Genomic DNA, 228242 nt, shown 5'->3' with positions numbered 1-228242 from the left:
GGAAATATCGATCGCAGAGCTGGCCAAATCACGCAGCGCCTGCCCTTGCAACACCCGTGGCTGCGGCCGCAGATGGCGACCAATCAGGTAATCGCGTGCGTCGGTATCCGCTACCTGCAGGCGATCCTGCAAGATAGCCAGGCCGGCGGCGCTGTCGCCCAGCGTGCCGGTAGCGTAGATCCAATCGCCGATGCGCGCACCGCTGCGGGTCAACGCCCGGCCGGCCGGGATCAAACCATGAATGGTTAACGTCATGCTCAACGGGCCGCGCGTGGTGTCGCCGCCAATCAACTGCATACCGTAATAATTAAGCTGTTCGAACAGGCTGTCACTGAACGCCTTCAGCCAAGGCTCATTCACGTCAGGCAAGGTTAACGCCAGTGAAAGCCAGGCCGGATCGGCGCCCATTGCCGCCAGATCGCTCAGGTTGACTGCCAGTGCTTTGTAGCCGAGATCGGCCGGATCGATATCCGGCAGGAAGTGAACGCCCGAAACCAGGGTGTCGGTACTGACGGCCAAAAGCTGTTTTTCTGCCACTGTCAGGAGTGCGCAGTCATCTCCAATGCCCAACTGTACGTCCCGGCGCAGACTCTTAAACCGGTCAAAATAGCGGGCAATGAGGTCAAATTCGCCGCATGCCATGGTCGATATTCCAATAGAAGAAATTAAGGCCGGTATCTCCGGCCTTAATTTTTTATTTTTTCTTGCGAATGCTTGGTGCTGCTTTATCCAGCACGCCATTCACAAACTTGTGGCTGTCTTCAGCGCCGAAGGTTTTCGCCAGTTCGATCGCTTCGTTGATAGCCACTTTATAAGGCACATCCTGACGCATTTTCAGTTCAAACAGTGCAATGCGCAGAACGGCTCTTTCTACCTGACCCAGCTCTTCGAGCTGACGCGACAGGAAAGGTTCCATCAGGCCATCCAGCAGACCCGCATTCACCGCCACGCCGGACAGCAGCTCCCGAAAATAGGCGATGTCCACATCTTTGACATCTTGCTCCGTCAGGAACTGGTGTTCAACATCGGCAATGTCATTTTTAGACAACTGCCAAGAGTAAAGCGCTTGAACAGCGCACTCACGAGCGCGGCGACGAGCAGCAGGTTTCACGGAATTCCCCTTAACTAAATTCAGGCTTTAATAGCTTCGATAACATTAATCATTTCAAGTGCGGTCAGAGCCGCTTCAGCACCCTTGTTGCCCGCTTTGGTGCCGGCACGCTCGATAGCCTGTTCGATGCTTTCGGTGGTCAGCACGCCAAAGGCAACCGGGATTTCAGCGTTCAGAGAAACGCTGCCGATACCGGAGCTGGCTTCGCCCGCGACATATTCAAAGTGCGCGGTGCCCCCACGGATAACGGTGCCCAACGCGATGATTGCATCGTATTTGCCGGTGTTGGCCAGCACGCGAGCCGTCAGCGGCAGCTCGTAAGCGCCCGGGACCCAGACAACGGTGATGTTGTCGTCAGCAACCTGACCAATGCGCTTGAGTGCGTCGATGGCACCTTGCAGCAGGCTGTCGTTGATGAAATTGTTAAAACGTGCAATTGCGATCGCCACACGGGCATTTGGAGTAGCAACAACACCTTCGATAACTTTCATGGGCTTTCCTTAAAAATGGGTTCGATACCCCGCAGGGGGGCGGATTCTATCACATTCTTTATCTGCCTGCGCGGCGGTTTTGTAAAACGCCAATCGGAGCGGCAAACAGACTTTACATTCAGTATTTCGGCTTCAGCCGCAAGCGCAGGTCGGGGCCGATTTGCCGCACTTCGCTGAAGACGAATTCCGGCGCATCGGCCAGGCACTCAAGGCCCGGCAACCGGCACAGGCCGCGCCCATTATCACCCATCAGTTTTGGCGCGATGTACAAAATGAGCTCATCAACCAGCCCTGCCTGCAACAACGCGCCGGAAAGCGCAGCGCCGGCTTCTACCCAGATGGAATTCACCTGGCGTTTCGCCAACTGCATCATCATCACGACCAGATCGATCCCGCCGCCGTGCGCCGGAAACGTCAGTTGTTCAACATCCTGCGGCCAGTTCTGATCGTCCGGCTGCAACCGCGCCAGCCAGGTCGTTCCCGGCTGCTGCACTACCCGATGCTGCGGCGTTACGCGGTTCTGGCTGTCGAGGATAATGCGCAACGGTTGGCGCAGATTTTCACGCGGGTAGAGGCTCTGAGTGGCGGTATCCAGCTCATCCCAACGCACCGTCAGCGACGGATCGTCGGCCAACACGGTAGCGCTGGTGCTCAGGATGGCGGCGCTTTGCGCCCGCAGACGCTGCACGTCCTGCCGGGCCTGCGGTGAAGTGATCCACTGACTCTCGCCGGAAGCCATCGCCGTGCGGCCGTCGAGCGACGCGCCCAGCTTCAGCTGTATGTAAGGGAAACCGGTGCGCATGCGTTTGAGAAAACCCGGATTCACCGCTTCAGCTTCAGCCAGCATCATGCCGTGACGCACGTCTATACCCGCCTGTTGCAGCTTGTACAGGCCACGACCGGCAACCTCAGGGTTGGGATCCTGCATCGCCGCAACCACGCGGGCAACGCCAGCGGCGACCAGCGCATCTGCGCAGGGAGGCGTACGCCCGTGGTGGCTGCAGGGCTCCAGCGTGACATAAGCGGTGGCGCCCCGCGCCCGCTCGCCCGCCATGCGCAACGCATGCACTTCCGCATGGGGTTCGCCGGCACGCAGGTGATAACCTTCGCCGACGATTTCGCCGTCACGCACGATCACGCAGCCGACGTTCGGGTTCGGTGCGGTAGTGAAACGCCCTAGCCGCGCCAACTCAAAGGCGCGCGCCATATAAAATTCGTCGTTATGCATGCGCTATCCCTTAGTCTTGCAGACGGGCGATTTCTTCGCCGAATTCGCGAATATCTTCAAAGCTGCGGTAAACCGAGGCGAAACGAATATAGGCCACTTTATCCAGCTTTTTCAGCGCGTCCATCACCAGGTTGCCAACCAGCTTGGTCGGCACTTCGCGTTCACCGGTGGCGCGCAACTGGGATTTGATGTGGTTAATCGCATTTTCCACGTCGTCGGAGCTGACCGGGCGCTTTTCCAACGCTTTCAGCATGCCACGACGCAGTTTGTCTTCGTTGAACGGCTCACGCACTTCGTCGCTTTTTATCACCCGTGGCATCACCAGCTCAGCCACTTCAAAGGTGGTGAAACGTTCATTACAAACCAAACACTGGCGGCGACGGCGCACCTGCGAACCATCACCCACCAGACGGGAATCAATGACTTTGGTATCAACGGCGGCGCAGAAAGGGCAATGCATAACACGTCCTGATAAACGTTTTCATAGTTAAGAGCAGTTTACCCCGAAGTACGGTCACAACAAAGGCCGTCGACCATTTGTTGCGAGCCGCGATACCGAATGGCGCTAAAACGGCGGCGCGCATGACTTTCCTCGCCGGGCGGGCTAAGCTGATAACAGGAGATATTGAATAGGAAATCGCCGCCATGACAATCCCTTATCCGAAAGTTTTCCTGCTCAGCGCGTTTGTTCTGCTGGCGGGCTGCGCGCAAACTCACGAGGTGCCGAAGCTCCGCCATCAGGTGGTTGAACTGAATCAGAAATTAACTACGCTGACCCAGCAAGCCACGGCGCTGGAACAGCAGAACCAGCTGAATCAGAACTCCACCAGCGGCGTCTACCTGCTGCCTGCGGCCAATAACGCCGCACGCCTGCAAAGCAGCATCGGCGAACTGAGCGTGTCGCTCAGCCACGTTAAAGCCGAAGCCAACGGCACCCAGGCATTGCTGCACGTACGCACGCTCTCGCAGGCTTCGCTACCTGCATTTAAAGCGGTGGTGGAATGGGGGCAACTGGATGCCGTCACCGGTAAACCGCTCACCGCCGACTCGCTGTCACAACCGGTCGCCAGTGCAGACTCGCTGTTGCCGAAGCCGGAGCAGAATTTCGAACTGCGCTTTAGCGGCCTGACGCCGGAGCAACTGGGCTTTGTGCGGCTGCACAGTCTCGTTCCGACCGCCCAACCGGCGGTGGTACAGCAACACTGATACGCACTCCCTCGCCGCAGGCAAAAAAAAGGAGCGCCAAATGGCACTCCTTTTTATTACACCGAAAAATCAGCGCATTAAGGCAGAATCGAAGGCTGATCTGCGCCCTCTTTTTCCACTTTCTGTTGCAGCATGTGCTCGCGTTTCATACCCAGTTTCAACGCCAACGCGGACGCTACGTAGATAGAGGATATGGTACCGATAGACACGCCGATCAGCATCGCCAACGAGAAGCCCTGCAGCATGGCGCCACCGAAGATGTACAGCATCAGCACCACCATCAAGGTGGTACCGGAGGTCATCAATGTACGGCTCAACGTTTGGGTCAACGACACGTTCATGATTTCGTAAGGCGTACCGCGACGGATCTTGCGGAAGTTCTCACGAATACGGTCGGAAACCACGATACTGTCGTTCAGCGAGTAACCGATAACCGACATCAATGATGCGACAATGGTCAGGTCAATCTCGATATGGAACAGCGACAGCACGCCCATAGTGATGATCACGTCGTGCGCCAGCGCAATAACCGCCCCCAGCGCCAGGCGCCATTCGAAACGGAAACCGACGTAGATCAGGATACAGATCAACGCCACCAGCAACGCCATGCCGCCGGTCTGCGCCAGTTCACTGCCCACGCTCGGGCCGACGAACTCGATACGCTTCACGGTGGCGTTTTTATCCACCGCGTCGTTGATCACGCCGATCACTTTATTACCCAGTTCCTGGCCTGCGTTGCCGGTCGCCGGTGGCATACGCACCATCACGTCACGGCTGCTGCCGAAGTTCTGGATAATCGGGTCCTGGAACCCGGCTTTTTCCAGCGTATCGCGCATCAGATCGAGATTAGCCGGCTTTTCCAGGCTGATTTCAATTACCGTACCGCCGGTAAAATCCAGACCCCAGTTAAACCCGCGTACCGACATGGTGGCGATTGACGCGACCAACAGCAGCAATGAGATGCCGAAGGCCACGTAATCCCAGCGCATAAAGTCATAGACTTTACGGCCGTAGTTGAGTTGTTCAACAGTATAATCCTGTGCCACAACGCACTCCTCAGATAGACAGCTTGTTAATGCGTTTGCCGCCGTAAAGCAGGTTGACGATGGCACGGGTACCGACAATCGCGGTGAACATGGACGTCGCCACACCGATTGCGGTAGTAATCGCAAAGCCCTTGATCGAACCGGTGCCCACTGCGTACAGAATGATGGCGGTGATCAGGGTCGTGATGTTGGCGTCAACAATACTGGAGAACGCGCCTTTATAGCCTTCATGGATCGCCTGTTGAATGGAGCGTCCATTCTTCAGTTCTTCCTTGATACGTTCGTTTATCAGTACGTTGGCGTCGACCGCCACCGCCAGCGTCAGCACGATACCGGCAATGCCCGGCATGGTCAGCGTCGCCCCCGGCAGCAGGGACATCACGCCGACAATCAGCACCAGGTTGGCCACCAGCGCCGTCGTGGCGATCATGCCGAACTTACGGTACCAAACCACCATGAACACGATAGAAGCCACCAGGCCCCACAGACAGGCTTCCAGACCTTGGGTAATGTTCTGTTGCCCCAGGGTTGGGCCGATAGTACGTTCTTCCACGATCTGGATAGGGGCAATCAGCGCACCGGCGCGCAGCAGCAGCGAGAGCTGACGCGCTTCGTTCGGGTTGCCGATACCGGTGATACGGAAGCTGTTGCCCAAGCGTGACTGAATGTTCGCCACGTTGATCACTTCTTCCTGCTTCACCAGAATCGCACGGCCGTTGGCGTCTTTCTTGCCGCTGTCCTTATACTCCACGAACAGGGTCGCCATCGGTTTGCCGATGTTGTCCTTGGTGAAGTTGGACATTGACGTGCCACCGGCGCTGTCGAGCGAGATATTAACCTGCGGCTGGTTGTATTCGTCGGTGCTGGAGGTAGAGTCGGTGATGTGGTCACCGGTCAGGATCACACGCTTATACAGCACTACCGGCTGGCCTTCGCGCGTGTTTTTCACCTCGGAATCACCCGGTACACGGCCGTTGGCCGCAGCTGTCGCATCCGCGTTGGTGTTGACCAGACGGAATTCCAGCGTAGCGGTAGCGCCCAGGATCTCTTTGGCGCGTGCGGTATCCTGAATACCCGGCAATTCAACCACGATACGGTCAGAGCCCTGGCGCTGCACCAGCGGTTCGGCAACGCCGAGCTGGTTAACGCGGTTACGCAGGATAGTGATGTTCTGCTGCACCGCGTATTCGCGCGCTTCGCTCAGACGAGCATCCGTCAGGCTGGCCTTCAGGGTGTTGGTGCCATTGGCGGAAAGCACCAGATCGCGCTGACGCGGGGTTATGTAGCTGATGGCCTGATCGCGGGCGGCATCGTCACGGAAGCGAACTTCCACGCCGTTGTTGTCCAGCTTGCGGATAGACGCATAAGGAATGCCCTTTTCACGCAATTCGCTGCGCAGGGTATCCATGGTTTGTTCCTGCAGCTTGCCCAGCGCGGTGTCCATGTCCACTTCCATCAGGAAGTGCACGCCACCACGCAGGTCCAGGCCCAGCTTCATCGGTTCGGCGCCCAACATGGCCAACCAGGCCGGCGTGGCCGGAGCCAGGTTCAGCGCGACGACGAACTTGTCGCCCAGCTCCGCCATCAAGGCTTCACGGGCACGCAACTGAACGTCAGGATCTTTAAAGCGAGCCAGGATGGCGCCATTTTCCAGCGCAATCGACTTGCTCGCGATATTGTCTTTTTCTAATACGGTACGGACTTGGTCCAGCGTAGTTTCACTGGCGGCGACACCGCGCGCGCCAGTGATTTGTACAGCCGGATCCTCACCATAGAGGTTGGGAAGCGCATAAAGCAGACCGACGATGATCACAACGATCAGCATCAGATACTTCCACAAAGGATAACGGTTTAGCACGGCAATTCCCTTCGGGAAAACAAAATTACAGGGCCTTCATGGTACCTTTCGGCAGAACGGCCGCCACGAAGTCACGCTTGATCATCACTTCCGTGGTGTCGTTCAGCGCAATGGCGATGATGCCGGTGTCAGCCACTTTGGTCACGCGGCCAATCAGGCCACCGGTGGTCAGCACTTCATCACCCTTGCCAATCGAGTCCATCAGCTTCTTGTGCTCTTTAGCGCGTTTTTGCTGCGGGCGCAGGATCATGAAATAGAAAATCAGACCAAACACGACCAGCATAATGATCAGAGAGTACGGGCTTCCCTGAGCCGGGGCCCCTGCGGATGCGACGGCGTCAGAAATGAAAAAGCTCATTGAAATTCCCTCATTAAGTTATCAATTATTAATTCAAGCGTTTAAAGGTGGAACCGGTTTGCCGATCCGACCGTAGAAATCCGTAACAAACAGCTCTAATTTACCCTGTTCAATAGCCTGGCGTAAACCCGCCATCAGGCGTTGGTAGTGGCGCAGGTTATGAATGGTATTCAATCGGGCACCCAGTATTTCGTTGCAACGATCGAGATGATGCAAGTAGGCGCGGCTGTAATTGCGACACGTGTAGCAATCACAGTCTTTATCCAGCGGAGAAGTATCATCCTTGTGCTTGGCATTACGGATTTTTACCACACCGTCAGTCACGAACAAGTGGCCGTTACGGGCATTACGCGTTGGCATCACGCAGTCGAACATATCGATACCGCGACGCACGCCTTCAACCAGATCTTCCGGTTTGCCTACGCCCATCAGGTAGCGTGGCTTATCTTCCGGAATTTGCGGGCAAACATGTTCGAGAATACGATGCATATCTTCTTTTGGCTCGCCTACAGCCAAGCCGCCAACAGCGTAACCATCAAAGCCGATATCCACCAGCCCTTTTACTGAAACATCTCGTAAATCTTCGTAAACACCGCCCTGAATAATGCCGAATAAGGCGTTTTTATTATTCAGTTCGTCAAAACGTTGACGGCTGCGCTGCGCCCAGCGCAGTGACATCTCCATCGAGCTCTTGGCGTAATCCCAGTCGGCCGGGTACGGCGTACACTCGTCGAAAATCATTACGATGTCGGACCCCAGGTCATACTGGATTTCCATCGATTTTTCCGGGCTGAGGAACACTTTATCGCCGTTAATCGGATTACGGAAATAAACGCCTTCCTCTTTAATTTTGCGCATCGCCCCCAGGCTGAACACCTGGAAACCGCCGGAGTCGGTCAGGATCGGGCCGTGCCACTGCATGAAATCATGCAGATCGCCATGCAGTTTCATGATCTCCTGCCCTGGACGCAGCCACAGGTGGAAGGTGTTGCCCAGCAGAATCTGCGCGCCAGTCTCTTTCACTTCTTCCGGCGTCATGCCCTTTACCGTGCCATAGGTGCCGACAGGCATAAAGGCCGGGGTTTCCACCACGCCGCGCTCAAAAATCAGGCGGCCGCGGCGGGCGCGACCATCGGTAGTGTCTAATTCGTACTTCACAAAACCTCCAGCGCCAGAGAAACAGTCTGGCGTCGTTAAAACAGGGCCGCGCCAAATGCGCAGCCCGGGGAATCAGGCGCCGACGGACTCGTGTTCCGCCTGCGGATTACGGCTGATGAACATCGCATCGCCATAGCTGAAGAAACGGTACTGCTCGGCCACTGCCTGCTGATAGGCATGCATGGTGTTTTTATAACCGGCGAAGGCGGATACCAACATGATCAGCGTCGACTCCGGCAGGTGGAAATTGGTCACCAGCGCGTCGATCACCTGATAGTGGTAACCCGGGAAGATAAAGATGCTGGTATCGCCGAAGAACGGCGCAATCAGCGCGTCCTTGCTGGCGTTGGCCGCGCTTTCCAGCGAACGTACCGAGGTGGTTCCCACCGCTACTACGCGCTTGCCACGTGCTTTACAGGCCAGCACCGCGTCAACCACTTCCTGCGGAACCTCGGCGTATTCCGCGTGCATCACGTGCTCTTCGATGGTTTCCACCCGCACCGGCTGGAAAGTGCCCGCGCCCACATGCAGGGTGACAAAAGCCATCTCAATGCCCTTCGCGCGCAACGCAGCCAGCAGCGGCTCATCGAAGTGCAGCCCGGCGGTCGGCGCCGCAACGGCGCCCGGTTTCTCGCTGTAAACCGTCTGATAAAGCTCGCGGTCGGCGTCTTCATCCGGCCGATCGATATACGGCGGCAGCGGCATATGGCCAACGGCATTGAGGATAGTGAACACATCGCGTTCATCGTTGAAGCGCAATTCGAACAGCGTATCGTGGCGCGCCATCATGGTAGCGGCAACGCTTTCGTCATCGCCCAGCAGCAGTTCAGCGCCCGGCTTTGGCGCTTTTGAAGCGCGCACGTGCGCCAACACCCGATGATCGTCCAGCACACGCTCGACCAGCACTTCAATCTTGCCGCCGCTGACCTTGCGGCCAAACATGCGCGCCGGGATCACCCGGGTATTGTTGAATACCAGCAGATCGCCGGCTTCCAGGTTGTCCAGCAGATCGGTGAATACGCCGTGCGTCAGCGCCCCGCTCGGCCCGTCCAGCTGCAGCAAACGGCAACCGCTGCGCTCAGGCTGAGGATAATGGGCAATCAGGGACTCGGGAAGTTCAAAGGAAAAATCGGCGACGCGCATGGGTATTCACTTCTTCAATATAAGACTGGTTGGTAAAAAACAAGCGGCCTAGTCTAAAGCCGCGGGCGGTCAGCAGCAAGAAATAAGGAGGATTTGCACGACTTCGGATACAATGCCCAGATGAACTTCCTTGCACATCTCCATTTGGCTCAGTTGGCGGAAAGCTCACTGCTGGGCAACCTGTTGGCCGACTTCGTGCGCGGCAACCCCGCAGGTGAGTACAATCCCGAGGTAGTGGCCGGCATAATGATGCACCGCCGCGTCGACGTACTGACCGACAGCCTGCCGCAGGTGAAGGTTTGTCGTGACTTCTTCAGTGACGAACACCGCCGCGTGGCGCCCATCACGCTCGACGTGGTGTGGGATCATTTCCTGGCGCGCCACTGGCAGCAGTTGGAGCCGTCCCTCAGCCTCCACAGCTTTACCCAAGAAGCCCGCAGCCAGATCGTTCCGCATTTGCCGGTAACGCCACCGCGCTTTCAGAACTTAAACGGGTATTTATGGCAGGAACGTTGGCTGGAGCGCTACGCCGAGCTGCCGTTTATCGGCACCGTGCTGGCGGGCATGGCCAGCCGCCGTCCACGCCTGGCCGCTCTGGCCGGCTCCTTCGCCGACGTGGAGCGTCACTATCATCAGCTTGAAACACAGTTCTGGCAGTTTTATCCGCAGATGATGCAGCAGGCAAAAGATAAAAAGCTTTAACGTCAAACCAAACCCATTGAAAATTCGACGTTTTACAAGAAATTGGGTTTTAAGCCTTGCCCTTTTGCAGGAAAAGGTTACTTTTAAAGCTTGCTAAATTTAATTATCGAATTTGATAGGTAAAAGCTATCTCATCGATTGGTCTTTTACCCTTTATTCACCGAGTCTTGGTCCCTATACTGGCCCTTGCTTTTACATCAACCCCTTAATACCTATTACAGGAGTAATTATGGTCCTGGTAACTCGTCAAGCCCCTGACTTCACTGCAGCTGCCGTATTGGGCAGCGGCGAAATCGTTGAAAACTTCAACTTTAAGAAGCACCTGAACGGTAAACCAGCCGTACTGTTCTTCTGGCCGATGGACTTCACCTTCGTATGTCCTTCTGAGCTGATCGCTTTCGATCACCGCTATGAAGAATTCCAGAAGCGTGGCGTTGAAGTGGTTGGCGTTTCATTCGACTCAGAATTCGTTCACAACGCATGGCGTAAAACCCCTGTCGAAAATGGCGGCATCGGTGAAGTGAAATACGCCATGGTTGCTGACATCAAACGTGAAATTCAGAAAGCTTACGGGATCGAACACCCAGAAGCCGGCGTTGCGCTGCGCGGTTCTTTCCTGATCGACAAAGACGGTGTGGTTCGTGCACAGGTTGTTAACGACCTGCCAATCGGCCGTAACATCGATGAAATGATCCGTACCGTTGACGCGCTGCAATTCCACGAAGAGCACGGCGAAGTGTGCCCGGCTCAGTGGGAAAAAGGCAAAGCAGGTATGGGCGCATCTCCAGACGGCGTAGCTAAATACCTGTCCGAGAACGCTTCCAAGCTGTAATTTCAGCCTGCAAGTGAATCAACCGGCCCTCGTGGCCGGTTTTTTTTGCTCTTTTTTAGGGCAGCCTGCCCCCCATCCGGGCTTTATTTCCCTGTTTCCGCTCACATTTCCAGCCCTGAACACCGCGTAATACCCCACCTGTAGCTACTATAAATAACGCTGGCTCGCTCTTTGCAGGGTAAAAACGGCAAGCCAATCACAATAAGAACACTGACAGGGTAGGAATAACTATGTTTTTACAGAAATGGAGCAAGCCGCTGACCATGGCGGCGCTGCTGGTCAGCAGCAGCCTGTACGCCGCCTCCAACCCGGCGGTCGAAGCCAAAAATGGCATGGTAGTGACATCGCAACATCTCGCCTCGCAGGTTGGCGTCGATATCCTCAAGCTGGGCGGCAACGCCATCGATGCCGCAGTGGCGGTCGGCTATGCGCAGGCGGTGGTGAACCCCTGCTGCGGCAACATCGGCGGCGGCGGTTTTATGACGGTACACCTGGCCGACGGTACCGACACCTTTATCAACTTCCGTGAAACCGCTCCGGCGGCGGCCAGCGCCAACATGTACCTGGATGCCGAAGGCAACGTGAAAAAAGGCGCCAGCCTGTATGGCTATCTGGCGGCGGGCGTACCGGGCACCGTGCTGGGCATGGAAACCGCACGCCAGAAATACGGCAAGCTGAGCCGTGAGCAGGTAATGGGGCCGGCGATCAAACTGGCGCGCGAAGGCTTTGTACTGACCCGTGCCGATACCGATATTCTCGACACCACCGTCGCCCGTTTCAAACAGGACCCGGAATCCGCCAAAATCTTCCTGCGCCCGGACGGCACCGCACTGCAACCGGGCGACCGTCTGGTGCAGAGCGATCTGGCCAACACCCTGGAAGCCATCGCCAAAGACGGCCCGGATGCCTTCTATAAGGGCAAGATCCCGCAGGCCGTGGAGGCCGCAGCCAAACAAGGCGGCGGCATCCTGACGGCGACCGACTTCGCCAACTACAAAGTGACCGAAACGCCGCCCATTACCTGCAGCTACCGTGGCTATAAATTTGTTTCAGCACCGCCACCCAGCTCCGGCGGCGTCACACTGTGCGAAATCCTCAACGTGGTCGAAGGTTATGATCTGAAAAGTAGGGGCTTTAACTCAGCGGCGACCATCCACACCCTGACCGAAGCGATGCGCCACGCCTATATGGACCGTAATACCTACCTTGGCGACCCGGAATTCATCAAGAACCCGATCGATCGCTTGGTCAGCAAGAGCTACGCCGAAGAGATCCGCAAAAAAATTGTCGCCGACAAGGCAACGCCGTCAGAGAACGTACAGCCGGGTATGGAACCCCACGAAAAACCGGAAACCACCCACTATTCTATTGTCGATCATGACGGCAATGCCGTCTCCACCACCTATACCGTCAACGGTCGCTTTGGCGCGGTCGTAATAGCCCCGGGTACAGGTTTCTTCCTCAACGATGAAATGGACGATTTCACCGTTAAAGTCGGCGAGAAAAACCTGTACGGATTGGTGCAGGGCACCGCCAACAGCATTGCCCCCGGTAAGCGCCCACTATCGTCGATGAGCCCGACGCTGGTGACCAAAGACAACAAAATCTTTATGGTGCTTGGCTCGCCGGGCGGTTCGCGCATCATCACCATCACCCTGCAGACCGCGCTGAACGTGATCGACCACGGCATGGCGCCGCAGGAGGCGGTGGATGCACCGCGTATTCACCATCAATGGCTGCCGGACGAAGTTTATTACGAGCAGCGTGGCGTCTCCGCCGATACGCTGAAACTCCTCGGCGGCATGGGTTATAAGATGGTTGAGCAAACGCCGTGGGGCGCCGCCGAACTGATTCTGGTGGGCCTGCCGGGTGCCGCAGGCGTTAGCCCGGCCAATTCCGGCAACGACTCTGCGGTTTCCGGCAAGGTACGCGAAGGTTATCTGTACGGCGCCAATGACGTGCGCCGCCCGGCAGGTTCAGCGGTAGGCTATTGATCTTATAGAAAGTGTGAACGCACACTAACTTAATCAGGGGCCGGCTTATCGGCCCCTTCACTGCCTTAGCCTCCCCGTCGCCACAAGGTGACCGACTCTTCGCCCAGTTGCAGCGTCATGCCGTTCTGCTCTTCTCTCAGCTCACCATGCCCTTCCAGCCGCTGCCATTTGCCTGCGGCCAGCAGCGGGCTGTACGGCAATGCCACTTCACCGCCGCCGCCACGCTGTAATGCCACCAATACCTGCTCCCGTTGATAAAGGCGCACGAATACCAGCGTTTCACCGGCCGCATATAACACCTGGCAACCACCGCGACGCAGCGCCAGACTCAGTTTACGCAGCGCCGCCATCCGTTGGCACAGCGCCAGCAGGCTCTGATCCCACTGATTCTCATCCCACGGGAACGGCTTGCGACAGAACGGGTCGTTGGCGCCATCCAGGCCAATCTCGTCGCCATAATATAAGCAGGGAACGCCAATCCAGCTCATCAACCACACCGCCGCCATCTGCATTCGCGCCTGATTGCCCTGCAACAACGTCAGAAAGCGCGCAGTATCATGGCTGTCGAGCTGGTTAAACTGAATCAGTTGGCTGCCGTGCGGTAATCCGGCACGGTAGCCGTCCATCCACTGCGCGCAGTCCGCAGCGTCCATCTGTACCGGGTGATGCGCCACATCCAGTCCGGCAAGGAACCCTCTTACCGGCAGGGCGAAGCCCATATAGTTCATCGCCGCGTCTTCTACGCCGGCATGCAGCCAGCGGCGCGCATCGCCAAAATGTTCGCCCAGCACGTAGGCCTGCGGGTTTTCCTGTTTGACCGCCTGATAAATGCCGGCAAGATGTTGGAGATTGCCGGTAGCACCGCCGTTCTCACCCAGCATATGCACCACGTCCAGCCGCCAACCGTCGATGCTGTACGGTGGGCGTAACCAGTGGCGCACCACGCTACCGTCGCCGCGATAAATCTTCTCGGCCACCTGAGGTTCGGCAAAATTGAGCTTCGGCAGGCTGGCATTGCCTTTCCAGTCCAGCGCCCGGCCGTCAGGGTAGAAATTGAACCAGCCGCGGTACGGTGAATCCGGGTGGTGACAGGCGCCATTGTCGCCCTGCTGATGACGATCAAACCAGGGGTGGGAATCGCCGGTATGGTTAAACACCCCGTCCAGTACCAGTTTCATCCCCACCTTGTGAGTACTCACTCGCAAACGCTGCAAGGCGGCATTGCCACCGAAATAGGGATCAACCTGGTAATAGTCTTCGGTATCGTATTTATGCACGCTCGGCGCGGTGAAAATCGGGTTCAGGTAGAGTGCCGTAATGCCCAGTTTCTGCAGGTAAGGCAGCTTTTGACTGATGCCATCCAAATCGCCGCCATAGAAAGTGGAAGCGGCATCCCGGTCTTCCAGCGGATGCTGCCAGTCGCGACGCACCACGTCGCAACCGGCCGCGTGATGGCGATAGCTGCCGTTCTGAATACCGTGCTCGCCGCCGCTGCCGGCGAAACGATCGGGGAAAATTTGATAAAATATCTGATCCGCCACCCAGGCCGGGCTGCGGTCAGGTTCGTCGAGCGCAAACTGCGTCAGTTGGCCCGGCGGGATCAGCGACCAACCCTGAGGCCCGAACCATTGCTGACGATCGGCCCACACCAACTTGAAGCAGTAGCGCCGCGTGGCCTCTCCTTCGTTCAGCGTCAGGCTGGCCTGATAACGCCACCGGCCTTCAGCGCTGTGCGCTTTCATGATCAGCAGCCATTCTTCGTTATCCGGCTCGGCGCGTAAAAACACCCTTTCAGGCAAATCATCACCCTGTAACCACAGCGTGATATCCAGACGTTGTCCCTTCTTCACCACAAAGGGCGGGACCGGTTGATGCCAGGCGTTAAGCATACTGTTCTCCTGCTGTACAAAACGAAATCGACGACGTTATTCAATGCCACGAACAATGCCACGTTAAGTGCAAGCCCCCCTCCTCTTTGGCCGCTAAACTCGGGGAGGAGCCGGGGGGTGGAGATAGGCAGCCGGCGGCAACCCTATGTAAAAAAGGGTAAACAGCCGCACATTATGGCCCGCAGCCATTAGGCTAACGTCTTTTGAGTGTATTGGATATTTTTTGCGCATTTTTTAAAGGAGCGATAATGCAACAACAGATAACACTGTGGCTGGAGAAGTTCGGGCTGGAATTCAGCGGCGTGATGTCTCTGCTGATGGTGCTTGGGCTGATCGTCCTGATTTCGGTGGCCATCCATCTGGTGCTGCACCGCGTGGTGCTGGCGACGATCCAACGCCGTGGCCAGCAGTCGCAGCGCGTATGGCAACAAGCGCTTACCCAGTACAAGCTGTTTCAGCGCATGGCGCTGTTGCTGCAAGGGGTCATCATCAATCTGCAAGCGGTGTTGTGGCTGCGCGCCGGCGGCGAGACGCAGGCGTTCATCGTCACCGCCGCGCAGGTCTGGATCATGGGCTTTGCCCTGCTGTCGCTGTTTTCGCTGCTGGATACGCTGCTGGCGGTGCTGCGCCAAAGTCCGCTGTCGAATCAACTGCCGCTGCGCGGCATTTTCCAGGGGCTGAAACTGGTAGCGGCCATTTTGATCGGCATCATGATCGTTTCATTGCTGATGGGCAAATCACCATTGCTGCTGCTCAGCGGTCTGGGTGCGATGACTGCGGTGCTGATGCTGGTGTTCAAGGATCCCATCCTCGGGCTGGTGGCCGGCATTCAGCTTTCCGCCAACGATATGCTGAAAATCGGCGACTGGCTGGAGATGCCGAAATACGGTGCAGACGGCGCGGTCACCGACATCGGCCTGACCACGGTAAAAGTACGTAACTGGGACAACACCGTCACGACCATTCCCACCTATGCGCTGATCTCAGATTCCTTCAAGAATTGGCGCTCAATGTCGGAATCCGGCGGGCGGCGCATCAAGCGCAGCATCAATATCGACACCACCAGCGTGCATTTTCTGTCCCCGGAAGAGCAACAGCGCCTGAATCGCAATCCGCTGTTGCAGCGTTATCTGAACGATAAAACGCAAGAACTGAGCCACTATAATCAGCAGAGTGCCGTGGATCTCAGCTCACCGCTCAACGGCCGCCGCCTGACCAATCTCGGCACGCTGCGCGCCTACCTGGTGGCTTACCTGCGCGCTCACCCCAATATTCATCAGAGCATGACGCTGATGGTGCGCCAAATGGCACCGACGCCGGAGGGCTTGCCGCTGGAGATTTACGCCTTCACCAACACCACTGTGTGGGCGGAATACGAGAGCATTCAGGCCGATATCTTTGATCATATTCTGGCGGTGATTAACGAGTTCGATCTGCGCGTGCATCAAACGCCCACCGGCAACGACATGCGTAGCATGCTGAGCCAAATGCGAGCGGCGACGGACGTTTCCTGACGCAGGCTGACGTAACTGTTTCAGCCGGTAATGACTATCAACCCAGGGGCAACGGATGTCTCGGCCCGCTTTTCTTTCGGCCTAAAAACAGCGTTAATGCATTGATTATCGCCCGCTGAAGGAAAAGAGGATTGCTGAAACCATTACGCCACCGGCTGTTTACCTCGCTGGCCACGCTGCTGTTTATTGGCTGTCTGCACAGCGCTTCGCTGGACGAAAGCCGTATGAGTCGGACCTTGCAGCCGGCGCTTAGCGCCCTGAGCAGCAATATGCAGGATATCCGCGAAGTGCTGGCGCGCGCAGCAGGAGAAGGGAAGGAAGAACGACTGAACGACAGCAGCCTGCGCATCGAAGCCCGAGCTTCCGGCGACGATGAGCCCGAGGAAAACCGATAAAAAAACACCGGCGCATGGCCGGTGTTTTTATTTTTAATCCTGCTGCTGCGCCAGCACCGCCCGCTTTTTCTGGCGGTTGACCTTGAAGTAGTAACCCGCCAGCAGCACCACAACCCACACCAGACCGGCGTAAAGCGATACGCGGGTAGTTGGGAAGTAGCCTATCAGACCAATGATGAACGCCAGGAAGATAATCGCAATCACCGAGGTGAACACGCCGCCGCGCAGCGGGAACGCCAGCTTTTTCACCTGCTCTTTGCTCAGACTGCGGCGGAAGGCAATCTGCGAGCACAGGATCATGATCCACACCCACACGGTGGCAAAGGTAGCCAGCGAGGCAATCACCAGGAACACGTTTTCCGGCATGATGTAGTTGAGATACACCGCCAACAGCAACGCCAGCATCATCACCAACACCGTGACCCACGGAATGCCGCGCTTCGACACCTTGCTGAACATCTTCGGCGCATGGCCCTGTTCGGCCATCCCGTGCAGCATGCGGCCTACGCCGAACACATCGCTGTTAATCGCCGACAGCGACGCGGTGATCACCACAAAGTTGAGGATGCCCGCAGCCACGGTAATTCCCATGTGCTGGAAGGTCAGCACAAACGGGCTGCCGTTGGTGCCCACCTGATTCCACGGATAAATCGACATGATGACGAACAGCGTACCGACGTAGAACACCAGGATGCGCCACGGCACCGAATTGATGGCCTTGGGAATCGACGTTTTCGGGTCCTTGGCTTCACCGGCGGTGATACCGATGATCTCGATGCCGCCATAGGCGAACATCACCAGTTGCAGCGACAGGATCATGCCGATAAAGCCATTGCTGAAGAAGCCGCCGTTGGACCACAGGTTATGGATACCTGTCGGTTGCCCGCCGTTGCCAATCCCCCAAATGATGATGCCGATACCGGCGGCAATCATGATGATGATGGTGGCGACCTTGAAGAACGAGAACCAAAACTCCAGCTCACCGAACACCTTCACGCTCATCAGGTTGATGGCACCGATCACCAGCACCACGCTCAGCACCCAAATCCAGTGCGGCACCTCGGGGAACCAGACGCCCATATAAATGCCGAACGCGGTCACGTCGGCGATGGCGACGATCAGAATTTCAAAACAGTAGGTCCAGCCGGTGATATACCCGGCCATCGGGCCAAGGTAGTCCTGCGCGTAGCGGGAGAATGAGCTGGCCTGCGGGTTGTTGACCGACATCTCGCCCAAAGCGCGCATGATGATAAAGGCGACGATACCGCCAATCAGGTACGCCAGCAAAACGCTCGGGCCGGCCATTTTAATGGCATCCGCCGAACCGTAGAACAGGCCGGTGCCGATGGCCGATCCGAGAGCCATAAAGCGGATATGACGCGTGCTGAGACCGCGCTTCAGCTTATTGGCCGCAGGGGCGGAGGGTGACTGTTGTTGCATGAAAATAACCCGTGTTTTTTAAACGTAAAAAAGCCACGGACAAGTCCGTGGCCCAAAATTCAGCCGGGGGATTATGGGTGCGCGGTCACTTCAGAACGCGTACAAACCCGGTCATAAATCGCGACCAACACCAGCATCAGCAGAGAAGGCGACAGCCATGCCAGCCCCTGCGCAGCCAATGGCAGGTGATTGGTCCACTCCGGCAACAGGTGCTGGAAGGCGGACGCTTTCACCGCGTCAAGGATACCAAACAACAAGCTGACCAGCATCACCGGCGCCACGATACGCGTCGCGCTGTTCCACCAACGCAGGGTGAAGCTCAATACCACCAGCACGATACACGGCGGGTAAATCGCGGTCAGCACCGGGATAGAGATCTGGATCAGATGGCTCAGGCCCAGATTGGAAACCACCATCGAGAACAGGCCCAGAATAAAGACCAACGTCTTATAAGAGAACGGCAGGTACTGAGCAAAGAACTCGGCGCAGGCACAGGTCAGGCCTACCGCAGTCACCATGCAGGCAATGAAGATCAGCGCCGCCAGGAAGAAGCTGCCCAACCCACCGAAGGTATTTTGCACATAAGCGTGCAGGATCACCGCGCCGTTGGTCGCGTCCGGCACCAACACGCCGCTGCCGGAACCCAGCTTGAACAGGCTCAGGTAAACCAGCGTCAGGCCCACACCGGCGATCAGACCAGCCAAAATGGTGTAGCGCGTCAGCAGGCCGGCATCTTTCACGCCGCGGGAACGCGCAGCGTTGACGATGACGATGCCGAACACCAGCGCGCCCAGCGTATCCATGGTCAGATAGCCGTTGACGAAGCCGGAAGAGAAAGGAACGTGCTGATAAATGTCGGTAGCCGGAATAGGGGTGCCCGCCGGCCAAACCAACGCGGCAATGCCGAGTGCGCCGAGCGCAACGATTTTCAGCGGAGCCAGCACGTGGCCCACGGTATCGAGCAAGCGGCCCGGATACAGTGAGATGCCGATTACCAGCGCGAAATACACCAGGCTGTAGATAAACAGCGGCATGGCGCCGTCACCGGTCAGCGGCGCAATACCCACTTCAAAGGACACGGTCGCGGTACGCGGGGTGGCGAACAGCGGGCCAACCGCCAGATAGCAGACCGTCGCCAGCAGCAAACCGGCGCTGCGGCCAATCGGCGTGCTAAGGGCGTCAATACCGCCGCCAACGCGTGCCAGAGCGATAACGGTTATCACCGGCAAACCGACTGCGGTAATCAGGAAGCCGATTGCTGCGGTCCAGACGTGCTCACCGGACTGTAAACCGACCATCGGCGGGAAAATGATGTTCCCGGCGCCGACAAATAAGGCAAAGGTCATAAAACCCAGCGCCATAATATCTTTTGACGTTAAACGATGACTCATACGATGTCGTGCTGCCTGTTCAAATGAAAAAAAGTACCCGATATCGTGGTGACGTAATGCCCCCACCCGGCTGCCGGCTTGCCCTTTCATCGTGAGACCAATAAGAGCAGAAAACGCATAACGTCCGACGTTTTGTCCTTATTCGAAATTAACCACTCATGATGTTGGGCAGAGTTTTAGGAGTTATAAATGGAAGTTTAGTCCGACAACGGGGGGTAAGTTAAACGTTTATAGCGTTGAAAGGCAAGTCGTGCGACAAAAACCAGAGCTATCGACCAGATAATCTTTTGTCACCAGTCGATCATAGTGGCTATCAATAAATATACACTACATGATTTGTATCATTTTTGAGCATCGCATTCACAAACCGTGAAGCATCCGGCTTGAGACCGCGCGAAAACGCCAATAAACGATCGGTTTTCGCGTGGTCTGAACGGGATCTGCGCGCTTACCAAACCTCTCGGGCAATATTCACCACGCTTTGCAGCTTATTCCACTGCTGCTGTTCGCTCAGGCTATTGCCCTCTTCGGTCGAGGCAAACCCGCATTGGGTGCTGAGGCACAACTGGCGGCGATCGACAAACTGTGCGGCCTCCTCGAGGCGCTGTTTCACCTGTTCCGGGTTCTCCAACTCGCCGTTTTTGGTGGTGATCAGACCGAGCACCACCTGCTGTTTACCGGGTTTGATAAAACGCAACGGCTCGAATCCCCCGGAGCGCTCGTTGTCGTATTCCAGGAAGAAAGCGTCGATATTCACCTGGCCGAACAGGATTTCCGCCACCGGCTCGTAGCCGCCTTCGGAGATCCAGGTAGAGCGGAAATTACCGCGACACACGTGCAAGCCGATAGTCAGATCGTCCGGCTTGCCGGCGATCGCCGCATTCAGCACGTCGGCGTAGATCTTCGCCAGACGATCCGGATCCTCACCGCGCTCGCGGATCTGCCGCCGTTGATCGTCCGAACACAGATAAGCCCAGACGGTGTCATCCAGTTGCAGATAGCGGCAGCCTGCATCATAAAACGCCTTGATCGCGTCACGGTAAGTCTGCGCCAGATCGTCGAAATAGACATTCAGATCCGGGTAAACCCGGCTGTCGATGGCCTTGCGCCCGCCGCGAAAGTGCAGCACGCTCGGGCTGGGAATGGTCATTTTCGGCACCGCATCGCCGGCCGTCGCCTTCAGGAAACGAAAATCCGCCAGCATCGGGTGCTGGGGATTAAAGCCCAATTTACCGACCACCTTGATGCTGCGCGCGCGGGTTTGCACGCCGTTGAACTGGATCCCCTGATCCGCATCATAACCTTCCACGCCGTCCAACCCTTCCAGGAAGTCAAAATGCCACCACGCACGGCGGAATTCGCCGTCCGTCACCACCGCCAAACCGAGGTCTTTCTGTTTTGCCACCGCCAAACGGATCTGCTCGTCTTCAACCGCGCGCAGCCGGGCGGCATCGATTTCACCCTGCTGGAACTGCTGGCGAGCGGTTTTCAGCGCCACAGGGCGCAACAGGCTGCCGACAACGTCAGCGTGAAAGGCATGGTTGCAATCGCACATATTTATAACTCCCGGTGACAGGCAAAGGATCGAGCCTCTTTGCTTCAATGATTGACAGTGTGAACTATTACGCTGGGTTATTATGGACATCCAGACGGCTAAAATTAGCATTGAGGAGCATCCTGTCACGCCGCTTGTCGGGCGGCAATGGAAGAATTTTCATTGGTGTTGAGAGAAATTCATGTTGGGCGCCACGCAACCGCCCGTTGGAAGGTTACTTCAGGCCCAGCGCCAGCCGGGTTTTGCGCAGTGTATCGGATGGCAGCGGCAGGTAACCGTCATGATTAACCAGCTTTTGCCCGGCATCGGACAGCACGCGATCGAGAAAAGCGGCGGTCAACGGCTCCAGCGGTTGGTTGGGGGCTTTATTGATGTAAATGTACAGATAGCGCGACAACGGGTAACTGCCGTTGCTAACGTTGGTGTCATTGGGGATGACATAGTTTTCGCCCGACTCCGCCAGCGGCAGCAGACGCACGCCACTGGCGCGAAAACCGATGCTGGCGTAGCCAATGCTGTTCAGCGAACCGGCCACCGCCTGCACCACCGAGGCCGAACCGGGCAGCTCATTGACCCGCGGCATAAAATCGCCACCGCACAGGGCGCGCAACTTGAAATAGCCGTAGGTGCCGGAGGCGGAGTTACGCCCGAAACGTTGGAGGTCGCGCTGTTGCCAACTGCCGGGCAACCCCAGCTCCCCCCAACGCATCAGCGGCCGGCTTTCACCGCAGCGCCGGGTAGCGGAGAAAATACGGTCGAGCTGCTGCAGGTTCAGACCGCGCAACGGATTGTCCTGATGCACCAGCACCACCAGCGCATCCACCGCTACCGGCACGGCCAGCGGCGCATAGCCATAACGGTGTTCGAACGCCGACACTTCCGCCGCCTTCATCGGCCTGCTCATTGGCCCAAGCTGCGCTGCGCCCGCCGCCAGTGCGGTAGGCGCGGTTGAAGAACCGGCGGCCTGGATCTGCAAATTGACGTTAGGATAATGCTGACTGAAGTCCTGCGCCCACAGCGCCATCAGATTCGCCAGCGTATCGGAGCCGACGCTCGACAGGTTGCCGGACAGCATACCGTCCGGCTGCGCCAGTGCGCCGCGGCTCACCAGCAGCACCAGGCACAGCAACAGCCATCGGGTGATTCGGATCATGCCAGCCTCTCGCGCGTTAATTTTTCACCGCATTCTCTGATAAAGCTGCAGGAACAATCAACCGGTTAGGCAAGGTAAAGATGAAACGGGTGCCAATCCCCTGTTCGCTGAGGATCTCCAACCGCGCATCGTGGTGGCTGAGCGCATGCTTGACGATCGCCAGCCCCAGCCCGCTGCCGCCGGTCTGGCGTGAACGGGCTTTATCGACACGGTAGAAACGCTCGGTCAGGCGCGGAATATGTTCGGCGGCGATACCCGGCCCGTTGTCGCTGACCTGGAACTGCGCGCCATTTGGCGTCTGTTGCCAGCTCACCTCAATATTGGTGCCCTTCGGCGTGTGATTGACGGCGTTATACACCAGATTCGACACCGCGCTGCGCAGTTGGTCATCGTTGCCGAACACCTTGAGCTGCTCGTTCACCCGGAAGGTAATCTCATGGTTGCCGCCGCTCAGCGACTGCGCCTCACGCTGCAACACCCGCAACATCAACGGGATATCGACCCGCTCGTTCATATCGACGTTAGGCGCCGCCTCAATGCGCGACAGCGTCAACAGCTGTTTGACCAGCCCGTCCATGCGCCGGGTCTGCTCTTGCATGGTGCCCAGCGCCTTACCGCGCAGCGAGCCGTCCAGCTCCTCGTCGCTCATCATCTCCAGGTAGCCCTGCAATACCGTCAGGGGTGTACGCAACTCATGGCTGACGTTGGCGAAGAAGTTGCGGCGCGCGCCTTCCAGCTGACGCATTTGGGTGACGTCGCGCGCCACCATCAACAGTTGCCCTTCCGAATAGGGCATCACGCGGAACTCGACGTAGTGCTCGTTATTGAGTTGCAGCGTCAGTGGCCGCGTGAACTCCTGCTGTTGCAGATAGTGGCTGAACTCCGGGTAACGCAGCAGATTAAGGATGTGTTGGCCGTTGTCTTCCGGCCAGCGGAATCCCAGCAGATGCTGCGCCAACCCGTTGCACCAGAAGATATTGCCTTCAACGGTGGTCATCACCACCGCATCGGGCAGCGATTCCGCGCCGCTGCGAAAGCGTTTGATCAACAGCGCCAGTTCACGGCGACGGCGACGGTTGCGCTGCTGCATCTGGTACAGGCCGTAAAACAGCGGCTCCCAGCTCCAGCGCCCAGGCGGCGGCGTCATGCTGCGATCGACCCACAGCCAGTGGGAAAGTTTGAGTTGGTTGTAGAAATTCCAGACCAGCGCCGCCAGCACGGCGACCAGCAGCAGCCAGGGCAAATAGCCGAAAATCAGCCCCAGCAACAAGGCAGGTAAACAGAAAAGAGCCAGCTCCAGGGCCAGCCTCTTCCAGGAAAGGCGTTCTAGCACAGCATATTCTCCAGCGCGACGCGATCAGTAACGCGTTGAGAATCGGTAGCCGGTGCCCCGAACGGTTTGAACCATTTTGTCATGACCAGTGGTCTCTAACGCCTTACGGAGCCGGCGGATATGCACGTCAACGGTGCGGTCTTCCACATAAACGTTAGTGCCCCAGACGTGATTAAGCAACTGTTCGCGGCTATAAACACGTTCCGGATGGGTCATAAAGAAATGCAGCAATTTGAACTCGGTCGGCCCCATATCCAGCGCTTGCTCATTAGCCATTACGCGATGCGAGGAAGGGTCCAGGCTCAGCCCCTGCATTTCAATCACTTCTTCCACCGCCATCGGTGAAATGCGGCGCATTACCGCCTTGATGCGCGCCACCAGCTCCTTCGGCGAGAACGGCTTGGTAATGTAATCGTCCGCTCCCACTTCCAGGCCGCGTACCCGGTCTTCTTCTTCACCGCGTGCGGTCAGCATCATCACCGGGATATCGCGGGTCAGCGCTTCACGCTTCATGTGTTTGATAAACTGGATACCGGAACCGCCGGGTAACATCCAGTCGAGCAACACCAAATCAGGGAACGGCTCAGACAGGCGCGTCACGGCGCTGTCATAATCCTCGGCTTCCAACGGTTGGTAACCATTCTGTTCCAACACAAAGCACACCATCTCACGGATCGGCGCTTCGTCTTCCACCACCAGTATGCGTCTTGCCATCGTCAATCCTGCCAATGTGTTAGCGATCACAGTTGATTGCGGGCGCCATTATGCGTCAGTTTTGTGACACTTTTATGAAAAAACCAGCCTGTTATAGCCAGTAAGCATAGCGATTATTTCCAACTGCAAAGAAAAATCATTCAGTTGTCATAATCATTGCGTCACGACAGGAGAGTCTGCCCCCTTTATAATCCCCCCATTAGTTTATCGCCCCGGGAGTGTCATGCGCCTGATCCACACCTCTGACTGGCATCTTGGCCAGTACTTTTTCACCAAAAGCCGTGCCGCCGAGCACCAGGCTTTTTTACGCTGGCTGATCGAGCAAATTGAACAGCAACGGGTGGATGCGCTGATCGTCGCCGGGGACCTGTTCGACACCGGCTCGCCGCCGAGCTACGCCCGCGAGCTGTATAACCGCTTTGTGGTGGAGTTGCAGCATACCGGCTGCCAACTGGTGGTGCTGGGCGGTAACCATGACTCCGTGGCAACCCTGAATGAATCGCGTGAATTGCTTTCTTGCCTGAATACAACGGTGATCGCCAACGCCCAAAGCGACATCGGGCAGCAAATCCTGGTGCTTAACCAGCGCGACGGCCAACCGGGTGCGGTGTTGTGCGCCATCCCGTTCCTGCGCCCGCGCGATCTGACAACCAGCCGCGCCGGCGAATCGGGCGGGCAAAAGCAGCAGGCGTTGCAAGAGGCGATCGCGGAACACTACCAGCAGCTCTACCAGGCGGCCTGCGCACACCGCGATGAACTGGGGCTCACCTTGCCGATTGTCGCCACCGGCCACCTGACCACCATGGGCGTTACCACCTCCGATTCGGTGCGCGATATTTACATCGGCACGCTGGATGCCTTCCCGGCACAGGCGTTTCCGCCAGCCGACTACATTGCGTTGGGGCATATTCACCGGGCGCAAAACGTCGCCAAATCCGAGCATATCCGCTACAGCGGTTCTCCTATCCCGCTCAGTTTCGATGAGCTGGGCAAACCCAAAAGCGTGTTTATGGTGGATTTCGCCGATGGTGCCCTGCAGCAGGTCACCGCACTGGATATCCCCAACTTCCAGCCGATGCAACTGATCAAAGGTGATTTGGCGCAGATCGAACAACAATTGCGGCAGTTCGCCGATTATCAGGGAGAACTGCCGGTATGGTTGGACATCGAAGTGGCGACACAAGATTACCTCAGCGACATTCAGCGCCGTATTCAGCTGCTGGCGGATCAACTGCCGGTGGAGGTGGTATTGCTGCGCCGCAGTAAAGAGCAGCGCCGCCAGGCCCTTGAACAGCAGGACAAGGAAACGCTCAACGAACTGAGCGTCGATGAGGTCTTCGAGCGGCGGCTGGCGCAGGAGACGGAAATCACAGAGCCCCGCCAGCAGCGGATGCGCCAAATGTTCCATCAGGTGGTCGAGACCGTGCGGCACAACGACGAGGAGCCGACCCAATGAAAATCCTGAGCCTGCGGCTGAAGAACCTCAATTCATTGCAGGGCGAGTGGAAGATCGATTTCACCGCCGAGCCTTTTGCCAGTAATGGGCTGTTCGCCATCACCGGGCCAACCGGCGCGGGTAAAACCACCCTGCTGGATGCTATCTGCCTGGCGCTGTACCACCAGACACCGCGCCTCAACGTGACACCGAGCCAAAACGAACTGATGACTCGCCACACCGCCGAATCGCTGGCTGAGGTCGAATTTGAGGTCAAGGGCGTCGGCTACCGCGCCTTCTGGAGCCAACGCCGAGCCAAAAACGCGCCGGACGGCAACCTGCAAGCGCCAAAGGTGGAACTGGCACTGCGTGAAGACGGTAAAATCCTGGCGGATAAAGTCCGCGACAAGCTGGATCTGACCGCCGCGATCACCGGGCTGGATTTCGGCCGCTTCACCAAATCGATGATGCTGTCCCAGGGGCAGTTCGCCGCCTTCCTCAATGCCGATGCCAATGACCGGGCCGAACTGCTGGAAGAGCTGACCGGCACCGAAATCTACGGCCAGCTTTCCGAACGGGTTTTCGAGCAGCACAAACAGGCCAAAGCCGATCTGGACGCCTTGCATCAACGCGCCAGCGGCATTGAACTGCTGAATGACGAACAACGTCAGCAATTGGAGAGCCAGTTAGTTGAGCTGAGCGCGCAGGAAACCGCCCTCAGCGGACAGGCCCGGCAACAGCAACAGGCGCTGAACTGGTTGCAACAGTGGCAGCAAACGCAGCTCCGGCAGCAGGAATACCAACGCCAGTTGAGCGTTGTGCAACAGGAGCAGGCTGCGGCCGAACCGCAGTTGCAACAGTTGGCGCGCAGCGAACCGGCTGAGAAACTGCGGCCGCTGCATAACGACCGTCACCGTTGCCGCAGTGAGCAGCAGGCGCTGCAACAGCAGATCGCCCAAATGGCGCAGCAGCAGGAGCATCAGCTTGCGCAGATGGCGCCATTGCAGCAGGCAGTGGAAAAAGCGCGCGCCGAGCAACAGGCGCAAGCCGAACGCCAGCAGACCCAGCAGCGGCTGATCGACGAGCAGATCGTCCCGCTCGACCACCAGATTGCTCAGTTGCAAAAAACGCAGACGGAATTGCAGCAGGCGTGCGACAACGCCGCCCGGCAGTGCCATCAGCAGAAAACGGATCTGGAGCAGTTAAACGTTCAACGCAGCCAACTGACCGCACAGGCCGGGCAGCATCGGGAGAAGCTTAACGGTCTTACCGCAGCGCTGATGGCGCAGCAACAACAGCAAAATGCGCTGGAAGCGCAGTCACCGCTGGCGGCGCTGCGTCAGCGTCAGACCGCGTTGGCCGAGCTGCGCCCGGCACGCCAGCAACTGTTCACCCTCTCCTCGCTGTTCCGCCAGACCAACGAGCGGCTCGAACAACAGCGCAAAGAGTTTACCGCCCGTCAGGCGCAGCTTGGCGAACATGAGCAACAGTTGGAAGAAACCCGGCGGCACTACAAGCAGCAAAAAGCGCATCAGTTGGACGTGGAAAAAGCCTTTGAGCTGGAAAAGCGTATCGTCAGCCTGGAAGCCGAGCGGGCGCTGCTGCAAAGCGGCGAGCCCTGCCCACTGTGCGGCTCCGCCAGCCATCCGGCCATTGAGCAATATCAGGCGGTAAAACCGTCCGAGACAGCATTGCGCCTGGCGGAAATGCGCGTCAAAACCGAGGCGCTGTACACTCAGGGCACCGAACTGCGCACCCGTTGCGAAAGCCTGAAGGAACAGCAACAGCGCCAACAACAGCAAATAGCGCAGGACGAGCGGCAACTCGCCGCCCAGCGCCAACAGTGGCAAACCCTCAGCGCGCCGCTGGCGTTTGATTTCGATCTGCAAGATGCCGGGCGCCTGAGCCAGTGGCTGAATGCCTGCGACAGCGAAGAGCGCCAGGGCCAGCAAGAGCTGTCACAGCATGAGCAGGCAGCACGCGCGGTACAGCAGGCGAAAGATGCACTGGCCGAGCTCCAGACGCAGCAACAGCAGGCGCAACAGCAACAAGCGCTGCTGGACGAGCGCTTCACCCTGCTGGAAAAAAACCACGCCGACGCGCAGTTGCAACAGCAGCGCCTGCAGCAACAGTGGCAAGAGGGCGAGAAAACCCTGGGCGAGCAACGCGCGCAGCGACTGGCTCTGTTTGGCGAACAACACATTCCGCAGGTGCGCGAACAGCTGCGTGCCCAACTGACCGCCTGCGAGCAGGCCAGCCATCAGGCAGCGGAACAATGGCAGAAAGCTCAGGAGCAGCGCGATCGCCTGGCCGGCCAGCTTGCCGGCCTGCAACAGCAACAACAACGGCAGAGCGAACGGTTGCAACAAGCGGAACAAACCTGGCTAGAAACACTGGCCGCCAGCGAATTCAGCGATGAAGCCGCTTTCAGCGCCGCGCTGTTGGATGACGCACAGCGCCGGCAATTGCAGCAGCACAAAGAACAACTGCACCAGCGGCAGGTGGAGGCCAGCGCCCTGCTGGCACAGGCGGTTCATACGCTGGAACAACAGCGGCAACAGCGCCCGGAAGGGCTGGATGAAACCCAGGCCGATGCGCAAGCCCTGAGCCAGAGCCTGGAGGCGTTGGCGCAGCAATTGAAAACCGTGCAACTGCGCCAGGGCGAAGTGCGCAACCAATTGGAAAGCGACGCCGCACGCCGTCTCAATCAGCAATCGCTGTTTGAGCAAATCAGCCAGAGCCAGCAGCAGTACGATGACTGGAGCTACCTCAATCAGCTGATCGGCTCCAAAGAAGGCGATAAATTCCGTAAATTTGCCCAAGGGCTGACACTGGATCATCTGGTGTATCTGGCCAATAACCAGCTTGGGCGACTGCACGGCCGTTATCTGTTGCAACGCAAAACCAGCGACGCGCTGGAACTGCAGGTGGTGGATACCTGGCAAGCGGATGCGCTGCGTGATACCCGCACCCTGTCCGGCGGCGAAAGTTTCCTGGTCAGCCTGGCATTGGCGCTGGCGTTGTCTGATCTGGTCAGCCACAAAACCAGCATCGACTCGCTGTTTCTCGACGAAGGCTTCGGCACGCTGGATGCGGAAACCCTGGATACCGCGCTGGACGCGCTCGACAGCCTGAATGCCTCCGGTAAAACCATCGGCGTGATCAGCCATGTCGAAGCGATGAAAGAACGCATTCCGGTGCAGATTAAGGTGAAAAAGGTCAACGGACTGGGTATCAGCCGGCTGGAGCCGCAGTTTCGGCTGGAAAGTTAGGCCGGCAACTGCCGCCACTGGCGTGGACTGATACCAAACCAGCGGCGAAAAGCGCGTGAAAATGCGCTGACGTCGGAATATCCCAGCAGCAGCGCCAATTCGGCAATCGGCAGGTGGCGCTGCTGCAAATAATGAGTCGCCAGGTCGCAGCGTACCTTGTCCACCAACGCGGTAAAGGTCCCCCCCTGTTCACGCAGGCGGCGCTGCAACGAACCGGCGGACAGGCCCATTTTCTCGGCGATAATTTCCAGCACCGGTTCTCCGCTCAGCAACGCATGGCGCACCTGGGCGCGGGTACGGTCCACCAGCGTCAGTTCGGCATTGCGCCGTTGGCACAAAATCCCGCCGTGCTCCACCGCATAGTCGAAACGATAGCCTTCCCTCTTGTTCTCCCGCCGCGTCAGACCGGCTTCCAACTGAGTGAATGCTTCCGGCTGGCAGGAAAGCGCTGTCTGCATGATGTATTCCACTGTGGCTATAACGGTGCAGGGAGGTAAGCAACTTTCGTACCAGCTTACCGGTCCGCCCCTCACCGCCCTTGCGGTCAAAAAATCACCAAAAAAGCACAATGTCGTCGCCACACTGCCCACTTTTGGTGCGCGTTCAGGTGGCCCTTATAAGCCACGCCCTCGTGCTGGCGGAGAGGCTTCGTCATGGCATAAAACCTGCAGCGTCGTGAGTGGATACCTTCTTTATCTGCGCAGGCGGTTTTTTCGATCGGGAGAGCAACATGACAATGCAACTTAAACCTACCCTGGGCACCCTGCATCTTTGGGGCATTGCCGTCGGGCTGGTGATTTCCGGGGAATATTTTGGCTGGAGCTACGGCTGGGGCGTTGCGGGGACGCTCGGTTTCCTGATCACCACCCTGATGGTGGCGACCATGTACGGCTGTTTTATCTTCAGCTTTACCGAGTTGACCACCGCAATCCCTCACGCAGGCGGGCCTTTCGCCTATAGCCGCCGCGCCTTTGGCGAAACCGGCGGCCTGATCGCCGGGCTGGCGACACTGGTTGAATTCGTGTTCGCACCGCCGGCGATTGCCATGGCGATCGGCGCTTACCTCAACGTGCAATACCCGGCGCTCAACCCCAAGTGGGCGGCGGTGGGCGCCTACGCCATTTTTATGACGCTGAATATCCTCGGCGTTAAGCTGGCGGCGCTGTTCGAACTTTGCGTCACCGTGCTGGCGGTCTTTGAACTGCTGGTGTTTATGGGCGTAGTGGCGCCGGGCTTTAGCTTCAGCAACTTCGTGCTCAATGGCTGGGCTGGCAGCGATCATTTCGGCAGCGCGGCGCTGTCCGGCATCTTCGCCGCCATTCCGTTCGCCATCTGGTTTTTCCTGGCCATCGAGGGCGCGGCAATGGCGGCGGAAGAGGCCAAGGATCCGAAACGCACCATTCCGCGTGCCTACATTTCCGGCATTCTGACGCTGGTGGTATTGGCGCTGGGCGTGATGCTGCTGGCGGGCGGCGCAGGCGACTGGAGCAAATTGTCGAACATCAACGATCCATTGCCGCAGGCGATGAAAATGGTGGTAGGCGAAAACTCCGGCTGGATGCACATGCTGGTGTGGATTGGCCTGTTTGGATTGGTGGCCAGCTTCCACGGCATTATTCTCGGCTATTCACGCCAGTTCTTCGCGCTGGCGCGCGCCGGTTACCTGCCGACCTCGCTGGCGAAGCTGTCGCGCTTCCAGACGCCGCATCGGGCGATCCTGGCCGGCGGCGTGATCGGCATCGCCGCGATCTTCAGCGACGGCTGGATCAACCTGCAGGGCATGAGCCTCACCGCCGCCATGATCACCATGGCCGTATTCGGTGCCATCGTGATGTACCTGATGAGCATGCTCAGCCTGTTCAAACTGCGCCGTATTGCGCCGGACTTGGAGCGCAGCTTCCTGGCGCCGGGTTATCCGCTGGTACCGGCCATCGCGCTGGTGCTGGCGCTGGTGTGCCTGATCGCCATGCTGTGGTTTAACCCGGTGATCGGCGGGGTGTTTATCGCCCTGATGGCCTGCGGTTATCTCTATTTCCTGCTGACCAAAACCCAGCGCCGAAATGCTCCGCAGGACCTGATGCTGTCCGGCAGCGACTAAGAAATGTGACCACAGCAGCACTCCCTGGCGAAAAGCGTTGAGCCGCCGCTGACAAGGGTTATGATGCTGCTGATAACAGGATTGCTACTGTATACCTAAGGATTTTCAAGCTGCAGTCTTGCCCGACTCATTCGGGCGCAATATGCAGCGTCTCTGGCATGCCGGGGAGAAGAGATATCCACATACAGGCAAAACCTGACGCAGGGGATCGCTCCCGTGCGTCAGGTTTTTTCGTTTTCAGCGCGCTGAAACAGCAGGGAACAACCATGAAAATCGCAAAAATACTTAATAATAACGCGGTGATTACCTTGGACGACCGTCAGGAAGAAACGGTGGTGATGGGTCGCGGCGTCGGGTTTAAAAAGAAGGCCGGCGATCTGCTGGACGAAAACCTGATCGAAAAGATCTTCACCCCCAACGGCGGCGAGATGGGCGAACGCTACAAAGAGCTGCTGGCAGAAATTCCACTGGCCTGCGTGACCACCGCCGACAAAATCATCACCCTTGCCCGCCAGCGCCTGCCGGGCAAGTTGCACAACATCGTCTATATCACGCTAACTGACCATATTCACTTTGCACTGCAGCGCCACGACCAAGGGCTGGACATCAAAAATGTGCTGCTGTGGGAAATCAAAAAGCTTTATCCGGCCGAATTTGCCGTCGGGCTGGAAGCGCTGGACCTTATCACCCAGCGGCTGGGCACCGCCCTGCCGGAGGACGAAGCCGGGTTTATCGCCCTGCACCTGGTCAACGCCCAGTTGAACGACGAAATGCACAACACCCTGCACATCACCCGCGTGATGCAGGAGATCCTTAACATCGTCAAATACCATTTCCGCTTTGATTACAACGAAGAAGCACTGAGTTACCACCGCTTTGTCACACACCTGAAATTCTTCGCTCAGCGCCTGCTGGGGAAAAACTACGTCGACAGCGACGATGATTCGCTCTACCAGGTGGTGAAAGAGAAATACCACGAGTCATTCGCCTGCGCCGGCAAGATCAATCAGCACATCGAAAAACATTACCAGCACCAGCTAACCGGCGAAGAGATGATGTTTTTGACCATTCATATCGAACGGGTGCGCAGTGAGAGCGAGGTGAAATAGAATCAGCGCCGGGCGTCGAACACCCGAATGCCATACTGCGGGAAAACGCCGTCGGCGGTGATCAGCGTCAGCCCTTCGGCCTGCGACTGGGCGATCAGCATGCGATCGAAAGGATCGCCGTGGTGTTGCGGTAACTGCCCCGCCTGCTGGCTATGAAAAGCGACTATCGGCAACGACAGAAAATCCTCAGCCTCAATGATGTCAAAAATGTCCTCTGGCACCGGCAGCTTGCCCAACGCCTGCTTGATCGAGATTTCCCATACGCTCGCCGCGCTGACATAAACCAGATTATTGGGATCGGCGATCAGATTGCGGGTCAGCGGCCCCAGGCTGGCATTGTCCACCAGCCACCACAGCAGCGCGTGGGTATCCAGCAGCAAGCGCCTCATTTTTCTCCCTCAAACAATGCGGTGATGTCCGCATCGCCGGCATTAATATCCTCCGGTACGGTAAATTTACCTTTGGCCGCGCCGGGTTTGCGCGCTTCACCTTTAATCGCCATCAACTGAACGTAAGGCTTCCCTGCTTTCGCTATGATCACTGTCTCTCCCTCTGCGGCTTTATCCGCCAACTGGCTCAGGTTCGATTTTGCTTCGTGCATATTGGCCTGAATAGGCATGAGCGTCTCCTTAGCTAAGTTAGCTAAAGCATAGAGGGGCGTCCAGTTTTTGTACAGCGAATTGATTAAAGCGCGAACAGGCTCGCGCTTTTTTGCAACGGTTACCTCTGCGGCCACAGCCAGGCTGCGCCGCGCACGCCGCTGGAATCGCCGTGGACCGCTTTGCGAATTGGCGTTTCGCACTCACCGCCGAATACCCAGGATTTCACCAGTTGCGGCACATGCTGATACAAGCGGTCCACATTGCTCATGCCACCGCCCAGCACCACCACGTCCGGATCGAATATATTGATCACATGCGCCAGCGATTTCGCCAGCCGCAGTTCATAGCGGCCGATGGCCCGCTCCGCCAGGGCATCACCTTGCGCCGCCAGCGTCATGATCTCATGGCCTTTTAGCGGATTGCCGCTCAGGCGCGCATAGTCGGTTGCAAAACCGGTGCCCGAGATAAAGGTCTCGATGCAGCCCTGTTTGCCGCAGTAACAAGGTACCTCGGTGCGAAAACGCAGCTCGTCGTCATCCATCCAGGGCAAGGGATTATGCCCCCATTCGCCGGCAATGCCGTTGCCGCCGGAATGCGCCTGCCCGTTAATCGCCACGCCCGCGCCGCAGCCGGTACCGATAATCACCGCAAACACGGTTTTCTGACCGGCCGCCGCGCCATCGGTAGCTTCCGAGACCGCCAAACAGTTGGCGTCGTTGGCGATGCGCACTTCACGCGCCAACATCGTCGACAAGTCCTTATCCATGGGCTGGCCGTTGAGCCAGACCGAGTTGGCGTTTTTCACCAGCCCGGTATAGGGCGACAGCGTGCCGGGAATGCCGACGCCGACAGAGCCTTGCTGCCCGGTATTTTCTTCCGCCAGCTTCACCAGGCCGCTGATTGCATCCAGCGTTTGCTGATAGTCATGACGCGGCGTCGCGATACGATGGCGGAACAGCTCATGCCCATCGTTGGCCAGCGCGATCACTTCAATTTTGGTGCCACCCAGATCGATACCAATGCGCACGATTTTTTCTCCTCAATGCACAACAACATTGCTACAGACTACTGTAACCGGCATACAGGATCATCCCCTTGCCGCCGAATGTGACGGCGACGGCAATTTCCGCATCAGACCCATACCGGCTGCCGCTTATTAATTAGCCATCAGGTACACTGTTTTTAAACAGTTCCACATAATAAATCCGGAGAGCAGCGATGAAACCTGCCGTACTGATCGTCGATGACGACCCCGCTATCTGTGACGTGCTCTGCGACGTGCTCAATGAACACGTATTTACCGTTCATGCCTGCCACCGGGGTAGCGAAGCGCTTGCCTTACTCAACCAGCAGCCGGACATCGCTCTGGTGCTGCTCGATCTGATCCTGCCGGATACCAACGGCCTGCTGGTGCTGCAACAGATCCACCGCCTGCGCCCGGATTTGCCGGTGGTGATGCTGACCGGCCTCGGTTCCGAGTCTGACGTGGTTGTCGGCCTGGAAATGGGCGCCGACGATTACATCGCCAAGCCCTTCAACCCACGCGTAGTCGTGGCCCGCGCCAAAGCGGTACTGCGGCGTACCGGCGCGTTGGCGCTGGAGCCGGTAGCGGTTGGCCAGGGCAAGTCCGAAGGCTGGCAGTTCAACGGCTGGTGTCTGGACGCCGCCCGCTGCACCTTGCACAATCCGCAGCGACAACCTGTCGATCTGACTCAGGGCGAATATGGCCTGCTGCTGGCGCTGGTGCAGCATGCGCGCAAAGTGCTGACCCGCGATCGCCTGCTGGAGTTGACCCACAGCGAAACGCTGGAGGTCTTCGATCGCACCATCGACGTGCTGATCATGCGGCTACGGCGCAAGATCGAGATCAATCCGCATCAACCCGAACTGATCCGCACCATTCGCGGGCTGGGTTATGTGTTCGCCGCCGACGTCAGCCAGCCGGTGGCTGCCGCCTGATATACGCCTGCAGTTCCGATAACGGCCGTGCGCCGTCGATAGCATTGGCGCACAGCAGATTGAAACGCGCGCAGGCATGGGCCAGTTGCAAGGTCTCCACCAAAGACCAGTCTTCATGACTGGCGTACAACACCCCGGCACAGAACGCATCCCCGGCGCCGACGCTGCCGACAATCTCGCCCTCGCTCAGGCGCCACGAGGGCTGCCAGTGCGCATCACCGCCGTTTTCCAGCCCGTACGCCCCTTCCGGGCAGTGGATCACCACCCGTCGCCGCACGCCGGCCTGCAACAGCTGTTGCGCGGCCTGCGCCATCAAATGCTGCTGTAAAGCGCCGTGGGCAGATCGCAGCGCCAGCCCGGTAAACTCCCCGGCCTCCAGCTCGTTGATCACCAGATAATCCAGCCAGCGCAGCGCCGGCAAGACCAGCGGCCGGTAGCGCGGATCGCCCTGCCGCGACACCAGATCCAGCGACGTCCGATAACCGCGCTGCTGCATCTGCGCCAGCAGCCGCGCGCTGCGGGTGCCGAACGCCTCATCCGGACGATCCAGGCTGTCGAGCAGCAGCAGATAACCGAGATGGAAAATTTTGTGTTCGCTGTGTAGCCCATCAAACGCGTCCAGGTCCAACAGCCGGTTGGCGCCCGGCGCATGGAAGAAGGTTCGCTGCCCACCCGGTTCGGTCATCACCTGCGACATGGAGGTCATCGCCCCTTCGCAGCGTTGCACCCAGCGGCCGTCAACCCGGTACTGCGCCAGCATCTGCATGATGTAATCGCCGTCCGCGTCGCAGCCGATCAGCCCGATCGCCGCCAGCGGCAGCCCGGTTTCCATCCGCGCCAGCGTCAGCAGTACGTTAAGCGGCGCACCGCCGGTGGCGCGTTGGCTGCGTTCAATCTCCACCAACCAGCCCGGCTGCGGCCAGTGAGCGATGTGATGTACGTGATCCACCAGCATATTGCCGGCCGAGACAATGCCGCGCCGGGTCATTACAACCGCCCGGCGCTGCCGAAAATATGCATCTGTTGCTGCACCACTTCGCTAATCGACTGCTCTACCGCCAACAGCACCTCGGCGAACTCATCGTAAATTGCGTGGCGCTGCGTCATCCGGTGCTCAATCGCGCCCAGCGCCGCCTGAGACATGCCGGTGTAGAAATTGATCTTGTGAATGCCCAAGCCAATCGCCCGCTTGAAGTCGGCATCGCTGATACCGGAACCGCCGTGCAATACCAGCGGAATGCCGGCCTGCTGCTGGATCGCCGCCAACCGGTCGAAATCGAGCTTCGGCTCGCCCTTGTATTTACCGTGCGCATTGCCAATCGCCACCGCCAGCGCATCGATGCCGGTCAACCCGACAAACTCGCGCGCCCGCTGCGGATCGGTGAATTTATTGCTGTCGGCCTCACCGTACAGCGCGCCGCCTTCGTCGCCGCCGACCGCACCCAGCTCAGCCTCGACCGAAACCCCAGCCGCATGGCACATGCGCACCACTTCCTGCGTCTGGCGCACGTTCTCTTCATAGCTCAGGCCGGAGCCGTCGAACATCACCGAACTGAACCCCAGGCGCAGCGCCTGCACCACCGCCTCGAAATGCAAACCGTGATCCAGATTCAGCACCACCGGAATAGCGTGCTGCGCCGCTTCGCTTTTAATCGCCGCCACCAGCGACTCCAGCGAAACGTACTTAAAGTGCACTTCGGCAATGTTGATAATAAACGGCGATCGCGCTGCCTCCGCGGCGGCAAACAGCGCACGCAGGAAGTGGCTATCGAGCACGTTGAACGCGCCAAGCGCATAGCCGTGCTGACGAGCGTGCGCCAACCCCTGCGCCAATGAAATCAGTGCCATAGCTGTTCTCCTTTAATCGATAAAGCGCGAATATTCGTTGCACAGCAGCCACTGCGGCGGCTGGTCTTCCGTTATTTGGCCGAAGCGGCTGAGCGGCGTCAGGAAACGGTTGTCATTGTCGTCATCGTTGACCGTCGAGACTTCGCCCACCAGCACGTCACCAAAGCCCTCCTCACCCCAAAAGCTGTGATAAATGCCCGGCGTCAGACAGATGCTTTCCCCCGGCGCCAGCCGCAGACGCGAACCGGCGGCATGGGTCTGCCGGCAACCGTCCAGGGTAACGGTCACCGCCCCCTCAGCCAGCCGTTCATCGGCATCGGCGTTGTGCAGTTCGACGATCAGATTGCCGCCGCCGCGGTTGATGATGTCCTCGCGTTTGCGCCAGTGGAAATGCATTGGCGTCACCTGCGCTTCGCGGCAGTGCATGACCTTTTCCGCATAACATTTGGCGTAGGGCTGGCCACCGGGTGAACCGTTGCGCAGCGTAAACAGCGTCAGGCCACTGTGCGCAAAGTCATCGCCGCCGAACGCGGTGACATCCCAACCGAGTTTCAGATCGAAGACCTCCTGCCACGGCTGGCGATCGCGCTGCCGCCAGGCCGACGGGCTAAAATGAGCGAAAGGCGGCAGATGGACGTCGAAGCGGGCAAAAAAGTGCTGGGTTTGCTGCAGGATCCGGTTCACGGCGGAACGGTTCATGGCACCTCCGGGCGTGGTTATGAATAAGGGGCCAGACTGAGCCGGCCCCTGTCGGCAGAAGGTTATTTCACCGTCCAGCCTTTGTAGCTGCCGATATTATTCTTATCGATCATGGTCACCGGGATCAGCACCGGGCCGGTTGGCGCGGGTTTGCCCTGCAGAATGTCGTAACCGATCTCGACCGCCTTGGCCGCCATCACCTGCGGATCCTGCGCCGGCGTCGCCACAAACAGCGATTTTCCACCGCGTTTGAGCGCCTCTTCACCGTCCGGCGAACCGTCTACGCCGACGATAAAGAACTCGCTGCGCTGCGCCTGCTTGGCCGCCAGATCGGCACCGATCGCCGTCGGATCGTTAATCGCGAATACGCCGTCGATCTTCGGATTGGCCGCCAGCAACGAGGTCATGATCTCCAGACCGCCTTCGCGGCTGCCCTTGGCGTTCTGGTTATAGGACAGAAGCTTGATATCCGGGTGTTTCTTCAGCTCGGTCATGCAGCCTTCCACCCGGTTTTGCACCGCAGAAACCGGCGGCCCGTTGATGATCACCACGTTGCCTTTCTCTTTCAGGCGATCGCTGATGTATTTACAGGCCATCGCACCCGCCTGGGTGTTATCCGAAGTGATGGTAGCGTCGGCGCCTTCGGCCGCCACGTCTACCGCCACCACCACGATGCCGGCGTCCTTGGCGCGTTTGACCGCCGGGCCGATGCCTTTGGAATCGGCGGCGTTAAGGATGATCATATCGACCTTGGCGGCGATGAAGTTGTCGATCTGCGCCACCTGCTGGCCAAGATCGTAACCGCTCGACACCAGTGTCACATTCACCTTGTCACCGGCCAGCTCACGCGCTTTCAACTCCGCGCCCTTGGTGATCTGCACAAAGAACGGGTTGGCCAGATCGCCCACCGTCACCCCGATCGATTTCAATTCTTTCGCCTGGACCACAGAGGCGCTGCCGAGCGCGGCGGTAACCAACAAAGCGGTAATCAATGGCTTGAAACGCATAGTGTTTTCCTCATAATTTTTGATATACGAAAAACCTGCCCTGTTGGGCCTCAACAAACCTGCCTGCCTCACTCTGCCTTCCCCTGTGGATTTCGACAGGAAAATCAGTGTTGATAATTACGGGTGCGGTACTTGTCGATCAGCACCGCTATGATGATCACCGCCCCTTTGATCACCAATTGCCAGAAATAAGAAACCCCCATCAGCGTCATGCCGTTGTTCAGGGTCGCGATAATCAGCGCCCCCACCAGCGTGCCGGTAATGGTGCCGATACCGCCGACGAAGCTGGTACCGCCGAGGATCACCGCGGCGATGGCATCCAGTTCATAACCCATACCCAGGTTGCCGTTGGCGCTGTAGAGCCGGGAGGCGCTCATCACCCCGCCCAGCCCGGACAGCAGGCCGCTCATGCCGTAGACGAACAGCAGCACCGCGCCCACCTTGATGCCGGTCAGACGTGCGGCCTGTATATTGCCGCCCACCGCGTAGATATGAACCCCGAGCGTGGTGCGACGCAGGATGAACCAGCACAGCGCGATCACCGCAAAGGCGATAATCACCAGCCAGGGAATCGGCCCCAGATAAGAATTGCCGATCCATTCAAAACTGATATTCGAGTTGATGATGGTGGTGCCGTCTGCCAGCAGATAAGCCGCGCCGCGCAGGGCGGTGTAGGTACCCAGCGTAACGATAAACGGCGGCAAACCGGCGTAGGCCACCAGAAATCCATTGAACAGCCCCATCCCCAACCCGGCCAGCAGCGCCAGCGGGATCGACAGCCCGGCCAGGCCAGGCATCAGGGAAACCGCCATCACCACCACCGCCGTGGTGCCCAGCATCGAACCGACCGAGAGATCGATGCCGCCGGTAAGAATGATGAAGGTCATGCCCGCGGCCAGCACGATGTTAATCGACGCCTGACGGGCGATATTCAGCAGGTTGGCATCGGTAAAGAAATTCGGCGCGACAAAGCCGAAAACCGCGACGATCAGGATCAGGATCGGCAGGATGCCGACGGTTTGCATCATATCGCCCAAGAACGCCCGTTTCAGCGTGGGATTTTTTGCGCCAGGCGGCAGCGGATTCGAAGTCATGGCAGGCTCCTTGAGCGTACGGATTGAATTATTCATGGTCGGCGATTTCCACGGCGGTTTCGACGCCGGTAGCCAGCGTCATGATGTTTTCCTGAGTAATGTCGCTGCCGCTCAGTTCACCGGCAATACTGCCTTCGTGCATGACGTATACCCGATCGCTCATGCCGACCACCTCAGGCAGTTCGCTGGAGATCATCAGGATCGCCACTCCCTGCTGCGCCATCTGGCTCATGATGCGGTAAATTTCACTCTTGGCGCCGACATCGACGCCGCGCGTGGGTTCATCGAGGATCAAAATGCGCGGGCCGATCGCTACCCAACGTGAAATCAGCAGCTTTTGCTGGTTGCCGCCGGACAAGCCACCGGCGCGGACCTGAGCATGCGGCACACGGATATTCAGCAAGCCGATAGCGTCGCTGGAAATGATCTGCGCCTTGCGGCGATTCAGCAGACCGTAGCGGCCATCACGCTCCAGCGTTGCCATAACGATATTTTCATGCGCCGCCAGATCGAGAAACAGACCCTGCTCCTTGCGGTTTTCGGTGAGAAAACCGATGCCCAGAGCGATGGCGTCGCGCGGTGAATGGATATTGGCCGTTTTGCCGTCAATCTCCACAGTGCCACCACTCGCCTTGCGCACACCGAAAATCAGCTGCGCCAGTTCAGAGCGCCCGGCGCCCACCAGCCCGGAAAGGCCGACAATCTCGCCGGCGCGCACCTGCAGGCTAATCGGCTTCACTTTTTTGCCGTCGGTCAGCCCGTGCAACGTCAGGCGCGGTTCGCCCACCGCAATCCCCTGTTCCTTATTGAACAGATCGCTCAGCGGGCGGCCCACCATCATGCGCACCAGCTCGCTGGCGGACAGCTTGTCGCGCGTCAGGCTACCGACGTACTGGCCGTCACGCAGCACGCTGACGCGATCCGACAGTTCGTACACTTCCGCCATGCGGTGGCTGATGTAAATGATCGCCATACCCTCATCGCGCAGGCGCTTGATCAGCTCGAACAGCCGATGCGTTTCACGCGAAGAGAGCGCCGCCGTAGGCTCGTCCATCACCAGAATGCGGCTGTTGCGATGCAACGCGCGGGCGATTTCCACCTGCTGCTGCTCGGCGATGGTTAATTTCATGACCCGATCGCCAGCGCTGAACTGCGCGCCCAGCCTGTCGATCACCTTCTGCGCTTCCAGCAACATCTGCTGGCGTTTCACCAGACCACCGCGCTGGATCTCGCTGCCCAGAAAAATGTTCTCCGCCACCGTCAGATTCGGTGCCAGATTCATTTCCTGGTAAATCAGCGTGATACCTGCCGCCAGGGCGTCTTTTGGCCCTTTGATGGCGAACGGCTGCCCATCGATAAAAATTTCCCCGCTGCTGGCGATATACGCGCCGGCCAATATTTTCATTAACGTGCTTTTACCCGCGCCGTTTTCACCCATCAGCGCGTGGATCTCACCGCGATATACCGTCAGGTCGACGCCTTTCAGCGCATAAAACTGACCAAAACTCTTGGCGATGTTGTGCATTTCCAAAATCGGGGTCACGCTCATCGTCATACCTCAGGCTGCGGTTCGGATTACATGCAGTTAACCACACATAAATAAATGCAAAATGTCAGCGCCCGTTCATGTTTGTCATATTGTTAATGGAACGGGGATTTATACTGCGAACAGTCAGTTACGGGAGATACGATGCGCAGACTGCCTTTCCTTGCCGGTGCGCGTGGGCGCCTGCTGATGTTCAACCTGCTGGTGGTGGCGGTGACGCTGATGGTCAGCGGCGTGGCGATCGTCGGCTTTAAGCATGCGGGCAAGCTGCAGGAACAGGTGCAGGCGCAAACGCTGAAAGAGATGAACGGCAGCATGGCGCTGAGCCGGGATACGTCGAACGTCGCCACCGCCGCCATCCGGCTTTCGCAGGTGGTTGGCGCGCTGGAGTACCAGAGCGAATCCGCCCGGTTGAAACAGACCCAGTTGGCGCTGCAGGCGTCCCTCAACCGATTGGCGGACGCCCCGCTGGCCCACAGCGAGCCGGCGCTGGTCAAACGTATCATCAGCCGCAGCAACGCCCTGGAAACCAGCGTCACCCGCATGCTGGAACTCGGTCACGCACGGCACCTGCAACGCAACATCCTGCTCAGCGGGCTGTACCAGACGCAGAGCACGCTGCGGCATATCTCCAGCCTGAGCCAACGCGATAATCTGGACCAGCCTTCGCAGCCGCTGCTCGGCCAGATCGACCGGCTGCTGGCAATCGCCATTCAGACCCCAACGCCCAAGGCGGCCGCACAGCAACTCGACAGCGTAATGGTCTACTGGCCGCAGCACAGCCCGGATGCGTTGGTGGACGAGAAAATGCGGCAGTTTCGCGCCAGCGAACAACGCCTGTTGCCCGAAACGCTGGAGCTGGAACAAAGCGACCTCGCCCTGGCCTATTATACCTATCACATCAAAGCGTTAGTCGCGATGCTCAACGACGACATCAACCTGTACGTGCAAAAGGTGGCGAACGAGTCGGAGCTGCGCACCCACCAGACGCACCGTGAGCTCAGCTCCATCAGCGTATTTATCGGCCTGTTCGCTCTGCTGGCGTTGGTGATTACCGGCTTCGCCGGGCTGTATATCTACCGCAACCTCGGTTCTAACTTGACGGCGATCGCCAACGCCATGACGCGGCTGGCGCGCGGCGAACGCGACGTCAGCGTGCCGGCGCTGCAACGCCGCGATGAATTGGGCGAACTGGCGCGGGCTTTCAACGTGTTTGCCCGCAATACCGCCTCGCTGGAACAAACCTCTCGCCTGTTGAAAGAAAAAAGCACCCAGTTGGAAACTACCTTTCTGGCGATGCGCGACGGCTTTGCACTGTTTGATAACGACGGACAACTGGTGGTATGGAACCCGCAATACCCGCTGCTGCTGGGACTGGACGAACACCAGTTGCACCGCGGCCAGCACTACCGCGAGTTACTGCAGCACGTAACGCCGCCACGGGGCCAGCGCTGGGAGGCGGTGCTGGCCAATCTGTCCAGCGAACTGCCGCAGCCGCAGGAACTGCGTCTGGATGACGGCCGCACCGTCGAACTGCGTTTCAGCCCGGTGCCCAACCGCGGGGTGGTGAACGTGGTGCTCGAACGCACCGAGCGCAAGGCGCTGGAAGAGGCGCTGCTGCACAGCCAGAAAATGAAGGCGGTCGGCCAACTTACCGGCGGCCTGGCGCACGATTTTAACAACCTGCTGGCGGTGATTATCGGCAGCCTGGAACTGACTACCGGGCAAACGCAGGACGCGCAAACCGCACAACGCATCGCCCGCGCACTGAAAGCTGCCGAACGCGGCGCGCAACTCACTCAGCGCCTGCTGGCGTTCTCACGCAAACAGGCGCTGCACCCGCAGGCCATCGCGCTGCGCACGCTGGTGGAAAACCTGCAGGAACTGCTGCGCCATTCGCTGCCCGCCACGCTGTCGCTGACCATTGAGGCGCAACAGCCCGGCTGGCCGGCGTGGATCGATGCCAATCAGTTGGAAAACGCGCTGATCAACCTGGTGGTCAACGCGCGAGATGCGATGGAAGGCCGCAGCGGGGTGGTGAAGATCCGCATTTATAACCAGCGGGTGGTGCGCAGCAGCGGCAAAAAACAGGACATGGTGGCACTGGAAGTGATCGACACCGGCTGCGGGATGTCGGAGGAGGTCAAGGCGCAGGTGTTCGAGCCCTTCTTCACCACCAAGGCGGTCGGTAGCGGCAGCGGGCTGGGCCTGTCGATGGTTTACGGTTTTGTCCGCCAATCCGGCGGGCGGGTACAGATTGAAACCGCGCCGGGCAAAGGCACGCTGGTGCGCCTGCAGTTGCCCCGTGCGCCCATGCAGGCGCTAACGGAAACGCCGCTGCTGCCGCTCGACGACAGTGACGGCACCGACAATCTGGTGCTGGTACTGGAAGATGAGAACGACGTGCGCCACACGCTGTGCGAACACCTGCACCAGCTCGGCTACCTGACGCTAGACAGCGCAGACAGCCAGGAAGCGCTGGCGCTGCTGCGCCAGACGCCGGATATCTCGCTGCTGATAAGTGACCTGATGCTACCGGGCGAACTGAACGGCGCGCAGGTGATTGAGCAGGCACGGGAGATCAATCCCCACCTCTGCGCTCTGCTGATCAGCGGCCAGGACATGCGCCGCCACTCTCAGGGAGATCTGACTGAGCCTGAGCTGCTGCGCAAGCCTTTCAGCCAGCGGCAACTGGCGCTGGCGCTGCAACGAGCGCGAAGAAGAAACGCGGCCGGCGACGCAATTCAGAGGGAATGAGGCGATTTTTCGCCTCTGATTCGTTATCATGCCGCCCTGCTTTTGATGAACAAGCGTGCCGACTGCACGCCCAGCCAGGGACAACATTATGCTGTGGTTTAAGAATTTGATGGTTTACCGTTTGAGCCGCGAAGTTGCGCTAAACGCGGATGAAATGGAAAAACAGCTCAGCGCTTTTGCTTTCACCCCTTGCGGCAGCCAGGACATGGCGAAAACCGGCTGGGTCTCCCCAATGGGTTCCCACAGCGACGCCTTGACGCACGCGGTTAACGGCCAGATCGTCATCTGCGCGCGCAAGGAAGAAAAAATCCTGCCTTCGCCGGTCATCAAGCAAGAGTTGCAGGCCAAGATTGAACGCCTGGAAGGCGAACAGCACCGCAAACTGAAAAAAACCGAGAAAGACGCGCTGAAAGATGAGGTGCTGCACAGCCTGCTGCCGCGTGCCTTCAGCCGTTTCAACCAGACCTTTATGTGGATCGACACCGTCAATGACCTGATCATGGTTGACGCCGCCAGCGCCAAACGCGCGGAAGATACCCTGGCGCTGCTGCGTAAAAGCCTGGGTTCGCTGCCGGTGGTGCCGCTGACCATGGAAAGCCCGATCGAGCTGACACTGACCGAGTGGGTGCGCTCCGGTGAGTTGCCGGCCGGTTTTATCATTCAGGACGAAGCGGAACTGAAGGCGATTCTGGAAGACGGTGGCGTGATCCGCTGCAAGAAGCAGAACCTGATCAGCGACGAAATTGCGGTGCATATCGAAGCCGGCAAGCTGGTGACCAAACTGGCGGTGGACTGGCAGGAACGCATTCAACTGGTGCTCGCGGACGACGGCTCGCTCAAGCGCCTGAAGTTTGCCGACACGCTGCGTGAGCAGAATGACGATATCGATCGTGAGGACTTCGCCCTGCGTTTTGACGCCGATTTTATCCTGATGACCAGCGAACTGGCGGCGTTAATCAAGAACACCATCGAAGCCCTGGGCGGCGAAGCCCAGCGTTAAACACACAAAGGCGCAAATCACTGCGCCTTGCTCTACATACGCCGCTTTTGCAAAACAAACAGCATACCCAAATTAATTGGAGTTGCAGCTAGGCGGCAAGCAGCGGCCCCAAAGGGGTGAGGCCCACGGATGGGCCGAATATACGCACACAGCTAACAACGCTGCAGCTTCAAGTAAGAAGGGTATGGATTACTAACTTAAATAACGGCACAGATAGGCGGTTGCATCAGCCACCTGCAGGTTGAACTCACTGTGAGCCGGTACGAAAAACTTCTCACCCGGCATAAACACCTGCCAGTCCGGCGAGCCCGGCAGCAACACTTTCAACGCGCCGGTAATCACGGTCATCTCTTCCGGCTGGGCGGTGCTGAAGGTGTACTCACCCTCTTCCATCACACCGACGCTGGCAAGGCCGATGCTGCTACTATCGAAACCGATAGACTTCACTTTTCCGGCAAAATACTCGTTCACTTTCAACATAGACTGGCACCCGCATAATCAACTTTATGAGAAATCCATATTGGGGGATTGCGCTTGATCTGTCACTGGTTTTTCACGCGAAATGCGATCGTGGCGCAGAGTAAAATTCTGCCCGGCGATCGGTCGTCAGCCTGCCGTTCTGAACCCGCAACAAAAACAGCGCCATACCACCGCCGGACAGTCAGCGTCATGGCATTTTATTCGCATTCGAATCAGATAATTAACTCAGCGACCGGCAAGATCAATGCGCACGAAGTGGCCTTAAGCAAAAGGCAAAAAAAGAAACCGGCATCGCGCCGGCTTCCGTAGGGTACAGGTTAATCTTCCAGCGCCGGATCCTCGTAGCGATGCTTGGCGTCGAGCGCTTCCTGCTCGGTCGAATGCTCACTGAGCAGCGTATTCGGCTCAATGTCGTCGGTGCGCACCTCAAAACGATGCATATGCAAGCTGGGGTCGCCCCGGTCAACTTCGACCACCCGAGCGGTTCTCGGATAGCCTGGTCGGTTATTTTCGCGCATGCTGTTCTCCCGTGTGAATCACACAGGGTTAAGTATAGCAGTCGAGTTTATGCCGACACGCGCGATCCCAGATCGCGATCGCCATGTTCGCCTTCCAGCAGCTGCGTCAGCTCATCGCAGGCACAGATCTTGCCGCCACGTACGGTGAAATGTGCCAGTACTTTGACCAGGCTGCGGCCACCGTCGCGCTTTTCCACCCGTACCTGATGATGCGTCAGTACCGCCTCCCCCTGTCCGGCGACGGCGATAATTTCCAGCGCCATGCTGTGGGTGAGCTGCTTCAACAGCGCCATATGCTGCATAAATTGCGCATAATCGAGTACTTTGCCGTCCACCTGCTGGCGGTAATCTTCGCTGAACAGTTCAGCTATCAGCGTCGGTTGGTGTTGCGAGCAGGTAACCACCCGCTGCAAGGCCTCGAGCACCACGGCTATTGAGGGATTTTCGTTCATAGAGGATCTCCAAAAATGGAATGACGCGGGGATCATAGCGAAGGCAGACGGTGGCATAATAACCGTACCTGGACTTTTTATACCGGTAATCGGCCAATATGATGATTCTGCGCAGCGAACGGCTTTTGCATGAGAAAAAACACCTCACGCCCTGGCACCACCATGCCGACGGGCAGATCTATCTGTTAACGCACGGCATGATGGCGCTGGAAACCGCAGGGAGACAATGGGCAATGACCGCAGGCAGTATCGGCTGGTTGCCGCCACACTGCGCACACCAGGCGTTGGCCTGCGGTAACGTGGCGGGCTGGATCCTGTATCTGGGGGAACAACGCGGTGCGGCGCTGCCGGAGCATCCCCGGCTGAGCGCCGCCTCACCGCTGATTCAGGCGCTGGTCGAGCGTATCGCGCAGTTTGCCGGGCAGCCACTGAGTACATCGCAACAACGGATGTTGCAGGTATTGCTGGATGAAATGCACGCTCAGGAAAGCCCCCCGCTGCAACTGCCGCTGCCGCAAGATACGCGGCTGCTGAAAATCGCCCGCGCGCTGCTGAACGAACCTGCCGGCGAGCGCACTCAACGTGAATGGGCCGACTGGGCCGGGTTGAGTGTCCGTACCCTGAGCCGCCGTTTTATCGGCGAAACGGGCGTGACTTTTTCGCGCTGGCGCCAGCAAGCCAGGGTGCTCCGCTCGCTGGAACCGCTGTCACGGGGAGAACCCGTCGGCCAGATTGCCGGTGACTGCGGTTACGACAATGTCAGTGCCTATATCGCCGCCTTCCGCGAGCGTTTCGGCACCACGCCGGGGCGGTATTTTACTCAACGTCCGCCGGTAACAGAGCCTGACGCGCCGCGTTGAGAAACTGTTCCGACAACGCGTCGTCGCGAGTCGCCCGCGCCAGCGTCAGTGCCCCCACCAGCATCGCCATCTGCGCCAAAGCCTGCTGGTGCCGCTGCTGTTCATCTTCCAAGGGCGACAGCGACTCCAGCCGCGCCAGCATCGATTTTGCGCCGCTCAGGTAGGCCTGGCGTACGGGTTTATCGGCCCCTTCCCGCGCCACGTCGGCGGCCAGCGCGGTGACCACGCAGCCCTCGGCGGGACAGTCACGGTGTTTCACATCCAGATAGCTGTCAACCAGGGTTTGCAAAGTGTGTTTGCCGGGCTGGCTGCTCAGCGCCTCCCAACGCTGGCCCGACTCCGCCGCCGCTCTGCGGCTGGCTATCGCCGCCAGCTCATCCTTGGAGGCAAAATGACCATAGAAACCGCCGTGGGTCAGCCCCACTGCCGCCATCAGATCGTTAACGCTGACGCCGTTCAGGCCACGTTCACGAAACAGTTGTGAAGACACCTGCTCAATCGCCTCGCGATTGCGTTCCATTTGTTGCTTTGATACCCGCGCCATGGTGTTTTCTCCTTATCAATCCGGCATCATCTTAGGCCATCCGCTGACCGCACTCAATGATGATGCCTTTCATCAAAAGACTCAGGCGCGCGGGGGGCGCGGTGCGGCAAAACGGTCGCTGTCACCGCCCTGCGCTCGCGCCAGCGTGTCGGCAATCTGCTGGTGAGGCGTGCCGGGCTCGATAGCGCTTACCCGATCAAGACGCGCCACGTGCTCTTCGCTCAGCGTCAGACTGAGCGCCGACAACGTATCGTCCAGTTGCGCTAACGTTCGCGGCCCCAGAATGGGGATCAGGCTGGTGCTGGAGTTCGCCGCCCGTTTGCGCAGCCAGGCGATGGCGACGTGAGTCGGTTGGACACCGTGCTCCTGCGCTATGGCCAGCACTTCATCCAGCAGTGCGGTATCTTTCTCGCGATGCACCAGGCGCCCCAGCTCGGTCAGCCGCCCGGCGTTGCTGTGGCGATATTTCCCGGTCAACAGACCGCCGCCCAGCGGCGACCACAGCGTAGCGGCCATCCCCAACGCTTCGGCCATCGGCAGCAGTTCGCGCTCGGCGGTACGTTCCACCAGGCTGTATTCCACCTGAATGCCGGCAATGCGCGCCCAGCCGCGTAACTCGGCCAGGGTATCCGCCCGGGCAATGCGCCAGGCCGGGAAGTTGGACAGCCCGGCATACTGGATCTTGCCGGCGCGAGTCAGATCGTCAAAGGCGCGTACGATCTCCTCAAGCGGGGTCAGATTGTCGGAGAAATGCGCCCACAGCAGGTCGATACGATCGGTTTTCAGGCGTTTCAGGCTGGCTTCCACCGAGGCGATCATGTTTTTACGGCTGTTGCCGGTGTGCGCAACACTTGCCTCCGGCGCAGCGCCCAGCGTGTACTTGGTGGCGACGACGAAGCGATCGCGCTCGGCAGCGATAAATTCCCCCACCAGCTGTTCCGACTGACCAAACTGATAGGCGTCAGCCGTGTCGATGAAGTTGCCGCCGGCGTCGACGTAGCGATCAAATACCTGCTTGGCCTCTTCTTTTTCCGAACCGTAGCCCCAGCCCGTGCCAAAGTTGCCGGTGCCCAGAGCCAGTTCGGCAACGCGCAGGCCGGTGTTGCGACCAAAGGTGGTGTATTTCATACAGATGCCTCGCAATAAGCTTGAGTTAAAACAGCATAAATGATGATTATCATTTATTTATATATGTCACTCGTAATTTATAAAGGCAAGCGCGATTTGTCGTCAGACCGGAAAAATCAGGGGAGAAAAACAGAGTATTGGGCACAACGCACTGTGCCCAAAGGAAAAATCGCGGTGGATTATTTTACCGTTTCGCGCTGCAGCGCCGAGAGGATTTGTTCGACCACCTGCTGCGGGCTACCGGTACCATCCATGACGAAATGCGCGGCCTCCTGATACAGCGCTTCGCGCGCCGCCAGCACTTCAAGCATCTCTTCGGCAATTGGGCGGCCGGTGAGCGTTGGGCGCTGCGCGTCCTGCGGATACTCTTCCAGCCGCTGCGCCAACACGTCCGCAGGCGAACGCAGGTAAATCACGGTGCCGTGCTGGCGCATGAAGCGACGATTCTCTTCCGCCAGGATCATGCCACCACCGGTGGCAACTACGGTTGACGGTTGCGTCACGGTTTGCAGCGCAATGCTTTCACGGCGGCGAAAGCCCAGCCAGCCTTCATGCGCGACCATTTCCGCCACGCTCATTTGCGTGGTCTGCTGCATAAACAGATCGGTATCGGTGAAGTGATAGCCCATTGTCTGCGCCAGTGCGCTGCCCACCGTGGTTTTACCGGCTCCGCGAGCGCCTACCATGAAAATGGTTTGTGTCATTACGGGTTGTCCCTTATACGGTGACTTGATTGCATTTGTACGCCTGAAGATCGGCGCGCAGATCGTGCGATGGCGTGGTTGCTTGCATCATACCGCCATCAGCCTGTATTTCAATATTTACGATAGTGTAAATTCCATTGCACAGCGGCTACCGGCAACAAATCCCTGCACCGCCTCTTCAGCAAGCCGTTGCCGCAGCGGCAAGCTGAGCCGTTCGACAGCAACTGGCTGGAATCCTAACCGCTGGTAGTAAGGCGCATTCCAGGGCACGTCGATAAAGGTGGTCAGCGTCAGGCGCTGCGCCCCCTGCGATTTTGCCAGCATGGCAACCTCGGCGATCAAACGCCGGCCAATACCGCGCCGCTGCCAGTCGGCGGCCACCGACAACTCGGCGATATGCCAATCCTGCCGTTGCGGCAATACGGCGATAAACCCGGCCACCTCACCCGGGGTGCTTTCAGCCAACCACTCCTGCTGTTGCTGAATAAAATCAGCATGCTGTTGACGGCTCATCACCGGGCCTTTGGCAAGAAAACGCCACGCCGGTTGCTGAAGAAACAGCTGCGCCGCCGAGCGTTCAATGGCGATCAGTTGGGGAATATCCTGCAGTTGCGCTAAACGAACAAGCGGGCTCATCGGGTTCTCCTTAACGACCGGGCGGCTATGTAACCCAAACGCAAGCCGCCAGGGGCTGTGCTCCCGGCAGCCACGTTTGGCGTTATTCGTTATTCAGTTGGCTCCAGTAGGTGCCTGAAAAAGGTAACGGCAAAAATTGCTGGTATAGCTGCTTAAAGGTCTGCTGCGGATTGATGTCTGCAAACAAATCCGGATAGAAAGCTTTGGCAAGCATCTCGACTGCCACGACGTGATACGGGCTGAGATAGAAATTGTGCCAAATGCTCCAGGCCTGGCGGTTCTTGATCGCTTTCAGGTTGGCGAGCATCGGCTGTTTTTGCATGATCATGCGGAAGCTTTCATCAGCCTCCTGCTGAGTAACCCGCGGCCCAAGGCGCAGATCGGAAAAACGCTTGCCCTCCGGCCCGGCCATGCCGGTAGCGATGTAGATATCAGGGTTGGCGGTCAGGATGGTTTCCGGATTTAACTCGCCGAAGACGCCCTTGATGCTGGCGTTGGCGATATTGTCGCCGCCGGCAAAGGCCACCAGATCGCCAAGATTGCCGTGCGCAGCGGTGGTACAGCAGGTTTCGCGCCGCCCGAGGTGCAGATGCAGCATCACCTTGGGTTTTGGCCCTTGGTAGCCGGCCAGCCGCTGCTGAATCACCGTCATATGCTGCTGATAGAAACTGATGAACTGCTCCGCCCGCTGCTGGCGATTGAGCACTTCGCCCAGCAGACGCACGCTCGGCACGGTATTGTTCAGCAGATCAACCCGTAAATCGACGTAGATAACCGCAATACCGGCCTTGTTCAGCGCCGTTAGCAGAAAATCGCTGTCGCCCTCTTCGCGCGCGTAACGGGCGAGGATCACCAGATCCGGCTTCAGTTGGATCAGGTTTTCAACGTTAACCTGGCGGAAATTACCCTTGCTGATGGAAGGGATCGCTTTGATCTGCGGGAATTTTTGCGTATAGAGCTGCCAGCTTTGCGCATCATAACGCGCCATGTCTTCCGGCCAGCCGACGACGCGCTGAGCAGGATTGCCCGGCTCCAGCAGCGCCAGGGTATACAGCATGCGACTTTCGCCCACCACGATGCGCTGCGGGTTATCCGGCACGTCGACCTGTCGGCCGGTAATGTCGGTGACCATTTTCGCCTGAACGCTAAAAACGCCGAACAACAGGGAAAGCAGCAGTAAAACGAAAAGGTTGCGCATGAATAGGCCGGGGGCAGCTAAAAGATGGGTGCATGATAATTACTCTCATTAACAGTTTCAATTGATAACGCGCGCAGGACAGGACAAATCCGCTGAATCACAGTGTTTCGGCGCTGATAAATGCAAAACCGCCGTAAATGTGATTTTCTACAGTGAAAATCGGCCGATAAATCGATAAAAATGGCGAGATGGGAAAAACCAGAGGAGCACAGATGAGCCAATGTATTGTTTCGCTAACGGAATGCCCGCAGTACAGCGATGTTTGCGCCGCATGGGCCTTTGGCCAATGGGGGTCTCAGCGCGGCGGCTCGCTGGAGCGCACACGCCAGCGTTTTGCCCTGTGCACCCAACCGAGTGAAGACTATGTCACCCTGTTGATACTCGACGGCGAACGCCCGCTGGGTATGGCCAGCCTGTGGCCGAGCGACGATCATCAGCGAAGGGATCTGTCTCCCTGGCTGGCAGGGGTTTTTGTTCATCCTGATCACCGGCGCCAGGGGATTGCGCAGCGTCTGGAAGCCGCTATCGTGCAGTTGGCTCGCCAACGTAACCACCCCGTCTTGCACCTGATCACCGACAAATCAGAGGCTTTGTATGCGGGCTGGGGTTGGCACACGATCGAGCGTCGGCAGCAATATGATGGCGAAGTGGTGGTGATGGAGAAAAAACTGTAGCTAGCGCGGCGTGCAGATATACACCAATGCCGGCGGGAAGTTACGCACCACCCGTACCCGCTTCCAATGAAAGTAGCGAGACAGCAGCTTTTCCGACAGGTGGCTGTACTGGAACAGGACCAGAGTGCCGCCCCGTGCCCGCAACCGCTGCTGGGCTTGCTGCAGAATACGGATGCTGACTTTAACCGGAATAGACAACAACGGCAGACAGGAGAACACCACGTCATAGTCGCGGGCCATCTTTTCTGCGGAACGGTCCATGACGTGCAGGCGGCGATCGTCAATCTTGCGCAGCTGATGCACAAAATTAGGCTGGATCTCAAACGCTTCGAGCGAGGCATCGGCGCGCATGCGCCCCAGTATGCGTTTGGTGAGTACCCCATCCGCAGCCCCCAGCTCGGCAATCGACAAGGCGCTTGTCCATTCGATCTGATTCAACATTGCCTGACACAGCCAAGGGGAAGAAGGCGCCAGAGTGCCAATGGTGCGCGGTGAAGCCATAAACTGCTGGAGATAGGAAAAGTGGTTCTTCAGTTGCAGCCGTGTCGCATTTAACATTGGGGCCTCCGTTGGGTTGAGTAGCCACCAATCTGCCCTCAATTTCTTAAGTATTCATTAACATGAATCCGAAAGCCATCGAAACAGTTGTAATAAAATGCGACCGACGGGTGCCAAAAACGCGAAACGGTTGCGGTAATAATCTTAGGGCAATCAAACGACAGAATTGCCGGTCAGATTATCTTCCGCAACCGTTTATTTTATCGGCCACCTGATGGCGGCCAGGGAATTATTTTCAGCCCATTTTTAACGGTAGATTTCTGCATTACCGCGCCAGTTGCTGGAATCTCCTGGGGTGTCCAGGGCAATAATACGGTAATGGCTTGCGCCATCCGCCGCAGCTTTTTCTTTCAGCGCATGAACCGCATCGCCTGGTGAACCGCTGATGCCGGAAACCGACACCACGCCGATGCTCTGCATGTTGCTTGCCTGCTCGCTGTCAATTTGTTTTACCGTTGACAGTGGCGCGGCGAAAGAAGAAAAAGTAGCGCTTGCGATCAGGACTGCTGCGATGCCAGGTAATAGTTTCATGATTAGCTCCAGATGTTTTTTGTTTATTTTCTCTATCAGTGGAGTTAATTATCCGCCTGGCTGTGCAAAGCGACGTCATTCAATGTAAAGAACATCAATCATTGTGAGGTAAATAAGGAGGAAGTGCGTACATCGATGTCTTGATAAGATAATTCTTCGGTTGCAGAGAAAACTTTACCCCTGCCCGACGGCAATTAAAAGCCCGATGCTCCCCGTAATATAAAAACCTTCATTTTTAAGAAATTTCCGCCCTCGGTTACCCCCTGAGCTACGCTGTTTTCTGAAGGTTATCATTTTAGAAGGACTCTCTATGTCGCAAACCTTACTGCGTGTGCGCGATGGTCGAGGCGCATCGGTTTCGTTCTCGGAACTGTTATTCGATCTGATCTACGTTTTTGCCGTTACTCAACTTTCCCACTACCTGCTGCACCATCTGACGCTGACCGGCGCGCTGGAAACCTTGTTACTGTGGTTTGCCGTCTGGCTGGCGTGGCAATACACCGCCTGGGTGACCAACTGGTTTAATCCTGATACCCGCCCCATTCGTATCCTGCTGTTCGCCATCATGCTGCTGGGGCTGTTCGCCGCCTCCGCGCTGCCGCAGGCGTTTGGCGAACGCGGGTTGATTTTTGCGCTGTTCTACGTGGCGATTCAGGTGGGTCGCTCCTGGGTGGTCCTGAATCTGCTGGAGGCCAATCACCCGCTGAAGAAAAACTTCCGCCGTATTCTGGGTTGGATGTGCATTTCAGCGGTGTTCTGGATCCTGGGCGGGCTGGCGCAAGGCAATAGCCGGCTGCTGCTGTGGGCGCTGGCGGTACTGTGCGAATATGTTTCACCGATGTTCGGCTTCCGCCTCCCGGTGCTGGGCCGCTCCAACAGCAGCAGTGAATGGACCATAGAGGGCCATCACCTGGCAGAGCGCTGCCAGCTGTTCGTGATCGTGGCGCTGGGGGAAACCATTCTGATTACCGGCTCTACCCTCAGTGAAATGGAAACCTGGACAGCACCGGCGCTGATCGCCTCGCTGGTGGCCTTTATCGGTAGTCTGGCAATGTGGTGGGTCTATTTCGATACCAGCAGCAAAACCGGAAGCCACGCCATCAGCCAGGCGGAAAATCCCGGCCAGTTGGGTGCCAACTTCCACTATGTGCACGTGGTGCTGGTCGGGGCAATTATCGTCTGCGCCGTCGCCAACGAACTGGTGATCGCCCATCCCGACGGCCCCATCAGCAACGTGACGGCGGTGGTATTGATCCTCGGCCCGGCCATTTACCTGCTCGCCAACGCCTTGTACAAACGGCTGGTGTATCGCCGCTTCCCGCTGTCGCATCTGGTGGGACTGATCGCGCTGGCCGTGCTGACGCCGATAGCTTACCTGACCGATTTGCTGATGGTGAACGGATTGACCACGCTGATTATGGTGGTAGTTGCGGTGTGGGAGAGCATCTCGCGGGGCAGAACGCCGCAGCAACAGAACGGCGCGGCAGCATAAGAAGACGGACAGGGGGCACGGTATGCCCCCTGCCACGGCAGTTATTTCAGCGGTTGCGGCAGTTTCAGCACCCACAGTTCGCTCAGTGATTCCGGCTTATCCAGCGGCCGCAGTTCGATGCTCGTCGACACGGCTTTACCGTCAAGGCTCAAGCCACCCTGCTTATCCAACTGGTAATCGCCGATTTTCTTGCCCTTAGGCTCGGCGTTCACCAGCTTGGCCTGCAGACCAAAATCGTTATCGTTAATCACCGCAAGCGTGCGATCGTCGATCAGCGTCAGGCCTTCCACCTTTTCCTGCTGCCAGCCCAATTTGCGCAGATCCACCACTTCGCGCTTTTGCGCCAGCTTCACGCCGCGCTTGGCGAGATCTTTCGCATCGTCAAACTCCAGCGCTTTGTCCTTGCCGTCGAAGGCCGTCAGATCGGTCGCCTGGCTGAGATCGACCAGGTAGATTTTGTTAATCATCTGCTTGTCTTTATCGCTGCCTTGCTCAATCAGCAAGATATGCTGGTTGTCCACCGCCACGATGTCGCCGACTTTGGCATCCTTGGCCTTGTTATAGCTATCGATATCAATCGGGTAGCCATACATCGCCGTTTTGCCGCTGGCCGGATCAAAACTGACCAGGCGAGTAAATTGCGCCTTGTTCTTGCTCTTGCCATCAACGTCCAGCGTGCTCTGCACCGCCGCCAGAATGCGGCCATCCGGCAGGCGAGTGATGCCCTCAAAACCCCGGTTAGGCTGGCGCCACTTGATAATATTCGGCAAGCCTCCGGCCACCGCCTGCTCCCCTTTCTGCGGTGCAGGGCCGTATTTGGCGAGGATCTTGCCTTTACTGTCGATATGGATCAGGAACGGGCCGTATTCGTCGCACAACCAGTAGCCGCCGTTACCGTCGGCCGTGATGCCTTCGGTATCCAGCCCACGCCGATCGCTCGGCAACGTTTTAAGCGTATCGCTCAGCGCCACTTCGTTGGTGGAACCGATCAGTCCGCCCGGCAGCGGCAGCCCGCTGACAGGCCCCTGTTCGTCATGCAATGGGCGCTGATTGCCGGCCACGGCTTTCCCGCCGCCGACGCGAATATCCATCAGCAAGGGAACGAACTGCGGGTTGGCAAAGATTTTGGCTTCCTGTTCACCGACCGCAGGCGCATCGGCGTTAGGACCGCGATCGGTGACGGTGGTCAGCAGCAGATCATTGCCCTCGCGGCCATTGAAAACCAGGCCGGAGCCGATACCTACCGGTAATCCCTGCGGAAAATGCTTGGCGAAAGCGCCCTGATAGCTTACGTGCTCGCCGCCGGGAAAGCTGACGACATAGCGCTCTACCTCAACGTCGGCGGCATAAGAGATCAGAGGAAACAACGAGGTGATTAACAGCGAAACCGGTTTTATTTTCATGGTTATGGCTCAGAGTTAAGGGAGTGAAGTTTGCAGCTTGCTAAGGTATTAACCTGGTGTGACATTCTGATGACAGCCCCGCTAATGTCATGAATCATAGTGCTAATTAAACATCGCAAATAGAAATTAACAATTAACATCGACTAATTGAATGGAAAAATCAGATGGAAAATTAAATTTTTCCAAGGTCGGATTACGCTAACAACAACCCAAACATTTAAGCTTAGGGCAAATTCTTATAAGAAAGATAAAAAATAAACAAACGCGCGAAAATTCTGAAAAATATAGCCGAAGTCGCATAGACAAAACTAATTTACGGGGATTTAATACCCGCCGTTATTAAGGTGCATTAAGAAAATGCTGATAGAAACCTGCATTAATTGAGAAAGGTGTTCTATAGTTTTTAGTGCTAACGATCGTTAGTATTTTCCGTAGGATGGAGTTTATGTCAAAGCGACTATTTGCTGAATTTTTTGGCACATTTTGGTTGGTGTTTGGTGGTTGTGGCAGTGCGGTATTAGCTGCAGCATTTCCACAACTGGGTATTGGTTTTGCCGGTGTGGCACTCGCTTTTGGTCTTACCGTAGTCACCATGGCGTATGCCGTTGGGCATATTTCTGGCGGGCACTTTAACCCGGCCGTTACCGTGGGATTATTTGCTGGCGGCCGTTTCCCAGCCAAAGACGTCATCCCCTATGTGATCGCTCAGGTCATCGGTGGTATCGCTGCAGCGGCCGTGCTGTATTTGGTTGCCAGCGGTAAAGCGGGCTTTGATCCAACCGGCGGCGGCTTTGCTTCCAACGGCTACGGCGAACATTCACCGGGCGGCTATTCTCTGCAATCCGCCATCGTTATTGAATTGGTACTGACCGCATTCTTCCTGATTGTTATTCACGGCGTAACAGATAAGCGTGCGCCGGCAGGGTTTGCCCCTTTGGCTATCGGCCTGGCATTAACGCTGATTCACTTAATCAGTATTCCGGTAACCAATACCTCCGTTAACCCGGCGCGCAGTACCGGCGTGGCAATATTCCAGGGTACCTGGGCATTGCAACAGCTTTGGGTATTCTGGCTGGTGCCGTTAATCGGCGGTGTCATCGGTGGCCTGATTTATCGCTGCCTGCTGGAAGACAAAAAGTAATTAAGCGGTATTTGATTGCGTTTAACAGGGCAGCCCTTATCGGCTGCCCTGCTGTTTTTAAGCTTTCGCCGCCTCAAACATCATAATATCGCTGGTGAAGGATCCATCCGGTTGGATGGCAAAGTGCTGAAGCACGTCTTCAGAAACCCCCTGCTGCAACGCGCGAATGGCGGTGACGAAATGCTCCGGCGTACGCATGCGCGCCACCCAACTGCCGAACTCCAGATACAACCGATCCGAAGTGACCTCCCGCACCACCAGCCCAGCCTCAGTCAGCAGGCTCAACCATTCTCCCGGCGCATAATTGCGCACATGCGAAGTGTCGCGCAGCACCTCAACGGTTTGCAGATAAATATCCAACAGCGGGTGCCCCGGCGACACCACATCCATAAAGATCGCCACGCCGCCCGGTTTCAGCACGCGTTTAACTTCGCGCAGCGCCTGGCCCACATCATGCCAGTGATGCGCCGAGTAACGGCTGATCACCAGGTCAAAGTCGGCATCGTCAAACGGCAGCGATTCCGCCACACCCTGCTGTACCTGAATATTGCCAAACCCTTTATCCACTGCCGCCTGACTAACCACTTCCAGCATCTGTGCGGACAAATCATAGGCCACGACCTGAGCCACTTTCGCCGCCGCGGTAAAGCTGGCGTGTCCGGCCCCACAACCCAGATCGAGCAGCCTGGCATCGGCATGGGGTTCCAGCAATGTTGCCAGACGCTGCAAATCTTTGCCCTGCGCATGCACCGCGCTGGTCAGGTAGGCGCTGGCCTGCTCGCCGAACTGACGATCGACCGCATTTTTATGGCTGTTGCTGATGCTCATGTTTGCTCCTGTTATTGTCGGGGTTGCGCCCGTGCCGGATGGCTTTCTATTAGGGTGTTTCCGTCATTGCACCTGAGCGCCGCTGGCGGTCACAAACAATTACGGGATACAACCCACTATAATCAGGCTGATATACGGGTACAATATAAGCAGTTATCCTAGTATGAGAAAGTACCCCCTTATGCAATCCGAAGCCTTATCCGGCCCCAAAGCCCTCGGCGCCTTTTTGCGCGCCCACCGCGAGCGCATCACGCCAGACATGTTGGGGCTGCCCAGCGCACCGCGCCGCCGCACCAGCGGCCTGCGGCGTGAGGAGTTGGCGCAAATCAGCGGCATCAGCGCCACCTGGTATACCTGGATAGAGCAGGGTCGCGAGGTGTCCATCTCTCCACATACGCTGGCGCGCATTGCCAAAGCGTTACGACTGGGGCATGCCGAACGTCACTACCTGTTTACCCTGGCACGGGTGGCCGATCCCGAACAGGAACAGCATCAGGACATCGCCAACAGCGCCGTTTTGCAAAGCGTTTACCAGGTGGCTGTCCCCTGCTATCTGCTGGATCTCACCTGGAATATCCTTGCCTGGAACCCGCAAGCGGAAACCCTGTTCAGCGGCTGGCTGGGCCAGGCCAAGACGCCCAACCTGCTGCACTTTATGTTTTTTCACCCGCAGGCAAAGACCCTGGTCAGCGACTGGGACGATCGTGCTCGGCGCGTGGTGGCCGAGTTTCGCGCGGAAACCAGCCATCACCAGAATACCGAAGCGATGCGCGCCTTCGTTCGCAACATGACGCACAACAGCGAAGCCTTTAATCACTGGTGGAAACAACATGACGTGATGGCGCGCGAAGGCGGCGAACGGGGGTTCACTCATCCGCTGCAAGGGACGCTGCACTATCGGCAACTGACCTTTCATCCGGCGGAAAACAGCGCTCTGAAGCTGGTCATGCTGATCCCTTTGGCGTAACTGGTAACAAATTCATAAACAGGTTTACTCACCATTTATTTATTGGTTAACACAAACGCGCTAGGGTGATAGCTACCGATGATAATCATCATCAAGCTTTGTTATTTATCTCCTGAGGTAACCCTATGCAATCTGAAGAACAGCGCCTTATCGATGGTTTGTTTGGCCGCTTGAAAGAAGCCGAGACCAAGACAGGCCAGAGGGATCTCCAGGCAGAGCAGCTCATCAACCAGCACATCCGCGAACAACCTTCTGCGCCTTATTATATGGCGCAGGCGATGATCATTCAGGAAGCGGCGTTGAAGCAACTGGACCAGCGGGTAAAAGACCTGGAGAACCAGATTGCTCAGCAACAGCAAAATACCGCCAGCCAACAGAGCAGCGGCGGCTTCCTGGCCGGGTTGTTCGGCGGTGGCAGCCGCAATACGCCAAGCCCGCGCGATCAGTACCAGGCGCAACAGCAGAATAATGCAGCCTGGAATAATCAGCCGCCGGCGGGTTACGCCCCGCAGCAGCAGCCACAACAAGCGCCACAGCAGGCAGCAGCCCCTTCACGGGCCGGCGGGTTCCTGGGCGGTGCATTGCAAACTGCGGCAGGTGTGGCCGGCGGCGTGGTATTGGCCGACATGCTGACCGGCATGTTCCGCCATTCGCAGCCGCAAGAGATTGTGAACATTATCGACGAAACGCCGGTACAGCCAGTGGATGACAGCGCAATGAAAGAGTTTGACGCGTCCAACAACCTCGACACCTTTAACAATGGCGACAACCGCTTCCTGAATCAGGACAACGGCTTCCAGAACGCAGGTTATCAAACCGACGACAGCGACGATTTCTCGGATGACGACTACAGCGACGACGATTCATTTATCTGATTCTGCCCCCCTCTCCGCCTGGTGAGGGGGTTTATGTTTCCTCCCCCGCGCAGCTGGTCTACAGTTAAACCTGTCCAATCACAGCAGGTTACGAGAATCCATGCCCAAGATGATCCCTACCGATCCCTATATCAGCACCCGCTTGGTGATGCGCCCACCGGTGGCCGACGATCTGGCCAGGTTTTACGCCATTTTCGGCGATCCGGAAACCCAGCGCTTCAACCCCGCCGGCCCCGTTGTCAGTGAAGAGCAGGCTAAGCAGGCGCTGACTGAACGCATCGATACATGGCGGCAACGCGGTTATGGCTCTTGGGCGATTGCGCTGCGTGAACGGCCGGAGTGGATTATCGGCTTCGGTGGGCTGTCGTGGCATCCGCTCGGCGCACAGCGCACGGTGAATCTGGGTTACCGCTTCGATACGCAGGTCTGGGGGATGGGATTGGCCACGGAGATGGCGCTGGCTGCGCTAGAATATGGCTTCGAACACCTGGGGCTGGATGAGATTTCCGCCACCGTGCGTGCAAACCATCAGGCCTCACGTCACGTGTTGGAAAAAGCGGGACTGCGTTTGGTGGATACGTTAGACGACGTGCCTGGCGCCGAGCCAAGCCTGATTTATACCCTGATGCGCAGCGACTATCAGGGCGGTTAAACGGAGGCGTCGTCGTTGATTTTCGCCAGCACCCGACGATAGGATTTCACTTTCTTGCGCTTCTTCAACCAGATGGCGGTGGAGACTATAAAAATCACCCCGGACATGGCCATCACTCCAATCGGGTGGCCGTAAAACACCATCAGGGCAAAGTAAACGGCTGAAACGATCGCCACCCATTTCGCCGAATTCCCCACGGCGTTCTTTTCGTGGGTTAGACGGCGGAGATGCTCTTCTTCACTGATTCCCATACGCGCTCCTTTTTTGGCTGATTATTCCATTATATGGAGTCATGATGCTGATATTTCAAGCAATTAAACGGTAAAGAAGCGTAAAGCTCAGCGAGAGCGGCGGGAAGCGGAATGCAGATAACGCCCCGGCAGATCGGCGCCGGGCAAGGCGGTGCCGTCATTGCGGCCAAATAGCCGATAGCGATTGCTCGCCACCGCATTGTAAACCCCATCGGCCAGCCGTTGCGGCAGAAAGCGCGCCAACGCCAACAGGCGAAATGGCCAACCAAGCTGGCGCAACGCCTGAAAAAACGCAGCCGAACGCAGCCAATGGTGCCCCTGCTCAAGATAAACGATGGAGTCGACAGGGTCAGTAGGCAACCCTAACCAGCTCAGGATCGCCTGCCCTTCCGCCGATTGCACCGTCGCCAACAGGATTTTGGCTTGCCGATCGGCGCGGATCAGATATCTCACCAACCCATGGCAAAGATTGCATTCGCCATCGAACAACAGCACCCGATCGCCAGGCCGTAGATAAGAAGAGAGATTAGGGGGGAATTTTGGCGAATTCATCCTGCCTCCTGAGGTAATCACCCCAGACTAGCGCGCATTCCCCCCCAGAGCCAGCAGACTGATGCGGCGTTTAAGGGGCCGGCGGGGCTGGAGGTGTATCCGGCAATGCCACGACCGAGATTCGTACTTCATAATGCTTGGCGCTGCCGGCCGGGATCACCGAGGTCAGCTTATTGATGGTTTCGGTCGGGTTGTCGCTGGCGGAGGTAGCGCAGAACACCTCCCCACCGTGACAGAAGCCAGGCTTCGGCATATGCCCCTCCGGGAAAGGCGGCAAGCGGAAGTCTTGTCCTGCGGGCGGAGCATTTTTATCTGTCGGAGCCGGAGCGGAAAGTGCGCTGACGCTGAACAGCGTCGCGGCTGCCAGGAAAGGCAGTGCCAGTACTTTGCATGCATTTTTCATGATATTGACCTCATTTGCCGGGATTAGGTTTAACCTACCCCGCCCCCGGCAGATGAGAAAGCCGCTTTTCACGACCTTTTCACACCGATGATCTTTGCTTACATCCTGACGCCAACGTGGTCAAAGCTTAAGGATCTTGTAAAGACACATCGGTATTTGCATCCCGCTCGTCGTCTTATTTACCGCGTGTCAGCGTGCTGTAACTGGTCATCAGGTTACGGTAGTCCGGGATATGATTGGAGAACAGCGCGCCCAACCCTTCCACATCGTTACGCCAGTCGCGATGCAGCTCGCAGGCCACGCCGAACCAGGTCATCAGCTGCGCGCCTTCGGCTTCCATGCGGCTCCAGGCCGACTGACGCGTCAGCTCGTTGAAGGTGCCGGAGGCGTCGGTGACCACAAACACCTCAAAACCTTCGCTGAGGGCAGACAGCGCCGGGAACGCCACGCACACCTCAGTGACCACGCCGGCGATAATCAGCTGTTTGCGGCCGGTGGCTTTTACCGCTTTTACGAAGTCGTCGTTATCCCAGGCGTTAATCTGCCCCGGACGCGGAATAAAAGGTGCGTCAGGGAATTGTGCCTTCAGTTCCGGCACCAGCGGGCCGTTCGGCCCCTCTTCGAAACTGGTGGTCAGGATGGTTGGCAGGTTGAAATACTTCGCTAAATCACCCAGCGCCAGTACGTTGTTTTTAAAACGATCGGGATCGATATCACGTACCAGCGAAAGCAGCCCTGCCTGATGATCCACCAGCAATACGGCGGCCTGATCCTTGTCGAGGCGTTTGTAATTTGCAGTCATGGTTTACTCCTGTTGGGTTTTGATTATTGCGGATATAGCGCCCCCGGCCACAACGCCGGGAGCGCAGAGGTTTAAGTGTAGTATCTGACCCGGAGAACTCGTTCCGGGCCAAGAGGGATGGCTTAGCTCGCCCCGTACTCTGCCGCCATAGTGCCGAACTTGCCGCCGTTGAAATCGCTGAAAGCCTGCTGGATCTCAGCGTCGCTGTTCATCACGAACGGGCCGTAGCCGACGATAGGCTCATCGATCGGTTCGCCGCTCAGCACCAGCAAGGCGACATCGTTGTTGGCTTCGATAGTGATCGAATCGCCCGCACGGTCAAACCTGACCATTTGGGTTTCGCGCACCACTTCCTCGCCGTTAACATGAATGGCACCGTGCAGCATCACCAACGCCAGGGTATGGCCTTCTTCCACCGTCAACGTGGTGGTGTAGCCGGCGTTCAGCTTCATGTCCCACACATTGAGCGTGCTGAAGGTACGTGCCGGACCGGCGTGGCCGCCAAAGTTACCGGCAATCACCCGCACCTGCCCTGCGCCGTCCGCCAGCGGAACCACCGGGATATCCGCATTCAGCAGCGTCTGGTAGCCCGGCTCGGCCATTTTGTCCTTGGCCGGCAGGTTGACCCACAGTTGCACCATTTCCATGGTGCCGCCGTTGCGCGAGAAATCCCGTGAATGGAACTCTTCGTGCAAAATACCCGAGGCGGCGGTCATCCATTGCACGTCGCCGGGGCCAATCACCCCGCCGCTGCCGGTGGAATCGCGATGCTCCACTTCGCCCTGATACACGATGGTCACCGTTTCAAACCCGCGATGCGGGTGCTGGCCAACGCCGCGGGTGCCGGAGGCAGAGCGGAATTTGGTTGGCGCGGCATGATCCAACAGCAGGAACGGGCTCATTTCCGCCCCCAGATCGTTATAGGAGAACAGCGAATTCACCAGGAAGCCGTTGCCGACCCAATGTGCTTCAGGGCTGTCGTAAATACCGAGGATCTTTTTCATCTTGAACTCCTGTTTCAGGTCTCGCGACCTTACGTTGATGCCAGAAGTCTAATTGAATGCCATTTGCCGCAGTAGTAGGCAAGATGTACACTCAGTGTTCTATAGATAGAACGATAAGGACGGGCGATGTTCACCGATTTGAACGATCTGTTTTATTTCGCCAGCGTGGTCGATCACCAGGGATTTGCACCTGCCGGCCGGGTGTTGGGCATCCCTAAGTCCAAGCTCAGCCGCCGCGTGGCGCTGCTGGAAGAGCGCCTGGGCGTGCGCCTGATCCAGCGTTCAACCCGGCGTTTCTCCGTCACCGAAGTCGGCCAGAACTACTACGTTCACTGTAAGGCGATGCTGGTGGAGGCCGACGCCGCGCAGCAGGCCATTGAGCAAACCCGCGCAGAGCCCTGCGGCACGGTGCGCATGTCTTGCCCGGTGGCGCTCCTGCATACCCGTGTCGGCAGTATGGTAGCGGCCTTTATGGCCGATTACCCCAAAGTGACGGTCCATCTGGAAGCCACCAATCGCCGGGTGGACGTCGTGGGCGAAGGCCTGGATCTGGCGATCCGCGTGCGGCCGCCGCCGCTGGAAGACAGCGATCTGGTGCTGAAGATCCTGGCTCAACGCATCTGGTACATCGCCGCCAGCCCTGCGTTGGTGCGAACCCTTGGCCCGGTGCAACGGCCTGACGAATTGGATAAATACCCGACGCTCGATCTTGGGCCGGCGCGGGCACAGCATCAATGGCAACTGACCGGGCCGGCCGGTGAGAAAGTGGAATGGGAACACAGGCCGCGGCTGGTTACCGACGACATGCTGATGCTGCGTACCGCAGCGATTGCCGGCGTCGGCATTGTGCAGTTGCCGTCGATGATGATGCGCGACAACATGCTGCGCGGTGAGCTGGTGCCATTGCTGCCAGACTGGCAACCGCAAGGCGGCGTTGTGCATGCGGTCTATCCGTCACGCCGTGGGCTGCTGCCGGCGGTGCGGTTGCTGCTCGACTATTTGTCCCGGCAGTTCGCGATCCTCGAAGAAGAGTGATCAGGCGGTAATTTCGATGGCGTTACCGTCCGGATCGCGGATGATCGCCTCATAAAAACCATCGCCGGTCCAGCGCGGCGGCGCCTGCAGGATCCCCTCCTGCCGGGCGCGCTGCGCCAACAAATCGACCTGGCCCTCATCGCCGACCGACAACGCGATATGCGCCCAGCCTACGCGCTCATTGGCCTGTTCCGCCGGCAGCAGATCCGGCAGGCACATAATTTCCAACTGCGGGCCGCAAGCCAGGCTGACAAAGCGGGAAACAAAACCCGGGCGGTTGCGGCTAACGTATTCCTCGCCGACAACGCCGTTGAAATAGCGCTGCCAGAACGCCATCTGGGCATCAATATCGCGGGTCCACAATGCAACATGGGCTATTTTCATCTCAGTCTCCGTTAGGTGAATCGCCATACAACACCTTGCCGCCTCCCTGGATCACCTGCTGTTCGAGTTGCGGATGCCCGCCGCTCACGGTGACCAGATAATCGACTCGCCCGGCGGGCAAAAAGCTATAAGGGGCGAAGGTGTTGAGTTTGTCGCGGGTGCACAACACCGCGACGTTGCCCGAGCGCGTCAGCAGGCGCTGCTTGAACTGGGCATCCTGGTAATTGAGCGCCGAAAAACCACTGGCCGGGTCATAGGCGCAGATGCCGATAAAGGCCATATCAAAATGAAAACCGTCAATTTCCTGCGCGGCTTTCGCATCCACGCAGCCGCCCACCTCGGCATCCAGTTCGCCACCGATTAAAATCGTGCGGATCCCCGGCCGTTCCAGCATTTTACCGGCGATGGAAAGCGCGTTAGTGACGACGGTCAGCCGCTGGTCGCGCGGCAGCAGGTCGGCCAGATAAAGATGGGTGCTGCCGGCATCAAGGAAAATGATCTGCCCCTGCGTGACCAGAGCCCGCGCGGCCAGCGCCAGCGCCTGCTTCTCATCGCCGCTTAAATGCAGCCGTTCACTCATCGGCCCGGATGCCGGCGTGGGTGCCAACGCGCCGCCATAGATGCGCTTACACAGGTTTTGCGCCGCCAACTGGCGCAGATCGCGCCGAATGGTGGCTTCGGTGGTATTCAGGCGTTCCGCCATTTCAACCGCCAGCACCCGCCCCTGGCGCTGCAGGGTCGCGAGGATCGCGTCATGACGTTCATTGGGTAACAGTTTGGACATTTTCAGGCTCAAGGTGAACAATCGATCACAAATGTACACAAATGAACAAAAACGTACAACAATCAGGGGAAAGAAAAATGCCGGAGAGGGATTTTCGTTGGCGAGATGTTGGCTATACTGAGGCAAGCATCGTTACCGCAGAACGTAACGGCTTGGGCGCTAAGGGAAAAAGATGCTGTCGAAAATCGCGAAGTGGCTATTTCAATTGCCGGGCAGGCTGTTCGGATCCATCTTCAGGAATCGCCTGACGATTTTTATCTTCTTTATGCTGATTGCCGCTGGGGTATTCAGCGCCAAACGCTATCTACGCACACATCAAAATGACGATGAATTTGTGATGAACACCCCCATCGATTACAACCGGGCAGCCCTTCGTGAAATGCCGTTGCGCGAAGCGCGTGAACAGTGCGGCGGGCCGTTGCACGACAATGCCGGGCAAGCCTGGCCAGCCTCGGCAGGCTATCTGCATCAGCCGGAACGCCGGGCCGATACCGGCCTGCATCGTCTGACGCTGGACAATCAAGGCAACGATTTTGCGGTGTTGGTCAGGCTGGAAACCCCCGCAGCGCCGCAACAGCTGGCGGAGGTGTTTATTCCCGCCGCCGGCAACTTCGATGTCAAAATCGATTCAACAGCGGAACACGTGATGAAAATCAAGAACATCAAGAGCGGCTGCAACTTCCGCTCCAGAGCGTTCACCCTGAGCAAAGACAGCGATTGGCGGATGCCGCTGAAGATGGGCTCGAACAGCGGCATCGAGTTCCAATCCATCAGCGATCGCGAGTTCTGATACGGCACCAGATAAATGCGCCTATGCCGTCAAGTTGACTTCTTCACCGGGTGATCGCGGCGGAACAGTTCCCAGCTATCTGTTTCCTGGCCGTTCGGCAAGGTGCAAGTAGAATACTGGCCGTCGGCGTTTTGCCTGGCGTTCAGCTTGCCGCCGATCTCGGTGCAATAAACGTCTGCCGGGTTGGCCATCCCGATCGGTTTCACCTGCGGCTGTGGTGGCGCATCGGGCGTTTTCATCGCGCAACCCTGTAGCAGCGTCCCCCCTGCCAACAGGGAAATCATCAGAATTTTTTTCATTTTTGCTCTTATAAACCCCGATGAATTTCACGTTGCAGCCAACAACGCTGCGGTTTGAAAGACGGCGGGGAAATAAAAACGGCGGGTGGCCGTAGCCCCCGCCGTTCAGGCTATCAGGAAATAAAGGACGCGCCCTGTTTAAGCACCAGATCGCAGGCTTTTTGCTTCACTTTTTCGGTGATTTGCGAAACGCCCAGGTTGTTCAGATCCAGGCTCTTGCCTTCGCCGGTTTTCAACAGACCACCCAGCCCTTGCTGGTAGTCCTGGCTCTTGGCGTTTTCCGTGCTGCTGATGCCTAACTTACTCAGCAATTGGTCTTTCACCGCTTCAGTGCCATTGGCCGACAACACATTGTTTTTCACGCAGTATTGCAGGATGCCGGCGGCATTGGTCATGCTGCCGGAACTCAGCGCTTTATCGCCGCCATTCAGCAGGCCGGTCAGCGAAGACAGCGAGGTGCCGCCGGTGCTGTCCCCTGACGACTTACTGAGTTCACCGGCGGCGCTGCTGATGGAATCCATCAGTCCGGCAGCCTGCGCTGCCCCGCAGGTCATAGTCGTGGCCAAGGTCAGCGCCAACAGTAAACGATGTTTGGTATTCATGGGGGTAAAGCTCCTGTTATTTCCCGAAAACGGCGCGCTCTACGCAATGCGCCGGGTCACCTCTTCCGACGCCACCGGTGCCGACAAGTTCCTTTTATCTGCAACAGCAGCCGTTTTTCAGAATTCAGGTAATTTTGGGGTGGAAGAGCAGCGGACCCAACGGCCCGCTGGAAATCAGAACTGCCAGCGCAGCCAGGCGAAGAACACGTTGCCGTTGTTGTAAGTGCCGGGAATGTAGGTCGCCTGGAAGGTCAGCTGTTTATAGCCGATCGACGCCAGCGGCAACGGCGCCGGGATAGGAATGTAGTTCCAGTTATCCCGCGCGGTAATGCTGGCGGTAAAGCCCAACCCCAGGCGGAAATCCTTGTCATCCAGCGGCCGCCAGATTTTCTCGTAAGCGTAACCGCCGATCGGTTCCCACTTGTTGAACGAATCCTTGAACGCCATCAGATAGATACCGTGCCAGTCACCGTCGCTATCGTAGCGCGAGATACCATAACCGGCGCCCCAGGGCCGCTCATTGTACTTGTCGATGTGCTCGTCATCGTAAGTCCAGCGGTTATGCCAGGTGATGGCCGGCAGATAGATGTCTTTATTCGGCGAATTATTCCAGGTTTCCGACACGTTATCGGTGAAACGTTGCCACAGCCCCGGTTTTTCAGCCTGTACGGAATTGCTATTTCCTGCACCAACCTCTGCGTAAGAAGGTAGTGCATGAAACATCAATCCCATAGAGCAAGCCAAAATTGTCCGTTTAAAAAACATCATAAAGCTCCTGTAAAATTAAGGCCGGGGATTCTTACCGATCGCATTAGCAAGATCAAGCTGTATCTTATTTATCCAAGATCTTTTTCCCACCTCATTGCAACTTGGTTAAGTTTAACCGTCGGCAAGGAATATCATTTCGTGGGTCCTGTTCCGGGCGCTCAGCCTACTGATCTCCCAATACCCCGTCTGTCGGAAAACTCCGCAATAATGGAGGTCTCCGCCGCGTTGGCCGATCTTCGTCTTTAAGCAAAGTGTAGCGAAATCGTTACTGTCGTCCGAAACAGGAATGTGATGGCCACCCCATTTGCACCGCGGCTGAAAGCCCGCTGGGCGGGCAGCCCCCAGCAAACAGATGGCTCGCCAGATATAGATCCCCTGTAAAGGTGCCATTACATCAAAGCACTATTGAAGATAATCTTTCATCGCCTGCGGATAACAACCTGCAATTTAATGAGCCCCACACCAGAGATACTTAAAAAGAGTTATTTATTGCGGTAAGCAAAGCGGGAAAAGCAAAAAAGTCGCGGCAATAAAAAATGGGGATTAACCCTGCCGGCAAAAGTACCGAGAGATTGCCGAACGCCCCATTATCTGCGCGCCCTATCCCGATTTTACTGCTCAATCAGATTCAATGAAAAATGCCACCCCCCAATAACCTTATTTTTAATATTGATTACTGACAACGTAAACCCCCGAATACAATCCCGCCGTTTACCACGCCACAGCCCCAACTTGAACAAGTGGGGTGTTTAAATAATGGTTAAAACCAGCGAGAAAAAACCGTTTGCACCAGAGCGGCGTATTGATTCATTCGCCACACAACATCGCCGGCAATGTATTTTGCTGATTTCTGCCTGATAAAAGAAAAGAGATAAAATCCGGAGAAACACATGAAAATCACTATTGGAGCCTTTATTCTGCAACAGCTCCGTACCCTGAGCATCGATCGTATTTATGGCGTGCCCGGCGATTATAACCTGGCGCTGCTGGAACTGATTGAGCAGCAAGGCGAACTTGAATTTATCGGTAATTGTAACGAACTGAACGCCTCTTATGCCGCCGACGGTTATGCGCGGTTGAAAGGTGCCGGAGCGCTAATCACTACCTACGGCGTTGGCGACCTGGCCGCGCTGTCCGGCATTGCCGGCGCCTATGCCGAATCCGCGCCGGTGATCTGCCTGTCCGGCACCCCGCCGCTGCATGCGATGAAAAACCATGCACTGCTGCACCACACGCTGGCGGACGGTAACTTTGATAACGTCATGAACTGCTTTAAACAGTTCACCGTCGCCCAAGCGTTAATCACACCGGAAAATGCGGCAGTGGAAATTCCGCGCGTTATTTCCCGCGCCTGGACGGAAAAAAAACCGGTTTATTTACAGTTGCCTTCCGATATTTGCGATGTGGAAATTGAAATAGCCCAGATGAGCACCCCACCGCAATTACCGCAAAGCGACCAATATAATGTCCAACTGGCGGCGATGGCGCTGCTGGCGCGCATCAACCAAGCGAAAAAACCGATTATTCTGGTCGACCAAATGGTGGATCGCTTTCAGCTACAGCAATTAGTGATCGAGGTCGCCCATAAATTTGCGATCCCACTCACCAATATGCCGACGGCAAAATGCATTATCCCGGAAACCACCGCGGGCTGGATGGGTGGCTACAGCGGCGACCTGTCGCGCCCCGAGTTGTACGAGCACATGGCGAAAGCCGACTGCGTGCTGACCTTCGGCGTACGCCTGGTCGATTCCACCACCGGTTATTTCTCGCATCAAATCCCTGCCGGCGCGCAGATTGATATTCAGCCTTTCTCGCTGAAGCTGGGCAATACCTCCTACCCGGCGGTAGCGGCGGCGGACCTGCTGCAAGCACTGCTGGTGCTGGATAAAAGCATAACGGCCCCGCCGCTGGCACCGCTCCCCGAACAAAAGCACAGGCTGGCGACGCCGGGCGAAGCGGCTCTCGATCAGGCCTATTTCTGGCAACGGATGCAGCGCTTTATTCAGGCGGATGACGTGCTGGTGGTGGAGAACGGCACCTCAGGGGCGGCGATTGGCGGTATGCGCATGCCGGACGGCGTGAAAGTGGTTAATCAGCCGATCTGGGGGTCGATTGGTTATACCCTGCCGGCGCTGCTCGGCACCCTGATGGCCGCGCCAGATCGTCGGCACCTGCTGTTTATTGGCGATGGCTCCTTCCAGCTCACCGCCCAGGAGATCTCTACCCTGCTACGCTATGAGCAAAAGCCCATCATTTTCCTGATTAATAACGACGGCTATACCATAGAGCGCTACATTCTCGGGGAAAATTCGTCTTACAACGACATTGGCCCCTGGGATTACGCCAAACTGCCGGCGGTACTCAACACTCAGGCTACGCCGTTCAGCGTGGCGGTCGAAACCACTCAACAGCTGGAGCTGGCGCTGGAACAGGCTTCGCGCCAGGATCGGCTGGCCTTTATCGAAGTGAAGGTGCCGATGATGGATACCCCGCCGGTGATGAAAGAGTTCTGCAACCGCTGCAATAACTTCAACTTCGGCCTGACCAACCCGCGCCGCGCATAACCGCGCCGTTATCCGCCGCTTCTCAGGAAGCGGCTGTTTTCCCCAGTGCCTGTACGATCCGCTGTTGCAGCCTTTGCAGCAGCGGATGATGCCGCTTGGCCCCCAGGCGCAGCGCATTCACCACTTCGGGCAGCGGCATGCTGCGTTCAAACCCGGTATCGACTTGTACCCGACGATCGAGACATTGCTGGCTGAGCAGGCCAATCCCCATGCCCGCAGAAATGGCCACCAGCATGCCGGCAATCGAAGGGCACTCAACGCAGACCCGGTAATCGATGCCCGCCGCGCTCAGGCGATCCTCCGCCAGACCGCGGTAAAAACAGTCCGGCCCGTAGCTTACCAGCTTCACTCTTTCGCCCGGCTGATAATGCCACCCAAGCGGGACGCACCAGTGAATGCGCTCGCTTTCCAGTGCCACATCCTCGGCGCTCAGGGCATCGCGGAACTGCTGATGCAGCACCAGGTCAAGATCCCCTTTCGCGAGAGCAGCACGCAATACCTGGCTTTGTTCAATCACCAACTGCACGTCAACCTGCGGATGCTGATGGGTAAATGCCGTCAGCAAAGCGGCCAATTGGGCCAGCGGCATCTGTTCCGTGGCGCCAAAACGCACCACGCCCTGTAATGATGAAGGTGAAAAGTGGGCCAGCGCCCGATCGTGAGCCTGCAGAATACGCCGCCCGTGCAGCAGCAGCGCCTCGCCGTCGGTGGTGGCGGTCAACACACCGCCCTGACGATCGATCAGAATGCGCCCCAGTTGTTCCTCCAGCCGTTTGATTTTCCAGCTCACCGCCGACTGGCTGAGATTGAGCTGTTGCGCGGCGCGCGTCATGCTGCCGGTATCAATGACGCTTTGCAGCGCCCGTAATGCATCGATGGATAAACGCGGGGTCATCAGCACGCCATGACAAAAGTGGGATTTACCAACCATAACTTGTCATTGGCGTCATGAAAAGAGAATGAGTAGGTTGGGTACAGCCAACCCCATGGAGAGATCATGATGAACGACTTCCCTACCCTGCTCGATCGGCACATTATCGTCGGTGGCCATCGCATTGCTGCCGGCGTGCACGGTGCAGGCGATCCTCTGGTGCTGGTGCACGGTACGCCCGCCCACTCGATCATCTGGCATAACCTGCTGCCCAGGTTGACGTCTGCGGGCTTTCAGGTCCACCTCTACGATTTACTGGGTTTTGGCGCGTCAGAGCGCCCGCTGTCAGCAGACACGTCGATTGCCGCACAGGCGGAGTTGCTGATTGGCCTGCTGGATCACTGGCAACTGGATACCGCCCACGTCTTTGGTCACGATATTGGCGGCGCGCTGTCATTACGTGCGGCGTTTAGCCATGCGGAGCGCTTTCGCTCGCTGACCATCGCAGATATTTGCAGCTACGATTCCTGGCCTTCGCCCACCTGGCGCGGTATTCGCGATAACTATCGTCAGTACGCCGTGATGGACGAGCGGCAGCATGAGCAAACCCTGGAGCGGCAACTGAAAATGGCGGTGTTCGACAAATCGCTGATGGAGGGAGAATTATTGCAGCGCTATCTGGCGCCGATCGTCGGCGTGGTCGGCCAACCGGCGTTCTATCAGCAGCAAATCGCCCATTACAACGCCCGCTATACTGAGGATTTCGCACAACGCCTGCCCGAACTGTGCCTGCCGGTGCAGATCCTGTGGGGCGAAAACGATGAATGGCAACCGGTCAGTTACGCCTACCGTTTGCAGGCCCACATTCCCGATGCCAGGCTGCAGGTGATCCCCCGCGCAGGGCATTTTGTCATGGAAGATGCGCCGGAGACGGTGGCGCAACGGTTGGCGGCATTTATACATTCACTATAAACGGGCAATATGCCCAGGAGAAAACCTGATGCAATTGATTGGCATGCTGGATTCACCCTATGTGCGCCGGGTGGCTATTTGCCTGAAATTATTGGGCATAGAATTTGAACACCGCGCAGTGTCGGTATTTAGCGATTTTGAACGGTTCAAAACCCTCAACCCGGTGGTGAAAGCCCCAACGCTGGTGCTGGCCGACGATCAAATCCTGATGGATTCGTCGCTAATTCTGGAGTACGCCACCGGGCTGGTTCCCGCCGGCCAGGCCCTGTTGCCGGCACACGGACCTGCACGGCTGCGCGCTTTGCAACTGACCGGGCTGGCGCTGGCCGCCTGCGAAAAAACGGTGCAAATCGTTTATGAACAGCAGCAGCGCCCGCAGGAAAAACAGCATCAACCGTGGCTGGATCGCGTGCAGGGCCAATTGCTGGCAGCTTACGCCGAACTGGAAAAACTGCTGGCGCAAACCGCCGCCATACCGCAGGTTATGGGCAGCGCAGAGGTCAGCGTGGCGGTGGCCTGGAGCTTTACTCAACTAATGCTGCCCGAACGGATCACCGCGCAGGCGCACCCGGTGCTGGCGGCGTTTGCCGCCCAGGCCGAGCGACACCCCGCGTTTATCGGCACCCCGCAGGTTTAACCCGCCGACGCGCGCGCCAGGCAACGCTGGCGCCGCTCATCCACCCGCTTGGCAAACCAGGCGGTGGTCAGTTTACGGGTGATTTTCGGGCTTTCCAGCTGGATGCCCGGCAGCATTTCGCGCGGCAGTTTCTTGCCGGCCGTTTTTTCCGCCAGGGCATAGACCCGCTCATAAAGGCGGGTATCGGCAAACTCGAGCAGATCCCCTTTCTCCAGCGCCCCGCGAATCGCCGAATCGCTCATATCCAACCTTTTGCCGAGCGTGCGCACCGCCAGCTCGGTGGAGCCGGGCTTATCGGTACCGTAGTTAATCAAATCACCGTCCAGCGCCAGCGGAATGCCGGTCGCCCGGCTGACCACACTCTGGAACGCCGCATTGCGGCTGGCGTACCAGCCGGCATTGAAATCGGCAAAGCGGTAGATCGGCTGGCTGTAGTCGGCCGGGTAGCCCAACAGGTGCGCGATACCAAAGTACATACCGCCACGGCGACTGAACACTTCACGACGGATCGAACCGTCGATCGGGTACGGATAACCTTTCGCGTGCGCCTCGGCAAAGGCGATGCTCACCTGCATCGGTCCGGCGGTATGCACCGGGTTCAGGCTGCCGAACAGCTTTTGCCCCATCGGCACCGTACCGATCATGTCATCAAAGATATCGCTCAGATCCTTCTCGGTGCGCACCTTATCCAGCCGTTCGCTGTAACTTTTGCCGTTCGGCGATTTGATCAGCAGTGCGGTATGCACCAGGAAGTTCGGGATATGCAACTGGTCGGCGCGGCGGTCGATCTCTTTCCAGGCGATGTTGGGCAACCCCGCGACCGGCGGATTGGCCTGGAAGGTCGACTCTTGCTCGGTCACTGCCAGCACCGAACACAGGTTTTCGGTGTTAGGTTCTATGCCCTGTGCGGCAAAGGCGGCAGTGATGTCGGTGGCCCAGCCCTGACGATCGGCCGCGTTGGCCGGCATCAGCCGCACCAGTTGCGCCTTGACATCGGCGGGGCGATGCACCGGCGCTGTCGTGGTTTTCGTAGTACAACCGGCCAGCACCAGCAGCGCGGCCAGGCTCAACGGACGCAAGGTCATCGAGTTGATATAACGGCGAATTGACATCTTTTCCCTGATCGTTTGGCATAATCTGCACTGACGTTAGCCCAGCCGGAGAACGCGATCCAGTTAAAAATAGGCGGATCAGATCGCCTGGGCTAAGCTCTGACGGCGAAATAAACATCAAGGGATAATCCAATGATTGAACTCAGGGACATGAGCCCACAAGAATTTGAGCGCTATCGCACCCACGGCATCGAGGAATACGCTAAGGATCTGGCGCGCGTGCTGCTGTTGAACCGGGAGCAGGCGCTGGTTGAAGCTACCGCCTCCTTCAACGACTCGCTGCCCAACGGGGCGGCAACGTCGGGCCATCGGCTGGTTTGCGCTCGGCTGGCGGGCTCGGCAGAAAATATCGCCATCGTTTGGTACGCCATCAAACAACGAACTTACGGCAAGCAGCTGTTTATTTATGATTTTGAAGTGGTCACCACCTGGCGCGGCAAAGGTTACGGCGAGCAAATTCTGAACGCGGTGCTGGATGCCGGCCGGGCCGACGGCGCGGAATATGCCGAGCTGGCGGTCTTCAACGACAACCCGACGGCGGCACGGCTGTACGCCCGGATGGGCTTCAACGCGGTAAACACCCGTATGCATCGCAGGTTGTAAACCGTGCCTTTCCTCTTTGCAGGCATTTTCAAAGGGCTAATAAACATGTATTTTATATGCAACATATAAAATCATTTTGTTCGCCCGCCACGCGCCGGCAACGCCCTGCCTCAGGAGAAACACATGAACGATCTGCTTTGTTATAAAACGCTGCCGCAATGGAACAGCGCAACGCTGCCGGCCGCCTTCCAGCAAAAACACAACACCCAGACCGGCACCTGGGCCAGGCTTACCCTGCTGAGCGGTACCCTGACCTTCGCGCTGATGACGCAAGAAGGTGAAACCATCGAAACCTGGCAGTTCAGCCCCGAGAGCCAACCGCCGTTTATCGAGCCGCAGCAATGGCACCGCATCGTTTCCTTTTCGGATGACATGATCTGCCAGTTGGCTTTCTACTGTTCGCCGGAAGATTACTACGCTAAAAAGTATGAGCTGACGCGCACCCACTCGGAAGTGATCGAAGCCGCGCGGCAAATCGCCCCCGGCAAAACGCTGGATCTGGGCTGCGGCGGCGGACGCAATTCGCTTTATCTCAACCTGAAAGGCTTTGACGTTACCGCCTGGGACAAACACTCGCCGTCGATTGACAAGCTCAACGGCATCATCGACAGCGAAGCCCTGTCGCACATCCGCGCCGGCACGCTGGACCTCAACACCCACTCTTTCAGCGGCGAATATGACTTTATTCTCTCCACCGTGGTGTTCATGTTCCTGAACCGGGAACGGATCCCCTCGCTGGTGCAGGAGATGCAAAATGGCACCCTCAGCGGCGGCCATAACCTGATCGTCGCGGCGATGGATACCCCGGATTACCCGTGCAGCCTGCCCTTTCCGTTCACCTTTAAGCCGGGCGAGCTGAAAGACCATTACCGGGGCTGGGAAATTCTCAAGTACAACGAAGATGTTGGCCAACTGCACCGAACCGACACCGCCGGCAACCGCATTTCCCTGCGTTTCGCCACGCTGCTGGCACGAAAGCCCTAATCCTGAGCAAAAGATTGGCGTCAGCGCCGCAACTGTTGACTGACGCCATTTTCGGCAAACAACATGAAGTTTATTACGTTGCCAACCCACCTCTGCAGCGTTAGGATCGCGCACGGCTACGGGCGTAGCCAGTTTTTTTGCCTGTCAGTTCCGCGCATGGAGAGGTTATTGTGTTAGAAAGTTTTGGCGTCCTGAATCTTTGGACCTATCTGGCCGGGGTGATTTTCATCATCATCCTGCCGGGCCCGAATACGCTGTACGTACTGAAAACCGGGGTTTCACGTGGCGTACGCGCCGGCTATACCGCTGCGCTGGGGGTGTTTATCGGCGATGCGATCCTGATCTTCTGCGCCTATATCGGCGTGGCTTCGTTGATCCGCACTACGCCATTCCTGTTTACCCTGGTGCGTTTTCTCGGTGCGATTTACCTGCTGTTCCTGGGCGCAAAAATCCTCTACGCCACCTTTATCCAGAAAAACGCCGCGCAGCAACAGCAGGTTGAAGACAGCCACAGCATCCTGCGCAAATCGCTGACGCTGAGCCTGACCAACCCGAAGGCGATTTTGTTTTACGTGTCGTTCTTCGTGCAGTTTATCGATTTCAACTATGCCCACACCGGCCTGTCGTTCACTATCCTGGCCGTGATCCTCGAGTCGGTCAGCTTTATCTACATGACCACGCTGATTTTCTCCGGCGCGATGCTGGCGCACTTCTTTAACCATAAGAAAGGGCTGGCAAAACTGGGCAACGGCCTGATTGGTCTGCTGTTCCTAGGCTTCGCCACCCGCCTGGCGACGCTCAGTTCGTAATCTTGTTTAGCAACGGCTGAGCGCCTCAGCCGTTCCCTTCTTGCAGACTGTCACGCAGCACAAACCGAATGTCAGGCAGACAAAAGGCGATCCCGGCCGCCTGTTGTAGGCTTTTAAGGTTAACGATAACGACCTTTTTTGCCTGACAGGAGGGCGTATGCCTGACAATACCCAAGCAGTGATGGACAGCGTTTCGCGTTTTCTCGATCGCCAACACGGGCTGTATATCGACGGTCAATGGTGCGAGTCCAGCGCCGATGACCGGTTGGCGGTGTATAACCCCGCCGACGGACAACAAATCTCCTCCACCGCCGATGCCAACTCGCAGGACGTAGCCCGTGCGGTGCAATCGGCCCATAAAGCCTTCACAACCGGAGTTTGGGCACAGCGCTTGCCGGCCGAACGCGAGCGTATTTTACTGCGCTATGCCGATCTGGTTGAACAACATGCCGAAGAGCTGGCCCAGTTGGAAACGCTGGAACAGGGCAAATCGATCAATATCGCCCGCGCCTTTGAAGTGGGCTGCACACTGAACTGGATGCGCTATACCGCCGGGCTGACCACCAAGATTGTCGGCCAGACCCTGGACGTGTCGATCCCGATGCCGCCGGGCGCAAAATATCAGGTTTATACCCGTAAAGAGCCGATTGGCGTGGTGGCCGGCATCGTGCCGTGGAACTTCCCGCTGATGATCGGCATGTGGAAGGTGATGCCGGCGTTGGCGGCGGGCTGTTCGATCGTGATCAAGCCGTCTGAAACCACCCCGCTTACCCTGCTGCGCATGGCCGAACTGGCCACCGAGGCCGGCGTTCCGCCGGGCGTATTCAACGTGGTGACCGGCCGTGGCACCGGTTGCGGCAAGGCGCTGACCGAACACCCGCTGATCGCCAAAGTGAGCTTTACCGGTTCCACCCCGGTAGGTAAAAGCATCGCACGCAGCGCGGCGGATCGCCTGACGCGCGTCACGCTGGAGCTGGGCGGTAAAAACCCGGCCATCGTGCTGAAAGACGCGGATCCGCAGCAGGTGATCGAAGGCCTGATGATGGGCAGTTTCCTCAACCAGGGCCAGGTGTGCGCCGCCAGTTCGCGGATTTACATCGAAGCGCCGATTTACGACAGGCTGGTGGCCGGGTTCGAGCAGGCGGTGAAATCGCTGTCGGTCGGGCCGGGCATGGACGCCACGGCACAGATAAACCCGCTGGTCTCACGCGATCACCGCAATAAAGTGGCGGCCTATCTGGATGATGCCAGAGCCAAGCACGCAGAGTTGATCAGCGGCGCAGTCGGGCCGGATCCGCAAGGATTCTACATCCCGCCGACGCTGGTGATTAACCCGGACGACAAGCTGAACCTGACGCGTGAAGAAGTGTTTGGCCCGGTAGTCAATCTGATCCGGGTCGCGGACGCCGAAGAGGCGCTGAGCAAAGCCAACGACACCGACTACGGCCTGACCGCCAGCCTGTGGACCACCAGCCTGCAACAGGCGATGGCTTTGACGCCGCGCATTCAGGCCGGCACGGTGTGGGTCAATACGCATACCTTGATCGACGCCAACATGCCGTTCGGCGGATTCAAACAGTCCGGCAGCGGCCGCGACTTCGGCCCCGACTGGCTGGACGCCTATACCGAAACCAAATCGGTGTGCATTCGCTATTGAGAATCGGCTAAATCATCAGGGCGCCGCCTGCGGCGCTACTGATACTGTTTACGGTACTCGCTCGGCGAGACGCCAAAGCGGGCTTTGAAGGCGGTTGAAAAGTGGCTGTGATCGGTAAAGCCCCAGTCATAGCCGACCGTAGCCAGTTTTTGCCGCCCCGGCGCACTGCGCAAGGCCTGCGCGCACAGGTCCAGGCGGCGGTTCTTGATGTACTGGGCCACCACCAGCCCCTGACGGGCGAACATCCGGTACAGGCTGCGTACCGAAACGCCAAGCTCCCCGGCGATCCACTCGGGCCGCAACAGCTCCGACTGAATATGCGAATCAATAAACGCCAGCGAACGGGCGAAGAGCTGCGGCTGCGCTTCGGAAACCGCATCACGGCCGATAAGCGCCGGGCGCAGCAATGTCGCCACCGCGTTCAGGATCGCCTCACTCTCTGCCGCGCTCATCTGCGGGTCCTGCATGCAGCCCAATACCAGTTGCCGGCTGAGCCGCACCACGCTGTTTTCCGCCTCAATCCGCCGCGCGCACGGAAAATCGGCCACGCCCAGAGGCTGTTCGATATAGCTGCGCGGCATCAGTAAGGAAATCTGGCGGGAGTCTTGTTGAAAGGTAAAGCTGCTGGGCCGTGCAGCGTCTATTAACGTGATGTCACCGGCGGACAGCACGGCCTGCCGATCACCCTGCTCCATCAATGCGCTGCCGCGCAGTTGAAAGACGGTAAAAAAGTGCGAACCGTCGCTGCGGGCAATCTCCTGCGGCGTGCGGTACAACCGGGTCTGAGCGGCATCCACCACGCTCAGGCGCAGCGCGTGCGTGCGAAACTCCTGTATCGCGCCGCTAAACCCCGGCCCCAGCGTCTTGGCGCAGAACCGGCCGCAGGCGGAATTGATTTTCCCCAACCACGCCTCAAATCCGGCGTCTCTGGCCTGTGCGGAAATTGCCATGATTTTCCCCTTCAAACACCCGCGATGAAACCGCGAGCGTTGCTGAACAGAAAATAAACATAACAATCCGATAACACACAATCAACGCCGAGACGGCGATCTGGCGCAGGGATCACAGATTGCCCATTTCGCCATGCATAAATGAAAAACCCGGCCGTAGCCGGGTCGGTCAAAGTAAAGTTACCGCCGCGCCGTTATGGCTGCGTATCCAACAAATACCGGACCACGGCCGCGTACTCCTGCGCGTAGCCGTCGATGCGGGTACTCGCCATACCGGCGTTATCGATCTTGTATTTGCCGGAAACATAAAACGACGGCGTCGCACGCACGTCCAGCGCCTTCACCGCCTCATTTTGCTTGGCGATCAGACCTTTCACCAACAGGCTGTGGCGCGCATTTTCATAAGCGGCCGCATCCACGCCGGCAGCGCTGAACACCCGCTGGATATCCTCAACGCTGTTGATGGCGCGCTTCTTTTGCAGCTCGTCAAACAGCGGCCCTTCAATTTTATCCTCAATCCCCAGCACCATCGCCACCGACCAGGCCTCGGTCAGTTCGTTACCCAACTTGCCCATCAGGCCAACGTGATACTTGGTCAGTTTACTGCCGGCAGGCAGCGTCTGGCTGACGGTGCTGCCCACGTGGTAGGTATCGGCAAACTGATAGCAAGGGCCGCAGTAAAAGGAGAAGAATTCCACCACCGCAGGGGCGGAGGCCACCGGCTTATCCAGGCGGGTATATTGCTCGCCTTCGCGATAATCCGCCGCAGCAGCGGCAGGAAGCAATAACATCAGCAGTACAGCGGCGATTAACCGATTCATTTTAGCCATCATAAACACTCCCGTTTCAGATTCGACTATTGTCCCTAACGGCGGTGTTTATAATAAAATTATCGGTTCAAGGCCAGTTTTATTACCTTCTGTTTATAGGGAGTTGATACACATCAAAATCAAAGCCTGAAAACCAGCGTTTCATTGGTATTCTCCACCTCAAGCACTATCCTTGAAAAAGGAGAGTGGAATGCAAAGAATCCCGCGACTGGAGCCGGCGATATAGAGGTAAAAATGACACTGATTAATAAAAACGTGGGTGAATATGACTTCACTGCGGAAAAGAAAGGAGGGATGATCAGCGGAACCATCAGCGGCGAGTTTCCGGACAGCGACGCCAACCTTCCTCTTCTGCCTTTCTCCGGCACCTTTTCCGCGCCTTCTGTCGCGGGGGCGATTGCGGATATTACGCGACAGTTCCCTGACATAGAACCCGCGATCGTCGATTTACTGCGAGAAGAGATGCTCAAGGCTGGGTTTTAGCCCGTATTATCTCAATCGGTCAAAATTCCCCGATTGGAATAATCTTACTTACGGAATCTTTTCGGTTTGCCTACTCTTTCCATATTGCTAACCCCAGCATCGGAAGATAATACTAGCCACCTCGATTTAGTGATAAAGGTTATATTATGCGTCGTATTCTGATGTTCATCAGCGCGGTGACTATTAGCGCAATGCTGTCCGGCTGTTTATTCCCACCTCCTGGTGGTGGCGGCGGGCGCGGTGGCCCAGGAGGGCCCGGTTATCACTTTAACGCACTACGCTAAATAACAGCCCCTGTAATAGGGGGCTTAATAAAAATATATTTATCAAAACTCAGGATGTAATAATGAAAAAACGGATGCTTATCATCGCCGCCGTGATGGCGTTAAATAGCGTACAGGTCTTCGCGGCGCCGCCGGTAAATGAACCTAATGAAAAACCGATAATTCATCAGAATAATAAAAAACCGCATGACAATAAAATGCCGCCAAAGCCGCATCACAATAAAAAACCGCTCAGGAAAACGCACAAACCAGCGCCGGAAAAACGCGCGCCAGAGGTTCGCCCCGAGCACAACAATGGTTCCGGTTATTGAATCTGCAGTCACCCAAACAGCGGACAAAAAACACCGCAGGATGAGCAGGTGGGCGTAGCATGCAGCGCCCCGACGAAGGGAACCGAGCCTACCAGGGCTGGATAGGTGAAAAGGCTGCGTTTAATACCGCAACCCCCTAAGCTTGAGGTGGGCGGGCGTCATGACAGGTTAGCCGACCGTTGAGCGCAAGGATGCGCGATACGAGCCCCCAGGGACGGGTTCACGGCGTGTCGGCGTTCTGCATGACGCCCACCTGTAGCACTATTCGGCGCAGCTCTTTAGTTTTTGTGCAGTTGAATGCGCACTACGCTTTCCGGTTTGCCGGCCTTGGTGCTTGCACCGTCATTTTTCACCGTCACGAACAGCACATTGTTGCGCGTATCCAGCGCCAGGCTGTTAGGGTGCGGCGGCAGCGCCACGGTTTGTAGCCGCTTGAGGCTGTTCGAATCAAACACCGTCAAGGTGCCTGCCCCCTGATCGACGCGGATCCCATTACGATTGGCAACGTACAGGCGTTGGTTGCCGTCGTCCAACAGCAGGCCGATCGGCACTTCATCCGTCAGTTCGCTGGCCAGCACCTTGCCGCTGTCCGCATCCAGAGCAAATACCCGGTGCCCGCTGCTGCGCTTGGCATAGTCGTGCCCCAGATGAGTGTTGCGGTAGTCGTCACGATCGATTCCCTGATCCACCCCTAACAAACGATTATTCTTGCCGTCATACACCAGGTTCAGCAATTGATCCGCCTGGATCTCTTTCGTCGAGGTGATTGCCAGCGTATCGGCATTCAGGGTGATCAGCTGCCCCTGCATGTTGGAGACAAATACCCGTCGCCCTTTCTCATCGAGCGTGATGCCCACCGCATTATAGCCAAAACCGGGAATGATTTTTTCCAGCTTGTTATTGCGAGTGTCGACCACAAACAGCACACTATCCACGCCAAATCCCAGCCCCGGCAGGAACAGGCGACCGGTCTGCGCGTCATATTTCACCTCGCGGATCCGGTACTGGTAATCCTCGGTGATCTTGAAGCGCTTAAGCTCCTTGAGCAGAAACTCCAGCCGTTTGCCGCTGATGCCCGCCTGCTTGTAGGTCTGCTCAAGCAGGGTCTTTTCGGTCACCGGGATGCTGCTCAGCGCACGGTTGGTCTGAGTATCCACCACGCCGACCGAACCGTTGAAGCCCTGCGTCAGATACAGCCGTTTACCGGCATCATCCAGCGCCACGCCAAACCCCTTAACCTGCAGCGGGATCTCCGCCTGCACCGCCAGCGTTGCCGGATCCAGGCGCAGCACGCGTGAACGCGCCTCTTCCTTCCAGTCCGGCGCGCTGACAAACAGCGACTGCTGGCTCGGGCTGTAGGCCATCTCCACCAGCGCAGACGACAGCGGTTGACGCTGGATATCCTCTGGTTTGATCCCGGCATCGCGGGCCTGTGCCGCACCGGCCACCACCAACGAGGTTGCAATCAACAGCGACAGTAAGGCGCGGGGTGTTCCTATTGTTCCAGACATCCGTTTATCTCCTTGAAATAATAAAGCCCGTTAGGGTGAACAACGTCATTCCTGCGGTGCCGGCGACAGAGCCGACAGCGGGATATCCCCGCCGGTATGCTGCGCAAAATGTGAGAACACGTGCTGAATGGTACCGGCGATCAGCCCCGCCTGTTGAGCGGTATAGTGATCGGTACGGTAGGTCATCATCACGCGCAGAGATTTCACGCCGTCTAGGTTTTCCTCCATTACCTCAAATTGCAGGCCAAGCAGCGATTCGGTTTTTTCCGGCTCCACCTGACGGTAAGCCACCGTACTGCCGTCTTGCAGAGTGAATTCCCCGTTCAGCTTGATGCGGCTGTGGATCTGAATGAACACTTCGAACATGTGATTCTTGCGATCGGCGTGCGCGCCGAACAGCCCCTCTTCCACCAGATCGATTGGGATATCGGTGTAGGGCATCGAGCCGTTGATGGTGTTTTTGACCTGGTCGATCAACCCCGCCAGCGTCAGTGAGTCAGCGAAACGCACCCGGTGCACGACCACGGTGGTGAAGTAACCGACGGTGTCGAAGAATTCGGCGTCGTTACGGCCGGAGGTCGAGGTGCCTACCAGCAGGTCCGCCGGGCCGCCAAGCAAGCGCAGGGCGGTGGTAATGCCGGCGTAGACCACATTGAACAGCGAAGCGTTGTTCTTTCTGGCCTGCGCGTACAGCCCATCCGCCACCGCCGGATCGACGTCGAACTCCAGCCACCCGCCGTTGACGTCGGCCTCTGCCGGTACCGCAGGATGGTGTGAAGGCTCCTGCTGGAACAAAGGTTGGCCGACCGGTGCATCGCGCAGGTTATCGAGCCAGTAATCCAGGTGTTTTTGCCTGACGCCGCTCGCCTGTTGCTGCCGGGCGAAGGCATAAAATTGCGGCACCTCGGTTTTCCACGTCGGCGGCTGCCCCGCCACGCGATAGCGGTAGGCCATGCCCAACTCTTCCATCATCAGGTTCAGCGACCACTCATCCAGCACCACATGGTGGAACAGCAGCGAGAGCAACTGCCGGCCCGTTGCCGCGTCGCGCAGGAAGGTGGCGCGCAGCGGCAGCTCGGTGGCCAGGTTAAAGCGGTGTTCACCGGCTTTGGCCAGCATTTCGCTCGCGTCACCGGCCAGGGTTTCATGGGAGAAACGGAACCAGGCATAGTCCGGCAGCTCAACGGCCGGCACCACCTGCTGACGCACTTCGCCTTGCTGCTCGATAAACAGTGAGCGCAATACGCTGTGGCGCACCATCACGTCAATAAACGCCTGGCGCAACGCCCCTTCATCCACAGGATCGAGGAAGCTGATGGCGAACGGCAGGTTGAAGATTTCGTCGTGACCAAAAGCTTCGTAAACCTTCCACAAAGAGTGCTGCGCCAGTGACAGCGGCGCCTGTACCGCTTCGCCCTGATCCTGCGTGACCCGCTCCGCCACCGGGGCCGCAGCCACCTGCCGTTTCGCGTAAACCGACAAGTCACGGGCAGTGGCGTGGCTGAACAGATCGTTAATGTTAAGCTCGATGCGGTGCAGGCTAAGCAGCCGACCGATAACGCGGGTCGCCACCAGCGAGTGCCCGCCGCGATCGAAGAAATCTTCATCGAGGGTCATCTCCGGCGCGGCCAGCGCGTCGCGGAACTCCGCCAAAATCAGCTGCGCGATCTCTTCATCTGCCCCGTCGTCCGGCGCCATAGGCCGTTCACTGGCGGGAAGCAGCGCCGCCGTTATCCTCTGCCCGGCAAGGGAAGCGACAAACTGCTCCAGCAGGAAAGGGGCGGCATGTGGGGTTAATCTTGGGTCCGCGACCAGTTCCAGCAGCACCGAGTCGGGATCCGGCAGGCTGAGGGCCAGCACCAGTTCAAAGGGGGTATGCAGCGGCGGCAACAACAGGCGCTCGGCGCTCACGCCATCGAGCTGTAAAGCCACCGACGGATCCGCCAACCAGGTCACCAGCAGTTGGGCCAGGTCTGGGTTCGGCTCTTCCGCCGTTTGTTGCGCCAACAGCCTGTTCAATGGATCGGGATTAGGGTGTTGCAAAGTCAGGCGCTTCAAGCGGGCGGTGCCCGTCCAGCTCTCCAGGCCGATAGCCTCTTGCGCATCCCCCTGCGGCACGCACAGTTGCAACGGCTGCCCGCCGGCCTGAGCGGAGATAAAGCCGGCGAAGCGAACGGCGACTGCCGCCAGCAGCTGCGCCGGGTTTTCGGCGGCGGGTAATATCCTGCGCGCAACGCGGGTCACGACGCGCACACCGGCCTGCACCAGAAGGTCACCCTGCGGCACGGCCGGACGATAGTCCCGCAGCGCCGCCGCATGGCGCGGCCAGGGCAGCACCAGAGCGGTACTTTCCGGCAATCGCGTATTTAACCCCATCGGCGGCAGGGCGGCATAAATCGATGCCGGCTCCTGCCGGTTATACAGTGCCGACAACCGGGTCAATAAGTGCCGGCATGACAGCGTTTCAGCCAAAATATCGTGCGCAACCACGCCCAGCACGGCGTTTGCGCCCGTGAACACCAAAAAGCGCAACGGCGCTTCCCGCGCCAGCTCGAGCGGTGTGGCCTGCGCCTGCAACAAGCGACTGAGCGCCTGTTCTTCGCTCGTCACCGGCTGAATCGCCACCGGGTTCAGCGGCGCATTGCCTCGCAGCTTGCGCAAACCTAGCTCATCATCGAAATCATAGCGGACGTCCAGCTCCGGCATCTGCCGCGTCAGGGCCTCCAGCGCGCTGGCCAACCTGCCGATATCCGGCTCACCGCCCAACCGCCACGCCATCGCTTGTTGGCTGCCGCCGTCTCCCCGCTGCTGGTGGGTAAACCACGCCAGCTCTTCCGCTTCACTCAAAGGCTGCGAGTCATCCGCCGCCCGGTCGCCCAGCGTCTTGAACGCCAGATCCAGACGCTGGGCCTCGTCGTCGCTCAGAATATTGTCAAAATAACCGCTCACTGCTCTATCTCCTTGTGTCCGGTCGCACCGGAACGTCGGGGAACGCTTGTCACGAAAAGGGGCGTGCACGCCCACTGGCATCTGACAAAGCCCGTTATTAGGGAGAGCGTGCCGAAGGGGTCGTAGCAGCTTTAGCTGCCGGAGCGCCCCTCGGTGCGCTAGGCCCGGGTATCTCGGACTCGAAAACCACTCTGCCATCAATCTCAGGGGCGTTTGCACGCCCCACAGGCAATTGACAAAGCCCGTTATCAGAATGTCAGTTCCAGTGCAGCGCCGATCATGCGCGGACGCTGCTGGGTCGCGGTATAAACGTCGTTGCCGCTGACCATCACGCGACGTTCCGAATCAAACAGGTTCTGCGCATACAGGGTGGCGCGACCATAGGCGAAGGTGTACGCCAGTTGGGTGTTCGCCGACCAGTAAGAACCGATACGCCCGCGTGAATCGTTGTCGTACTGCGAGTAGTAGGAATCCGAGAACGCCACGTTGCCGCTCAGTTCCAACCCGGCCATCAGCTGGTACTTGGCGCCCATGTTGGCGGTATACGCCGGCGCGCGCGCCAGTTCGTGCCCATCTACGCCGCTGCCCGAGAACTTCTTGATCTTGGTCTTCAGCAGGCCGACGTTACCGAACAGCTCGACGTCCCAACGCGGCTGCCAGGTCGCCCCCATTTCCGCACCGTAGGTTTCCACCTTGTCGGCATTGCGGATCACGCTGGAGTTCTCACTCAACGAGTAAGGCAGCTGCATGTCCTTGTAGTCGTTGTAGAAAATGTTGCTGGTCAGGATGACGTTGGCGTCTTTCAGGTGGTGGCGGGAATACAGCTCATAGTTCCAGACATATTCTGAACCGTAGGTGTAGCTGACCACCGGCGTGCCGATAGTGATGCCGGCGCCGCCGGCGTTATAACCGCGCGCCACTTTGGCGCCGTAGGTCTGCGTGTCCGTCGGTTTCCAGGCCAGATCCAGTTTCGGCAGGAACACATCGTAGGTTTCGTCGAAATCGATACGCACGGCGTTGCTGCCACCGGTGCGCCGGCGATGTTCACGTTCCACGCGGCTGGCGGCCGTGATATCCACCTGCGGCGTGATGGCATAGGTCAGTTCGGCAAAGGCCGAGTGGGTGTCGGTTTTATCCTTGAAGCTGGAGCCGCCGAAAATGTTAACGAACTCATCCTGCTTGGCGTGGAAATACCGTAATCCCGCCAGCCCTCGCAGGCGGCTGTCTGGCCCGCCAAAGCGCGCCACCGGCTCCACATGCACCTCTTTACCGTCGATTTCTGCATATTGAATGTTGTAGGCAGTAGGACGGTTAATATTAAAGTCGGTGTAAATAACGCGGTTTTCCAGCGTCAGACTGTCGGATTGCTCCCAGGCCAGATCCCAGACACTGCTGTTGGTGTTGCTTTTAAACACGGCACGACGCGGATCGTGACGCGGGTTAGTCGGGTGAACCAGCGGGTTAAGGCTCTCGTTTTGCGGTGAGGTGCTGCCAAAATGGTTAAAGGTCAGCTTGGTGGTCAACTCGCGCATCCCTGCCGGGTTAAACAACAGTTTGGCGCGAGCGGTAGTGGCTTCAACCTCGCGAGGATCGCCTACCGGTTCATAGGCAGGAAGGTCGACATCGCTGCGGCGACGCTGACGATCGACGCTGACGCGGAACGCCAGTTGGTCCTCCACCAGCGGGCCGGAGGCCATCGCGGACAGCTGTGAAGAATGCTGGTTGCCGGCTCCGCCCTTGAAGGCGCTTTCCCAGTCGAAAGTCGGATCCTTGCTGGTCATCACGATGGCGCCGGCGATGGCGTTGCGCCCCTGAATATAACTCTGCGGGCCGAGGAACACTTCAACGCGATCCAGATCCCACAGCGATTGCGGACCAAATGCCTGCTCGTTATAGGTCAGAGAGCGGCCGTCCATTGACAGATTGAGGCGCGGGCGGGTGCCGCTGAGGAAAGCATTGGCGCCGACGTTCGGGCCGGAGCCGTCGATGCCGCGCACGGTCGGCAAATTGTTGCCAATGCCCAAATCGACCACGTTGGGGGTCATGCGCAGCAAATCGGTGACCTGCAACGCATTCGGCATGGAAGAAATCCGTTCGCTGTCGAACACTTGCACGCTGGAGCCGGTATCGAAAATGGTGCGTTTAATTTTTTCGCCGGTGACCAGCAGGCTCTCCGAGTCCTGCCAATTGCCCTGGCGTTTGCCGTCGGCGGCTTCCTGCACCTTGTCGTCCGGCGCTGCTGCGTTAACGTTCCCCACAGACACAGAGCAAAGCCCCAAAAAGAGTGAGGAAAATGCCCCGATGGCCTGTAAGCCCGCTTTTTCCTTGTTTCCTACGGTTTTATGCCTTTGAGCCGCTGAATGCTTGCTCATAGATGTATTCTCCTTTCATCCCAGATGCACAAAAATTTGATTGTTTTCACATAGGTAACGACGCTGATACTCACACTAACACTGGCATTGCGGCCTTCCTGACCTTGCTATTGCCTGTCCCTGCAGCAAACGGCTTCCCCCCAGACGCACAACGGGCGGATGCAGTATTTTTGTCTGGAAACGTAAAGAAATGTTAATAATGATAATATTTTACATATTTTAATGCAAATCATTATCAATAAGGAGAATAAACAGGCTCACAGAGAAACAGCATAAAGACCAAAAAACCGGTTTCTTTCATCATTTCAAATCGCAATAATTTCTTTAAAAATTAATATAAAACATAATTATATCAAAAATACCCATTTACCCCAGGGCGGCGATACTCATCCCGTCCCTTATGACGACTTCGTTTTACAACAACAAATAAAAATAGTAATAATTTTCATTCCCATTAACATTGACATATATTCTTCCCGTCTCTAAATACTGATGGAAACCCAATGAAAGCGTTGACCACGATGCAGGCCGCCTACTGGGTGGGCCGGCAATCCGAAGCGCCGCTAGGGGGCGTCTCCGCCCACCTGTATGCGGAATTTAACGGCTGCGACCTGGACGTCGAACGACTGAGACAGGCCGTGACCGCCCTTTATTTGCACCACCCGATGCTGCGCCTGCGTATCACGGCGGACGGTCAACAGACCATTGATGCCTGCGGTCCGCGCCATTGCCTGCATATCGACGATTTCCGCCACGCCGACGCCCCCGAGGCAGCCAACGCGCTGAGCGCCAAACGTCGGCAAAAAAGCAGCCAAAAATTGCCGCTGGAACAGGGTATTCCCTGTGATATCAGCCTCAGTCTGTTGCCCAACGGCCACAGCCGGCTGCATGTGGATTTGGACATGATCGCCGGTGATGCCATGGGATTTCGCGTGTTGATGGAGGATCTGGCGCGGTTTTATCACCACTGCCCGGCCGCCCCCGACAACGACGGCGTGCCCTATTTTGACTATCTGGATCGGCACCACGCCGACACGGCGCTGCAACAGCGACGAGCCCGCGCTCAGGCCTGGTGGCGCGAACGCCTGGCGCAACTGCCGCCCGCGCCCCACCTGCTGCGCGCACCGGAACGCTGTCAGAGCGATCGGCTGGCGCTTCAACTGAACGCCACAGAGGCTCAGGCGCTGGCCGATGCCGCCAAAGCGCACCGCGTCACGCTTTCCTCCCTGTTTCTGGCACTGTTTGCCATTACCGTCGGCCACGGCTGGAACCTGCGACGTTTCCGGCTCAACGTCCCCTTGTTCCACCGCGATGCGGAAGGCGTAGAAAGCATCATTGGCGACTTCTCGAATTTAGTGCTGCTCGGTGTAGAGCTCAATCCGGCGGAAAACTTGCCCGCCTTCTGCCGCCGCCTGATGGATCAACTGGCGGAATTGCTCACTCATGCCGACTACCCAGGCGTGAGTGTGATGCGCGACCTGTCGCGCCTGCACGGCAGCATGCAACCTTCGCCGGTGGTGTTCACCGCCGGTTTCGGCATTCGCGGCAAAGCGCTGTTTTCCGACCAGGTCACCCGCACTTTCGGCCCGCTGGACTGGGTGATTTCCCAGGGCCCGCAGGTGGCGCTGGACGCTCAGGTGGCGCACGCCAACGGCGGTATTTTGATCAACTGGGATCTACGGATGGATGCCTTCCCGGACCGGTTGCCGCAGCAGCTGTTTGCCACCTACAGCACCCTGTTACAGCAGGCGGCGCGCCACCCCGACAGTTTCAGGCGGCCATTGGCGCAGTTGCTGTCACAGTGCTTACCGGAAACTCAGGCCCCGGTACGCCAGTTGCTGCACCGGTTGGTGGCGCGCGTAGCGCCGGGCGTCAGGCTGCGCGACGATGACGACATCACCGCCCTGCCGCTGCCGGAGGCCGCGTTGCTCGCCCTGATCGGGGTGCTCAATAAATACCTGTCGATAGCCTTGACCCCGCAAGATCTGGCGGCGCACCCCACTCCGGCAACGCTGGCCGCTTTGATCTGCGAGCGTGACCCCAAGGCCGCCGAAGGCGCGAAGATGCTGCTGAAAGTGCTGGCGCCTCAGGTCTGATATCGGTTTTAGGCGCGTAGCCCCACGCGCCCTGCGTTCTTTTTCATCGGTTAGCGACAATAGGGAAATACCATGGAGACACCATTAACCGCGCTGCAACAGGCTTACCTCCTCGGCCGCAGCGAACAGTGGCCGCTCGGCGGCGTGGCAATGCACGATTTCCGCGAATACCGCGGTCAACGGCTGGATCTGGCGCGGCTGGAAACCCGGCTGGCCGAATTGGTGCAGCACTATCCCGCGCTGCGTACCTGCCTCGATCCCCAGCGTTTCACCCAGCGCGTACGGCCGGAAACCACGCTGAACCTGGATCGGTACGATCTGCGTTCGCTGGAGCATGATGCGGCGCAGCAACGGCTGGCCGCCCTGCACGAGCAGTATTCGCACCAGCGCCACGATCCCGCTCAGCCACTGTGGCGCATTGCCGCCATTCAGTTGCCGGAGACGCAGGACGCCATCGGGCGCTACGACACCCTGATTTTCACCAGCTTCGACGCGCTGATCCTCGATGGTCAGGGCATCGCCACCCTGATAGCCCGGCTGTTCGATGACGCTCCGTTGCCGCCAATCGTACCGGCCAGCTCGCCGGCCGCCGCAACGGCAGAACAACGCCAGGCCGACGCCGCCTATTGGCAGACCCAACTGCAGGACGTCACTACGCCTTCGGCGTTGCCGTGGCGCGCCCCGCTGGCCAACATCAAAAGCTCTCGCTACCGGCGCGCCAGCCTGACCCTGCCGCGCGAAGTGCTAAAAACCTTCTCACGCCTGGGCTCTGCCCATTCGCTGCTGCGCAACAGCGCCCTTTCGGCGGTGATCCTCGATACGCTGGCGCAGTGGACCCCCGACGGCGAGCTGTGCGTGGGCGTGCCGGTGGCGTTTCCTGCTGCTGGGGGTTCGCTCGGTAACGCGTCCACCTTTGTGGCCGTGCGTTATTCGCGCGCGGGCGGTACCTTTGTCAGCCGCGCGCAGGCACTGCAAGACGACATACTGGGCGCTCTCGATCACCTGACGTTTTCCGGCGTTGATCTGGCGCGGCAGTTGCTGAACCGCAGCCAGGGTGCCCCGGCGCTGCCGGTCATTCTCACCAACTGCCTAAGCTGGGAGACGCTGCCGGCCGGCGCACCGGTCCGCTACCACGACGGCCTGACCCAAACGCCGCAGGTCGCGATCGATATCCGTCTGACGCAGGACGCCGACAAAAATCTGCAACTGTGCGTCGATTACGCCGAACAGGCGCTGGACGGCGAACAGGTGCAGGCGATGCTGGACGCCCTGCAACGCCGCGTGGTGCAAATGTGCCAGGACAGCGATCTGGAGATCGCCCCGGCGCGCTTTATCGATTACCGACACTATCGCCATAACCACGGCGAAGCGGCATTCATCGCTTATCCCTACCTGGCGCAGCTGGCCGAACGGCTGTTTAACGACCCACAGCCGCGACCGGCGCTGATCTGCGATGAGCAGACCCTGTCTTACCCTGAGTTGGGTCGCCAGGTCGGGGCCGTAATGGCCAACCTGCAACGGCGCAATCTGGGGCGCGGCAGCGTGCTGGCGCTGTATCTGGCGCGCAGCCCGGAACACGTGACTATCTCCCTGGCCTGTGCGCTGCTGGGGGTTATCTGGGTGCCGATCGACATCAACTCGCCTCCGGAACGCACCGCCTATCTGCTGAGCAACTGCCGGCCAGATCTGGTGGTGCATCAGGGCGAGCTGGATACCCCGCACGGAGTGACGCCGACAGAGTTGCTCGATCCGGCCGCAGGCACGCCTGAACTGCCGGACGACCAGACGCTGGCGGAACGCAGTGCAAGCACCGAGGCCGGCTATTACCTGTATACCTCCGGTACCACCGGCAAACCCAAATGCGTGGTGCTCAACAACCGCGCCACCGCCAACGTGGTTGGGCAGACGTTGCAACGCTGGGCGGTCACCGCCGATGATGTGTTTATCTCCGTGACGCCGCCGCACCACGATATGTCGATGTTTGACCTGTTCGGCTCGCTCAGCGCCGGTGCAACGTTGGTTCTGCCCGCGCCGCATCAGGAAAAAGACGCCATCAGTTGGAACCAGTTGGTGGAGCGCCACCGCGTCAGCCTATGGTGTTCCGTGCCCGCAATCCTGGAAATGCTGCTCACCTGTAAAACGGCCGACAGCCTGCGCTCACTGCGGCTGGTGGCTCAGGGCGGCGATTACATCAAACCGGCAACGGTGCAGACGTTGCGTAGCCTGCGCCCGGACATCAGCCTGTTCTCACTCGGCGGCCCGACAGAAACCACTATCTGGAGCATCTGGCACCCGATTGCAGCGCAGGACACCGGCACCGTGCCCTACGGCCAGCCATTGCCGGGCAACCAATACTTTATTTGCCATGACGACGGCACGCACTGCCCGGCCGGCGTGGTGGGCCGCATTCATACGGCGGGGGTGAATCTGGCGTTAGGCTATCTGGAAGACGGTGAAGTGAAGCAACATGACTTCGTCTCGTTGAATGGCCCCGACGGGCAACCGCTGCGGGCCTTCCGCACCGGCGATCAGGGCTACTATCGCCCGGACGGCAACATTTTGTTCGCCAGCCGGGTGAACGGCTATGTGAAAATCCGCGGCGTGCGCGTGTCGCTGCCGGAGATCGAAGACGTACTGCGTGGGCATGAGGCGATTCAGGACATCGTGGTGGTGGATTATCCTAGCGGGGAAAATGCCGAATCGACGCTGGGCGCGATGTACCTTACCCGCGACGGCAAGCCGCTGTCGCTGGCGGATATTCGCGCCTTCTCGACCGGCTATCTGCCTTGTACACATATCCCGACGCGCTTTATCCACGCCGAAACGCTGCCGCTCTCCGGCAACGGAAAAACCGACCGTCATGCTATTCGCAGCACGCTCGGGGCCGGGCGGGCGGCTCCCGGGTTGAACGCCTGTGCAGCACCTTTGCCGAGCGCGCCGCCGGCGCAGAGCGGCAAAATTCTGACCATCTATCTGCAGGCCATCGGCGCGGCGCCGCGTCCTGAGTGGGGGGAGGAAACCGCCTTTATCAGCATGGGGCTGAAACTGCCGCATATCCGCCAGGTGGCCGCACAGCTTAATGACGCCTTTGGCACCCAACTGCCGCCAACGGTGCTGATCCCCTGCAAAAATGCACGGGAGGTCGCAGCGCTGCTGGCCCGTTAACCGTCAATCCCCTACGGGCAGGGTCATCCCCTGCCCGCTTTCATCAGGCGGGCACCGCCACCAGTTCGCCGATCGCCACCTCCAACGCCCCTTCCCGTAACGCGCGCTGCAAAAAGTCCTGCAAGGCGCTTCGGTAGTTGGCCGCCCCGTTGGTGGGAAACTGCTGCACAAAGACATCGATATCCAAATGCAGATCGCCGGCGTCAGTGCCGCCACGGAAGATCAGGTTAATCCCGTCGCCGGCACCGCCTGCCAGCACCCGGCGCGTGCTGGTACAGCCGCTGAAACCGGCCGAGTCAAATGGCTGAACGTTGATAAACGGAGAAATAAACAGACGAGAGGCGGGCGTCACGCCGCGATCGGCGGCAATCTGCCGCAGGCGATAACCGGCGTGGCTGCGCAGTTCACGCAGCGTCAGCGTCACGCCGGACAGGAAATGCCCCAGCGTCTCTTCCGCACGCAGTGAAACCAAAAACGGCAGCGTATTGACCGCCAAAGCCGGCGTATTGGTCGCTTTGCTGCTGCGACGATTCATCGCCGGCATCCACAGGGTCCGCGTATCCCCTCTTTCATGCGGTAAAGGCGGCAACGTAAAAAACAGCCAGGCGGCGGACAGAGCCAGCAGCAGATCGGGCCAGCCGATACCGCTGTGTTCGGACAACAGACGCAGCCGCCGTGAAATGTCTTCCGGCAGCGGAGTGCTGGTGCTCAGGCATTTCACGCCATATTCCCGGCCGCCTTTACGCACCGTCGGCAGCACCTGCGACGGCGGTAAATAACGCTGCCAGAACCGGCGATCCTTGTCGCAGCGTTCGGAAGCCCCGTAGGCCAGCTCATGTTGCTGGAACGCGCTGAAGGCGCCCAATGCTTGTCCCGCCGTACCCTTGCCGAGAAAATGCGCGTACAGCGTAGCGCAGCGATGCTCGACCAGCGCCATGCCGTAACCATCGATAATGATATGGTGAGCACGCAGGTACCAGAGATAGCGCGTCGTCCCCAGAGTGAGCAACCACACGGCCGCCATCGGTTGGGTATGCAGATCCATCGGCTGCTCGGCATCGGCCTGCATCAGCCGCATCGCGGCCTGATAAGGGTCGGGATGATCCTGCAAATCAATACGCTTCAGGCGCGGAACCCGTTCGGGATCGTAGCGCTGCATCGGCAACCGATCGCCTCTGCGGGTGCCAAACCGCAGCGCAAACGCCTGCGTTTCTGCGACAGTGAGGGTTATCGCCCGACACAGTGCCGCCTCGTCCACCGCTCCGCGCAATTCGGTGACGTGAGCGACGGTGGAAAAGGGCTGCCCGGGGTGCAAGCTAAACTCCTCCCAGAAGTCTAACTGCGCCGGCGACAGCGGCAGCCATTCAGTAGCCAAAAGGGTTTCCGACATGTTACCTACCTTTGATATGCGACATGGAGACCAGGAAAACGACGGCCGCAACGCGCTGAAAGTGTTTCAATATGGTTACAAATGAAAATGATAATAACACTTATTATCATTTTCATAAATATAGAACAACCGGTTAATGCGTGTCGGATAAGGGGATTGTCGAGGCAAAAAACGTTCGCCGGCGGCGGTGGAAATGTTGGCGGCCAGCGTAATAACCGGAAAGGAATCCGCCACAGCCAGTTCCCAGATCCGCAAAGCCTCATTATAGTTAAACCGGGGGCTGCCTGAATGCCACTGCGGCGGCAGTGTCCCCCATCAACCTGAGGGAGCTATCACTTTTATGCTTTTAAAACAAACAACTGCAGGCCTGCTATTGGCGGGAACCAGCCTGTTGGCGGCGAGCAGCGCGCTGGCGGCTTCCGATACGCTGGTCTATTGCACGGTCGCCTCACCGGAGTCTTTCAATCCGCAACTCGCCAGCTCCGGGCCGACGTTTATCGCCACCTCGCAGGTGCTGTATAACCGCCTGCTGACGCTGCGCGAAAGCGATAAAACCCCTGCCCCCTCGCTGGCCACCGAGTGGACCATCAGCCCGGATGGCAAAACCTACACCTTTACGCTGCGCAAGGGCGTGAAATTCAACAGCAACAAATACTTCACCCCGACGCGCGACTTCAACGCCGAGGACGTGGTGTTCACCGTGATGCGCCAAAAAGACGCCAATCATCCGTACCACAAGGTGTCCGGCGGTAACTACGAGTACTTTACCGACACCGGGCTGGACAAGCTGATTACCCACGTCGAAGCGGTAGATAACGACCACGTGCGCTTTACGCTCAGCCAGCCCAACGCCGCGTTTTTGGCCGACTGGACGATGGATTTCGCCTCGATTCTTTCCGCAGAATATGCCGACGCCATGCTGAAGAAAGGCACGCCGGAATACGTGGATAACTGGCCTATCGGCACCGGCCCGTTCGCGTTGCAACAGTACAAGCAGGATTCGCTGATCCGCTACGTGGCCAACCCGCATTACTGGCAAGGCGAGGTGGCCAGCAAACACCTGATCTTCTCTATCACGCCGGATGCGCAGACCCGGGTGGCCAAGCTGAAAACCAATGAGTGCCAGATCATTCCCGCCCCACTGCCGGAGCAGTTCGACGCTATCAAGAGCGACAAAAACCTGCAACTGCACAACATCAACGGCCTGAACGTCGGCTATCTGGCGTTCAATACTCAGAAGAAACCTTTTGATAATGTGCTGGTTCGCCAGGCACTGAGCTATGCGGTGGACAAGAAGGCGATTGTCGCGGCGGTGTTCAAAGACAGCGGTACGCCGGCCTATTCGGTGCTGCCGCCGGCGATGCTGGGCTACAACGACAAGCTGCCGGAATATACTTACGATCCACAGAAGGCCCGTGATCTGCTGAAACAGGCCGGGCTGGAAAAAGGGTTTGAAACCGACATCTGGTCAATGCCGGTGGCGCGGCCATACAACCCTAATTCGCGACGCATTGCCGAGATGATCCAGAGCGATTGGGCGAAAGTGGGCGTGAAGGCCAAAATCGTCACCTGGGAATGGGGCCAGTACCTGGCCGGGCTGCGCAAAGGGGAACAGCAGAGCGCACTGTATGGCTGGATGTCGGATAACGGCGACCCGGACAACTTCGCCACGCTGCTCGGCTGCGCCGGCGTGCAAACCGGCGCCAACATAGCCCGCTGGTGCGACAAAGGTTACGATCGGTTGATCCAGCAGGCGATTCAGGTGAGCACCCCGGCAGAACGCGCCAAGCTTTATCAGCAAGCGCAGGTGATTTTTGCCGAACAGGCCCCGCTGCTGCCGCTGGCTAACGGCAAGGTGTTCTACGCCACCCGCAGCAATGTCAGCGGCTATGTGGTTGACGTGAACGGCAGTGACTTCGCCAAGGCGAAGGTGAACTAAGCCAAGGCGCCGGGATAAATTCAAACCCGGCGCTTTCCTCCCTTGTAACATTTCGTTACTCTCAATGCCTATCGAATCTCACCTTAGCAAGGCAAACCCAGTGCAGAAAACATTTATGCCGATGCAGATCCGTCTGCACTGGCTGGTCGCTATCCTGTTGGTCATCACCTGCGCCACAATTGAGTTGAGAGGCATTGCCGAACCGGGCACGCCGATGTGGTATCTGCTGGTGGTCACCCACTTCAGCTGCGGGGTGACGGTTTTCGTCTTGATGATCGCTCGTCTGATCCTGCGCTCGCGTCACGCCTCCCCCGCCATCAGCCCGAAACCGCCAAAATGGCAAACCGGCGCGGCGCATCTGGTGCATACCCTGATTTACCTGCTGCTGCTGACGCTGCCGGTTCTGGGCGTCTATTCCCGCTATCTGGGCGGCAAAGAGTGGTTTTTATTCGGCCTGCCGATGCCGTTTGCCGAGATTGCCGACCGGCCGCAGGCGCGGACGATTATCGGCTGGCACAAGACGCTGGCCGCTTTCGGTTATTGGCTGATTGGTTTGCACGCCGCTGCGGCGCTGATCCATCATTATGCCTTTAAGGACAATACCTTGGTGAGAATGCTGCCGCTGTTTAAAAAGCGTTAACCCAGGGGCAACAAGATAATAATAAGCCTGTATATATAAGCCAATGGAAATAATACATTGGCTTATTAAGCCCACTATGACTTCGATAAAATAAAAATTTCACCCATTGTGTTGTATCTATCCCGGATATTGACTAAGGTTATCCATACAGTTCATACGCCCGAAAGTTAATAACGATAATCACACGTCAGTTTATTTAAAATTTATGTCCTCATCTTAAAAACGCCAGTTATTTTTCTGGGCAACGATGCCATGCCATGTGTTCATACAAGGCGATTTAGTGCTGCCCATGATTTCATTAATTAAATTTCATCGACTACACACACGGGAAAATTAATATTATTTTCCCACTCATAAAAGTCTGGAGAAAAGTAATGAAAATAATGACTGGCGTTATTCTACCCACAGTTGCGGCCCTCGCTTTTGCCGGTATGGCGCAAGCGGAAGACAGCGTAAAACCTATGACCGGCAAAGCACAGGTGACGTTGGAACATGTGCACGCCGTGCAAGAAAATGGCAGCCCCGCGCCCCAGCACGATGCCGCCTGTATGAAACAGCTTTCGAAACCTGAATCCAAGTATGTCGGGATGAAAGTGACCAGCGAATACACCATCGATACCGCTTCGTTAATGATGTCCGCAAAATCCATGCTGCCCTCCCCGAATACCCTGCAACCGCTAGAACTTACGGTTGATTTGTCCCCGTTGGGCATGGCGGGTGTTTATGCGTTCGGCGCATTCAAACCGAGTTCTTTGCCGCAGGATTATGTTTATTTCACTATCGACAAAGACTATAAAAACCCGGTCAGTACCTTTATGATCATTAATAAAGATGAAAAATATAACTGCGTAATTTCCAGCTCTAACAAGGCAATGAGCAAAGAACAGCGCAGCCACCTTGTTGTTAAGCAATAACCGCGACTATTCATTAGATAATAATGGGGGTGCGGGTAGTTAACTGCCCTCCCCCATATTTATATCTGCTGTTTTCATCCGTGTTAAACAGTGCCGAATTCTGATGCAGAATGACCGCCCTACTCATGCTTATATACAGGTTCAGAGTATCTTGAAGGCCATATCTCCGCAGGGGCAAATTCAAAGCTTCGGCTATCAGCTTGTTATCTGATGCGCCTACTATCCCATTTTGGGATAATGGCAGATATTCGATTTTGGGATATCACTCGCGGAAAACGCCATGACTTCAGTTTATCCAACCGAGTATCAATTAGTTATAAAAATACTTCGGGATGCTCGTATAGAAAAAGGCATCACTCAGGCCAAACTGGCCGAGGCGCTGGGCCGCCCGCAGTCGTTTATCGCCAAGGTTGAAAACGGCGAGCGCAAGCTGGATGTGGTTGAGTTTGCTGTGATGGCACGGCTGCTTGGGGTGGATGCAGGGGCAGTTATGAAACGGATTGGAACTATTAATAGATAATATAAAATGCTAACATTCGCTTACACCTAAATGTGTTCGATAAATACATGATAAGAATTAGTATATTTGGTTGTTGTTAACAAAACACATTTTTTCTTATAGCATTTGCGAATTAACTCACCTTAATATATAAATAAAAATCAAATAGAACATAATCTGGAAGAAAAACATGAAAGAAAGTTGGCGTACACGCAAAGAGTCCCCTTTGTCGCAATGGAATGAGTGGGCCCGCGATAGAGCAAGAATCATTCACTCAGCATCATTTAGACGTTTACAAGGTAAAACACAAGTCTTGGGAGTAGGCGAGAGTGATTTCTATCGGACGCGACTAACTCACTCTCTCGAAGTTGCTCAAATAGGAAGTGGAATAGTTGCAAACCTGAATAAGAAGTTTGCTAATCAAAAAAAAATATTGAGTTATATACCTGAAGCCAACTTGATTGAAGCACTTGGCTTAGCGCATGATATTGGCCACCCTCCTTTTGGCCATAAAGGGGAAGCTGCTCTATATCAAAAAATGAAATTATTCGGTGGATTCGAAGGTAATGGTCAAACGCTAAGAATTTGCTCTTTACTTGGAGAAGCTTCAGAGAAGAATGGACTTAATTTATGCCGCCGAACCTTACTTGGTCTACTTAAATATCCAAACACTTACAACAGGCTAAAAGCAAAAAATGAAAACAGCTCAAAAAAACCACCAAAATGTATTATGGATACTGAAGCTAAAACATTGGATTGGATTTTAAATCCATTAAAAACAAAAGATAAAGAATTATTTACTGAAGTATATAACCCAGCCATTAAAAAAAATGACAGTTCTACAACTCATTTAAAGACAAAATTCAAATCTTTTGATTGTAGTATAATGGAGTTATCCGATGATATTGCATATGCTATACATGATCTAGAGGATGCGATTGCATTAAAAATAATCACAAAAGATGCGTATTGTTCATGGCTAGAGAAACAGAGCTTTTCAAATGATTACATTAGTGATGTCGATCATTTATTTGGAGACTCTCATTCAAAAAGAAAACAAGTAATCAGTAAACTTGTCCATAGATTTATAGATAATATAAGTATAAAAAACCAGAATTTATTTCAAGAAAATCTCATTGATCTGCAGGCATTCGCAGATGATGAAATAAAAAATGAGATACAAGAACTTAAAGATTTAACATATACCATGGTAATAAAAAAACACGAAATAAAAACACTAGAATATAAAGGCGGAAAAATAATATCAGATCTTTTCTCAACAATAAATGAAAATCGCGAAGAATTACTACCGGAAAAATACATTTCAAGAATAGAGAAAAATAAATCCACTCCACCTGAGAGATTTGTTTGTGATTTCATTTCAGGAATGACTGACAATTATGCATCATCACTATACGACAGGTTATTTACAACAAATTCTGGCTCAATATTTACTAAGTTATAGTCAAAATCATAGTTATTTCAACATGTGGTGATTAGAATAATAAACTTTGGCACGCTGACTAAACATAACCCACAGCTATTACTACTTTCCACATCAATAGCCTACAAATAAATACCCCTCATTTTCTAGAGACAAAAAGGGCGCAGTTCAATGAACTGCGCCCTTAAATTTAAAACGCGAAACCTGACTTAACTGCGCACCAAATCGTCGCCGTAGCCGATCCACTTGTAGGTGGTCAGTGCGTCCAGCCCCATCGGGCCGCGTGCATGCAGCTTCTGGGTGCTGACCGCCACTTCTGCACCCAGGCCGAACTGGCCGCCGTCGGTGAAGCGGGTGCTGGCGTTAACGTACACCGCCGAGGAATCCACCGCACGCACGAAGTGCTCGGCGCTGCTCAGCGAACGGGTGAGGATCGCATCGGAATGGTTGGTACCGTGGGCGCGGATATGGTCGATGGCTTGATCGATGTCGTCCACCACCAGCACGTTCAGATCCAACGACAGCCATTCATCGTCGTAATCCCCTTCCGCCACGTCCACCACCGTCGCCGGGCCGTTTTGCAGCAGCGGCATGGCGTTCTGCGCCGCATGCAGCGTCACGCCCGCCGCCGCCATCTTGGCGCTCAGCGCCGGCAGGAACTGTTCGGCGATGTTGCGGTTCACCAGCAACGTCTCGAGCGAGTTACAGGCGCTTGGGCGCTGGATTTTGGCACTCTCGATGACCGTCAGCGCCTTGTCGAAATCAACGCTGTCGTCAACGTAGGTATGGCAAACGCCGATACCACCGGTGATCACCGGAATGGTCGACTGCTCGCGGCACAGTTTGTGCAAACCGGCACCGCCGCGTGGGATCAGCATGTCTACGTAGCGATCCAGGCGCAGCAGCTCATTCACCAGCGCGCGATCGGGGCTGTCAATCGCCTGCACCGCCGCAGCCGGCAGGCCGCACTGTTCCAGCGCCTGCTGGATCACCTTCACCGTCGCCAGGTTGGTGTTGTGGGTTTCTTTACCGCCACGCAGGATCACCGCGTTGCCGGTCTTCAGGCACAGGCTGGCGACGTCGATGGTGACGTTCGGCCGCGCTTCATAAATCACGCCGATCACACCGAGCGGCACGCGGCGGCGTTCCAGCTTCAGCCCGCTGTCCAGCAGGCTGCCGTCCAATACGTGGCCGACCGGATCGTTCAGGCGGCATACCTGACGCACATCGTTGGCAATGGCCGCCAGCCGCGCCGGGGTCAACAACAGGCGATCGAGCAACGCTTCGGTCATCCCGGTAGCGCGCGCCTGCGCCATGTCTTGTTCATTGGCCTGCAAAATCACTTCGCTGTTGGCTTCCAGCATGTCGGCCATCACCGACAACACCTGGTTTTTCTTCGCCGTGCTCAGCACCGCCAGTTGCCAGGAGGCCTGTTTGGCGGCCTTCCCCATTTGCTCTAGCATGCTCACTCCTTAGCTCACAATCATGTCGTCGCGGTGCACTACCACCGGGCCGTATTCGTAACCGAGAATTTCGCTGATTTCCTGCGAGTGGTGGCCGGCAATCATGCGCATCGCGTCGCTGTTATAGCGGCTGACGCCGTGCGCCAAATCGCGCCCCGCCAGGTTGCGGATGCGGATCACTTCGCCACGAGAGAAATCGCCCTTCACTTCGCGAACGCCCTTCGGCAGCAACGAGCTGCCGCGCGCCATAATGGCCTCGACCGCGCCGTCGTCCACGGTGATTTCACCGGCCGGCGGTGCGCCGAAGATCCAGCGTTTGCGGTTTTCCAGCGGGGTTTCCAGCGCGTGGAAACGGGTGCCCACCGGTTTGCCTTCAATCACGTCGCCCACCACGCCCGGCTTGCTGCCTGCGGCGATGATCACGTCGATACCGGCGCGGCAGGCCACGTCGGCCGCCTGCAATTTGGTGCCCATGCCGCCTGTGCCCAACCCGGAAACGCTGTCGCCGGCGATGGCGCGCAGCGCGTCGTCAATGCCATGCACTTCGCGGATCAGTTCCGCCTGCGGGTTGTTGCGCGGGTCGGCGGTATACAGGCCTTGTTGATCGGTCAGCAGCAGCAGTTTGTCGGCCCCGGCCAGGATCGCCGCCAGCGCCGACAGGTTGTCGTTGTCGCCCACCTTGATTTCTGCGGTCGCTACCGCGTCATTCTCATTGATTACCGGCACGATACGGTTGTCCAGCAGCGCGGTCATGGTGTCACGCGCGTTGAGGAAGCGTTCGCGGTCTTCCAGATCGGCGCGCGTCAGCAGCATCTGCCCGACGTGGATGCCATAAATGGAGAACAGCTGTTCCCACAGTTGGATCAACCGGCTCTGGCCGACCGCCGCAAGCAGCTGCTTGGAGGCGATGGTGGCGGGGAGTTCGGGGTAGCCCAAATGTTCGCGCCCGGCGGCAATCGCGCCAGAGGTGACAATAACGATGCGGTGACCCGCTGCATGCTGTTGTGCGCACTGGCGTACCAGTTCGACAATATGGGCACGGTTAAGACGCAGCGATCCGCCGGTCAACACGCTGGTGCCCAATTTCACAACCAATGTCTGGCTGCCGTTCATAGTGTTTCTGCCGTGTAAGATGAGAAGGATAATGCAAAGGACTTTGTAACAGGAGAGACGCGTTATGCCAACAGGCACAACGCGAAATCAGCACAATACTGTAGTCAAACGGGGTCAGGCGGAGAGTTTAATCGGTTTTTCTTTGAAATCATCGGCCGGTTCCAGCGCCAGCTCCATCGTCGCCAACAATTCACCCAAGCGACGATGGAAATCACGCAGGGTGGTTTCCAACTTGGTTTTTACTTCAGTATCTTTAATCTTTTCCGGCGTCCAGCGCCCGTCCTTATCAAACAGACCGAACTGATAAGCATAAGTGAAACGCGCCTCTTCAGCATGCAGCTCGATCCACCACCCCCAGAACTCACGCTTCTCTGGCGCGGGTTTGACATTGACGCAAACGGCTAAACAATCAAAGAAAAAACGGTCGTTCTCGCACTGCCCTTCACGCAGGTACGGCCCCAAGCTGGCAAAACGTTTCATTAGTCGGCTTTTAGGGTGACCACTAGGTAACGTCATTCTTTAACCTCCTCAATGTAGACCACTCTTTTTAACAAATTGTTAAAATTTAGCAACAAATTAACGCATTTTATCTTTCATCCAGTGGGCCATTTGCAGCAAGGCCTTGTGGAAACTGCTATACACCGGTGCACGTGGAATAGCAATTAACTTGCCGTCCATCGAGGACGAAGCGATCAGTTGCGCCTCCTCTTTCGGGCTGAGCGGATCCCGATCCCAATAGCCTGCCAACATCGGCGTCGGGCAGCGGCGGCCCAGCAAACCCTGGGTTTTCAGCGAGTAGCTGTTCAGCTCCACCCTCAGCACGTTATCCGAGGCATTGGCCATCCCCATCCGGCTGGCGAGCACGTCCATATACATGTCCGGCACGTCTCGCTGGCGGCCGGCGTCGCATAACAGGCTGTGGACCACCGACCCCAGGCAGGCCACGCCACGCAACCGCTGCGGCTCCAGATAAGCCAGGCGCACCGCCACGTTGGCGCCGAAGCGGAAGCCAAATGCGGTAACGCGCTGATGGTCGATCCAGGGCACCGAAGGCAGTTGGGCAAGCACCTGTTGATGCAGGAAGCTGGAATCCTGCGTCAGCTTCCACTTATAAGAAGAACCGATGGAAGGCATGTCGATGGTCAGCATGGCGATGCCGTGCGGCGCCAGGTACTCGCGGAACAGGCGGTGGTAGTCGGTCTGCAGGGTATCCAGGCTGCCGCACATCAGCACCGTCGGGAACGGCGCCTCGCCCTTCTCCGGCAGGTGCAGGAAGCCGGTAATGCTGCTTCCCCCGTCAATGCGGAACTCCAGCTCTTTGAGCTGATAAGGCAACAACAGCGCAGCCTCTTCGTAGGCGCGGGTGGCGAGCGTCTCGGCCTGTTCGGCCAGTTCGTCACCTTTCAAGTGCGGGTAGCCGGCGATGCTGTAAAAGTTGACGGCATTGAGCCAGTACTGGCCGCCGATCAACGGATCTTGCTGTTCCAGTGCCCGCTGCTGCCAGAGCATGCCCTGACGCACCCACTCGTAGATCCAGTTGCCATTACGGTAACCGATCACGGTATCGAGCAGTTTGTCGTTGGTATGTTCCACGTCGGCGACCGCAATACGCGCCAGCACTTCGTTGATTTCGATCGGATCAACGCCGCGCCAGGCCCACAGCAGCGGGTTGAGCATACGATACCAATTGCTGACGGTGTTGCCTTCCAGCGTGGAGTGCAGATCGGCGCCGGTTTTGTTGCGCGCACGCAGCACCAGCGTCGAGGTCTCGGGGTGTTTAAATGAGGGTTTGAACAGGATTTCAGAAAGGTTGGCTTGTGCCATGGTAACAACAGCCTCCGTAAATCTGGCCGTAGGCCGCAAACAGCCTACTTAACTGGAGGTAGTGTACCTAACTCTGGGGCGATAAACCAAAATAACGAAAACGCCCGGCAGAACCGGGCGTTTTACTGGAGCGAGCGGAGATTAACGGCCGCCGATCGGTGGCACGAAGGTCACCGCCATGTCCCACGGCTGCTCGATCCAGGTATCCTGTGGGATATCGACCACATAGTCGTCCACCAGCGGGCGGCCTGCCGGCTTGGCGAAAATAGTGACGAAATGCGCTTTCGGGTACATGTCGCGGATCGCTTTCGCGGTGCCGCCGGTATCCACCAGATCGTCAACCACGATAAAGCCTTCACCGTCGCCTTCGGCGCGCTTGAGTACCTTCATTTCGCGTTGGTTGTCATGGTCATAGCTGGAAATGCAGACGGTATCCACGTGGCGGATGCCCAATTCGCGCGCCAGTAAGGCCGCCGGCACCAGGCCGCCGCGGCTTACGGCAATAATGCCCGTCCATTGGTCAGCAGGCAGCAGGCGGTGAGCCAGTTTGCGCGCTTGCATTTGCAGCATGTCCCAGGTAACAACGTATTTTTCGCTCATAAAATGGTATCCCAGCCAGCAATGGTGTGGCTTACTCGTGATCAGGGGAAAAAAGGTTGCGCGAGATTATAGAGACTGGTTGAGCCGAATACCAGTTGTACTGTGGAAATCATAAGTATTTCGTCTGGTGATTGATCCTGCGTAAACAAGCAATCACACGTCAAATATGTGTATTCCCTCTCTTAAACAGTGCAATAGGGTACGCGCGCGCCCCTGAATAAAGTGATATTCTCTGGAGATCGTGCCAAAAACGCACCGATGCCAATCCACCCTAACCGAGCGGCATTCACGCCATGCTGAGAATGCTGTCACAGGAGACCTATAGTGTCTGAATTGTCTCAACTTTCACCACAGCCGCTGTGGGATATTTTTGCCAAAATCTGCTCTATTCCGCATCCTTCTTATCATGAAGAAGCGCTGGCACAGCACATCCTCGCATGGGCCAAAGAGAAGAACCTGCATGCCGAACGCGATCAGGTGGGCAATATCCTGCTGCGCAAGCCGGCCACCAAAGGCATGGAAAACCGTAAACCGGTTGCCCTGCAAGCGCACCTGGATATGGTGCCACAGAAAAATAACGACACCGTGCACGACTTCGCCAAGGATCCGATTCAGCCGTATATCGACGGCGAGTGGATCAAGGCGCGTGGCACCACGCTGGGCGCCGACAACGGCATCGGCATGGCTTCCGCGCTGGCGGTGCTGGCTGACGACAGCGTCGAACACGGCCCGCTGGAAGTGCTGCTGACCATGACCGAAGAAGCCGGCATGGACGGCGCATTCGGTCTACAGCCTAACTGGCTGCAGGCGGATATCCTGATCAACACCGACTCCGAAGAAGAAGGCGAGATCTACATGGGTTGCGCCGGCGGTATTGATTTTATCACTACCCTGCCGTTGCAGCGCGAAGCGGTACCGGCCGGCTATCAGACGCTGAAACTGACGCTCAAGGGCCTGAAAGGCGGCCACTCCGGCGCCGAGATCCACGTGGGCCTGGGCAATGCCAACAAGCTGCTGACGCGCTTCCTGTTCGCTCATGCCGCAGAACTGAACCTGCGCGTGCTGGATCTGAACGGCGGTACCCTGCGCAACGCTATCCCGCGTGAAGCCTCTGCGGTGGTTGCCGTGCCTGGGGCAAAAGCCGACGCGCTGAAAGCGCTGAGCCAGGCCTTCCTGAGCACGCTGCAAAACGAGCTTTCCGCCAAAGAGAAGAACATCACCGTGCTGCTGGAGCCGGTTACCAGCGCCTCTCAGGCGTTGACCGCCGACAGCCAGCAACGTTTCCTGGCCCTGCTGAACGCAACGCCAAATGGCGTGATCCGCATGAGCGACGCGGTAAAAGGCGTGGTGGAAACCTCACTGAACGTTGGCGTGGTCACCACCAGCGAGAACGAAGCGGAAATCGTCTGCCTGATCCGCTCGCTGATCGACAGCGGCAAAGATTACGTGGTCGAGATGCTGACCGCGCTGGGCCAACTGGCGAACGCCAAAGTGGCGCCGAAGGGCGGTTACCCAGGCTGGCAGCCGGACGCAGACTCACCGGTCATGCATCTGGTGCGCGAGATCTATCAGGATCTGTTCAACAAGACGCCGAACATCATGGTGATCCACGCCGGTCTGGAATGCGGCCTGTTCAAAAAGCCGTACCCGAACATGGATATGGTGTCGATTGGGCCAACCATCACCGGGCCACACTCGCCAGATGAGCAGGTACATATCGAAAGCGTCGGCCTGTACTGGAAGCTGCTGACCGCGCTGTTGAAAGCGATCCCAGAACGCGCCTAATCGCCGCGTTTAACGCTAAAAGGCTGGCCTCTCGCCAGCCTTTTTACTCCCACGGCAGCAATAGTTGCCGCTCAAGCTGCGGATCCAGCAGCGTTACGTGCAAGCCCACCAGCCGTACGCCACGGCCTTCCCGCCGCTCACGCCACGCCTGCCGCGCCACGTTGAGCAAATCGTCTTTATTCAGCACCGGCCAGACGTGTTCCTGAGTGGTTTGTTGAAAATCCTGAAACTTCAGCTTCACGCCCTGCCGCGCGATATGCAGATCCGGTTTCACCTTGCGCAGCCGCATTTCCAGCTCGGGATAGAGCTTGTCGACGATCAACGCCTCGCAGTCTTCCCAATCATGAATATCCTCCGCCAGCGTGCGTTCCACCCCCACCGATTTACGCAGCCTTTCCGGCGAGACTTCGCGCAGGTCTATTCCCTGGCAGCGCTCCCACAGCACCCGGCCAAACTTGCCGAAGCGCTTGAGCAACAGCGCCAGATCGTACTGCTGCACGTCGGCGCAGGTGATTAGCCCCACGTCTTCCAACCGTTTGGCGGTCACTTTGCCCACGCCGGGGATTTTGCTCAGCGGCAGTTGCCGTAAAAAAGCCGGCACCTGCGCCGGCGTGATGACGTATTGCCCGTTCGGTTTGTTCAGCTCTGAGGCAATTTTGGCGAGGAACTTGATCGGCGCGATACCCGCAGAGGCCGTGAGGTTAAGCTCTTCGGCAATCGCCTGGCGGATTTCCTGGGCGATCAGCGTCGCCGAACCGTTGCACTGGGTGCAGTCGGTCACATCCAGATAGGCTTCGTCCAGCGACAGCGGTTCAATCAGCGAGGTGTAGCGGGCGAAGATTTCGCGAATGTGCAGCGAGGCTTCCTTGTACGCCGCCATACGGCCTGGCAACAGTTTGAGGTGTGGGCACAGTTTAAACGCCATCGCCGTCGACATGGCGCTGTGCACGCCATAGCGGCGTGCGGGGTAGTTGGCGGTGCTGATCACCCCGCGCCGGTCGGCACTGCCGCCGATCGCCAACGGAATATCGCGCAGGCTGGGATCGTCGCGCATTTCTACCGCCGCGAAGAAGCAGTCCATATCGACATGAATGATTTTACGCATCGCGCCTCCAATAACACTGTATAAGTATACAGCCAATAATCGAAAGCTCAAGACTCGGTGGGCATGGAGAAAACGGCGTTTGCGTCAGATATTTCCGCGTTGTTAAAAAAGCTTAATTTTTCAATAGTATGATCTCCGCTGACTCACGCTCTTTCATTCTTATACCCTATGGATTTCATGTCGCCGCTCACAAGGCTGCCGCTTGAAAGACGACGGATATAGCATAATAAGGTATCTCGCATGATCAGGTTTTCTCATTTGCTGTTGGCCTCCACGCTGTCGCTGGTTTCGCTGGCGGCGGGCGCCACTGTCGGCCATGCTCCAGCCATTATCGCCCACCGCGGCGGCACCGCAGACGCGCCGGAAAACACCCGCATCGCCATTGAAACCGCACTGAAAAATGGCGCCGACGCCATTTGGATTACGCTACAACAATCCAAAGACGGCGCGATCGTGCTGTACCGCCCTTCCGATCTCAAAGCATTGACCAACGAGCAGGGGCCGGTCTCCGCCCATACTGCCGATCAATTGGCCAAAGTGGATGCCGGCTGGTCATTCGCAAAAGGTGAAACGTATCCGTTTCGCGGTAAAGGCATAGGTATCCCGCGTCTGGACGAGATCCTGGAGGCTTTCCCCAAGGTGACCTTCTATCTGGATATCAAGTCGCCGGATGCCGATCCGACGCAATTTGGCAAAGCGCTGCTGGCGACGCTGGAGAAGGCCGACAGCCTGAACCGCACCCGCGTGTATTCTACCGATGCCAAATACTTGCAAGCGCTGCCGCCACAGATCAAACGCTTTGAAAGCCGCGACGAAACCCGCACCCTGCTGGCCAATGTCGCCATGGCGCACCAGTGCGAATTGAAAGCGGATAATCAGCAACCGCGCTGGTACGGGCTGGAGCTGAAACGTGAAGTGGACGTGGTGGAAAAATACACTCTGGGCGAAGGGCGCTCGAAAGCGTTTCTGACCTGGGATAAAGAGTCGATCGATTGCTTCCGTTCGCAAGGCCCGGCGCACATCATTTTGTTCGGCGTCAATTCACCGGCGGAATACCAGCAAGCACTGGCGCTGGGGGCCGACGGGGTGATGGTCAACTCACCGGCCGACGCGAAAAACTTTCGCAAGGCCAAATAGCCGGTAGAGAAAGGGGCGCCACCTGCGCCCCTCGTAGTCAGATGATCCGGTGTTTTTCCAACTGCCGCCGCCGCAGCGCCGCTTTGGCTTCGCGCTTCTTACGCGCATCACAGGGCTCCGGGCAGTCGCAGACCTTTTCCATCCCCAGCGAAGTGATGCCGCCGCAACTGCCCTGCAGGCTTTTGCGCTTGAACACATAGCCCAGCGACATGCCGCCGATCACCAGCAGAAACAGCACGAAGGTGGCGATAAATACCGTCAACATAGCGGCCTCATAAGATCTTTTTCAGATAGGGTTTAAACGCCTCAGAGTGGCGCTCTTCAAATCCGTTGGCGGTTTTCACAATCATGAACACCGGGATCCCCATCAGGTTGGCCAACGCCATACCTCGCTCCGGCCCCAGCACGTTCAGCCCGGTGGACAGGCCGTCGGCGGCCATGCAGGTCGGGCTCAGTACGGTGACCGAAACCAGATGATGGTGGATCGGCTTGCCGGTAACCGGATCTATGGTGTGCGAATAACGCACGCCGCCCTGTTCGAAGTAGTTGCGATAATCCCCCGAGGTGGCGATTGACATCTCGCCCGGTTGGATCACCAACTGCGCTTTTTGCTCCACGCCGGCCGTCGGCCGTTCAATGGCGATACGCCACGGTTTTTTCTCACCATTGTGGCCGCGGGTACGCACCTCACCGCCAATATCCACCATGTAGTTCTTGACCTGCTGCGATTGCAGATACTGGGCAATCACATCCACGCCGTAACCTTTGGCGATGGACGAGAGATCGACATACAGTTCCGGAATGTGTTTCACCAGCGCGTTGCCCTGCACCGACAGTTTGTCGATGCCGGTCCAGGCGCGGCGTTGTTCCAGTGCGGCAGCGCTCGGTACCTTGTCCGGTCGCCCTTCCGGGCCAAAGCCCCACAGATTGACCAGCGGCCCGACGGTCACGTCCAGCGCGCCGTCGGTCACGCGGTTGATGCGCAGCGCCTCCAGCACCACCTCGGTCGTCGCGGCCGATACCGGGAAGGGCTTGCCCACCTCGCGGCTGGCGTTGAAGCGGCTCAGTTCCGAGCCCGGCCGGTAGGTGGACATTTGATCGTTCACCAACTCCAGGCGTTTGTCGATCTCCGCCTGTATTCTGGCCGCCGACGGCGTGTCGTCACCGGTGACATAACGGATCGAATAAGACGTCCCCATGGTTTTGCCATCGAGATTCACTTGCTCCGGCCCGCAACCGGTCAATAACAACGTGGCGCCCAGCGCCACCGCCGTCATCCAGCCCTTCATTGCCCCTATGCGCATTTAGCCACCAAAGTCATCCAGCATGATATTTTCATCTTCGACACCCAGATCTTTCAGCATCTTGATCACCGCAGCGTTCATCATCGGCGGGCCGCACATATAAAACTCGCAGTCTTCCGGCGCCGGGTGGTGCTTCAGATAGTTCTCCAGCAGAACATTATGGATAAAGCCGGTGTAGCCGGTCCAGTTATCCTCAGGCTGGGGATCGGACAGCGCCACGTGCCAGGTAAAGTTTTCATTCTCCGCCTGCAGCCGATTGAAATCATCCTCATAGAACATTTCACGCAACGAACGCGCGCCGTACCAGAAGGTGATTTTACGCTTCGAGTTCAAGCGATTGAGCTGATCGAAGATATGCGAGCGCATTGGCGCCATACCGGCACCACCGCCGATAAAGATCATTTCGGCATCGGTGTCTTTGGCGAAGAACTCGCCGAATGGCCCGGAGATGGTCACCTTGTCACCGGCCTTCAGCGACCAGATATAGGAGGACATAATGCCCGGCGGCACGTCCGGCGCACGCGGTGGCGGCGTGGCGATACGCACGTTGAGCATGATGATGCCCTTTTCATCCGGGTAGTTCGCCATTGAGTAAGCGCGCACCGTGGTGTCATTCACCGCCGAGCGGTAGCGGAACAGATTGAACTTGTCCCAGTCGCCGCGGTACTCCTCCGGCACGTCAAAATCGGCATAGCTGATGTCATGGGCCGGCGCTTCGATCTGGATAAACCCGCCGGCGCGAAACGGCACGTCTTCGCCATCGGGAATTTTCAGCTTCAGCTCTTTGATAAAGGTGGCTTTGTTATCATTGGAGATAACCTCACACTCCCACTTCTTCACGCCGAAAATTTCTTCCGGCAGCTCGATTTTCAGATTCTGCTTCACGTTCACCTGGCAGGCCAGGCGGCAGCCTTCTTTCGCTTCGCGCTTGTTGATGTGCGAAAGTTCGGTCGGCAGGATATCGCCGCCGCCCTCTTTAATCACCACCCGGCACTGGCCGCAGGAGCCGCCACCGCCGCAGGCAGAGGACACGAAGATCCCCTGGCTGGAGAGCATGTTCAGCAGCTTGTCGCCCGCCGGCGCATTAAAACTCTTGCCCTGATCGCCGTTAACTTCCACCGCAATGTCACCGGTGTTCACCAGCTTTGATTTGGCGAACAGGATCAGCAGTACCAGCACCATAACGATGCCGGTAAACATCGCGACGCCTAAAATAATTTCCATAGATTCTTCCCGCCTTTACAACTGAACACCGGAGAAGGACATAAAGCCCAACGCCATCAGCCCGGTGGTGATAAAGGTAATGCCCAGACCGCGCAGCCCTGCGGGGACGTTGGCATACTTGAGTTTTTCGCGGATCCCCGCCATCGCGACAATCGCCAGCATCCAGCCGGTGCCGGAGCCGAAGCCGTACACCACCGATTCTGCGAAGTTGTAGTCGCGTTGCACCATAAAGGACACACCGCCGAAAATGGCGCAGTTCACGGTGATCAACGGCAGGAAAATGCCGAGTGCGTTGTACAACGACGGGAAGAAGCGATCGAGGATCATCTCCAGAATCTGCACCAGCGCTGCGATCACACCGATAAAGGTAATGAAGTTGAGGAAGCTCAGATCGACGCCGTCCATCAACGCGCCATCGCGCAGCACCAGGTTGTAGACCAAATTGTTCGCCGGCACCGAGATGCCGAGCACGATGGTCACGGCGATGCCCAGACCGAAGGCGGTCGACACCTTCTTCGACACCGCCAGGAAGGTACACATCCCCAGGAAGAACGCCAACGCCATGTTCTCAACGAACACCGCGCGCACAAACAGGCTGATATAATGTTCCATCGGGCGTTACTCCTTTTCGATCTGTGCGGGCTTCAGGGTGCGCAGCACCCAAATCAGCAGGCCGATGATAAAGAACGCGCTCGGCGCCAGCAGGAACAGGCCGTTCGGCTGATACCAGCCGCCGTTTTGCACCGTATCCAGCACCGGAATGCCAAACAGCTTGCCCGAGCCAATCAGCTCGCGCAGGAAACCGACCAGCACCAGGATCACCCCATAACCCAACCCGTTGCCGATACCGTCCATAAAGCTTTCAATCGGCGGCGACTTCATGGCATAGGCTTCGGCGCGCCCCATCACGATACAGTTGGTGATGATCAGGCCGACAAACACCGACAGCTGCTTGGAAATCTCGAACGCATAGGCGCGCAGCAGCTGATCGACCACAATCACCAGCGAGGCGATAATCGCCATCTGCACGATGATGCGCACGCTGTTCGGAATATGGTGACGGATCAGGGAAATAAAGAAGCTGGAGAACGCCGTGACCAGGGTCACCGCGATGGTCATCACCACCGCCGTTTCCAGCTTGGTGGTCACCGCCAGCGCGGAACATACCCCGAGGACCTGCAAGGCTATCGGGTTGTTGTCAAACAGCGGCCCGAGCAGAACCCGCTTAATCTCTTTGGAATCAGCCATTTTTCAGCGCTCCTTCACGAACTTTTTTCAGGAATGGGCCAAAACCTTGCTCACCCAACCAGAAATCAAAAGTGTGCTGTACGCCGTTGGAGGTCAGCGTGGCGCCGGACAAACCGTCCACCCCGTGCTCATCCCCCTGACGCGCCCCGCCTTTCACCACGCGGATCGCCGGCTTGCCGTCGTTATCAAACAGCTTTTTGCCGATCCACTGTTGGCGCCAACCGGCATTCTCAACTTCTCCGCCCAGGCCCGGGGTTTCCCCCTGATCGTAATAAGTGATGCCTTTCACCCTGTTGCCGTCGCTGTCCAGCGCCACAAAAGCGTACATCATCGACCACAGGCCGGTGCCGTAGACCGGCAGCACGATTTGATTCACCGCCCCGCCGTTATCACGCACCAAATAGATCTCCGCCCGGTTGCTGCGGCGTTTGATGCCGGCCGGATCTTCGCCCGCCGACAAGGCGACGCTTTTGGCATCGTCACGCAGCGCAGCGGCCAGATCGAACGCCGCCGCATTGCCCGCCACAAACTCGCCGCTGTTCAAATCCAGCAGGCGCGGTTCGATGCGCTGGGTGAACAGCGCCTTGACCTGCTCGCCTTCCATCTTCGGCTGCAACAGCCCGGCCACGTCGAGGATATTGCGCTGCTTGTCGAGCAGCTTTTGCTCTTGCTGTTTGGACTTCAGGCCGACGGCGGAACCCGCCACCACTACCGAACACACCAGACACAGCAGCAGTACCACCAGCAGCGTTTTACCGATAGTGTCGTTTTTAGATTCATTCGCCACGGGCTTTTCTCCGCTTGATGTTGGCCTGCACCACCAGATAATCGAACAGCGGCGCGAACAGGTTGGCGAACAGGATCGCCAGCATCATGCCTTCCGGGTAGGCCGGGTTGACCACCCGGATCAACACGCACATCACGCCAATCAGGATGCCGTACCACCACTTTCCCTTGTTGGTAAAGGCGGCGGAAACCGGGTCGGTGGCCATAAAGATCATGCCGAAGGCAAAGCCGCCCAACACCAGATGCCAGTACCACGGCATGGCGAACAGCGGATTGGTGGCGGAGCCGATGCTGTTGAACAGGAAGGCGGTAGCCATCATGCCGAGCATCACGCCGGCGACAATGCGCCAGGAAGCCACGCGGCCAAACAGGATAATCGCACCGCCGATCAGGATCATCAGCGTGGAAACCTCACCGACCGAACCTGGGATGTTGCCAAGGAAGGCGTCCATCCAACTGATCGACTGGCCGGTAGCTAGGTTGCTCAGGCTGTGCGCCCCGCCCACGCTCCATTGCGCCAAGGGCGTCGCGCCGGAGAAGCCGTCGGCGGCGGTCCACACCAGGTCACCGGAGATCTGCGCCGGATAGGCGAAGAACAGGAAAGCGCGCCCCGCCAGCGCCGGGTTGAGGAAATTGCGCCCGGTGCCGCCGAAAATCTCTTTCGCCACCACCACGCCGAAGCTGATGCCCAGCGCCGCCTGCCACAGCGGCAGCGTTGGCGGCACAATCAGCGCAAACAAAATAGAGGTGACGAAGAAACCTTCGTTAATCTCATGCTTGCGGATGACCGCGAACAGCACTTCCCAGAAACCGCCGACGAGAAACACTACGGCGTAGATCGGCATAAAGTAGCAGGCGCCCAGTACCATTTTGCTGATCCAGCCGGCATCCGCCGCCAGCGACGCCCCCAGCCATTGCGCCAGTCGGTAGTGCCAGTCGCCCGCCAGCACCTGCTGCAGTTGATCGCCGCTATAGAGCTGGTGCAGCGCCGGGATGGCCTGCTGGCCGACGTTGTACATGCCCCAGAACATCGCCGGGAATACCGCCAGCCACACCAGGATCATCATGCGTTTCAAATCGATGGCGTCGCGTACATGCGAAGCCCCGCGCGTCACCAAACCGGGGGTGTAAAACACCGTGGTGGTCGCTTCGAACAGCGGGTACCACTTTTCCAGCTTGCCGCCCGGCGTGAAGTGATGCTCTATCTTGTCAAAAAAGTTCTTCAGGCCCATCGGTTATCCTTCCTGCTCAATCTTGGTCAGCACGTCGCGCAGCACCGGCGCATATTCATACTTGCCCGGACAAACGAAAGTGCACAGCGCCAGATCTTCCTCATCCAGCTCCAGACAACCCAGCGCCTGCGCGCTGTCGGTATCGCCCGCCAGCAGATCGCGCAGCAGCAGAGTCGGCAGAATGTCCAGCGGCATCACCCGTTCGTAGTTGCCGATCGGAACCATTGCACGCTCGCCGCCGTGGGTGGTGGTCGAGAAGGCGAACAGCTTGTTTTTCAGGAAGTGGCCCAGCGTGGTGCGGGTAATGGAGAATTTGTCCGGTGAAGGCGCGATCCAGCCGAACAGCTGTTTATCACGCCCTTCCTGCAGCACGCAAACCTGCGAGTGAAAACGGCCGAGATAGGCATTCGGGCCGGCAACATGGGTGCCGCTCAGTACCGAGCCGGAAATCACCCGGTTCTCGCCGCTTTTAAGGCGACCGGCGGTCAGTTGCTCAATGCTGGCGCCCAACCGGGTGCGCAGCAACACCGGCTGCTCTACCTGCGGCCCGGCCAGCGCCACCACCCGACGGGTGTCGAGACGGCCGGTGGTGAACAGCGTGCCGATGGCGATGACGTCCTGATAGCCGATATGCCAGACGGTTTTTTTCAAACTGACCGGTTCGAGAAAGTGAATGTGGGTGCCCACCAGCCCGGCGGGATGCGGGCCGGCGAATTCGTTGTAGGTTATCTGCGCGCCAGGCTGTTTGCCCAGATTCGCACCTGCGGCGTGGCAAACGTGCAGCTTGCCGTCGGTCAGGCGCGCCAGCACCGCCAGCCCGGCGTTAAAGGCCTCCCGTTGCCCGGCAATGACTACTTGTGGATCGGCGGCCAACGGTTGGCTGTCCATGGCGGTCACGAAGATGGCGCGAGGGGTGGTGCCGGGACGCGGCGTTTTACTGAAGGGACGGGTGCGCAGCGCGGTCCACAGGCCGCTGGCGATCAGTTCGCCTTCAACCTGTTCTCGCGGCAGCTCCGCCAGTTCGGCGACCGGATAATGGGCGAACTCAAGTTGCTCGTCACCGTCGTTTTCTATCGCAATCACCACGGACTGCAACACGCGGCGCTCACCGCGGTTGATTGCCGCAATGCGCCCGCTGGCGGGAGCCGTGAAGAAAACCCCGGGGTTCTTTTTATCTTCGAACAGCGCCTGGCCTTTCTTAACGGTATCGCCTTCCTGCACTAACATGGAAGGGCGCATGCCGACGTATTCTTCCCCAAGCAGGGCAACATGCTGAACTGGTGGGCCGTCCTGAATCGCCTGAACCGGGGCTCCGGCAATGGGCAGATCTAACCCTTTTCTGATTTTAATCATAGGATTTATACGATGTTGACTAGGTTTACACGTCTTACCGGCCCCAGAGGCTGGTGCTGACGATGCCTGGATGATGAGACTGCAACGGCAGCCTCCGGGTTAAGCGCAACGGCATCACGCTCAACATGAATTTTTTCGCGCCGATAAAATGGGGTTACGCACATTCCCTTGATTAACTCCCGCCTGCCTCGTTTGGCACGATAAAAAAGCTTTCTCGACAAAAACGCTGTTAATATTTTGTTGCCGCAGAGCCCATATTATCGCTAGGGAGATAAGCTCAAGGCCTTCTTATGCAACTGCAACAACAGGTTAATTGGAGCCGGAATATTAACATTTTTCACCACTTTGTTCTGCGTTGAGCAGTGACCTGAGTCAAGCAAATGCAATTAAATTTCTGCTGTTTTGCATCACCAATCGTTAAAAACTGCCTGTCGATTCACTTTTATCGAAGTTTGTAGTTTTTTTATACACATCGCATATTGCTAAAAAAAAACACACTGGTAATCTGACGGGGTTTTAACGCAGTAAAACAATAATCAGTGGCATGCCGGCCGAGTTCATTGAGCCAGCAGATAAATATAAGCAGGAATAATAATGAGCAAAATCGCGCTGTTGTTTGCGATGCTTTTTTCTATGCCGATGATCACGGCCTGCAGCGCCAGCGAGCAGGTTCCCGAGGCACCGGTAGTTAAACAGCAATTAGTAGGTTCACCGGTCTATATTCAGATCTTCAAAGAAGAACGCACGCTGGAATTGTATGCCAAAATGGGCAACGAATTCCGTCTGGTGAACTCCTTCCGCATCTGTAATTTTTCCGGCGGACTCGGCCCGAAACGCCGTGAAGGCGACTTTAAAAGTCCGGAAGGTTTTTATAGCGTCGATTCGCGCCATCTGAAACCCGACAGTAAATATTATCGCGCAATAAATATCGGCTTCCCGAACGATTACGACAAGTCGCAGGGTTATTCCGGCGCTTATCTGATGATCCACGGTGAATGTAAATCGATTGGTTGTTACGCGATGACCAACACCTATATGGATGAGATCTACCGTTACGTTGAAGCCGCATTCGCTTATGGTCAGAACCGGATCGATATCAGCATCTATCCGTTCCGCATGACCGATCAGAACCTGAAGCGTCACCGCACATCCAGCGATATCGCCTTCTGGAACCAGTTGAAACCGGGCTATGACTACTTCGTCAAGAATCACCAGCCGCCGGTGGTCAGCGTCTCCAATGGCCAGTACGTGCTGGGTCAGCCGGTCATGAGCAGCAGCCAGATGACGCAGTACGCGTCAACGGCTCCCGCTGCCAGCACCAACCCCTTCGCTCAAACCAAGCCGCTCACCGAAGTGAAATAATGCGAACTCGCCTGGCGCAATCTTGTGCCAGGTTTCATTCGCCGTCAGCGGTTGGGTAGCAATCACGGTGACCACATCGTCAGGTGTGGTCTGCTGCTGAAAATCAATCTCCACATCCTGATCGAGCAACGTGGCTTTGCCAAACGGCGCGCGGCGGGTGATCCAATACAAGTTGGTGGAGCAGTAGGCCATCACAAAACGCCCGTCCGACAGCAACATATTGAATACCCCTTTCTTGCGCAGTTGATCCGCCAGCAAAGCGATATAGCGGAATACCGGCGGCCAACGGCTCGGGGTGCGCGGATATTTCAGGGAAAGCTGATGCAGCAGCCAGCAGAACGCATATTCGCTGTCAGTCTGGCCCACCGGACGGAAGGTGCCGGTTTCCAACTGGCGATAGCCTTTCAACTGACCATTGTGCGCGTAGGTCCAGTTGCGGCCCCACAGTTCGCGGGTAAACGGGTGGGTATTTTCCAGCGCCACTTCGCCGCGGTTGGCCTGGCGGATATGCGATACCACCGCGCAGGATTTGATCGGGTACTCCTGCACCAGGCGGGCGATCGGCGAATCGAAACTCGGTTGGGGATCCTTAAACGTACGACAGCCGTTCCCTTCATAGAAGGTAATGCCCCAACCATCTTTATGTGGCCCGGTACGGCCACCGCGCTGAACCAGCCCGGTAAAGCTAAAGCAGATATCGGTCGGTACGTTCGCGCTCATCCCGAGCAGTTCACACATCGCTTGCCACTCCTTACCCACACTGGCACTGTCTATGCGGGCGCAGCATGCGGCGCCCCTACAAAATGTCGCGGGGGCGGCATGCCCCCTGAAGCCATTACGCTTTAACCATCTCTTTTTCAATCAGCTGAATCAAGATGTGAATCGCTTTGATATGGATTTCCTGAATACGGTCTGCGTAGCCGAAGTGCGGTACGCGGATTTCCACATCGGCGGAGCCGGCCATTTTGCCGCCGTCTTTACCCGTCAGGGTGATCACTTTCATCCCTTTGGCGCGCGCCGCTTCAATAGCTTTAATGATGTTGCCCGAATTGCCCGAAGTGGAAATGCCCAGCAATACGTCGCCTTCGCGGCCTACCGCTTCCACGTAACGTGAGAACACGTATTCGTAACCGAAATCGTTGCTGACGCAAGACAGGTGGCTGACATCGGAAATGGCAATCGCCGGATAGCCCGGACGGTTTTCGCGGTAGCGACCGGTCAGCTCTTCGGCAAAGTGCATGGCGTCACAGTGAGAACCGCCATTGCCACAGGAAATCACTTTCCCACCGGCTTTAAAGGAATCGGCCAGCAGCACTGCCGCGCGTTGAATGGCGTCGATATTGGCATCGTCATTGATAAATTTCGCCAGGGTATCGGCCGCTTCGTTCAGTTCACTGCGAATAAGGTCGTGGTACATGAGGAACCTCTTGTTATCGTCAATCTTCCGCTTCGCAGTGTACCGGATCGGGGAAAAACCGAGAAGCACTGTGAGCCAAACAGCGCGCCGGTTGAGGTACGAGTGAGGTTTTTGATTATTGATGCGCTCAGTTTGTGACTTAAGTTGTAATTAAACTGTAAATGCATTGATAAAAATATGGGGTTGTACTAAAACCTATTACATACATACAACAGGTCAGACCTCTTACTACTTCGGAGCTTCTTATGATGGTTCTTAGTATTGTTGTTTTACTGGCACTCATTGGTGTGGTGTTTTATCACCGAGTGAATCTCACCCTCAGTAGCCTTATTCTGCTGGCATACACCGCCGCCATGGGCGTTATCGGCCTGTGGACCTTCTGGATGCTGCTGCCGCTGGCGATCGTCCTTCTGCCGCTGAACGTGACTTCCCTGCGCCGTTCGATGCTGTCCGCTCCGGCGCTGCGCGCGTTCCGCAAGGTAATGCCGCCGATGTCCACCACCGAGAAAGAAGCGATCGAAGCCGGCACCACCTGGTGGGAAGGTGATCTGTTCCGCGGCCAACCGGACTGGAACAAGCTGCATAACTACCCGAAACCGCAGTTGACCGCCGAAGAACAGGCGTTTATCGACGGCCCGGTGGAAGAAGCTTGCCGCATGGCGAATGACTTCCAGATCACCCATGAACTGGCCGACTTGCCGCCGGAACTGTGGGCCTATCTGAAAGAACACCGCTTCTTTGCGATGATCATCAAGAAAGAATACGGCGGCCTGGATTTCTCTCCTTATGCCCAGGCGCGCGTGCTGCAAAAACTGTCCGGTGTTTCCGGTATTCTGGCAATCACCGTCGGCGTGCCAAACTCCCTCGGCCCTGGCGAGCTGCTGCAACACTACGGCACCGACGAGCAGAAAAACCACTACCTGCCAGGCCTGGCGCGCGGCGACGAGATCCCTTGTTTCGCCCTGACCAGCCCGGAAGCGGGTTCAGACGCCGGCGCTATTCCGGATGTCGGCACCGTCTGCATGGGCGAGTGGCAAGGCGAACAGGTATTGGGCATGCGCCTGACCTGGAACAAACGCTATATTACGCTGGCGCCGGTCGCAACCGTGCTGGGTCTGGCGTTCAAACTGTATGATCCGAATCACCTGTTGAGCACCAACGAATCACCGGGCATCACCTGCGCGCTGATCCCGACCAGCACCCCAGGCGTTGAAATCGGCAATCGCCACTTCCCGCTGAACGTGCCGTTCCAGAACGGCCCAACCCGCGGCAACGACGTGTTCGTCCCTATCGATTACATCATCGGCGGGCCAAAAATGGCCGGCCAGGGCTGGCGCATGCTGGTTGAGTGTCTGTCGGTCGGCCGCGGCATCACCCTGCCTTCCAACTCGACCGGCAGCGTGAAGTCTATGGCGCTGGCCATTGGCGCTTACGCCCATATCCGCCGTCAGTTCAAGATCTCTATCGGCAAGATGGAAGGTATCGAAGAGCCGTTAGCGCGTATCGCCGGTAACACCTATGTGATGGATGCGGCGGCTACGCTTATCACCAGCGGCCTGATGCTGGGCGAGAAGCCGGCGGTGCTGTCAGCCATCGTGAAATACCACTGTACCCACAGAGGCCAGCAGGCAATCATTGATGCAATGGATATCGCCGGCGGTAAAGGCATCATGCTGGGCAAATCCAACTTCCTGGCCCGGGCCTACCAGGGCGCACCGATCGCCATCACGGTTGAAGGCGCCAATATCCTGACCCGCACCATGATGATCTTCGGCCAGGGCGCCATCCGCTGCCATCCCTACGTACTGGACGAAATGGCGGCTGCGCAAAGCAATGATCTGAACGCCTTCGATAAATCGCTGTTCGGCCATCTGGGCCACGTGGGCAGCAGCAAGGTACGCAGCTTCTGGCTGGGCCTGACCAATGGCCGCACCAGCAGCACGCCGACCAAAGATGCGACACGCCGTTACTACCAACAGTTGAACCGCCTGAGCGCGAACCTGGCGCTGCTGTCGGACGTCTCCATGGGCGTGCTGGGCGGGAGCCTGAAACGCCGCGAGCGGATTTCCGCCCGTCTGGGGGATATTCTCAGCCAGATGTACCTGGCTTCCGCGACGCTGAAACGTTTTGAAGATGAAGGCCGTCAGAAAGAGGATTTACCGCTGGTACACTGGGGGGTGCAGGACAGTCTGCATCAGGCAGAGCAAGCGTTGGACGATCTGCTGCGCAACTTCCCGAACCCTTTTATCGCCGGCGTGATGCGCTTCGTGATCTTCCCGTTCGGCCGTGTGCATACCGCACCTTCTGATCGTCTGGACCACCAGTTGGCCAAGATTATCCAGCAGCCGTCCGCAACCCGCAGCCGTTTGGGCCGTGGCCAGTACCTGACGCCAAGCGAGCATAACCCGGTTGGCCTGTTGGAAGCCGCACTGACTGACGTCATTGCCGCCGAGCCGATTCACCTGCGCCTGTGCAAGGAAAGCGGCAAAAATCTGCCGTTTACCCGTTTGGATCGCCTGGCACAGCGTGCGCTGGAAGAAGGCAAGATCAGCGCCGATGAAGCGAAGATCCTGGTGAAAGCCGAAGAGAGCCGCCTGCGTTCCATCAACGTAGATGACTTCGAGCCGGATGCGCTGGCGGCCAACAAGCCGGAAAAGCCGGTAGCGCCGTCTAAACGCCAGCAGCACACCGAAGCGGCGTAACAGCGTTACTCCCATTCACCCAGGGGCGATGATTATCGCCCCTTTTTCTTTTTGTGCCGCAGCAAAATGCGCAGCAGCTCGCAGCCTTGCCAGAACGACTAATTTAACTTCGGGAATAATCGGATAGACTGCGTAGCGGGTGCTCTGGATCTTTCTTTCCGGAGCATAAGCAACGGATAGAAAGAGAAAGGCCCCGAGTCGATATTATCAACCCGAGGCCACTCTGAATGTCCAAACAACATCAGGTTAGCCTCTTACCCGCCGGAAGGCAAGGATAAGGAGGTCAGAAATGCAGCAAGAACGGGTCGTTCTGAGGCTGATGATTATCTGCATGACGCTGATTGCGCTCATGTTGATCACTCGCGGTTCGCTATGTGAACTGCACATCAAACTGGGAGACACGGAGGTTGCGGCCATTTTGGCTTACGAATCCGAAAGGTAAGGCAACCCAACGGCGGGGTTCGCCCCGCCCGTTGGTTGTTAGACAGAGGATCCATGAGCACCCTCTTCCTTTCCCAGCCCGCATTCGATCAAAATAGGCAAAATGCGCAGCAGCTCGCAGCCTTGCCAGAACGACTAATTTAACTTCGGGAATAATCGGATAGACTGCGTAGCGGGTGCTCTGGATCTTTCTTTCCGGGGCATAAGCAACGGATTAACCCAATGGATTTCATGTTGCAGCCAGGCGGCAAATTCGTGAATCCTCATGAGCTCACTTTGGTGAGTGACTGGGGTGAGCAAATACAGCCAACAACGCTGCAGCTTGAAAGACGAAGGGTAGAAAGAGAAAGGCCCCGAGTCGATATTATCAACCCGAGGCCACTCTGAATGTCTAAGCAACATCAGGTTAGCCTCTTACCCGCCGGAAGGCAAGGATAAGGAGGTCAGAAATGCAGCAAGAACGGGTCATTCCAAGGCTGATGATTATCTGCATGACGCTGATTCCGTTCATGTTGATCACCCGCGGTTCGCTATGTGAACTGCGCATCAAACTGGGAGACACGGAGGTTGCGGCCATTTTGGCTTACGAATCCGAAGGGTAAGGCAACCCAACGGCGGGGTTCGCCCCGCCCGTTGGTTGTTAGACAGAGGATCCATGAGCACCCTCTTCCTGCCGGCGGTGCCCAAACAACGCCTAGCCGTTCTGGCGGATACGCGCCAGCAGTGCGTCGATATGCTCAATCTGCGCCGCGTTGACGATCAGCGCACGGCCCAGGTTCAGGGCGCTGCGCTGGCATTCGGCGCGCATTTCGGCATCGCTGATGCTGTCCAGATCGGCGACGTGTGCCAGGCCGATAGTGCGGCGAATCAGCTCGCTGCCGCAGTAACCTATGGCATCGGTCCACACCTGCTGCAGGAACTGTTCGGCATAGCCCGGCACCGCCAGCGCTATCTCACGGGTCTGTTGGTGGCACAATGCCAGGAAGCGATCGGCAAAAATCAGCCAGAGTTCACGCACGTCCTGCAGGCGCTGCTCCCGCCCGGCAGCGGCATCGCGCGGCCCTAACAGGCCAGGCAGACCGCAGTAATTCAGCAACAGGTTACCCAACGCGCTGCCGACGTCAAAACCTATCGGGCCATAGAAACCAAACTCGGCATCTATCGCCTTCAGCTTGCCTTCCGCAACAAAAATAGAGCCGCTGTGAATATCGCCGTGCAGCAGCGCTTCCGCCTTACTGAGGAAACGGTGTTTCAGCCCGGCCACGGCCAGCCTCAGCGCGGTATCGTCACGCAGCGCTCGCACCTGCGGCAGCAACGCCTCGTCGAACTGGTTGCGTTCGTGATCGATATAGGGATCGGTAAAGAACAGATCTTCGGTGATCTGGCACAGCTCAGGGTTGGTGAAGCGGCTGACCTCGGCCTTTTTTTGTTGCGCCGTCTGGTAAAAATCGGAGGTATGAAACAGGGTTTGCGCCAGATATTCCGCCAATTGTCCGGCCGCCAACGGGTAATAGTGGCCTTTGATCAGCTCGTTGCGCCAGATATGGTGATCGGAAAGATCCTCCTGCACCATCACCGCCAATTCAGGATCGTGATGCAGCACCTTCACCGTATGCCGTGGGCAAACGCCGCCGTGGATCAACAGGGTTTCCGCTTCAATGCGCGCCCGATCCAGGGTCAGCGGCCAGGATTCGCCCACGCAGCGTACGTACGGCAACGCCTGTTTGACGATCACCCGGCTTACGCCGTCGCGATCGCGGATTTTGAACACCAGGTTCAGGTTGCCGTCACCAATCTCGTCAGCGCTCACCAGCGCCTGCGGATCGGCCAACTGCCCGTATTGGCGGGCATATTCAACGGCATCGGCAGCAGTAAACGTACGATAAAGCGACATTCCCAACCCCTCTGATTTTTCTCACTGACACAGCGACGTTATTTTTTAGACGTAAAAGCATTTGGACGTCTATACATCCGTATGGCATGTTGGCAGAATACCTTTTCAGATGCAATAACAACGCAACAAGGATTTAACTGCCGATGCAATCGCTTAACACCACCAGTTTGACCCTGAGTGACAACCGACTTTGGATCCTCGATCAGCAGGCTTTACCGCAGGAAAAACAGTGGCGCCCATGCGACACCGTAGAAGAGTTGGTCGATCACATCCTCACCTTACGGGTACGGGGCGCTCCGCTTATCGGCCTGTCCGCCAGCCTGTTGCTGGCGCTGCTGGCGGAACGCGGTCTGCCGCGTGAAGAACTGGAGCAAGCGTTGGCCACCTTACGCGCCTCGCGCCCGACGGCGGTTAATCTGATGAACAATCTGGACCGCATGAAGCAGGCTCTGGCACAACCACAGTGGGTGCCTGCGATGGTGGAAGAAGCGTTGCGATTGGTGGAAGAGGACCGCAAGTTGTGCGATCGGATCGCCGATCATGGCGCGGAACTGGTGCAGCCCGGCAGCCGCCTGCTGACCCATTGCAATACCGGTGGCCTGGCGACCGCCGGTATCGGCACGGCTATCGGGGTGCTGTTGCGCGCCCATCAGCAAGGGAAAGTACAACAGGTGTGGGTCGACGAAACCCGTCCGTTGCTGCAGGGCGGCCGCCTTACCGCCTGGGAGCTGGGCGAGCTCGGCATTCCCTACCGGTTGATTTGCGATTCGATGGCCGCCAGCCTGATGGCGCAGGGCCAGGTAGATGCCGTGTGGGTTGGCGCAGACCGCATTGCCGCCAACGGCGACGTCGCCAACAAGATTGGCACTTACAGCCTGGCGGTGTTGGCGCACTATCACCGCATTCCGTTCTACGTGGCCGCCCCGCACACCACCCACGATCCGCACTGCCCGAACGGCGCAGCCATCCCGATTGAGCAACGGGCCGCAACTGAAGTGACCGGCGTCTCCGGCAGTTTCGGATCATGCCAGTGGGCGCCTGCCGATGCCCCGGTTTATAACCCGGCGTTTGACGTGACGCCTGCGGCGCTGATTAGCGGTTGGGTGTTCGACAGCGGCGTAATTACGCCGCAACAGGTCAATGACGGGATCTTCCAGCAGGCGCTGGGGTAATCAATAACGGGGCGCGAGAGCCGCCCCGTTAAATGTTAATCCAGGCGCGGATAGGCATCGGCGATCCTGTCGCCGGTGAAATGCGCGACCCACCCCTCCGGATTATCGAAGACGCGGATCGCGGTAAAGTTGGGCGCCGACCCCATATCGAACCAGTGACGGGTATTGGCCGGTACCGAGATCAGATCGTTCTTCTCGCACAGGATCTGGAAGATCTTGCCATCCAGATGCAGGCAGAACAGCCCTGCGCCGGCCACAAAGAAGCGCACCTCATCTTCGCCGTGCGTATGTTCGGAAAGAAATTTGCTGCGCAAGACTTCGCGTTGCGCATTATCCGGACGCATGCTGATCACATCCCAGCTCTGATACCCCTTCTCCGCCACCAGCCGATCAATCTCGTGCTGATAGGCGGCAATCACCGCCGCCGGCTCCGGGTTTTCACCCAGTTCGCGATCCGCCTGCCAGCGCTCGAAGCGCACGCCAATTTGCGTCAGTTGCCGTTGAATGGCCTCGGCATCCTGGCTTTGCCATATTGGCTGCTGCGGCTCTTTATCGCTAAAAATGGTCAATCCACTCATGAGGCAAACTCCCCTAAATCGATCTGATCAAAACGGTTAACCTGCGGGTGCCGACTCTGCGCATCGGCGTCGTCGCGGATCAACTGGCAAGTGCGCCAGCCTGCGGCGCGTGCGGCGTCCAGCTCTTGATGAATATCGGAAAGGAACAACAGCTCGTCGGGTGCGATACCGATTTCAGCGGCAATATTTCGGTACGAAGCGGTTTCACGCTTGGCACCGACGTGGGTATCGAAATAGCCGCTGAACAGCGGCTGCAAATCCCCGGCCTCGCTGTAGCCGAACAGCAGCTTTTGCGCCTCCACCGAGCCGGAAGAGTAGACGTACAGTGTCAACCCTTGCTGCTGCCAGGCAGCCAGTTGCCCAGCCACTTCCGGGTACAGATGACCGCGAAAATCACCGTTCTGGTAGCCGCTGCGCCAAATGATGCCCTGCAGCGCCTTCAGCGCGGTGGATTTGCGATCTTCATCCATAAAACGGTACAGCGCGGCAATCAGTTGCTCAATGTCTGCCTGCGGCTGGTCAATCTCCTGCCGCAGCGCGGCCAGCGGTGCGGCCACTTCGGCATCGGCAGCGTGCTGACGGAGAAACTCCGCCAGCCGCTCGCGCGCATAAGGAAACAACACCTGATGCACGAAGCGAATATCGCTGGTGGTGCCTTCAATATCGGTGACGATGGCGCGGATCATTTAGCCTCCAGTAAACGGCGTTGCAGTTCGCACTGGAACAGGAATTCCAGCCCTTCAAGGTGACGACGGGCTTCCGCGACCTGGCGACCCCAGCAATACAGGCCGTGTCCACGAACCAGAAAACCGTACTGCAGCGGCGTCACTTCGGCATAAGCCGCCACGCGCGCCGCAAGCCGCGGAATATCCTGATCGTTATCGAAAATGGGAATCATCACGCTGTCCAGATGGCTGCTCTGGCCGCCGAGCGATTTTTGCATTTCATAGCCCTGCAATACCAGCCCATCGCTGCGTTCAACGCGCGACAGTACGGTCGCATTCACCGAATGAGTGTGCAGCACCGCACCAATCTGCGGGTACAGCCGGTAAATCAGGGTATGCAAGCCGGTTTCCGCCGAAGGCGTGCGGCCACTCGGCACATGATTGTTCGTCGTTTCCACCAGCAGGAAGTCCGCGTCGGTCAGGCTGCCCTTATCCTTGCCGGACTCGGTGACCAGGCAACGTTGATCGTCGAGACGCAGCGACATATTGCCGCCGGTCGCCGGGCACCAGCCCTTTTCGCCAATCCAGTGGCAGGCAGCCAATAGCGCTGTAAGTTGCGGATTTTCTGTCATTATTTTTCCCGGTCAGTAAGGTCGTCCAGCAGGTGAAGCTTAGAATGATTTGCTTATATCGTTAGATCTTTTCTTCATTTAGCCATCTAAGCGTCTTGATTGCCAAATACTAACATCGTGTTATATTGACGGCAACCTAAGCGCCAGGAGTATTAGCCTGCTATGAGCACGTCAGCATTGATTCCCGACAGTAAATTGCCCGCTCTGGGCACCACCATTTTCACGCAGATGAGTGCGCTGGCGGCGCAGTATCAGGCGATCAACCTGTCGCAGGGCTTCCCCGATTTCGATGGCCCGGATTATCTGAAAGATCGCCTGGCCTGGCACGTCAACCAGGGGGCCAACCAATATGCCCCCATGACCGGTGTTGCGCCATTGCGCGAAGCCATCGCCGAGAAAACTGCCGGGCTGTACGGCTGGCTGCCGGACGCCGCCAGCGAAGTCACGGTGACGGCCGGCGCCACTGAAGCGCTGTTCGCAGCCATCAGCGCCTTGGTGCGCCCCGGCGATGAAGTGATTTGTTTCGACCCGAGCTACGACAGCTATGCGCCGGCAGTCACGCTGTCCGGCGGCACATTGAAGCGCATTGCGCTACAGCCGCCTGCATTCGGCGTGGACTGGCAGCAGTTTGCCGAATTGCTTTCGCCGCGTACCCGGTTGGTGATCCTCAATACGCCGCACAACCCGTCTGCCACCACCTGGCAGGCAGAAGATATGCAACAGCTGTGGCACGCCATTAGCGATCACGAAATCTATGTGCTGAGCGACGAAGTGTATGAGCATATTTGCTTTGCCCAGGGCGGCCATGCCAGCGTGCTGGCCCATCCGCAACTGCGGCAACGCGCCATTGCGGTATCTTCTTTCGGCAAAACCTTCCACATGACGGGTTGGAAAGTAGGTTACTGCGTGGCCCCCGCCGCGCTGAGCGCCGAAGTACGTAAAGTGCATCAATACCTGACTTTCTCGGTCAACACCCCGGCACAGCTGGCGCTGGCGGATATGCTGCGCAGCGAGCCGGAGCATTGGCAACAGTTGTCGGCGTTTTACCGCGCCAAGCGCGATCGCTTTGTGCAGGCGCTGTCAAACAGCCGACTGGAAATTTTACCCTGTGAAGGTACATACTTCTTGCTGGCAGATTACAGCGCGGTCTCCGATTTGGATGACGTCGCTTTCTGTCATTGGTTAACTGAGCACGTGGGCGTGGCGGCCATTCCGCTGTCGGTCTTCTGTGCCGATCCTTTCCCTCATAAATTGATCCGGCTGTGCTTCGCTAAACAGGACGCCACGCTGGATGCGGCTGCGGAGCGGTTATGTCGACTTTAAAAATTACCCTGTTGCAGCAACCGCTGGTCTGGCGCGACGGCGAAGCCAACCTGCGCCATTTCGATGAGCTGCTGGCACCGCTGACCGGCCGAGATCTGATCGTGCTGCCGGAAATGTTCACCACCGGCTTCGCGATGGACGCCGGGGAAAGTGCGCTGCCGGAACAACAGGTGATCGCCTGGCTGCACGGCTGGGCCAGCAAAAGCAACGCCCTGGTCGGCGGCAGCGTGGCGCTGAAAACTGCCGAGGGCGCGGTCAACCGTTTCCTGTTGGTCGAGCCTCACGGCCGGGTGCATGCTTACGATAAGCGCCACCTGTTCCGCATGGCCGGCGAGCATCTGCATTACCGCGCCGGTAAAAAACGCGAGATTTTCGAGTGGCGCGGCTGGCGCATTCTGCCGCAGATCTGTTACGACCTGCGCTTCCCGGTGTGGTCCCGCTACCAGCAGGATTACGATCTGGCGCTGTACGTCGCCAACTGGCCGGCGCCGCGCAGCAAACATTGGCAAACGCTGCTGGCCGCACGCGCCATTGAGAATCAGGTCTACGTGGCCGGCTGCAACCGCGTTGGCGAAGACGGCAACGGGCTGAACTACAGTGGCGACAGCCTGATCCTCAGCCCGCAAGGGGAAACGCTGGCGCAGGCGGAACCGGGCGCCGCCGCACGGTTGGACGCCGAACTGTCGCTGGAAAACCTGCAGAGTTACCGCAGCGCTTTCCCGGCCTGGCGCGATGCCGACAGCTTCCTGCGGCACGATTGATCCTTTGATCCTTACGGGCGCAGTCCGCTGCGCCCGCTCTCTTCAGGAAAGCTCCTCCTCCGTCGCATTTTTCTCTGCCGCATCGATCCGGTTGAACAACAGATTCAGCAACAGCGCCGCCAGACACGACGCGCTAATGCCAGAATGCAGCAAAGTGCGGACCCAATTCGGGAACTGATCGTAAAAAGTCGGCATCACAATCGGGATCATGCCGAAGGCAATCGCCGTCGCCACCACCACCAGATTCATGTTGTCCTTATACTCCACCTTCGCCAGAGTGCGAATGCCGCTGGCAGCCACCGAACCGAACAGCACCACACCGGCACCGCCCAATACCGGCGGCGGAATACAGGCCACCAGCCGCCCGAGAACCGGCAACACCCCCAGCAGCACCAGAATGGCGCCCCCGGCACTGACCACAAAACGGCTTTTCACGCCGGTGATCGCCACCAGGCCGATATTCTGGGCAAACGAGCTTTGCGGGAATGAGTTAAATACCGGCGACAGCGCGCTGGAGAGCATATCGGCGCGCAGCCCCTTGGCGATACGACGCGAATTGACCGGCGAACCCACAATTTCCCCCACCGCCATCAGCCCGGCGGTGGTTTCCGTCAACAGCACCAGCACGATCAACAGCATGGACAGGATCGCGCTCAGCTCGAAGGTTGGCCAACCGTAGGCGAAAGGTTCGGGGAAGGCCAGCCACGGCCCGTTGCCCACGGCGGCAAAGCTCACTTTCCCCGCCAGCGCCGCCGCTACGCAGCCTAAGGCCATCGCCAGCAGTACCGACAACCGCTTCAACGTCGGGGAACCGATCTTATTGAGCAACAAAATGACCGCCAGCGTGAAAGCGGCCAAGCCAATATTCCCGGTCGCCCCCCAATCCGCCGCCTTGGCGTTGCCGCCCATCGCCCAGCGCACCGCCACCGGCATCAACGACAGACCGATCACCGTCACCACGGTGCCGGTCACCACCGGCGGGAAGAAGCGGATAATTTGCGAGAAAAACGGCGCGATCAACAGCCCCGCCAACGAGGCGGCGATCACCGCACCGAATACCGCAGGCAGCCCGCCGTCCCCGGTCACGATGGTCACCATGGTCGCCACCCCGGCGAAGGAAACGCCCTGCACCAGCGGCAGGCGTGAACCCAGACCGGGCAGGCCGAGGGTTTGCAGCAACGTCGCCAGCCCGCTGACAAACAGCGCCGCCGTCACCAGCATGCCAATCTGCGGCGCGCCTAAACCCGCCGCCGAACCGATGATCAAGGGCGGCGCGATAATTCCACCGTACATGGTCAAAATATGCTGCAGGCCGAAAGCAAAGGTTTTTCCCAGCGGCAGTTTTTCATCTTCCGGGCAGCACGAGGCCGCACCCTTATCCTGAGACAGAGCCATATTTCCCCCGTTTACTGGGTGATTGAATCCGGGAGCGCGGTACGCCGCGCCCGAGGGTACGTCAGTGGATCAGATCAACTGCCGCGGTAGGTCGAGTACGAATAGGGGCTGATTAACAGAGGTAAATGGTAATGCTGTGCCGCATCGCCGACGACAAAATCGATAATCGCCGTGGCGTACAGCGTGTCGCGCCGGCCTGCGGCAAAATAGCCGCCGAGATCGGCATACAGACGGTAATGTCCGGCGGTCAGGCCATCCGGCGTCAGGTCGCGCGCGCGGCCGTCGGCATCGGTATGGCTTTCGGCCTGCATCCGCCACTGCCCGTCGTGCTCTCTCTCCAGCCACACCCGCACGTCTGCCGCGGGTTTACCGAGTGAAGTGTCCAGAATATGGGTGCTGATATTACTCATCGCTCAGTAACTCCTTAAAACGCAGCATCACGATTTCGCGCAGCTGTTCGGCGGTTTCCCGCCGTTCCTGCTCCGCATGGTTATTCAACCGGCGCTCCAGCTCACGCAATATAGCCTGGCCATCGCGGCCGGCGGCGCGGATCAGAAACACCTGACCAAATCGCGCTTCATAACGCCGATTGCCTGCCAGCAGCGCTTCGGTCAGCGCGGCGTCCTCGGTATTGACTGCCGCCTGCTCTCGCTGGGAAAACTGCGCCTCGCGGCCTGTCCCGTTGGCGCGTTCACCGATGCGTGGATGCTGCGCCAACGCCCGATTGACGTCCTCCTCCTGCCAGCGCTGTGACGCCTGCCGGGCAAACGCCAGTGCGGCATCAATGCCGGCGAACGGCCGGGCGGCAATCACCGCCGCGATCCAGGACGGAATATCCACGCAGGGGCGCAGCAACCGCTCAACTTCCCGCGGCGACAGCCGGTTAAACGCTTGCAAATCCATCAGGTTTCCTCCCAACTGACAACCGTCTGGCAGTAGGCCTGAATCGCCAACGCCACATCGGCGTGAGTGACAGCCTCAGCCGGATGGTGGCTGATACCGCGGTCGCAGCGCACAAACAGCATACCCACCGGCCAGCAGGCCGCCACGGCTATCGCATCGTGCCCGGCGCCGCTCGGCAGCGCCATACTGCGGCCTTGTACCTGCATCACGCCGTCCTGCCAACGCTGTTGCAAATTTGCATCACAGGCTGTTGCATTTATGCGGTAAAACTCTTCGCTGGCAAAACTCAACCCCCGACGCGCGCAGATCGCCTCAGCCTGTGCCAGCAATTGCGTCAACAGCTCGGCCAGAGGGCCATCATCCGGGCCGCGCACGTCGAGCGACAGTTTTACCTCGCCGGGGATGACGTTGACCGCTCCCGGCAGGCTTTCGATTCGGCCAACGGTGGCCACCAGATGCGGATCGCAGGCCGAAGTGATCGCCTCGACTGCCACCATCCATTCTGCCGCCGCCGCCAGCGCGTCTTTACGTTGCCCCATCGGCACGGTGCCTGCATGGCCCGCCTCGCCGGTAAAGGTGCAGTTGAGCCGGCGAGCGCCATTGATTGCCGTCACCACCCCCAGCGCCAAATCGGCCGCTTCCAGGCAAGGCCCCTGCTCAATATGCAGCTCCAGATAGCCGCAGATATCACGTTGCGCACGCTTAGCCTCACCCACCGCCGCCGGATCCAGCCCAAACTCGCGTAGCGCCTGCGCCATGCTGATCCCCTCGGCATCGGTCCGTTCCAGCCACTCGGCAGGCCACTGCCCGGTGATACCCCGGCTACCCAATAAGGCAACGCTAAAGCGGGTGCCTTCTTCATCGGCGAAGCCAATCACCTCCACCGCCACCGGCAAACGCCGCTGCTGCCGATGCAGATGCGCCACCACTTCCAGTGCGGTCAGTACGCCGAGCATGCCGTCATAGCGGCCGGCATTGCGCACCGTATCCAGATGCGAACCCAGCAGCAGCGCCGGTGCGCCTGGCGTTTGGCCTTCGTAACGGCCGCAGATATTGCCGACGCTGTCCTGATGCACAGTCATGCCAAGGGTACGCATCCAGTCGCCCACCAGTTGGTTGGCGCGCCGATGTTCCGACGACAGATAGACCCGCGTCAGCTGGCCCGGCGTGGCGCTGATCGCCGCCAGAGCATCGCAGCGCGCCATAACGCGAGCCGCCGCTTGTTCCGCCTCCAGGGCGGTTAACAGCGCCGCCATCAGCGGATCCCGGCGTCGTAGGTATTCCAGGCCGCCTGCAAGGCTTCGCCCTGCGTGCTGGCGAAGCCCAGCCGGTTCAGTACCGCCTCCAGCGCGGTCAGGGTCTGCAACACGCAGTCTTTGCGTGCGTTGTAACCCATGGTGCCGATACGCCAGATCTTGCCCTGTAGCGGGCCGAACGAGGTGCCGATCTCGATGGCGAAATCATTCAGCATCATCTGACGCACCTGCTCGCCGTGGACCTGTTGCGGGATCACCACGCCCAGCACGTTGTTCATGCGATTATCGAGATCGCCGAACACCTCCAGCCCCATGCCCTGAATGCCGGCCAGCATCGCCGCACCGTTCAGTTTGTGGCGGGCGATGGTATTTTCCAGCCCTTCTTCCAGGATCACCCGGGCGCACTCACGCGCGGCGAACAACATGCTGGTGGCTTCGGTATGGTGGTTCAGCCGCTCCGGGCCCCAGTAATCCATGATCATGCCGAGATCGAAATAGTTGGAGTAGATCATCTCGTCATCGCCGTCGGCATGGTCAGCCGTGCGAATGCCCTGCTCCACGCACTTACGGCGGCGGACGATCTCTTCAAACTGCGGACTGAGGGTAACGGGCGAACTGCCGGACGGGCCGCCCAGGCATTTCTGCAGGCCGGCGGATACCGCGTCCAGCCCCCAGGCGTCGGTTTCCAGCGGGTTGCCGGCGAAGGAGGCGGTGGCGTCGGTGTAGAACAACACGCCGTGACGGCGGCAGATGTCACCCAATTCTTCCAGCGGCTGCAACAGGGTGGTGGACGTATCGCCCTGCACCGTCAACAGCAGGCGCGGGCGCACCTTCTTGATCGCGTCTTCAATCTGATCGGCGCTGAACACCTCGCCCCAGGGCACCTCGATGGTGTGCACCTCGGCACGGCAGCGGCGGGCAATCTCGCACAGCAAATGACCGAAACGGCCAAACACCGGCACCAACACCTTGTCGCCGGGGCGAATCGAGGAGATCAGCATGGCTTCAATACCGGAACGCGAAGTGCCGTCCACCAGCATGGTCCAGCGGTTTTCGGTGCGGAACAGCGCACGGTACAGCTCCATCACCTGATTCATGTAACCGGTCATCGCCGGATCGTACTGACCGATCAGCTGGCTCGACATGGCGCGCAGCACGCGCGGATCGGCGTTGATCGGCCCCGGCCCCATCAACAGGCGAGCCGGTGGATTAATCTGATCGAACTGGGTGATATCTAACATGCTCATTCCTTATCAACTTAATAAGTTATTATCCCATTCGCCCCGATCAGGCCTCTGTCAACCCACGGACCGAAGCGATAAACTGTTTTAATTCCTGCGTTTGCGGATTAGCGAACAGCGTGCGACTGTCGCCCTGCTCCCAAACCTTGCCCTGGTGCATAAACACCACCCGGTCACCGACCTCGCGAGCAAAGTTCATTTCATGGGTCACCAGAATCAGCGTCATACCCTCTTTGGCCAGTTGCTCCAGCACCTTCAGTACCTCGCCCACCAGTTCAGGATCCAGCGCCGAGGTAATTTCATCGCACAGCAGTACCTTAGGGTTCATCGCCAGCGCCCGGGCAATCGCCACGCGCTGCTGCTGCCCGCCGGAAAGATTGGCCGGTGAATAGTGCATTCGCTCGCCCAGTCCGACCTTGTTCAACATCTCCTCCGCCAGTTCGCGGCATTCGGCGGGGCTTTTTTTCAGCACCCGGCGCGGCGCCAGCATCACGTTCTCCAGCGCGGTCATGTGCGGGAATAAATTAAAGTTCTGAAATACCATGCCGATGGAGCGGCTGATTTCACGCGCCTGCAAATCGCGGTCGGTAATGGTCATCCCGCCCAATTTGATGCTGCCTTCCTGATACCCTTCCAGTCCATTGATACAGCGCAACAGCGTGCTCTTGCCTGAACCGCTGCGGCCGATAATCGAAATCACCTGGCCCATGTCGATATCCAGATCCACGCCCTTCAGCACATGGTTCTGGCCGTAATATTTCTGAACCTGATTAATTGTGATGAGCGGCATGGAATTTCTTCTCCAGATAATGGCTGTAACGCGACAGCGGGTAACACATCAGGAAATAGCCCAGCGCGACCAGGCCAAACACTTTAAACGGCTGATAAGTAACGTTGTTCAGCATGGTGCCAGCCTTGGTCAGCTCGATAAAACCGATGATCGACGCCAACGCGGTGCCCTTGATCACCTGCACCGAAAACCCGACGGTGGGCGCGATGGCGATACGCACCGCCTGCGGCACAATCACCCGCATCAGGGTCTGGCCAAAGCTCAGCCCCAGGCAACGCGACGCTTCCCACTGCCCTTTCGGCAGGGCGGCGATGCTGCCGGACCAGATATCCACCAGAAAAGCGCTGGTGAACAGTGTCAGCGCCAGCGCGGCAGCAGTCCAGGGGCTGACGTCGATGCCGAACAGCGCCAGGCCGAAGAACGCCAGGAACAGCTGCATCAGCAGCGGCGTGCCCTGAAACAGCTCGGAATAGAAGCGGACAAAACGCATCGCCCACTTGCGCTTGCTCAGGCGCAGCAATAACAGCGGCAGCGTCACCAGAGTACCGCCGAAGAACGCCGTCAGCGACAGCAGCAACGTCCAGCGCGCCGCCAGCAACAGATTGCGCACAATGTCCCAGTCGGTAAAAGTCAGCATCAGCCCTGGCTCCCCAAAAAGCGCCGTCCGGCGGCCAGCAACAGCTGGCGCATCAATACCGATAACAGCAGATAAAACAGCGTCGTCACCAGATACACCTCAAAACTGAGGAAAGTGCGCGACTGGATCAGGTTGGCGGCGAAGGTCAATTCTTCGAACGACACCTGCGACACCACCGATGACCCCAGCATGACGATAATGCACTGACTGACCAGCGCCGGATAAATCCGCTGCAACGACGGCGGCAGCACAATGCGCAGAAACGTCTGGCTGCGGCTGAACCCCAGCACTCGCCCGGCTTCCCACTGGCCTTTCGGCGTCACCTGAATACCGGCGCGAATGATTTCGGTGCTGTAGGCGCCCAGGTTGATCACCATCGCCAACAGCGCCGCCTGCCCGGCAGTCAGTTTCCAGCCCAGGCTCGGCAGGCCGAACACGATGAAGAACAGCTGCACCACAAACGGCGTATTGCGCACTACCTCGACGTAAATGCCCCAAATATGGCTAAGCAGGTTAGCCTTGCCGCTGCGGATCGCCGCGCCGCAAATCCCCAGCGCGACGCCCATCAGGGTGGCCAACGCCGTCAACTCGATGGTGGTCAGCAGACCGGCCAGCAGTTCGGGCATATAAGGCCACAGAGCGGGAAAATTCAGCTGATAGGTCATCAGGCGCTCCCGTTATGCACCAAGGTTGGCAGGCAGCGGCGCTTTCAGCCATTTTTCCGACAGGCCGTTCAGGGTGTTGTCCTTCAATGCCTGTTCAATCAGCTCATCCACTTTCGCTTTCAACGCCGGTTCACCCAGGCGCAGGCCGACGAAGCACGGCGAGTCTTTCAGCATAAACTTGGCGACCGGCGCTTTGGTCGGGTTCTGCCGCGCGATGGCGCTCACCACCAGGTTGCCGGTGGCGATGTACTGCACCTGGCCGGACAGATAGGCCGACAGCGTGGTGTTGTTATCCTCATAGCGCTTGATCTGCGCGCCCTTCGGTGCGGTATCGCTCAGCACCATGTCTTCGACCGCACCGCGCGTCACGCCGACGGTTTTGCCGTCCAGCTGTGTGGCATCACCCAGTGCCGCCTCTTTCGGCCCGAAGACCCCGAGGAAGAAGGGTGCATAGGCACGGCTAAACGCAATCGTCTTCTCGCGTTCCGGGTTTTTGCCCAGACTGGAGATCACCAGATCAACCTTGTTGGTTTGCAGATAAGGCACGCGGTTGGCGCTGGTGACCGGCACCAACTGCAACTTAAGTTTCATCTTGTCGGCCAGATAATGCGCCATATCGATGTCATAACCTTGCGGTTGCAGATCGGTGCCCACGGAGCCAAACGGCGGGAAGTCCTGCGGCACCGCCACTCGCAGCACGCCGCGCTGCTGGATTTCCTGTAATTGATCCGCCATCGCCGAGGCGGCCTGCGCCATCAGCAAAACCGCACCCAATGTCGCTACCCCGATTTTCTTGAAGTTCATAGATTATCCCCGATGGTGAAGTGATGAAACAAAAGATTCTTTGATTATCACTTTGCAACTAATGTGCCAATCAGCTGCGCGGGGAGCGTTCTGCTTTATTGCCCGTAGGTTAAGGCATCAGGAGGGGATTTCCCCTGCCGCTGCAGCGGCGGAGGAAAGGCATAACGTGGGGAAAAAAGCGCACCATCAAAGTGCAAAAGCACCAAAATAGCGCTGAGATCAGCGCTGTTCCAGCTCGTCCAAATCATTATACAGGTCAGCGATCTGATGAATGCGCTGCCGCCCTTGCGCCAACGTCTCGTGCAGCAAAGCGTTACTGAGCAGGTTAGCCAGGCTCATGGCGGCGGAGTAGCTGTCAAAGGCGGAAACGCTGTCAAGCGGCGCCGCCAGATGCCAGTTCGCCAACGGGATCAGCGCCTGCGCCTGTGGTTCGCACACCAGCAGCGTCGGCACCTGCTGGGCCTGCAATTGCGTTAGCAACGCCCGCAACTGGCGCGGCCGACGGCGAAACGCCACCACCACCGCCACATCCTGCGTACTCAGATCGACCAGTTCTTCGGCCAGCGTCTGCCCAGGCTGTGGCACCAGCAACACATTTTCGCGCACCTGCATCAGTTGCTGACGCAGGTGCATCGCCACCGGATAGCTGTTGCGAAACCCCATCAATACCACCCGCCGCGCCTGGACCAGCGCGGCGATCACCGCGTTGAACTGGTTTGCATCAATATGGTTCACCCAGTGCGTGAGATTGGCCATTTCCTGCTTGTAGTGGCGCGCCAGCAGGGTGTTGCCCTGCACCGCATCGCGGTTATCGGTCAACGGCATACCGCTCTGGCGCAGGGTACGCAGTTCGTCGCGCATTTCGCGGTAGCTTTGGTAGCCCAGTCGCTTGAACAAACGGCTGACGGTAGCCTTGGAAACGCCGCTCAGGCGCGCCAGCTCGGCGCTGTTGTAGCTGATAAGGTCATCGAAGTGATCGAAGATAAAATCGGCCACCCGCTGTTCCTGCGGCGTCAACTGTGGGTATTCACTGCGCAGGCGTTCATCAATCTGCTTCATCGCCACTCCGGCTGTAACGTTCGTTTCAGCGGAACATAACACGGCCAATCCACCCGCTGGCAAGCAATTATTGTCCCCCGAAAAAATATGGAACGGCTCTTGCTTGTATTGAATCAGATGCTGACCTCAAAAAAGGGCCAAGAAATGATTAACAGCAACACCGCGCCATTGGGTATGGCGGTCACACCGCATCACCTCGCCAGCGAAAGCGCGCTGGCGGTCCTGCGCGAAGGCGGTAACGCCATTGAGGCGATGGTCGCCGCGGCCGCCACTATCGCGGTGGTTTACCCGCACATGAACGGCCTGGGCGGCGACGGTTTCTGGCTGATTGTTCCGCCGCAGGGCGATCCGGTCGCGATTGACGCCAGCGGTGCGGCCGGCTCCCTGGCCACGCTGGATTTCTACGCCGGTGAAAGCCACATTCCACACCGAGGGCCGAAAGCGGCGCTGACCGTAGCCGGCACCGTCGGCGGCTGGCAGGCCGCGCTGGATTACTCTGCCGAATTGGGCGGAGAACAATTGCCACTACCACGCCTGTTGGCCGACGCCATTCGCTATGCAGCGGACGGCATTCCGGTCACCGCCTCGCAGGAAGCCGCCACCCGCAGCAAGTATCATGAGCTGGCGGAGCTGGAACATTTTGCCCGCACTTACCTGCCGCACGGGGAAATCCCTCACGCCGGCCAACGTTTCTGCCAGCCGCAATTGGCAGATACCCTGGTAGCGCTGACCGAAGGCGGGTTAGACAGCTTCTATCGCGGCCCGCTGGCGCACAGCATGGCGGCGGATATGGCCCGGCTGGGCATGCCGCTCACCGCGCAGGATCTGGCGGATTACCGACCACGCCGCCGCACGCCGCTGAGGCTGGAGCATCAGAAAGGTGAAGTCTTCAACCTGACGCCGCCCACTCAGGGCTTGGTGTCGTTGGCCATCCTCGGGCTGACCGATCGGCTGCCGATCGCCGGCCAAAGCGAAGGCGCCGTGGTGCACGGCATTGTGGAGGCCACCAAGCTGGCTTTCGGCCTGCGCGATCAATTCATCACCGATCCCCGCCATATGACGCAGGATCCGCAGGCCCTGCTGGAAGCCGAGCATTTGAATGCGTTGGCCAAACGTATCGATCCCCACCAGGCCGCCGCCTGGGGGAAAGGTAAAGGCCCGGGCGACACCGTTTGGATGGGGGTGATGGACAGCAGCGGTCTGGCGGTGTCCTTTATTCAGAGCATTTATCACGAATTCGGCAGCGGCGTCGTTCTGCCGCACAGCGGCGTGCTGTGGCAAAACCGCGGTGCGTCATTCAGCCTGGATGCCGCCCACCTGCTGGCGCTGGCGCCAGGCAAACAGCCGTTCCACACCCTTAACCCGGCCGCCGCACGCCTGTATGACGGACGTACCCTGGTCTATGGATCTATGGGCGGTGACGGCCAGCCGCAAACCCAGGCAGCGGTATTTGTCCGCCACGTGGTGCAAGGGTTACCGCTGCAACAGGCCATCAGCGCGCCGCGCTGGCTGCTCGGCCGCACCTGGGGCGAAAGCTCGGACTCCCTGAAGCTGGAGGGCCGTTTCAGCGCAGAAACCGTGGAGTATCTGCGTCGGCGCGGCCATGAGGTGGAGTTGCTGCCCGATTTCAGTGAGGCGGTCGGCCACGCCGGCGCCATCGTTCGTCATACCAACGGCATGCTGGAAGGCGCTTTTGACCCGCGCAGCAACGGCAGCGCCGCCGGCTTTTAGCCATATGTTAAACAGGGGACACTTATGAACAACCTGCCTGCCACCGACTGGGCGGCCTATATCAGCCAGATGGAGGCGATATTGGTCCTGGAAATGGATGACGCGCGCCGCCAGGAACTGCTGACTCAGTTCAACCGCATCGCCGCGATGGCGGAACCGCTGATGGCCTTCCCGCTCGATCAACGCCTGGAGATTGCCGGGGTGTATCGCGCATGAATCCATTAAGCGCACTATCGATCGCCGAGATCCGCGCCGCCCTTAAACAGGGGGCGATTTCCGCACGTGAGATAGCCCAGCAAACGCTGGAAAATATCGACACGCTCAACCCTTCACTGAACGCCTATACCCACATCACCCGCGAGCGGATGTTGAGTGAAGCCGATCACCTCGATCGCATCCGCGCCAAGGGGCAAACCTTGCCGAGCCTGGCAGCCATCCCCTACGCGGTGAAAAATCTGTTCGACGTCACCGGCGAAACCACTCTGGCCGGTGCCAGCCTGTTCAGCGACCGCGCGCCCGCCAAACAAGACGCCTGGGCAGTGGGCAAACTGGCGGCACAAGGCGCGCTGCTCTCCGGCATGCTGAACATGGATGCCTACGCCTACGGCTTTACCACCGAAAATAGCCACTACGGCGCAACCCGCAACCCGCACGACACCACGCGCATTGCCGGCGGATCTTCCGGCGGCTCGGCGGCCGCGGTCGCCGCCGGGCTGGTGACCTTCTCGCTCGGCAGCGACACCAACGGCTCGATCCGCGTGCCCTCGTCGCTGTGCGGCATTTACGGGCTGAAACCGACCTTCGGCCGCCTGTCGCGCAGCGGCAGCCAACCCTTTGTCGCCAGCCTGGATCATGTGGGGCCTTTCGCCCGCCGGGTGCGGGATCTGGCGACGGTGTACGACGTGATGCAGGGCACCGATATCGAAGACCGCTTTCAGGCGGAAAAACCGATCACTCAAACCGAATCGCTGCTGCCACGCGGCCAGCAGGGGCTGCGTTGTGCGGTGCTCGCAGGCTATTTCCAGCAGTGGTGCAATGACGACGCCAAAGCCGCCGTGCAACAGGTCGCGATGGCGCTGGAGGCCTGCGCCGAGGTTGAGCTGCCGCAGGCTGAACTGGCGCGTTCGGCAGCGTTTATTATCAGCGCCGCCGAGGGGGGCAATCACTATCTGCCGCAGTTGCGCAGCCAGCCGGAACGCTTTGAGCCGCTGTCGCGTGAGCGACTGTTGGCAGGCGCCATGCTGCCCGCAGCCTGGTATGTGCAGGCGCAGCGCTTCCGCGCCCATTTCCAACAGCAAGTGCTGCCGCTGTTTGAACACTGGGATATTCTCATCGCCCCGGCAACGCCGTGCAGCGCTACCCGCCTGGGTCAGGAAACGATGCGCATCAACGGCACCGATCTGCCGATCCGCGCCAGCATGGGCATGCTGACGCAGCCGATTTCGTTCCTTGGCCTGCCGGTGGTGACGGTGCCGCTGAAAACGGCCTCGGGGTTGCCCATCGGCCTGCAACTTATCGCCCCGCCGTGGCGTGAAGATCTGGCGCTGCGTGCCGCCTATGCGTTAGAGCAACGCGGCGTGGCGAACTGTTCCTTACCGGCAAAACAGGGTTAATGAATGAAGAGTGAATATATCGACCGGCCGGCGGTGCTGGCTGAGGTGAACGCCGCGTTTTATCGCTATGAACAGGCGCTGATCGGCAATGACATTGACGTGTTGGATGAGCTGTTCTGGCACGATGAGCGTACCGTTCGCTACGGCGCGACGGAAAATCTGTACGGCATCGTTCAGATCCGCGATTTCCGTCGGCAACGGCCGTCGCAAGGGTTGGATCGCCTCCTGGAGAACACCGTCATTACCACCTACGGTGATGATATGGCGGTTGCCAGCACTGAATTTCGACGCCCGGGCAGCGAACGCGTCGGCCGCCAGATGCAAACCTGGGTCAAGCTGGCCTGCGGCTGGCGCATCGTGGCCGCGCACGTGAGTTTGATGCCGCGACTCAACACCAATAAGCCATAAAGTTAACGGTAGAGCGGTCCAGATCGCGCTCGCCGATCAAGTAACGACGCAGCGCCTTCACCGCAGAAGACTCCGCCGCCACCCAGGCATAGAAACCCTTCGCGCCCTCTGCGCGCTCCCAAAGCAGTTCGCCGCCCAGGCTGTTTTCCGTCAACGACTGCGCTTGCGCACGCGCCGATTCAGGAATGGTCACCCGCTGGCGCACCGATTCCACCAGCAGCGTGCCGTGCATCTGCTGATGCCCGACGTCACGCGGCAACCAATACACCTCGGCGAACGGGAAGCGGTCCATATTCAGGCAATCGCTCGCCAGCGGCACCTCAAAGAACGCCTGCACCTGCGGTGGGTTGGCCTGCTGCGCGAGTTGTTCCAGAATGCCCATCGCCGCCGGCACCGCCGTTTCATCGGCAATCAACAACGCCTGCCTCAGATGCGTCGGCGGCGCCCACTCGTAGCCGCCGCTGTCGCCGTCAAAATCCGCATTGGGAGCCACCGCCTGAAGGGCATCCCCCGGTTTGGCATGGGTCGCCCAGGCGGAGGCCGGGCCGTTCACGCCATGCAGCACAAACTCGACGTCCATCTGATTGTGTTCAGTGCGCAGCGCTCGCAGCGTGTAGGTCCGCATAATCGGGCGCTGCTCTTTCGGGATCGCCATATAGTGGCGATACCAATCGTCGCTGTTTTCCAGCCGTGGGATCTGGCCATCGTCGGCCGGGAACAGCAGTTTGATGCGCTGATCCGGCGCCTCCAGCTTCATGCGGTGGACATCCGGGCCTTCGAAAACGCAGCGCAGCAAGGAAGGCGATACATTTTCTTTTACTTTCAGTGTGATATCAAAAATTCGGTAACTCGATGCGCCGGACATGTCTGTTACTCTCCCGCAGAATGTAGCTGAATACGCTGCCGGCACCATAGCCAGCCGCTGATACCGCCCAGCAGGACGGCCATCGTCAGAGCCGCTGCAATCAGCTGTGACTCGCCATAAAATCTTGCCACCACCGGCACCATCAACGCGCTCAGACCGTAGCCCAGCGTATGGCTGGTGGCGATAGCCCCGGCGCCTTTGCCGGTGGATAATTTATCGTTCAGCATCAACTGATAACCTGGCGTCGCCATCGCCGCACCGAAGGAAGCCAGCGCGCAGCCGAGATAGAACAGCGCCAGCGGTTGGGCGCACATCAACCCTAATCCCGTCACCATCAATACCGCCGCAATCAACAGCAATTGCGGCGCGCTGAATCGCTGCGGACGCACCACCAGGAACTGCGCCAGCAGCGTACAGGCCGCCGCTACGCTGAGCAATACGGCCACATGGTGGCTGACGGTCGTGGCAGAGTGGTTGAACAAACGGGTCAGATGCGGCGCCAGGCCAAGCTGCATCAGACTGACCGATGCCGCCAGCAACAGCGCGCAAAGCAGATAAGGCACCATAGTGAGACGCAGGCGATTTTGCTGCTGCGCCACCGGCGGCAAGGGCGGATCGTTATGCTGGCGGCACACCACCAGCAAGGCGATTAATGGCGCAATGGCCATCAGCCACAGCGGAGCCATCGGATGGAGAGACAACGCCAGCGCGGCGCACAGCGGGCCCAGCAACCGCCCGCAGCTCAGCCCGGAGCTGATGGTCGCCAGCGCCGACATGCGCTGTTCGTAGCCGGCACGCTGCAATGCCCAGGTTTGGCTGGCGGGCACCATGCCGGACACCGTCAGCCCATAGATAACGCGCGCTAGGATCAGGCCGCCCAGCCCCACCATCGGTGAAAGCCATCCGGCTGCCAGCCCCCAAACGGCCAACGCCAGTAAAGCAAAGCTGAACAAATAACCGGCAAGCGCCATCGTCACGACAAACTTGCAGCCGCGAATTTCAGACTGTCGCCCCCACCAGGGAGAGCCGACCAGAAACAGCATTGAGCCAAGCGTCAATAGCCCGGCCCAGACGGAAAGCGACAAGTGGGTCATGCCGACCAGCACCGGCAACGCCACCAGCAGGCCGTTTTGCCCGATGCCCAACAGACCGGCGCACAGCGCCAACGGCCAGTTTGAAGGAGACGTATTCCCAGATGCGAGTGATTTAGCGGGAGGTGAAATACTCATCAAAAGTAAGGTTACCGTTAATGAAATTATATGGTTATGAAAGAATCATTGAAAAATTGTATCATAGGATGATTGATAACAATAAATATTATTGATATAAGAATCATTCTCAATTGATTCTTAGCGAAAATCGGATCATGACTCTCCAGTTTGAAACCGCGGCGACCGACGTGGCTGCCCAATGTTTTCTCAACGCACTGATGCGTGAAACCCGGGACTGGCAAATCGTTCCAGCCACCAACCACCCACAGTATCCGCAGCTCAACATTCCGCTTTCATCTACCCAGGCTATTCGCATTGCCTTACGCCATACCTCGCCCACACAGCACCATCAGTATCTTTTCCCTGCTTATCTGCATCAGCAGGACGATGGGGCTGGCGTGGCGCTGAGCATGGCGCAACTGGTCACCCTGCTGCTGGAGAAACCGGCGATAAAAGGTGAGCTGTCCGATGAGGCCGTAGCGCGTTTCCGGCAGCGTGTGCTGGAAAGTCATGATAATACCCGCCAGGCCATTGATGTCCGGCTGGACTGGCCTTCACTGCGCGACAAGCCGCTGAACTTTGCCCAGGCGGAGCAAGGTCTGCTGGTCGGCCACGCCTTCCACCCGGCGCCGAAATCCCATGAGCCCTTCGATGAGCAGCAGGCGCGCCGCTACCTGCCGGACTTTGCCGCCAGCTTCCCGCTGCGCTGGTTTGCCGTCGATAAGCGCTACCTGTGCGGGGACAGCCTGAACCTGACGCTGCAACAACGCCTGCAACGTTTTGCCGCCGAAAGCGCGCCGCAGCTGTTGGCACACTTTACCGATGACGTGTGGCTGCTGCCGATGCATCCGTGGCAGGCCGACCATCTGCTGACACAGACATGGTGCCAGGATCTCGCCGTGCAGGGATTGCTGAGCGATCTGGGCGAAGCCGGCGAGCGCTGGCTGCCAACCAGCTCCTCACGCTCGCTTTACAGCGCGGGCAACCGCGACATGATCAAATTCTCCCTCAGCGTGCGCCTGACCAACTCGGTGCGCACCCTGTCGGTTAAAGAAGTAAAACGCGGTATCCGCCTGGCCCGGCTGGCGCAAACGCCGCGCTGGCAAGAGCTGCAAGCGCGCTATCCGACCTTCCGCGTGATGCAGGAAGACGGCTGGGCCGGCCTGCGATCGGCGGACGGCACCGTCCAGGAAGAAAGCCTGATGGCGCTGCGCGATAACCTGTTGTTCGACCAGCCGCATAGCCAAACCAACGTGCTGGTAACGCTGACGCAGGCAGCACCGGATGGCGGTGACAGCCTGCTGGCCGCGGCAGTGCGCCGTCTGGCCGCCCGCCTGAATCTGCCGCTGCAACAAGCCGCCCATGCCTGGCTGGACGCCTACTGCCAACAGGTATTGCTGCCGCTGTTCAGCACGGAAGCCGATTACGGGCTGGTGCTGCTGGCCCACCAGCAAAACATTCTGGTGGAGATGCAGCAGGATCTGCCGATCGGCATGCTGTACCGCGACTGCCAGGGCAGTGGCTTTACCCGCGATGCCGCGCCGTGGCTGGAAGAGATTGGCGAAGCCGATGCGGAAAACCGCTTCAGCGAACAGCAATTGCTGCGCTACTTCCCTTACTACCTGCTGGTGAACTCCAGTCTGGCGGTGACCGCCGCGCTGGCTGCCGCCGGTTTCGACACGGAAGAAAGTCTGATGGCCCGGGTGCGCGACGCGCTGAGCGGCCTGCGCGCCACGGCCAAAAACACCCTGTGCCTGGACTACGTGCTCGACAGCAGCCACTGGAACTGCAAAGGCAACTTCTTCTGTTACCTGCACGACCACAACGAAAATACCATCGTCGATCCGGCGGTGATTTACTTTGATTTCGTCAATCCGCTGCGCCAGGGAGCCGCCCAATGATGCCGCACGCCAAACTGATGCATGCCGGCAGCGGCTTTCGCTGTGAACGGCTGGAAAAGGAGCTGCAACTCGGTCTGGGCCTGGACGGCAGCGCGGTGCTGCACTATCCCGGTTCCCTGCCGCAAGGCTGGCTGGTGCAGGCGCTGGACCAGTTGCTGATAGCCGCGCCGCAGTTGAGCGGTATCACGCTCCCCTATGCGCAATGGCGCGAAGAGCCGCAGGCTCAGGCGCTGTTCGCGCTCGCAAGCGGCGACTATCTGGCTCGCGAGACGTTTTATCAGTTGCCGCTGTGGCTGGGCGCTGAACGCCACCGCGCTTCCACCCAGATGCAGTATGACGCCGAACGCAGTCTCTGGTACCCGCAACGCCCGACGCGGCCCCATGGCGAGGTCTATCGCCGTTACGATCCGCAGCTTAAGCAGACCCTGAGTTTCCGGCTGCCGGAAGTAGAACGCGATGCCGGGCAATTCACCCGTTGGATGAATTCGCCACGCGTCGATGCCTTCTGGGAAATGAGCGGCCCGCTGGAAACGCAGGCGGCCTACCTGCAACGCCAGCTGGATTCCAGCTACTGCTATCCGTTGCTGGGGTGTTTCGACGATCGCCCGTTCGGTTATTTCGAAGTCTATTGGGCACCGGAAGATCGCATTGGCCGCCACTACCGCTGGCAACCGTTCGACCGCGGGCTGCACATGCTGGTCGGCGAGGAAGATCGCCGTGGCGCGCACTATATCCGCAGCTGGTTGCGCGGCCTGACTCATTATTTGTATCTGGATGAACCGCGCACCACGCGGGTGGTCGCCGAGCCACGCGCCGATAACCAGCGTCTGTTCCGCCACCTGCCGGCCGCCGGTTACCACACCGTGAAAGAGTTCGATTTCCCGCACAAACGTTCGCGTCTGATCATGAATCAGCGCGATGAATTCTTCCGGGGGATCGGCTTATGACCACCGCTGATTACGCCAACTGGCAACGGGTTAACCGCCAGATGATCGCCAAGATCCTGGCCGAGCTGGAATACGAACGCACGCTATGCGCCGAACAACATGACGGCCAATGGCGCATCGCACTGGGCGACGCCAGTTATACCTTCAGCGCCGAGCGCGGCATCTGGGGCTGGTTACACATCGACGCCGCCAGCCTGGCCTGCGATCGCCAGCCGTTAGCGGCCGACCAAACGCTGCGTCAGTTGGCGCAAGTGCTGAAGATGGACGATGCGCAGATCGCCGAACATCTGGAAGATCTGTACGCCACGCTGCGCGGCGATATGCAACTGCTGTCCGCCCGTCACGGCATGAGCGCGCAGGATTTGATTGCGCTGGACGCCGACGCGCTGCAATGCCTGCTGGCCGGCCATCCCAAGTTTATCTTCAACAAAGGCCGTCGCGGCTGGGGTCTGACCGCGTTGCAGCAGTATGCGCCCGAATATCAGGGCCAGTTCTGTCTGCACTGGGTCGCGGCCAAACGGGGCAGCTTTGTCTGGTGTGCCGACGATAACTACCCGCTGGAAAACCTGCTCAACAGCGCCATGACAGCGGCTGAACGCCAGCGCTTTGACCGCCGCTGGCGTGAACTGAAGCTGAACGATGACTGGATCCCGGTGCCGTTGCACCCGTGGCAGTGGCAGCAAAAGATCGCGTTGCACTTCCTGCCGCAACTGGCCGAAGGAGAACTGATCGAGCTGGGCGAGTTCGGCGACAGCTATCTGGCGCAGCAATCATTACGCACCCTGACCAACGTCAGCCGCCGTTCAGCGTTCGATATCAAGCTGCCGCTGACCATTTACAACACCTCGTGTTACCGCGGTATTCCGGGCAAGTACATCAGCGCCGGGCCGGCAGCCTCCCGCTGGCTGCAGCAGGTGTTTGCCGAAGACAGTACGCTGCGCGCCAGCGGTGCCGAGATCCTCGGCGAGCCGGCCGCAGGCTATATGACGCACCAAACCTACGCGGCTCTGGCCAAAGCGCCCTATCGCTATCAGGAAATGCTGGGGGTGATTTGGCGCGAGAACCCTTCGTGCTATCTGCGAGACGGCGAGCAGGCCATTCTGATGGCGACGCTGATGGAAACCGATAACCACGGCCAGCCGCTGATCGGCGCTTACATCGCCCGATCCGGCCTGAGCGCCGAGGCCTGGCTGCAACAGATGTTTAGCCGGGTAGTAGTGCCGATGTACCACCTGATGTGCCGTTACGGCGTAGCCCTGATCGCCCACGGCCAAAACATCACGCTGGTGATGAAGGACCATGTGCCGCAACGGGTGCTGCTGAAAGACTTCCAGGGCGATATGCGCCTGGTGGATCAGGACTTCCCGGAAGCGGCCTCACTGCCGAAGGTGGTGAAGGACGTTACCGTGCGCCTGTCCGCCGACTATCTGATCCATGATTTGCAAACCGGGCATTTCGTCACCGTGCTGCGTTTTATCTCGCCGCTGATGCAAGCCTGCGGGGTCAGTGAATCCCGTTTCTATCAACTGCTGGCGCAGGTGCTGGAGCGCTACATGGCGCAGCACCCGGACATGGCAGAACGCTTTGCCCTCTTTGATTTATTCAAACCACAAATTATTCGCGTGGTGCTCAACCCGGTGAAACTCACCTATTCGGAGCAGGATGGCGGCAGCCGCATGTTGCCAAACTATCTGCAGGATCTGGATAACCCTCTTTATTTGGTCACCAAGGAGTTTGCCCAATGAATCAGCCTCTGGATTTCATCGGCATCGGCATCGGCCCCTTCAACCTCAGCATCGCCGCGCTCGGCAGTGAAGTTGCCGGCTTTAACGGCAAATTCCTGGAGCGCAAACCGCACTTTTCCTGGCACCCCGGCATGATGGTGCCGGATTGTCATATGCAGACCAGCTTCCTGAAAGATTTGGTCAGCGCGGTGTCGCCCACCAATCCGTACAGCTTTCTTAACTACCTGGTGAAAAGGAAGAAATTCTACCGTTTCCTGACCACCGAACTGCGTACGGTGTCGCGCGAAGAGTTCGCCGATTACCTCGACTGGGCCGCCAACGGGCTGAGTTCGCTCGAGTTCAGCCAGGATATTCAGAGCGTGGATTTTGACGATCGGCAGCGCCAGTTTGTCGTCACCACCCAGCGCGCTACCTACCGGGCGCGCCATGTCTGCCTGGGCATCGGCAAGCGCATCAAACTGCCGGACTGCGTTACCGAGCAAAACGACCGCTGCTTCCACGCCAGCGAGATGACCTTGCGCAACCCGGATCTGACCGGCAAACGCGTCACCATCGTCGGCGGCGGCCAGAGCGGCGCCGATCTGTTCCTGAACATTTTCCGCGCCGAGTGGGGCCAACCGGCGCAACTGAACTGGATCTCGCGCCGCAATAACTACAATGCGCTGGACGAAGCGGCGTTCGCCAACGAGTACTTCACGCCGGACTACGTCGACAGCTTTTATGGCCTGAACGACAGCGCCAAGCAACGCATGCTGACCGAGCAGAAAATGACCTCCGACGGCATCACCAGCGATTCGCTGCTGGCCATCTACCGCGCGATGTATCACCAGTTTGAAGTGCTGCGTGAAAAACCCTGGGCGCATCCGCTACCAAGCCGTTCGCTGGCGGCGATCCACGCTCAGGGTAACGGCTATCAGTTGGTGACTCATCACCACCTCGATCAGGGCAAAGAAACGTTCGATACCGATGTGGTGATCTTCGCCACCGGTTATCAGCAGGATCGCCCGGCGTTCCTCGCCCCGCTGGCGGAGCGTCTGCTGACCACGGCCGATGACCAATACCGCGTTGCCCCCGACTTTACCCTCGAGTGGCAGGGCCCACAGGAAAACTGCCTGTTTGCCGTCAACGCCGGCATGCACAGCCACGGTATCGCCGAACCCCAGCTCAGCCTGATGGCCTGGCGGTCGGCACGCATTCTCAACCGGGCTTTAGGACGCGACCAGTTCGATTTAACGTCCACCCCGGCTGTGATCCAATGGCGCAGTCAGCAACCAGCCACCCCGGCCCGCGCTGAACACGTCATGCTCAATTACACCGAGTTTTAACTACACACCAAAATGGGAACACTGGAAAAATAACGATGAAACGCAAACACCTTTGGGTATTGAACCCTTGCCTGCTGGCGATGCTTGCGCCGGCGGCCTGGGCAGAAGAACAAAAAAGCGAAGATCAAATGGTGGTATCCGCCAGCCGCTCGCACCGTAGCGTGGCAGAGATGGCGCAAACCACCTGGGTGATTGAAAGCCAGGAAATTGAGCAACAGGTTCAGGGCGGCAAGGAAATCAAAGATATCCTGGCGCAACTGATCCCAGGCATGGATGTCAGCAGTCAGGGCCGCACCAACTACGGCATGAACATGCGCGGCCGTTCGATGATGGTGATGATCGACGGCGTGCGTTTGAACTCTTCGCGCAGCGACAGCCGCCAGTTGGATTCCATCGATCCGTTCAACATCGAGCACATTGAGGTGATTTCCGGCGCCACCTCGCTGTATGGCGGCGGCAGCACCGGCGGCCTGATCAACATCGTCACCAAGAAAGGGCAAAAAGAGAAACAGGTTGAGCTGCAGGTGGGCGGAAAAACCGGTTTCGGCGGCCATAACGATCACGACGAGAATGTGTCGGCGGCGGTCAGCGGCGGCAACGATAACGCTTCGGGCCGCCTGTCGGTCTCCTATCAGCGTTACGGCGGCTGGTACGACGGCAAAGGCAATGAGGTGTTGATTGATAACACCCAAACCGGGCTGCAATATTCCGATCGCATCGACGTAATGGGTACCGGCACCATTAACATTGACGATCACCAGCAGTTGCAGGTGACGACGCAGTATTTCAACAGCGAGTCAGACGGCAAGCACGGCCTGTATCTGGGGCAAAATTTCTCGGCCGTGACCGGTGCGGGCCAGGCCTCCAACGGCAGCAACCTGAATTCGGACCGTATACCGGGCACCGAACGTCACCTGATTAACCTGCAATATTCCAACACCGATTTCTGGGGACAGGATTTGGTGGCGCAGGTCTATTATCGCGACGAGTCGCTGACCTTCTACCCGTTCCCGACGCTGGCTAGCGGCAAGGTCACCAGCATCGGTGCCTCACAGCAGAAGACCGATTTTTACGGCGGCAAACTGACGCTGAACAGCAAGCCGATTGACGCTCTGACGCTGACTTACGGCGTCGACGCCGAGCATGAAAGCTTCAACGCCAACCAGCAGTTCTTCAATCTGGCCAAAGCGCAGCAGTCCGGCGGGATGGCGCTGGAAAATGCCTATAACGTCGGCCGCTATCCGGGCTATACCACCACCAACCTGGCGCCGTTCCTGCAGGCCAGCTATGACATCGACCCGATGTTTACCCTCAGCGGTGGTGTACGTTATCAATACACCGAGAACAAGGTGGACGACTTTGTCGGCTATGCGCAGCAACAAGGGATCGCCAATGGTCTGGCGAGCTCCGCCGATGCGGTGCCAGGCGGCAAAACCGACTACAACAACGCCTTGTTCAACGCCGGTTTACTGGTGCACCTGACCGAGCGTCAGCAAGCATGGATCAACTTCTCGCAAGGCTTTGAGATCCCGGATCTGGCGAAGTACTACGGTTCGGGTACTTATAAGCTGGTCAACGGGCATTATCAGTTGCAGAAAAGCGTCAACGTTAATGACTCCAAACTGGAAGGCATCAAGGTTAACGCCTACGAGTTGGGCTGGCGCTACACCGGCGATAACTTGCGTACCCAGGTCGCTGCCTATTACTCGCTGTCGGATAAAACCATCTCGATCAACAAAACCGACATGACCATCAACCTGGATTCGGATAAACGCCGGATTTACGGGGTGGAAGGTGCGGTGGATTACTTCTTCGATAACAGCGAATGGAGCACCGGCACCACCTTTAACCTGATCAAATCGGAAACCAAAACCGACGGCAAGTGGGAAAAGCTGACGGTCGACACCGCCAGCCCGTCGAAAGCCACCGCCTACGTCAATTGGGCTCCGGGCGATTGGAATCTTCGCATGCAGTCGCAGCAAACCTTCGACGTATCGGATGCCGACGGCAATAAAATCAACGGTTACAACACCCTCGATTTCCTCGGCAGCTACGCTTTGCCGGTGGGGAAAGTCAGCTTCAGCGTGGAAAACCTGCTGGACAAGAATTACACCACCGTCTGGGGCCAGCGCGCGCCGATCCTTTACAGCCCAACCTACGGCTCACCAGAGCTGTACAGCTATAAAGGCCGTGGCCGCACCTTTGGCCTGAACTACTCAGTGCTGTTCTGATCCTGATAAGGGCGAAGCCAACTTCGCCCTCTTATCTTTCCCTTTCGTTGCCGATTTATATCAGTTATGTAATAATCCAGGATACTGATCAAGGAGCGATCATCTATGGATAAGCACCAAGTAAAACAGCTGATATGGATAGCAAGCAGTAAAAAAGACCTGCTTTCGCTGCCTGAAGAAATTATTAAATCAATGGGTTATACCCTACATTGGGTTCAGGCGGGATTAACGCCACCCGGAGTGAACCCCTTAAAGGGATTTCTGGGTGCTGGCGTATTGGAAAAGGTTGAGGATTTTGACGGTAACACCTACCGGGCAGTTTATACCGTGCGGTTCGAAGACACTGTATTTGTGCTCCACTGCTTTCAGAAAAAATCCAAAACAGGAATTTCAACGCCAAAGGCGGACATTGAATTCATCAAGTCTCGCCTGAGCAAAGCCAAACAGATTTACGAGGACATGAAAAATGGCAAAATATGACGAAAATGATTTTGAGATCGGTTCGGACAACATTTTTGCTGATTTAAAACTGCCTGATGCAGAAAACCTTAAACTAAAGGCCGATCTCGCCATCAAAATTATCAATACAATTCAACAGCTAGGACTCAACCAAGTAGAAGCGGGCAAACGAATGAACCTGCCACAGGCACGAGTTTCCGCGTTGTATAACGGCAAATTTTTCAATATGTCAGAGCAAAAGCTGATGATCTGCCTCAACCGACTCGGTTACGACATAGAAATTATCGTCAAACCCAGCCAGAACACCGTCGGCCAGCGTACCCTTTCAGTGACGTAAAAACTCCGTGCCGGCATGCCGGCACGGGTTATTTTTTGAAAGGGTGCTGCGCCACCCAATGTTCGGCGATATCCTGCCGCCGGCACACCCAGACCCGATCGTGCTGCTCGACATAATCCAGGAACCGCTGCAACGCGCGGAACTTGCCCGGACGCCCCAGTAAACGGCAGTGCATGCCGATCGACAGCATCTTCGGCGACGATTCCCCTTCGGCATACAGCACGTCAAAGCTGTCTTTCAGGTAGGTATAGAACTGCTCGCCGGTATTAAAGCCCTGCGGCGAAGCAAAGCGCATATCGTTGGCCTCAAGCGTGTAGGGCACGATCAGATGCGGTTTTTTTTCGCCATTGGCGCACTGTACTTCGGTCCAGAACGGCAAATCGTCGCCATAATAGTCGCTGTCGTACAGCAAACCGCCTTGTTCCACCACCAGCCTGCGGGTGTTCGGGCTGTCGCGGCCGGTATACCAGCCGAGCGGCGCTTTGCCGAACAGATCGCTCAGTACCGAGAGCGCCCGCTGCATATGCTGCCGTTCGGTCGCTTCATCCATATTCTGATAGTGGATCCAGCGCCAGCCGTGGCTGACCACATCATAATTGGCGTTTTTGATCGCCTCGACCACCAGCGGATTGCGCGCCAGCGCCATCGCCACGCCAAACACCGTTAACGGCAGGCCACGACGTTGAAACTCATTATGGATACGCCAGAACCCGGCGCGTGACCCGTACTCGTACAGCGACTCCATCGACATATGTCGTTCGGGGTAGCTGGCCGCGCCAATGATATCGGACAGGAACTGTTCGGAACCGGCATCGCCATGCAGCACGTTGTTTTCCGCGCCCTCTTCGTAGTTAAGGACAAACTGGACTGCGATACGCGCCTGCCCCGGCCAGCGGGCGTGCGGCGGCCGGCCACCATACCCCATCAAATCGCGGGGATACTCTTGATTGAAATCATACTCTTTCATCGCTGTTTCCCTCTGCCGATTACCCGTTAAAACTGCCAAACATGCCGGACAAGGGTTTGACCAGCGGGAAATCCAGATCGCCGTGCTTGCTGGTGCTCAAGCCCAGCGCATGCAGCGATTCGATCATTTTCACCGCAGCGCTGACGCCGTCGATCACCGGGATCCCCAACTCCTGCGTCAGTTCACGAGCCAAATCGGCCATGCCGCCGCAGCCGAGCACGATCGCCCCGCTGCCGTCGTGTTGCTTTGCTTTAATGCACTGTTCGCGTACTTTTCGCTGAGCCAGGCCGCTGCCATCTTCCAGCGTCAGCACCGGTAGATCGATAGCGTGCAGCGCGGCGCAGTGGCGCTCAAACCCGTATTGATGCAGTAAGTGGCGCGCAATGGTCAGCGTGCGCGGCAGCGTGGTGACGATAGAAAAGCGCGTCGCCACCAGCGTCGCCATATGCATGGCCGCCTCGGCGATGCCAACCACCGGCCGGCTTGCCAGCTCGCGCGCCGCCAGCAGGCCCGGATCGCCAAAACAGGCAATGATATGGCCGCTGACGCCGGCTTCGCGGCCGAGTTTGACCTGCTGCAGAACACCGACCACGGCAATCGCTTCATCGAAATGGCCCTCTATCGACGGCGCTCCCTCTTGCGGACAAACCGCCAGGATCTTGGTGCCCGGCGCAGCTACGGCACGGGCGGCACCGGCAATGGTCGCCGTCATGGCCCGGCTGGTGTTCGGGTTGATAACCTGGATGATGCAATCGGCGGTCATAAGGGCTCCTGCAAACCGGTCTTGGCAAAAATACGGGCGAAATCAGGGGTTTCATCCGCGCCGTCATTAAATCTCAGGTTCGCCACAATATCGTCAAAATGGCGGGCCATGTGCTCCACCAGCGCCGTACTGTCCTTGCGGCGCAGCAGCGCCAGCAGATCGCTGTGATCGTGACAACGGCACCCCTGCTGCCAGGGTGCGCCGTAAACGGCAATCACCAGTGATGAGCGCAGCGTGAGCTGCGAAACCATTTCGGTCAGTACGTTATTGCCGGCGATCGCCTGTAATTGGACGTGAAAGGTGGCAGACAGACGAATGGCCGCCGCGCCGTCCTGATCGCGGTGCGCCTGCTGTTCCTGCGCCACGATGCCTTCCATCGCCAGCAGATGTTCTTCACGACAGGCGGCAATCACCTGCGGCAAGTTGGCGCACTCCAGCATTTTGCGCGTCTGGAAAACGTTCGCCGCCTCATCCGGCCCCGGCGTTGTCACCTGTGCACCACGCTTGGGCAGGTGGGTAACCATCTGCACTGCGGCAAGGCGCTGCAGCACCCGCCGGATCCCGGTGCGGCTGACGCCAAAGGTCTCCGCCAACGCCTCTTCCGGCAATTTACTGCCGGGCAGCAGCCGGTGTTCGACAATCGCCTTCACCAGCTCGTTGTAAATATGATCGTCTTTATCTTCAGTGAAATAAGTGGCTTGTTGCCCGAGCCACGCGGTGTTCGCGCCGATCGTCGTGCCGATCATTTTGCTGCTCCCTGTACCGTTAGAGAATCAAATCGTATACAAGATTAAGATATTTTGTATACAAAAAAGAGCAATCTGGCCTGAATCCTGCAAAAGCCTTCTCAGCAATCTTTGCCAAAAAACAGATAACCACCTCCGGGTGACGTTCTTGAGAGGAGCACGATTTATGCCAAACCCTAATGAAAATTACAGCCCAAAGCTGTGTAACGACGATCTGGCGCCAACGCGCGATCAGAACTGGAGCTGGTACAACATCTTTTCCTTCTGGATGTCGGATGTACACAGCATGGGCGGCTATGTGGTAGCCGCCAGCTTCTTCGCCCTCGGTCTGTCGAGCTGGCAGGTACTGATTTGCCTGCTGGTGGGGATCTGTATCGTGCAGTTTTGCGCCAACCTGGTCGCCAAACCCAGCCAGCTCGGCGGCGTGCCTTACGCCGTGCTGAGCCGCCAGGCATTTGGCGTGTTCGGCGCCAATATCCCGGCGGTGATCCGCGGGATGATCGCCTTCGCCTGGTACGGTATACAAACCTATCTGGCTTCCAATGCGCTGATGCTGACGTTGCTGAAATTCTTCCCGTCGCTGGAGCCGATGACCCAGCCGCATTTCCTCGGGCTGTCGCAGCTTGGTTGGTGTTGTTACATCACCATGTGGGTGTTGCAGGCGATGGTGTTCTGGCATGGCATGACGGCGATCAAGCGTTTTATCGATATCGCCGGACCGGCGGTTTATGTGGTGATGTTCGCGTTGGCCGGCTGGATTGTATACCGCGTCGGTTTCTCCAACCTTTCCCTCACGCTGGCGAGCAAAAACCTGAGCGCCGGTGAACAAGGCTGGCTGATGCTGACCGCCACTGCGCTGGTGGTGTCTTACTTCTCCGGCCCGCTGCTGAATTTCGGCGACTTTACCCGCTACGGCAAAAGCTTTGCCGAGGTGCAGCGCGGCAACCGCTGGGGCCTGCCGTTCAACTACCTGTTGTTCTCGCTGGTCACCGTAGTGATCGTTTCCGGCACCCTGCCGCTGTTCGGTCAGTTGATCACCGATCCGATCGAAACCGTCACCCGTCTCGACAGCGATATCGCCGTGGCCCTTGGCCTGCTGACCATGATTGTCGCCACCATAGGCATCAATATCGTGGCCAACTTTGTGTCGCCAGCGTTTGATTTCTCCAACTGTTCGCCGCAGAAAATCAGCTTCCGCACCGGCGGGATGATCGCCGCCGTGGGTTCTTTCCTGCTGACGCCGTGGAACCTGTTCCAGTCACCCGAGCTGATCCACTACACGCTGGACGTGCTCGCGGCCTTTATCGGCCCGCTGTTCGGCATTTTGCTGGTGGATTTTTACATCATCAAACGCGGCGAACTGCACGTCGACGATTTGTACAACGCTACGCCGGGGGGACGTTACTGGTATAAGAACGGTTTCAACCCGAACGCTATCTGGGCGCTGGTGCCGTCGGTGATTATCGGGCTGGCGATCAGCTTTACGCCCAGCCTGCATGAGGTGGCGAACTTTAGCTGGTTTATCGGTGCCGCACTGGGTGGGGGATGCTATCGGATCATTGCCCGTCGCGAATGGGCAGCCAATCAGTCAGTGACCTTTGCTAAAAGGCAGTTGAGCAAAGATTAAAAACAACGAAGCCCTGAGTTATTGCTAACTCAGGGCTTCTTAATGTTGGCGGAACGGACGGGGCTCGAACCCGCGACCCCCTGCGTGACAGGCAGGTATTCTAACCAACTGAACTACCGCTCCGCGCCATTCAACTCTTGCGAGAGGAACGAGGCGCATATTACGGTTGGGCTTCTATTCCGTCAATGCCTTTTTCTTACGAAATTAACCGTTTGCGCAGTTTTTCAGCTAAGGCGGTTAAAAAGCGCGTTTTCATGCCGGGAACGCCGTTATTCCGCTTCCGCACGCCACAGGCAACTGCCGCCCTTTTTCGCCACCAAATCCAGTCGCGCCTCATGGGCCACCACTTCCGCATCGCTGGCATAGACCACTTTCATCGCCGTCGCCGGACGCACAATCCGCTGTATATCCTGCGTCGAGTCGTTATGCTGCGTGTCGCCTTCCATCTGAAACGCCATCGACGTCTGGCCGCCGGTCATCGCCAGATAAACTTCCGCCAGGATCTCGGCATCGAGCAATGCGCCGTGCAGCGTACGCTTGCTGTTGTCTATCTCATAACGGCCGCACAGGGCATCAAGGTTGTTGCGCTTGCCCGGGAACAGGCGGCGCGCCATCAACAGGCTGTCGGTGATGGTACAGAAGGTGTCGGTCTTCGGCAGCCCCTTCTGCAACATGCGGAATTCGTGATCCATAAAGCCGATGTCGAACGACGCATTATGAATGACTAACTCACCGCCACGGATGAACTCGATGAACTCATCAGCGATTTGGTCGAACGTGGGTTTATCCGCCAGGAACTCATCGCTGATGCCGTGAACCCCGTAGGCTTCAGGATCCACCAGCCGATCGGGTTTGACGTAAACGTGATAGTGGCGGCCGGTCAGGCGACGGTTGATCACTTCCACTGCGCCAATTTCAATGATGCGGTGGCCTTCGTAATGCACCCCGAGTTTGTTCATACCGGTGGTTTCGGTATCGAGGACAATTTGTCTGGTGGTTGTAGAGATCATATTGCAGTGCTCACAGCGCTCGTTTATGTCAGACTTGGCTTTTATAAAACCGATAGGAAGAGTCTACCAGAGATGCTCAAACAGGTAGAAATTTTCACCGACGGCTCCTGCCTTGGCAACCCGGGCCCCGGTGGTTACGGCGCAATACTGCGCTATAAGCAAGTTGAGAAAACCTTCAGTGCGGGCTACCGCCTGACCACCAACAATCGTATGGAGCTGATGGCGGCGATTGTCGCGCTCGAAGCCCTGACCACCCCTTGTGAAGTGACGCTGAGCACCGACAGCCAGTATGTGCGCCAGGGCATTACCAGTTGGATCCATAACTGGAAAAAGCGTGGCTGGAAAACAGCCGATAAAAAACCGGTCAAAAATGTCGATCTTTGGCAACGGTTGGACCTGGCTATTCAGACCCATACCATCAAGTGGGAATGGGTCAAAGGCCACGCCGGTCACCCGGAGAACGAACGCTGCGACGTGTTGGCGCGCGATGCGGCCGGCAACCCCACGCAGGATGACGTGGGTTACAAACCGGAAAGCTAAGGCAGCTTGCGGTAACTCTTGGTCGCGCCGACGGCGCGGCTGAGAGCCGGTTTTCTGGCCCCCACCTTCATCGGCGTTGGCGTCAAAGGCAAGGTACGTTTGCGCGCGACAATCACGCTCATGCACCCCAGCGCCGGCAAATGCGTACTTAAAAACGTCCCGCCTTTGCGCTGCCACGGCAGTACATGAAAACGCGCCTGATGCAGCACTTCATAATTTAACAGGCTGAGCCAGTCCAACAGGCGCATTTGGGTAAACATGCGGCTGACATAGGGCTGACGATGGCGTAATCCGGGCACCAGCTTGCCCAATCCCAACAGGCTGAACGGGTTGAAACTGCTGATCACCAGCCAACCGTCGTCAATCAACACGCGATCGACTTCGCGCAGCATACGGTGCGGATCGTCGGCATAAGACAGCGTATGCGCCAGCAGGCAGGCATCTACCGATTTGGCGGCGAACGGCAGCTGGTAGGCATCCGCCAGCACCTGCAGGTTTTCCCCTTTCAAGCTCACATTCACCTGATGCGAAATGGCGCACTTGTCGGTCGCCAGGCTGGCGCTGAGGTTACCGAGTTTCAGCAGGTGAAAACCGAACAGCTTCGACCACCAGGGTTGCAACTGCCGCTCGAGCGCCTCACGATAGTATTCCCCCCACGGCATCTCAGCCCAAGACTGTGGGCCGGCGAGCTTTTCTAGAGTATGGGCTGGTTTCATGATTTATTATCTTCTTTCAAGCCGTTGCCAACAGGAGGTCCAACATGAATCTTATCAGCATTCCCGCCTTCCAGGACAATTACATTTGGTTATTGGATAACCAACAAGGGCATTGCGTCCTGGTCGATCCCGGCGAAGCGCAGCCGGCGCTTGACGCGTTGGAACGCCTGAATCTGACGCCTGATGCCATTCTGCTGACCCACCATCATCACGATCACGTCGGCGGCGTAGCGCAAATTGCGGCGCGCTATCCTGGCTTGAAGGTCTACGGCCCGCAGGAAACGGCCGACAAGGGAGCAAATCACCTCGTTCATGACGGTGAAACGATCGAAATCAACGGCCGCCAATATGCCGTTATCGCGGTTCCCGGACATACGCTGGGTCATGTGGCATTCTATAGCGCGCCTTATCTGTTCTGCGGAGACACGATTTTCTCTGCCGGCTGCGGCAGGCTGTTTGAAGGAACTGCCGAGCAAATGTACAACGCATTTCAACAACTCGCGCAACTTCCCGATAACACCTTAATTTGCTGCGCGCATGAATATACTCTTTCAAATCTTAAGTTTGCGCGGGCTATTTTGCCGGAAGATCGAGAGATTGAAACATATCAACAACAAGTCGAAGCATTAAGGGCAAAAGGCCAGCCCAGCGTCCCTACATGGCTACAAACAGAGCGTAAAATTAACCTATTTTTACGATGCCATGACACTGATTTACAAAAGAAATTAGGCTTTTATACACCACCAGACCCTCTTCATTCGGTTTTTTCCGAATTACGCCTCAGGAAAGATAACTTCTGAGCTTTTAGTTGTGTTATTTGACGAAGCAAAGTATGATTGCTCGTCTTTTAAGCAACTATATTGACACACACATGAAGGCTAAAGCGATATTTCTCGCCTCAGTCTTGCTAGTGGGGTGCCAGTCATCCAGGCAGGATGCACCGGCCCCAGAACAGCATGCACAGAGTTTGTCTTCGGCAGGTCAAGAAGGTGAAGCAGGAGAGTACACAGCGAATGGTCGAGCGAGCTCGGCGCGGTGGCTAGATAACAATAGTGGTGCCGCGCAACAGAACCTGTGGAACTTCATTAGCGACGAGCTGAAGATGGAGGTTCCGGAAAATTCCCGGATCCGTGATCAAAAAAGAAAGTACCTAAAAAGTAAGAGCTATCTCCACGATGTAACATTACGGGCAGAGCCGTACATGTACTGGATAGTCGGGCAGATTAAGAAACGTAATATGCCGATGGAACTGGTACTGCTACCCATAGTGGAGAGCGCTTTTGACCCACACGCCACGTCAAGTGCCAACGCCGCAGGGCTATGGCAAATCGTGCCGCAAACGGGTCGTAATTATGGTTTGAAAAACAACCAGTGGTATGACGGGCGACGCGATGTCGTGGCCTCGACGACTGCTGCGCTTGATATGATGCAGTATTTGAACCGCATGTTTAACGGTGACTGGTTATTGACCATTGCCGCTTATAACAGTGGTGAAGGCCGTGTCATGCAAGCGGTTAAGGCAAATAAACGCCAGGGTAAGCCAACCAATTTCTGGGCATTGTCGCTTCCGCGTGAAACGTCAATTTATGTCCCGAAAATGCTGGCGCTGAGCGACATCATTAAAAACAGCAAGCAGTACGGCATCAATCTGCCAAAGACTGATAACACCCGTGCACTGGCTCGTATTGATGTCGGACAGCAAATACAGTTAACTCAGGCGGCTGAGATGGCTGGGCTTTCAATTACCAAGATGAAAGCTTATAACCCCGGTTACAAAAAAGGCGTTACGGCACCCAACGGGCCCCATTACATTATGGTTCCTAAAGGAAATGCCGATCAGCTGAAAGACTCGCTGGCCGATGGCCAGATCGCGGTGACTCAGCCAACTGCACAGTTGGCGAAGAACAGCGGCTTGTCTGGTGGCAGCTCGTATAAAGTGCGCTCCGGCGACACGGTATCGGGCATTGCCAAGCGGTTGAACATTAAAACCAGCGATTTGCAGAGTTGGAACAACTTGCGTGCCAAGAGCGCTTTAAAAGTTGGGCAAACCCTGCAAGTGGCCAGCAACACTGACAGTAACAGCAGTATCACCTATCAGGTTCGTAAAGGTGATTCGCTTGCCAGTATTGCACGTCGTCATCGCGTCGATATTACCGACGTGATGCGTTGGAATTCAACGCTCGGCAAAGGCAGCAGCCTGCAACCCGGTCTGAAACTGACCTTGTTTGTAAGCAACAAAATGACGCCGGACACCTAAATTTCCGGCACAAAAAAAGCACCCTACGGGGTGCTTTTTTATTGGCTAAATGCTGAGCGTTCATTACCAGTGCGGCTTGTCCGCCTCAGGATGAAACTCCACCAGCAGAGGGTTGTGATCCGAAGCACTGGTCACCAGTACGGATGCCTCCGCAACCCCCATATTGCGATAAAAGACAAAGTCCAACGGGCGGCCAAAGGCTTTGCGGCGGTGATCGTCTGTGAAATTCACCTCACGCAGCGCCATATCGCTGGCGAACTGATACAACGCATTGATTCGTTTGCGGCTCCAGGCATTAAAATCCCCGGCCATGATCACCGGCCCATGGTGATTAGCAATTTGCTCACCGATTGGCCCCAGTTGCTTACTGTATACATCCACACCCAAGCTAAAATTCACCGCATGGATATTTACCACCATCAGCAGTTGGCCGTTAAACAGCGGATAGACGGTAATCAAGGCCGACTTGGCTAACCGCAGTAGCGGTTCACGTTCACGCAGCGGGCAGCAGTAAACCGGGTGAGCCGCCGCCAGCGTCATCACACCTGAAGGATGTTGGGGCAGCGCAAATGCCGGCACCTGATCGGCCGCCAGATAGTTGGCAGTGGCAAAGCTCACCAGTTCAGGTGTAGTTTGCGCTTCTTGCAACAGCACCAGCTGTGCATCCTTGCCATAGTTTTTCAGCACCGAGAGCCAGTCTGCCCGTTGCTGTTTAAAGATATTCCACACCATCACCCGCAACGCGCCTGCCGTGGGCAATGCGGCCCCGGGCGGCAGCGGCTGGTTGATAGCACCAGGGAAAATTCGCTCAACTGGCTGGCCTGCAACATACCTCATTGCATAAGTTCGTTTCGGCACGCTATTCGCCTATTTCCCATGAGGATGAAACTGACGGTGACATTCCCGCCAACAATGAATCGATTATACGCCTGCCCTCACCTGACAGCATGGCTTTTACGGGGTATATCCTTTTCAGTTATAGGGGCGTGAAACAGGGAATTCAATGTTCTGACAGTATATGTATGTAAAGGTTAGCGGCGATGAGTGAGAAATGCGAAAAGGCCCGCAAAATGAACTGCGGGCCTGAATAACGAGAATGCGTAGCTATCAGGCAGGTTGCTGCTGGTACTTCTTATCCAGACGCCCGCTAAGGCCAACCAGCAACAGGGCCACCAGCACGATCAGCGCGCCAATCCACGGCGTTTGCGCCAATCCCAGGGTAGCAACGGTCTGGCCGCCAATCACCGACCCCAGCGCAATGCCCACGTTGAATGCCGCAATATTCAGGCCGGAAGCCACATCCACTGCGTTCGGCGTGTACTGCTCGGCTTTCTGCACCACATACACCTGCAAACCCGGAACGTTGCCGAAGGCAAACACCCCCATGACGATCACCGTTATCAACGCGGCAATGCTGTGGCCGGCAGTGAACTGAAACACCAGCAGCAGAGCGGCCAATGCGGCAAAGATAAAGCTCAGCGCCCGCACCGCGCCATGACGATCCGCCAGTTTGCCCCCCCAAATGTTACCGATCGCCACCGCGATGCCATAGGCAAGCAGGATCCAGCTCACCGCCGGGGCGGAGAAACCCGCCAGTTCCTGCATCATGGGCGCCAGGAAGGTAAAGGTGGTGAACACGCCGCCGTAACCGAGGGCGGTGATGGCGTAGATCAACAACAGACGCGGATGGGTCAGCACTTTAAACTGCTCGCCGATACTGGCGCTGGCCTGATTCTTGATATTGTTCGGTACCAGAATGATGCTGGCCACAGTGGCAAGAGCGCCAATCAGTGACACCGCCAGGAAGGTTTCGCGCCAGCCGAAATGCTGACCGATAAAGGTCCCCAACGGCACTCCGGTCACCAGCGCCACGGTCAGGCCGCCGAACATGATGGCGATCGCCGAGGCAGCTTTCTCTTTCGCCACCAGGCCGGTCGCGATAGTAGAGCCGATTGAGAAGAATACGCCATGCGCCAGGCCGGTCAGCAGGCGGGCCACCACCAGCGACTCATAGCCTGGTGCCTGCCAGGCCAGCAGGTTGCCGAGGGTGAACAGCACCATGAGGCCAATCAGCAGCAGCTTGCGCGGCACGCGGCCGGTCAATGCCGTCAGTACCGGTGCGCCAATCGCTACGCCGATAGCATAAATGGTTACCAACAGCCCTGCCGAGGGCACTGTCACGCCAAGTTGCTCTGCGATGGTCGGGATCAAGCCGACTATCACAAACTCCGTGGTGCCGATAGCAAAGGCACTGATGGTCAATGCAAGTAATGCGAGAGGCATGTTTATTTACTCCAAATAGCGTTCAGGTTGATGACGGCTATTATCTGCTCATGCTTAAATGATAAAAATGCTCAAAGTTTCAAATTAATTTTGCTAATGGAGCAACAATGAAGGCCAATTCTGATGAGTTGATCACTTTTGTCACCGTGGTGGAAAGCGGCAGTTTCAGCCGGGCGGCTGAGCGGCTGGAACAGGCCAACTCGGTGGTTAGCCGCACAGTCAAGAAACTGGAAGCCAAGCTGGGTGTGACGCTGCTAAATCGCACTACGCGGCAAATCAGCCTGACGCAGGAAGGGGAAAACTATTTCCGCCAGGTGCAGAAGGTACTGAGCGATATGGCGGCGGCAGAAAATACGCTGTTCGAAAGCCGCCAGCGCCCGCAGGGGCTGCTGCGTATCGATGCCGCTACGCCGGTGGTACTGCACGTATTGACGCCGCTGGTGGCGGAGTTCAGGGCTCGTTACCCGGAGATGTCGCTGTCGCTGGTGTCGTCAGAGAACTTTATCAACCTGATTGAACGTAAGGTGGATATCGCCATCCGCGTGGGTGAACTGAGCGACTCCACCCTGAAGGCGCGTAAGCTGATGACCAGCTATCGGCGCGTGCTGGCCTCCCCCGCTTATCTGGCGCAGTACGGCACGCCGCAGACGGTAGAGGCGCTGGAACGGCATTGCTGTATCGGTTTTAACGATCTGCCCAGCTTGAACCGCTGGCCGCTGGCCTGTGCCGACGGCCGTCAACTGGAAATCACGCCGGGGCTGACCACCAACAGCGGTGAAACCCAGCGTCATCTGTGCCTGCACGGTAACGGTATTGCCTGCCTGTCGGATTTTATGATCGATGCGGATATCGAACGCGGCAATCTGATGCCGATTTTGGTGAAAGAGACCCTGCCGGTAGCGATGCCGATCAATGCGGTGTATTACAGCGACAGTGCGGTCAGCAACCGCCTGCGCAGCTTTATCGACTTTGTCAGCGAACGCCTGGCGCAATAAAAAAGGCGCCCCTTGGGCGCCCTGATGCACATGTTCCGGAACATTAATCCCAGTTCGGCGCCAGGCCTTCCGGACTAACCAAACGGCCATTGCTTTCCAGCGTAGCCATCTCCGCCATTTCTTCCGCAGTCAGCGTCAACTGCTGCGCCAGCAGGTTGCTCGCCAGGTTTTCACGCCGGGTGGAAGAAGGGATCACCGCGTAACCCAGTTGCAGCGCCCAGGCCAGGATAACCTGAGCGGGGGTCGCGTTGCGCCGTGCCGCGATAGCCTTGATGGTTTCATCCTGCAGCGCTTTGCCATAGGCCAGCGTCATGTAGGAGGTGATGGCAATGCCGTGCTGCTGAGCAAATTCAACCACCTGACGGTTCTGCAGATACGGGGACAGCTCAATTTGGTTAGTCGCGATTTGCTCTGCGCCCACGGCATCGATCGCCTGCTGCATCAGGTCCAGGGTGAAGTTGGACACCCCGATTTGGCGCGTCAGCCCCAGTTTTTTGGCTTCCAGCAGCTCAGCCATAAACTCGGCAACGGGGACTTCGCCATTGGGTGATGGCCAGTGGATCAGCGTCAAATCAACGTAGGCCGTTTGCAGCTTGCTCAGGCTCTCTTGCAGGCTCGGGATCAACTTGCCCTTCGCCAGATTGGCGATCCAAATCTTGGTGGTGATGAACAACTCGTCACGCGGTATGCCGCTGGCGGCAATTGCCTGGCCTACCGCCGCTTCGTTTTCGTAGATCTGCGCAGTATCAATCGCGCGATACCCCAACTCCAGCGCAGTGCTGACCGAGTCGATCACGACCTGATCCTGAAGACGGAAAGTGCCTAAACCAAATGCAGGGATGCTCATAATGTTATTCTCTCATTAGGATGTTGATGCGATATGGGAGGATTATGGCAACTGTTTTGTTGATCAAAAACGCCCTATTGCGCATAAGACTTTTGATTAAATGGCAACAATAACCGGAGCGAGCGCCCCGGTTTGAAGGAATTACGCCCAGCGGCGCAGGATCAACGAGGTGTTAATACCACCGAACGCGAAGTTGTTCGATTGCACAAACTCGGTATCAATTTGCCGATATTCGCCCATGATGTAATCCAGATCGCCGCAGGCACTGTCCGGTTCACTGAGGTTGATGGTCGGCGCAAAGCGGCTTTCACGCATCATCTCCAGCGTCATCCAGGCTTCAAGCGCGCCGCAGGCACCCAACGTATGGCCAAAATAGCTTTTCAGCGAGGAGATTGGCGTGCGGTTGCCGAAAATCGCCGCCGTTGCCTGGCTTTCCGCTATATCGCCGCGATCGGTCGCCGTACCGTGAGCGCTGATGTAGCCGATATCGCCGGTCGCCAGCCCAGAGGCCTTCAGCGCCTGCTGCATGCAAATCTGCATGGTTTCCCGCTGCGGTTGGGTAATATGCGCCGCATCGCAGTTGGTCGCAAAACTGATAATCTCGCCGTAAATTGTGGCACCGCGCGCCTGCGCATGCTCCAGCGACTCAAGGATCAAGGTTCCCGCCCCCTCGCCAATCACCAGGCCGTCGCGCTGACGATCAAACGGGCGTGGCGACAGATCCGGGCGATCGTTTTGCTGGCTGGTCGCAAACAACGTATCGAACACCGCCGCTTCCGAAGGACACAGTTCCTCGGCTCCACCCGCCACCATCACCGTCTGATAACCGTGGCGAATGCTCTCGTAAGCGTAGCCAATCGCCTGGCTGCCTGAAGTACAGGCGCTGGAAGTCGGGATTACCCGCCCCCGCAGGCCGAAAAACAGGCCGGTATTCACCGCTGCGGTATGCGGCATCATCTGCACATAGGTGGTGCCGGTGATATTGTTGGTGTGTTTTTCCGTCAGCATGGTGGCGAACTCACTGACCGGTTTGGTGCTGCCGGTAGAGGAGCCGTAGGCGATGCCGGTCTCGCCGTTGGTCAACACCGCCTCATCCAGCAACCCGGCCTGCTCAAGCGCCAGTTCGGTCGCACGGGTCGCCAGCAGTGAAACACGCCCCATCGAGCGGATGCGCTTGCGCGTATAATGCTCCGGCAGCACGAAATCATCGATCGGTGCGCCAAGGAGGGTGTTCAACCCCTGATATTCTTCCCATGGCGCCATATAACGCACCGCATTCTTCCCCTGCTTCAGCCGGCCGGACACGTCCGCCCAGTTATTACCGAAGGCGGTAACACCCGCCATGCCGGTCACAACCACTCGCTGCGTCATACCATTCCTCCGTTAATGGAAATGACCTGCCGCGTTACATAGCCGGCAATATCTGACATCAAATAGCTGGCCAGCCCGGCCACCTCTTCCGCCGAGCCCATGCGTTTGAGCGGGATCGTGCGCATCGCTTCAATCAGCGCCGCCGGCTCCATGTCAATCATGCCGGTGTCAATCAGGCCCGGGGCGATGCAGTTAACGGTAATTTTGCGTTTCGCCAACTCGACAGCCAGCGCCTTGCAGGCACCGATTACGCCGGCCTTGGCCGCGCTGTAGTTGACCTGTCCACGGTTACCCATTACGCCGGAAACCGACGACAGCGCAATGATTCGCCCGCCTTTGCGCAGGCCAATCATCGGCATGACGCAGGGGTGAAGCACATTGTAGAAACTGTCGAGGTTAGTGTGGATCACCCCGTCCCAGTCCTCTTCGCTCAGTGCCGGGAAAGCGCCATCGCGGGTAATGCCCGCATTGTTCACCACGCCGTAATAGGCGCCGTGAACCTCAATATCTTGCTCAAGCTGCTCGCGGCACTGGGTGCGGTTGCTGATATCAAACTGAATCAAACGCCCTTGCCCGCCGGCGGTGGCAATTTGCTGCAGCGTGTACTCTGCCCCGGTTTTATCGCGGTGATAGTGAACGACGATCAAAAAGCCATCCGCAGCCAGGCGGCAGGCAATAGCCTGACCGATCCCTTTACTGGCGCCGGTGACTAAAACGGAACGCATCATGCGTTTCCCCTTAAAGTAGTCAATTGGATTATTTCTTGTTGATCAGGCTGATAGGTATTCAGCCTGCCCTGTGCGACCCGCACATTATCGATACTGATTTCACATTCGAAACTGGCCAGCTTTTCGTCTTTCAGCAGTTGCTGCACGCTAACCCGCAGTTCGCTGCCGGCAGGAAATACCGGCAGTTCGCAGTGAATAGCGCGCCCGCCGAGCAGCATGCCAAGCTGCGGCGATTGGGCATGTTGCCTGCCATGCCAACCGCTCCAGACGCCGATGGCCTGCGCCATCAGCTCAATGCCGTACCAACCAGGCAGCGCGCCCTGTGCGTCAAGAAAGGGGGCCAATACGCCGTCAGGGCTGACTGTCACCGCGCACTGCGCGTGCTCCTCACCCACCTCAAGCACCCTTTCCAGCAGCACCATCGGCGATGCGTGGGGCAAATAGTATTCCGCAGTGTGATAACGACTCATGGCGCATCCCCCAGCAACAGGCAGGCATTATTGCCGCCGAACGCAAACGAATTAGACAAGATAGCGCGCTGGCGCAACGGTTGCGGCCGGTAAACCAGACCTATCGGTGCCAGCTCGCCATCGCAGGGCGCAACGCTGAAATCCTGCTGTGGCAATGGCAATGGCTGGGTCAATAACAACCAACTCAGCGCCGCTTCTACCGCACCGGCGGCACCGAGCGTGTGGCCGGTGAGGTGCTTGGTGGAGCTGCACGGCGTCTGCGCGCCAAACAGGCGATTCACCACCTGAGCTTCTACCAGATCGTTAAGCCGTGTCGCGGTGCCGTGCAAATTGATATAACCGATCTGTTCGACGCTCAAACCCGCCTGTCGCAGCGCCATGTTGATAGCCCGTTCTGCACCGGCGCCTTCCGGATGCGGTGCCGACATATGCCAGGCATCGGAAGACTCTCCGACACCCAGCAACGCGACTGTTGCCGGCTCACGCGTCAGCAGCATCAGCGCTGCGGCCTCGCCAATATTGATGCCACTGCGCCCGGCGGAGAATGGCGTGCAACGCTCCGCCGACAGCGACTCCAGGCTGTTAAAGCCGTTGATCGGCATCTGGCACAGGCTATCGGCACCGCCCACAATCGCCGCGTCCACCAGCCCGGCATCAATCAGGCGTTTACCGCTGATGATGGCGCGCGCACTGGAGGAACAGGCGGTAGACAGGGTATAGGCCGGGCCACGGGTAGCAAGAAAAGCGCTGAGGAACTGGCCTGGGTCGCCCAACTCCTGCTGCTGATAATCATAGCGCTGAGGCCACTGCCCTGCCTGATGCTGTTGCAGCGCCAGTTCACCTTCACGAATGCCGGAGGTGCTGGTGCCCATGATCACCGCAACGCGATCGGCACCGTAGCGGGCGATGGCCTCGCGCACCGGTACCTCGATTTGCGCCAATGCGGCCAACAGCAGGCGGTTGTTGCGAGAGTTATGGCGTTTGAGCGCCTCAGGAACGGCGGGCAGCTCGCCCTGTACGTTACCGAACCAGGATGGCACGCCGCCGAGCAGCCACTGCGTCTGTCTCTGCATGCCAGGCGATACGCCGCGAGCCAAATTTTCCGCGATCTGCGGCAGGCTGTCGCCCAGCGCGCTCACCATCCCTACGGCAGTGAAATAGATCATTATTCGCTCCCCAGATTCTGAATGGTGATGCGGTAATGGAAAGCGGATTGGGTTATCGACAGCGGATTGCGTTGGCCATTGGCTTGCTGATAACGAATTTCACCGATCGTCGCGCCGCGATCGTCATACAGACGGCGCACCTCCGGCCGATCCTCCAACCGCCATCCTGCAGGCAGCAAGGGCTGCCAGTCGGCCGCTGGCCAATAGCTCAGCATGATATCAGCCAGCACCTGATTGGCGGGCGGCAGTTCACCCACTTTGATCAACTGCTCGGTGTGGATCCCCTGACGATCATAGGTCAGGTTGAACAAGCGGATGCCCAGCGGCGACATCCCCACCAGTTGCAGGCGCCGGCCGTCGGCATTGAGCAGCACCAGCATCGAATGCCGCTGTCCCTTCACTTCGGCGGTCAATAACTGCTGCTGGCTGATCGGTTGCTCCAACACCGGCGACGGCAATGTCACCCGCGTCCCGGGTTTCAGCCACGCCTGCGGCAAGGCGGGATCCTGCGAACCGGCACAGCCGGCCAGCAGGGTTGCCAGCATTAACAGCATCATTCGTAAGCCGCGCATCAGGCTTTTCCTCTTTTTCTTTTCGTTGCTAACGTCAGCGGTGCCAACAGAAATGCCACGGCGATGCCGCTGCTTAGTACAATGCCAAAACTGCTGATGGCCTGAGTATGGCTCAGTACCAGCATGCCAAAGGTCAGTTGGGTGGTGAAGACCGCCATAAAGATGGCGAACATCGAGGTGGTCGGCGTGCCCCGGGGATTGGTGAAGAACAGCGTATAGTTAATACCAATCCCCAATACCAATATCAGCGCCAACAGCGAAAACAGATTCAGCGAATGGCCGCTCAGCGCCAGCACCGCAATACCGCAGCCCAGCGACAACAGCGTCGGCACCATACAGCGCAGGCCGTGCCCCAACCCAAAACGCCACAGGTAGATCAGTGCGATCGCCGCCACCGACAGCGCCAGCAGAGACGAAAGATACAGCCGGTACTGGCCGAACAGTTCGCTGAATTCGGTTTTCCGGTCAATCCAACCGGTGCCCGGCACCTGCCCAGCCAACGCCTGCATCGCCGCGCTGTTTTGCACGCCGTTGACCGGCACCAGCGCCGCACTGCGGCCGTCAGGCAACGTCAGCCAAAGCAGACGCCACCCCTCGCTGACCACGCTGCCCAGCCACTGTTGCGGCGTCACCCAGTCAGCGGTCAAGTCAGGCGCATTCAGCGTCAGTTCCGCCTGCTGCAACTGCGCCATCACCTGTGGCGCTACGCGTTGCAACAGGGTGACGTTTTCCTGCTGACGCTGATGCGAAGGCAGCGGCAGCAGGCGATAATCCGCCAGCACGCCTTGCCGTTTGGCCTGCGCCAGCTTGGGTTGCAACAACTCCAGCCGCTGCAGCAGTTGTTCGCCATCGGCACCGTACACCACCAACCATTTCTGATCGTTATGCTGGCCGGTCAACGCGGCGATACGCTGTTCTTGCTGCTGCAACGCCACCGGCAACGCCTGCAGTTGGCCGATATCGTCATCCACTTTCAGTTGGCTGAAACCGGCAATAATGACCAGCACTGCTGTGCCGGGCAGCCCATAGCGCAGCAGTGGCCGGTGGCGCCAGGCGTGCAGCCAACGAAGGATAAACGCCAGCCCCGGCGCCGGACGCACCGGCAGCCGACGCGACAGCTGCGGATACCAGCAGATCACGGTAATGCAGGCGGCGCTCAGGCCTGCGGCGGCAAACACCGCCAACTGCTGCAGGCCCGGGAACGGCGCAATCAACAGCGCCAGATAGGCGACCACGGTAGTCAGCAGCGCCATCGACAGTGCCGGCAGCAGTTTTTGCAAACTGGCCAACGGCGTCGATTGCTGCCCATGCACCCTGCGTTCGGTCAGAAAATAGAGCGCGTAATCTGCCGAAATGCCGACGATGCTGATGCTCAGCACCAGCGTCATCAAATGAATTTCACCAAACGCCAGCAGCGTGGCGACGGTACCCGCCAATGCGCCGATCCCCACCGACAGCGCACACAGCAACAGCGGTAATACTGAGCGGAACATGAACAGCACCAGAAGGAAGACTCCCGCCACCGAGGCCAGACCAATGGTCGATATATCCCGTTCAGCCTGCTGGCTGGCGTAGTTGCTGTAATAGAGCGTGCCGCGGTTCAACACCTCGGCGCCCGGCCAACGTTGTTGCAGTTGCTGTTGCAACGCCGTCAGTTTATCTACCGTGCTTCGTGCGCTGCCGATGTCATAAGAGGAAGCGCCAAGCTCGGCGTGCAGCAGATACCAACTGCGCCCCTGCGGGTCACGCGCCACCAGCCAGCCGTTTGCTAAGCTCAGTGAACCGCCGTTGCGCTGCTGCGCCAACTGCGAACCGCGCACCAACATCAGCGGATCGTTAGCCAGTTCCTTGCCGCTGACACCGGCGAAGGCCGAGTAAAGCTGGCCGAGGATCCACTGGCTTTGCACATCCGGCCCCTGCATCAGCCGTTGCCGGGTGGCATCGTCCAGCAACACGTTGCGGTGCTGATAAAAAAATCGTCCCCACTGCTGCTGGCGTTGCGCGTCCATCGGGCCGCCAACCTGCTGCAATTGCGGCATCTGCCGCAATTGCTGCCACCACCAGCTCACTGCCGCGCTGTCCGCACCTGGCGGTGGGCTCACCAGCCACATCAATTGGCGATCGAGCCTGCGGCTGAAGCCGTCGGCCAGTTCATCGGGCACGCCCACCAGTTGCTGCTTCGGCAATAACGCCAGCACACTGCTGTTGATCTGGCTGCGAGGCAGCAGCCAGCACAGCGCAGCGAGCAATATCAGGCAAATCGCCAACCAGCCAAAGGCCAGCCGCCGATGCTGTTCAGGACGCAAAACGCTGTTGCTCATCAACGGTCAGTTCCTGCGGCACCGTACGTTGATTAAAGAAGCGAATGTGCGTGGCATCGTTTTGCATATCGTCGATATCAATGGTTTCCAGGAATTGCTCCCCGTTGAGCGTAATGCGTTTGAACAAGCGATCGAGCGGCGTGGTTTTTGGCGTCAGCACCAACCGCCATTTGTTGTGCCCCAGATCGCTGAACTGCAAGGCAAAGTTTTGCTCCAGCGCCTGGCTGTCGGCGTGGAACAACGCGGTCAGCAGGTGATTAAACTGGAACATCTGCGGGTTGTTATCCGCCGTCACCACCTGCGGGGGCTGGCCGGCCAGGGTTTGCACCATACGTTTATCGTCCAGCAACAAGGTCAGCGGGAAAGGTTTCTGCTGTGACCACCACAGCCCTTTTTGCTGGGAAATCAGCAGTTCGCCGCGCGATTTCAGCGGTTTCGCCATACCGCTGATGCTGCGCTGTTGCTCGAACTCGGCACGCAACACCGGCTGTTGGCTAAAGCGCTGCTGCAACTCCGTCAACGTGACCGCCTGGGCGCTCAGGCTGAACAGGGCGACGACCATCAATAACCCGCTTTTCATTGCTCGCCCCCGATGTTATCCAACAGTATTTGTGGCGAAACAAAGCACATCTCTTTGCTTTCGGCATCCACCGCCACCTGGATACTGTGCCCACGGGTGGTGGTTTTGCCGCTTTGCGCATCGAGGATGCGGTAACCAATGCGCAGGCGATTCTCATACTCTTCCAGTTCAGCGCAGACGATGATCCGTTGCTCAAACAGCACCGGCGCAATGTATTTCACCCGCGTATCCACGATCGGCCAAACATAACCCGAAGCCTGCATCTGGCGATAACCGTAATTGAACTGCTTCAGCAAGGCTTCGCGCGCGATCTCAAAATAGCGAAAGTAGTTGCCGTGCCACACCACGCCCATGGCGTCGGTATCATGGAACGGGATAGTCATCTCAATCCGGGTGGAAAAACGCGGATCTTCTGTTAGCTTCATGTCTCAGGCTCCTGTGCCGCCAACTGCCAGAAATCGAAAAAATTGAACCAGTCGAGCGGTGCCAACAGGCAATAGTGCTCGAGCCGCGCGGCATAATTATCTACCGCCTGCTGCAATGCCTGGCGGCGCTGAGCACGGGGTAATAGCAGCGGATCGGCAAAGGGTTCGAAATACACGTTCAGCCGCCCCTGTTGCTTGAGGCCGAACATCAGAAATACCGGGCAACGCAGCGCGGCGGCCAGGACGAACGGCCCCTGCGGAAAAGGCGCCGGCTTGCCGAGGAAATGGCTCCACACCACGCGCGGCCGTTCGCCACGCTGATGCTTTCCGGCGGAGGTACGATCGCCGACAATCGCCACCCATTCACCGGCGTTGAGCTTGTCTTGCAGACGCATGGCCGTTTCCGGGCCCAGCGAAGTAACCTGAATCAGATTCAGATTGGCGCGCGGATTCACCTCTTTCATCACCTGGTTGAAGCGCTCGGCATGTTCGGTAAACACCAAAGCATTGACCTTAACGTTCGAATCCAGCTCACCCAGCGCGCGACACGACTCAATATCCCCCAGGTGTGAAGCCAGGATCAGCGTGCCTTTGCCGGAAGCGATCTGCCGTTCGCAGCTGGCGCGATCCACCAAACGAATGTCATGCAGTTCCCCACGCCAGCTTGACAGCTTATCGAGCATCGCATCGCCGAAGCGCATAAAGTGACGAAAACTGTTGAGCGGTGCGGGCAAGGCTTGTTGCCTGCCCTGTGCAAACTCTTGCAAGCGTTGCAGATAGTCGCGTGATGCCTTGCGCTGAGCACGACCGGTCAGCCAGAAATAGCCAATCACCGGGTACAGCAGCAGCTGAAATGCCCGGCGGCCAAATAGCCGGTAAACCTGCAGCATGAGCCGGATACCCCACAGGCCATGGCGTTCTTCGGTTGCCGACCAGTGCAATGAATTAGCCGGCTTGCGGCACAGCAGACGTGGAATACGCGGCAACATGCCGAAAAACAAACGGGTGTGCATCCAGGAAATACGCAGGTTGTCGCGCAGTGCGTCAAAATGGGAAACGCCATCGACCGGATAGGTGACGCGCGTCGGCAGAAAGCGGCTTGGCACACCTTGCCAGTACAGCCTGACCATCACCTCGGTATCGAAATCCATGCGCTTGCCGAGCGGGTGACTCGCCGCCAGCGCCAACGTCGGTTCCACCGGGTAGACGCGAAAACCGCACATGCTGTCTTTCAGCGACAGCGACAGGGTTTCTATCCACACCCATACGTGAGTGACATAGCGGCCATACAGCCGCGCCTTCGGCACCGAGCTGTCGTAGACCGGTTGACCGGAAATCAAACAATCGGGGTGAGCGCGCGCTTCGGCTATCATGTCCGGGATATCGCTCAATTGATGCTGGCCGTCGGCATCCACCTGCAGAGCGTGACTGTAGCCCTGGTTGTGCGCCCATTGCAGCCCAGCGATCACCGCCGCGCCTTTGCCCTGATTTTGCTCCAGCCGCAGCAGTTGAACCCAAGGTAACTCAGCCGCCAGCCGTTGCAATTCGTCGGCGGTAGCGGCAGCGCTGCCATCATCCACCACCAGGCACGGCAGGTCATAACCGGTCAGCGAGGCAAGCACGTCAGCCATCATCTGCCCATGATTGAAACAAGGGATAACAATGCAAGGAGAGAACGGCGCGGTCACTGACATAGCGAAATCTTACCGCTGCTGGCGGTAGCCTCACCGAGGCGATAGCTGAACAACAACTTGTGGCGCGCCGGTTGCCATTCAAGCAGCAGCAATACGCTCTGCTCCGGTAACAAGGGCTGTTGAAACTTGACGACGTCGATACCTTTGAACGCCGCCTTGATGCCCAATAGCTGATGCGCATACTGCATCGCCCAGTTCACTTGGGCCACGCCGGGCAGGATCGGCTGCTCAGGAAAATGGCCGCGAAACCAAAACAGCCCCTCGGGCAGACGCAATAACAGGCTGGCGTGGGTCGCATCTCTCACCTGCTGTTGCAGGACCTCAGGTTGCATCATAAAAACAGCTCCTGTAGTTCGGCATAGGCGCGTTTGCCCTGCGGGTTAAGCGGGATGACATCAATAAAGCGCCAACTGCGCGGCAATGCCACCGGCTCCAGCCAGCTACGCAGAGCCTGGCAGAGTTCTCGGGTGAAAGCCCCTTCGGACATGCTTTGCCGGCGAGTTTCACCGTGCGGGGAGAGCACTATCGCCGCCGCCAACAGGGTACGCCCTCTTTGCTGGAGTGGCAGCACCGCGGCATCGGCGATCTCCGTCAAGGCTTTCAGGCGTCGCTCAATTTCCGTCAGCGACAGACGTTTCTCTTCTACCTTGATAATCCGATCGGCGCGGCCATTCAGCTGAAATAGCCGGCCATTCGTTGCAAGCTGGATAATATCGCTCAGCGCCGCCTCACCGCTATCAGGTATCAGCGGCGAGGCTACGTTGACGCTTTTATCCGAATTAACCCTTAGCTCAATGGACGTAAACAACCGCCAAAGCTCTGCCTCCTCGGTTTGTCTGCGCCAGGCCAGCATGCCGGTTTCGGTGGTGCCGTAAATCTCCAGCGGCAGCACCTTCAGCATTTGCCGGGTAAGCTGCGCTTCGGCAAAGGTTAGCGGGCCACCGGCGGAAAACACCTGGGCACAGGCTGAAAACGCCAACCGGTTATCCAAACGTTTAAGCCACGCCGGGCTGCTGACAAAAATCAGACGCCGTTCCTGATGCCTGGCAATCAGTTGCTCATGATATTGCGTCAATTGCGCATCAAATGGCAGGCCAAGCGCCAGCGGCAGGAACAGGCGGAAGCTCAGGCCGTACATATGCTGATGAGACACCGATGCCGCCACGCAGCAGCCCTGAAAGACTTCGCCCCACTCGGCGGCCAACAGCTCGCTCTCACGATCCATGCAGGCGACAGATTTGATTACCGCTTGCGGCTGGCCGGTCGACCCTGAGGTATAAAGAATAAATCGAGGATCCTGAGGCCAGGTGGGCAGCGGGATATCCGCCACAGAGCCCTCTGCCACGCTCAGAACCGGCGTACCGGGATTGAGAGGGAAATCGGTCAGCAAAGCGTCGTAATCCGCCCGCTGCTCTTTGAGGATAGCTTCACGCTGGTGACCGAAGATCACCGGCAATCTGGCGGCATAAAGCGATGCCAGCCAGGCAACGGCAAAACGATAACTATCATCAAAACACAGCGCCCAGCGGCGTTCCTCCCTGCCTGCCAACCTCGCGGCCAGGGTGGCGACATCGCGACGGAATTGGCCAAGACGCAGTGCCTGCGGGCCACGCCAGGCAATAAGCAGGGAATCATCCCGCTCCGCGCTGAGCCACTGGCTCATCGGTAAACTCAGGCGCGCCTGATCCTTTTCCTGACTATCCATTCAATACCCATTAATGCCCCCATCAGCAGATAACTGATGCCGCCGTTATACAGCGTCCAGAGCGCTATATCGTCTGACAGGCAGGTTGCCAGCGCTATTGCGCCATTAACAATAAAGAACCCGCACCAGACCTGAGTCACCCGTCGGGTATAAGCCACGCCGGTGGCGCCTAATTGCGGTTCGGTAATTCGTGCCAGCCGTTCAACCACCGTGGGCGGCGAAAACAGGGAGTAGGCAAACAGCAAAAGCAGTAAAACGTTGACCAACACCGGGTAATACAGCAACCAGTGGGTCTGCTTCAGCCCCCAACTGGCGAGTGCCAGCAGGATACCTACCCCGGCTAACGCCTTGCCCAGCCACATGTGCCGGTGCAGGTTGCCGCGCAAAACCAACAGCCGCAACGCAAACACTGCCGCCAGTAAGGGCGCCAGGATTGTGGTTCCCCAGCGCGTCAGGCCAGCCCACACCGCCAGTGGGTAAAGCAACAGCAGCAGCCAGGTCAGGATCTGCAGCAACCGCAAGACAGGGTTCAGCCATGAGGCGGTTCTCATCTTAGCGCCGCGGCGTTAACTGTCTGATTTCAGCAGTTCATCGATAGCGTCAACCACGTCCTGCACGGTGCGCACCGACTTGAACATTTCCGGCTTAATCTTCTTGCCGGTGGTTTTCTGCAGATGCACCACCAGATCTACCGCATCAATGCTGTCCAGCTCCAGCTCTTCGTAAAGGCGAGATTCCGGTTTAATATCATCAGCATCCAGTTCAAACAGTTTGACCAGCAGTGCCTGAATTTGCAGGTAAATAGCTTGCTTATCCATGAAAACCTCTTATTTGCTACGCAGTGCAGAAACAAACTTCACCAGCGTTTCCACGGAATAAAAATGTTGGCGCATGTCTTCGCTTTCAGCTGACAGCACCACGCCATAACGGTTCTTTAATGCCAGGCCCAATTCCAACGCATCAATCGAATCCAGGCCCAGTCCCTCGCCAAACAGCGGTGCTTCGGCATCAATCTCCTCCGGCGTCATACCTTCAAGATTGAGCGTATCAATGATCAATTGCTTGATTTCGGTGCTCAATAAATTCATTCCACTATTTCTCATTATTTATAGAGTCTGACTGTAAAGCGTCAGTTAAATGCTGGGTTAATCTTCTTGCCGCAAGGGCGGGAGAAACGTCATCCGCACGAATAAAGGTACGGGTTTCGATCTTATCCTGAACGGTGATATGGAACTGAGGTTTTATCGGCGGAATGTTATACCATTTGCCCTGTTTCGTCAGCATGGGCGGGCGACAGTGAATCTGTACCACCCGAATGTCACACTGGCTGCGCAGCGCTATATTTGCCGCCCCTCGCTGTAGCCTGAGTGCCTTGCCTGGCGAGGTGCGTGTCCCTTCAGGGAAGATCAGGATAGTACCGCCGCTAGCCAGGCGTTGCCGGCATTGTTCCAGCAAACGATCCGACTCCGCATTGGCCAGGTAACCTGCCGCCTTTATCACACCGCTGACAAACACATTATTCAGCAGGGCCTCTTTAACGATGCAGTCGCAGCGCGGCATGCGCGAAGCCAGCAGCACATAATCCAGCAGGCTGGGATGGTTGGCGATCACCAGACAACCGCGATCCTCTTTGAGGCGCTCGGCACCGTCGAAACGATAATCCAGTACGCCAAAAAACCGGGTAGTCGCCAGAAAGAAGCGAAAGCTGTTTCGGATTGAATTCTGCGTCAGTTGGCTGCGGCGCGCAGGATCGCGGACTGCCAGACGCATCAGGTTAAACCAGATGCCGGACAGCAACAGCCCCCCGAGGCCGAAAAGCGAAAAACACAAACCGGTGGCGATAACCCGCCAGCAACGGTTCACCCATGAGGATTGCTTGGGGATGTGTTCAGCAGGTATAACCCTGGCCATCAGCGCTCCCACATCCAACAGTGCTGCGGGCCAGGCACCATGAATTCTTTATCTGCGCCAAGCCAGCCACGCAAAAACGACAGGCTCTGCGGTTCCTTACGGAGATCCGGCCCAGGCGTTACCACACGACAATTCAATGAATCGCCGCTTTCGAGCAGCAGCGCGACTGCATAGGGGAAGGGATTCGCCGGGATGAAAGGTTGGTAAACCTCCGGCACGATACCGTCAAAATCAATTAATAACACCCGCTCGGCACTGCCGGTGGCCAACACGGCCTGGGCTTCAATCATTCCCTGTTGAAAGCTGTCTTCACCGGCAGCCAGTGAAGTGGTCGGTAAGGTATTCTTCGCCGTAATGGTCAACCACCCCGCCGCGGTATTGTGCACCGACATGGCAAAATCTGTGGGTGACAATGGCTGTTCCTGATGCAGATGCTGAAGAATTTTGTGCGTGCGCTCCAGCTCACCATGACGACTGGTAAAAATCGCCATATCCGCCTGATGGTCGTTTAATAAGATCAGCCCGCTCTCGACGGCCAACCGCGTTCCAACACTCATCCGCCGTAGCGACATCATGGGGATATGGGAACATGCGGGTAACGCACCTTGGTATTCAGCGGCAAGATGAGTATCTGTAGCCCACTGGCGCCATGCTTCACGCGTTCCACGATCGGGAGCCATCGCCCACCAACTGAGTATATTCATGCCGCCCGCCATTAATGCTATTACAGGTCAGAAAAATTCCGTGCGTAAATTTATTATATTTAACCCAATAATGCATGCGCAAAATTCTTATTTTTGCTCGGAATACTCGATTAAATGATTAAGCTTAGTTATAGACATAACCTAGAGAGAATTAAGCGACGTAAAACTATCACGATAAAAATCATCCATATTTATCGACAATGGTTCTTGTTAGTATCTTAATGAAGGGGATGTCTCGTCTAAAACATTCCAATAGCTAATGTATTTATTATTTACTATCACTCAGGGAAAAGAGTATGAAACCGTTAACACGCATTTTAGCTGGCGTATTCGTCGCCGTTCTGGCTAGCGGCTGTGCAGGTACCGCTCCCGTGCAAAACATCAATCAAAGCGTTGCCGGTAGCCACAGCGAAGTTCAGGTGCGTCAGGCTATTCTCTACGCCGGGCTTAACCGTGGCTGGATCATCAACCCGGTCAGTGAAGGCGTTATCGATGGCAAAATATTGTTGCGCGGCTACGGCGCCGACATCCGTATTACTTACAGTACGAATCGTTACCAGATTAGGTATGTGGGAAGCACAATATGGATGCCAAAGAGGGCAAGATTCATTCAAATTACAATCGCTGGGTGGCTAACCTGAATAAGGATATTCAGTTAGAACTGGCACGGCAAAATATTAAATAACCTTCTTCAAGGTACATCACCCGGCAAAAGTAATGATGTCGGGTATATTATTCTTTATGTTGACGTTAAATTCAGACAATTATTTATCAATAACAGCCTTTCACCGCATAAAATACGCACGATATTTCAATCATGACAAATTTTCAATATGAAAAAGCCCTGAGTCATAGACTCAGGGCTTATCAATAAGTGGCGGAACGGACGGGGCTCGAACCCGCGACCCCCTGCGTGACAGGCAGGTATTCTAACCAACTGAACTACCGCTCCACCGATTCTTTTACGTTGCACCTTTCGATGCAGGCAAAACCGCGCTTGGCGATCCTGCTCATTACCAGATGTCATGCTGATAACGTTTATTTGATGCCTGGCAGTGTCCTACTCTCGCATGGGGAGACCCCACACTACCATCGGCGCTACGGCGTTTCACTTCTGAGTTCGGCATGGGGTCAGGTGGGACCACCGCGCTATTGCCGCCAGGCAAATTCTGTTTCATTCCAACCGCTTCACTCTCGTGTCGCCATTGAAACCAATCTCGGAACTTCGCTGAAAATCTACACCAATCTCTCTAAAACACCTTCGGTGTTGTAAGGTTAAGCCTCACGGATCATTAGTACTGGTTAGCTCAATGCATCGCTGCACTTACACACCCAGCCTATCAACGTCTTAGTCTTAAACGTTCCTTCAGGGGCCTTAAAGGCCCAGGGAAGACTCATCTCGAGGCAAGTTTCGCGCTTAGATGCTTTCAGCGCTTATCTTTTCCGCACTTAGCTACCGGGCAATGCCATTGGCATGACAACCCGAACACCAGTGGTGCGTTCACTCCGGTCCTCTCGTACTAGGAGCAACCCCTCTCAATCTTCCAACGCCCACGGCAGATAGGGACCGAACTGTCTCACGACGTTCTAAACCCAGCTCGCGTACCACTTTAAATGGCGAACAGCCATACCCTTGGGACCTACTTCAGCCCCAGGATGTGATGAGCCGACATCGAGGTGCCAAACACCGCCGTCGATATGAACTCTTGGGCGGTATCAGCCTGTTATCCCCGGAGTACCTTTTATCCGTTGAGCGATGGCCCTTCCATTCAGAACCACCGGATCACTAAGACCTACTTTCGTACCTGCTCGAGCCGTCACTCTCGCAGTCAAGCTAGCTTATGCCTTTGCACTAACCTCACGATGTCCGACCGTGATTAGCTAACCTTCGTGCTCCTCCGTTACTCTTTGGGAGGAGACCGCCCCAGTCAAACTACCCACCAGACACTGTCCTCACCCCGGATTACGGGGCCGAGTTAGAACATCAAACATTAAAGGGTGGTATTTCAAGGTTGGCTCCACGCAGACTGGCGTCCACGCTTCAAAGCCTCCCACCTATCCTACACATCAAGGCTCAATGTTCAGTGTCAAGCTATAGTAAAGGTTCACGGGGTCTTTCCGTCTTGCCGCGGGTACACTGCATCTTCACAGCGAGTTCAATTTCACTGAGTCTCGGGTGGAGACAGCCTGGCCATCATTACGCCATTCGTGCAGGTCGGAACTTACCCGACAAGGAATTTCGCTACCTTAGGACCGTTATAGTTACGGCCGCCGTTTACTGGGGCTTCGATCAAGAGCTTCGCCTTGCGGCTGACCCCATCAATTAACCTTCCAGCACCGGGCAGGCGTCACACCGTATACGTCCACTTTCGTGTTTGCACAGTGCTGTGTTTTTATTAAACAGTTGCAGCCAGCTGGTATCTGCGACTGGCTTCGGCTCCGAGAGCAAGTCTCTTCACCTACGCGCCAGCGTGCCTTCTCCCGAAGTTACGGCACCATTTTGCCTAGTTCCTTCACCCGAGTTCTCTCAAGCGCCTTGGTATTCTCTACCTGACCACCTGTGTCGGTTTGGGGTACGATTCTGTGTTACCTGATGCTTAGAGGCTTTTCCTGGAAGCTTGGCATCAACTACTTCTGCACCGTAGTGCATCGTCATCACGCCTCAGGGTTGAATAAGAGAACGGATTTACCAATTCTCTCCCCCTACACGCTTAAACCGGGACAACCGTCGCCCGGCTAGCCTAGCCTTCTCCGTCCCCCCTTCGCAGTAACACCGAGTACAGGAATATTAACCTGTTTCCCATCGACTACGCCTTTCGGCCTCGCCTTAGGGGTCGACTCACCCTGCCCCGATTAACGTTGGACAGGAACCCTTGGTCTTCCGGCGAGCGGGTTTTTCACCCGCTTTATCGTTACTTATGTCAGCATTCGCACTTCTGATACCTCCAGCAACCCTCACAGGCCACCTTCAACGGCTTACAGAACGCTCCCCTACCCAACAACGCCTAAGCGTCGCTGCCGCAGCTTCGGTGCATGGTTTAGCCCCGTTACATCTTCCGCGCAGGCCGACTCGACCAGTGAGCTATTACGCTTTCTTTAAATGATGGCTGCTTCTAAGCCAACATCCTGGCTGTCTATGCCTTCCCACATCGTTTCCCACTTAACCATGACTTTGGGACCTTAGCTGGCGGTCTGGGTTGTTTCCCTCTTCACGACGGACGTTAGCACCCGCCGTGTGTCTCCCGTGATAACATTCTTCGGTATTCGGAGTTTGCATCGGTTTGGTAAGCCGGGATGGCCCCCTAGCCGAAACAGTGCTCTACCCCCGAAGATGAGTTCACGAGGCGCTACCTAAATAGCTTTCGGGGAGAACCAGCTATCTCCCGGTTTGATTGGCCTTTCACCCCCAGCCACAAGTCATCCGCTAATTTTTCAACATTAGTCGGTTCGGTCCTCCAGTTAGTGTTACCCAACCTTCAACCTGCCCATGGCTAGATCACCGGGTTTCGGGTCTATACCTTGCAACTATTCGCCCAGTTAAGACTCGGTTTCCCTACGGCTCCCCTATACGGTTAACCTTGCTACAAAATATAAGTCGCTGACCCATTATACAAAAGGTACGCAGTCACCCAACAAAGTAGGCTCCCACTGCTTGTACGTACACGGTTTCAGGTTCTATTTCACTCCCCTCGCCGGGGTTCTTTTCGCCTTTCCCTCACGGTACTGGTTCACTATCGGTCAGTCAGGAGTATTTAGCCTTGGAGGATGGTCCCCCCATATTCAGACAGGATGTCACGTGTCCCGCCCTACTCATCGAACTCACAGAATGTGCATTTTAGTGTACGGGACTATCACCCTTTACTGTGCGACTTTCCAGACGCTTCCACTAACACACAAACTGATTCAGGTTCTGGGCTGTTCCCCGTTCGCTCGCCGCTACTGGGGGAATCTCGGTTGATTTCTTTTCCTCGGGGTACTTAGATGTTTCAGTTCCCCCGGTTCGCCTCGTTAAGCTATGTATTCACTTAACGATAGTGCAACGAATTGCACTGGGTTTCCCCATTCGGGTATTGCCGGTTATAACGGTTCATATCACCTTACCGACACTTTTCGCAGATTAGCACGCCCTTCATCGCCTCTGACTGCCTAGGCATCCACCGTGTACGCTTAGTCACTTAACCTCACAACCCGAAGATGTTTCTGTAAACAGAAAACACTGTCGTGCTGTTTATTTGAGAGACTCTATGACAGGTTAATCCTTACCCCAATACATCTACGGAGGGATAAGTTTCAGCTGTCATGTTTCAATTTTCAGCTTGTTCCAGATTGTTAAAGAGCAATATCTTAAACACGACTCGCAAGAGTCATCTTTAAGATTTTTTCGGTTATGACTAACCGGTGATAATGTCTTTCACTCATTATCGGATTGGCGTCCCCAAGGGGATTCGAACCCCTGTTACAGCCGTGAAAGGGCAGTGTCCTAGGCCTCTAGACGATGGGGACACGAAAATCCGATTAAACTGAACGTCTTAATCGGTTCGTATCAGCATGAGTCAGAGACTCATTACATCAACAGGTAGCGCTTTTGCTCATTACTTTTTCATCAGACAATCTGTGTGAGCACGCCACTCGAATCAATATCATTAGGTAAGGAGGTGATCCAACCGCAGGTTCCCCTACGGTTACCTTGTTACGACTTCACCCCAGTCATGAATCACAAAGTGGTAAGCGCCCTCCCGAAGGTTAAGCTACCTACTTCTTTTGCAACCCACTCCCATGGTGTGACGGGCGGTGTGTACAAGGCCCGGGAACGTATTCACCGTAGCATTCTGATCTACGATTACTAGCGATTCCGACTTCATGGAGTCGAGTTGCAGACTCCAATCCGGACTACGACGTACTTTATGAGGTCCGCTTGCTCTCGCGAGTTCGCTTCTCTTTGTATACGCCATTGTAGCACGTGTGTAGCCCTACTCGTAAGGGCCATGATGACTTGACGTCATCCCCACCTTCCTCCGGTTTATCACCGGCAGTCTCCTTTGAGTTCCCGACCGAATCGCTGGCAACAAAGGATAAGGGTTGCGCTCGTTGCGGGACTTAACCCAACATTTCACAACACGAGCTGACGACAGCCATGCAGCACCTGTCTCAGAGTTCCCGAAGGCACTAAGCTATCTCTAGCGAATTCTCTGGATGTCAAGAGTAGGTAAGGTTCTTCGCGTTGCATCGAATTAAACCACATGCTCCACCGCTTGTGCGGGCCCCCGTCAATTCATTTGAGTTTTAACCTTGCGGCCGTACTCCCCAGGCGGTCGATTTAACGCGTTAGCTCCGGAAGCCACGCCTCAAGGGCACAACCTCCAAATCGACATCGTTTACAGCGTGGACTACCAGGGTATCTAATCCTGTTTGCTCCCCACGCTTTCGCACCTGAGCGTCAGTCTTTGTCCAGGGGGCCGCCTTCGCCACCGGTATTCCTCCAGATCTCTACGCATTTCACCGCTACACCTGGAATTCTACCCCCCTCTACAAGACTCTAGCTTGCCAGTTTCAAATGCAGTTCCCACGTTAAGCGCGGGGATTTCACATCTGACTTAACAAACCGCCTGCGTGCGCTTTACGCCCAGTAATTCCGATTAACGCTTGCACCCTCCGTATTACCGCGGCTGCTGGCACGGAGTTAGCCGGTGCTTCTTCTGCGAGTAACGTCAATGTACAGTGCTATTAACACTGAACCCTTCCTCCTCGCTGAAAGTGCTTTACAACCCTAAGGCCTTCTTCACACACGCGGCATGGCTGCATCAGGCTTGCGCCCATTGTGCAATATTCCCCACTGCTGCCTCCCGTAGGAGTCTGGACCGTGTCTCAGTTCCAGTGTGGCTGGTCATCCTCTCAGACCAGCTAGGGATCGTCGCCTAGGTGAGCCATTACCCCACCTACTAGCTAATCCCATCTGGGCACATCTGATGGCGTGAGGCCCGAAGGTCCCCCACTTTGGTCCGTAGACGTTATGCGGTATTAGCTACCGTTTCCAGTAGTTATCCCCCTCCATCAGGCAGTTTCCCAGACATTACTCACCCGTCCGCCGCTCGTCACCCGGAGAGCAAGCTCTCCTGTGCTACCGCTCGACTTGCATGTGTTAGGCCTGCCGCCAGCGTTCAATCTGAGCCATGATCAAACTCTTCAATTTAAAAGTTCGATTTGCTTCAACTCGTGAAGCGATGCTCAAAGGTTACTAAATGAATTTTACTTCAGTAGTCACTCTTCAAGACTTGATATTTTTTCGTACCCGAAGGTACTGGATATCGTCTTGTGGAGTGCCCACACAGATTGTCTGATAAATTGTTAAAGAGCAGTGAGTTAGCCGCCGTAGCTTGCTATCTCGAGGTGGCGTATATTACGCTTTTCACCCGAAGAGTCAAGCGTTTATTTCGCTTTTCTCTTACCGACCTGGCGACTTGTTCTCGTTAGAGGAGTCGTTGTTCCCGGTCAGTGGAGGCGCATTATAGGGAGTTCTCAGAAGGCCGCAACCCCTAAATGCAAAAAACTTTTCAAGCGCTCAAACATTAATCAATAACGGCTTTTTAGGATATTTATTAGCCTAAAAAGTGGGATTTTAGGGCTATGGGGGATGCAAACCCCACAAGCCCGGCAAAAAACAGATAACAAAAAGGGAGCGGTATCCCGCTCCCTTTTTGTTTATTACGCTAAATAGCCGTTATTGCCTGGCCACGATATGCTCGTTTTCCACATCCAGCGTCACCAGTTTGCCCGGGATCAGCTTGCCGGAAAGAATTTGCTGCGCCAACGGGTTCTCGATTTCCTGCTGGATAGCGCGTTTCAACGGACGTGCGCCATAAACAGGGTCGTAGCCGGTTTGGCCCAACAGTGCCAATGCCGGTTCGGTCATGGTGACTTCGTAACCACGCTCCTCAAGACGCTTATACAGACGCGCCAGCTGAATCTTGGCAATCTCGGCAATATGCTTCTGGCCGAGCGGGTGGAACACTACCACCTCATCTATACGGTTGATGAATTCCGGACGGAAATGATGGGTAACCATTTCCATAACCGATTCTTTCATCTGCGCATAGTTCATCTGACCAAAGTGTTCCTGTATCAGGTCAGACCCAAGGTTAGAGGTCATGATCACCACGGTATTGCGGAAATCAACGGTACGACCCTGACCATCGGTCAGACGCCCGTCATCCAATACCTGCAGCAGGATGTTGAACACATCCGGGTGAGCTTTCTCCACTTCATCCAGCAGGATCACCGAATAAGGTCGACGGCGCACGGCCTCGGTCAGATAACCGCCCTCTTCATAACCAACGTAGCCCGGAGGTGCGCCCACCAGCCGCGATACCGAATGTTTCTCCATAAACTCGGACATATCGATACGCACCATCGCATCGTCACTGTCGAACAGGAAAGACGCCAACGCTTTGCACAGCTCGGTTTTACCCACCCCGGTCGGGCCGAGGAACAGGAACGAGCCGATCGGCCGGTTAGGGTCAGACAATCCCGCACGGCTGCGACGGATCGCATTGGATACCGCAGTGACCGCTTCATCCTGGCCAATCACCCGCGAATGCAACTCCTGCTCCAGACGCAGCAGTTTGTCACGCTCGCCCTCCAACATTCTGGCTACCGGGATACCGGTGGCGCGCGCCAGCACTTCAGCGATTTCCGCGTCAGTCACCCGGTTACGCAGTAGCTTCATGGTTTTGCCTTCGGCCTGCGTAGCGGCGGCGAGCTGTTTTTCCAACTCAGGGATCTTGCCATACTGCAGTTCAGACATGCGTCCCAGATCGCCGACGCGACGCGCCTGCTCCAGAGTGATCTTGGCCTGCTCCAGTTCCGCCTTTATATTCTGGGTACCGGAGAGCGAAGCTTTCTCGGCTTTCCACTCTTCTTCCAATTCTGAATATTCACGCTCTTTCTGCTCCAGCTCGCTGCTGAGCATTTCCAGGCGTTTCTTGCTGGCGTCGTCCGACTCTTTGTTCAGCGCCTGCTGTTCCAGTTTGAGCTGAATAATGCGGCGTTCCAGCCTGTCGAGCGATTCCGGTTTGGAGTCCATCTGCATACGGATACTTGACGCCGCCTCATCGATCAGATCGATAGCCTTATCCGGCAACTGACGATCGGAGATATAGCGGTGTGACAGCGTGGCCGCAGCAACTATCGCCGGGTCGGTGATCTGCACATGGTGGTGCAGCTCATAACGCTCCTTCAAGCCGCGCAGGATAGCAATGGTATCTTCGACGCTCGGCTCAGCCACATAGACCTTCTGGAAACGACGTTCAAGCGCCGCATCCTTCTCTATATACTGACGGTACTCGTTCAACGTAGTCGCGCCAACACAGTGAAGTTCCCCACGCGCCAGCGCAGGTTTAAGCATGTTGCCGGCATCCATTGCGCCATCGGCCTTGCCCGCGCCGACCATGGTATGCAACTCATCGATAAACAGAATGACGCTGCCTTCCTGTTTTGACAGATCGCTCAGTACGCCTTTGAGTCGCTCTTCAAATTCACCGCGGTATTTAGCCCCGGCGATCAACGCCCCCATGTCGAGGGACAACACGCGTTTGTGCTTCAGGCCTTCCGGCACTTCACCATTAATGATGCGCTGCGCCAGACCTTCGACAATCGCGGTTTTACCCACGCCAGGCTCGCCGATCAGCACCGGGTTATTCTTGGTACGACGTTGCAACACCTGAATAGTGCGGCGGATCTCTTCGTCACGGCCGATAACCGGGTCAAGTTTGCCCTGTTCGGCGCGCTCGGTCAGATCGATAGTGTATTTCTTCAACGCCTGACGCTGATCTTCAGCACCCTGATCTTCCACGCTGTCACCACCCCGCATTTGCTCAATGGCCTTACTGATCTTATCGGCTGTTGCTCCGGCGGCTTTCAGCAGATCGGTCAAGGTTCCGCGATCTTCAAGCACCGCCAGGACGAACAGTTCGGAAGAAATGAATTTGTCCGCCCGCTTTTGCGCCAGCTTGTCGCACAGGTTTAGAACGCGCACCAGTTCATGGGACGGTTGAACGTCACCACCAGTGCCTTCAACCTGAGGCAGACGAGACAATGCCTGTTCGATTTCGGTGCGCACGCGCCCGCTATCGATACCGGCTGAAGTTAATAATGGACGAACCGTGCCCCCTTCCTGAGTGAGCAGAGCGCTCATCAGATGTAACGGTTCCATAAACTGGTTGTCGTGCCCAAGGGCTAAAGATTGGGCATCGGCGAGGGCAAGCTGGAATTTGTTGGTAAGACGATCCAGACGCATAACACCTCCAATGTAGGTCAAAATTGCTACTGGAGATTAAATGAGGTCATCCCTCAAATTTTCAAGGTTATTTCGACACTATATTATCAGTACAACGTCATGCGTCAGTGGACCGTCCTAATTCAATAGGTTATATCAGCCAGATTAAACTTGCCATACGTCCGGTTACTCCATCGCGTCGATAGGAGAAAAATTGACTGATTTCGCTAACCGTACAGCGATCACCGCCGTAGATGAGTTTTACGCCGGCGTGCTGCAGGCGCTGGCGAGCCAGCAGGTAGATATCTGCCAGGAACTTATCGCCGTGCGGGATAAAAGCGGCCGCCGCGGCGCTATCCACTGCCATAAATGCGGCACGAACCTCTGGCCCCACTTCAAACTGCTGCGGGCCGATTGCCGGACCAAGCCAGGTGCTGATGTGGCCCGGTTCAGCGGCAAATGCCGCCAGAGTCTGTTCCAGCACGCCATTGCAAAGCCCGCGCCAACCGGCGTGGGCAGCGGCAACCTCATCACCAGCGTGTGAGCAGAACAACACCGGCAGGCAGTCCGCCGTCATCACTGCGCACACCTGCCCCGGCACATTGCTGTAAACCGCATCCGCACACAGATCGGTTGGGGTGTGTCCATCCAGCCGCACTACGCGGGTACCGTGAACCTGCTCCAGCCAAAGCGGCATCTGCGGCAGACTCACGCCCCCCACCAGCCGTTCACGGTTACGCTCTACCGCAGACGCAACATCCCCGACATGGGTGCCGAGGTTGAGCGAATCATATGGCGGCAGGCTAATACCGCCACCACGTGTGGTGCTGCAGGCTTTGACCCCTGCAGGCAACGGCCAATCAGGCAGAATAAGCGAATCCATTACCAATTCATCTGATCTTTGAATTCTTCGGTATCGACCTTCAGCGCGTTAATCAGATCGACCATATCCTGCGGCAACGGCGCATGCCACTCCATCTGGATACCGCTGATTGGGTGATACAAACGCAGCATGGTGGCGTGCAGCGCCTGGCGATCGAAACCGCGCAGCGTAGCAATAAATGCCTCCGATGCGCCTTTCGGCGGACGTGGGCGGCCACCGTACAGCTGATCGCCTACCAGCGGATGATTGATATGGGACATATGCACGCGGATCTGATGGGTACGGCCGGTTTCCAGACGCAGACGCAAACGGGTATGCGCGCGGAAGTGCTCCATAATGCGGTAATGCGTCACCGCCGGTTTGCCCATCGGGTGCACCGCCATATGCGTACGCTTGGTGGAGTGGCGTGAGATCGGCTCTTCAACGGTACCGCCGGCGGTCATGGTACCAATAGCGACCGCTTCGTATTCGCGGGTGATTTCACGCGCCTGCAACGCCTCGACCAGGCGGGTTTGCGCAGGAACGGTTTTCGCCACCACCATCAAGCCTGTAGTGTCTTTGTCCAGACGGTGCACGATACCGGCACGCGGCACGTCAGCGATTTCCGGATAGTAATGCAGCAGCGCATTGAGCACCGTGCCGTCCGGGTTACCGGCGCCAGGGTGCACAACCAGATCGCGAGGCTTGTTGATCACTAAAATATCACTGTCTTCGTAGACGATATTCAGTGCGATATCCTGCGGTTCCCAACGGGCTTCTTCTTCTATCTGGGCATCAATGGCGACCGTCTCTCCCCCCAGCACTTTCTCTTTCGGTTTGTTCGTCGTTTTGCCATTAACCTGTACCCGATCGTCCAGGATCCATTCTTTTATGCGAGATCGTGAATAATCAGGGAACAATTCGGCCAAAGCCTGATCTAAACGTTGTCCGAGTTGAGATTCGGCCACCGTTGCGGTGAGTTGTACTTGTTGTGCCATATGCAGCTTCTTCGTTAACGTTGGGTTTTCACGGCGATGCCGTTTAATATAATGTGCTATTGTACCTGGTCTTTGTCGGGAGCTTAACGGACAGTCTCCCGGAATAACACCCTGAGGATAATCAAAACGTCATGACGCGTATGAAATATCTGGTGGCGGCAGCCACGTTGAGCCTGGCGCTGGCAGGTTGCTCCACATCCAAGGATGCGGTTCCCGACAACCCACCTTCGGAAATCTATGCTACTGCCCAGCAAAAACTGCAGGACGGTAACTTTAAGGGCGCGATTACGCAACTCGAAGCGTTAGATAACCGCTATCCTTTCGGACCGTACTCACAGCAGGTTCAGTTGGACCTGATTTATGCCTATTATAAATCTGCCGATTTACCGCTGGCTCAGGCGTCTATCGATCGTTTCATGCGTTTGAACCCAACGCACCCGAACATCGACTACGTGATGTACATGCGTGGTCTGACCGATATGGCGCTGGATGACAGTGCGTTGCAAGGCTTCTTCGGGGTCGATCGTTCAGACCGCGATCCACAGCATGCTCGCGCTGCTTTTCGCGATTTCAGCCAGCTGATTCAGCAATACCCGACCAGCCAGTATGTAACCGATGCCAACAAGCGTCTGGTGTATCTGAAAGACCGCCTGGCCAAATATGAGCTTTCGGTGGTGGAATACTACACTAAACGCGGTGCTTACGTCGCGGTCGTTAATCGTGCCGATCAGATGTTGCGTGAATACCCGGATACCCAGGCAACGCGCGACGCCTTACCTCTGATGGAAAACGCTTACAAACAGCTGCAATTGAGCGGCCAGGCCGACAAAGTGGCCAAAGTGATTGCCGCCAATCCGTCATAAGCGGATTAGCGATGGCAGAAAAGCAAAACGGCAGCTTCGGCTGCCGTTTTTATTTGCTGCGGATTTGGTCATGATTGGAAAAATACACAAGCAAAAACACGGCATTAGCAAGATTGCACAACCGCTTATCCTTTCAATAATGCGCGTTCTGTTCGCAAGACTCAAGCGTTAGATGACCGATTCAAATGCTGAATCACAGATTGAACTAACTTTGCAAAAAGTGACAAAAAAACGTGATTTTCATCACGCATTTAAGCAAAAAGCGCGGTATGCTGGGGTCATCCAAGACGGAAAGACAGAGAGGTAAGTTATATGACATTGAACATTACCAGCAAACAAATGGATATCACTCCCGCAATCCGCAGTCACGTCGAAGACCGTCTCACCAAACTGGAAAAATGGCAGGCCCAGCTGATTAACCCGCATATTGTTTTATCCAAAGAACCTAAAGGGTTTGTAGCAGATGCCACCATTACCACCCCTAACGGCCCGCTGGTCGCCAGCGCAAAACATGAAGACATGTACACCGCCGTTAACGATCTGATCGCCAAGCTGGAGCGTCAGTTGAATAAGGTGCAGCACAAAGGCGAAGCACGCCGCGCCGCCACCAGTGTGAAAGACATCGTTCCGGAAGTTGAGCCGGAACAGGAATAACCGTTTAGCGGCTGTTTCACTTCAAACGCGCCCGAGGGCGCGTTTTTTGTCTGGGGTTTTTATTGACAGAGATAAAAGCCTGCGGTTACTTTAAAACCTGTCTCACGCCGATTTTGGATAACGCATGACCCGTAAACCGTTTTTCTTCGCATTCTTTTTTACCTTCCCCTGATTGGGAGGCGTTTCGTCGTGTGATAAAGAATGCGAAGACGAACAGCAAAGCCTCCTGAAACAGGGGGCTTTTTTTATGGCTATTTACGACGTATAAAAATACAAGGCAGAAGCTGATTATGACTGACAACCCGTTACTCGTGCTGCGCGAACGCATCAGCGCACTGGATCTCAAACTGCTGGCCCTGCTGGCAGAGCGCCGTGAGCTGGCGGTCGAGGTCGGAAAAACCAAGTTGCATTCCCATCGTCCCATCCGTGATAAAGAACGCGAACGAGACCTGCTCGATGCGTTAATCGCCGCCGCCAAACCCTACGATCTCGACGGTTTTTACGTTACCCGCCTGTTCCAGCTGATTATCGAAGACTCGGTATTGACCCAGCAAGCGCTGTTGCAGCATCAGCTTAATCAAATCAGCCAACATTCGGCCCGCATTGCCTTCCTCGGGCCGAAAGGATCTTATTCGCACCTGGCAGCGCGCCAATACGCCGCTCGCCACTTCGACCAACTGATTGAGTGCGGTTGCCATAAATTCCAGGACATTTTCACTCAGGTCGAAACCGGTCAGGCGGATTACGCCATCCTGCCGATTGAAAATACCAGTTCCGGCTCGATCAACGACGTCTACGATCTGCTGCAGCACACCAGCCTGTCGATCGTGGGCGAACTGACCAATCCTATCAATCACTGTGTTCTGGTAGCCGGCGACACCGACCTGAATCAGATCGAAACCGTGTACAGCCACCCGCAACCGTTCCAACAATGCAGTCAGTTTATTAACCGCTACCCGCACTGGAAAATCGAGTACTGCGAAAGCACCGCGGCAGCAATGGAAAAAGTCGCCAAGCTAAACTCCCCGAAAGCTGCGGCATTGGGCAGCGAGGCTGGCGGCGCACTGTATGGCCTGCAGGTACTGGAACACAACCTGGCAAACCAGCAGCAGAACATTACCCGCTTCATCGTGTTGGCGCGCAAGGCTATCGAGGTGTCGGAACAAGTACCGGCCAAAACCACGCTGATTATGGCCACCGGCCAGCAGTCAGGCGCGCTGGTTGAAGCGTTGCTGGTGCTGCGTGACAACGGCATCATCATGACCAAACTGGAGTCCCGTCCAATTAACGGCAATCCATGGGAAGAGATGTTTTATATCGATGTGCAGGCGAACCTGCGTTCTGAAGCGATGCAAAAAGCCTTGAAAGATCTGACGCCGATCACCCGTTCGCTGAAGGTGCTGGGCTGCTATCCCAGCGACAGCGTGGTACCGGTCAATCCGTCCTGAATGAAATAAAAAAGGGTTCGGCTAGCCGAACCCTGATAACTTATTGCCGACTGTCATTCGCCTGCCGCAACAGCGAACGGCTTTCCACCAGGAAGCGTTGGGCGTAATCGCCAAACCAGTCCTCCACCTTCTGGAAGCTCTGGATAAACGCCTGCTTATCTCCGTGTTCCAGTAGCTTTATCGCCTCGCCAAAACGCTGGTAGTAGCGTTTAATCAGCGCGATGTTCTCTTCCGACGACATGATGATATCCGCATACAACTGCGGGTCCTGAGCAAACAGCCGCCCGACCATCGCCAGTTCCAGCCGGTAGATTGGCGAAGACAGCGCCAGCAGTTGTTCCAATTGAACGTTCTCTTCCGCCAGATGCAGCCCATAGGCAAAAGTCGCGAAATGGCGTAGCGCCTGGATAAACGCCATATTCTGATCGTGCTCAACTGCGCTGATGCGGTGTAAACGAGCGCCCCACACCTGCAACTGTTCCAGCAACCACTGATAGGCTTCCGGTTGGCGACCATCGCAATACACCACAACCTGCTTGGCCACGCTGCCTACATCCGGCCCGAACATCGGGTGCAGCCCCACCACCGGGCCACCATGTGCCGCAAGCATGGCATTCAGAGGACGATTTTTTACCGAAGCCAGATCGACAAGAATACAATCCGCCGGCAACGGCGGCAGCCGCTCAATCACCTGTTCGGTCACGTGAATAGGCACGCTGACGATCACCATGCCGGCATCCGCCAACAATGCGTCGGCCTGCGGCCAATCTTCCTGATCCAGCACCTTGACCTGGTAGCCGGACAGCGTCAGCAGACGATTGAACAACCGCCCCATTTGACCGTTACCGCCGATAATCACAATCGGGCGCAACTGCGGACACAAGGTTTTAAAACCTTTGTCATTCTCGCTGACGTAAGACTCGCGCATCACGCGGCGCAGTACGTCCTCGATCAGATCCGGCGGCACGCCAAGGTTTTCCGCTTCTTTACGGCGCGAGGCCAGCATCGCCGCCTCACGCTCGGGAACGTACACCGGTAAACCGTGGTGGCTTTTAACCTCGCCCACTTCCGCCACCAGCTGCAGGCGTTTCGCCAGCAGCTCCAGCAGCGCTTTATCCACTTCGTCGATTTGATCGCGCAACGCGGTCAGTTCAGCCACCATAACTTACTACTCTCCAGTGCGTGCCGTCAGCGCAGCGCCGAGTTCCTGGTGCATATGGCGCAGCAGCGTCTCTGTACTCTCCCAGTTAATGCAGGCGTCAGTAACAGAAACACCGTAGCGCATATCTGCACGTGGTTGCTCAGAAGACTGGCTGCCTTCGTGCAGGTGACTTTCCAGCATAATGCCGGTGATCGAACGGTTACCCGCTTTGATCTGCTCAACCACGGACTCGGCAACCGCCGGCTGACGGCGATAGTCTTTATTCGAGTTGCCATGGCTGCAATCTATCATCAAGGATGGGTGGAGTCCCGCATCCTGCATCTGTTTTTCGCAAGCCGCAACGTGCTCGGCGCTGTAGTTTGGCGTCTTGCCTCCGCGCAGGATCACGTGGCCATCCGGATTACCCTGAGTTTGCAACAGACACACCTGACCCGCCTGATTAATACCGACAAACCGGTGCGGCATTGCCGCTGCGCGCATGGCGTTAATTGCCGTACCCAGGCTGCCATCGGTACCGTTTTTGAAACCTACCGGCATTGACAACCCTGAAGCCATCTCACGGTGAGTTTGAGATTCAGTAGTACGGGCACCAATCGCTGACCAACTGAACAAATCGCCCAGGTATTGCGGGCTGTTCGGATCCAACGCCTCGGTCGCCAACGGCAACCCCATCCCGACCAGGTCAAGCAACAGGCGACGCGCGATGTGCAAACCTGCCTCAACGTCAAACGAACCATCCATGTACGGGTCGTTAATCAGGCCCTTCCAGCCGACCGTGGTCCGCGGTTTCTCAAAATAGACACGCATAACGATATACAGCTGATCGCTCAATTCAGCCGACAGGGTTTTCAAATGACGGGCGTAATCCAGTGCCGCATCCGGATCGTGGATAGAACAAGGCCCGCACACCACCAGCAAGCGGTGATCGCGCCCCTGCAGAATATCGGCGATGGTTTTGCGCGCAGTGGCGATTTCATTTTCATCGCTGGCGCTAAGCGGGAACTGGTTCTTCAGTTCTTCCGGTGTGATCAGAATTTGTTCTGCACTGATATGTACGTTATTGAGCGCGTCTTTTTGCATGATGCTATTCCTGTCGTTTTGCCGTTATGCGTAAGCGTAGTGAGAACGTTGAGCGTTTCAGAGCCTTACCCTACCATGAACTGTAAAGTTTTCAATCCGAAATCCGTAAATAAAAAATTACCACCCCAACACATCCCCATAAACTCAGGATATCAATAGCAGGAAAAAATATACATAGCATTGATTTTAAATCAATAAAAATAAATTTAATCACCTTTTCCGGTTCTGATTTACGGCCTATTGCTTTGAACACCCCAGATGATAAACGTAAACATTAGTGTACAAAAAACATTACAGCGCATGACAGGCAGGAACAGAGTCTCAGCGGGCTATGACAGCCGGTTTTGTTGCCCACCGGCGACAATCTCGTCTAAAAACCCATCAGACCTTAAGGACACTTAGCATGATATGCCAGCGGGAGGGGTTAATTAAGTAGAAGAAAAGTGAATAAGTGAGGATGGAAAATTTAAAACTTAAGCTAATCACGGCTATTTTTGTCGCAATGCCGAATCGTTATAATGTGACCGTTATCACCTATAATCACTCTTAACAACTGGATCCAAAATGCTCTCTTTACGCGCTCGTCGCGCTATTCCGCTATTCATTAGCTGTTTGACTGCCTTCACCAGCGTTTCAGCCTTTGCCGACAATACGCTTTTCACTGCGATGGACGACCCGGCCACCGCTAAAAAACCGTTTGAAGGTAATGTCCAGGCCGGATACAACTCCCAGTCAGGCAACTCGCAAAGTTCGACCCTGTTGGCCAATACCAGCATGACCTGGTTTAACAGCGATGCTGCCTACAGCCTGTGGGGAGCGGCCAACAACACCACGTCTTCCAACGTGCGCTCATCGGAAAAGTATCAGGCCGGGGGCCGTACCCGTTATAACCTGTCCGATCGCAACTATCTGTTCGGTCAGGCAAGCTGGCTGAGCGATCGTTTTAACGGTTACGATTCTCGCTCTACTGCAACCGGCGGTTACGGTCGTCAATTGCTCAATGGGCCTCTCAGCGACTTACGGGTAGAATTTGGTCCGGGCGTGCGTCACGATGAATATCATGGCGGTGGCCGTTCAACGAAAGCGCTGGCCTACGGCGCAGCCAACTATTCGTACCAGCTGACCGACACCACCAAGTTCTCTGAAGGCGTTTCGGCACTGGCTAACGAAGAAACCACGCTGAACTCCGAAACCGCATTAAGCGTTGCGATCAACGACAAGTTCTCGCTGCGCTTGGCTTACACCGTGACTTACAACAGTAAACCACCGGCGTCTGCGCCGAAAAATACCGACACCACCACCTCGGTCTCGCTGGTTTACGGCCTGTAATCCTTCCAAGCCTCACTCGATCAAGCCCATCATTGATGGGCTTTTTTTATGCTTGCGGGCTCAGCGTCAACCAGACTATGCCCAGCGCTTTCAGTGCATCGGGAGAACATTGAAAATCCGTATGACCTCCACTCACCTGCACCTGATTGCCCGGCAGACGCGCGATATCATAGACGTCCAGGTTGCCGTCGATGTCGATCAGCCAACGGCCATTGGCAATGTGCGTCACCGACAAATCCACCAGCCAGGATAACCGCCCGCCGTCGATATAGGCCGGCTGCGCTACACTGGCCGGGATCAACGAACTGTCCGCCACCCATTCGCCCGCGTCTTTCAACTGCCCGGCGATCAATCGATACTTGGGTAAGGTTCGCCCTCCTGCAGGCGCGGTTTCAGCCCCGTTGTCGGCCCACATCTCTCCCTGGCCGGTCGCCAGCCATAACAAAGACACGCCGGTATCCAGAGCGCAGGTCACCACGATATCCCCAGGGAAATAGTTACGGCGCACCCAGGTGCTCATCGTGCCCGAAGAAATCCCCAGCAGATCCCCCAATTCTTTTTGCAGACTGAAGCCATAAGCATCGAGAATACGACGAAGCACGCTCTTCCCACCCGAAGCAAGCACCCGATCATAAAGCGCTTTACCCTGCGCAGGCTGTACTGGCTTGTGGATGTTTTTTGTTTTTGCAAGTTCACCGTTCATTAACCAAGCCAAATCTGCACCAGTGGCTAATGCACAGCTGATGATCACATAGCCGGGCACGCTGCCGCGCTGTTGCCAGCTGCTGATGTTATTTGGGGCTATCCCGAGGATTTCGCTCAGCTCTTTTTGCGTACCAACGCCATAAGATGAAAGGAGCCTTTCAATCACTGCGCCCACAGAGGCATTATCACTCACAGTCTCTTCACGCATATCATCACCGATTAAAATCAAAATTTGCATTTACAAGTCGCATTTTGCGATCTAAAGTAGCATCAGATCGCCTGACAAACGATTTTCATGTCACTTTAGTTAAGATGATGCGACATGATTGACGAAAATGCAAACACCGCATCATGCCAATAGCATGTCCATAGGTATCGGGTTCGATACTCTGTATTGCAGATGCCCGAAAAGAATCTGACCTTGCTTTTGCAAGTAAAACGTCAATGCGCATGCAAAGGAGGTTGTCATGCTGCTGGCCACTGAAGAGCAACGGGCTATCGGCCTGCGGCACATTGCAGAAATCCGCCGTACGCTGTTTGCCCAACAGACCAATCAGGCCGAGGAGATCTACAACACGGCGCCGCTGCATTTACGCCACACGTTGTGTTTTCACGCCGGATTGACCGAAAGCCACTCGTTGCTGCCGTTGTTCCACGAAATGAGCTATCCCCAGCGACAGAAAATTGTTGCTGCGCTCAATGAATTTATTGCGCTGGGTAAGTCGCTACCGCGCTATATCAGCGAAGAAGACTGCCAGCTAACTCAGGAAAAATAACCGTTGGTCATTCCAGGCGTGCAATCCGCCGGATGCCGCTCGGCCCCAATTCGCCCCTTGTCAGGAGAACATACCTTGGCTGACACCATTGATATGGCGCAAGAGCGCCAAGCGTTGATGCTCGAGAAGCAAATCGCGCACGCCAGACCGGCAATAACACAGACCTCGGCACGGTTTTGCATTGAATGCGAAGCCGCAATCCCGACAACACGACGCATCGCCATTCCCGGGGTAAGCCGCTGCGTGACCTGTCAGGAAATCGCAGAAGCCCAACAACGTCATTTTATTCGGCGCTAAAAGCCCTGCTCTCCTTCCTTGCGCCGCCGGTACAGGATCACCCCGCGCCACCCTATATTTGCGGGCGCAGTCCACCGAACGCCACCGGCAGCGACTGAACCCACTGGCGCTATGGGGTACTCGCTTTCGCACGCCGGTTATGGACACGCATTCTGCAACGGGAAGTCCCGCTCAGAAGGGGAGCATCGCCTTCAACGCCCCTCTCGTACAATTTCTGCTAATCAATGACTGGGCATATTTTTACTGCACAAATGATAAGTCTGACCATTGACGCCTTTAGCGTTTTGCTTAATACTGTATAAATAAACAGTATACTTAATAGAGGGTAAAAACAGTGAATGTCATGGATAAACAACAAGTAACACTGTCCCGAATCCAGTTCATCGCCGATGTTTCACAGGCTGCTCAATGCAGCTCCAACGAGTTGCTGATCGCCATGTCACTGATCTCGGATCTCGCCGGCCAAGTACTGCCAGACAACGATTATCAAGAAATATTTTACCCGGCCGACAGGCAGGACCCTCGCTAGGCCAACGCCTTAATACGCCTAACCCCCCTATTTCCAACACCCGCAGCCAGCGGGTGTTTTCGTTTCTGTCGCGCGTATTTTTCGCTTTAGTTGTGCCACCTCATCCACAACGCCATTGCATTGCCGGCTCTTGCCACGCGCGGGAAACTGGTGAGCATTCGGGGGGCAGCCCCCTCTCACCCACTCACATCGCAGGATGGTAATGATGAAAATTTATGCACAACAGGGCGACACCATTGACGCGATTTGCTGGCGCTATTACGGCCGTACACAACGTCTGGTAGAGCAGGTCTATCTCGCCAATATCGGCTTGGCCGACGTTGGCCCGCTGCTGCCGCACGGTCACCCGATCGAGCTACCGGACCTGCCGGCGGCGGCGCAACGCGAAACCGTCAAACTCTGGGACTAAGCGATGGAAAAATTCACATCAACCTTCGCCTACATAGTGGCAGCCTGCCTGGCCTGGCTCGGACGACATTCTGCACAGGATATCGCCATTCTGGTCGGCGCAGCGGTCGGTGTCGGCACCTTCGCGGTGAATTGGTACTACCGGCGCAAAAGCTATCAGCTGTTGGAGTCATTAAAAAAAAACGGCCTGAAACCCGGAGTCTACGATGAACTCACTCGCTAAACGCTGCAGCGTGGCCGTTATTCTGGCGATCGCCGCCTTACTGCCGCAATTCGATACCCTGCAAACCTCCGAACAAGGATTGCGCCTGATCGCCGATTTTGAAGGCTGCCAGCTCGCCCCCTATCAGTGCAGCGCAGGCGTCTGGACCAGCGGCATCGGCCATACCGCCGGCGTGAAACCGGGTGCCCCCATCAGCGAACGTCAGGCGGCCGCCAATCTGCTCGACGATGTCCGCAACGTCGAACGCGGCATAGCTCGCTGCATCAATGTAGCGATGCCGCAGCAGGTTTATGACGCAGTCAGCGCCTTTGCCTTTAACGTCGGTGTCAATGCCGCCTGTAATTCCACCCTGGCCACCTTTATTAAACGCCGGCAATGGCAGGCAGCCTGCGATCAATTGCCGCGCTGGGTTTATGTCAACGGCGTCAAAAGCAAAGGGCTGGAACGCCGCCGCAACGCCGAACGAGCATTATGCCTGCAGGGAAGCCGTTCATGACGGCAGCTTCTGGCATTGCTTTCTTCTATTCACCCCCCCAAGCAGGCCCCACCTGCCAGGAGACATATCATGTTAAAACCCGAGCAGTTGCGCACAGCGCTGGTCAACGCTCTACCTGCTCTGCAGGCGTTCCCCGACAGGCTACGCCTCAGCCTCGATGACGGCCGCGTGGTTTCTACGCTGGGTCCTTCGCTGTCGTTCGAATACCAATACCAGCTCAACCTGTCGTTGAACGAACCGACAGCCAATAACGATCTGGTGATGGTCACTGTGCTGGCCTGGCTGCGCAGCCACCAACCGGACCTCCTCGCCAATCCCGAAAAACGTAAAAACGGCTTTGCATTCCAGCACGACGTCACCTCAGCCGGTCAACTCGATCTACAGCTACAGCTGACAGAACGCGTCCTGGTTGAACAACGCGACGGCGCACTGCATATCACACCGCAGGCGGAACCGCCTGAGCCGGAGAACGTCATGCGATTCACCCGGGTTTACCTGCACGGTGAGCTGATCAGCCACTTTCAGCAGCCATAAATTCACCCGAGGAGCGGCTTCGGTTGTGCTGGCGTCAGCTAAACGCCGCAGCGTTGTCGCCCCCCTCACCCAACGGCATTCTTGAGAGATGAACACAGACAACGTCGATATTCAGCGCCTGGTGCGCAACCTGATACGCATTGGCACCGTCAGCGAGGTCGATCTCGACCGTGGGCGCTGCCGCGTCGCCACCGGTGGCAACCTCACTGACTGGCTTAACTGGCTGTCCGGCCGCGCCGGCGGTGCCCGTACCTGGTGGGCGCCCAGCGTTGGCGAACAGGTGCTGGTGCTGTCAATGGGCGGCGAACTCGATACCGCTTTCGTGCTGCCCGGCATTTTTTCCGATGCCAACCCGGCACCGTCGGCTTCAGCGCAAGCGGCGCACATCACCTTTCCCGACGGCGCGGTGATCGAGTACGAACCGGCTGAGGGATCACTGAAGGCTATCGGTATCAAAAGCGCCACGATTGATGCCACTGAACAGGTGAACGTCACCGCGCCGGCCATCACCTGCCGCGCAACGAGCAAAATTACGCTGGATGCTCCCGAGGTGGAATGCACCCAGTTATTAACCGCCGGAACCATCTCCATCCGTCAAGGCGGCTCGATGACCGGCGATCTCAACCACTCCGGCGGCAGCATCAGCTCCAACGGCATTGTAGTGCATACCCACACCCACGGCGGTGTGCAGAACGGCGGAGGCCAAACGGACAAACCAGCATGAACAACGCGAAATATCTCGGCATGAACCGAGGCTCGGGCCGTACGGTCACCGACCTCGAACACATTCGCCAGTCGGTGAGCGACATTCTGATCACCCCGATTGGCTCACGCACCATGCGCCGCAGCTACGGATCTCTGCTGTCCGAACTGCTGGATCAACCGCAAAACGACGTGCTGCGGCTGCAGATTATGGCCGCCTGTTACAGCGCACTGCTGCAGTGGGAACCACGCATTCAACTGAGCGGCATCACCTTTAACACCACCTTTGACGGAAAAATGGTGGTCGACATCACCGGCAATCGCACGGATACGCCGGATACCTTTTCTCTTTCTGTTTCAGTGAGCTGATACCATGGCAACCATTGACCTGAGCTTATTACCCGCCCCGACGGTGGTGGACTCTCTCGACTACGAATCGCTGCTGGCCGATCGCAAGGCCACGCTGATTTCCCTCTACCCACAAGAGCAGCGCGAAGCGATTGCACGCACGCTGACGCTGGAATCGGAACCGATCGTCAAACTGCTGCAAGAAAACGCCTATCGCGAACTGCTCCTTCGCCAGCGCGTCAATGAAGCCGCGCAGGCGGTGATGCTCGGCTACGCCGGCGGCCGCGATCTCGATCAGCTTGGCGCCAACTTCCAGGTTCAGCGCCTGGTGGTGCAGCAGCCTGACGATACGGTCATCCCGCCGACCCCTGCGATTATGGAGTCCGATAGCGATTTCCGTGTGCGCATCCAGCAGGCATTTGAAGGACTGAGCGTCGCCGGTTCCAGCGGCTCCTACGAGTACCACGGCCGCTCCGCCGATGGCCGGGTGGCCGACGTATCCGCTACCAGCCCAAGCCCGGCTAACGTGCTGATCTCAGTACTGTCGCGCGAAGGGAATGGCACCGCCAGCGCCGAGCTGATAGCCATCGTCGATAAAGCCTTGAATGACGAAGATGTGCGTCCCGTGGCGGACCGCGTCAGCGTTCGCTCCGCCACCATCGTCAATTACAGTATCGAGGCCACGTTATACCTCTATCCCGGTCCGGAAGCAGAACCGATCCGGCGCGCCGCCGAAGCCAAGCTGAAAAACTACATCAGCACCCAACACCGCCTGGGCCGTGATATCCGTCTGTCGGCGATTTACGCCGCCCTGCACGCCGAAGGGGTTCAGAGGGTGGAGCTGAAAAACCCTCCTGCCGACATCGTCTTGGATAAAACCCAGGCGTCATATTGCTCCGACTATCAACTGACCGTAGGGGGTTCAGATGAATAACCGTCTTTTGCCGGTTGGCTCATCAGCGCTGGAAGTCGCCGCAGCGGCCGCCTGCGCTGAGTTGGCCACAATGCAGGTGCCACTGCGCGAGTTGTGGGATCCGGCCACCTGCCCGATCGCCCTGCTGCCCTATTTGGCCTGGGCGTTTTCGGTGGATCACTGGGACGAAGACTGGACGGAAGAAGCCAAGCGCAGCGTCGTCTCCTCTGCTTTCTTCGTACACCGTCATAAAGGCACCATCGGCGCTATTCGCCGCGTGGTGGAACCGCTGGGTTACCTGATTAAACTGCGCGAATGGTGGGAAACCAACGGTGAGCCTGGCACTTTCTCGCTGGATATCGGCGTGCTGGAGAGCGGCATTACCGAAGAAATGTACCTGGAAATGGAGCGGATGATCGCCGACGCCAAGCCAGTCAGCCGCCACCTGACCAGCCTTGCGCTAAATCTCGAAGCGTCCGGCAACATTGAGGTAGCCGCCGGCAATTATGACGCAGAGATCACCACCGTGTATCCAGACTACGTTGAATTTGCCCGGCTGATGCTGGAAGGCCATTACCAGTTTTTACAGCGCAATACCGGCACCACGCTGGATTCGACCAAGCAGCATTTTGTTCTCAATGAAGAACATGTTCTGGCCGACTCCCGCCATGAACGAGAACTTTCCCGCATGGCGGGATTGCCCAACGACGCCACCACCGAAGGGCAGTCGCTGCAGATCCTCGGTTATGCCCATGCCTATCTGGCGACCAAACAACAGAAGTATCTGGATCTGGCCATCGCCTGTTTCGACGCCTACGTGACGCATTTTTACGACGGTTCCCCCATCCCGGACAAGCCCCGGCGTTGGGTGGCTAACTGGATTGTCAATGCCAAGGAACCCATACCGGCTAACTGGCCGGTAGACAGCAAGGATCCGACGCATAGCGGTTTCAAAGGCGTGTCGATGAGCTTCAACAAAGGCAAAACCCAGATCCCGCATGGCGCGCCTTACTGGGGAGAATATCTGGATATCGCCACCTTCGCCTTTGACGGCACACTGGCATGGGACGCCATCAATGCGAAGGTGCATACGACTGACGCCACCGGCAACGTTGACTGGAGCAGCGATGGCAAACGCTATGACGTGGCGTGGATCATCAACTGGCAGGGGTATCAGATTAATGCCGACGGCGACATTCTCGCCAAAGGCTTGCCCGTAGCTCAGTTCGGTACCGTGCAATTGGAAGACGCCACGCTCGACGGCAGCCATAAGCTGAACTTTGCCAATCGCCAGCCGGTCGAACACGGCGGCGTAATGATTGAGCGCAATCAGATCCAGCATAATCGTCCGCTGCACGTCCCGGTACCGCACGACGCCATGGGCAATGCGGCAGACGCCGAGCTGTGGTTCGCTGACGCCTGCTATCTGCTTTACAAAATCACCGGCGAACAACGCTATTTCAAAGCCTGGAAAAGCGTTGAGTTCACCGCCATGGAATACACCGACATTGATGCGCAGGATAAATTCTTCCGCCAGAGTCTGCATGCCAATACGCCATTCACCGACGGCATCTCCTATGACTGGTCATACCCTGCCGATGCACCCGTCAGCTATGCACGCAATGCCGATGGCATGATCACCCTGCGCAAAGAAGTTGCGTCACAGCAGTCACTGGAACAGCAATCTGTGTGGTTCCGCGTTGGTAAACAGTCAAAAGTTCGCACGACTTTCGGTGGTGTTGATGACCTGAATCAGCCTATTTCCTGCAAGCTGCAGCTGTCCATTGCACCGGAAAAAGAGGCGACGCAGGCCACCGAATGGGGAATAGGCTTGCCGCAATCCACCCTTGCACAGGTGAAAACTTACGATATCGCACTCAGCAGTCTGGCGGCGCTGACCCGCGAAGACGGCAGCGATTTTCTCCTGGCCGACCAGCGCGCGGTGACCGATTACGGTGGTTGTGTGATCGGCAGTCTGTTTGAAGAACAGGTTTACGATAGCCGCAGCGCAATGGTGATCAACGCCCGCTTCCCCAATGATGATGCCGGCATGGTCATTGGCGCCTGGCTGACTGCCCAAGAGCGCTTCCCTGTCACTCAATTGGTTTACCGCGCCGACGCCGACTTTAACCTGCGCCTGGAAGATGACGACAAATGGCGCTGGTACTGGATGCTGCCTGCCACCGACGGCAAGTGGATGTTGGCAACTTTTTCCCCGGATGCAGCGGTGCTGAGCGGCTACCAACCGGATCATCAAGATGGCGATGCAAAACCCACTCGCCCCAACGTCAGCAGCGTTGAACAGATCACCATCCTGCAGGATGGCAACGTGGTGGACGCCAATTTCAGCTATTACGTATTGAACGATATTCCACCCACCTTTAACGCCGATGACGGTTACACCATCAAGTACCGCATCACGTTGCAAGCGGAAAACCCTTATACCGCCCTGCTGGGGGATTGCACCATGCTGGATCATCGTCAGGACAGCCTGTTCTGTACGCCTGGGGTGATTCCGTTTTCCAATATCTACCAGGCCGACAGCCAACAGTTTGACGGCTGGCACGGCATGCCTTATCCGGGCTACCAGTATCCCTTTATTTTCGTCCATGCCGACGCCGACCCCGACGACGTGATGCTCAACAATATGGTCGAGTTCCTGTGGCAATCGCAGCAGTGGTATCAGCAACAGTTCGGCGTATTAGGTCCCGGTGCTTCAGCTTATATCTGGAATCGCTGGGATAACCTGAGCTACGGCAGTGCGGACAGCTGGACCATGTACCACTGGGGCAAGGGTACTGCATGGGCCGGCTATCAGCCACGCGCTTTCTTTGGTGCGGCCCGCGCCTGGTGTGAACTGCAACTGGCGGGTAAAACGCCGCCGGCCAAACTGGTTGATTATGTCGAAAACTGGCTGCGCTGGCTGATCGGTTTTACCCAGGATTCCGGTGGCATCACGCCGACCGATTTCCCGATGACCGGCGTTCCGCAACCCGACCAACACGACTTCACCGGCCATATGTGCGGCCTGTGGTTGGCCGGCGCAGTAATGGCAAAAATGGCCGGTTGCTCGGTCAGCGGCACAGATCACTTTATTGAGCAATGCGTAACAGAGTTACAGAAGAACTATCTGACCACTGGCGACGTGATGGATGGCGCATGGTCGCCGGCACCGCGCCCCGGTACCGACAATGGGATGTTCTTCGGTTTTTGGTCGGGTGAAATCCTGCGCGGATTGAGCCTGTATGTGATGTACAAGAGCGGCCTTAACTATCTGGTCGACGAACAGAAGAGAGCAACACTATGACAGCAAAATACCGCGCCCTGCTCACCGATCAGGGCAAAGCACTGCTGGCTAACGCCGCAGCAACCGGCCAGAAGCTGGAAATCACTCAAATGGCAGTGGGTGACGGCGGCGGTTCAGCCACCATTCCCAGTGAAAGCCAGACCGAACTGGTGGGCGAAAAACGTCGTGCCGCGCTGAACTCGCTGCAGGTTGATGCCAACAGTAATAATCAGGTGATCGCCGAGCTGGTGATCCCGGAAGACGCTGGCGGCTGGTGGATCCGCGAATTGGGGCTGTACGATAAAAACGGCGTGCTGGTGGCGATCGCCAATACCCCAGATACCTACAAACCCCTGCTGGCCGAAGGCGCTGGTCGCACCCAGGTAGTGCGCATGGTGCTGCTGGTCAAAGGTGACGCCAGCGCGATGATTGTGGCGGACAAAACTGCCGTGCTGGTTTCCCGCGACACGCTGGATGCGGCAATCGCCGAGCATGCCCGCTCACGCAATCATCCGGATGCCACTCTGCTGGCCAAAGGCTTTATCCAATTAAGCAATGACAGCAACAGCAACAGCGAATCCCTGGCGGCAACACCAAAGGCGGTGAAGGCGGTGAATGACGAAGTCAAAAAGCGCCTGCCACTGAGTGGTGGTGATATAACCGGCTTGGTAAGAATGAGTTATAAAACGGGTATCTACGGCCTGGATGCTGCCGGTGTGCAAAATAATATGGTCATGCTTGGGAACCAAACCTACCCTAATGCCGTATTACTAGGTGGTAGTAGTGCCCCCTCCATTATCGTCTCGCAAACCAACCCACAAACGCTGGTCGCCGGAAAACCTTATACATTTTATCACACCGGCAATAAACCCACGGCAGCGGATGTCGGCGCCTACAGCAAAGGCGAGGCCGACGGCAAGTTTGTTAAACAAAGCGGCGATACCATTAGCGGCGGTCTAACGGTTAATGGCGCCATTGAAACCAAATCGGGGCTGACTACTCCCTCGCTGTCGGTAAATGGATCAACCACTATTACCGGGGGACTTACGGCCAAGGCTAGTGTAGAACTTTACGGTTCTACTCCGTACATAGATTTTCACTATAATAATAACAATGGAGACTTTGACACCAGATTAGTTAACGATAATAAAGGGGTATTATCCTTCCATGGTTCAGAATATTATGTAAACGGAAAACTGAGTGCGACGGGTGATATTTGGATCGGTGGAAAAGTTAACATTAACGGCACCTCTAATTTCTATAGTGGCGATTTTATCACCAAAGCTGGAAATATAACTCTCGCTGACGGTAACCGGCAAACAAATGGCCTTCGACTACAAGGCCAGGGAAACCTTTTCACCGATATTTACCATTATGAAAAATTCGGAAATTATCACGAATTCGGTATTCACGTTGCTAATGGTGGTGCTGATGGTTGGTTCACTTTCCGCAACAATGGGGAATTTCGCGCTAATGGTGCAATCTTCGCTTCAGGTGCTATTTTACAGACAGACGGTAATCTTAATGGCAGCATTTGGGGAGGTTATTTAAACAATTATCTGGATCGAAACTATGTCCGTGACATCCGTCTGGCTAGTCGAGGAACGATTATTACTGATGGCAACATGACTGAGGCTCCCTCAGGTGCGGTAATTACCGGCGGTAATGGCAATGAAGGAAATGACGTTGGGTATATGTATTATCGAATGTTGCAAAAATACATTAACAATAACTGGTACACGGTGGCTTACGTATGAAAAATTTCGGCCCATTCTCTACTTATAACCCTGAGAAAGACACACCAGAGGCAGCTCTGGCGGAAAATTCAAACATATTATTCATTAAAGACAACGATGGGAATGAATGGTATGACGTACAGCGTCGCTTTAATGAAAAAACACTGAAGGTGGTTTTTGATAAAAGCGGAGTCATATATAGCGCCAGTTATGACGCATCGAGTTTATGGCCAGTTAACGCCTATGTCGCTGAGGTTTCAGTCGATGATATTCCTGATCTATTTCCACTCCCAATCCAGGGCCTAGACTGGCAATTTAATGGGGCAAAAATAGTACCGCGTACTTATACTGTCGAACAATTAAAAACCCAGGCTCAGAGAGATAAGGATATTTTGCTAAATCAGGCAGCAAAAGAAATAGCCCCCCTTAAGGATGCGGTTGATCTCAATATTGCCACTCCTGACGAGCAAGAACGGTTGAAAGCCTGGATGCTCTATCGAGTGCTGCTTAGCCGGCTAGATCCTGGCACCGCCCCCGATATTGATTGGCCGCAGTCGCCGCAGTAACCCACTCAACGCCCCGCTCGGGGCGTTTTTTTTATCTTTATTTTTCCTGCTGTTGTACCAGATCCCATACATACCCAATGACGTGCGCCGCCGCATCGTGACGGGCATCCTGTTACTACCAACCACAAACGGAGTAATACTATGGGTGATTATCACCACGGCGTGCGTGTCCTCGAAATCAACGAAGGCACCCGCGTAATTTCCACCGTCTCGACGGCAATTGTCGGCATGGTTTGTACCGCAGAAGATGCCGATGCAACCTTGTTTCCCCTCAACACCCCGGTGCTGATCACTGACGTTCTGGCCGCCAGCGGCAAAGCCGGGAAGAAAGGCACTCTGTCACGCTCGCTGCTGGCGATTGCCGAGCAGGCCAAACCGGTTACCGTCATCGTACGCGTGGCGGAAGGCAAAGACGAAGCCGAAACCACCTCCAATATCATTGGCGGTGCCGATGAGAACGGTAAGTATACCGGCATGAAAGCCTTGCTGGCTGCACAGGCCGAACTGGGCGTGAAGCCGCGTATCCTGGGTGTACCAGGCCACGACAACCTGGAAGTGGCTACTGCATTGGCCGGCATCTGCCAACAACTCCGTGCTTTCGGTTATATCAGCGCCTACGGCTGCAAAACCGTTTCCGACGCCATCAAGTACCGCGCAGGCTTCAGCCAGCGTGAATTGATGTTGATCTGGCCGGATTTTGTCAATTGGAACACCACCACCAGCAGTAGCGACATTGCCTTCGCCACTGCACGTGCGCTGGGTCTGCGCGCCAAAATCGACCAGGAAACCGGCTGGCACAAAACCCTGTCCAACGTCGGTGTGAACGGCGTGAGCGGCATTTCGTCCAGCGTGTTCTGGGATCTGCAAACCGTGGGTACCGACGCCGATTTGCTGAACCAGGGCTGCGTCACCACCTTGATCCGCAAAGAGGGTTTCAAGTTCTGGGGCTCACGCACCTGCTCCGACGATCCGTTATTCCAGTTCGAAAACTACACCCGCACCGCGCAGGTATTGGCTGACACCCTGGCTGAAGCGCACCTGTGGGCGATTGACCGCCCGGTTACGCCTACGCTGATCCGCGACATGATCGACGGCATCAAAGCCAAGTTCCGCGAGCTGAAATCTGCAGGATTAATCATCGACGGCGACTGCTGGTATGACGAAAACGCCAACGATAAGGACACCCTGAAGGCAGGCAAACTGTTTATCGATTACGACTATACCCCGGTTCCACCGCTGGAAGATTTGACCCTGCGCCAGCGCATTACCGACCGTTACCTGGCGAACTTCGCCGCGTCCGTGAACAGCTAAGGAGACCTGAATCATGGCACTGCCAAAAAAATTGAAATACCTGAACCTGTTTAACGACGGCTTCAACTACATGGGTGTGGTCTCCGCCATGACCCTGCCGAAACTGACCCGCAAGCTGGAAAAATTCCGCGGCGGCGGTATGAGCGGTGCGGCATCCGTGGACTTCGGTCTGGACGACGATGCGCTGGTTGTTGAGTGGACCATGGGTGGCATCGATGAGCTGGTGCTGAAACAGTGGGGCCGCGTAGATGCAGTGCCGCTGCGCTTTACCGGATCTTTCCAGCGTGATGACACCGGCGAAGTTTCGGCACTCGAAGTGGTGATGCGCGGCCGTCACAAGGAAATCGACAGCGGCGACTTCAAGCAAGGCGAAGACACCGAAACCAAGGTCTCTACAGACTGTACCTACTTCAAGCTGAGCATCGACGGCAAAGAGCTGATCGAGATCGATACCGTCAACATGATCGAGAAAGTCGACGGCGTGGATCTGCTGGCGGCTCACCGCCGCGCCATTGGCTTGTAATTCATAACATTAACGGCCAGCCGTGCGCTGGCCTTCTTTACCTGACTGATCATTGGAAATCCTATGGAACTGAACGCATCCCCAGAAAATACCGTTGTGCTGGAAACCCCGATCAAGCGTGGCGATAGCGAAATCCGCGAAGTACAAGTCACCAAACCCAATGCCGGCAGCCTGCGTGGCATCGGTTTGGCGGCCCTGGCCAACGCCGACGTTGACGCCCTGATCACCATCCTGCCGCGCGTCACCTATCCGAATCTGACCAAGGAAGAGTGTGCGCGCCTGGAACTGCCGGACCTGATTGCACTGGCCGGCCAGGTGATCGGTTTTTTGTCGCCGAAATCGGCCGAATAAACATCGACCCCGTTCTGACCGTGGACGATCTGATGGCGGACATCGCAGTGATTTTTCATTGGCCGCCATCGGAGATGAGCGGCATGACGCTGACAGAGCTAATAGGCTGGCGCCACAGGGCGCTGCAACGCAGCGGAGTAAATACAGATGAGTAATACCGACAGCAAAGAGGCGTTAGCGAAAGAGGACGCCGCAGTCCGAAACCTCAGCAAACAGCTGAGGTTAGAGCAGAAGAATTATTCTCAGTTAACCCAGTTACTGAAAATAAAAGAAGCACAGTCAGATATATTCCAGAAATTCGAGGAGATTAAAAATACCCGTAACACCTTGCCCAAATTTCTATCTTCGCCCGAGGATATCGAAACAACACAACAAGTTAATCTGAATTACGTTGTGCAAAAGGCCCGTGGCGCCATCGCGTCATTCCAACAAAACCGGCTTGAACGACAACTACAGGAAAAAGGAATAGATACTGCGGATTTAGTCGGAGCCCAACAACAAGCCCAAAAAAAATCGGACGTGACTCAAAGTTATATTAACCATCATCGCGGTACCGGCCAAAAACTGCGTCAACAAAGACGCACTGAGGTACTTGATGATTTTCAAACCCGTCAGAATGGAATTGGAAAAATTCGCGACGTCAGTTCGCAAGGCTTTGGCCTGGCCAACAAAGCCTTCGACACCGGTAAAAAATTACTGCTACCGGGGATAAAGTTTGAACAACAAATGTCCGGAGTACAAGCGCAGCTGGGATTAGATAGCGGCGATCAACGGCTGATCGCCCTGCGTCAGCAGGCGACCAGCAGAGCAGCCAAGGGGCAATCCGCACAGGATGTCACTCAGGCTCAATCCGCTCTGGCGAGCGCCGGCTATAACCCACAAGACGTTCTGGCTGCCGTTCCCGCCGCGCTGAACCTGGCCAAGGCTAGTGGTAGCAGCATTGATGAGGCAGTAAAAGCGCTGTCGGGCATCCAGCAGGCTTTTCAACTGCCTGCCGATCAGGCGGAAAACATCGCCGATGTGATGGCCAAGGCCAGCAGCAGTTATCAGTTGAGCCTTTCCGATCTCGATAAAAAAATGCAGGCCGCCGCTCCGGCAGCCCTAAAGAACGGCATGGGGCTGGAGCAAACCGCCGCGCAATTGGCGCCTCAGGGGCGTAGCCTGGGGAAAGTAGACGGCGCCGCTCAGGCTATCGTCACCGTCAGGGGCGACAATCTGGATGGCGATATCAAGAAGCTGTTCGCCTCATGGGACAGTATCCGCATCGATCTGTTTACCGGCCAAGACTCGTCCCTGCGTCAGCTGACGCAGACCGCGACCGGCTGGTTAAACACCCTCGCTCAATGGTCGACAGAAAACCCCGCATTGGCCAACAGCTTAATGACAGTAGGTATTGCCATTACCGCACTGCTTGGCGGCCTGTCGACTATTGGCACCTTTATCGTCCCGGCATTGAGTGCCATCAACATGTTGATGGCCGGTGCTGGCCTGCTGGGCAGCGTATTTACCTCCGTTGGTGCGGTTATTGCCGGTGCCTTTGCCGCTCTCAGCCTGCCGATCGTCGCCGTAGTGGCGGCCATTATCGGCGGTGCCGCTTTAATTTATAAATATTGGGAGCCTATAAGTGCCTTTATAGGGGGAGTAGCAGAAAGTTTCAGCGCGGCTATGGGGCCGCTCAGCGATGCATTTTCTCCAGTTATTGCCGCTTTCAACAGCGTGATGGATACGTTAAGGCCAGTATACGACTGGTTCAAGGCCTTGTTGACACCAATCAAAAGCACGCAAGAAGAACTGGACACCGCTGCAGCTTACGGAAAGAAGCTGGGTGAATGGCTGGTCTGGGCCTTTAGGTTGCCCGGCGATGCGCTTAACCAACTCATCGGCTTAATAGGTAAGGCAAGGGGGTTTATCGATAAAGCCATCGGGTGGTTTGGCAATGAAAAAGCGGATCCTACTTCACCAGAATACGACAGCAGCCTTTCTCCCAGCGGCGGTGTGTTGAGTCTGGGGAACGAAAACTATCGTGCCGTTCGCCCAACGAGTGGCCCTGTCGTTACCGATCACAGCGTGCTGACCAATAACGTCGCCATCAGTGTACCTGCGGGGAGTACGCGTGAGGAAATGGAGCACATCGTCCGTACCGCCATGATGGACGTCGAGAATACCCGCCGTAATCAAAACCTCAGCGCTTATGCGCTTACATAAGGAGCCAGACTCATGATGCTAACATTGGGGTTGTTCGTATTTATGTTACGTACCCTACCCTACCAAAGCATGAATCGCCAGTTGAGCTATCGTTGGCCGACAGGGAGCCGCGTAGGCCAACGGCCCAGTGCTCAGTTTCTGGGGATGGACGCAGAAACAATCACCCTAAGCGGACAGTTGCTGCCTGAACTGACCGGTGGTCGACTTTCGTTACTCGCCCTGCAAACCATGGCAGAACAAGGGCGGGCCTGGCCACTTATCGAAGGTACCGGCACTATTTACGGCATGTTTGTGATCGAAAAAATCACAGAGGACAACAAACAGTTTTTTGCCAACGGTCAGCCTCGCGAAATCAACTTCAGCATTACTTTGAAGCGTGTGGATGAGTCGCTGTATGCCATGTTCGGCGATTTACGTCAGCAAGCCAGCGATCTGTTGAATAAAGCGCAAAAAGCGACGGGGATTTCATTATGATCGCCGATGTATTTCAACCAATGGGGGCCAAGCCGGCTCCCGATTTTATCCTGACTCTGGCTGACAAAGACATTACCAGCGATATCCGTAACAGGCTTATTTCACTGAATATGGTGGATAACGGTGGCCTGAGCGCGGACCAATTGAGTATTTCCCTGGACGACAGCGATGGCCTGATGGCCCTGCCCAGAAGAGGAGCCATTCTAGAACTGTTCCTGGGGTGGGAGAATTCGGCGCTGGTTGGCCAAGGAAAATTCATCGTCGATACCGTCGTCCATTCAGGTGCCCCTGACATGATCATGATCACGGCGCGCAGCATCGATTTTCGCGGCTCACTGAACGAATCCCGCACCCAGTCCTATTCAAATGCAACCTTTGGCGAAATAGTGCAACAAATCTCAACCCGTAATGGGCTGCGCGAACCCTATTTGAGCAATGAGCTGGCGGCAACCCGAATCCCACATGTCGACCAAACGGATGAAACTGACGTTCAGTTCCTTTCCCGGCTGGCTCTGGCAAACAGTGCCCGGGTGACCGTCAAATACCAACGCCTGCAGTTTATCCGCCCCGGATACGGCCGCAGCCCTCGGGGAGAACCAAACCCGTTTAAAACACTGACCCGCAACGACGGAGACAGCCATCGCTTTGAACTAAAAGATCGCGGCAGTTACACCGGGGTCAGCGCCAGCTGGCTAAATACCGAACAGCCTGAACGGGCAAGCAGCAGCGTACAAATTGAGCGAACAAATCGCTTGGAAAATGCCCGCATCACCCAGCATCCCGCTGCCAGGCCAAGTAACCATGCCACAACCGAACAGCGGCATACCAACAGCTATATGGTCGGTAAGGAAAAACAGGTCTATCACATTGCCAAAATCTTCAGTGACAAAGAAACTGCCATGCGGGCGGCAAAATCGTTGTTTGAACAGTTGCAAAGGGGAATAGCCACCTTCAGCATCACTCTGGCTACCGGCCAACCCGATTTGTTCCCGGAGACGCCCGTCAAGGTATTCGGCTTCAAAGAAGCTATCGATCGACAGCTCTGGGTGGTAAATAAAGTCAGTCATACCTTAAGCAACGGTGGCTTCTTCAGCAACCTGGAGCTCAATGTCTACATTGAGGGGATCGATATCGCCACTAAAGAAACCTGAGATCTCTTTCATCACATTAACTTGCTTTTGCGAGTTAATGAGTTATTATAAGTCACATAACTTGATGCAGTCGAAAGGGGGATTCAACTATGATGCACTGTCCACTATGCGGTAACGTGGCCCACACTCGCTCCAGCCGCTACCTGAGCGAGTCGACCAAGGAGCGCTATCATCAATGCCAGAACATTAACTGCAGCTGCACCTTTGCCACGCACGAGTCCGTCGCGCGGGTGATCGTAAAGCCCGGTGATATCATCCCGGCTCAGCCGCACACGGAAAAAGGCAAACAGCGCGCTGCCGCACTCTAATGCATAGCCTGCGACAGCAGGCTTTTTTATGCCTTCCAAATACAACCTGAATATCGTCTTTGCGAAATAAAATCTTGTATATGCAACTTAAAAACAATAAACATAAAAAAAGGGGTTGGCATATTGCCAACCCCTTCATAGCTATTAACTTTTGGATGCAGCGTTAGCCGACGCGGTTCAGACGCTCTTTGATACGAGCAGACTTACCAGTACGCTCACGCAGATAGTACAGTTTGGCTTTACGAACGGCACCACGACGTTTAACAGTAATGCTGTCGATTACTGGGGAGTGAGTCTGGAATACACGCTCAACACCTTCGCCGTTGGAAATCTTACGAACAGTGAATGCAGAGTGCAGACCGCGGTTACGGATAGCGATAACCACGCCCTCGAATGCCTGCAGACGTTTTTTGCTACCTTCAACGACCCATACCTTCACTTCCACGGAATCACCCGGACGGAATGCAGGTACGTCTTGCTTCATCTGCTCTTGTTCAATTTGCTTAATAATGTTGCTCATAATATGTCTCTTACCCTAGGTAAACTGATATATCGGTCCCGTCGAGCCAGATGCTCAGACGTTCCCTTCATAGTCCTGCTGCTTGGCCTGATGTTCCCGTTGGAACTCAGCCAGCAACACCGCTTGCTCGTCAGTCAGAGCTAGGCTTTCCAGAAGTTCAGGTCTTCTAAGCCAGGTACGGCCCAGCGACTGCTTTAAGCGCCAGCGACGTATCTCGGCATGGTTGCCCGACAGTAAAACCGGCGGAACCTCCATCCCTTCCAACACCTCAGGACGGGTATAGTGCGGGCAGTCCAGCAATCCATCGGCAAAAGAATCCTCTTCTGCTGAAGCCTGATGGCCCAGTACACCCGGTATAAAACGGGCGACAGAATCGATCAGGGTCATTGCCGGCAGTTCCCCACCGCTGAGAACGTAATCGCCGATTGACCATTCTTCATCAATTTCGGTTTGGATTACGCGCTCGTCTATCCCTTCATAACGGCCACAAACCAGAATCATCTTCGAGTTGGCCGCCAGTTCGCACACGCCGGTTTGATCCAGCTTGCGCCCCTGAGGTGACAGATAAATCACCTTTGCTCCCTCGCCTGCCGCTGCTTTTGCTGCATGAATAGCTTCCCGCAAGGGTTGCACCATCATCAGCATTCCCGGGCCGCCGCCATAAGGGCGATCGTCCACGGTACGATGCCGGTCGTAGGTGAAGTCACGCGGACTCCAACACTGCACGCTCAGCAGGCCATTTTTTACTGCCCGGCTAGTCACCCCGTAATCGGTGATCGCGCGGAACATCTCAGGAAACAGGCTTACAATACCAATGAACACAAGCCAATCCCCATACCGTTATTCCACTTGTTTCGACCGTTTAATTCGGAGGTCAAAAACCAGGATCCCAATCTGCCTCAATCACGCGAGCAGTGAGATCGACTTTCTTGATAACCTGCCCATGAAGAAACGGGACCAACCGCTCCTTCATGCCGAACGCATCCTTCAGATTAGCTTTCACAACCATCACGTCGTTCGAACCGGTTTCCATCATATCGACGACTTTACCCAGTTCGTAGCCGGTGGTAGTGACTACCTGGCAGCCCATAAGGTCTTTCCAGTAGTAATCATCACCTTCCAGCTCGGGAAGTTGTTCCGAATCCACGACAATCTCACGATTGGTCAGTAGATTCGCAGCATCCCGATCGTCAACGCCTTTGACTTTGATGATCAGGTCCTGACTGTGGCGCTTCCAGTCTTCCAACTCGACAAGCTGCCATTGACCCGCCTGCTGGATAAACCAGGGCTGATAGTCAAAAATGCTTTCGGCATTCTCGGTGGATGAAAATACTCTGAGCCAACCACGGATGCCGTAAGTAGACCCCATTTTACCGAGTACAATCGGCGCGATCGGTGCTACCGGTTTGAGTTGCTTGCTCATTGCCACCACCGCGACAGATTAAGCTGCTTTCTTAGCGTCTTTGATCAGCGCGTGAACGCGATCAGAAACGGTTGCACCCAGGCCGACCCAATGTTCGATGCGGTCCAGGTCCAGACGCAGTGCTTCAGCCTGACCAGATGCGATCGGGTTGAAGAAGCCTACGCGCTCGATGAAGCGACCATCACGAGCATTGCGGCTGTCGGTCACTACTACTTGATAGAACGGACGCTTTTTAGCGCCGCCACGTGCCAAACGAATTGTTACCATAACATCCTCTTTAGTTAATAAAACAGCCGGGCCCCATTGAGGGAACGGGGCCCGGTTGCAATATAAAAAGCCCGAAAATTTTACTCATTTTGGCGCAAAAAGCAATCTAAAGCGTAGATCACCGTCAACAACTTTTTTCGGCCAGCACTATTTCGGGCGGTTTTTGCCGCGAACGGCAAATGCTTAAACACGCTCACCCCAGGGGGCAAGCGCCTGTCAGCGGCCTGGGAAGCCCGGCGGCATCATACCTTTCATGCCGCGCATCATTTTCGCCATCCCGCCTTTCTTCATCTTTTTCATCATGCGCTGCATTTCGTCGAACTGCTTTAACAAGCGATTAACATCTTGCACCTGCATGCCGGATCCCATCGCGATACGACGTTTGCGCGAACCTTTGATGATTTCCGGTTTGGCGCGCTCTTTCAGCGTCATCGAGTTGATGATCGCCTCCATGCGCACCAGCACTTTATCGTCCATCTGCGATTTCACATTGTCCGGCAGTTGGCCTGCACCGGGCAATTTGCTCAGCATGTTGGCCATGCCGCCCATGTTACGCATCTGCTTCAACTGTTCCAGGAAGTCGGTCAGATCGAAACCGTCGCCCTTCTTCAGTTTGTTAGCCAGTTTTTCCGCTTGCTCGCGGTCAACTTTGCTTTCGATATCTTCGATCAGCGACAGCACATCGCCCATGCCGAGAATACGTGATGCCACGCGATCTGGATGGAATGGCTCCAGCGCATCGGTCTTCTCGCCCACACCGAGGAACTTGATGGGTTTGCCGGTAATGTGGCGGATAGACAGCGCGGCACCGCCACGCGCATCGCCGTCGACCTTGGTCAGCACCACGCCGGTCAGCGGCAGCGCCTCGTTAAAGGCCTTGGCCGTATTGGCGGCATCCTGACCGGTCATGGCATCGACCACAAACAGGGTTTCCACCGGCTTGATCGCCGCGTGCACCTGTTTGATCTCGTCCATCATCGCTTCGTCTACGTGCAAGCGGCCGGCGGTATCGACGATCAGCACGTCGTAGAATTTCAGCTTGGCCTGCTGCAATGCACGGTTAACGATGTCGATCGGCTTTTCTTTGACATCCGACGGGAAGAAATCGATGCCGACGCCTTCCGCCAACGTTTCCAACTGCCTGATCGCCGCCGGACGATAAACGTCCGCGGAAACCACCAACACTTTTTTCTTCTGTTTTTCTTTCAGGAATTTGCCGAGCTTGGCTACGCTGGTGGTTTTACCGGCGCCTTGCAGGCCCGCCATCAGCACCACGGCCGGCGGTTGCGCAGCCAGGTTCAGCTCGGTATTCACCTCGCCCATCGCGGCAATCAGCTCGCTCTTGACGATCTTGACGAACTCTTGCCCTGGCGTCAGGCTCTTGTTGACTTCATGCCCCACCGCACTCTCTTTGACGCGGTTGATAAAGTCGCGCACCACCGGCAGCGCAACGTCCGCTTCCAGCAACGCCATGCGCACTTCACGCAGGGTTTCCTTGATATTCTCTTCGGTCAGCCGCCCACGGCCGCTGATATTGCGCAGGGTGCGCGACAATCGATCGGTTAAATTTTCAAACATCGTCTCATGCTCAACGTGTAATGACAGGCCGCTTTGGCGACACAATTGCGGCGATGATAACACGAAGCGTACAGGATCTCTGCCCCAGCGTTGGAGATCGGTTGGAGTAGAACGCGCTCAACGCTATACTGGCAATCCAATTAACCATGCCGAAGCAAAATTAAACGCTATGCCAGTTTTCTCCATTGTGGCTTTGATGGCCTACCTGCTCAGCCTTGGACTGATTATTCCCAGCTTGTTGCGGAAGAATAGCGCATACCGTCGGCTTGCTATCGTCTCGGCGGTGGTGGCGCTAATTTGCCATGCCATCGCACTGCAGCAACGCATCTTTGACGTCAGCGCCGGGCAAAATCTCAGCTTGCTGAACATCGGTTCCATCGTCAGCCTGATCATTTGTTCGATCATGACCTTTGTCGCTTCGCGCAATCGCGGCTGGTTCTTGCTGCCCATCGTTTATAGCTTCGCGATGATCAATCTGGCCTTCGCCAGCTTTATGCCGGGCGAGTTCATCACCCATCTGGAAGCCAGCCCGGAGCTGATGGTGCATATCGGTCTGGCGCTGTTCTCTTACGCTACGCTGATTATTGCCGCACTGTATGCGCTGCAGCTTGCCTGGTTGGACTACCTGCTAAAAAATAAAAAACTGTCCTTCAGTGCCGACATGCCGCCGCTGATGAGTATCGAACGCAAAATGTTCCACATCACCCAGATCGGCGTAGTGCTGCTCACGCTCACACTGTGCACCGGTCTGCTTTATATGGATAACCTGTTCAGCAAAGAGAACGTTCACAAAGCCGTGCTGTCCATCATGGCCTGGTTTGTGTACATCGTTCTGCTGTGGGGCCATTATCATGAAGGTTGGCGCGGACGTCGCGTCGTTTGGTTCAGCTTTGCCGGCGCTTTCTTGCTGACGCTGGCCTACTTCGGCAGCCGTCTGATTCAACAAGTCATGGTGCGCTAAGCCGCCTCAGGCCCTCTTTTCCCTTATATAAGGAATACCGCGTTGGAGCACGTTTCGACAGGGACCCTGATCATTATTCTGGTGATCATGATTGTGGTCTCCGCTTACTTCTCAGCATCCGAAACCGGCATGATGACGCTCAACCGCTATCGTCTCCGTCATCTCGCCAAGCAGGGTAACCGCTCTGCCCGCCGGGTCGAGAAACTGCTGCAAAAACCGGATCGCCTGATTGGCCTGGTGCTGATCGGCAATAACCTGGTGAACATTCTCGCATCGGCCCTGGGGACCATCGTCGGTATGCGCCTGTATGGCGACCTCGGTGTGGCCATCGCCACCGGCGTATTGACGTTCGCCGTGCTGTTGTTCGCCGAAGTGCTGCCAAAAACCTTCGCCGCGCTGTATCCGGAACGCATCGCCTTCCCCAGCAGCTTTTTACTGGCGCCTCTGCAGAAGGTGATGTTCCCGCTAGTGTGGCTGCTCAATGGCATCACCACGCTGATATTGCGCGTGTTCGGTATCCGTACCAACGTGCGCGTCAGCGATGCGGTGAGCAAGGACGAGCTGCGCACCATCGTCAATGAATCCCACTCGCAGATTTCCCGTCGCCATCAAGACATGCTGATCTCGGTACTGGACCTGGAAAAGGTGACGGTCGACGACATCATGGTACCGCGCAACGAAATCGTCGGTATCGACGTCAATGACGACTGGAAGTCGATCATGCGCCAGCTCACCCACTCGCCGCACGGCCGCATCGTGCTGTATCGCAGCTCGCTGGATGACGCTATCGGCATGCTGAGGGTGCGTGAAGCTTACCGGCTGATGACCGAGAAGAAAGAGTTTAACAAAGAGAACTTGTTGCGCGCCGCTGACGAAATTTACTACGTGCCTGAAGGTACGCCGCTCAATGTCCAACTGGTAAAATTCCAGCGGAATAAAGAGAAAGTCGGCATCGTGGTTGACGAGTACGGTGATATTCAGGGGCTGGTAACGGTGGAAGATATTCTGGAGGAGATCGTAGGCGATTTCACGACCTCCATGTCACCCACGTTGGCGGAGGAAGTTAATCCGCAGAGCGACGGCTCCGTACTGATAGACGGTACTGCCAACGTGCGCGAGTTAAACAAGGCGTTCAACTGGACGCTGCCGGCCACCGAGGCTCGTACCATTAACGGCATGCTGCTGGAAGAGCTGGAAGAGATCCCCGAGATCGGGACCCGTGTGCGCATAAGTCACTACGACGTCGATATCCTCGACGTGCAAGACAATATGATAAAACAGGTGCGGGTCACACCGATAAAGTCGCTGCAATCCAGCGTTCAACAGCGCTGATTGCCCGCCAGAAAGAGAAAAGACGCGAACCTCGCGTCTTTTTTTATCGCTGTAGCCTGTGGCTGTGAACTAGATGTGCAGTTCCTGCAGCTTTTCTTTCGGCAGCGCCAGCTCTTCGTTGTGGTTCACTACCACGTCGTGATCAAGAATGTGCTTGGCGATTTCCTGCGCTTCTTCCAAAGAGTGCATATGATAAGTTCCGCACTGGAACTCATTCAGCTCAGGAATTTTGCGCTGGTCAGTCACTTTCAGCACGTCGGACATCGCCGCTTTCCACGCATCGGCAACGCGCTGCTCTTCCGGCACGCCAATCAGGCTCATGTAGAAACCGGTGCGGCATCCCATCGGGGAGATATCGATAATCTCAACGCCCTGGCCGTTCAGATGATTGCGCATAAAGCCGGCAAACAGGTGTTCCAGCGTATGAATGCCGCGTTCTGGCATCACTTCCAGGTTCGGCCGACAGAAGCGCAGATCGAACACGGTGATGGTATCGCCATGAGGAGTTTTCATGGTTTTCGCGACGCGGACAGCCGGGGCTGCCATGCGGGTATGGTCTACGGTGAAGCTATCCAGCAGTGGCATTTCGTTACCTCCTCGTGAAAGAGTATTTATTTCGAAACTTTTTTAACTAACCAGGAAACCTTTTCCAACCCAGCGAGTCTGAGTATGTGAAAGACGCGCATTTGTTATCATCATCCCTGTCATCAGAGATGCATATTTGGCCACATTGATGTGGCCTTTTTCTTTTTCAGCCCCCGCCGTGTTGCTTCAGGAACTCTTCAAAGCTTAGCGTATCGCTGGCTTCTATGTTGCGTTGACGCTGCCATGAGGCTTCCTGTTCCTTCGCCAGATCGGCTTCGGTCAGAATTTCCAACGGCTCTTCCATCAGCATCTGACGGTACTGCTCGGCCAATTGCAGGCCCACGCGGCCGGTTCCCTCTTCCTTCATCGCTTTCAGGATGCGAGCAGAGAACGTCAGCTCCGGATCGTCAAACGCCGCAACCAGCTCATCGCAAACTTGCTGGTACTGACGATCGCCGGCTTCGCTATCCAGTACCTCAGCTACGCGTCGCAGATCGTCAAACAACGCCTTACCGACTTTCTCCAGCGGCTCACGGCTGTCATCACAGCCCATACCGATGGTTTGGCCAGGCTTGCGTCCTTCGAGGATCACCCGATTCCAGTTTTTGCGCGTGCACAGCAGTTCATCACTGTTCATCTCTGGCGCATCGGCCAGCACACACCACACCAGGAACAGGTCCAGGAAGCGCGCCTGCACCGCATCCACGCCGATTGGCGAGAATGGATTGATGTCCAGCGAACGCACTTCGATATATTCGATACCGCCGCGCAGCAGCGCATCTGACGGCGTCTCACCGCTTTTAGTCACACGCTTCGGCCGGATCGGCGCATACAGTTCATTTTCAATCTGCAGCACGTTACTGTTCAATTGCAGGTAACGATCGCCGTCCTTTACACCCAATTCGGCAAACTCTTCAGAAGGCGTGACAATCGCCCGCTTCAGACCGGCGACATAACTTTGCAGATCGTTGAAGGTAATGCCCAGATTGCTCTGAGATTTATTGGTGTAGCCCAGATCGCTCAATCGCAGCGAAGTGGCATACGGCAGATAGCACATCCCTTGTTCAGTACGCTCGAACGGCAATGCGGTTTCACGTCCTTTCAGGAACGAGGAACAGATCGCCGGTGACGCGCCGAACAAATACGGGATCACCCAGCCAAAACGGTAGTAATTGCGGATCAAGCGGAAGTAGCCCGCAGAAATCTGCTCTTTACCGCTTTCTGCGTCTTTAACGCCGGCCCATGCCTGCCAGAACTCCAGCGGCAGCGAGAAATTGTAATGCACGCCGGAAATGGTCTGCATCAGCGCACCGTAGCGATTTTTCAATCCTTCACGGTACAGCGTTTTCATGCGGCCAATATTCGACGAACCGAACTGCGCCAGCTCAATGTCTTGCTCGGCTTCAATAAAGCACGGCATGCTGAGCGGCCACATGCGTTCATCACCCAGATTACGCGCCACGTGGCGATGGATATCACGCAGGAACGTCAACAGGTGGTCGAGGTTATCATCAACCGGCGTAATAAACTCTAACAGCGCCTCGGCAAAGTCTGTGGTAATCCAGTGGTGCGTTAATGCCGCCCCCAACTTTTCCGGATGTCCGGTTGTCGCCAGTTTTCCGTCCGCAGTGACACGCAGCGTTTCACGCTCAATGCCGCGACGAATACCTTTTAATGCATGGGGATGGGCTTCCAACCAAGAAAGCGCCTGTGATACGTCCGGGATCAAATTGACCTCCCGCTTCTAAAAACAATAACTCGTAAGCATACTGAATCTGCACCCGAGTGAATATTGAGTTATATTCACTTCGTTAATGCCACCAGGCTATTCCCTGTAACGTTATCATAGTCAAAATGATGTAACGCAGCGCCTTTCCGATACACAGAAACAGCGCTACAGGGCCCCAGGGCATGCGCAGCCAACCTGCCAACACGCACAACAAATCGCCCACTACCGGCACCCAACTGAGCAACAGCGCAGCCGGGCCAAAGCGTTTCATCCACCCGAGCGCTGTCTCCAGCCCCCGCTGCGGTTTCAACGCCGGTAACAAGCGTCCGATAATGACATTGGTCAACCCACCGAGCGTATTCCCCAACGTCGCGGCCAACACCAGTAATTCCGGTGAGGCGCTGCTGTTGGTCAGCAAGGCGACCAAAACAATCTCTGAATTTCCCGGCAACAACGTCGCACTGAGGAAGCTGCTGCCGAATAACGACATAACCGCCAGCGTACTACTCAAAGCGTGCGGACGTCTACGACAGCCATATTGGCGCTTTTCGCCGCCTGGATACCGAAATCTGCGTCTTCAAACACCACGCATTTTTCCGGCGGTACGCCCATCAGCTCGGCGCAACGCAGGAAAGTATCGGGTTCGGGCTTGTGCCGCAGTACGTCATCGGCACCCACGATCGCATCAAAACAGTGGAACAGGCCCAAATGGCGTAGCAAAGACTCCGCCATACGATGTTCGCTGCCGGTGCCAACCGCCATTGGACGACGGCCGTGATAGGCTTTGACTACCTCAATCAGCGGCAGAGGGCGCACGGTATCCAGCAGCATCGTTTCCACCGCACGGGTTTTCTCCGCAGCCAGTTGATGGGGATCGAGATCGGCCTGATGGCGGGTAATAATCGACTGGGCAATGCGCCAGCTCGGAGAACCGTTCAGCGCCACCATGGCCGCTTCATCAAACGTCATACCGTAACGGGCCAGCACCTCGTGCCACGCTTTACGGTGCGTCGGCTCGGTATCAAGGATAGTGCCGTCCATGTCGAAGATCAGACCCTGATAGCGGTCGTACATCGTTACTCCATGATCGTTGAGGAAAGAAAACTACTTTAGCGTAAAGCCGGAAGGTTGTCGCTGATCGCGTAATGGCGGAATGTGCTCTGGGAAAAGTTCGGAGAGAAGAGAAGTGCGGAAAGTATTTTGCCAAGACCGGAAAGCGAAAAACCCGCCGAAGCGGGTTTTTCTTAGATGGTGCATCCAAGAGGATTACTCAGCGTAAACGCTTCGCCCTGTGGGCCGTTGCTGAAGCAACGTTGTCCTCCTTCGAGCCACCTTCCAATTCGCATCTATCTGAAAGTGAATACTTAGAGATAAGTGCTGCTAAATATGGTGCATCCAGGAGGATTCGAACCTCCGACCGCTCGGTTCGTAGCCGAGTACTCTATCCAGCTGAGCTATGGATGCATTACTGTTTTTGTTTTGTCTGCTTGAGGAAACAAGTTTGACAGAAAGAATGGTGCATCCAGGAGGATTCGAACCTCCGACCGCTCGGTTCGTAGCCGAGTACTCTATCCAGCTGAGCTATGGATGCACAGGAATTCTTTTTTGATACCGTATGGTACGTTTTACTACCCCACCATACTGCAAAATATGGTGCATCCAGGAGGATTCGAACCTCCGACCGCTCGGTTCGTAGCCGAGTACTCTATCCAGCTGAGCTATGGATGCAAATGGCGGTGAGGCGGGGATTCGAACCCCGGATGCAGCTTTTGACCGCATACTCCCTTAGCAGGGGAGCGCCTTCAGCCTCTCGGCCACCTCACCATACGCTTCTTTCGAATTGTGCCTAACTTGCTTTAGAGAAGCTCATCGGCACTGCGTGGCGCACATATTACTTTCTCCGACTTTTAAGTCAAACAATTTTTCCCAACTCACGTGCGTTTGCGCAATTCACGCTCAACATGGGCGATTTCACGGCAAAAAGAGTGTTTTATCAACAGACCACTAGTGTAAAACCGCAAACAAAGCGAATGGCTGCAATCGGGAAATGAGAAGAAGAAAGTGGGAAAGGATAATGATGGGCACAAAAAAGCTCAGTAGCGTCTCGCCAAGCAACGAGACGCTGCTTCGAAATCAGAAGGTCGTCTGTTGAGACTTCTCTGCCTGAATGCGCTGATAGATTTCTTCGCGGTGCACTGACACCTCTTTAGGGGCATTCACACCAATACGAACCTGGTTGCCCTTGACCCCTAACACTGTGACAGTGACCTCATCGCCAATCATGAGGGTTTCACCAACTCGACGAGTCAGAATTAACATTCTTTGCTCCTTGAAAGATTAAAAGAGTCGGGTCTCTCAGTTTCCCCGTCATTATCCATCATATGCTGCGAAAACGTAAGCCATCTAACCCACAATAAGTGTAAGCAGGCTTGGTCTCACCTCAGATAATGATAAGTTTAGCCGACCTGAAAAACTTTGTTCCCGGAATTGTAACTAAATTGTGTTAGCACAGGCTAAAAACGCCATAATCAGCAATGAGTTATGGCGTTTATAAGTGCTATTTATTTATATTCACAGTTTCGAAGCCACCCAGGCCTCTACGCTGTTTAAGGCCGCTGGCAGGGCACTGACATCGGTACCCCCGGCCTGCGCCATGTCGGGGCGCCCACCCCCTTTGCCGCCAACCTGCTGCGCTACGTGACCGATCAACTCGCCGGCTTTCACCCGGTCGGTCAAATCTTTGGTCACGCCGGCAATCAGGCTAACCTTATCGTCAGCCGTAGTGGCCAGCACGATAATTGCAGAACCCAGCTGATTTTTCAGATCGTCAACCATGGTCCGCAGCATTTTCGCCTCAACGTTATCAAGCTGGCTGACCAACAGCTGCACGCCATTGACCCTTTTCGCCTGGCTGGACAACGAAGCGCTTTCCTGCGCAGCTTGCTGATCTTTCAACTGCTGCAGCTCTTTCTCCAGTGCGCGCGTACGATCCAGCACCGCACGCACCTTGTCCGTCAGGTTGCTATTGTCACCTTTCACCAAGTGCGCAACGTCCTGTAACAGATCGTTTTGCTGATGAAGGGTCGCAATCGCGCCCTCGCCGGTTACGGCTTCAATACGGCGAATACCCGCTGCGGTACCTGATTCGGTCAGAATGCGGAACAGGCCGATATCACCGGTACGGCTGGCGTGAGTACCGCCACACAGTTCGGTAGAGAAGTCACCCATGGTCAGTACACGTACGCTGTCGTCGTACTTCTCGCCAAACAGCGCCATCGCGCCCTTCTCTTTGGCATCGTCCAGCGCCATCACTTCGGTTTGCACCGGCAGGTTACGACGTACCTGCTGGTTAACCAAATCTTCCACAACGCGGATTTGTTCCGGCTTCATCGCTTCAAAATGCGAGAAATCGAAACGCAGATATTTATCGTTAACCAGCGAGCCTTTCTGCGCCACGTGCTCGCCCAGCGTCTGGCGCAATGCGGCATGCAGCAAGTGGGTAGCTGAGTGGTTCAAACGAATACGATTACGGCGGGCGATATCAATCTGCGCATCGACGCGATCCTTCACCTTCAGCACGCCATGGGACAACTTGCCCTGATGTCCGATAGCCTGACCGTATTTCTGCGTATCGCTAACCACAAAATCCGCACCGACAGCTTTCAGCACGCCTTTATCACCAACCTGACCACCGGATTCACCGTAGAATGGCGTTTCATCCAGTACTACAACAGCCTCTTCGCCCGCGTGGATCTCATCCACCGGCTGGCCGTCGCGGAACAACGCCGTCACTGTAGCCTGCTGTTCTTCGTGGTCATACCCGCTGAACTGGCTGGCGCCATCAACGCGGATCATGCTGTTGTAGTCGGCACCAAAGCCGCTGGACTCGCGCGCACGGCGGCGCTGCGCTTCCATAGCTTGTTCGAAGCCGGCCTCATCCACTTTCAAACCGCGCTCACGGCACACGTCTGCGGTTAAATCGACCGGGAAACCGTAAGTGTCATACAGGCGGAAGGCGGCTTCTCCATCCAGGGTGTCGCCCTGCAGATTGGCCAGCTCTTCATCCAACAACGCCAGACCACGCTCCAACGTACGGGCAAACTGGTCTTCTTCGGTTTTCAACACTTTCTCAACCAGCGATTGCTGACGCTTCAATTCGTCGGCTGCCGGGCCCATGACTTCGATCAGCGGCGCAACCAGTTTATAGAAGAAGCTCTCTTTCGCGCCCAGCATGTTGCCATGGCGGATAGCGCGACGGATGATGCGGCGCAGCACGTAGCCGCGGCCTTCGCTTGACGGCATTACGCCGTCTGACACCAGGAAGGCGCAGGAACGGATATGGTCGGCGATAACACGCAGGGATTTGTTATCCAAATCAACCGCGCCGGTCACTTTCGCCACTGCGGTAATCAGCTTGCTGAACAGATCGATTTCATAGTTGGAGTTCACATGCTGCAGCACCGCGGCAATGCGTTCCAGGCCCATACCGGTATCTACCGAAGGTTTTGGCAGAGGCAACATAGTGCCGTCAGATTGACGGTTGAACTGCATGAAAACGATGTTCCAGATCTCGATGTAACGATCGCCATCCTCTTCCGCGCTGCCTGGCGGGCCACCCCAGATGTGATCGCCGTGATCGTAGAAGATCTCGGTGCACGGGCCACATGGGCCGGTATCGCCCATTTGCCAGAAGTTGTCAGACGCGAAGGCCGCGCCCTTATTGTCGCCGATGCGGATAATGCGTTCTGCCGGTACGCCAATCTGCTTCTGCCAGATGTCGAAGGCTTCGTCATCGGTTTCATAGACGGTCACCCACAGCCTTTCTTTCGGCAGGTTAAACCAGTTTTCACCGGTCAACAGTTCCCATGCGTAACTGATGGCATCGTGTTTGAAATAGTCGCCGAAGCTGAAGTTGCCCAGCATTTCAAAGAACGTATGGTGACGTGCGGTATAACCGACGTTCTCCAGATCGTTATGCTTACCGCCCGCACGCACGCAACGCTGTGAGGTAGTGGCGCGGGAATAGGCACGCTTGTCCAGCCCCAGGAAAACATC

220 protein-coding genes, 7 tRNA genes, 3 rRNA genes, 3 pseudogenes and 1 other annotated feature (2 of these 234 running past the window's edge) are annotated in these 228242 nt (G+C 56.9%); of the genes and pseudogenes, 93 read left to right on the top strand and 140 right to left on the bottom strand.

Annotated features, from left to right (window positions below; genetic code table 11):
* The 5 genes from thiL to nrdR all read right to left on the bottom strand — a co-directional run.
* Positions 1-642, bottom strand: the 5' portion of a protein-coding gene (gene thiL / locus SERAS12_RS05060; RefSeq protein WP_013811730.1) for a thiamine-phosphate kinase. Its footprint begins 342 nt before the window's first position; 642 of the gene's 984 nt are visible here — the first part of the coding sequence; it begins with the start codon at positions 640-642; the stop codon falls past the left edge of the window.
* 52 nt (positions 643-694) lie between these two features.
* Complete coding sequence (gene nusB, locus SERAS12_RS05055; RefSeq protein ID WP_013811729.1) at positions 695-1111, bottom strand: transcription antitermination factor NusB; 417 nt, start codon at positions 1109-1111, stop codon at positions 695-697.
* Between the two features lie 20 nt (positions 1112-1131).
* Positions 1132-1602 (bottom strand): 6,7-dimethyl-8-ribityllumazine synthase, encoded by a 471-nt coding sequence (gene ribE / locus SERAS12_RS05050; RefSeq protein WP_006323924.1) that lies wholly within the window; start codon positions 1600-1602, stop codon positions 1132-1134.
* A gap of 118 nt (positions 1603-1720) precedes the next feature.
* On the bottom strand, positions 1721-2830 hold the full coding sequence (ribD, locus tag SERAS12_RS05045; RefSeq protein WP_013811728.1) for a bifunctional diaminohydroxyphosphoribosylaminopyrimidine deaminase/5-amino-6-(5-phosphoribosylamino)uracil reductase RibD: 1110 nt from the start codon (positions 2828-2830) through the stop codon (positions 1721-1723).
* 10 nt (positions 2831-2840) lie between these two features.
* Positions 2841-3290 (bottom strand): transcriptional regulator NrdR, encoded by a 450-nt coding sequence (nrdR, locus tag SERAS12_RS05040; protein ID WP_004949256.1) that lies wholly within the window; start codon positions 3288-3290, stop codon positions 2841-2843.
* A 185-nt stretch (positions 3291-3475) separates the two neighbouring features.
* Here nrdR and SERAS12_RS05035 point away from each other — a divergent pair, with 185 nt between their 5' ends.
* Positions 3476-4036, top strand: a complete 561-nt coding sequence (locus tag SERAS12_RS05035) for a DUF3251 domain-containing protein (RefSeq protein WP_013811727.1) — start codon at positions 3476-3478, stop codon at positions 4034-4036.
* Between the two features lie 77 nt (positions 4037-4113).
* Here SERAS12_RS05035 and secF read toward each other — a convergent pair whose 3' ends face one another.
* The 5 genes from secF to queA all read right to left on the bottom strand — a co-directional run bounded on the left by secF (position 4114) and on the right by queA (position 9599).
* Positions 4114-5082, bottom strand: coding sequence for a protein translocase subunit SecF (secF, locus tag SERAS12_RS05030; RefSeq protein WP_013811726.1), 969 nt, complete (start codon positions 5080-5082; stop codon positions 4114-4116).
* A gap of 10 nt (positions 5083-5092) precedes the next feature.
* Positions 5093-6940 carry a protein translocase subunit SecD gene (gene secD / locus SERAS12_RS05025; RefSeq protein ID WP_071531432.1) on the bottom strand — a complete coding sequence of 616 codons (1848 nt, stop codon included), beginning with the start codon at positions 6938-6940 and terminating at the stop codon, positions 5093-5095.
* A gap of 25 nt (positions 6941-6965) precedes the next feature.
* The gene (gene yajC, locus SERAS12_RS05020; RefSeq protein ID WP_004949246.1) at positions 6966-7298 is read right to left on the bottom strand and encodes a preprotein translocase subunit YajC; all 333 of its coding nucleotides are present in this window, start codon (positions 7296-7298) and stop codon (positions 6966-6968) included.
* A gap of 33 nt (positions 7299-7331) precedes the next feature.
* Positions 7332-8456: a tRNA guanosine(34) transglycosylase Tgt gene (gene tgt / locus SERAS12_RS05015; RefSeq protein WP_013811725.1), complete on the bottom strand. Its 1125-nt coding sequence runs from the start codon at positions 8454-8456 to the stop codon at positions 7332-7334.
* A 72-nt stretch (positions 8457-8528) separates the two neighbouring features.
* A complete protein-coding gene (queA, locus tag SERAS12_RS05010) occupies positions 8529-9599 on the bottom strand; it encodes a tRNA preQ1(34) S-adenosylmethionine ribosyltransferase-isomerase QueA (RefSeq protein WP_013811724.1) in 1071 nt (356 codons plus the stop codon).
* 120 nt (positions 9600-9719) lie between these two features.
* Between queA and SERAS12_RS05005 the strand changes: the two genes are divergently transcribed.
* The 3 genes from SERAS12_RS05005 (at position 9720) to ggt (ending at position 13127) form a co-directional block, all read left to right on the top strand.
* The gene (locus SERAS12_RS05005; protein ID WP_013811723.1) at positions 9720-10301 is read left to right on the top strand and encodes an ACP phosphodiesterase; all 582 of its coding nucleotides are present in this window, start codon (positions 9720-9722) and stop codon (positions 10299-10301) included.
* Between the two features lie 229 nt (positions 10302-10530).
* A complete protein-coding gene (locus SERAS12_RS05000) occupies positions 10531-11133 on the top strand; it encodes a peroxiredoxin C (protein WP_004949238.1) in 603 nt (200 codons plus the stop codon).
* A 230-nt stretch (positions 11134-11363) separates the two neighbouring features.
* Positions 11364-13127, top strand: a complete 1764-nt coding sequence (gene ggt, locus SERAS12_RS04995; protein ID WP_013811722.1) for a gamma-glutamyltransferase — start codon at positions 11364-11366, stop codon at positions 13125-13127.
* A 65-nt stretch (positions 13128-13192) separates the two neighbouring features.
* Here the strand turns inward: ggt and malZ are convergent, their stop codons facing one another.
* Positions 13193-15016, bottom strand: coding sequence for a maltodextrin glucosidase (gene malZ, locus SERAS12_RS04990; protein WP_013811721.1), 1824 nt, complete (start codon positions 15014-15016; stop codon positions 13193-13195).
* Positions 15017-15264: 248 nt separating this feature from the next.
* Here malZ and SERAS12_RS04985 point away from each other — a divergent pair, with 248 nt between their 5' ends.
* Together SERAS12_RS04985 and SERAS12_RS04980 are read left to right on the top strand one after the other, a co-directional pair.
* On the top strand, positions 15265-16530 hold the full coding sequence (locus SERAS12_RS04985; RefSeq protein ID WP_013811720.1) for a mechanosensitive ion channel family protein: 1266 nt from the start codon (positions 15265-15267) through the stop codon (positions 16528-16530).
* A 131-nt stretch (positions 16531-16661) separates the two neighbouring features.
* Complete coding sequence (locus SERAS12_RS04980; RefSeq protein ID WP_013811719.1) at positions 16662-16925, top strand: hypothetical protein; 264 nt, start codon at positions 16662-16664, stop codon at positions 16923-16925.
* A 33-nt stretch (positions 16926-16958) separates the two neighbouring features.
* Here SERAS12_RS04980 and proY read toward each other — a convergent pair whose 3' ends face one another.
* The 6 genes from proY to phoB form a co-directional block, all read right to left on the bottom strand.
* Positions 16959-18365 carry a proline-specific permease ProY gene (gene proY / locus SERAS12_RS04975; protein WP_013811718.1) on the bottom strand — a complete coding sequence of 469 codons (1407 nt, stop codon included), beginning with the start codon at positions 18363-18365 and terminating at the stop codon, positions 16959-16961.
* Positions 18366-18436: 71 nt separating this feature from the next.
* On the bottom strand, positions 18437-19756 hold the full coding sequence (gene brnQ / locus SERAS12_RS04970; RefSeq protein WP_013811717.1) for a branched-chain amino acid transport system II carrier protein: 1320 nt from the start codon (positions 19754-19756) through the stop codon (positions 18437-18439).
* 448 nt (positions 19757-20204) lie between these two features.
* A complete protein-coding gene (locus SERAS12_RS04965; RefSeq protein WP_013811716.1) occupies positions 20205-21311 on the bottom strand; it encodes a cobalamin-independent methionine synthase II family protein in 1107 nt (368 codons plus the stop codon).
* 214 nt (positions 21312-21525) lie between these two features.
* Positions 21526-22464 (bottom strand): PstS family phosphate ABC transporter substrate-binding protein, encoded by a 939-nt coding sequence (locus SERAS12_RS04960; RefSeq protein WP_013811715.1) that lies wholly within the window; start codon positions 22462-22464, stop codon positions 21526-21528.
* 16 nt (positions 22465-22480) lie between these two features.
* Positions 22481-23797, bottom strand: coding sequence for a phosphate regulon sensor histidine kinase PhoR (gene phoR, locus SERAS12_RS04955; RefSeq protein ID WP_013811714.1), 1317 nt, complete (start codon positions 23795-23797; stop codon positions 22481-22483).
* A 24-nt stretch (positions 23798-23821) separates the two neighbouring features.
* Entirely contained in the window at positions 23822-24511 is a 690-nt protein-coding gene (gene phoB, locus SERAS12_RS04950) for a phosphate response regulator transcription factor PhoB (protein WP_004949222.1), read from the bottom strand.
* A 223-nt stretch (positions 24512-24734) separates the two neighbouring features.
* Here phoB and sbcD point away from each other — a divergent pair, with 223 nt between their 5' ends.
* Positions 24735-25967: an exonuclease subunit SbcD gene (gene sbcD / locus SERAS12_RS04945; RefSeq protein ID WP_013811713.1), complete on the top strand. Its 1233-nt coding sequence runs from the start codon at positions 24735-24737 to the stop codon at positions 25965-25967.
* Positions 25964-29218 (top strand): exonuclease subunit SbcC, encoded by a 3255-nt coding sequence (gene sbcC / locus SERAS12_RS04940; protein WP_013811712.1) that lies wholly within the window; start codon positions 25964-25966, stop codon positions 29216-29218. Before sbcD ends, sbcC begins: the two co-directional genes overlap by 4 nt.
* Here the strand turns inward: sbcC and SERAS12_RS04935 are convergent.
* Positions 29215-29514: pseudogene (locus SERAS12_RS04935) on the bottom strand (helix-turn-helix transcriptional regulator); the annotation flags it as partial. The gene sbcC and the pseudogene SERAS12_RS04935 overlap by 4 nt on opposite strands.
* Positions 29515-29948: 434 nt before the next feature.
* Between SERAS12_RS04935 and eat the strand changes: the two are divergent.
* Together eat and licT are read left to right on the top strand one after the other, a co-directional pair.
* On the top strand, positions 29949-31316 hold the full coding sequence (gene eat, locus SERAS12_RS04930) for an ethanolamine permease (RefSeq protein WP_013811711.1): 1368 nt from the start codon (positions 29949-29951) through the stop codon (positions 31314-31316).
* Between the two features lie 266 nt (positions 31317-31582).
* Positions 31583-32425, top strand: coding sequence for a BglG family transcription antiterminator LicT (gene licT / locus SERAS12_RS04925; RefSeq protein WP_013811710.1), 843 nt, complete (start codon positions 31583-31585; stop codon positions 32423-32425).
* A gap of 2 nt (positions 32426-32427) precedes the next feature.
* Here the strand turns inward: licT and SERAS12_RS04920 are convergent, their stop codons facing one another.
* The 3 genes from SERAS12_RS04920 to mak all read right to left on the bottom strand — a co-directional run bounded on the left by SERAS12_RS04920 (position 32428) and on the right by mak (position 34054).
* Positions 32428-32814 (bottom strand): type II toxin-antitoxin system VapC family toxin, encoded by a 387-nt coding sequence (locus SERAS12_RS04920; protein WP_013811709.1) that lies wholly within the window; start codon positions 32812-32814, stop codon positions 32428-32430.
* On the bottom strand, positions 32811-33044 hold the full coding sequence (locus SERAS12_RS04915; RefSeq protein WP_013811708.1) for a type II toxin-antitoxin system Phd/YefM family antitoxin: 234 nt from the start codon (positions 33042-33044) through the stop codon (positions 32811-32813). The genes SERAS12_RS04920 and SERAS12_RS04915 overlap by 4 nt, the downstream gene beginning before the upstream one ends.
* 101 nt (positions 33045-33145) lie before the next feature.
* Positions 33146-34054 carry a fructokinase gene (mak, locus tag SERAS12_RS04910; RefSeq protein ID WP_013811707.1) on the bottom strand — a complete coding sequence of 303 codons (909 nt, stop codon included), beginning with the start codon at positions 34052-34054 and terminating at the stop codon, positions 33146-33148.
* Positions 34055-34245: 191 nt separating this feature from the next.
* On the opposite strand from mak, the gene SERAS12_RS04905 reads away from it, so the two are divergent.
* Positions 34246-34986, top strand: coding sequence for a response regulator (locus SERAS12_RS04905; RefSeq protein ID WP_013811706.1), 741 nt, complete (start codon positions 34246-34248; stop codon positions 34984-34986).
* Here the strand turns inward: SERAS12_RS04905 and SERAS12_RS04900 are convergent.
* The 6 genes from SERAS12_RS04900 to SERAS12_RS04875 all read right to left on the bottom strand — a co-directional run bounded on the left by SERAS12_RS04900 (position 34961) and on the right by SERAS12_RS04875 (position 41183).
* The gene (locus SERAS12_RS04900; RefSeq protein ID WP_013811705.1) at positions 34961-35974 is read right to left on the bottom strand and encodes a carbohydrate kinase family protein; all 1014 of its coding nucleotides are present in this window, start codon (positions 35972-35974) and stop codon (positions 34961-34963) included. The genes SERAS12_RS04905 and SERAS12_RS04900 overlap by 26 nt on opposite strands.
* On the bottom strand, positions 35974-36834 hold the full coding sequence (locus SERAS12_RS04895; RefSeq protein WP_013811704.1) for a ketose 1,6-bisphosphate aldolase: 861 nt from the start codon (positions 36832-36834) through the stop codon (positions 35974-35976). Before SERAS12_RS04895 ends, SERAS12_RS04900 begins: the two co-directional genes overlap by 1 nt.
* 12 nt (positions 36835-36846) lie before the next feature.
* Entirely contained in the window at positions 36847-37533 is a 687-nt protein-coding gene (locus SERAS12_RS04890; protein WP_013811703.1) for a D-lyxose/D-mannose family sugar isomerase, read from the bottom strand.
* Positions 37534-37595: 62 nt separating this feature from the next.
* A complete protein-coding gene (locus SERAS12_RS04885) occupies positions 37596-38540 on the bottom strand; it encodes an ABC transporter substrate-binding protein (RefSeq protein ID WP_013811702.1) in 945 nt (314 codons plus the stop codon).
* 104 nt (positions 38541-38644) lie between these two features.
* Positions 38645-39634, bottom strand: a complete 990-nt coding sequence (locus SERAS12_RS04880; protein WP_013811701.1) for a ribose ABC transporter permease — start codon at positions 39632-39634, stop codon at positions 38645-38647.
* 28 nt (positions 39635-39662) lie between these two features.
* Complete coding sequence (locus tag SERAS12_RS04875; protein ID WP_013811700.1) at positions 39663-41183, bottom strand: sugar ABC transporter ATP-binding protein; 1521 nt, start codon at positions 41181-41183, stop codon at positions 39663-39665.
* A gap of 141 nt (positions 41184-41324) precedes the next feature.
* Here SERAS12_RS04875 and SERAS12_RS04870 point away from each other — a divergent pair, with 141 nt between their 5' ends.
* Both SERAS12_RS04870 and rdgC read left to right on the top strand, forming a co-directional pair.
* Complete coding sequence (locus SERAS12_RS04870; RefSeq protein ID WP_013811699.1) at positions 41325-43937, top strand: ATP-binding protein; 2613 nt, start codon at positions 41325-41327, stop codon at positions 43935-43937.
* Between the two features lie 88 nt (positions 43938-44025).
* A complete protein-coding gene (rdgC, locus tag SERAS12_RS04865; protein WP_013811698.1) occupies positions 44026-44937 on the top strand; it encodes a recombination-associated protein RdgC in 912 nt (303 codons plus the stop codon).
* 192 nt (positions 44938-45129) lie between these two features.
* Here rdgC and ppnP read toward each other — a convergent pair whose 3' ends face one another.
* The 3 genes from ppnP to SERAS12_RS04850 all read right to left on the bottom strand — a co-directional run bounded on the left by ppnP (position 45130) and on the right by SERAS12_RS04850 (position 46387).
* On the bottom strand, positions 45130-45417 hold the full coding sequence (gene ppnP, locus SERAS12_RS04860; RefSeq protein WP_004949189.1) for a pyrimidine/purine nucleoside phosphorylase: 288 nt from the start codon (positions 45415-45417) through the stop codon (positions 45130-45132).
* A 317-nt stretch (positions 45418-45734) separates the two neighbouring features.
* Positions 45735-45935, bottom strand: coding sequence for a YaiA family protein (locus SERAS12_RS04855; protein ID WP_013811697.1), 201 nt, complete (start codon positions 45933-45935; stop codon positions 45735-45737).
* A gap of 47 nt (positions 45936-45982) precedes the next feature.
* On the bottom strand, positions 45983-46387 hold the full coding sequence (locus SERAS12_RS04850; protein WP_013811696.1) for a nuclear transport factor 2 family protein: 405 nt from the start codon (positions 46385-46387) through the stop codon (positions 45983-45985).
* Between the two features lie 98 nt (positions 46388-46485).
* Between SERAS12_RS04850 and SERAS12_RS04845 the strand changes: the two genes are divergently transcribed.
* The gene (locus SERAS12_RS04845) at positions 46486-47247 is read left to right on the top strand and encodes an AraC family transcriptional regulator (protein ID WP_013811695.1); all 762 of its coding nucleotides are present in this window, start codon (positions 46486-46488) and stop codon (positions 47245-47247) included.
* Here the strand turns inward: SERAS12_RS04845 and SERAS12_RS04840 are convergent.
* From SERAS12_RS04840 to SERAS12_RS04820, 5 genes are all read right to left on the bottom strand, one after another.
* The gene (locus SERAS12_RS04840) at positions 47204-47791 is read right to left on the bottom strand and encodes a TetR/AcrR family transcriptional regulator (protein WP_013811694.1); all 588 of its coding nucleotides are present in this window, start codon (positions 47789-47791) and stop codon (positions 47204-47206) included. The genes SERAS12_RS04845 and SERAS12_RS04840 overlap by 44 nt on opposite strands.
* 81 nt (positions 47792-47872) lie before the next feature.
* The gene (locus SERAS12_RS04835; protein WP_013811693.1) at positions 47873-48919 is read right to left on the bottom strand and encodes an aldo/keto reductase; all 1047 of its coding nucleotides are present in this window, start codon (positions 48917-48919) and stop codon (positions 47873-47875) included.
* A 179-nt stretch (positions 48920-49098) separates the two neighbouring features.
* A complete protein-coding gene (aroL, locus tag SERAS12_RS04830; RefSeq protein WP_004949177.1) occupies positions 49099-49623 on the bottom strand; it encodes a shikimate kinase AroL in 525 nt (174 codons plus the stop codon).
* 117 nt (positions 49624-49740) lie between these two features.
* A complete protein-coding gene (locus SERAS12_RS04825; RefSeq protein WP_013811692.1) occupies positions 49741-50259 on the bottom strand; it encodes a GNAT family N-acetyltransferase in 519 nt (172 codons plus the stop codon).
* Positions 50260-50341: 82 nt separating this feature from the next.
* On the bottom strand, positions 50342-51457 hold the full coding sequence (locus SERAS12_RS04820; protein WP_013811691.1) for an ABC transporter substrate-binding protein: 1116 nt from the start codon (positions 51455-51457) through the stop codon (positions 50342-50344).
* Between the two features lie 212 nt (positions 51458-51669).
* Between SERAS12_RS04820 and SERAS12_RS04815 the strand changes: the two genes are divergently transcribed.
* Entirely contained in the window at positions 51670-52131 is a 462-nt protein-coding gene (locus SERAS12_RS04815) for a GNAT family N-acetyltransferase (RefSeq protein WP_013811690.1), read from the top strand.
* Here the strand turns inward: SERAS12_RS04815 and SERAS12_RS04810 are convergent, their stop codons facing one another.
* Positions 52132-52689: a class I SAM-dependent methyltransferase gene (locus SERAS12_RS04810; protein ID WP_013811689.1), complete on the bottom strand. Its 558-nt coding sequence runs from the start codon at positions 52687-52689 to the stop codon at positions 52132-52134.
* Positions 52690-52935: 246 nt separating this feature from the next.
* A complete protein-coding gene (locus SERAS12_RS04805) occupies positions 52936-53220 on the bottom strand; it encodes a DUF1471 domain-containing protein (protein WP_013811688.1) in 285 nt (94 codons plus the stop codon).
* Between the two features lie 310 nt (positions 53221-53530).
* Between SERAS12_RS04805 and SERAS12_RS04800 the strand changes: the two genes are divergently transcribed.
* On the top strand, positions 53531-54712 hold the full coding sequence (locus SERAS12_RS04800; RefSeq protein WP_013811687.1) for a low temperature requirement protein A: 1182 nt from the start codon (positions 53531-53533) through the stop codon (positions 54710-54712).
* A gap of 41 nt (positions 54713-54753) precedes the next feature.
* Here SERAS12_RS04800 and SERAS12_RS04795 read toward each other — a convergent pair whose 3' ends face one another.
* On the bottom strand, positions 54754-56115 hold the full coding sequence (locus SERAS12_RS04795; protein WP_013811686.1) for an esterase-like activity of phytase family protein: 1362 nt from the start codon (positions 56113-56115) through the stop codon (positions 54754-54756).
* A gap of 445 nt (positions 56116-56560) precedes the next feature.
* Here SERAS12_RS04795 and aqpZ point away from each other — a divergent pair, with 445 nt between their 5' ends.
* Positions 56561-57256 carry an aquaporin Z gene (gene aqpZ, locus SERAS12_RS04790; protein WP_013811685.1) on the top strand — a complete coding sequence of 232 codons (696 nt, stop codon included), beginning with the start codon at positions 56561-56563 and terminating at the stop codon, positions 57254-57256.
* Positions 57257-57313: 57 nt separating this feature from the next.
* On the opposite strand, the gene SERAS12_RS04785 is transcribed toward aqpZ, so the two are convergent.
* Positions 57314-58084: a class I SAM-dependent methyltransferase gene (locus tag SERAS12_RS04785; RefSeq protein WP_013811684.1), complete on the bottom strand. Its 771-nt coding sequence runs from the start codon at positions 58082-58084 to the stop codon at positions 57314-57316.
* A 181-nt stretch (positions 58085-58265) separates the two neighbouring features.
* Between SERAS12_RS04785 and SERAS12_RS04780 the strand changes: the two genes are divergently transcribed.
* From SERAS12_RS04780 to SERAS12_RS04770, 3 genes are all read left to right on the top strand, one after another.
* On the top strand, positions 58266-59051 hold the full coding sequence (locus SERAS12_RS04780) for a helix-turn-helix transcriptional regulator (RefSeq protein WP_041415912.1): 786 nt from the start codon (positions 58266-58268) through the stop codon (positions 59049-59051).
* Positions 59052-59176: 125 nt separating this feature from the next.
* Positions 59177-59926: a DUF2076 domain-containing protein gene (locus SERAS12_RS04775; RefSeq protein ID WP_013811682.1), complete on the top strand. Its 750-nt coding sequence runs from the start codon at positions 59177-59179 to the stop codon at positions 59924-59926.
* Positions 59927-60026: 100 nt separating this feature from the next.
* Positions 60027-60578, top strand: coding sequence for a GNAT family N-acetyltransferase (locus SERAS12_RS04770; protein ID WP_013811681.1), 552 nt, complete (start codon positions 60027-60029; stop codon positions 60576-60578).
* Here SERAS12_RS04770 and SERAS12_RS04765 read toward each other — a convergent pair.
* The 5 genes from SERAS12_RS04765 to SERAS12_RS04745 form a co-directional block, all read right to left on the bottom strand.
* The gene (locus tag SERAS12_RS04765) at positions 60575-60829 is read right to left on the bottom strand and encodes a hypothetical protein (RefSeq protein ID WP_013811680.1); all 255 of its coding nucleotides are present in this window, start codon (positions 60827-60829) and stop codon (positions 60575-60577) included. The genes SERAS12_RS04770 and SERAS12_RS04765 overlap by 4 nt on opposite strands.
* Positions 60830-60916: 87 nt before the next feature.
* On the bottom strand, positions 60917-61381 hold the full coding sequence (locus tag SERAS12_RS04760) for a thiol-disulfide oxidoreductase DCC family protein (RefSeq protein WP_013811679.1): 465 nt from the start codon (positions 61379-61381) through the stop codon (positions 60917-60919).
* A gap of 70 nt (positions 61382-61451) precedes the next feature.
* Positions 61452-61784, bottom strand: a complete 333-nt coding sequence (locus SERAS12_RS04755) for a hypothetical protein (protein WP_013811678.1) — start codon at positions 61782-61784, stop codon at positions 61452-61454.
* 175 nt (positions 61785-61959) lie between these two features.
* Entirely contained in the window at positions 61960-62586 is a 627-nt protein-coding gene (ycaC, locus tag SERAS12_RS04750) for an isochorismate family cysteine hydrolase YcaC (protein ID WP_013811677.1), read from the bottom strand.
* A gap of 122 nt (positions 62587-62708) precedes the next feature.
* Positions 62709-63590 carry a pirin family protein gene (locus tag SERAS12_RS04745; RefSeq protein WP_013811676.1) on the bottom strand — a complete coding sequence of 294 codons (882 nt, stop codon included), beginning with the start codon at positions 63588-63590 and terminating at the stop codon, positions 62709-62711.
* Positions 63591-63716: 126 nt separating this feature from the next.
* Between SERAS12_RS04745 and SERAS12_RS04740 the strand changes: the two genes are divergently transcribed.
* Positions 63717-64625 (top strand): LysR family transcriptional regulator, encoded by a 909-nt coding sequence (locus SERAS12_RS04740; protein ID WP_013811675.1) that lies wholly within the window; start codon positions 63717-63719, stop codon positions 64623-64625.
* On the opposite strand, the gene SERAS12_RS04735 is transcribed toward SERAS12_RS04740, so the two are convergent.
* Positions 64626-65009 (bottom strand): VOC family protein, encoded by a 384-nt coding sequence (locus SERAS12_RS04735; RefSeq protein ID WP_013811674.1) that lies wholly within the window; start codon positions 65007-65009, stop codon positions 64626-64628.
* A 1-nt stretch (position 65010) separates the two neighbouring features.
* Positions 65011-65793 (bottom strand): DeoR/GlpR family DNA-binding transcription regulator, encoded by a 783-nt coding sequence (locus SERAS12_RS04730; protein ID WP_013811673.1) that lies wholly within the window; start codon positions 65791-65793, stop codon positions 65011-65013.
* A 172-nt stretch (positions 65794-65965) separates the two neighbouring features.
* Between SERAS12_RS04730 and SERAS12_RS04725 the strand changes: the two genes are divergently transcribed.
* Positions 65966-66583, top strand: a complete 618-nt coding sequence (locus SERAS12_RS04725; RefSeq protein ID WP_013811672.1) for a hypothetical protein — start codon at positions 65966-65968, stop codon at positions 66581-66583.
* Between the two features lie 29 nt (positions 66584-66612).
* On the opposite strand, the gene SERAS12_RS04720 is transcribed toward SERAS12_RS04725, so the two are convergent.
* The 3 genes from SERAS12_RS04720 to pagP form a co-directional block, all read right to left on the bottom strand.
* Entirely contained in the window at positions 66613-66882 is a 270-nt protein-coding gene (locus SERAS12_RS04720; RefSeq protein WP_013811671.1) for a DUF333 domain-containing protein, read from the bottom strand.
* Positions 66883-66995: 113 nt separating this feature from the next.
* Positions 66996-67484 carry a DUF2501 domain-containing protein gene (locus tag SERAS12_RS04715; protein WP_013811670.1) on the bottom strand — a complete coding sequence of 163 codons (489 nt, stop codon included), beginning with the start codon at positions 67482-67484 and terminating at the stop codon, positions 66996-66998.
* Between the two features lie 174 nt (positions 67485-67658).
* Positions 67659-68252 (bottom strand): lipid IV(A) palmitoyltransferase PagP, encoded by a 594-nt coding sequence (gene pagP, locus SERAS12_RS04710; protein WP_174270189.1) that lies wholly within the window; start codon positions 68250-68252, stop codon positions 67659-67661.
* On the opposite strand from pagP, the gene SERAS12_RS26395 reads away from it, so the two are divergent.
* Together SERAS12_RS26395 and SERAS12_RS04700 are read left to right on the top strand one after the other, a co-directional pair.
* Entirely contained in the window at positions 68199-68498 is a 300-nt protein-coding gene (locus tag SERAS12_RS26395; RefSeq protein WP_162470424.1) for a hypothetical protein, read from the top strand. The two genes, pagP and SERAS12_RS26395, sit on opposite strands and share 54 nt — an antisense overlap.
* Positions 68499-69142: 644 nt before the next feature.
* Positions 69143-70819 (top strand): alpha-keto acid decarboxylase family protein, encoded by a 1677-nt coding sequence (locus SERAS12_RS04700; protein WP_013811668.1) that lies wholly within the window; start codon positions 69143-69145, stop codon positions 70817-70819.
* Positions 70820-70841: 22 nt separating this feature from the next.
* On the opposite strand, the gene SERAS12_RS04695 is transcribed toward SERAS12_RS04700, so the two are convergent.
* A complete protein-coding gene (locus SERAS12_RS04695; protein ID WP_013811667.1) occupies positions 70842-71750 on the bottom strand; it encodes a LysR family transcriptional regulator in 909 nt (302 codons plus the stop codon).
* A gap of 66 nt (positions 71751-71816) precedes the next feature.
* On the opposite strand from SERAS12_RS04695, the gene SERAS12_RS04690 reads away from it, so the two are divergent.
* Positions 71817-72662 carry an alpha/beta fold hydrolase gene (locus SERAS12_RS04690; RefSeq protein ID WP_013811666.1) on the top strand — a complete coding sequence of 282 codons (846 nt, stop codon included), beginning with the start codon at positions 71817-71819 and terminating at the stop codon, positions 72660-72662.
* A gap of 28 nt (positions 72663-72690) precedes the next feature.
* Positions 72691-73299: a glutathione S-transferase N-terminal domain-containing protein gene (locus SERAS12_RS04685; RefSeq protein ID WP_013811665.1), complete on the top strand. Its 609-nt coding sequence runs from the start codon at positions 72691-72693 to the stop codon at positions 73297-73299.
* On the opposite strand, the gene SERAS12_RS04680 is transcribed toward SERAS12_RS04685, so the two are convergent.
* On the bottom strand, positions 73296-74411 hold the full coding sequence (locus tag SERAS12_RS04680) for a DUF1615 domain-containing protein (RefSeq protein WP_013811664.1): 1116 nt from the start codon (positions 74409-74411) through the stop codon (positions 73296-73298). The two genes, SERAS12_RS04685 and SERAS12_RS04680, sit on opposite strands and share 4 nt — an antisense overlap.
* A gap of 132 nt (positions 74412-74543) precedes the next feature.
* Here SERAS12_RS04680 and SERAS12_RS04675 point away from each other — a divergent pair, with 132 nt between their 5' ends.
* From SERAS12_RS04675 to SERAS12_RS04660, 4 genes are all read left to right on the top strand, one after another.
* Positions 74544-75014, top strand: coding sequence for an N-acetyltransferase (locus SERAS12_RS04675; protein ID WP_013811663.1), 471 nt, complete (start codon positions 74544-74546; stop codon positions 75012-75014).
* A gap of 123 nt (positions 75015-75137) precedes the next feature.
* Positions 75138-75998, top strand: coding sequence for an SAM-dependent methyltransferase TehB (gene tehB / locus SERAS12_RS04670; RefSeq protein ID WP_013811662.1), 861 nt, complete (start codon positions 75138-75140; stop codon positions 75996-75998).
* 170 nt (positions 75999-76168) lie between these two features.
* Entirely contained in the window at positions 76169-76807 is a 639-nt protein-coding gene (gene leuE / locus SERAS12_RS04665) for a leucine efflux protein LeuE (protein WP_013811661.1), read from the top strand.
* 157 nt (positions 76808-76964) lie between these two features.
* Positions 76965-78464, top strand: coding sequence for an aldehyde dehydrogenase family protein (locus SERAS12_RS04660; protein ID WP_013811660.1), 1500 nt, complete (start codon positions 76965-76967; stop codon positions 78462-78464).
* A 35-nt stretch (positions 78465-78499) separates the two neighbouring features.
* Here SERAS12_RS04660 and feaR read toward each other — a convergent pair whose 3' ends face one another.
* Positions 78500-79414 carry a transcriptional regulator FeaR gene (feaR, locus tag SERAS12_RS04655; RefSeq protein ID WP_013811659.1) on the bottom strand — a complete coding sequence of 305 codons (915 nt, stop codon included), beginning with the start codon at positions 79412-79414 and terminating at the stop codon, positions 78500-78502.
* Positions 79415-79608: 194 nt separating this feature from the next.
* A complete protein-coding gene (locus SERAS12_RS04650; RefSeq protein ID WP_013811658.1) occupies positions 79609-80247 on the bottom strand; it encodes a protein disulfide oxidoreductase DsbA in 639 nt (212 codons plus the stop codon).
* A 231-nt stretch (positions 80248-80478) separates the two neighbouring features.
* On the opposite strand from SERAS12_RS04650, the gene SERAS12_RS04645 reads away from it, so the two are divergent.
* Both SERAS12_RS04645 and SERAS12_RS04640 read left to right on the top strand, forming a co-directional pair.
* Positions 80479-80727: a hypothetical protein gene (locus tag SERAS12_RS04645; protein WP_013811657.1), complete on the top strand. Its 249-nt coding sequence runs from the start codon at positions 80479-80481 to the stop codon at positions 80725-80727.
* A gap of 346 nt (positions 80728-81073) precedes the next feature.
* Positions 81074-81322 (top strand): hypothetical protein, encoded by a 249-nt coding sequence (locus SERAS12_RS04640; protein WP_013811656.1) that lies wholly within the window; start codon positions 81074-81076, stop codon positions 81320-81322.
* Positions 81323-81600: 278 nt separating this feature from the next.
* On the opposite strand, the gene SERAS12_RS04635 is transcribed toward SERAS12_RS04640, so the two are convergent.
* The 3 genes from SERAS12_RS04635 to SERAS12_RS04625 form a co-directional block, all read right to left on the bottom strand.
* Positions 81601-82833 (bottom strand): YncE family protein, encoded by a 1233-nt coding sequence (locus tag SERAS12_RS04635; protein ID WP_013811655.1) that lies wholly within the window; start codon positions 82831-82833, stop codon positions 81601-81603.
* A 45-nt stretch (positions 82834-82878) separates the two neighbouring features.
* Entirely contained in the window at positions 82879-85782 is a 2904-nt protein-coding gene (locus SERAS12_RS04630) for a condensation domain-containing protein (RefSeq protein WP_013811654.1), read from the bottom strand.
* Positions 85783-86030: 248 nt separating this feature from the next.
* Positions 86031-88154 carry a TonB-dependent receptor gene (locus SERAS12_RS04625; RefSeq protein ID WP_013811653.1) on the bottom strand — a complete coding sequence of 708 codons (2124 nt, stop codon included), beginning with the start codon at positions 88152-88154 and terminating at the stop codon, positions 86031-86033.
* A 503-nt stretch (positions 88155-88657) separates the two neighbouring features.
* Between SERAS12_RS04625 and SERAS12_RS04620 the strand changes: the two genes are divergently transcribed.
* Positions 88658-90250 (top strand): condensation domain-containing protein, encoded by a 1593-nt coding sequence (locus tag SERAS12_RS04620; protein ID WP_013811652.1) that lies wholly within the window; start codon positions 88658-88660, stop codon positions 90248-90250.
* Positions 90251-90322: 72 nt separating this feature from the next.
* Positions 90323-93415 (top strand): amino acid adenylation domain-containing protein, encoded by a 3093-nt coding sequence (locus SERAS12_RS04615; protein WP_013811651.1) that lies wholly within the window; start codon positions 90323-90325, stop codon positions 93413-93415.
* Between the two features lie 43 nt (positions 93416-93458).
* On the opposite strand, the gene SERAS12_RS04610 is transcribed toward SERAS12_RS04615, so the two are convergent.
* On the bottom strand, positions 93459-94805 hold the full coding sequence (locus SERAS12_RS04610; protein WP_013811650.1) for a condensation domain-containing protein: 1347 nt from the start codon (positions 94803-94805) through the stop codon (positions 93459-93461).
* 340 nt (positions 94806-95145) lie between these two features.
* On the opposite strand from SERAS12_RS04610, the gene SERAS12_RS04600 reads away from it, so the two are divergent.
* The 5 genes from SERAS12_RS04600 (at position 95146) to SERAS12_RS04580 (ending at position 100262) form a co-directional block, all read left to right on the top strand.
* Positions 95146-96744, top strand: a complete 1599-nt coding sequence (locus SERAS12_RS04600) for an ABC transporter substrate-binding protein (RefSeq protein WP_013811649.1) — start codon at positions 95146-95148, stop codon at positions 96742-96744.
* Between the two features lie 115 nt (positions 96745-96859).
* Positions 96860-97384, top strand: coding sequence for a cytochrome b561 (gene cybB, locus SERAS12_RS04595; protein ID WP_013811648.1), 525 nt, complete (start codon positions 96860-96862; stop codon positions 97382-97384).
* Positions 97385-97758: 374 nt separating this feature from the next.
* A complete protein-coding gene (locus SERAS12_RS04590) occupies positions 97759-98298 on the top strand; it encodes a hypothetical protein (RefSeq protein WP_013811647.1) in 540 nt (179 codons plus the stop codon).
* Between the two features lie 280 nt (positions 98299-98578).
* A complete protein-coding gene (locus SERAS12_RS04585) occupies positions 98579-98818 on the top strand; it encodes a helix-turn-helix domain-containing protein (RefSeq protein WP_013811646.1) in 240 nt (79 codons plus the stop codon).
* 169 nt (positions 98819-98987) lie between these two features.
* Positions 98988-100262, top strand: a complete 1275-nt coding sequence (locus SERAS12_RS04580) for an anti-phage deoxyguanosine triphosphatase (RefSeq protein ID WP_013811645.1) — start codon at positions 98988-98990, stop codon at positions 100260-100262.
* A 188-nt stretch (positions 100263-100450) separates the two neighbouring features.
* Here the strand turns inward: SERAS12_RS04580 and proA are convergent, their stop codons facing one another.
* From proA to gpt, 5 genes are all read right to left on the bottom strand, one after another.
* Positions 100451-101704 (bottom strand): glutamate-5-semialdehyde dehydrogenase, encoded by a 1254-nt coding sequence (proA, locus tag SERAS12_RS04575; RefSeq protein ID WP_013811644.1) that lies wholly within the window; start codon positions 101702-101704, stop codon positions 100451-100453.
* Between the two features lie 9 nt (positions 101705-101713).
* Positions 101714-102817 carry a glutamate 5-kinase gene (gene proB / locus SERAS12_RS04570; RefSeq protein WP_013811643.1) on the bottom strand — a complete coding sequence of 368 codons (1104 nt, stop codon included), beginning with the start codon at positions 102815-102817 and terminating at the stop codon, positions 101714-101716.
* Positions 102818-102931: 114 nt separating this feature from the next.
* Entirely contained in the window at positions 102932-103333 is a 402-nt protein-coding gene (gene crl, locus SERAS12_RS04565; protein WP_004949084.1) for a sigma factor-binding protein Crl, read from the bottom strand.
* 60 nt (positions 103334-103393) lie between these two features.
* Entirely contained in the window at positions 103394-104641 is a 1248-nt protein-coding gene (gene frsA, locus SERAS12_RS04560; protein ID WP_013811642.1) for an esterase FrsA, read from the bottom strand.
* Between the two features lie 141 nt (positions 104642-104782).
* Complete coding sequence (gene gpt, locus SERAS12_RS04555) at positions 104783-105241, bottom strand: xanthine phosphoribosyltransferase (RefSeq protein WP_004949082.1); 459 nt, start codon at positions 105239-105241, stop codon at positions 104783-104785.
* A gap of 324 nt (positions 105242-105565) precedes the next feature.
* On the opposite strand from gpt, the gene pepD reads away from it, so the two are divergent.
* A complete protein-coding gene (pepD, locus tag SERAS12_RS04550; RefSeq protein ID WP_013811641.1) occupies positions 105566-107026 on the top strand; it encodes a beta-Ala-His dipeptidase in 1461 nt (486 codons plus the stop codon).
* A gap of 43 nt (positions 107027-107069) precedes the next feature.
* Here the strand turns inward: pepD and dinB are convergent, their stop codons facing one another.
* A complete protein-coding gene (gene dinB, locus SERAS12_RS04545) occupies positions 107070-108131 on the bottom strand; it encodes a DNA polymerase IV (protein ID WP_013811640.1) in 1062 nt (353 codons plus the stop codon).
* Positions 108132-108371: 240 nt separating this feature from the next.
* Between dinB and SERAS12_RS04540 the strand changes: the two genes are divergently transcribed.
* On the top strand, positions 108372-109268 hold the full coding sequence (locus SERAS12_RS04540) for a glycerophosphodiester phosphodiesterase family protein (protein ID WP_013811639.1): 897 nt from the start codon (positions 108372-108374) through the stop codon (positions 109266-109268).
* Between the two features lie 37 nt (positions 109269-109305).
* On the opposite strand, the gene nqrM is transcribed toward SERAS12_RS04540, so the two are convergent.
* The 8 genes from nqrM to SERAS12_RS04500 are packed head-to-tail and all read right to left on the bottom strand — an operon-like array spanning position 109306 to position 116415.
* Positions 109306-109533: a (Na+)-NQR maturation NqrM gene (gene nqrM / locus SERAS12_RS04535; protein WP_013811638.1), complete on the bottom strand. Its 228-nt coding sequence runs from the start codon at positions 109531-109533 to the stop codon at positions 109306-109308.
* A gap of 7 nt (positions 109534-109540) precedes the next feature.
* Positions 109541-110572 carry an FAD:protein FMN transferase gene (locus tag SERAS12_RS04530; protein ID WP_013811637.1) on the bottom strand — a complete coding sequence of 344 codons (1032 nt, stop codon included), beginning with the start codon at positions 110570-110572 and terminating at the stop codon, positions 109541-109543.
* Positions 110573-111796 carry an NADH:ubiquinone reductase (Na(+)-transporting) subunit F gene (gene nqrF, locus SERAS12_RS04525; protein WP_006321304.1) on the bottom strand — a complete coding sequence of 408 codons (1224 nt, stop codon included), beginning with the start codon at positions 111794-111796 and terminating at the stop codon, positions 110573-110575.
* 15 nt (positions 111797-111811) lie between these two features.
* Positions 111812-112408, bottom strand: a complete 597-nt coding sequence (gene nqrE, locus SERAS12_RS04520) for an NADH:ubiquinone reductase (Na(+)-transporting) subunit E (protein ID WP_013811636.1) — start codon at positions 112406-112408, stop codon at positions 111812-111814.
* Positions 112409-112414: 6 nt separating this feature from the next.
* Complete coding sequence (locus SERAS12_RS04515; RefSeq protein ID WP_004949071.1) at positions 112415-113044, bottom strand: NADH:ubiquinone reductase (Na(+)-transporting) subunit D; 630 nt, start codon at positions 113042-113044, stop codon at positions 112415-112417.
* Positions 113037-113831 carry a Na(+)-translocating NADH-quinone reductase subunit C gene (locus SERAS12_RS04510; RefSeq protein ID WP_013811635.1) on the bottom strand — a complete coding sequence of 265 codons (795 nt, stop codon included), beginning with the start codon at positions 113829-113831 and terminating at the stop codon, positions 113037-113039. The genes SERAS12_RS04515 and SERAS12_RS04510 overlap by 8 nt, the downstream gene beginning before the upstream one ends.
* Positions 113821-115062: an NADH:ubiquinone reductase (Na(+)-transporting) subunit B gene (locus SERAS12_RS04505; RefSeq protein ID WP_013811634.1), complete on the bottom strand. Its 1242-nt coding sequence runs from the start codon at positions 115060-115062 to the stop codon at positions 113821-113823. The genes SERAS12_RS04510 and SERAS12_RS04505 overlap by 11 nt, the downstream gene beginning before the upstream one ends.
* A 3-nt stretch (positions 115063-115065) precedes the next feature.
* Positions 115066-116415 carry a Na(+)-translocating NADH-quinone reductase subunit A gene (locus SERAS12_RS04500; RefSeq protein ID WP_013811633.1) on the bottom strand — a complete coding sequence of 450 codons (1350 nt, stop codon included), beginning with the start codon at positions 116413-116415 and terminating at the stop codon, positions 115066-115068.
* Between the two features lie 594 nt (positions 116416-117009).
* On the opposite strand from SERAS12_RS04500, the gene dpaA reads away from it, so the two are divergent.
* Positions 117010-117777: a peptidoglycan meso-diaminopimelic acid protein amidase gene (dpaA, locus tag SERAS12_RS04495; protein WP_013811632.1), complete on the top strand. Its 768-nt coding sequence runs from the start codon at positions 117010-117012 to the stop codon at positions 117775-117777.
* Here dpaA and SERAS12_RS04490 read toward each other — a convergent pair.
* Entirely contained in the window at positions 117712-118515 is an 804-nt protein-coding gene (locus SERAS12_RS04490) for a class II glutamine amidotransferase (RefSeq protein ID WP_004949060.1), read from the bottom strand. The two genes, dpaA and SERAS12_RS04490, sit on opposite strands and share 66 nt — an antisense overlap.
* A 97-nt stretch (positions 118516-118612) precedes the next feature.
* Positions 118613-119194 (bottom strand): D-sedoheptulose 7-phosphate isomerase, encoded by a 582-nt coding sequence (lpcA, locus tag SERAS12_RS04485; protein WP_004949058.1) that lies wholly within the window; start codon positions 119192-119194, stop codon positions 118613-118615.
* A gap of 245 nt (positions 119195-119439) precedes the next feature.
* Here lpcA and fadE point away from each other — a divergent pair, with 245 nt between their 5' ends.
* The 3 genes from fadE (at position 119440) to SERAS12_RS04470 (ending at position 122939) form a co-directional block, all read left to right on the top strand.
* Complete coding sequence (gene fadE / locus SERAS12_RS04480; RefSeq protein WP_013811631.1) at positions 119440-121896, top strand: acyl-CoA dehydrogenase FadE; 2457 nt, start codon at positions 119440-119442, stop codon at positions 121894-121896.
* 289 nt (positions 121897-122185) lie between these two features.
* Complete coding sequence (locus tag SERAS12_RS04475) at positions 122186-122338, top strand: Hok/Gef family protein (protein WP_013811630.1); 153 nt, start codon at positions 122186-122188, stop codon at positions 122336-122338.
* Positions 122339-122786: 448 nt separating this feature from the next.
* Positions 122787-122939: a Hok/Gef family protein gene (locus SERAS12_RS04470; protein WP_013811628.1), complete on the top strand. Its 153-nt coding sequence runs from the start codon at positions 122787-122789 to the stop codon at positions 122937-122939.
* Between the two features lie 92 nt (positions 122940-123031).
* Here the strand turns inward: SERAS12_RS04470 and mtnK are convergent, their stop codons facing one another.
* On the bottom strand, positions 123032-124231 hold the full coding sequence (gene mtnK, locus SERAS12_RS04465; RefSeq protein ID WP_013811627.1) for an S-methyl-5-thioribose kinase: 1200 nt from the start codon (positions 124229-124231) through the stop codon (positions 123032-123034).
* A gap of 143 nt (positions 124232-124374) precedes the next feature.
* Here mtnK and mtnA point away from each other — a divergent pair, with 143 nt between their 5' ends.
* Positions 124375-125403 (top strand): S-methyl-5-thioribose-1-phosphate isomerase, encoded by a 1029-nt coding sequence (mtnA, locus tag SERAS12_RS04460; protein ID WP_013811626.1) that lies wholly within the window; start codon positions 124375-124377, stop codon positions 125401-125403.
* A gap of 35 nt (positions 125404-125438) precedes the next feature.
* Here the strand turns inward: mtnA and SERAS12_RS04455 are convergent, their stop codons facing one another.
* Genes SERAS12_RS04455 through SERAS12_RS04445 form a run of 3 tightly spaced genes read right to left on the bottom strand, consistent with a single transcriptional unit; the run spans position 125439 to position 127278 of the window.
* On the bottom strand, positions 125439-125981 hold the full coding sequence (locus tag SERAS12_RS04455) for an acireductone dioxygenase (protein WP_013811625.1): 543 nt from the start codon (positions 125979-125981) through the stop codon (positions 125439-125441).
* Positions 125978-126667, bottom strand: a complete 690-nt coding sequence (gene mtnC / locus SERAS12_RS04450; RefSeq protein WP_013811624.1) for an acireductone synthase — start codon at positions 126665-126667, stop codon at positions 125978-125980. The genes SERAS12_RS04455 and mtnC overlap by 4 nt, the downstream gene beginning before the upstream one ends.
* On the bottom strand, positions 126664-127278 hold the full coding sequence (locus SERAS12_RS04445) for a methylthioribulose 1-phosphate dehydratase (protein ID WP_013811623.1): 615 nt from the start codon (positions 127276-127278) through the stop codon (positions 126664-126666). Before SERAS12_RS04445 ends, mtnC begins: the two co-directional genes overlap by 4 nt.
* A 162-nt stretch (positions 127279-127440) precedes the next feature.
* Here SERAS12_RS04445 and SERAS12_RS04440 point away from each other — a divergent pair, with 162 nt between their 5' ends.
* Both SERAS12_RS04440 and SERAS12_RS04435 read left to right on the top strand, forming a co-directional pair.
* Positions 127441-128601, top strand: a complete 1161-nt coding sequence (locus tag SERAS12_RS04440) for a pyridoxal phosphate-dependent aminotransferase (protein WP_013811622.1) — start codon at positions 127441-127443, stop codon at positions 128599-128601.
* The gene (locus SERAS12_RS04435; RefSeq protein ID WP_013811621.1) at positions 128589-129362 is read left to right on the top strand and encodes an amidohydrolase; all 774 of its coding nucleotides are present in this window, start codon (positions 128589-128591) and stop codon (positions 129360-129362) included. Before SERAS12_RS04440 ends, SERAS12_RS04435 begins: the two co-directional genes overlap by 13 nt.
* A gap of 42 nt (positions 129363-129404) precedes the next feature.
* Here SERAS12_RS04435 and SERAS12_RS04430 read toward each other — a convergent pair whose 3' ends face one another.
* The 10 genes from SERAS12_RS04430 to SERAS12_RS04385 form a co-directional block, all read right to left on the bottom strand.
* Entirely contained in the window at positions 129405-130757 is a 1353-nt protein-coding gene (locus SERAS12_RS04430; RefSeq protein WP_013811620.1) for a nucleobase:cation symporter-2 family protein, read from the bottom strand.
* Positions 130758-130831: 74 nt separating this feature from the next.
* Entirely contained in the window at positions 130832-131167 is a 336-nt protein-coding gene (gene uraH / locus SERAS12_RS04425; protein WP_013811619.1) for a hydroxyisourate hydrolase, read from the bottom strand.
* Positions 131160-131660, bottom strand: coding sequence for a 2-oxo-4-hydroxy-4-carboxy-5-ureidoimidazoline decarboxylase (uraD, locus tag SERAS12_RS04420; protein WP_013811618.1), 501 nt, complete (start codon positions 131658-131660; stop codon positions 131160-131162). Before uraD ends, uraH begins: the two co-directional genes overlap by 8 nt.
* Positions 131660-132916 (bottom strand): allantoate amidohydrolase, encoded by a 1257-nt coding sequence (gene hpxK / locus SERAS12_RS04415; protein ID WP_013811617.1) that lies wholly within the window; start codon positions 132914-132916, stop codon positions 131660-131662. The genes uraD and hpxK overlap by 1 nt, the downstream gene beginning before the upstream one ends.
* Complete coding sequence (locus SERAS12_RS04410) at positions 132916-134157, bottom strand: alanine--glyoxylate aminotransferase family protein (protein WP_006323784.1); 1242 nt, start codon at positions 134155-134157, stop codon at positions 132916-132918. Before SERAS12_RS04410 ends, hpxK begins: the two co-directional genes overlap by 1 nt.
* A gap of 46 nt (positions 134158-134203) precedes the next feature.
* The gene (locus SERAS12_RS04405; RefSeq protein ID WP_013811616.1) at positions 134204-134947 is read right to left on the bottom strand and encodes an amino acid ABC transporter ATP-binding protein; all 744 of its coding nucleotides are present in this window, start codon (positions 134945-134947) and stop codon (positions 134204-134206) included.
* Positions 134928-135584: an amino acid ABC transporter permease gene (locus SERAS12_RS04400; protein WP_013811615.1), complete on the bottom strand. Its 657-nt coding sequence runs from the start codon at positions 135582-135584 to the stop codon at positions 134928-134930. The genes SERAS12_RS04405 and SERAS12_RS04400 overlap by 20 nt, the downstream gene beginning before the upstream one ends.
* Positions 135584-136249, bottom strand: a complete 666-nt coding sequence (locus SERAS12_RS04395; protein WP_004949021.1) for an amino acid ABC transporter permease — start codon at positions 136247-136249, stop codon at positions 135584-135586. The genes SERAS12_RS04400 and SERAS12_RS04395 overlap by 1 nt, the downstream gene beginning before the upstream one ends.
* 12 nt (positions 136250-136261) lie before the next feature.
* The gene (locus SERAS12_RS04390) at positions 136262-137053 is read right to left on the bottom strand and encodes a transporter substrate-binding domain-containing protein (RefSeq protein ID WP_013811614.1); all 792 of its coding nucleotides are present in this window, start codon (positions 137051-137053) and stop codon (positions 136262-136264) included.
* Between the two features lie 219 nt (positions 137054-137272).
* Positions 137273-138112, bottom strand: a complete 840-nt coding sequence (locus SERAS12_RS04385; RefSeq protein WP_013811613.1) for a MurR/RpiR family transcriptional regulator — start codon at positions 138110-138112, stop codon at positions 137273-137275.
* Between the two features lie 144 nt (positions 138113-138256).
* Here SERAS12_RS04385 and SERAS12_RS04380 point away from each other — a divergent pair, with 144 nt between their 5' ends.
* Genes SERAS12_RS04380 through hpxZ form a run of 4 tightly spaced genes read left to right on the top strand, consistent with a single transcriptional unit; the run spans position 138257 to position 141864 of the window.
* Positions 138257-139843: a gamma-glutamyltransferase family protein gene (locus tag SERAS12_RS04380; protein ID WP_013811612.1), complete on the top strand. Its 1587-nt coding sequence runs from the start codon at positions 138257-138259 to the stop codon at positions 139841-139843.
* Positions 139844-139867: 24 nt separating this feature from the next.
* Entirely contained in the window at positions 139868-140059 is a 192-nt protein-coding gene (gene hpxX / locus SERAS12_RS04375) for an oxalurate catabolism protein HpxX (protein WP_013811611.1), read from the top strand.
* Positions 140056-141456, top strand: a complete 1401-nt coding sequence (locus tag SERAS12_RS04370) for an AtzE family amidohydrolase (protein ID WP_013811610.1) — start codon at positions 140056-140058, stop codon at positions 141454-141456. The genes hpxX and SERAS12_RS04370 overlap by 4 nt, the downstream gene beginning before the upstream one ends.
* Before the next feature lie 3 nt (positions 141457-141459).
* On the top strand, positions 141460-141864 hold the full coding sequence (gene hpxZ, locus SERAS12_RS04365) for an oxalurate catabolism protein HpxZ (protein ID WP_013811609.1): 405 nt from the start codon (positions 141460-141462) through the stop codon (positions 141862-141864).
* Here hpxZ and SERAS12_RS04360 read toward each other — a convergent pair.
* Both SERAS12_RS04360 and SERAS12_RS04355 read right to left on the bottom strand, forming a co-directional pair.
* Positions 141845-142729 carry a siderophore-interacting protein gene (locus SERAS12_RS04360; protein ID WP_013811608.1) on the bottom strand — a complete coding sequence of 295 codons (885 nt, stop codon included), beginning with the start codon at positions 142727-142729 and terminating at the stop codon, positions 141845-141847. The two genes, hpxZ and SERAS12_RS04360, sit on opposite strands and share 20 nt — an antisense overlap.
* 5 nt (positions 142730-142734) lie before the next feature.
* Positions 142735-143958: an MFS transporter gene (locus tag SERAS12_RS04355; protein ID WP_013811607.1), complete on the bottom strand. Its 1224-nt coding sequence runs from the start codon at positions 143956-143958 to the stop codon at positions 142735-142737.
* 137 nt (positions 143959-144095) lie between these two features.
* Between SERAS12_RS04355 and SERAS12_RS04350 the strand changes: the two genes are divergently transcribed.
* From SERAS12_RS04350 to SERAS12_RS04320, 7 genes are all read left to right on the top strand, one after another.
* A complete protein-coding gene (locus SERAS12_RS04350) occupies positions 144096-145841 on the top strand; it encodes an IucA/IucC family siderophore biosynthesis protein (protein ID WP_013811606.1) in 1746 nt (581 codons plus the stop codon).
* Entirely contained in the window at positions 145838-146788 is a 951-nt protein-coding gene (locus tag SERAS12_RS04345; protein ID WP_013811605.1) for a GNAT family N-acetyltransferase, read from the top strand. Before SERAS12_RS04350 ends, SERAS12_RS04345 begins: the two co-directional genes overlap by 4 nt.
* Positions 146785-148533, top strand: a complete 1749-nt coding sequence (gene iucC / locus SERAS12_RS04340) for an IucA/IucC family siderophore biosynthesis protein (RefSeq protein WP_013811604.1) — start codon at positions 146785-146787, stop codon at positions 148531-148533. The genes SERAS12_RS04345 and iucC overlap by 4 nt, the downstream gene beginning before the upstream one ends.
* Positions 148530-149858, top strand: a complete 1329-nt coding sequence (locus SERAS12_RS04335) for a lysine N(6)-hydroxylase/L-ornithine N(5)-oxygenase family protein (protein WP_013811603.1) — start codon at positions 148530-148532, stop codon at positions 149856-149858. The genes iucC and SERAS12_RS04335 overlap by 4 nt, the downstream gene beginning before the upstream one ends.
* A gap of 35 nt (positions 149859-149893) precedes the next feature.
* The gene (locus SERAS12_RS04330; RefSeq protein ID WP_013811602.1) at positions 149894-152089 is read left to right on the top strand and encodes a TonB-dependent siderophore receptor; all 2196 of its coding nucleotides are present in this window, start codon (positions 149894-149896) and stop codon (positions 152087-152089) included.
* 105 nt (positions 152090-152194) lie between these two features.
* The gene (locus SERAS12_RS04325) at positions 152195-152569 is read left to right on the top strand and encodes a type II toxin-antitoxin system RelE/ParE family toxin (protein ID WP_013811601.1); all 375 of its coding nucleotides are present in this window, start codon (positions 152195-152197) and stop codon (positions 152567-152569) included.
* The gene (locus SERAS12_RS04320) at positions 152556-152885 is read left to right on the top strand and encodes a helix-turn-helix domain-containing protein (protein WP_013811600.1); all 330 of its coding nucleotides are present in this window, start codon (positions 152556-152558) and stop codon (positions 152883-152885) included. Before SERAS12_RS04325 ends, SERAS12_RS04320 begins: the two co-directional genes overlap by 14 nt.
* A 28-nt stretch (positions 152886-152913) precedes the next feature.
* On the opposite strand, the gene puuE is transcribed toward SERAS12_RS04320, so the two are convergent.
* Genes puuE through SERAS12_RS04305 form a run of 3 tightly spaced genes read right to left on the bottom strand, consistent with a single transcriptional unit; the run spans position 152914 to position 155361 of the window.
* The gene (puuE, locus tag SERAS12_RS04315; RefSeq protein WP_013811599.1) at positions 152914-153852 is read right to left on the bottom strand and encodes an allantoinase PuuE; all 939 of its coding nucleotides are present in this window, start codon (positions 153850-153852) and stop codon (positions 152914-152916) included.
* 19 nt (positions 153853-153871) lie between these two features.
* Positions 153872-154615 (bottom strand): allantoin racemase, encoded by a 744-nt coding sequence (gene hpxA / locus SERAS12_RS04310; protein ID WP_013811598.1) that lies wholly within the window; start codon positions 154613-154615, stop codon positions 153872-153874.
* Complete coding sequence (locus SERAS12_RS04305; protein WP_013811597.1) at positions 154612-155361, bottom strand: GntR family transcriptional regulator; 750 nt, start codon at positions 155359-155361, stop codon at positions 154612-154614. The genes hpxA and SERAS12_RS04305 overlap by 4 nt, the downstream gene beginning before the upstream one ends.
* Positions 155362-155527: 166 nt before the next feature.
* Here SERAS12_RS04305 and SERAS12_RS04300 point away from each other — a divergent pair, with 166 nt between their 5' ends.
* The gene (locus SERAS12_RS04300; RefSeq protein ID WP_004948989.1) at positions 155528-156988 is read left to right on the top strand and encodes an NCS1 family nucleobase:cation symporter-1; all 1461 of its coding nucleotides are present in this window, start codon (positions 155528-155530) and stop codon (positions 156986-156988) included.
* Positions 156989-157034: 46 nt separating this feature from the next.
* Here SERAS12_RS04300 and SERAS12_RS04295 read toward each other — a convergent pair.
* Positions 157035-157111: transfer RNA gene (locus SERAS12_RS04295), tRNA-Asp, on the bottom strand.
* A gap of 146 nt (positions 157112-157257) precedes the next feature.
* Positions 157258-157998 carry a DNA polymerase III subunit epsilon gene (dnaQ, locus tag SERAS12_RS04290; RefSeq protein ID WP_006322410.1) on the bottom strand — a complete coding sequence of 247 codons (741 nt, stop codon included), beginning with the start codon at positions 157996-157998 and terminating at the stop codon, positions 157258-157260.
* A 72-nt stretch (positions 157999-158070) separates the two neighbouring features.
* Between dnaQ and rnhA the strand changes: the two genes are divergently transcribed.
* Complete coding sequence (rnhA, locus tag SERAS12_RS04285; protein WP_013811596.1) at positions 158071-158538, top strand: ribonuclease HI; 468 nt, start codon at positions 158071-158073, stop codon at positions 158536-158538.
* Here the strand turns inward: rnhA and SERAS12_RS04280 are convergent.
* Positions 158535-159254: a class I SAM-dependent methyltransferase gene (locus SERAS12_RS04280; protein WP_006323760.1), complete on the bottom strand. Its 720-nt coding sequence runs from the start codon at positions 159252-159254 to the stop codon at positions 158535-158537. The two genes, rnhA and SERAS12_RS04280, sit on opposite strands and share 4 nt — an antisense overlap.
* Positions 159255-159298: 44 nt before the next feature.
* On the opposite strand from SERAS12_RS04280, the gene gloB reads away from it, so the two are divergent.
* A complete protein-coding gene (gloB, locus tag SERAS12_RS04275) occupies positions 159299-160054 on the top strand; it encodes a hydroxyacylglutathione hydrolase (protein ID WP_013811595.1) in 756 nt (251 codons plus the stop codon).
* Positions 160055-160125: 71 nt separating this feature from the next.
* Complete coding sequence (mltD, locus tag SERAS12_RS04270; protein WP_174270200.1) at positions 160126-161511, top strand: murein transglycosylase D; 1386 nt, start codon at positions 160126-160128, stop codon at positions 161509-161511.
* A gap of 63 nt (positions 161512-161574) precedes the next feature.
* Here mltD and SERAS12_RS04265 read toward each other — a convergent pair whose 3' ends face one another.
* On the bottom strand, positions 161575-162369 hold the full coding sequence (locus SERAS12_RS04265) for an endonuclease/exonuclease/phosphatase family protein (protein WP_013811593.1): 795 nt from the start codon (positions 162367-162369) through the stop codon (positions 161575-161577).
* A gap of 249 nt (positions 162370-162618) precedes the next feature.
* Positions 162619-163794, bottom strand: coding sequence for an MFS transporter (locus SERAS12_RS04260; RefSeq protein ID WP_013811592.1), 1176 nt, complete (start codon positions 163792-163794; stop codon positions 162619-162621).
* A 107-nt stretch (positions 163795-163901) separates the two neighbouring features.
* Between SERAS12_RS04260 and yafC the strand changes: the two genes are divergently transcribed.
* A complete protein-coding gene (gene yafC, locus SERAS12_RS04255) occupies positions 163902-164789 on the top strand; it encodes a DNA-binding transcriptional regulator YafC (protein WP_013811591.1) in 888 nt (295 codons plus the stop codon).
* Between the two features lie 43 nt (positions 164790-164832).
* Here yafC and dkgB read toward each other — a convergent pair whose 3' ends face one another.
* From dkgB to SERAS12_RS04170, 17 genes are all read right to left on the bottom strand, one after another.
* Positions 164833-165636: a 2,5-didehydrogluconate reductase DkgB gene (gene dkgB, locus SERAS12_RS04250; RefSeq protein WP_013811590.1), complete on the bottom strand. Its 804-nt coding sequence runs from the start codon at positions 165634-165636 to the stop codon at positions 164833-164835.
* 141 nt (positions 165637-165777) lie between these two features.
* Complete coding sequence (locus SERAS12_RS04245) at positions 165778-167007, bottom strand: beta-ketoacyl-ACP synthase (protein WP_013811589.1); 1230 nt, start codon at positions 167005-167007, stop codon at positions 165778-165780.
* The gene (locus SERAS12_RS04240; RefSeq protein WP_041415902.1) at positions 167004-167735 is read right to left on the bottom strand and encodes a 3-ketoacyl-ACP reductase FabG2; all 732 of its coding nucleotides are present in this window, start codon (positions 167733-167735) and stop codon (positions 167004-167006) included. The genes SERAS12_RS04245 and SERAS12_RS04240 overlap by 4 nt, the downstream gene beginning before the upstream one ends.
* Positions 167732-168205 carry a hotdog family protein gene (locus SERAS12_RS04235; protein WP_013811587.1) on the bottom strand — a complete coding sequence of 158 codons (474 nt, stop codon included), beginning with the start codon at positions 168203-168205 and terminating at the stop codon, positions 167732-167734. The genes SERAS12_RS04240 and SERAS12_RS04235 overlap by 4 nt, the downstream gene beginning before the upstream one ends.
* Positions 168202-169371 (bottom strand): beta-ketoacyl-[acyl-carrier-protein] synthase family protein, encoded by a 1170-nt coding sequence (locus SERAS12_RS04230; RefSeq protein ID WP_013811586.1) that lies wholly within the window; start codon positions 169369-169371, stop codon positions 168202-168204. The genes SERAS12_RS04235 and SERAS12_RS04230 overlap by 4 nt, the downstream gene beginning before the upstream one ends.
* Positions 169371-169943, bottom strand: coding sequence for a DUF3261 domain-containing protein (locus SERAS12_RS04225; protein WP_013811585.1), 573 nt, complete (start codon positions 169941-169943; stop codon positions 169371-169373). Before SERAS12_RS04225 ends, SERAS12_RS04230 begins: the two co-directional genes overlap by 1 nt.
* On the bottom strand, positions 169943-172264 hold the full coding sequence (locus SERAS12_RS04220; protein ID WP_013811584.1) for an MMPL family transporter: 2322 nt from the start codon (positions 172262-172264) through the stop codon (positions 169943-169945). The genes SERAS12_RS04225 and SERAS12_RS04220 overlap by 1 nt, the downstream gene beginning before the upstream one ends.
* Complete coding sequence (locus SERAS12_RS04215) at positions 172239-172844, bottom strand: outer membrane lipoprotein carrier protein LolA (RefSeq protein WP_013811583.1); 606 nt, start codon at positions 172842-172844, stop codon at positions 172239-172241. The genes SERAS12_RS04220 and SERAS12_RS04215 overlap by 26 nt, the downstream gene beginning before the upstream one ends.
* Complete coding sequence (locus tag SERAS12_RS04210) at positions 172841-173269, bottom strand: thioesterase family protein (RefSeq protein WP_013811582.1); 429 nt, start codon at positions 173267-173269, stop codon at positions 172841-172843. Before SERAS12_RS04210 ends, SERAS12_RS04215 begins: the two co-directional genes overlap by 4 nt.
* Positions 173266-174963 (bottom strand): glycosyltransferase, encoded by a 1698-nt coding sequence (locus tag SERAS12_RS04205; protein WP_013811581.1) that lies wholly within the window; start codon positions 174961-174963, stop codon positions 173266-173268. Before SERAS12_RS04205 ends, SERAS12_RS04210 begins: the two co-directional genes overlap by 4 nt.
* A complete protein-coding gene (locus SERAS12_RS04200) occupies positions 174954-175298 on the bottom strand; it encodes a hydroxymyristoyl-ACP dehydratase (RefSeq protein WP_013811580.1) in 345 nt (114 codons plus the stop codon). The genes SERAS12_RS04205 and SERAS12_RS04200 overlap by 10 nt, the downstream gene beginning before the upstream one ends.
* Entirely contained in the window at positions 175295-176668 is a 1374-nt protein-coding gene (locus tag SERAS12_RS04195) for an AMP-binding protein (RefSeq protein ID WP_041415900.1), read from the bottom strand. The genes SERAS12_RS04200 and SERAS12_RS04195 overlap by 4 nt, the downstream gene beginning before the upstream one ends.
* Entirely contained in the window at positions 176635-177219 is a 585-nt protein-coding gene (locus SERAS12_RS04190) for a hypothetical protein (protein ID WP_013811578.1), read from the bottom strand. Before SERAS12_RS04190 ends, SERAS12_RS04195 begins: the two co-directional genes overlap by 34 nt.
* 15 nt (positions 177220-177234) lie before the next feature.
* Positions 177235-177486 (bottom strand): acyl carrier protein, encoded by a 252-nt coding sequence (locus SERAS12_RS04185; protein ID WP_004948952.1) that lies wholly within the window; start codon positions 177484-177486, stop codon positions 177235-177237.
* A 9-nt stretch (positions 177487-177495) separates the two neighbouring features.
* Positions 177496-177756, bottom strand: coding sequence for a phosphopantetheine-binding protein (locus tag SERAS12_RS04180; protein WP_013811577.1), 261 nt, complete (start codon positions 177754-177756; stop codon positions 177496-177498).
* A 4-nt stretch (positions 177757-177760) separates the two neighbouring features.
* Positions 177761-178579: a 1-acyl-sn-glycerol-3-phosphate acyltransferase gene (locus SERAS12_RS04175; protein ID WP_013811576.1), complete on the bottom strand. Its 819-nt coding sequence runs from the start codon at positions 178577-178579 to the stop codon at positions 177761-177763.
* Positions 178579-179295: a beta-ketoacyl synthase chain length factor gene (locus SERAS12_RS04170; RefSeq protein WP_013811575.1), complete on the bottom strand. Its 717-nt coding sequence runs from the start codon at positions 179293-179295 to the stop codon at positions 178579-178581. The genes SERAS12_RS04175 and SERAS12_RS04170 overlap by 1 nt, the downstream gene beginning before the upstream one ends.
* 284 nt (positions 179296-179579) lie before the next feature.
* Between SERAS12_RS04170 and SERAS12_RS04165 the strand changes: the two are divergent.
* A pseudogene (locus SERAS12_RS04165) lies at positions 179580-179968 on the top strand (hypothetical protein).
* A 190-nt stretch (positions 179969-180158) separates the two neighbouring features.
* Here SERAS12_RS04165 and SERAS12_RS04160 read toward each other — a convergent pair.
* The 8 genes from SERAS12_RS04160 to rluD form a co-directional block, all read right to left on the bottom strand.
* Positions 180159-180235 (bottom strand) — tRNA-Asp (locus SERAS12_RS04160).
* 95 nt (positions 180236-180330) lie between these two features.
* Positions 180331-180446, bottom strand: a 5S ribosomal RNA gene (gene rrf, locus SERAS12_RS04155).
* 108 nt (positions 180447-180554) lie between these two features.
* A 23S ribosomal RNA gene (locus SERAS12_RS04150) occupies positions 180555-183464 on the bottom strand.
* A 246-nt stretch (positions 183465-183710) separates the two neighbouring features.
* Positions 183711-183786, bottom strand: a tRNA-Glu gene (locus SERAS12_RS04145).
* 145 nt (positions 183787-183931) lie between these two features.
* Positions 183932-185473 (bottom strand): 16S ribosomal RNA (locus SERAS12_RS04140).
* Together the 16S, 23S and 5S rRNA genes with 2 tRNA genes alongside form the textbook arrangement of a ribosomal RNA operon.
* Before the next feature lie 528 nt (positions 185474-186001).
* A complete protein-coding gene (gene clpB, locus SERAS12_RS04135; protein WP_006323719.1) occupies positions 186002-188575 on the bottom strand; it encodes an ATP-dependent chaperone ClpB in 2574 nt (857 codons plus the stop codon).
* Between the two features lie 130 nt (positions 188576-188705).
* On the bottom strand, positions 188706-189437 hold the full coding sequence (yfiH, locus tag SERAS12_RS04130) for a purine nucleoside phosphorylase YfiH (RefSeq protein WP_013811574.1): 732 nt from the start codon (positions 189435-189437) through the stop codon (positions 188706-188708).
* Positions 189437-190414, bottom strand: coding sequence for a 23S rRNA pseudouridine(1911/1915/1917) synthase RluD (gene rluD, locus SERAS12_RS04125; RefSeq protein WP_004950391.1), 978 nt, complete (start codon positions 190412-190414; stop codon positions 189437-189439). Before rluD ends, yfiH begins: the two co-directional genes overlap by 1 nt.
* 131 nt (positions 190415-190545) lie before the next feature.
* Between rluD and bamD the strand changes: the two genes are divergently transcribed.
* From bamD to pheA, 4 genes are all read left to right on the top strand, one after another.
* Entirely contained in the window at positions 190546-191277 is a 732-nt protein-coding gene (bamD, locus tag SERAS12_RS04120) for an outer membrane protein assembly factor BamD (protein ID WP_006323718.1), read from the top strand.
* A gap of 312 nt (positions 191278-191589) precedes the next feature.
* Positions 191590-191931 (top strand): ribosome-associated translation inhibitor RaiA, encoded by a 342-nt coding sequence (gene raiA / locus SERAS12_RS04115; protein WP_013811573.1) that lies wholly within the window; start codon positions 191590-191592, stop codon positions 191929-191931.
* Positions 191932-192054: 123 nt separating this feature from the next.
* Positions 192055-192180, top strand: a sequence feature (Phe leader region).
* Positions 192056-192103 (top strand): hypothetical protein, encoded by a 48-nt coding sequence (locus SERAS12_RS26525; protein WP_197062210.1) that lies wholly within the window; start codon positions 192056-192058, stop codon positions 192101-192103. Its footprint overlaps the feature before it by 48 nt.
* Positions 192181-192221: 41 nt before the next feature.
* The gene (gene pheA, locus SERAS12_RS04110; protein WP_013811572.1) at positions 192222-193379 is read left to right on the top strand and encodes a bifunctional chorismate mutase/prephenate dehydratase; all 1158 of its coding nucleotides are present in this window, start codon (positions 192222-192224) and stop codon (positions 193377-193379) included.
* 40 nt (positions 193380-193419) lie between these two features.
* On the opposite strand, the gene tyrA is transcribed toward pheA, so the two are convergent.
* Complete coding sequence (tyrA, locus tag SERAS12_RS04105; protein WP_013811571.1) at positions 193420-194541, bottom strand: bifunctional chorismate mutase/prephenate dehydrogenase; 1122 nt, start codon at positions 194539-194541, stop codon at positions 193420-193422.
* Positions 194542-194547: 6 nt separating this feature from the next.
* On the bottom strand, positions 194548-195621 hold the full coding sequence (locus SERAS12_RS04100) for a 3-deoxy-7-phosphoheptulonate synthase (RefSeq protein ID WP_006323715.1): 1074 nt from the start codon (positions 195619-195621) through the stop codon (positions 194548-194550).
* A 564-nt stretch (positions 195622-196185) separates the two neighbouring features.
* Here SERAS12_RS04100 and SERAS12_RS04095 point away from each other — a divergent pair.
* Positions 196186-196950 (top strand): YdiY family protein, encoded by a 765-nt coding sequence (locus SERAS12_RS04095; RefSeq protein ID WP_006323713.1) that lies wholly within the window; start codon positions 196186-196188, stop codon positions 196948-196950.
* A gap of 46 nt (positions 196951-196996) precedes the next feature.
* Here SERAS12_RS04095 and SERAS12_RS04090 read toward each other — a convergent pair whose 3' ends face one another.
* A complete protein-coding gene (locus tag SERAS12_RS04090; protein ID WP_013811570.1) occupies positions 196997-197893 on the bottom strand; it encodes a phage repressor protein CI in 897 nt (298 codons plus the stop codon).
* A gap of 229 nt (positions 197894-198122) precedes the next feature.
* On the opposite strand from SERAS12_RS04090, the gene SERAS12_RS04085 reads away from it, so the two are divergent.
* From SERAS12_RS04085 to SERAS12_RS03990, 21 genes and pseudogenes are all read left to right on the top strand, one after another.
* On the top strand, positions 198123-198431 hold the full coding sequence (locus SERAS12_RS04085) for a hypothetical protein (protein ID WP_013811569.1): 309 nt from the start codon (positions 198123-198125) through the stop codon (positions 198429-198431).
* A 75-nt stretch (positions 198432-198506) separates the two neighbouring features.
* Positions 198507-198728: a TraR/DksA C4-type zinc finger protein gene (locus SERAS12_RS04080; protein WP_013811568.1), complete on the top strand. Its 222-nt coding sequence runs from the start codon at positions 198507-198509 to the stop codon at positions 198726-198728.
* Between the two features lie 343 nt (positions 198729-199071).
* A complete protein-coding gene (locus SERAS12_RS04075) occupies positions 199072-199257 on the top strand; it encodes a hypothetical protein (RefSeq protein ID WP_041415898.1) in 186 nt (61 codons plus the stop codon).
* Between the two features lie 205 nt (positions 199258-199462).
* Positions 199463-199666, top strand: coding sequence for a tail protein X (locus SERAS12_RS04070; RefSeq protein ID WP_041415897.1), 204 nt, complete (start codon positions 199463-199465; stop codon positions 199664-199666).
* 3 nt (positions 199667-199669) lie between these two features.
* Complete coding sequence (locus SERAS12_RS04065) at positions 199670-199888, top strand: HP1 family phage holin (protein ID WP_006323707.1); 219 nt, start codon at positions 199670-199672, stop codon at positions 199886-199888.
* Entirely contained in the window at positions 199872-200384 is a 513-nt protein-coding gene (locus tag SERAS12_RS04060) for a lysozyme (RefSeq protein ID WP_013811565.1), read from the top strand. The genes SERAS12_RS04065 and SERAS12_RS04060 overlap by 17 nt, the downstream gene beginning before the upstream one ends.
* Positions 200385-200453: 69 nt before the next feature.
* Positions 200454-200918 carry a phage tail protein gene (locus SERAS12_RS04055; RefSeq protein ID WP_013811564.1) on the top strand — a complete coding sequence of 155 codons (465 nt, stop codon included), beginning with the start codon at positions 200454-200456 and terminating at the stop codon, positions 200916-200918.
* 88 nt (positions 200919-201006) lie between these two features.
* A complete protein-coding gene (locus SERAS12_RS04050) occupies positions 201007-201642 on the top strand; it encodes a phage baseplate assembly protein V (protein ID WP_013811563.1) in 636 nt (211 codons plus the stop codon).
* A complete protein-coding gene (locus SERAS12_RS04045; protein WP_013811562.1) occupies positions 201639-201989 on the top strand; it encodes a GPW/gp25 family protein in 351 nt (116 codons plus the stop codon). The genes SERAS12_RS04050 and SERAS12_RS04045 overlap by 4 nt, the downstream gene beginning before the upstream one ends.
* A gap of 4 nt (positions 201990-201993) precedes the next feature.
* Complete coding sequence (locus SERAS12_RS04040) at positions 201994-202902, top strand: baseplate assembly protein (RefSeq protein ID WP_013811561.1); 909 nt, start codon at positions 201994-201996, stop codon at positions 202900-202902.
* Positions 202895-203416: pseudogene (locus SERAS12_RS26740) on the top strand (phage tail protein I); the annotation flags it as partial. The gene SERAS12_RS04040 and the pseudogene SERAS12_RS26740, both read left to right, overlap by 8 nt.
* A gap of 2768 nt (positions 203417-206184) precedes the next feature.
* Complete coding sequence (locus SERAS12_RS04030; protein ID WP_013811559.1) at positions 206185-207924, top strand: phage tail protein; 1740 nt, start codon at positions 206185-206187, stop codon at positions 207922-207924.
* Positions 207921-208469, top strand: coding sequence for a tail fiber assembly protein (locus SERAS12_RS04025; RefSeq protein WP_013811558.1), 549 nt, complete (start codon positions 207921-207923; stop codon positions 208467-208469). The genes SERAS12_RS04030 and SERAS12_RS04025 overlap by 4 nt, the downstream gene beginning before the upstream one ends.
* 141 nt (positions 208470-208610) lie before the next feature.
* Positions 208611-209780, top strand: a complete 1170-nt coding sequence (locus tag SERAS12_RS04020; protein WP_013811557.1) for a phage tail sheath protein — start codon at positions 208611-208613, stop codon at positions 209778-209780.
* Positions 209781-209793: 13 nt separating this feature from the next.
* Positions 209794-210303: a phage major tail tube protein gene (locus tag SERAS12_RS04015; protein ID WP_006323695.1), complete on the top strand. Its 510-nt coding sequence runs from the start codon at positions 209794-209796 to the stop codon at positions 210301-210303.
* Positions 210304-210366: 63 nt separating this feature from the next.
* Positions 210367-210654, top strand: a complete 288-nt coding sequence (locus SERAS12_RS04010) for a phage tail assembly protein (RefSeq protein WP_012005306.1) — start codon at positions 210367-210369, stop codon at positions 210652-210654.
* A gap of 20 nt (positions 210655-210674) precedes the next feature.
* Entirely contained in the window at positions 210675-210809 is a 135-nt protein-coding gene (locus SERAS12_RS25300) for a GpE family phage tail protein (protein WP_013811556.1), read from the top strand.
* The gene (locus SERAS12_RS04005) at positions 210802-212859 is read left to right on the top strand and encodes a phage tail tape measure protein (RefSeq protein WP_013811555.1); all 2058 of its coding nucleotides are present in this window, start codon (positions 210802-210804) and stop codon (positions 212857-212859) included. Before SERAS12_RS25300 ends, SERAS12_RS04005 begins: the two co-directional genes overlap by 8 nt.
* A 12-nt stretch (positions 212860-212871) precedes the next feature.
* The gene (locus SERAS12_RS04000; RefSeq protein WP_013811554.1) at positions 212872-213333 is read left to right on the top strand and encodes a phage tail protein; all 462 of its coding nucleotides are present in this window, start codon (positions 212872-212874) and stop codon (positions 213331-213333) included.
* Entirely contained in the window at positions 213330-214484 is a 1155-nt protein-coding gene (locus SERAS12_RS03995; RefSeq protein ID WP_013811553.1) for a contractile injection system protein, VgrG/Pvc8 family, read from the top strand. Before SERAS12_RS04000 ends, SERAS12_RS03995 begins: the two co-directional genes overlap by 4 nt.
* An 89-nt stretch (positions 214485-214573) precedes the next feature.
* Positions 214574-214792, top strand: coding sequence for an ogr/Delta-like zinc finger family protein (locus SERAS12_RS03990; RefSeq protein ID WP_013811552.1), 219 nt, complete (start codon positions 214574-214576; stop codon positions 214790-214792).
* Between the two features lie 163 nt (positions 214793-214955).
* On the opposite strand, the gene rplS is transcribed toward SERAS12_RS03990, so the two are convergent.
* The 5 genes from rplS to ffh form a co-directional block, all read right to left on the bottom strand.
* Positions 214956-215312 carry a 50S ribosomal protein L19 gene (gene rplS / locus SERAS12_RS03985; RefSeq protein ID WP_004950372.1) on the bottom strand — a complete coding sequence of 119 codons (357 nt, stop codon included), beginning with the start codon at positions 215310-215312 and terminating at the stop codon, positions 214956-214958.
* 54 nt (positions 215313-215366) lie between these two features.
* Entirely contained in the window at positions 215367-216134 is a 768-nt protein-coding gene (gene trmD, locus SERAS12_RS03980; protein ID WP_006323688.1) for a tRNA (guanosine(37)-N1)-methyltransferase TrmD, read from the bottom strand.
* 52 nt (positions 216135-216186) lie between these two features.
* A complete protein-coding gene (gene rimM / locus SERAS12_RS03975; protein ID WP_004950368.1) occupies positions 216187-216735 on the bottom strand; it encodes a ribosome maturation factor RimM in 549 nt (182 codons plus the stop codon).
* A gap of 18 nt (positions 216736-216753) precedes the next feature.
* Positions 216754-217002, bottom strand: coding sequence for a 30S ribosomal protein S16 (rpsP, locus tag SERAS12_RS03970; RefSeq protein ID WP_004932501.1), 249 nt, complete (start codon positions 217000-217002; stop codon positions 216754-216756).
* A 216-nt stretch (positions 217003-217218) separates the two neighbouring features.
* On the bottom strand, positions 217219-218580 hold the full coding sequence (ffh, locus tag SERAS12_RS03965; protein ID WP_006323687.1) for a signal recognition particle protein: 1362 nt from the start codon (positions 218578-218580) through the stop codon (positions 217219-217221).
* A 169-nt stretch (positions 218581-218749) separates the two neighbouring features.
* Here ffh and SERAS12_RS03960 point away from each other — a divergent pair, with 169 nt between their 5' ends.
* Together SERAS12_RS03960 and SERAS12_RS03955 are read left to right on the top strand one after the other, a co-directional pair.
* Positions 218750-219541 (top strand): inner membrane protein YpjD, encoded by a 792-nt coding sequence (locus SERAS12_RS03960; protein WP_006323686.1) that lies wholly within the window; start codon positions 218750-218752, stop codon positions 219539-219541.
* Between the two features lie 42 nt (positions 219542-219583).
* Positions 219584-220873, top strand: coding sequence for an HlyC/CorC family transporter (locus SERAS12_RS03955; RefSeq protein ID WP_013811551.1), 1290 nt, complete (start codon positions 219584-219586; stop codon positions 220871-220873).
* Positions 220874-220942: 69 nt separating this feature from the next.
* Here the strand turns inward: SERAS12_RS03955 and luxS are convergent, their stop codons facing one another.
* The 10 genes from luxS to alaS all read right to left on the bottom strand — a co-directional run.
* Positions 220943-221458, bottom strand: a complete 516-nt coding sequence (gene luxS, locus SERAS12_RS03950) for an S-ribosylhomocysteine lyase (RefSeq protein WP_013811550.1) — start codon at positions 221456-221458, stop codon at positions 220943-220945.
* Positions 221459-221624: 166 nt separating this feature from the next.
* Positions 221625-223187 carry a glutamate--cysteine ligase gene (gene gshA / locus SERAS12_RS03945; RefSeq protein WP_013811549.1) on the bottom strand — a complete coding sequence of 521 codons (1563 nt, stop codon included), beginning with the start codon at positions 223185-223187 and terminating at the stop codon, positions 221625-221627.
* Between the two features lie 82 nt (positions 223188-223269).
* The gene (locus SERAS12_RS03940) at positions 223270-223698 is read right to left on the bottom strand and encodes a YqaA family protein (RefSeq protein ID WP_041415893.1); all 429 of its coding nucleotides are present in this window, start codon (positions 223696-223698) and stop codon (positions 223270-223272) included.
* Complete coding sequence (gene yqaB / locus SERAS12_RS03935) at positions 223695-224261, bottom strand: fructose-1-phosphate/6-phosphogluconate phosphatase (RefSeq protein WP_004950329.1); 567 nt, start codon at positions 224259-224261, stop codon at positions 223695-223697. The genes SERAS12_RS03940 and yqaB overlap by 4 nt, the downstream gene beginning before the upstream one ends.
* Before the next feature lie 313 nt (positions 224262-224574).
* Positions 224575-224651 (bottom strand) — tRNA-Arg (locus tag SERAS12_RS03930).
* A gap of 50 nt (positions 224652-224701) precedes the next feature.
* A tRNA-Arg gene (locus SERAS12_RS03925) sits at positions 224702-224778 on the bottom strand.
* Positions 224779-224838: 60 nt separating this feature from the next.
* A tRNA-Arg gene (locus SERAS12_RS03920) sits at positions 224839-224915 on the bottom strand.
* Between the two features lie 3 nt (positions 224916-224918).
* Positions 224919-225011 (bottom strand) — tRNA-Ser (locus SERAS12_RS03915).
* Positions 225012-225320: 309 nt separating this feature from the next.
* On the bottom strand, positions 225321-225506 hold the full coding sequence (gene csrA, locus SERAS12_RS03910) for a carbon storage regulator CsrA (RefSeq protein WP_004950328.1): 186 nt from the start codon (positions 225504-225506) through the stop codon (positions 225321-225323).
* Positions 225507-225758: 252 nt separating this feature from the next.
* Positions 225759-228242: the 3' portion of an alanine--tRNA ligase gene (gene alaS / locus SERAS12_RS03905; protein WP_013811547.1), read on the bottom strand. It continues 144 nt past the right edge of the window; the window shows 2484 of its 2628 coding nt (coding positions 145-2628); the start codon falls outside the window, past its right edge — the gene reads right to left on this strand; the stop codon is at positions 225759-225761.

Source organism: Serratia sp. AS12, assembly GCF_000214195.1.
Lineage (GTDB): Bacteria > Pseudomonadota > Gammaproteobacteria > Enterobacterales > Enterobacteriaceae > Serratia > Serratia plymuthica.
This window is presented reverse-complemented; position numbering and strand designations above follow the sequence as displayed.

Coding starts and splice junctions, on each gene's coding strand:
- ribE (WP_006323924.1), bottom strand. CDS start 1,602: ATGAAAGTTATCGAAGGTGTTGTTGCTACTCCAAATGCCCGTGTGGCG.
- ribD (WP_013811728.1), bottom strand. CDS start 2,830: ATGCATAACGACGAATTTTATATGGCGCGCGCCTTTGAGTTGGCGCGG.
- nrdR (WP_004949256.1), bottom strand. CDS start 3,290: ATGCATTGCCCTTTCTGCGCCGCCGTTGATACCAAAGTCATTGATTCC.
- SERAS12_RS05035 (WP_013811727.1), top strand. CDS start 3,476: ATGACAATCCCTTATCCGAAAGTTTTCCTGCTCAGCGCGTTTGTTCTG.
- yajC (WP_004949246.1), bottom strand. CDS start 7,298: ATGAGCTTTTTCATTTCTGACGCCGTCGCATCCGCAGGGGCCCCGGCT.
- queA (WP_013811724.1), bottom strand. CDS start 9,599: ATGCGCGTCGCCGATTTTTCCTTTGAACTTCCCGAGTCCCTGATTGCC.
- SERAS12_RS05005 (WP_013811723.1), top strand. CDS start 9,720: ATGAACTTCCTTGCACATCTCCATTTGGCTCAGTTGGCGGAAAGCTCA.
- SERAS12_RS05000 (WP_004949238.1), top strand. CDS start 10,531: ATGGTCCTGGTAACTCGTCAAGCCCCTGACTTCACTGCAGCTGCCGTA.
- ggt (WP_013811722.1), top strand. CDS start 11,364: ATGTTTTTACAGAAATGGAGCAAGCCGCTGACCATGGCGGCGCTGCTG.
- malZ (WP_013811721.1), bottom strand. CDS start 15,016: ATGCTTAACGCCTGGCATCAACCGGTCCCGCCCTTTGTGGTGAAGAAG.
- SERAS12_RS04985 (WP_013811720.1), top strand. CDS start 15,265: ATGCAACAACAGATAACACTGTGGCTGGAGAAGTTCGGGCTGGAATTC.
- proY (WP_013811718.1), bottom strand. CDS start 18,365: ATGCAACAACAGTCACCCTCCGCCCCTGCGGCCAATAAGCTGAAGCGC.
- brnQ (WP_013811717.1), bottom strand. CDS start 19,756: ATGAGTCATCGTTTAACGTCAAAAGATATTATGGCGCTGGGTTTTATG.
- SERAS12_RS04965 (WP_013811716.1), bottom strand. CDS start 21,311: ATGTGCGATTGCAACCATGCCTTTCACGCTGACGTTGTCGGCAGCCTG.
- SERAS12_RS04960 (WP_013811715.1), bottom strand. CDS start 22,464: ATGATCCGAATCACCCGATGGCTGTTGCTGTGCCTGGTGCTGCTGGTG.
- phoB (WP_004949222.1), bottom strand. CDS start 24,511: ATGGCAAGACGCATACTGGTGGTGGAAGACGAAGCGCCGATCCGTGAG.
- sbcD (WP_013811713.1), top strand. CDS start 24,735: ATGCGCCTGATCCACACCTCTGACTGGCATCTTGGCCAGTACTTTTTC.
- sbcC (WP_013811712.1), top strand. CDS start 25,964: ATGAAAATCCTGAGCCTGCGGCTGAAGAACCTCAATTCATTGCAGGGC.
- eat (WP_013811711.1), top strand. CDS start 29,949: ATGACAATGCAACTTAAACCTACCCTGGGCACCCTGCATCTTTGGGGC.
- licT (WP_013811710.1), top strand. CDS start 31,583: ATGAAAATCGCAAAAATACTTAATAATAACGCGGTGATTACCTTGGAC.
- SERAS12_RS04920 (WP_013811709.1), bottom strand. CDS start 32,814: ATGAGGCGCTTGCTGCTGGATACCCACGCGCTGCTGTGGTGGCTGGTG.
- SERAS12_RS04915 (WP_013811708.1), bottom strand. CDS start 33,044: ATGCCTATTCAGGCCAATATGCACGAAGCAAAATCGAACCTGAGCCAG.
- SERAS12_RS04905 (WP_013811706.1), top strand. CDS start 34,246: ATGAAACCTGCCGTACTGATCGTCGATGACGACCCCGCTATCTGTGAC.
- SERAS12_RS04900 (WP_013811705.1), bottom strand. CDS start 35,974: ATGACCCGGCGCGGCATTGTCTCGGCCGGCAATATGCTGGTGGATCAC.
- SERAS12_RS04895 (WP_013811704.1), bottom strand. CDS start 36,834: ATGGCACTGATTTCATTGGCGCAGGGGTTGGCGCACGCTCGTCAGCAC.
- SERAS12_RS04890 (WP_013811703.1), bottom strand. CDS start 37,533: ATGAACCGTTCCGCCGTGAACCGGATCCTGCAGCAAACCCAGCACTTT.
- SERAS12_RS04885 (WP_013811702.1), bottom strand. CDS start 38,540: ATGCGTTTCAAGCCATTGATTACCGCTTTGTTGGTTACCGCCGCGCTC.
- SERAS12_RS04880 (WP_013811701.1), bottom strand. CDS start 39,634: ATGACTTCGAATCCGCTGCCGCCTGGCGCAAAAAATCCCACGCTGAAA.
- SERAS12_RS04875 (WP_013811700.1), bottom strand. CDS start 41,183: ATGAGCGTGACCCCGATTTTGGAAATGCACAACATCGCCAAGAGTTTT.
- SERAS12_RS04870 (WP_013811699.1), top strand. CDS start 41,325: ATGCGCAGACTGCCTTTCCTTGCCGGTGCGCGTGGGCGCCTGCTGATG.
- rdgC (WP_013811698.1), top strand. CDS start 44,026: ATGCTGTGGTTTAAGAATTTGATGGTTTACCGTTTGAGCCGCGAAGTT.
- ppnP (WP_004949189.1), bottom strand. CDS start 45,417: ATGTTGAAAGTGAACGAGTATTTTGCCGGAAAAGTGAAGTCTATCGGT.
- SERAS12_RS04855 (WP_013811697.1), bottom strand. CDS start 45,935: ATGCGCGAAAATAACCGACCAGGCTATCCGAGAACCGCTCGGGTGGTC.
- SERAS12_RS04850 (WP_013811696.1), bottom strand. CDS start 46,387: ATGAACGAAAATCCCTCAATAGCCGTGGTGCTCGAGGCCTTGCAGCGG.
- SERAS12_RS04845 (WP_013811695.1), top strand. CDS start 46,486: ATGATGATTCTGCGCAGCGAACGGCTTTTGCATGAGAAAAAACACCTC.
- SERAS12_RS04840 (WP_013811694.1), bottom strand. CDS start 47,791: ATGGCGCGGGTATCAAAGCAACAAATGGAACGCAATCGCGAGGCGATT.
- SERAS12_RS04835 (WP_013811693.1), bottom strand. CDS start 48,919: ATGAAATACACCACCTTTGGTCGCAACACCGGCCTGCGCGTTGCCGAA.
- aroL (WP_004949177.1), bottom strand. CDS start 49,623: ATGACACAAACCATTTTCATGGTAGGCGCTCGCGGAGCCGGTAAAACC.
- SERAS12_RS04825 (WP_013811692.1), bottom strand. CDS start 50,259: ATGAGCCCGCTTGTTCGTTTAGCGCAACTGCAGGATATTCCCCAACTG.
- SERAS12_RS04820 (WP_013811691.1), bottom strand. CDS start 51,457: ATGCGCAACCTTTTCGTTTTACTGCTGCTTTCCCTGTTGTTCGGCGTT.
- SERAS12_RS04815 (WP_013811690.1), top strand. CDS start 51,670: ATGAGCCAATGTATTGTTTCGCTAACGGAATGCCCGCAGTACAGCGAT.
- SERAS12_RS04810 (WP_013811689.1), bottom strand. CDS start 52,689: ATGTTAAATGCGACACGGCTGCAACTGAAGAACCACTTTTCCTATCTC.
- SERAS12_RS04805 (WP_013811688.1), bottom strand. CDS start 53,220: ATGAAACTATTACCTGGCATCGCAGCAGTCCTGATCGCAAGCGCTACT.
- SERAS12_RS04800 (WP_013811687.1), top strand. CDS start 53,531: ATGTCGCAAACCTTACTGCGTGTGCGCGATGGTCGAGGCGCATCGGTT.
- SERAS12_RS04795 (WP_013811686.1), bottom strand. CDS start 56,115: ATGAAAATAAAACCGGTTTCGCTGTTAATCACCTCGTTGTTTCCTCTG.
- aqpZ (WP_013811685.1), top strand. CDS start 56,561: ATGTCAAAGCGACTATTTGCTGAATTTTTTGGCACATTTTGGTTGGTG.
- SERAS12_RS04785 (WP_013811684.1), bottom strand. CDS start 58,084: ATGAGCATCAGCAACAGCCATAAAAATGCGGTCGATCGTCAGTTCGGC.
- SERAS12_RS04780 (WP_041415912.1), top strand. CDS start 58,266: ATGCAATCCGAAGCCTTATCCGGCCCCAAAGCCCTCGGCGCCTTTTTG.
- SERAS12_RS04775 (WP_013811682.1), top strand. CDS start 59,177: ATGCAATCTGAAGAACAGCGCCTTATCGATGGTTTGTTTGGCCGCTTG.
- SERAS12_RS04770 (WP_013811681.1), top strand. CDS start 60,027: ATGCCCAAGATGATCCCTACCGATCCCTATATCAGCACCCGCTTGGTG.
- SERAS12_RS04765 (WP_013811680.1), bottom strand. CDS start 60,829: ATGGGAATCAGTGAAGAAGAGCATCTCCGCCGTCTAACCCACGAAAAG.
- SERAS12_RS04760 (WP_013811679.1), bottom strand. CDS start 61,381: ATGAATTCGCCAAAATTCCCCCCTAATCTCTCTTCTTATCTACGGCCT.
- SERAS12_RS04755 (WP_013811678.1), bottom strand. CDS start 61,784: ATGAAAAATGCATGCAAAGTACTGGCACTGCCTTTCCTGGCAGCCGCG.
- ycaC (WP_013811677.1), bottom strand. CDS start 62,586: ATGACTGCAAATTACAAACGCCTCGACAAGGATCAGGCCGCCGTATTG.
- SERAS12_RS04745 (WP_013811676.1), bottom strand. CDS start 63,590: ATGAAAAAGATCCTCGGTATTTACGACAGCCCTGAAGCACATTGGGTC.
- SERAS12_RS04740 (WP_013811675.1), top strand. CDS start 63,717: ATGTTCACCGATTTGAACGATCTGTTTTATTTCGCCAGCGTGGTCGAT.
- SERAS12_RS04735 (WP_013811674.1), bottom strand. CDS start 65,009: ATGAAAATAGCCCATGTTGCATTGTGGACCCGCGATATTGATGCCCAG.
- SERAS12_RS04730 (WP_013811673.1), bottom strand. CDS start 65,793: ATGTCCAAACTGTTACCCAATGAACGTCATGACGCGATCCTCGCGACC.
- SERAS12_RS04725 (WP_013811672.1), top strand. CDS start 65,966: ATGCTGTCGAAAATCGCGAAGTGGCTATTTCAATTGCCGGGCAGGCTG.
- SERAS12_RS04720 (WP_013811671.1), bottom strand. CDS start 66,882: ATGAAAAAAATTCTGATGATTTCCCTGTTGGCAGGGGGGACGCTGCTA.
- SERAS12_RS04715 (WP_013811670.1), bottom strand. CDS start 67,484: ATGAATACCAAACATCGTTTACTGTTGGCGCTGACCTTGGCCACGACT.
- SERAS12_RS26395 (WP_162470424.1), top strand. CDS start 68,199: ATGAAACATCAATCCCATAGAGCAAGCCAAAATTGTCCGTTTAAAAAA.
- pagP (WP_174270189.1), bottom strand. CDS start 68,252: ATGATGTTTTTTAAACGGACAATTTTGGCTTGCTCTATGGGATTGATG.
- SERAS12_RS04700 (WP_013811668.1), top strand. CDS start 69,143: ATGAAAATCACTATTGGAGCCTTTATTCTGCAACAGCTCCGTACCCTG.
- SERAS12_RS04695 (WP_013811667.1), bottom strand. CDS start 71,750: ATGGTTGGTAAATCCCACTTTTGTCATGGCGTGCTGATGACCCCGCGT.
- SERAS12_RS04690 (WP_013811666.1), top strand. CDS start 71,817: ATGATGAACGACTTCCCTACCCTGCTCGATCGGCACATTATCGTCGGT.
- SERAS12_RS04685 (WP_013811665.1), top strand. CDS start 72,691: ATGCAATTGATTGGCATGCTGGATTCACCCTATGTGCGCCGGGTGGCT.
- SERAS12_RS04680 (WP_013811664.1), bottom strand. CDS start 74,411: ATGTCAATTCGCCGTTATATCAACTCGATGACCTTGCGTCCGTTGAGC.
- SERAS12_RS04675 (WP_013811663.1), top strand. CDS start 74,544: ATGATTGAACTCAGGGACATGAGCCCACAAGAATTTGAGCGCTATCGC.
- tehB (WP_013811662.1), top strand. CDS start 75,138: ATGAACGATCTGCTTTGTTATAAAACGCTGCCGCAATGGAACAGCGCA.
- SERAS12_RS04660 (WP_013811660.1), top strand. CDS start 76,965: ATGCCTGACAATACCCAAGCAGTGATGGACAGCGTTTCGCGTTTTCTC.
- feaR (WP_013811659.1), bottom strand. CDS start 79,414: ATGGCAATTTCCGCACAGGCCAGAGACGCCGGATTTGAGGCGTGGTTG.
- SERAS12_RS04650 (WP_013811658.1), bottom strand. CDS start 80,247: ATGATGGCTAAAATGAATCGGTTAATCGCCGCTGTACTGCTGATGTTA.
- SERAS12_RS04645 (WP_013811657.1), top strand. CDS start 80,479: ATGACACTGATTAATAAAAACGTGGGTGAATATGACTTCACTGCGGAA.
- SERAS12_RS04640 (WP_013811656.1), top strand. CDS start 81,074: ATGAAAAAACGGATGCTTATCATCGCCGCCGTGATGGCGTTAAATAGC.
- SERAS12_RS04635 (WP_013811655.1), bottom strand. CDS start 82,833: ATGTCTGGAACAATAGGAACACCCCGCGCCTTACTGTCGCTGTTGATT.
- SERAS12_RS04625 (WP_013811653.1), bottom strand. CDS start 88,154: ATGAGCAAGCATTCAGCGGCTCAAAGGCATAAAACCGTAGGAAACAAG.
- SERAS12_RS04620 (WP_013811652.1), top strand. CDS start 88,658: ATGAAAGCGTTGACCACGATGCAGGCCGCCTACTGGGTGGGCCGGCAA.
- SERAS12_RS04615 (WP_013811651.1), top strand. CDS start 90,323: ATGGAGACACCATTAACCGCGCTGCAACAGGCTTACCTCCTCGGCCGC.
- SERAS12_RS04610 (WP_013811650.1), bottom strand. CDS start 94,805: ATGTCGGAAACCCTTTTGGCTACTGAATGGCTGCCGCTGTCGCCGGCG.
- SERAS12_RS04600 (WP_013811649.1), top strand. CDS start 95,146: ATGCTTTTAAAACAAACAACTGCAGGCCTGCTATTGGCGGGAACCAGC.
- cybB (WP_013811648.1), top strand. CDS start 96,860: ATGCCGATGCAGATCCGTCTGCACTGGCTGGTCGCTATCCTGTTGGTC.
- SERAS12_RS04590 (WP_013811647.1), top strand. CDS start 97,759: ATGAAAATAATGACTGGCGTTATTCTACCCACAGTTGCGGCCCTCGCT.
- SERAS12_RS04585 (WP_013811646.1), top strand. CDS start 98,579: ATGACTTCAGTTTATCCAACCGAGTATCAATTAGTTATAAAAATACTT.
- SERAS12_RS04580 (WP_013811645.1), top strand. CDS start 98,988: ATGAAAGAAAGTTGGCGTACACGCAAAGAGTCCCCTTTGTCGCAATGG.
- proA (WP_013811644.1), bottom strand. CDS start 101,704: ATGCTAGAGCAAATGGGGAAGGCCGCCAAACAGGCCTCCTGGCAACTG.
- proB (WP_013811643.1), bottom strand. CDS start 102,817: ATGAACGGCAGCCAGACATTGGTTGTGAAATTGGGCACCAGCGTGTTG.
- crl (WP_004949084.1), bottom strand. CDS start 103,333: ATGACGTTACCTAGTGGTCACCCTAAAAGCCGACTAATGAAACGTTTT.
- frsA (WP_013811642.1), bottom strand. CDS start 104,641: ATGGCACAAGCCAACCTTTCTGAAATCCTGTTCAAACCCTCATTTAAA.
- gpt (WP_004949082.1), bottom strand. CDS start 105,241: ATGAGCGAAAAATACGTTGTTACCTGGGACATGCTGCAAATGCAAGCG.
- dinB (WP_013811640.1), bottom strand. CDS start 108,131: ATGCGTAAAATCATTCATGTCGATATGGACTGCTTCTTCGCGGCGGTA.
- SERAS12_RS04540 (WP_013811639.1), top strand. CDS start 108,372: ATGATCAGGTTTTCTCATTTGCTGTTGGCCTCCACGCTGTCGCTGGTT.
- nqrM (WP_013811638.1), bottom strand. CDS start 109,533: ATGTTGACGGTATTTATCGCCACCTTCGTGCTGTTTCTGCTGGTGATC.
- SERAS12_RS04530 (WP_013811637.1), bottom strand. CDS start 110,572: ATGCGCATAGGGGCAATGAAGGGCTGGATGACGGCGGTGGCGCTGGGC.
- nqrF (WP_006321304.1), bottom strand. CDS start 111,796: ATGGAAATTATTTTAGGCGTCGCGATGTTTACCGGCATCGTTATGGTG.
- nqrE (WP_013811636.1), bottom strand. CDS start 112,408: ATGGAACATTATATCAGCCTGTTTGTGCGCGCGGTGTTCGTTGAGAAC.
- SERAS12_RS04515 (WP_004949071.1), bottom strand. CDS start 113,044: ATGGCTGATTCCAAAGAGATTAAGCGGGTTCTGCTCGGGCCGCTGTTT.
- SERAS12_RS04505 (WP_013811634.1), bottom strand. CDS start 115,062: ATGGGCCTGAAGAACTTTTTTGACAAGATAGAGCATCACTTCACGCCG.
- SERAS12_RS04500 (WP_013811633.1), bottom strand. CDS start 116,415: ATGATTAAAATCAGAAAAGGGTTAGATCTGCCCATTGCCGGAGCCCCG.
- dpaA (WP_013811632.1), top strand. CDS start 117,010: ATGAGCAAAATCGCGCTGTTGTTTGCGATGCTTTTTTCTATGCCGATG.
- SERAS12_RS04490 (WP_004949060.1), bottom strand. CDS start 118,515: ATGTGTGAACTGCTCGGGATGAGCGCGAACGTACCGACCGATATCTGC.
- lpcA (WP_004949058.1), bottom strand. CDS start 119,194: ATGTACCACGACCTTATTCGCAGTGAACTGAACGAAGCGGCCGATACC.
- fadE (WP_013811631.1), top strand. CDS start 119,440: ATGATGGTTCTTAGTATTGTTGTTTTACTGGCACTCATTGGTGTGGTG.
- SERAS12_RS04475 (WP_013811630.1), top strand. CDS start 122,186: ATGCAGCAAGAACGGGTCGTTCTGAGGCTGATGATTATCTGCATGACG.
- SERAS12_RS04470 (WP_013811628.1), top strand. CDS start 122,787: ATGCAGCAAGAACGGGTCATTCCAAGGCTGATGATTATCTGCATGACG.
- mtnK (WP_013811627.1), bottom strand. CDS start 124,231: ATGTCGCTTTATCGTACGTTTACTGCTGCCGATGCCGTTGAATATGCC.
- mtnA (WP_013811626.1), top strand. CDS start 124,375: ATGCAATCGCTTAACACCACCAGTTTGACCCTGAGTGACAACCGACTT.
- SERAS12_RS04455 (WP_013811625.1), bottom strand. CDS start 125,981: ATGAGTGGATTGACCATTTTTAGCGATAAAGAGCCGCAGCAGCCAATA.
- mtnC (WP_013811624.1), bottom strand. CDS start 126,667: ATGATCCGCGCCATCGTCACCGATATTGAAGGCACCACCAGCGATATT.
- SERAS12_RS04445 (WP_013811623.1), bottom strand. CDS start 127,278: ATGACAGAAAATCCGCAACTTACAGCGCTATTGGCTGCCTGCCACTGG.
- SERAS12_RS04440 (WP_013811622.1), top strand. CDS start 127,441: ATGAGCACGTCAGCATTGATTCCCGACAGTAAATTGCCCGCTCTGGGC.
- SERAS12_RS04435 (WP_013811621.1), top strand. CDS start 128,589: ATGTCGACTTTAAAAATTACCCTGTTGCAGCAACCGCTGGTCTGGCGC.
- SERAS12_RS04430 (WP_013811620.1), bottom strand. CDS start 130,757: ATGGCTCTGTCTCAGGATAAGGGTGCGGCCTCGTGCTGCCCGGAAGAT.
- uraH (WP_013811619.1), bottom strand. CDS start 131,167: ATGAGTAATATCAGCACCCATATTCTGGACACTTCACTCGGTAAACCC.
- uraD (WP_013811618.1), bottom strand. CDS start 131,660: ATGGATTTGCAAGCGTTTAACCGGCTGTCGCCGCGGGAAGTTGAGCGG.
- hpxK (WP_013811617.1), bottom strand. CDS start 132,916: ATGGCGGCGCTGTTAACCGCCCTGGAGGCGGAACAAGCGGCGGCTCGC.
- SERAS12_RS04410 (WP_006323784.1), bottom strand. CDS start 134,157: ATGTTAGATATCACCCAGTTCGATCAGATTAATCCACCGGCTCGCCTG.
- SERAS12_RS04405 (WP_013811616.1), bottom strand. CDS start 134,947: ATGCCGCTCATCACAATTAATCAGGTTCAGAAATATTACGGCCAGAAC.
- SERAS12_RS04400 (WP_013811615.1), bottom strand. CDS start 135,584: ATGCTGACTTTTACCGACTGGGACATTGTGCGCAATCTGTTGCTGGCG.
- SERAS12_RS04395 (WP_004949021.1), bottom strand. CDS start 136,249: ATGACCTATCAGCTGAATTTTCCCGCTCTGTGGCCTTATATGCCCGAA.
- SERAS12_RS04390 (WP_013811614.1), bottom strand. CDS start 137,053: ATGAACTTCAAGAAAATCGGGGTAGCGACATTGGGTGCGGTTTTGCTG.
- SERAS12_RS04385 (WP_013811613.1), bottom strand. CDS start 138,112: ATGAAGCAGATTGATGAACGCCTGCGCAGTGAATACCCACAGTTGACG.
- SERAS12_RS04380 (WP_013811612.1), top strand. CDS start 138,257: ATGATTAACAGCAACACCGCGCCATTGGGTATGGCGGTCACACCGCAT.
- hpxX (WP_013811611.1), top strand. CDS start 139,868: ATGAACAACCTGCCTGCCACCGACTGGGCGGCCTATATCAGCCAGATG.
- SERAS12_RS04370 (WP_013811610.1), top strand. CDS start 140,056: ATGAATCCATTAAGCGCACTATCGATCGCCGAGATCCGCGCCGCCCTT.
- hpxZ (WP_013811609.1), top strand. CDS start 141,460: ATGAAGAGTGAATATATCGACCGGCCGGCGGTGCTGGCTGAGGTGAAC.
- SERAS12_RS04360 (WP_013811608.1), bottom strand. CDS start 142,729: ATGTCCGGCGCATCGAGTTACCGAATTTTTGATATCACACTGAAAGTA.
- SERAS12_RS04355 (WP_013811607.1), bottom strand. CDS start 143,958: ATGAGTATTTCACCTCCCGCTAAATCACTCGCATCTGGGAATACGTCT.
- SERAS12_RS04350 (WP_013811606.1), top strand. CDS start 144,096: ATGACTCTCCAGTTTGAAACCGCGGCGACCGACGTGGCTGCCCAATGT.
- SERAS12_RS04345 (WP_013811605.1), top strand. CDS start 145,838: ATGATGCCGCACGCCAAACTGATGCATGCCGGCAGCGGCTTTCGCTGT.
- iucC (WP_013811604.1), top strand. CDS start 146,785: ATGACCACCGCTGATTACGCCAACTGGCAACGGGTTAACCGCCAGATG.
- SERAS12_RS04335 (WP_013811603.1), top strand. CDS start 148,530: ATGAATCAGCCTCTGGATTTCATCGGCATCGGCATCGGCCCCTTCAAC.
- SERAS12_RS04330 (WP_013811602.1), top strand. CDS start 149,894: ATGAAACGCAAACACCTTTGGGTATTGAACCCTTGCCTGCTGGCGATG.
- SERAS12_RS04325 (WP_013811601.1), top strand. CDS start 152,195: ATGGATAAGCACCAAGTAAAACAGCTGATATGGATAGCAAGCAGTAAA.
- SERAS12_RS04320 (WP_013811600.1), top strand. CDS start 152,556: ATGGCAAAATATGACGAAAATGATTTTGAGATCGGTTCGGACAACATT.
- puuE (WP_013811599.1), bottom strand. CDS start 153,852: ATGAAAGAGTATGATTTCAATCAAGAGTATCCCCGCGATTTGATGGGG.
- hpxA (WP_013811598.1), bottom strand. CDS start 154,615: ATGACCGCCGATTGCATCATCCAGGTTATCAACCCGAACACCAGCCGG.
- SERAS12_RS04305 (WP_013811597.1), bottom strand. CDS start 155,361: ATGATCGGCACGACGATCGGCGCGAACACCGCGTGGCTCGGGCAACAA.
- SERAS12_RS04300 (WP_004948989.1), top strand. CDS start 155,528: ATGCCAAACCCTAATGAAAATTACAGCCCAAAGCTGTGTAACGACGAT.
- dnaQ (WP_006322410.1), bottom strand. CDS start 157,998: ATGATCTCTACAACCACCAGACAAATTGTCCTCGATACCGAAACCACC.
- rnhA (WP_013811596.1), top strand. CDS start 158,071: ATGCTCAAACAGGTAGAAATTTTCACCGACGGCTCCTGCCTTGGCAAC.
- SERAS12_RS04280 (WP_006323760.1), bottom strand. CDS start 159,254: ATGAAACCAGCCCATACTCTAGAAAAGCTCGCCGGCCCACAGTCTTGG.
- gloB (WP_013811595.1), top strand. CDS start 159,299: ATGAATCTTATCAGCATTCCCGCCTTCCAGGACAATTACATTTGGTTA.
- mltD (WP_174270200.1), top strand. CDS start 160,126: ATGAAGGCTAAAGCGATATTTCTCGCCTCAGTCTTGCTAGTGGGGTGC.
- SERAS12_RS04260 (WP_013811592.1), bottom strand. CDS start 163,794: ATGCCTCTCGCATTACTTGCATTGACCATCAGTGCCTTTGCTATCGGC.
- yafC (WP_013811591.1), top strand. CDS start 163,902: ATGAAGGCCAATTCTGATGAGTTGATCACTTTTGTCACCGTGGTGGAA.
- dkgB (WP_013811590.1), bottom strand. CDS start 165,636: ATGAGCATCCCTGCATTTGGTTTAGGCACTTTCCGTCTTCAGGATCAG.
- SERAS12_RS04245 (WP_013811589.1), bottom strand. CDS start 167,007: ATGACGCAGCGAGTGGTTGTGACCGGCATGGCGGGTGTTACCGCCTTC.
- SERAS12_RS04240 (WP_041415902.1), bottom strand. CDS start 167,735: ATGATGCGTTCCGTTTTAGTCACCGGCGCCAGTAAAGGGATCGGTCAG.
- SERAS12_RS04235 (WP_013811587.1), bottom strand. CDS start 168,205: ATGAGTCGTTATCACACTGCGGAATACTATTTGCCCCACGCATCGCCG.
- SERAS12_RS04230 (WP_013811586.1), bottom strand. CDS start 169,371: ATGATCTATTTCACTGCCGTAGGGATGGTGAGCGCGCTGGGCGACAGC.
- SERAS12_RS04225 (WP_013811585.1), bottom strand. CDS start 169,943: ATGCGCGGCTTACGAATGATGCTGTTAATGCTGGCAACCCTGCTGGCC.
- SERAS12_RS04220 (WP_013811584.1), bottom strand. CDS start 172,264: ATGAGCAACAGCGTTTTGCGTCCTGAACAGCATCGGCGGCTGGCCTTT.
- SERAS12_RS04215 (WP_013811583.1), bottom strand. CDS start 172,844: ATGAAAAGCGGGTTATTGATGGTCGTCGCCCTGTTCAGCCTGAGCGCC.
- SERAS12_RS04210 (WP_013811582.1), bottom strand. CDS start 173,269: ATGAAGCTAACAGAAGATCCGCGTTTTTCCACCCGGATTGAGATGACT.
- SERAS12_RS04205 (WP_013811581.1), bottom strand. CDS start 174,963: ATGTCAGTGACCGCGCCGTTCTCTCCTTGCATTGTTATCCCTTGTTTC.
- SERAS12_RS04200 (WP_013811580.1), bottom strand. CDS start 175,298: ATGATGCAACCTGAGGTCCTGCAACAGCAGGTGAGAGATGCGACCCAC.
- SERAS12_RS04195 (WP_041415900.1), bottom strand. CDS start 176,668: ATGGATAGTCAGGAAAAGGATCAGGCGCGCCTGAGTTTACCGATGAGC.
- SERAS12_RS04190 (WP_013811578.1), bottom strand. CDS start 177,219: ATGAGAACCGCCTCATGGCTGAACCCTGTCTTGCGGTTGCTGCAGATC.
- SERAS12_RS04185 (WP_004948952.1), bottom strand. CDS start 177,486: ATGGATAAGCAAGCTATTTACCTGCAAATTCAGGCACTGCTGGTCAAA.
- SERAS12_RS04180 (WP_013811577.1), bottom strand. CDS start 177,756: ATGAATTTATTGAGCACCGAAATCAAGCAATTGATCATTGATACGCTC.
- SERAS12_RS04175 (WP_013811576.1), bottom strand. CDS start 178,579: ATGGCCAGGGTTATACCTGCTGAACACATCCCCAAGCAATCCTCATGG.
- SERAS12_RS04170 (WP_013811575.1), bottom strand. CDS start 179,295: ATGGCGGGCGGCATGAATATACTCAGTTGGTGGGCGATGGCTCCCGAT.
- clpB (WP_006323719.1), bottom strand. CDS start 188,575: ATGCGTCTGGATCGTCTTACCAACAAATTCCAGCTTGCCCTCGCCGAT.
- yfiH (WP_013811574.1), bottom strand. CDS start 189,437: ATGGATTCGCTTATTCTGCCTGATTGGCCGTTGCCTGCAGGGGTCAAA.
- rluD (WP_004950391.1), bottom strand. CDS start 190,414: ATGGCACAACAAGTACAACTCACCGCAACGGTGGCCGAATCTCAACTC.
- bamD (WP_006323718.1), top strand. CDS start 190,546: ATGACGCGTATGAAATATCTGGTGGCGGCAGCCACGTTGAGCCTGGCG.
- raiA (WP_013811573.1), top strand. CDS start 191,590: ATGACATTGAACATTACCAGCAAACAAATGGATATCACTCCCGCAATC.
- pheA (WP_013811572.1), top strand. CDS start 192,222: ATGACTGACAACCCGTTACTCGTGCTGCGCGAACGCATCAGCGCACTG.
- tyrA (WP_013811571.1), bottom strand. CDS start 194,541: ATGGTGGCTGAACTGACCGCGTTGCGCGATCAAATCGACGAAGTGGAT.
- SERAS12_RS04100 (WP_006323715.1), bottom strand. CDS start 195,621: ATGCAAAAAGACGCGCTCAATAACGTACATATCAGTGCAGAACAAATT.
- SERAS12_RS04095 (WP_006323713.1), top strand. CDS start 196,186: ATGCTCTCTTTACGCGCTCGTCGCGCTATTCCGCTATTCATTAGCTGT.
- SERAS12_RS04090 (WP_013811570.1), bottom strand. CDS start 197,893: ATGCAAATTTTGATTTTAATCGGTGATGATATGCGTGAAGAGACTGTG.
- SERAS12_RS04085 (WP_013811569.1), top strand. CDS start 198,123: ATGCTGCTGGCCACTGAAGAGCAACGGGCTATCGGCCTGCGGCACATT.
- SERAS12_RS04075 (WP_041415898.1), top strand. CDS start 199,072: ATGGATAAACAACAAGTAACACTGTCCCGAATCCAGTTCATCGCCGAT.
- SERAS12_RS04070 (WP_041415897.1), top strand. CDS start 199,463: ATGAAAATTTATGCACAACAGGGCGACACCATTGACGCGATTTGCTGG.
- SERAS12_RS04065 (WP_006323707.1), top strand. CDS start 199,670: ATGGAAAAATTCACATCAACCTTCGCCTACATAGTGGCAGCCTGCCTG.
- SERAS12_RS04060 (WP_013811565.1), top strand. CDS start 199,872: ATGAACTCACTCGCTAAACGCTGCAGCGTGGCCGTTATTCTGGCGATC.
- SERAS12_RS04055 (WP_013811564.1), top strand. CDS start 200,454: ATGTTAAAACCCGAGCAGTTGCGCACAGCGCTGGTCAACGCTCTACCT.
- SERAS12_RS04050 (WP_013811563.1), top strand. CDS start 201,007: ATGAACACAGACAACGTCGATATTCAGCGCCTGGTGCGCAACCTGATA.
- SERAS12_RS04045 (WP_013811562.1), top strand. CDS start 201,639: ATGAACAACGCGAAATATCTCGGCATGAACCGAGGCTCGGGCCGTACG.
- SERAS12_RS04040 (WP_013811561.1), top strand. CDS start 201,994: ATGGCAACCATTGACCTGAGCTTATTACCCGCCCCGACGGTGGTGGAC.
- SERAS12_RS04030 (WP_013811559.1), top strand. CDS start 206,185: ATGACAGCAAAATACCGCGCCCTGCTCACCGATCAGGGCAAAGCACTG.
- SERAS12_RS04025 (WP_013811558.1), top strand. CDS start 207,921: ATGAAAAATTTCGGCCCATTCTCTACTTATAACCCTGAGAAAGACACA.
- SERAS12_RS04020 (WP_013811557.1), top strand. CDS start 208,611: ATGGGTGATTATCACCACGGCGTGCGTGTCCTCGAAATCAACGAAGGC.
- SERAS12_RS04015 (WP_006323695.1), top strand. CDS start 209,794: ATGGCACTGCCAAAAAAATTGAAATACCTGAACCTGTTTAACGACGGC.
- SERAS12_RS04010 (WP_012005306.1), top strand. CDS start 210,367: ATGGAACTGAACGCATCCCCAGAAAATACCGTTGTGCTGGAAACCCCG.
- SERAS12_RS04005 (WP_013811555.1), top strand. CDS start 210,802: ATGAGTAATACCGACAGCAAAGAGGCGTTAGCGAAAGAGGACGCCGCA.
- SERAS12_RS04000 (WP_013811554.1), top strand. CDS start 212,872: ATGATGCTAACATTGGGGTTGTTCGTATTTATGTTACGTACCCTACCC.
- SERAS12_RS03995 (WP_013811553.1), top strand. CDS start 213,330: ATGATCGCCGATGTATTTCAACCAATGGGGGCCAAGCCGGCTCCCGAT.
- SERAS12_RS03990 (WP_013811552.1), top strand. CDS start 214,574: ATGATGCACTGTCCACTATGCGGTAACGTGGCCCACACTCGCTCCAGC.
- rplS (WP_004950372.1), bottom strand. CDS start 215,312: ATGAGCAACATTATTAAGCAAATTGAACAAGAGCAGATGAAGCAAGAC.
- rimM (WP_004950368.1), bottom strand. CDS start 216,735: ATGAGCAAGCAACTCAAACCGGTAGCACCGATCGCGCCGATTGTACTC.
- rpsP (WP_004932501.1), bottom strand. CDS start 217,002: ATGGTAACAATTCGTTTGGCACGTGGCGGCGCTAAAAAGCGTCCGTTC.
- ffh (WP_006323687.1), bottom strand. CDS start 218,580: ATGTTTGAAAATTTAACCGATCGATTGTCGCGCACCCTGCGCAATATC.
- SERAS12_RS03960 (WP_006323686.1), top strand. CDS start 218,750: ATGCCAGTTTTCTCCATTGTGGCTTTGATGGCCTACCTGCTCAGCCTT.
- luxS (WP_013811550.1), bottom strand. CDS start 221,458: ATGCCACTGCTGGATAGCTTCACCGTAGACCATACCCGCATGGCAGCC.
- yqaB (WP_004950329.1), bottom strand. CDS start 224,261: ATGTACGACCGCTATCAGGGTCTGATCTTCGACATGGACGGCACTATC.
- csrA (WP_004950328.1), bottom strand. CDS start 225,506: ATGTTAATTCTGACTCGTCGAGTTGGTGAAACCCTCATGATTGGCGAT.